A 226,987-nucleotide genomic window follows, 5' to 3' on the forward strand; every position below is an offset into this window, starting at 1 on the left:
GACGACGGTGGACGGGTTCACGGTCGGCTACCAGGGCACCCCGCAGGCCGGGACGACAGTGCCCCTGACCTTCCGGGTCGACGGCGCGGCCGGTGCCGCCCGGTTGGAGCGTTACCTCGGGGCGTACGGGCACCTGGTGGCACTGCGCGAGGGTGACCTCGGCTACCTGCACGTGCACCCGGAGCCGGAACTGGTGGACGGTCAGGTCAGGTTCTGGCTGACCACCCCGGGGCCCGGCCGCTATCGCCTCTACCTCGACTTCCAGGTAGGCCCGACGGTCCACACGGCAGAGTTCACCCTCACCGTCCCCTGAAGCCCGCCAGCCCCGCCCCGCCCTGCCCTTCGCCCCGGCTCCCGTTGATCATGACGTTATCGCCGTCCTCGGCTTTTCGTGGCGATAACGTCATGATCAAAGATGGGGGCCTGTCGTCTTTGGCGGTCCGGCCCGTCCCGGACGGAGGATCGGTCTCGGTCGCCTTGGACGTCCTGCTGTCGTGCGCGCGAGCCCTTCCTTGGGGGAGATCCGCGCAACATCGGGGATGTTGCTGTGTCCCGCGTGTCTGAGGCAGCACTATCCCCGATGTTGTGAGGATCTTGGGCGCGGGGCGCGGGGCGCGGGGCGCGGGGCGCGGGGCGCGGGGCGCGGGGCGCGGGGCGCGGGGGTCAGCCGGCGCGGCGGATGGGGCGGCGGGCGAGGTAGCGGAGCAGGTCGCGGATGTGGTGCTTCTCCTCGGCGGGGACCGTGGGGTCGGCCAGCCGGTCCAGGATGGCGCGGACGTCCGCCTCGACGGGGCCGTCGTCGTGGCGTCGGCGGGGCGTGGGGCCGGCGTCGGGCAACCCGAGCGCACGGAAGGCGGCCGCGACCGGCAGATCCAGTGCGGCGCAGAAGCCGCGTACCTTCGCCAGTTCGGGATAGTCCTGCCAGTCGCCCGCGAGCCAGCGGAACACGGTGGAGCGACCGACGCCCGTGTGTGAGGCAAGATCAGTCACGGTCCAGCCACGTTCGTCGCGAGCGTCATCGATGGCGCGCCGGACGAAGCGGGCGAAGGCCATCTGCGGTGATACGTCGGCTGATGCCATCCCTGTGTGTCTTTCCCTCCTGCCGGAGCACCGGGACGATGCGCCTTCCGAGGGTAGTACGCCGAAGGGTGGAAACAATTGACTGACCGCACAAACTGTCCCGTGGATGAGACTTTTTCTCCGGCAGCATGGTGCGGTCCGAAAATTGCACCGAGCGATCATCGTCGTTGTTCCACTAAGCTCGGTGCCCGTCCCGGCCTGGCGTCCTGCGCCTGCCGCGTCCTACCGCACCATCGCCGAGGAGCACCATGGCCGACCCGAGCCGCCCCCACCCGTACCAGCCCGGTGCGGTGAGCCTCTTCTTCGTCGCCAAGGCCGGCGTCTTCGCTGCCGGGTTCTGGATCTGGCTGCTGGTCCTGGTGCTGCGCACGAGTTCCGCGACCGGTCTGCACGTGTTGGCCGCCACCGGCGCGATCACCACGACGTTGGTCGGTGTCGTGCTGGGTGCCCGGATGGCGTTGCAGCACAGTGCGGCCGTCCGGCACGCCGAGGTCAAGAAGCTGCTGGTGGACATCTCCTGGAACGCCTTCGCCGCGGCCGGCAACGCCGAGAGCGCAGGCAAGGTCGTTCCCTTCCCGGCCGCTCCGGGAGACAACGATCGGGCTGGCCACCGGCCCGGCATCGACCGGGTGTCCGTCCTCGACGGCGGCGCCCGCGACCGTAGCGACCGCCGCCGTTAGTCGTCGCCGGAGAGCAGGGTCTCCAGGCGAGGGGTGACCTGCCACTGATCGACCAGCTCGCGGTACTCCGCGCGCTGCGGTTCGGTCGGCGCGCCGCCGGTGCGGCGTGCCCGGATCAGCAGGTTGCGCGGCGTGTGCTGGGAGTCCACGAACTCCACCACCTCGGCCCGGTACCCGTGCACCCGTAGCAACCCGGCGCGCAGCGCGTCGGTGAGCACGTCGGCGAAGCGCTCGCGCAGGATGCCCTGCCGGGTCAGCAGGTCGTACGGGGAGGGGGCCGGGTGGGCGCGGAGCTGCTTCGCCAGGTCGTGGTGGCAGCACGGGGCGGCCAGCACCCAACGGGCGTCCCAGCGCACCGCGCGGGCCAACGCCTCGTCCGTGGCGGTGTCACAGGCGTGCAACGCCAGCACCAGGTCGGGCGCGGGGTCGACGACGGCGTCGGCGATGGTGCCGGCCACGAAGCTGACCTGGTCGGCCCAGCCCAACCGGTGCGCCAGCTCGGTGTTGCGCTGCCGCTGGTCTTCGCGGACGTCCACACCGACCAGGTGGACGTCCAACCCCCGACCGGTCAGGTAGCGGTACGCGGCGAACGTCAGGTAGGCGTTGCCGCAGCCCAGGTCGACGACCCGGAGCGGGCCGGTCAGGTCGTCGGGGAGGGTCGCGGCGAGGGCCCGCAGGAACGCGTCCACCTGGCGGCGTTTGGCCGCCGAGCCGCCGATCTCGGTGAAGATCGGGTCACCGGGATCGAGGAGGTACTCCTTGGCCCGGTCGTTCCCGCCCGGCGTCGCCGCCGCGCGGGTGGCCGAGGCCCGGTGCACCTGAGCCTCGCCGGACTTGGTCACCCGCAGTTGGAGCGTCGCGTCGGCCGTCTCGACGTGCCAGTTGCCGAAGGGTTCGGCCAACAGTTCGTCGACCGCGACGGCGGCCTCCGCGCCGGGAGCGACATTGCGGGTGTACGGGCGAGCACCGTCCGACGTGGCGATCTGGATGCGGGGCCCGGCCTTGAGGGTCACCGGCCGCAGCTCGGCCCGAACCATCGAGGGGCGGTGCCCACGGCGTCGTCCGGCGGCGACCGCCCGGGTCAGCGCGGGGTCGAGTAGCAGCGCCCGGACCTCGGTCAGGGCGGCGTCCAGTGGTTCCGGCATCGTTCCATCTTCGGCAGGTGGGGTGGGAAGGGAACATCCCCCGTACCGCGCGGGCGGTGCGGGGGATGTCAGGTGTGGCTGCTGGTCAGTCGGCGGTCGCCTCGGCCGGCGTACCCGCAGAGGAGCCGCCACCACGGCGACGCCGGCGGCGACGCGGCTTGGACGGCTCGCCGTCGGGTGCGGCGGCCGGCTCGGTGGCACCGGTCTCGGCGGCGATCACCGCGGTCGCCTCGCCCGCGACCACCTCGCCGGCCCGACGACGACGCCGACGGCGGGGGGTGCGGGTGCCTTCCTCGGTGGCGTCGCCGGCGGGTGCCTCGACGACGTCCGCGGTGGCGGCGTCGGAGCGGCCACGGCGGCTGTCGCCCCGGCCCCGCCGCTCGCCACGGCCCTCACCGCGCCGGGAACCCCGACCGCCGCCGTCGCCCCGGCGGGAGCGCGTCGTGCCGCCCAGGTCCTCCTCGATCTCGGCGGCCAGCCCGGCCCGGGTGCGCTCGGCCGTGGGCAGCGTGCCGCTGACCTCGGTGGAGATGTGCAGGTCGGTGTAGAGGTGCGGCGACGTGTGGTACGTCTCCGGCGGCTCCGGCATCTCCAGACCGAGGGTCTTGTCGATGATCCGCCAGCGCGGCATGTCGTCCCAGTCGACGAAGGTCACCGCGACGCCCGTCGCGCCGGCCCGGCCGGTACGACCGATCCGGTGGGTGTAGGTGTCCTGGTCTTCGGGGCAGTCGTAGTTGATCACGTGGGTGACGCCGGTGACGTCCAGCCCTCGGGCCGCCACGTCGGTGGCGACCAGAATGTCGATCTTGCCGGCGCGGAAGGCGCGCAGTGCCCGCTCGCGAGCGCCCTGGCCGAGGTCACCGTGCACCGCGGCGACCGCGAACCCACGGAAGTCGAGGTCCTCGGCAACCCGGTCGGCGGCCCGCTTGGTGCGGGTGAAGATCATGGTCAGCCCACGCCCCTCCGCCTGGAGGATGCGTGCCACCACCTCGACCTTGTTCATCGAGTGGGTGCGGTAGACCAACTGCTGGGTCTGCGGCGACGGGCCGGTCTCGGCGGTGTGCCCGGCGTGGATCGTCATCGGCTGGCGCAGGAAGCGCCGGGACAGCGTGACGATCGGGTCCGGCATGGTGGCCGAGAAGAGCATCGTCTGCCGGTCTTCCGGAAGCATCGCGAGGATCTTCTCGACGTCGTCGAGGAAGCCCAGGTCGAGCATCCGGTCGGCCTCGTCCAGGACGAGGGCGTGCACCCGGTCCAGACGGAGGTGCTTCTGCTTCTGCAGATCCATCAACCGGCCGGGGGTGCCGACCAGGATCTCCACGCCCTTGCGCAGCGCGTCGATCTGCGGCTCGTACGCCACGCCGCCGTAGATCGGCAGCACCCGGACGCCGCGCGTGCGGCCGGCGGCGGCCAGGTCCTTGGCGACCTGGATGCCCAGCTCACGGGTGGGGACGACGACCAGCGCCTGCGGGACGCCGTCGCCTCCCTCGCCCGGCGCGAACACCCGGTCCAACAGGGGTACGCCGAAGCCGAGGGTCTTGCCGGTGCCCGTGGGCGCCTGGCCGATCAGGTCGACGCCGCGCAGCGCGATCGGGATCGCGTACTCCTGGATGGCGAAGGCGCGGGTGATGCCGGCCGCGGCCAGAGCCTCGACGGTCTCGGCACGGGCGCCGAGTGCGGCGAACGTGGGGGCCTCCGGTCGAACCGGGGCGGTGGGGGCCAGTTCCTGGCCGTCCATCAGATCTTGAGTCAACTCGCTCATCTGGATGTGGGGGTGCCCTCTCGTGGGTGCGCCCGTCATGTCCTCAGGGCGCGTTCGGTATGACGCGGGCCACACGGTCGGGGGCAGACTGCCGAGCCGGACCGGGCCGCACGCGCGCCGCGGGCTGAGCTTCGATCAGATCGGCGCCCACGGCAACTGCTCCATGCTACCTGAACAGGCATGCCCCCGTCCCGATTCCCATCCGGCCACTCGCCACGCGGGGCAAGCAAATGTGACCTACGTCACGTCATCCCACACGTTCGGATACGGGGTAGCCTGCGCTCGTGCCCACGCCGACCACCCCCGGTCCCGCCGTCGCCGATCTGCTGGGCCTGGTCGCCTTCGGCGAACTGCTCGCCTTCGAACGCATGGCCGGTGACGCCCGGCTCGCCCCCGACCTGCGGCGTCGGGCCGCGCTGAACGAGATGGCCGCCGCCGAGATCGTCAACTACCGGCGTCTCGCCGACCGACTCGCCGCGCTGGGTGTGCCGCCGGAGGCCGCGATGGCACCCTACGTCGAGCCGCTGCAGGCGTACCACGACTCGACCGAGCCTCGGGACTGGGCGGAGGTGGTCGCCAAGGCGTACGTCGGCGACGCCATCACCGACGACTTCATCCGGGAGATCGCCGACGTACTGGAGGAGCCGGACCGGTCGCTGGTGCTCGACGTCCTGCACGACTCCCGGTACGCCGAATTCGCCGCGGCCGAGATCCGGGCCGCGGTCGCCGACGACCCCCGGGTGGCCGCCCGGCTCTCCATGTGGGGGCGACGGCTGGTCGGCGAGGCGCTGTCGCAGGCGAGCCGTGTCGCCACCGAGCGAGCCGCGCTCACCACGCTCATCGCGCGGGACGACCGGGTCGACGTGCCCGGGCTGTTCGGCAGGCTCACCGCCGCGCACACCGCGCGGATGGCCGCCGCTGGGCTGAACAACTGACCGCCCAGCCGGTAGGGACCGGTCTGCGACGGTCGGGACCGGGGCCGGCCTGCGGCAGGTGGGCCGAACGCCGACCTGCCGCGATGGCCGGACCGGTCAGCGGACGGTGAAACCGACCGCCCGGGGCGACGCCTCGGCGATCTCGACGTAGGCGACCTTCTCGACCGGAACGATGACCCGCCGGCCCTTCTCGTCGGTCAGGGAGAGCGTGCCGCCGTTACCGGCGAAGGCGTCGGTCACGATCTGCTCGATCTCGGCCGGCGACTGCGCGCTGTCCAGTACCAGCTCGCGCGGCGCGTACTGCACGCCGATCTTGACCTCCACTGTGCCTCCTCAACTGGGGCGAAAGAACCGCCCTGCGAAGGCTATCCGATCACGGGGTCGGCGGTCAGGCTGACTCACCTTGCAGCGGGAAGCTCGCGATGCCCCGCCACGACAACGCCGCCACCAACGCCTCGGCCTCGGCCTTGGGCACCTGCCGGCCACCGGCCAGCCAGAACTGCGCGGCCGTCTCGGCGGCGCCGACCAGCCCGGAGGCGAGCAGCTCGGCGTGCGCCCGGCTCACCCCGGTGTCCGAGATGATGGTGTCGGTGATCGCCGCGATGCAGCCCTGCTCGACCCGCTCCACCCGCTGCCGCACCGCCGGGTCGTTGCGGAGATCCGACTCGAAGACGAGCCGGAACGCCTCACTCTCGTGGTCGACGAAGTCGAAGTACGCGCGCACCGACGCGCTGACCCGCTCCTTGTTGTCGCTGGTGCCGCGCATCGCGTCCTGCACCTGAGCGACGATGGCGTCACAGTGCGTGTCGAGCAGTGCCAGGTAGAGGTCCATCTTCCCGGGGAAGTGTTGGTAGAGCACCGGCTTCGACACCCCGGCCCGCTCGGCGATGTCGTCCATCGCGGCGGCGTGGTAGCCCTGCGCCACGAACACCTCCTGCGCCGCAGCGAGAAGCTGCTTACGACGCGCGGAGCGGGGCAGGCGGGTGGGCCGCCCAGCGGTCTGTGCACCATTCCCCGCAGCGGTCATGGGATCCTCCGAGTTCTCCGTACGAGCCGGCATTTTCCCCCCAGACCGGCGAGGTCACCGACCACCGTCGTGGAAATGGCCCGCCGCTGTAACTTATCGCCACTCTCGGCACACGGTAGCCTCAGCGGGGGCGACCAAGGAGCGCGCGGTGAGTGAAACAGGGCAACCCGGAGCCGCCACCCCGGGAGAACACGGTGACGGAGCGGGTCAGCACGACGACCCGAGTCGTCCCGTCAGTGGGTGGGCGCCTCAGTCGGGTGGGTGGCCCCGAGCCGCCGACCGCGATGACGCCCGGGAGCAGGCGCCGCGCTGGCAGCCCGACCCGGCTTCCGGCTGGCGTACCTCCTCCACCCGGCACGGCGACCTTCCGTCGCCCCTGGCCGGGTCGTCCGGCGACCCGGAGCCGCCGGCCCGGGTCAACGGCCACCACGCCAACGGTGTGCAGCCCCCGGACGACACCAACGGCGTCCGTCGCCCCGGTCCCGAACCGACCGGCGGACGTCCCACGCCGGTGAGCGCACCCCCCGGGCTGCCCGGCGAGGGGCGATCCGAGACGGCCGGCGACCGTCTGGTGGTTCCCGCGCAACGTCCCGTGCCGTCGGCGGAGCAGGGCGTCGGCGAGCCGGACCCGGGGGCCGGTCCACGTTCCACAGCCGATCCCGCCGCTGCGCATCGCGCTCGTTGGTCCGAGCCCGGGCTGCCCACCTCGGCACCGCCGGCCGTCCAGGTGCCGCCCGTCGGCACCGCCGCGTCGGGCTTCGAGGTGCCGCCCGGCTTCCACGCGCCGATCGGGGAACGACTCACGGCCGACGACCCGTCGGCTTCGTCACCCGACTGGCGGGACCCGCCGACCCCGGAGCATCCGGCAGCACCGGGGCGCACCCCCGGGCCGGAAGCGCACGCCGACGCGGCCGATCCGGGTCGGGGCGCCGAGTCGGGTCGCGGTGCCGAGTCGGGTCGCGGTGCCGAGTCGGGTCGCGGTGCCGAAGGCTCCCGTTCGGGCGAGACGCACCGCGCCGGGGAGACGCCGGCCGTCGAGCCGGACTGGTCGGGGCCGAGCTGGAACCGTCCGAGCTGGGACCGCGGATGGGCACCGCCCTGGTCCCGTCAGAACGACGAGCCGGACGGCCCGTCGACGCGGGACGAGTCCGCAACCGGTTGGGCCGCCGATCCGGTCCAGCCGTACGAGCCGGTACGGGCCGAGTCGCCCCGCCCGTACGAACCGGTGCGCGCCGATCCGTCGCGGGCGTACCAGCCCGTCCGAGGCGAGGCCGCGTCCGAATCCGTGCCGGAGGACCCGGTCGAGCCGGCTGGCGTGCCGCCGACCGCCCGCCCGTCCTGGGCCGGCGGCCCGTCCCCGACCAGTGGCCCGCCGGCCGAGCGCCCGTCCTGGGCCGGGTCCGGGACCAGCCGCGCCTCCCGGAGCGACCGTCCGTCCTGGGCTGGCGGGGGCGATCCCGAGCCGGCCGGCACCCCGCCGACCCGGCCGTCCTGGGCCGGGGGAGCCGACCCGGTGCCGACGAGCGCCCCGCCGTCCCGCCCGTCCTGGGCCGATGCCGAACCGACCAGCGCCCCGCCCGCCCGGCCGTCCTGGGCCACCAGCCCGGCGTCACCCACCACACCGCCTCCGGCGCCTGCGGGGGCACCTCCCACGCTGGCCGACCCGCCGCCCGCTCCGGCGGGCCCGCCGTTGGTGGCGGAACGCCCCTCCTGGGCCGGTGGTTCGCCGACCGGCGCGGCGAACCCGAGCGGGGAGGAGCGGCCGGACTGGTCCGAGGGGCGCATTCCCGCCGCCCCGGTCGAGCGTCCCTCCTGGGCGGCGATCCAGTCGGCCAAACGTCCCCGTGGGGGCGACGACGAGACCCCGGGCCCGACCCGGCCGACCGGGCCGTTCCGGCTCCGTCCGGCGACGCCCGAGCCGCCCGGCCCGGTCGAGTCACACCGCCCGGCCGCGCCGCCGAACGCCCCGTCGTCCACCGACGTCACGTCGTCCTCGACGCGGGCGCTGCCACCCCCCGCCCCGAACGGGCCCGAACCCCGCGACCGGCCCGCCTCCCCCTACGCGGCTCGCCGATCCGCACCCGACCCGGCGTCGTCGTCCACCGACGACAACGGACAGTCGGACCCGAGAGCGGTGGTGCTGCCGCAGCGCGTCCCCGCCGAGCCGGACGTGCCCGTCGTGCCGGAGCCGCCAGCCGTGGATCCACCCGCCGAAACCCCGGAACTCGCCCGCATCGCCACTCACCTGCGCCGCGACGACGAGCCGGCACCGTTGCGGGAGCGCCCCGAGGGGTTCGACGTCAACGCGATCCTGGACGCCGTCCGTGAGGTGGCAGGTGTCCGCGACGCTGCGCTGCGCCGTACCCCGGCCGGGGCGCACAGCCTGCGACTCGACCTGGCCGACGGCGCCGACCCGGCCGAGGTGAGCCGACAGGTGGCCCGCCTGCTCCAGGACCGGATGGGACTGGCCGCCGCGCCGCAGAACGTGCCCGGAGTGCCCAGCACGCCGCCCCCGCCGGTCCGCCGTCGCGTGGCCGAGCCACGGGGCGCCGAACGGCGTACCCCGGATTCCCCGACCGCGGCTGCGCGCGATGCCGGCGCCGAGCCGCGTGGCGGTGAGGCCCGGGCAACCGATGCGACAGCGGCCCTCCGACCGTCCGGCGGTCGGGTGGATGCCGTGCCGACGGGCCCGGAGCAGAGGCCGGCTACCGACGTTTCGCGCCGCCGTCGGTCGAACGCGCCACACCGGGGTCGCGCCACCGTCGAGGAGCCGGGGTCGGTTTCGGCCGCGCCGGCCGGTGCCGCCACCGGCAGCCCGGCAACGCTCGGCACGTCGTACTCCGGTGGTCAGGTGACCACCACGGAGTCGGCGCCGTCGCGGCCGTTGGAGACGGGCGGCGCGCCGGGGCCCCGGGTGGTGATCGACCACGTGCAGGTCAGCACCTTCGGCCTGGACGCGAACGTGGAGGTCCGGCTGCTGGCCGGGGGCGAGACCGCCTCCGGGTACGCCACCGGCCCGGCCGTGGACGGCTACGTGCTGCGGCTGTGCGCGGTGGCGGCGGCCGCAGCGGTCGACGAGTTGCTGCGCGGCGCCGACAACGCCGAACGGGGGCGCTGCTTCGTCGAGCACGCTGCTGTCGTGCCGTTCGGCAACTGTGAGGTGGCCACTGTGGTGGCACTGCTCGTCTGCGAGGGCTGGGTCGAGCAGCTCGCCGGCTCGGCTCTGGTCGCCGGTGACCCCCGGCAGGCGGTGGTCCGGGCGACGCTGGCAGCGGTGAACCGTCGGCTGGAGGCGCTGCTGTCCTGAGTGGTCCGGGGCAGACTGGACCGATGAGACGCGCCACCCTCTGGCCGGACCACCTGCTGCCCGACGACCGTGTTCCTCCGCCGTGGCCGGGCCGGGAGGTCCGCCTCGACGGCCTGGTCACGTACGTGCGGGACACTCCGGCCACCGCCGCCGGCGCGGAGCCGGCGCTGTACGTGCACGGGCTGGGCGGGTCGTCGCAGAACTGGACCGACCTGGCCGGGCTGCTCGCCGACCGGCTGGACGGTCAGGCTATCGACCTGCCCGGCTTCGGTCGTAGCGAGCCGGGGCCCCGCTACACGATTCCGGCGTTCGCGGACCTCGTCGTCCGTTGGATCGAGCACTCCGGTCGTGGTCCGGTGCACCTGTTCGGCAACTCGCTGGGCGGAGCGGTCGCGGTCCAGGTGGCCGGGCTCCGGCCCGACCTGGTCCGCACGCTCACCCTGATCTCCCCGGCTCTGCCGTTCCTGGACTTCCGTCGGTCGTTGCAGGGGCGGATGCTGCCGGTGCTCGCCATTCCGCGCGGCGAACGGCTGGTCGCCCGGCGGCTCACCCAGCTCGCGCCCGAGGTGATGGCCCAGCAGGTGCTGGAGGCCTGCGTCGCCGATCTCAGCCGGATCTGCGAGCAGCGCCGGGCCGAGGCGTTGGAGGAGATCCGGGTCCGCTACGAGGCGGAGCACTACGCGGCCGCGTACGTCCGGACGTTCCGTGGTCTGGTCTCCAGCTTCCTGCGGGCGTACCTGCCGGGGCCGGGTTCGTTGTGGCGGCTCGCCGAGGCGGTACGCGCACCGACGCTGGTGGTGGGTGGCCGGCAGGATCGTCTGGTCGATGTGCGGGTCGCGCCGCAGACCGCGCGGGTCATCCGCGACAGCCGGTTGATGATGCTCGACGGTGTCGGTCATGTGGCGCAGTTGGAGGTGCCCCGGCTGGTGGCCCGGGCGGTGGTGGGCCTGCTCGCCGAAACGGGGGACTCCGTCGGGCGGTCCGATCTGGCAGGCTGAGCCCGATGCCCAGCCCAGCCCGCCTCCCAGCCCGTCGTCAGCGACGCTTCGCTCTGTTCGCCCAACTGGTGGCGGTGGTGCTGGCGGTGGGCGCGGCGGTGACCGTGATCGCGGAGGGGCCGGGTGGGCGCCCCGGCGCCGAACGGTTGGCCGCCGACGAGATATCCACGGTGCCGCCACTGGTGGCCGCGCCACTGCCGCCGTCGGTCAGCCCGTCGCCCTCCGCGACGGTGCCGTCCAGCCCGCCTCCGGTGCTGCGGCTGCCCGGTGCGGTCCCGAGCGCCGGCACCGGCGCTTTCGGGTACGACGCCCGCTCCGGTCCGGTGCTGGGGCGAGCGGGTGAGCTGCGACGTTTCCGGGTCGCTGTGGAGTCGGGCAGCAACGAGGACGCGGAGGAGTTCGCGTCGGCGGTCCACACGGCGCTCGCCGGTCCGGGCAGTTGGGTGGACAGCGGCAGGCTGCGGTTGCAGCAGGTGCCGGGGGGCGCGCCTCGCGACTTCACCGTCTACCTGGCGACGGCCCGGACGGCGGGTCGTATGTGTGCCGACGGGGGAGTGGACATCCGGGTCGGGGGTCGGCCGTACACGTCCTGCCGCGCGCCCGGCAAGGTGATCATCAATTTGGATCGGTGGCGGCTGTCCGTGCCGCACTTCGTCGCGGCCAAGGTGCCGTTGTCGGTCTACCGGACGTACGTGGTCAACCACGAGGTGGGTCACCAGCTCGGGCACCGGCACGAGCGCTGCCCGGGCGCGGGCCGGCCGGCGCCGGTGATGATGCAGCAGACGCTCTTCTGGAACGGGTGCCGGGTCAACCCGTGGCCCTACCTCGAAGGGCGTCGCTACAGCGGTCCCGCCCTCTGAGTGACGGGCCGACACGCCGACCTCGTACCCCTCCATCAGGCGTCTTGCGGCAATAGCTCCGAAAACGGAGAAATGCCCGAATAATCTGGCAGGCTCGTCGTCATGACGCCGTCGTCCCGATACGGCCCGCCCGAGCTGCCCGACTCGTCGGGCGGGTCGGCGTACGTGCGTCCCACGCTGGCCCGGATGCACCGGCGGCGTCGCCGCACCCTGCTGTTCGGCCTGCTCATGCTGACCGCCGCCATCGGCGTGCCGCTGGCCAGGGGCGACGGTGAGCCGGCGACCGTCACTCCCGCCGTCACCACCCAGGGCGGCACCGGGCGCGGGGGCGGGGCCGCGCATCCGGTGCCCACCAGCTACCCGTCGGTCGGCTCCGGACGGTTCACCGCCGCCGACGGTGAGACACCGGTGCACGGCGCGGACGGTCCGCTGCGCCGGTACCGGGTCGTCGTGGAACGCGGCACCGGCCAGGACGCCGAAGCCTTCGCCACCCGGGTGGACGAGGTGCTGGCCGACCCACGGAGCTGGATCGCCTCCGGTGAGCTGCGGGTGCAGCGGGTGGCCGACGCCGGTGCCGCCGACTTCACCATCTACCTGGCCACCCCTGTCACGTCCGAGCGGATGTGCGCCGAGGGCGGGCTGACCACCGAGCGCTACACCTCCTGCCGCCTGCCCGGCCAGGTCATCATCAACCTGGCCCGCTGGATGGAGGCGGTCCCCGACTACGGCGCCCCGCTGGACACCTACCGCACCTACGTGATCAACCACGAGGTCGGCCACGAGTTCGGCGAACAGCACGAGGCCTGCCCCGCGCCGGGTGAACCCGCCCCGGTGATGCAGCAGCAGACGTACGGCCTGGACGGTTGCGTCGCCAACGCCTGGCCCTACCTCGACGGTCGTCGCTACGCCGGTGACATCGTCCCCTGATCGACGGCATCGTCGGTTATTCCCGCTCCCGCATCGCGGACCACGTGTCCTCCCTCATGGCCGAGCAGGGCCCCCGCGAGCAACAATGGCGCGGTTCACACCGCCGATCCCGGGGAGTCCACCGTGTCGTTGCCCCCGCTCGTCGAGCCCGCCGCCGAGCTGACAGTTGACGAGATTCGCCGCTACTCACGCCACCTGATCATCCCGGACGTCGGGGTGGCCGGGCAGAAGCGGCTCAAGAACGCCCGGGTGCTCTGTGTCGGCGCGGGTGGCCTCGGGTCGCCCGCCCTGCTCTACCTGGCCGCGGCCGGGGTCGGCACGCTCGGCATCATCGACTTCGACACCGTCGACGAGTCGAACCTCCAGCGCCAGGTCATCCACGGTGTGTCCGACGTCGGCCGGTCCAAGGCCGAGTCCGCCGCGGCGTCGATCCGCGAGATCAACCCGCTGGTCAACGTGGAGATCCACAACACCGCGCTGGACCGGGACAACGTCCGCGAGATCTTCGCCCAGTACGACCTGATCGTCGACGGCACCGACAACTTCGCCACCCGTTACATGGTCAACGACGCGGCGGTGCTGCTCGGCAAGCCGTACGTGTGGGGTTCGATCTACCGCTTCGACGGCCAGGCGTCGGTGTTCTGGGCCGAGCACGGCCCCTGCTACCGCTGCCTCTACCCGGAGCCGCCGCCGCCCGGCATGGTTCCCTCCTGCGCCGAGGGCGGCGTGCTGGGTGTGCTCTGCGCGTCGATCGGCTCGATCCAGGTGAACGAGGCGATCAAGCTGCTCACCGGCATCGGTGAGCCCTTGGTCGGCCGTCTGATGGTCTACGACGCCCTGGAGATGGAATACCGCAAGATCAAGGTCCGCAAGGACCCGAACTGCGCGCTCTGCGGCGAGAACCCGACCGTCACCGACCTGCTGGAAGACTACGAGGACTTCTGCGGCGCGGTCTCCGAGGAGGCCCAGGAGGCGACGCTCGACTCGACCATCACCGCCCTGGAACTCAAGGAGTGGCAGGACGCCGGCAAGGACATCTTCCTGATCGACGTGCGGGAGCCGGCCGAGTACGAGATCGTCCGGATCCCCGGTGCCACCCTGATCCCCAAGGGCGACATCATCTCCGGCGAGGCCCTCGCGAAGCTGCCGCAGGACCGGCAGATCGTGCTGCACTGCAAGTCCGGGGTCCGCTCGGCGGAGGCGCTCGCGGCGCTCAAGGCGGCCGGTTTCCGCGACGCCGTACACGTGCAGGGCGGCGTGCTCTCCTGGATCAAGCAGATCGATCCGTCGCTGCCGGCGTACTGATCGACCGGGCCGGGGCGGCCCACGCACGTCCGCCCCGGCCCGTCGCGGCGGTAAATCGACGCGCATGACAACGGGCGGCGCGCTGGTCGAAGCGACGCAGCCATTCCGGGCTGACCGATTCACCGAGGCGGCATCGCGTCTGCGCAGGTAGCGTCTCCGCCGTGGTCGACTTGGAAGCCGCGATCGGGTTCGTCGTGGCGCATGGGGACGCGGTGGAACGTGCCCGCCTCTCCTGGCTCCGCAACGGCACCCCCGTGCCCGTCGAGTTGCTGGAGACGGCCGAGGTCGGCCAGTCACCGGACGGCGGTTGGCCGGCCACCTGGGGCGGCCCGGTCGCCTCGATCGACGCCACCTGTTTCCGGCTCGCCGAACTCGACGACCTGGGTGCCCTCGGCCGCCCCGCGGCCCGGCGCGCACTGGACTGGCTGGCGTCCCGGCAGCAGGCCGACGGCGGTTGGGAAGAGGACGCGTCGTTGGCCGACTCGGCACCGGAGTGGGCCCGGCCCGGCGACCCGGAGGCCGGGTTCCTCGTGTCCGCCAACGCCGGTTTCTGGCTCACCGTCGCCGGCCTGGATGCCCGAGCCTCGGGTCCGCTCGACCACCGGGTCGGTGGGGCGTACGCCGGGGTGGTGCAGGCGGCGGCCCACTCGCTCGCCGCGCGGCTGCGCCCGGACGGCAGCTGGCCGTCGTTCCTCGCCGCCGGCTGGCTGAGCGCGGCCGTACTGCACCGGCAGCAGATGTTCCAGGAGTCGGCACGCATCCAGGTGGTGCTCGTCGAGCGGATGCCGAAGATGTCCCCCGGCGACGTGGCGTGGTTGGCGGCCACGCTGCGCCGGGCCGGCGTCGACCCACAAGACTGGATCATGGCGCGGGCGCTGCACCGGCTGACCGAGACCCAACGCACCGACGGCGGTTGGGAGAGCGACGACGGCCATCAGTTCGACGTGCACACCACGCTGGCCGCGATCCGCGCCGCCCGTCCCGCGCCGCCTGCCTGACGCCGCCCTCGGCCCGCGCTGCCTGCCTGACGCCGCCCGTCCCGCGCCGCCTGCCTGACGCCGCCCTCGGCCCGCGCTGCCTGCCTGACGCCGCCCGTCCCGCGCCGCCTGCCTGACGCCGCCCGTCCCGCGCCGCCTGCCTGACGCCGCCCGTCCCGCGCCGCCTGCCTGACGCCGCCCGTCCCGCGCCGCCTGCCTGACGCCGCCCGTCCCGCGCCGCCTCCCTGACGCCGCCCGTCCCGCGCCGCCTGCCTGACGCCGCCCGTCCCGCGCTGCCTGCCTGACGCCGCCCTCGGCCCGCGCTGAGACCGATGCCGCCCGCACTGGGCCTTCCCACCCGCGCTGAGACGCGGGTAGGGGAGCTGCCGGCGCAGATCTTGGACAGTTTCCGTCTTCCGCTAACGGAAACTGTCCAAGATTGCGAGTTGCACCGCCCAGGCGGCGGGGCCGCCTGCCTGGCTGTGCAACTGGCGCCGCTTTGCGGCCGAACGCCTAGCGCAGGTGCCCGTCGCCGGTGACCACGTACTTGGTGCTGGTCAGCTCGGGCAGACCCATCGGGCCACGGGCGTGCAGTTTCTGGGTGGAGATGCCGATCTCCGCGCCGAACCCGAACTCGCCGCCGTCGGTGAACCGGGTCGAGGCGTTGACCATCACCGCCGCCGCGTCCACCCGTGCGACGAACTCGCGGGCCGCGCTCGCCGAGTCGGTGAGGATCGCCTCGGTGTGTCCGGTGCCGAAGCGGCGGATGTGCGCGACCGCCGCGTCCAGTGAGTCGACCACCGCGACCGAGATGTCGGCGGACAGGTACTCGGTGGCGAAGTCCTCCTCGGTGGCCGGGACGACGGCCGCGGAGTACGCGGCCACCTCGGGGGAGCCGTGCACCGTCACCCCCGCCTGCGCGAGCGCGGTCAGCATCGGCGGCAGGAACGCGTCGGCGACGTCCGCGTGCACCAGCAGCGACTCGGCGGTGTTGCAGGTGGACAGGCGCTGCGTCTTGGCGTTCAGCGTCACCGCCACGGCCTTCGCCACGTCGGCGGCGGCGTCCACGTAGACGTGGCAGTTGCCCACCCCGGTCTCGATCACCGGCACCGTCGACTCCTCGACCACGGTGCGGATCAACGACGCGCCTCCCCGCGGAATGAGCACGTCGACGAGCCCTCGGGCGCGCATCAGCTCCTTGACCGAGTCGCGGGAGCTGGCGTCGAGCAACTGCACCGCGTCGGCCGGCAGCCCGGCTCCGGCCACCGCGTCGCGCAGCACCGCGACCAGCGCGGCGTTGGAGTGCGCGGCCGACGACGACCCGCGCAGCAGCGCCGCGTTGCCGGACTTGAGGCAGATCCCGGCGGCGTCCACCGTCACGTTCGGCCGCGCCTCGTAGATGATGCCGACCACCCCGAACGGCACCCGGATCTGGCGCAGCTCCAGCCCGTTGGGCAGGGTCGAACCTCGGACCACCTCGCCGACCGGGTCGGGCAGCGCGGCCATCTGCCGCAACGCGTCGGCGATGCCGGCCACCCGGCCCGCGTCGAGGGCGAGCCGGTCCAGCACGGCCGCGCTCAGCCCGGCCTCGCGCCCGGCCGCGAGGTCCGCCTCGTTCGCGGTCAGGATCTCCGGGGTACGCGCCACCAGCGCGTCGGCCATCGCCACCAGCGCGGCGTCCTTGACGGTACGGGTGGCAGTGGCCAGGTCAGCGGCGGCGTCCCGCGCCCGCTTCGCCTGCTCGACGACGGTCATGCCAGCACTCCTCACAGCAGCACGAGGTCGTCGCGGTGGACGACCTCTCGTTCGTACGCCGGGCCGAGCGCCGCGGCGAGTTCGGACGTGGAGCGGCCGAGCAGCCCGGGCAGCTCCACCGCGTCGTAGTTGACCAGACCCCGGGCGACCGACGCGCCGGCGGTGTCCACCAGGTCCACCGGGTCGCCCGCGGTGAACGTGCCGTCCACGGCGGTGATGCCGGCCGGTAGCAGCGACTTGCGTCGCCCGACGACGGCGGCCACCGCGCCCGGGTCGAGGTGCAGTCGCCCTCGGGGTGAGGTGGCGTGGGCCAGCCAGAACAGCCGGGCCGTCGGGCGTTGCCGCTGGGGGTGGAACAGCGTGCCGACGGGTTCGCCGGCCAGTGCCGGACCGGCCAGGTCGGCGGCGGTGAGCACCACCGGGATGCCGAAGCCGGTGGCGATCCGGGCGGCCTCGACCTTGGTCACCATGCCGCCGGTGCCGACGCCGGACCGGCCGGCCCCGCCGATGGTGATGCCGGCGAGATCCGCGTCGCCGTGAACCTCGGAGATCCGCGTCGACTGCGGCCTGGTGGGGTCGCCGGTCCAGAGTGCGTCCACGTCGGAGAGCAGGACCAGCAGGTCGGCGTGCACCAGCGCGGCCACCAGCGCGGCCAACCGGTCGTTGTCGCCGAACCGGATCTCCTGGGTGGCCACCGTGTCGTTCTCGTTGACGATCGGCACCGCCCGTAGGTCGAGCAGTTTGCGCAGCGTGCGGTACGCGTTGCGGTAGTGCGCCCGCCGGGTCACGTCGTCGACGGTGAGCAGCACCTGCCCGACCGTGCGGCCGTGCCGGGCGAAGCTGGCCGCGTACCGGCCGATCAGGAGGCCCTGCCCGACGCTGGCGGCGGCCTGCTGGGTGGCCAGGTCGCGCGGGCGCCGGGGGAGCCCGAGCGGGGCGAGGCCGGCGGCGATCGCGCCGGAGGACACCAGGACCACCTCGCGCCCCTCGGCGGCGAGCCGACCGAGGATGTCGACGAGCGCGTCGACGCGCTTCTCGGCCAGACCGCCGGTGGCGGTGGTCAGCGAGGAGGATCCGATCTTGACGACGACCCGCCGGGCCGCCGTGACTGCGTCGCGCACCCGCCCATTCTGCGTGGTCACGGCCGCACCGCCCGGCGGCGTTCCCATATGGTGGCGGATTGTGACACCTGACGAGTACGTCGAGGCGGTGCTCGACCTGGTCGAGCGGATCCCGGAGGGCCGGGTCATGTCGTACGGGGCGGTCGCCGATGCGCTCGCCGAGCGATCGGGTCGCACCTCGCCGCGACTGGTGGGCGCCATCATGGCCCGCCACGGCGGCTCGGTGCCCTGGCACCGGGTGGTGACGGCGGCTGGTCGGCTGCCACCGGGCCACGAGCGGGAGGCGCGGGCCCGCCTGCGCGCCGAGGGGGTGCCGCTGCGCGGCGAGCGGGCGGACATCGCGGCGGCCGGCTGGTCGCCGGACGAGGATCGGTGACCAGGCACGCGACGCGGTACCCCGTTCCGGGTGGTGAACGGGGCACCGCGACAGGCCTCAGAGTCGAATGGGGGACCGCACCCTGTTGTCGGCGGGCTTGAGGTCGGGCCAGGGGCGGTCCTGGGCGTCGTGGTGTTCGACTTCGAAGGTCCTGATGTGCGCGTCCGTCCCCGGGTTGCCCGGCACCAACTGGACGAACGTGTAGCGGCGCGACTCACCGCGGGGCACCCCGGGTAGCAGGCACGACGGCACGTACTGCTGCGGTGCGGGGTGCGGGTCGCACTTCGACCAGTCCCCGCCGGCCCGTTCGCCGACGTCGATGGACTGGAATGCGATCTGGGGCGCGTCGAGCGGTCCCGCGTTGGTGACGGTGAAGACGGTGGTGAGTGTGCGTCGGCTGTCGGCACCGGGGACGTCGACCAGTTCGTGGCTCATGCTCAGCCTCAGGTCGGTGAGTCGCGGGTCCTTGCCGAACGCGGTGGGGCCGTCGGTCTGACCGAACCGCTCCCCGTCCCACCGGTACGTCCGCACCTGTTCGCGCACGAGGTAGGTAGGTATGCCACAGCACGGCACGATGTCGGCCACGCGTACCCCGACCGACCCGTTCTGATCGATCTCCACCGCGAGGACGTCGTCGAATCCGTCGCCGGTCCGGACCACCCTGCCCAACGTCACGATGCGGCCGTTCCGCTCCCGGTCGAAGGCCACCACCTGCTTCGCCGACGCCTCGGCGAACCGACAGGAGACGACGGCGAGGGTCTCGACGGCACCGTCGCCGTCCACGTCGCCGTACCGGAACGCGTCGTTCGCCAACTCCGACACGAACAGGTCGGTCGCGTTGGTCCTGAGTCGAACCTTCGAGGTGGTGCAGCCCTGCTCCGCCAGGTTCGACGGCCAACTCGGCAGGTCGACCCGGGTGGCGAGCAGTTGGGCCCGGCTGATCCGCCCGTCCGGGGCGTCCGGGGTGCCGGTGGTCGCCGACGGGGACCCGGTCGGCGTGGGCGTCGGCGGGGCCGACGTCGGTGGGGGCGTCGGCTCGACGGACTCCGCCGGCACCGGCGGGTTCCGGTCGCCGTGCAGCGCGGCGTTGGTGGCGACGGGGGCGCCCACCAGGATGACCGCGACGGCGGCCACGGCCACCGCCGTCATCCGACGGCGTCGGCGGAGAAGATGCCGGGCGTGGTCCGGACCGGGGCCGGCGACCTGAGTGACCACGTCGTTGCGGTACGCGATGAGGCGCTCACGCAGTAGCGGGTCGAAGTCAGACATCGCACACCCCCTCGGTGTTCTCGTCGAGCAGGCCGGCCAGTGCCGTCCGACCGCGGTGCAGCCAGGACTTGACGGTGCCCTCGGCCACCCCTTCCTGAGCGGCGATCTCACTCACCGGCAGGTCGGCCAGGTAGTGGAGGATGACCGCTCGACGGTGGGTGGCGGGCAGTTGCGCCAGCGCCGCGTCGATCGCCACCCGGTCGGGGTTCGGCCCGGCCACCTCCGCCTCGGTGGGCCGCTGGCGCAACAGGTGGTTGCGGGCGGTACGCAGGCGTCGCCAGCGGCTGCGGGCCAGGTTCCAGGCGACCCGGCGGACCCAGGCCACCGGGTCGTCGTACCGGACCAGGCGGTCCCAGCGGGCCAACGCCCGGTAGAACGCCTCCTGGGCCAGGTCCTGTGCGTGTCCCAGATCCCCGGTGTACGCGCACAGTTGGGCGGTCACGCTGCCGAAGTGCGCGTGGTAGAAGTCGTCGAAAGTGATCGTCACCTCGACCGTCACGCCGGCCGTCCGTGCGGCCGGTGGCTCGTTGGCGCGGGCTCCCATCGTCGCTGTCACTGCCCCTCCCCCGTCACCGCCGGGCTGGTCTGCCGTCGGCGCTGGTAACACTCCGAGGCTGCGGAGGCGGTTGCGTGCCCGGCTGCCGGTTACCCGACTGTTCGGATGTCCGTATCGGGCGGGCGGATGAGGGGATGTGACCTCCGGCATAACGTGAGTAACATTCGGGCCCATGAAAACGCCGCTGGGCACCGGCTCGACAGCCGCCGGTTCGCTGCCCCGCCCGGTGCACGCCGGCTACGCGCTCGGCTCGCTGGCGACCGGCGCGTTCGGCACCGTGCCCGGTCTGCTGCTGCTGCCGTACCTGACCGACACACTGGGCGTGGCCGCCGGACTGGCAGCCCTGCTGGTGCTGCTGCCCAAGGCCTGGGACGTGCTGGTCAACCCGGTCGCCGGGCGGATCTCCGACCGCACCCGGTCACGCTGGGGTGCTCGCCGCCCGTACCTGCTCGTCGCCGGCCTCGCGCTCGCCGTCCTCTTCGCGTCGATCTTCGCCGCGCCGTTCGGCAACGGCCCGGCCGCCGCCGCGTACGTGGCGTTCGCCTTCCTCGCCACCGCCACCGCGTTCGCCTTCTTCCAGGTGCCGTACGTGGCGATGCCGGCGGAGCTGACCGACGACTACACCGAGCGCACCCGGCTGATGACCTGGCGGATCGCGGTGCTGGCACTGGCCATCCTGGTCTCCGGCGCGGTCGCCCCGCTGGTGGTCGGCGCCGGCGGCGACGGTGTTGCCGGGCACCGCTGGATGGGGTTGTTCGTGGCGGCGCTGATCGCCCTCGGCGCCGTCGGGGCGTTCATCGGCACCCGGTCCGCGCCGACCGGAACGGTGAGCGGGAGCGAGCCGACCCTGCGCGCCCAACTCGCCGTCGCCGCCGCCAACCGCCCGTTCCGGGCGCTGCTGATCTGTTTCGTCGTGCAGTCCGCCGGCGTGGCGACGATTCTGGCCGGGGTCAACTACTTCGCCGGGCAGATCCTGCGCGACGACGAGAGCGGGCCGACCCTGCTCTTCGTCTGCTTCGTCGGGCCGGCGCTGCTGGTGATGCCGATCTGGTCCCGGGTCGGTGCCCGGCTGGGCAAGCGGACCGCGCTGGTCGTCGCCTCGCTGATCCTCGCCGTCGGGGCGCTCACCCTGGTCGCCGCGTCGGTGCTGCCGACCGTCGCCGTCTACCTGGTGGTCGCGGTGATCGGCGTCGGGTACGCCGGGCAGCAGGTCTTCGCGCTGTCGATGCTGCCGGACTGCATCGCGTACGACACCAGGCGCACCGGTCGGCGACAGGCGGGTGTGTTCACGGGCCTGTGGACGGCCGGGGAGACCCTCGGGCTGGCGCTCGGTCCGGGCATCTACGGCCTGGTGCTCCAGGTCTCCGGTTACGTCTCCTCCGACACCGGCACCGCCGCCGCCCAGTCCGACGCTGCCCGCCTGGGCGTCCTGCTCGGCTTCACCGTCATCCCGGCCCTGCTGATCGCCCCACCGACCCTCCTGCTCCGCCACTACAGCCTCACCCAGGCCGCCCTAACTGACCCAACCCGTGCCGACCGCGTCGATCATGGAGTTGTGGTGGGGACGAAAGCCGTTGACCGTCACGAGAAGGGCACCACAACTCCATGATCGACGAGAGCACTGTCGAGGACCGGGCAGCGTTGCCTCTCGGGGTGCCGGCGGATGTCGCGTTGGCCGAGGTACGGCAGTTGCGCGCCGGGGACCGGCCCACCCACGGCGGGCAGCTGTTCGCGTACGTCTACGACCCTGCGGTGCCGGGCCTGGACGAGCTGACCGCCGCCGCGCACCGGGAGAGCGCACACGTCAACGGGCTGGACCCGACCGCGTTCCCGTCCCTGCTGACGATGGAGAACGCCCTGGTGGGCGATGCCGCCCGGGTGCTCGGGGCCGGCCCGGGCACCACCGCACCGGACGTCGTCGGCAGTGTCACCAGCGGCGGCACGGAGTCGCTGATCCTCGCGGTCAAGACGGCCCGGGACGCGCACCCGGAGATCGCCGAGCCCCGGATCGTCGTGCCGTCGAGCGCCCACGCCGCGTTCGCCAAGGCGGCGCACTACCTGCGGGTGGCGATGGACGTCGTGCCGGTCTCCCCGGACACCCTGCGTCCCGACCCGGCCGAGATGGCCGCCGCGATCCGTCCGGAGACGGTGCTGGTCGCCTGCTCCGCGCCGTCGTACGCGCACGGGGTGGTGGACCCGGTCGAGGAGATCGCCGCGGTGGCCGCCGCCGCCGGGGTGCGCTGCCACGTGGACGCCTGCTTCGGCGGCTGGACCCTGCCGTACCTGCGTCGCCTCGGTGAGCCGGTGCCGCCGTTCGACTTCGCGGTACCCGGGGTCACGTCCGTCTCGGTGGACCTGCACAAGTACGCGTACGCGCCGAAGGGGGTGTCGGTGCTGCTGCACCGGGACGCCTCGCTCCGCGCGCCGCAGTACTTCGCGTACGCCGACTGGCCCGGCTACACGATGATCAACCCGGTGATCGCGTCCACCCGCTCGGGCGGGCCGATCGCCGCCGCGTACGCCACGGTGCGGCACCTCGGCGACGACGGTTACCTGCGGCTGGCCACCGTCACCCGGGACGCGGTCGCCGGCCTGGCCGACGCGGTACGCGCCGTCGACGGGTTGCGGCTGATGGCCGAGCCGGAGTCGACGGTGGTGTGCTTCACCGCCACCGAGGGTGGCCCGGACCTGTTCGTCCTGGTCGACGAGCTGACCGCGCGGGGTTGGCACACCCAGCCCCAACTGTCGTACGCGGGGCTGCCGGCGAGTGTGCACCTCACCGTGACCGCCTCGGTCGCGCCCCGGGTCGCCGAGTTCGGGCCGGACCTGGTCGAGGCGGTGGCCGCCGCCCGGGCAGCCGGTCCGGTCGCCCTCCCACCCGAGCTGGTCGCGCTGGCGACGTCGCTGACCCCGGACGCCCTCACGCCCGAACTCGTCGCCGGGCTGGCCGCCGGGCTCGGGCTCGGTGGCGGGGGAGCGTCGACGCCGGATCGCCTGGCGGCGGTGAACACCCTGCTCGACGCCGCCCCGCCGGCGTTGCGCGAACGGTTGCTGGTCGAGTTCGTCGGCCTGCTGCAACGGCCCACCTGGTGACGGCGCACGGTCCGGTCCACCGTCGCCTGACGGCGGGCCGGACCGCACCGGTTCAGCGGTAGTTCATCTGCACCAGGTTGTCGGCGCGGTTGACGTCCGGCAGGACGTTGCGATTGCTGTCCATCGGCTGGACGTCCACGTCGGCCTTTCCGGTGCCCACGGTGATCCCCACGCCGGCCCGGAAGCTCAGGTCCAACCGCACTTCCGCCCCGGCCGCCAGTCGACCCAGGTCACAGGTCACCGGCTCGCTGGTGTTCTGGGGCTCGCCCCCGCACGGTGCCCACCCGTCGACGTCCGGGCGCACCGGCGCGGGCACACCCAGCTGTAGCGCCACGCGGGGGACCGGCCCCGTGCCCCGGTTGCGAATCCGCACCGTGGCGGTGCCTGTCCGGGAGCCGTCGTCCGCCGTCGTCAGTACGAGGTCGGTGGTGGTGACCGCGATGTCCGCCAGGTTCGGGTTCGGGCCGAAGCTCGTCGGCCCGGAGACCTGGGCGAAGGCGTCGTCCTTCCAGCGGTAGCCCCGCCATTGCCGCTGTGACCAGTCGGCGGACCAGCCGCCCCCGGGTGCGATGTCACCCACCTGCACGCGGACCGTGCCGTCGGCCACCACGTCGAGGGCGAACAGCCACTGCGGCTTGTCGATGGTGGTCGCCACCACGCGGCCGAGCGTGACCACCTTCCCCTGCTCGTCCCGGTCGAAGGCGACAACCTGCATCGGGCCGCCGGTGCCGAGCACGCACTGCACGAGCGCCACCGTCTCCACCGCACCGTCCCCGTCGACGTCGCCGTGGTCGAGCGCCAACAGCCAGTTGATCCCCTCGCGGTCTTCTCCGCTGATCCGTACGGCCGACGTCGGGCAGCCGCGCCCGGCCCGCCACGCGGGCAGGGTCACCGATGCGCCGAGCAACTGCGCCCGGCTGATCCGGCCGTCGGGAACGGCGGAGGTGGGGCCGCCAGTGGTCACGGAGGGGCCGGGGGTCGGGCTCGTCGAGCCCTGCGGGGTGGGCGACACCGAGATGCTCGGCGTCGGGTCGACCGGACCCGGTCGGTGGTCCGGGCCGCTCATCGCCGCGTACCCGATGGCGGATCCGCCGAACAGCGCGAGCGCCGTCGTGGCGGTGGCACCCCACCGGCGTCGGTTGCGACCTCGCACCGTCCGGCGGACGGCGGCGGGACCGGGCACCTCGACCTCGTCCAGCAGGGTACGGCGGTAATGGGCAAATTCCTCGGCGAGGCCGAGGGTCTCCTGCTCAGACATCCCGCACCTCCTCGTTGGTGTCCCGCAGATGGGCGGCGAGGGCCGTGCGGCCCCGGTGCAGCCACGATTTGACGGTGCCCTCGGCGACCCGCTCCTGCGCGGCGATCTCGGCGACCGACAGGTCGGCGAGGTAGTGCAGAACGACAGCCCGTCGCTGCTTCGGCGGCAACTTCGCCAGAGCGACGTCGAGGGCGACCCGGTCGGGGCTCGGCCCGGCGACGTGGGTCTCCCGTTGCCGCAGCAGCCACGACTGGGCGGTCCGCAGCCGCCGCCAGCGGTTGTGTCCGAGGTTCCAGGCGACCTTGCGTACCCAGGCCAACGGGTCCTCGTACCGGGCGAGCCGGTCCCAGCGGGCGTACGCCCGGCAGAACGCCTCCTGGACCAGGTCCTGCGCCTGCCCGCGGTCACCCGTGTACGCGGTGAGCTGCACGACCAGTGACCGGAAGTGGGCGTGGTAGAAGTCGTCGAAGACCAGTTCGTCGGCGACCGAGGTGGAGTTGCCCAGCGGGTCCGGCGGACGTCCGCCCACCCGTACTTCTCTCGTCACAAGCACTCGTCCTCCCCGTGGTGGCCGCGGGCGGCGTGTTCGCCAGCACCGGTCACACACTCAGGTCCGTCGGAGGGTTGCGCGCCGATCGGTGTCGATTCTGTGTCGGGTCCGGGACAACCGAAGGGCCTCCCGGCCACTCACCACCGGACCGGGTCGCCGTCGCCTGTGATTCACTGTCGATGACGAGAGGGGGCGGTCGTGCAGCTACCGGCAGTGCTCGGTGAGCCGATCCGGTTCGTGTTGAACTGGGGGCGTCGCTACTCGCTCTGGGTGTTCAACTTCGGCCTGGCCTGCTGCGCGATCGAGTTCATCGCCACCAGCATGGGTCGCCACGACTTCATCCGGCTCGGCGTGATCCCGTTCGCCCACGGCCCCCGGCAGGCAGACCTGATGGTGGTCTCCGGCACGGTGACCGACAAGATGGCTCCGGCCATCAAGCGGCTCTACGACCAGATGCCCGAGCCGAAGTACGTCATCTCGTTCGGCGCCTGCTCCAACTGCGGTGGCCCCTACTGGGATTCGTACTCGGTGACCAAGGGTGTGGACCAGCTCATCCCCGTCGACGTCTACGTGCCTGGCTGCCCGCCCCGGCCGGAGGCGCTGCTGCACGGCATCCTGCGCCTACAGGAGAAGATCGCCGCCGAGCAGTCCGGCATCGGTGGCGTGCCGCAGCGCGACGTGTTGGCCGCCCCGTTGGACGCGCCGCCCCGCGAGGCCGCTGCCCCGCGTTCCGTCGACTCCCTCACCGCGCCACCGGTACGCCCGCCCGCCACCACCTGACGGGCGGCCGAGCCGCAGCCACCTGACGGCGGCCGAGCCGCAGCCAACTGACGGCGGCCGAGCCGCAGCCACCTGACGGCGGCCGAGCCGCCGCCCGGACGGATCCGAGCGGCGGCCGGGTTCGACAGGTCAGCCGTTCGCGCCGACAGTCAGCGCGGTCCGCACGACGTTGTCGCTCGGGTCGACGTCGGGAGTCGTCGGGTACCAGTCGGTCGTCACCTGAATGTCGATCAGCTCGGTGGCGTCCGCCGGATCGGTCGGCGGGCTGATCACCAGGGCGAAGCTGTACTCCTCACCGGGCATCAACCGCATCCCCGGCACCGGCACCAGGGCGCCGCCGCTACCCACCGGGCTGCCCGGGTCGGTGTGCCGCAACACGGAGCCCGCCGGCAGGGAACTGGCCTGCACCTGGAAACTGTTGTGCGGCGCGTCGCCGTCGTAGCGGATCGTCACCGGCACCCGCAGGTTGCCCTCACCGTCCGGGAACTCCGTCACCGGGCCGTTCAGCCTGATCGAGGCGTCCGGCTGAGCGTCCTGGACGTAGGGCCGGGGACGGATCAGCGACCCGGTGGTGGACCGGAACAGGGCGTTGACCGACGTGCTCGCCACCAGACCGCCGTTGGTGGAGTAGGCCTCCACCCAGCCCCCGCTCATGATCATCGGGTACTGCCGGGGGTCGGTCAGCACGTGGAAGTCCAGCACGTTCTGGATGCTCTGGCCCGGGGCCAGGTCGACCCAGTTGTCGGTCAGGGCGCAGTTGAACACGCGGCGGTTCTGCTCCACCCTCATGTCGAACATGTCGCAGTTGAGGTCGTCGGACTGGAATGCGCCCGGCACCGGCTCGCGCAGCTTGTAGTGGAAGTAGTCGGTGGCGCTGCCGGTGTTGGTGATGGTCACCGAGACGCTGCCCTGGTACCCCCGGTCGGTCGGGGTCAGGATCAGCCGACCCACCGAGAGCGTGTGGTCACCGCCGTCGGCGGGCGCGGCGACCGCCGGGCCGGTCGTGGCCACCGTCGCGGTCAGGCCGAGCAGTACGGCGGTGAGTAGGGTCCCCGTTTTCTGGAACATGAAGATCTGGTCCTCCCGTGTCGGCCGACGCCGATCGCCTCGGCTGCCTGGATAGACGTCAGCGAACCCATGGTGTGGTTGCCGTTGCACAACCATGGATCTGAGCCGGTCCAGCATCGGTGACGAAGCCGCCCAGAGGTGCCCCGTGTTGACCTTCCGGTCGAATGGGACAAGTCGGTTGTCTGACGTCCGGGGTGGCCGGGCCCGACTAGCGTGCGGTTCATGAGCAGTCCAGGGGAGCAGCGGTCCGCCCACATCGTCGACGTGCTCACCGAGGAGTTCGGCGCGTCGATGGCGATCGACCCGTCCGCCTTCCGTCGCAAGTTCCGCAAGATGGCGGCGTCGCCGTTCGCCTTCTACCGGGGCAGCGCCGCGCTGTTCTACGCCGACCAGCGCGGCGACTTCGCCGACGACAGGTTCCTCGACGAGCGGACCGGCCGGGTGTGGATCCATGGTGACCTGCACGCGGAGAACTTCGGCACCTACCTGAACGCGTCCGGGCAACTGGTGTTCAACGTCAACGACTTCGACGAGGCGTACGTCGGACCGTTCACCTGGGACCTGCGGCGGCTCGCGGCCAGCGTGGCGCTGCTCGGCTACGGCAAGGCGCTCTCCGACACGGCGATCGGGGACCTGGTGGCCGGCTTCGCGCGGTCGTACCTGACCGAGCTGCGGGCGATCGCCGCCGGCGGTGACGACGCGATCGGCTCCATCACCCTGGACAACGCCGACGGCGTCCTGCGCCGGGTGCTCCAGCAGGCCCGGCTCAACACCCGCGTCGACCTGCTCGCCGCACAGACCACCATCGACAACTACGAGCGACGCTTCTCCCTCGGTGACGGCGTCTTCGAGATCGACGACGCCACCTGGGATCTGGTGAGCGCCGCCTTCGAGGACTATCTGGGCACCCTGCCGGCCGGCTCGACGCAGCTACGGCCGGTGGCGGCGCGGATCAAGGACGTCGTGCTGCGCAAGGGCGTCGGCATCGGCTCGGCCGGACTGCCGTCGTACAACCTGCTGTTGGAGGGGCACACCCAGGCGTTGGAGAACGACGTCGTCATCTACATGAAGCAGGCGCAGGTGCCGGCTGTGGCGCGGTACGTCACCGACGAGACGGTCCGGGGCTACTTCCAGCACCAGGGGCACCGGACCGCCGAGTCGCAGCGGGCGTTGCAGGCGCACGCCGACCCGTGGTTGGGCTTCACCGAGTTGCACGGCGCCGGTCAGCTCGTCGCCGAGGTGTCCCCGTACGCCGCCGACCTGAACTGGTCCGACGTGAACGAGCCGGAGGAGCTGACGGGCGTGCTCGTCGACCTCGGTCGGGCGGTGGCCCGGATGCACTCGGTCGCCGACGACGAGTCCAGTCACGACCTGGTGGACTACTCCACCGAGGAGGCGATCGTCGCTGCGGTGGACACCGACGAGCGGGGCTTCGTCGCTCACCTCGTGGACTTCGCGCACGCGTACGGGGTGCGCGCCCGACAGGACCACCAACTCTTCGTCGACCTGTTCCGCAACGGCCGGCTGCCGGGGATCTGAGCGGGTGGCTCGTCGCTCAGGACGCGAACTCCAGCACCACCTTGATGTCGTCCGGCCCGGCGGTGTACGCGTCGGCGTACCGGTTCACCGGCACCCGACGGGTGACGAGTGATTCGAGCCAGACCTGGTCGGCGCGGGCGAGCGCCTGCGCGGCCATGCTCCAGTGCCGCCGGTTGGCGTTCACCGAGCCGAACACCACGTTGTTCTCCAGCACCAGCGCCCGGTTCAGCGCCCCGGCGTCGAAGTCGATCGTCCGGCCCCCGCTGGACACCCCGGCGAGGCAGACGATCCCGTTCGGCGCCGCCTTGCACATGACGTCGAGGACGACGCTGGGCGCGCCGGTGCACTCGATCACCACGTCCGGTTCGAACGGCAGCTCGTTGACCGTCACCGTGTGGTAGGTGGCGCCGAGTCCGGCGACCAGCTCCGGCTTCGGCCCTTCGGTGTTGCGGTCCAGCACGTGCACGGTGAGCCCACGCTGGGTGCCGAGCAACGCGGCCAGCAACCCGATCGGACCGGCCCCGGTCACCAGGACGGTCTGTGGCTGCCACTCGGCCCGGTGCCCGATCCGCTCGATGTGGTCCCAGGCCTTCGCCACCACGCTGGTCGGCTCCAACAGCACGCCGACCTGGGCCAGGGCCGGATCGAGCTTGACCGCGTACTGGTGCTCGATCCGCCAACGGTCACGGGCGAACCCGGGCAGCGCCTTGATGCCGTGCTCGGTGTACTGACCGTTGCGGCACATGTCCCACTCGCCGACCGCGCAGTTCGGGCAGGGGACCGGGTCGGGGTGCCGGACGATCCCAGCCACCAGGTCGCCGGGTTGCAGGGTGCCGCTTGAGTCCTCGATCACCCGGCCCAGCGACTCGTGCCCGATGATCAGGCGGTCCGCTCCCGGCGGCGCCTCGCCGTAGTCCCCGGCGATGATCTCGTGGTCCGTGCCGCAGATGCCGACCGCCAGCGCCTCGACCAGGACCGAGCCCTCCTCGGCATCCGGTTCCGGATGGTCCTCGACGAGGCTCAGTGAGTTGGCCACCCCGGGTGTCACAGTCACAGCGCGCACCCCCTCATCCTTCCCCGCCGTGGGCTGCGTCGCGCCCAAAGCCGGCAGATCGCTGGGCATCGGCGCCGACCAGGTGCGGGTGCGGGCGGCACTAGGATCAGCGGCATGACTCCCGAAGAGGTCGGCGCTCGGCTGGTCGCGCTGCTCGCGCCCGTCGAGGTGACCCCGTCGGTCTCCGGCGGGCAACGGTTCGCCCGCGCCACGGTCGACGTGCCGCCGGCGAACTGGCTGGCCGCTGTCCGCGCGGCCCGCGACGACACCGAGCTGGCCTGCGACTTCTTCGACTGGCTCTCCGCCGTGGACGAGCTGGCGGAGGGCTTCGACGTGGTGGCGCACCTCTGGTCGACGCGGTTGCGCCACGGCGTGCTGCTGCGTACCCGGCTGCCGCGCGGCGCGGCCACTGTCGCCTCGGTCGTCGACGTCTACCCGGGTGCCGCCTGGCACGAGCGGGAGACCCACGAGATGTTCGGCATCGACTTCGCCGGCCACGGGGAGCTGCGGCCGCTGCTGCTGCCCCCGGAGTTCGAGGGGCACCCGCTGCGCAAGGAGTTCGTGCTCGCGTCCCGGGTGGCCAAACCCTGGCCGGGCGCGAAGGAACCGGGCGAGTCGGAGGCCGGCGGCGGGCGTCGGCCGATCCGCCCCCCGGGCGTTCCCGCACCGGGCGAGTGGGGCACCACGCCCACCCCGGCCGGCGCGGGTGGTGTGGGGGAGGGCCCGCGCGGCGGCACCCCGGCCAGGCCCGCCGGCGAACGTCCGGCGCGGCCCGCCCCGGGGGCCCGTCCGGCGCGTACTCCCCGGTCTGCCGCCGGTGACGACGGCCCGGCGCCGACCGACCGACCCGACCACGACGGGGGTACGACCTGATGCCGCTCTGGGTGGAGCTGGTGCTCCGGATCGGCGGGGTGGTGGTCGCGTTCCTCACCCTGCCGCTGCTGGTGGGCCAGGCCGAGCACAAGGTGATGGCGCACATGCAGGGGCGTCTCGGCCCGATGTACGCGGGCGGCTTCCACGGCTGGGCCCAGCTGGTCGCGGACGGGGTCAAGTTCGTGCAGAAGGAGGACGTGACCCCGCGGGAGGCGGACCGGGCGGTGTTCCGGCTGGCCCCGGCGGTGGCGCTGGTGCCCTATCTGCTGGTGCTGCTGGTCATCCCGCTCGGCCCGAACGACCTGGTCGGCCAACCGCTGGACATCGGCCTGTTCTTCGTGCTGGCCGTGGTCGGCGTCGGGGTCGTGGCGGTGCTGATGTCGGCGTGGGCGTCGGCCAACAAGTACAGCCTGCTCGGTGGGCTGCGCGGAGCCGCCCAGCTACTCGGCTACGAGCTGCCGCTGGTGCTGGCCGCCGCGTCGGTGGCGATGGCGGCGGGCACGCTCAGCCTCCCCGGCATCGTCGAGGCGTGGCAGCCGTGGTGGCTGCTCTGGCAGGCACCCGCGATGATCGTCTTCTTCGTCGCCGGGCTGGCCGAGATCCGGCGACCGCCGTTCGACATGCCGGTGGCCGACTCGGAGCTGGTCTTCGGCTACATGACCGAGTACACCGGGCTGCGCTTCGCGTTCTTCCTGCTCGCCGAGTACGTCGGCATCGTGGTGATTGCCGCGCTGACCACCGTGCTGTTCCTCGGCGGTTGGCAGGGCCCGTTCGCCGACGACCAGCTCGGCTGGCTCTGGACGCTAGTCAAGATCTTCGCTGTGTCATTCGTGATCATCTGGCTCCGGGTGTCCTACCCCCGGCTACGCGAGGACCAGCTGCAACGGCTCTGCTGGCTGGTGCTGGTCCCTGCGTCCCTCGGGCAACTGGTCCTCACCGCCGCCGTCCGCATCGCCCTCTGACCTCACGCTGGACGTGCCCGGACCTCGCGCCGGATGCTCGCGCTGGGTCCTGGTCGTAGTGGTGTCGGTGGACGCGGCAGCCACTACACCAGTGATCGAGCGCGGTCATCCCGGCGTGAGGTGGGTCGGATCGCTCAGCGCGGCGGGTCGAGGTGGGCCGGCTTGCTCGGCGTGGCGCTTCGAGGTGGTCCCTGGAGACGCTTTCGAGCTGATGTCGTAGACGAATCATTCGCTGCCGCTGCCGCTGCCGCTGCCGCTGCCGCTGCCGCTGCCGCTGCCGCTGCCGCTGCCGCGGCGGCCGACGTGCCGCCCGATGTCACAAACGATTCAGCTCGAAAGCGCCTCACGACCATCACCAACGCCAGGCCCGCGACCGGCGAGCGCGGCCGGCCGACGGGCGGGCGGCCCGACCCGGGGGGTACGCACCCGCCGCCCCACGCCCGCCGCCTGACGCCCGACCACTCAAGGTCCACGCAACGTGCCGGATGTTGCTGCCTCCGAGAGGCGGGAGGCACCAACATCTATGATGTTGCGCGGATCTTGGCGGCGAGGGGGCGTCAGGTGGGTCGGGTCGTTCAGCGCAGCGGGGTGTGGGCGGGGTCGACCGGCTCGACCGGCGGCGGGGGCGGGGTGCCGTCGCCGAAGGGGCGGCCACCCAGCGCGTCCCGGCCGTGCGGAGTGAGCCAGTTGGACAGGTCGGGCCCGAGCGGCACGATCCCGGTCGGGTTGATGTCGCGGTGCACCTCGTAGTAGTGCCGCTTGATGTGGTCGAAGTCGATGGTGTCGCCGAAACCGGGGGTCTGGAACAGGTCCCGGGCGTAGGCCCACAGCACCGGCATCTCACTCAACTTCTGCCGGTTGCACTTGAAGTGACCGTGGTAGACGGGGTCGAAGCGGACCAGCGTGGTGAACAGCCGCACGTCCGCCTCGGTGATGGTGTCGCCGACCAGGTAACGCTGGTCGGTCAACCGCTCGGTGAGCCAGTCCAACCGGTCGAAGAGCCGGTGGTACGCCTTGTCGTACGCCTCCTGGCTGCCCGCGAAACCACACCTGTAGACGCCGTTGTTGACGTCCCGGAACACCACGTCGTTGACCTCGTCGATCTGCGCGCGGAGGTGCTCGGGGTAGAGCTGGGGCGCGCCGTCGCGGTGGTACGCGACCCACTGCGTCGACAGGTCGAGGCTCATCTGCGCGTAGTCGTTGGTCACCACCTGCCCGGTCGGCACGTCCACGATCGCCGGCACGGTGATGCCGCGCTCGTAGCCGGGGAAGCGCTTGAAGTACGCCTCCTGGATGCGCTCGATGCCGAGCACCGGGTCCCGGCCGCCCGGGTCGAGGTCGAACGTCCAGCTCCGGGCGTCGTGGGTGGGGCCGGCCACCCCCATCGAGAGGGCGTCCTCCAGGCCGAGCAGCCGTCGCACGATGATCAGGCGGTTGGCCCACGGGCAGGCCCGACTGACCACCAGCCGGTACCGGCCCGGCTCCACCGGGTACCCGTCGCGTCCGTCCTTGGTGATCCGAGTGGCGATGTACCGCTGGTCGCGGGTGAACTCGCCACCCGGCTCGACGTACTTGCCGCCTGTCTGCTCGCCCACGTCAGCCTCCCGGTCGTGTTGCTGCCCTGCTCCCCATCCTTACCGATCTCCGGCCGGTCGACGCGGTGAGCCCGGATACCCTCGCCGGCATGACGGATGTGGAGGCGGCGGCCCGGCGGTTCATCGCCGACGTGTGGAACGCGCGTCGGGAGGAGTCGGCGTACGAGCTGGTGGCCGAGGAGTGCCCGGGGCTGGGCGGCACCGGCCCGGAGGCGACGTTGGCCTGGCATCGCGAGCGCCGGGCGGCCTTCCCCGACCTGCGCTACAAGATCGTGGACGTGGTGGCGGCCGGCGATCGGGTGGCGGTGCACTGGCGGGCGGCCGGCACCCACGTGGGGCAGTTCGGGCCGGTGCCGCCGACCGGTCAGGTGGTCAGTTACTCCGGTGCGACGTTCCTGCGCTTCGACGAGGCCGGCCGGATCGTCGAGGTGTGGAGCTGCACCGAGTTGTTCCAGTTGCTGCAACAACTCGGCGTCGAGATGCTCCCACCGGCCGTCAGCGGGCCCGGGGCGTGATCCGGCTGATCGGCAGGTTGATCGGGAACGGTTCACCGGTGTCCACGAACTTCGTCCACCGCCCGGTCTCGGTGTAGACCTCGTTCACCGCGTCGATCCGGTAGGTGACGACCTCCAGGTCGCCACCCTCGGTCTCGATCCGCCAGTAGTAGGGGATGCCGGCCTGGGCGTACAGCGCCGGCTTCAACACCCGGTCGATGGAGCGGGTGTTGGGCGAGACGATCTCGATGGCCACGACCACCTCGTGCGGCTCGTACTTCGACGGTTCGCGAGCCGCCGCGGCGGCCGTGGTGATCAGCACGTCGGGGATGAAGGAGCGCGTGCGGTTGATTCGTACCTCGACCGCCTGGGTCACGTCGTAGCCGTCGGGGCAGTCCTCGTCGAGCGCGGCCATGAGTCGGCCGGCGATGCTCTGGTGGGTACGGGTGGGGGAGGGGGACATCAGCAGCACTCCATCGAGCAGTTCCCGGCGGCGGCCATCCTCGGGCAGCGCATCCAGATCGTCAGTCGTCCACTCGCTCTCGGGCGGGTGGTCGCTCTGCAGCGCGGCGGTCATGGCAGGTCCTTCCAGGTGCGTCGTTCTCCCCACGACCACCGTACCGCCCTGGACCTGTGGGTGGTGGTCGCGCGCGCCGGGGCCACAGGGCAGGATGGTCGACATGAGCGACCCCAGCGAGCACGGTGGCGCCAGCGAACGCGGGGGCCTGCCCGGCGCGGGCCTGGTGAAGGGGTTGGCGGTCACCCTCAAGACGATGACCAGCCGGTCGACCACCCAGCAGTACCCGGACGTCGCCCCCGACCTGCCGCCCCGCTCGCGGGGCGTGATCGCGCTGTCGGAGGAGAACTGCACGGTCTGCATGCTCTGCGCGCGCGAATGCCCGGACTGGTGCATCTACATCGACTCCCACAAGGAGGAGGTGGCGGTGCCCGGCGCCGCCCGTCCCCGGCAGCGCAACGTACTGGACAAGTTCGACATCGACTTCTCGCTCTGCATGTACTGCGGGATCTGCATCGAGGTCTGCCCGTTCGACGCGCTCTACTGGTCGCCGGAGTTCGAGTACGCCGAGTACGACATCAAGGACCTGCTGCACGACAAGGACCACCTCGGTCAGTGGATGGCCACCGTGCCGCCGCCGCCCGCGCACGACCCCAACGGCGAGCCGGCCAAGGAGGAGACGGCCGCGGCGCGCAAGGCCGCCGCCGCCCGTCCGGCTTCTCCAGCGGTACGCCCCGAAGCCGACCAGGACCCCGCGTCGTGACCGCCGGAACCGGGGAGGTGCTCCGGTGACCGGGGCGGATGTGCTGCTGCTCGCCCTCGGCGCGGTGGCGGTCGGTGCCGGTGTGCTGGTGGTGACCACGAAACACCTGGTCCGTGCCGGCCTCTACCTGGTGGTGTGCCTGGGCGCGTTGGCCGGTGACTTCCTGGTGCTCAGCGCCGAGTTGGTGGCCTGGGTGCAGGTGCTGATCTACGTGGGCGCGGTGGTGGTCCTGCTGTTGTTCGCGGTGATGCTGACCCGGGCTCCGATCGGGGCCTCCGACGACCTGGACCGGCCGGGCTGGCCGGCTGCCCTGATCGGTGGCGGCGCGGGGCTGGGGTTGACCGCGCTGCTCGTCGACGCGTACCGCTGGAGCACCGTCGCGCTGCCCGACGCCGGCACCGCCGAGCGGCTGGGGGAGCAGATCTTCCAGTCCTGGGTGCTGCCGTTCGAGGTGCTCTCCGTGCTGCTGTTGTCCGCCCTGGTGGGCGCGATCGTGCTGTCCCGGCCGGACATCGGCCGTCCGCCCGGCCGCGCGACGGCGGCGCCCACCGAGCTGACCGACGCGGAGCCCGGGGGGCGCCGGTGAGGCCCGTCATCCCGTACGTCACCGCCGCGCTGCTGTTCGGGCTGGGCGTCTACGGCGTCCTGCGCCGACGCAACGCGGTGCTGGTGCTGATGTCGGTCGAGTTGATGCTCAACGCGGTCAACCTGATCCTGGTCACCGCGGACACCACCGCCCGTGCCGTGCTCCCGCACTCGGGGCAGGTCTTCGCGCTGTTCGTGATCGTCCTCGCCGCCGCCGAGATCGGGGTGGGGTTGGCCATCGTCCTGCAGCTCTACCGGTTGCGGGCCACGGTTGCTGTCGACGACGTGCCGCTGACCGAGCCGGCGCGGACCGCCGACGGGCGCGACACGGCCGTCCTGGACACGGAGGCGAGCCGGTGACCGGGCTGCTCGGGGCGCTGCTGCCCGCCGTCCCGATCACCGCCGGCCTGGTCGGTCTGCTGCTGCCGGCGGCCCCGCGTCGCGACGACACGACCGGCGGCGCCCGGGCCCGGCAGGTTGCCGTCGCGCTCGGCGTGACCGGTGCGGCCGGTGCGTTGGCGTTGGCCGTTGCGCTGCTGCTGACCGTCGACGGGCCGACGGAGACCTCGACGACCTGGGTCGACGTCGGCAGGCTGGCGGTGACCCTCGGCGTACGGCTGGACGGCGCCGCCGCGCTGGTCGCGGTGGCGGTCACGGCTGTCGCCCTGGCCGTGCAGGTCTACTCGATCGGGTATCTGCGGCGCGGCCCGCACGACGACATCGACGTCGACCACCGCTACCCCCCGTACGCTGCCCAGATCAGCCTCTTCACGGGCGCCATGCTGCTGGTGGTGGTCGCCGGGGACCTGATCATGCTGCTGGTCGGTTGGGAGGTGATGGGCCTCTGCTCGTACCTGCTGATCGCCCATGACCGCCGACTGCCTGGCGCGCCCGCCGCGGCGATGAAGGCGTTCCTGGTGACCCGGGTCGGTGACGTCGGGTTCCTGCTCGGCATCGCCTTGCTGGGTGTGTCGACGGGCAGCTTCCGGATCGCCGACGTGCTCGCCCACGACCACTCCGGCGCGACGTTGACAGCGGCCGGTCTGCTGCTGCTCGCCGGGGTCGCCGGTAAGAGCGCGCAGTTCCCCCTGCACACCTGGCTGCCGGACGCGATGGCCGGTCCGACGCCGATCTCCGCGCTGATCCACGCCGCGACGATGGTCGCCGCCGGGGTGTACGCGGTGGCCCGCCTCTACCCGCTGTTCACCGCCGCTCCGGTGACGCTGACGGTGCTCGGGGTGGTCGGCGCGATCACGGTGCTGCTCGGCGCGCTCGCCGCGACCGCGCAGGACGACATCAAGCGGGTGCTGGCCTGGTCGACGGTGTCCCAACTGGGTTACATGACGGGTGCGCTGGCCGTCGGCTCCCCGTCGGCGGCGCTGTTCCACCTGCTGACCCACGCCGCGTTCAAGGCGCTGTTGTTCCTCGCCGCGGGCGCGGTGATCCACGCGGTCGGCACCACTCTGATGTCGGAGATGGGCGGGCTGCGCCGGAGCATGCCGGTGACGTTCTGGTGCACTGTGGTGGGCCTGGGCGCGCTGGCCGGGGTGCCGCCGTTCGCCGGCTTCTGGAGCAAGGACGGCGTGTTGACGGTGGCCGAGTCGGCGGCCCTGGAGGGCACCGGGCCGGCGCCGTCCTGGGTGGGCTGGCTGGTGTGGCTGGCCGGGTTGCTCGGCGTGGCGATCACCGCCTGGTACGCCGGCCGGTTGCTGCTGCGCGTCTTCTTCGGCGCACCCCGCCTGCCGCTGGTCCGACCGCACGATCCGCCGGCCGCGCTGCGCTGGCCGGTGCTGCTGCTCGCCGTGCCCGCCGCTCTGCTCGGTCTGGCCGGCTTCGTCGGGGCGTTCGCCGACCGCCTGCGCTTCCCCACAGTGCCGGTGGCCGGCTCCGAGGACGGTCTGGTCCACGTCGGGCCGGGGCTGGTGCTGCCGCTCGTGTTGCTGCTGGTCGGCGCCGGGTTGGTGACGCTGCGCTGGCGGCGGGATCCGACCGCCGACCCGGCGACCACGCTGGGTCCGCTGCGGCCGGTCTTCGCCGGCGCGTTCCGGCTCGACGACGTCCAGCACACACTTGTCGTACGCCCCGTCCGGGCGCTGGCCCGCGCCACGCGTACGACCGACGAGGTGGTGGTGGACGGCGCTGTCGAGGGCAGCGGTCGGGCCGCGTCCGCGCTGGGCGCGGGGCTGGCCGCGCTGCACCGGGCGGCGCTGCCCCGGGCCGCCGCCGGCGTGCTGGCCGGCGCACTGCTGATCGGGTTGGCCGCCGCCGTGATCGGAGTGGTCCGGTGACGTTCGGGCAGGTGTTGCTGGTCGCTGTCCTGGCGGTGCCGGCGCTCGGCGCGGTCGCGGTTGCGGCGATCCCTCGGGATCGGGCGGCCCGGCTGGTCGGCACCGTCGCTGCGGCGCTGACCCTGCTGGCCGCGGTGCCGCTGGTGTTCGGCGGTCGAGGCTGGGCCGCCTGGTCGGCCGACGCCCCGGCGGTGCGTCCGTGGCACCAACTGGACCTGCAGTGGGTGCCCGGTCTGGAGTTGCGCTTCCACCTCGGCGTCGACGGCATCTCGTGGCCGCTGGTGGTGCTGACCGCGCTGCTCACGCTGCTGTGCTGCGCGTACACGATGTGGCGGGTGCCCGACGGCGGCAGCGGCCGGGCGCTGGTCGCGTTGCTGCTGGTGGTCGAGGTGGGCATCCTGGGCACGTTCCTCGCCCTGGACCTGGTGCTGTTCTTCCTCTTCTTCGAAGTCGTCCTCCTCCCGATGTACGCGATCATCGCCGGTTGGGGTGGCGCGGAGCGCCGCCGGGCGGCCCGGAAGTTCGCCCTCTACACGCTGTTCGGTTCGGTGCTGCTGCTGGTCGGCGTGTACGTCGTGGTCGCCGCCGCCGGCACCGCCGACCTGGTGGCGCTGACGGGTGGCGCGGGGATGTCCCGGGGCACCCAGTTGGCCGCGTTCACACTGCTCGCGGTGGCGTTCGCGGTGAAGAGCCCGCTGTGGCCGTTGCACTCCTGGCTGCCCGACGCGCACACCCAGGCACCCACCGTGGGCAGTGTCGTGCTGGCCGGTGTGCTGCTGAAGATGGGCACGTACGGCCTGATCCGGGTGGCGGTGGGGGTGGCGCCGGAGGGTGCCCGCTGGGCGGCGCCGGCGCTCGGCGTGCTGGCCGTCGCGGCGATCCTGGTCGGTTCGCTGGTGTGCCTGGCCCAGGTCGACGTGAAGCGGCTCATCGCGTACTCCAGCGTGGGGCACATGGGCTTCGTGCTGCTGGGAGTCGCCACGCTGACCACCACCGGCATCCAGGCGGCCCTGATCGGCAACGTCGCGCACGGTGTGATCACCGGTCTGCTGTTCTTCCTGGCCGGTGCGGTGAAGGACCGCACCGGCACCGGTGCTCTCGCCGAATTGTCCGGGCTGCGGGAGACCGCGCCCCGGTTGGCCGGTCTGCTCGCCTTCGCGGCTGTCGCCTCGCTCGGCCTGCCCGGGCTGGCGGGCTTCTGGGGTGAGGCGTTCGCGGTGATCGCTGCCGTGCAGGTGGGCGGCCCGCTGTGGACCACCCTCGGGGTGCTGGCGGCGGTCGGCGGTGCGCTCACCGCCGCGTACTTCCTGCGGTTGCTGCGCCAGGTCACCCACAACCGTCCGAGCCCCGCCGTCGGGCCGGTCGGTCCCGGCCTGGCCGGTGCGGAGTTGACCGCCTGGGTGCCGCTGGTGCTGCTCGCGTTGGCCATCGGGCTGGCCCCGGCGCTGGTCCTCGGCGTCGCCGAGGCCCCCGTCGACGCCCTGATCGGGGTGGTCCTCCCATGACTGGTGTGCAGAGCGTGGACAGCGTCGCGTTGCTCCCGGCCTACCTGGCCGCCGGCACCGCCGTACTCGTGCTCCTCACCGACCTGATCCTCGCCCGGCCACGGGCCACGATCGTGGCGGCCGCCCTGGGCGCGCTCGGCACCGCCGTCGGCTCGGCAGTGGTCGGCGCGGGCGGTGAGCGGCGTACCTTCTGTGTCGGCGCCGACTGCTCCTGGATCTTCGGCGGTCGGGCCGCCCTGATCGGCGTGGTGGTCGCGCTGCTCACCCTCGGGGTGCTCGGGCTGTCCGTGCCCGCGCTACGGGCCGGGCGCTCGCCGGTGGGGGAATACTGCTTCCTGCTGGCCTGCTCGATGACCGGCGGCGTGGTGCTCGGCGCGGCCGGTGACCTGATCACCCTGATCGTCGCCCTGGAGACGCTGACCCTGCCGCTGTACGTGCTGGTCGGCCTGCGTCGGGGCAGTCTCGCCAGCGCCGAGGCGGCGGTGACGTTCTTCGTGGTCAGCGTGGTCGCCACCACGCTGACCCTGCTCGGCGCTGCCCTGCTGTACGCGGTGACCGGTGGGCTGCACCTGGACCGGCTCGGCGCGTTGCTCGCCGACCGGCCGGAGCTGCGGGACCTGCCACTGACCACCGCGGCGGTGGCGCTCCTGCTGGTCGGGTTGGCCTTCAAGGTGGCGGCGGTGCCGTTCCACGCGTGGGCGCCGGCCACCTACGACGGCGCGCCGCTGCCGGTGGCCGCGTACCTGTCCACCGCGTCGAAGCTGGGTGGCCTGGTCGCCCTGCTCGCCGTGGTGCAGCGCGCCCTGCCGGCGGACCAGACCGGTCCGGTGCTCGCCGTCCTCGCGGTGCTCACGATGACCGTCGGCAACCTGGTCGCCCTGCGTCAGCGGCGTACCGTCCGGCTGCTCGCGTGGTCGTCCGTCGCGCAGGCCGGTTACATCCTCGCCCCGCTGGGGGCGTTGGCGCTGGCCGCCGGCCGCACCGACGACGCCCGGTCCGCCGCGTACGCCGCCGCTGTGGCGTACGCCGTCTTCTTCGTGGTGTTGGAACTGGCCGCGTTCGCCGGGGTGACCGCGCTGCGCCCGACCGGTGCCGACGGCGGCACGCTCGACGACCTGCGCGGGGCGGCCCGCCGACACCCGTGGCGGGCCGCGGCGCTCGGTCTCGCGCTGGTGGGCCTGGCCGGCCTGCCACCGGGGCTCGCCGGCCTGTTCGCGAAGGTGACGGTGGTCCGGGCGCTACTGGATGGCGGTGCGGCCTGGCTGGCGCTCGTGGTGGCACTGAACGCCGTGATCGGGCTCGCCTACTACCTGCGGGTGACCGCCGCCCTCTGGACGCCGTCGTCTCCGGCCACCGCGAGTGGCGGCGGCGCTGCCGCCGTACCCGTGGTGGGTGTGGTGGCCGTGGTGCTGGCGGTGGCGACGGTGGCCGCCGTGGTGCTCGGCGTCGCCCCGCAGTTGGTACTCGACGTCGCCGGCCGCTGATCCGACCCGACCTGACCTGCGGCGCAGTCTCAGTCAACTCTCAGCGTTGTAACGGATGGTTGGCGGGTACCGGGTTGTTACACCGGTCAGCGGATCCCGGCGATCCGTGCACCGAAGGAGAGATCGTGCACCACAACCGTCTGAAGACCGCAGCGCTGCTTGGCCTGCTCAGCGCCCTGATCCTCGCGGTGGGCTACTGGTTCGGCGGCAGTGGTGGTCTGGTCATCGCTGTCGTCGTGTCGCTGGTCATGAACGGCGTTTCCTACTTCTACTCCGACAAGATCGCACTGCGCTCGATGGGGGCGCAACCGGTCAGTGAGGCGCAGTTCCCCGAGCTGTACCGGATGGTGCGGGAGTTGGCGGCCGACGCCCGGCAGCCGATGCCCCGGCTCTACGTGAGCCCGACGGCACAGCCCAACGCGTTCGCCACGGGTCGTAACCCGCAGCACGCGGCGGTCTGCGTGACCCAGGGCATCACCGAGATCCTCGACTACCGCGAGCTGCGCGGTGTGATCGGGCACGAGCTGTCCCACGTCTACAACCGGGACATCCTGATCTCCAGCGTGGCGGCGGGCCTGGCCAGCATCATCACGCTGCTGGCGAACCTCGCCTTCTTCATCCCGATCGGCGGCGGGGACGACGAGGACCGGCCGAACCCGGCCGTCCTGCTGCTGACCCTGATCCTGGGCCCGATCGCGGCCACCGTGATCCAGTTGGCGATCAGCCGGAGCCGCGAGTTCCAGGCGGACGCCTCGGGCGCTGAGCTGAGCCGCGACCCGCTGGCCCTGGCCAGCGCACTGCGCAAGATCGACGCGGTGGCCCGGCGTCGGCCGCTGCCGGCCGAGGGGCAGCTCACGAGCACCGCGCACCTCATGATCGCCAACCCGTTCCGGGGTGGCGGCGTGGCGGCGCTGTTCGCCACGCACCCGAAGATGGAGGACCGGGTCGCCCGGCTGGAGCAGATGGCCCGCAACTCCGGGCCGGTGCAGTTCCAGCGCTGACCCACTGATCGACGCATCCGCCCGTATCCGGTCGCCCGGGTACGGGCGGAGTGCTGTGTCGGAGCCGATAACCGCTGTCAGCCGTCGCACCCGGGGCGTTAGGGTCGTAAACGGCCCACGCTCATTACATCCTCAGGAGGTCCACCGTGGTCGCGCTGCGTCAGTACCTGGGAGTCTGGCGAATCCCCGGTGCGCCGATGCTGCTGGTCACCGGCATCATCGGGCGGCTCGGGATCGGCATGACCCCGCTGGCGCTGCTCCTGGTGGTCGAGCAGGTGACCGGCCGATACTCGTTGGCCGCCGTGGCCGGCGGGATCTACGCCGTGGCCGGTGCCGCACTCAGCCCGGTGGCCGGACGGATCGCCGACCGGGTCGGCCCCAGCCCCGTCCTGCTGGTCACCGCCGTGGCCCACCCTCTGGCGCTGACCGGGCTGCTGCTGGCCAGCCGCTCGGGCGACGACGCCCTGGCCGTCATCTACCTCGCCAGCGGCGTCGCCGGTGCCACGTACCCGCCGCTCACCGCCGCCATCCGAGGCGCCTGGAACGACCTGACCGGCCCCCACTCCGGCCGGTACGCCCTCCGCAACACCGCACTGGCCGCAGAGACCACGCTCTTCGAGATCGTCTTCGTGCTCGGCCCGCTGCTGGTCGCCGGCTTCGTCCTCGTCGCCGACGCGGCAGCCGCCCTGATCGGCGCGGCAGTGGTCACCCTGGCCGGCACCACCGCGGTGGCCCTCGGCCAGGTCATGCGCGGCTGGCAGCCGCACCCCAAGGAGCACCACGCCCGGGGCCTCGGGCCGCTGCGGGTCGCCGGATTCCCGGCCCTGCTGGTCTGCGTGGCCGGGCTGGGCATCGCGTTCGGCGCCGCCGGCGTGATCGTCCCGGCCTACGCGAGCGGCCACACCACCGACGACCCGGAGAGCCTCGCCGGCCTCCTCCTCGCGGTCTGGGGGCTCGGCAGCGCCGCCGGCGGCGTCTGGTTCGGCGTCCGCAAGCCGGCACCGAACATGACCCGCCAGTTCGCCCTGCTCCTCGCCGCCCTCGCCGGCACCTTCGCGGTGTTCTCGGTGATGCCCACCCCACTGGCCCTGGGCGTCGCGCTGGTCGTCGGCGGAGCCACCATCGCGCCCGCGCTGACCCTGGAGAACACCCTCGTCGGCCGGATCGCCCCCGCCGGCATGCTGAACGAGGCGTACACCTGGGTCGTCACCGTGGCCGTCGCGGCGAGCGCGGCCGGTGGCTCGGTCGCCGGCCTGATCGTGGACCACGCCGGCGGCGTCCGCTGGGCGTTCCTGTTCGCCGGAGCGGCGGTGGCCGTCGCGGCCGGGGTCGCCGCGCTCCCCGCCGGGCCCATCGCCCGTGCGGAAACCACGGCGGTACGCGCCGAACAGCCCGTCCCCGCCTGACCCGCCCGGATTTCCGCCGCTTGATCCACTCGCGTTCCCGGTCGGCCTGATCCACTCGCCGTTTCCGGTCGGCCTGATCCACTCGGCTTCCTCGATGTCGGGCTGTCTCAGCGCGGAGTTAGCCCGACATCAACGAATCAGTGCGGTCCGCCGTACCCTGGGCTGATGGCCAAGGTTCTGTACTCGGCGACGGCGTCCCTCGACGGCTACATCGCCGGCCCCGGCGGCGACATGTCCTGGCTGACGGACCACCTCGGGGGTGAGAACCCGACGGCGGACCGCCTCCTGCACAGTGTCGGCGCGATCCTGGCCGGCAACGGCACCTTCGGCGGCGACGACCCGAACCGCGGCACCGACAGCGAAGGTGCCTTCGGCGGCCAGTACCACGGGCCGGTGTTCGTCCTCACCCACCGCCCACCGGCCGAGCCACCCGCGGACGTCACGTTCGTCGGTGACCTGCACACCGCCGTCGCCCAAGCCAAGGAGGCCGCCGGGGACAAGTACGTCAACGTCCTCGGCGCGAACGTTGCCAAGCAGTGCATCGAAGCCGGGCTGCTCGACGAGGTCCTCATGTTCTTCGCCCCGGTGCTGCTCGGCGACGGGGTGCGCATGTTCGACCACCCGGGCGGCGCCACGGTGCGGTTGGTGCCACTGCCCGGCGAAACCGAACACTGGTACCGCGTCGCCTACTGAGCCCGCTCTCCTTCGGCCTCTCACCCCACGTCCTGCGTCTCGTGCCCCGCGCCTCGCGCCCTGCGCCTTGCGCCTTGCGCGGAGCTTGGTGACGAGCGGCCGGCGCGGGCGGTCGCGTCGGCGTCCCGCGCACACTGCCGATGCAGTATTGAGCCGTGCGGCGGGATGTGGGTGATGGGTGGTCGATCGACCTCCACGGTGACTGGACGGCTGAGCGCGCCACAGACGGCGGGACAACCTGGTGTGCGCCCGGCCGCAGGATCCTGGTCGTGCCGGGTGCTTCATGGCGGTGTGCCGATGGGGTCGACATCATCGCCTCGCTCGACGCTGAACTACCGCCAGCCCTCACGGTCAAGCTGGGTGAGGGGGGCCGGGACGGGATCGGTCATCGTGCCGCCTGGGTCTACCACCACGACGGCGATGTCGAGTCGACCCTTCACGGCTACACCTTCACCGACGAGACGTACCTCAAGACGGTCTTCACAGACACGCACTCGGCGGACCTCGGTTGGGCCTTCGACGCTTGGCGGTCGGTGACTCGATCTGCCATGTAGTCGGTCGGCGGATCTCGGGGCAGCGACGTGCCGGCGTCAACGCAGGAACGTGAAGAGGGTTCCCGCAGGTTCCAGGGGCTGCGGAGCGCTGTCGAAACGGTGAACGCCGACAGAGAATCGGACGCCGTCCGGAGCGTGGAATGCCTGCTCCACGAAGCCGGCATCCCGAAACCACCCCCGTACCGCCGGGGTCAGGTCCGGCTCGCGCCGCGTCCTGGTCCAGATCACGGTGGCGCCCTCGGCGCAGACCTGGGGTAGGGCGGCAACGGTCCGCTCTACGTCGGCGTCCGAGATGTTGCCGAAGACCCCGACCATGAGCAGCAGGTCGGCCGGAACCACCCCCGCGTACGACGACAGCCGGCCCGCGTCTGCCTGCCTGATCGCGATGGTGGGGATTCCGGCCTGAGCGGCGGCGGCCTGAGCGGCCACCACATTGCCCGCGTCGTACTCAAGAAGGGTCGCGTGTACGCGTTGAGCATCAGACCTCGATGCGAGGACGCCAATGAGGTCATGGCCCTGCCCCGCGCACGCGCTCACCGCGGACAGCCGCTCGTCGGAACGCTGCTCAAGCCACGACGCGATGTGCTGCTGCACCAGGCGCAGTCGACGCGACAGCGGAGACGTTTCATCGGCATAGGGCTCATGCCACGCCTGCCAGTATGTCTGGGCGCTCATGTGGGCAACGTTGCCAGGCCGAAGCTCACACCGAGGCTGCGGCGGGCCGTCGGAGGCCGATCGGCCGACCAACGACGACCAGGAGTGGCGGTGTGCCTCGGCAGCGCCCTTACCGGGCCGGCGGTCCCCGCCCTACCTGTAGTTGTTGAACTGGAGGGCGACGCCGAAGTCCTCGCCCTTGAGCAGTGCGATGACCGCCTGGAGGTCGTCCCGCTTCTTGCCGGTGACCCGCAGCTGGTCGCCCTGGATCTGGGCCTGCACGCCCTTGGGGCCCTCGTCGCGGATCTTCTTGCTGATCGCCTTGGCCTTGTCCGTCTCGATGCCCTGGATGACCTTGCAGTCGATCTTGAAGATCTTGCCGGACGGGCGCGGCTCGCCGGCGTCCAGTGACTTCAGCGAAATGTTCCGCTTGACCAACTTCTCCTTGAACACGTCCAGCGCGGCACGGACACGCTCCTCGGTCTCCGCCTGAAGGCCGATCGCCTCCTCACCGGACCAGGAGATCTCGGCACCGGTGCCGCGGAAGTCGAACCGCGTCGCAAGTTCCTTCTCCGCCTGCCGAAGGGCGTTGTCGACCTCCTGGCGGTCAACCTTGCTCACGATGTCGAACGACGGGTTCGCTGCCATGTTTCTGCTCCTGCTGTCCGGCGGTCTGGGCCTGCCGTCGGCCGCCAACCAGCGGCACGACCCCCTGACCGTACCCGGTTGCGCGGGTGCCGGGTGGAGCCGCTATCCTTGCTTCCGCCGCCGCGTTACGACGCGGTGGGGTGCCCTGGCGGGTTGCCCGAGCGGCCAATGGGAGCGGACTGTAAATCCGTCGCGAAAGCTTCAGAGGTTCGAATCCTCTACCCGCCACCAGGTGCAGACACGGCCCCTGACCAGCAGAGATGCTGATCAGGGGCCGTTGTTGTTTGTCCGGTGGAGTCCGGCTGAGCCCAGCGGTTGACGACTGGTTGTGGGCAGGTCGATCTTGCCTCTCAGAGCTACTCCGGGGCTGAGAACGCTCAATTGCCCGCCTGGCGCGAACCGGCACCTGGAGCGACCGGTTGATGCTCTAACTCGGTCGACCGGTCGAATGGATCGCCCCAAGGTCGCGCAGTCCAGCAACCGGGGGGTGGCGGCTCGCCCTGCCCAGGTCGCCACTCTGATGGAGGCGGTGAAGTCTCTCGGCAAGCGCGCCGACAAGGACACCGCCTTCTTCGGCTGTCTCTACTACGCCGGGATGAGTCCCTCTGAAGCTGCGGACCTGCGGCGGGAGGACTGCGACCTTTCCGGACTGTGCGCCGACTGCGGCGCGGACTTCGACCACCGGTGGTGAAAGCTCGCTCGCGAGAAGTCGCTGACCGAATCGCAGGTCGCCTCGCCGCTCGTACGCCGGCCGTACGACCTGCGGCACGCGGCGGCCTCACCCTGGCTGAACGCCGGCGCCCCGCCGACCGAGGTGGCCCGGGCGCCTTGGCCACGGCGTCGCCGTCCTGCTCCGGGTCTACGCCAACTGGATCGACGGGGGAGACGACACCATGAACGACAAGATTGGCGACGCGCTCGGTCGAGCGTCTCTGGTTTAGCTGCTCTCGACCTTGGTGCGCCGATCAAGAATCGAGTCTTGGCGAGCGGCGCTCGCGCTGATCGGGGTTGACCATCGCCCGCCGATACGTAATGGCTTAGATCATTCCGCCGAGGATCTTGTTGGGTCCGGGCACTCTGCTGACGTCCAGATTCCGTCAACTAATTGAACAAATCGAGACCTTGCTCTTGTTTTGTCCTTCGCCCAGATGGTTCGGACTTCCTGCCAATATTCATAGCCGACTTGGCCGGTGAAGAGGCGTTCGAGGTTATGCTCTAAGTCGCTTTCGCTTAGTTCACCAATGATCCAAGTGCGATACCAGTAACCCATCACCATGTTTGCATAAAGCTGCTCCCGTGATGTCGGACCTCCGGAGTTTGCTGGTGCTACAACCCCCAGCAGTTCGGCATCGTCGAGGGCTACAGTTCGGCTACTTCCTGGAGGAGTCCACCCGGCCGCAGACGTACTGGGAACTCGGCCGGTTCCAGCCCGGTGCCACGGCATCAGGTCAGGTTCCTCCACCTGTCACCGTTCCGGTTGGCTTCACGACGTTCCCGGGGGAGATCTGGGCCGCCCACGCAGTTGGGTCGAGGCCTCTGCCCCGGCGTCGCGTACTTCAACGAGCGGCCGGCGGCGGTCACTTCGCCGCCGCCTGGGAGGAGTGGGAGCTCTCTCCGCGGAGGTCCGGGCGGAATTCCGGCTGGCGGTAACCCGGACTTCGCCTCTCTTGTCGAGGGACGTCGACGACGCGTATGAGAAGCGTCAGGCATTTCGATGAATTCGTTCGGCGAATCGCGGCGATTGGGCCGCTCATCGACCAGAATCGTAAGAAGGTTCCCTGAGTGGCGGCATTGTTGCGGAGCGTCGTACCCCCGATGACCAGACGGCGGCTTTCCGCCCGGATGCCGGCCGTTCGCCGCAACGGAAGCAACCCGGCCGGTGGCTGGGGCGGACTCTTCCCTGACCCGGCCGATGTCGCCAGCGGCGGCAGCGCGACGTCGGGACGCGACCGCGATCGGGTCGGCGTTGTCGACGATGGACTGGGCGCCGGAGAAGGCCGTCGGGTCGGAGGCGCGTGCCGGGTGCCCACCGGGCTCGGTCGTCCCCTCCCGGCCCGGTCCTCCCGGCGAGATCTCGCCTCAGTGGATCGAACAGATTCTCTGTGTCCCAGGCTCCTCCGGCGGGGAGATACCAGCTACTCTCACCCTCGGGGGTACGTAGGGGGTCAGGGGTTGCGAAGCTCGCGGCCCACGCACGTCGGTCCGCAGGCTTCACATCCGCAGGGCCCGGATGGGCTCTCCTTGGACCTAAGGAGCTAGGGGTCGAGCGATTTGTCGCCTCTGGGCCAGCAAGGGCAAACTTCCGATTCGCGGCCTTGGCTGGAAGCCGCACTATGTGCCGATGGGAAGTTGAAGATCGCGTTGCGTAGACGCTCTGTCTGCGCGTTATTACACGGCGGTCAACTGGCGTCGCCGCTCGCCCGGTCGGCCATGCCGATCGGCCGTACGTGGGCTTTGCGGGTGGTTTCGACTGTGGCACGATCAGGGGCACTGATTCTTGTTCTGACCCCCCGACAGGAGCACGCTGATGTATGGACGGACGCCTCGCCGCCTTCGCGCCGCCCTCGCGTTCGTGGCCGCGGTCGCGTTCGCGGGTTCCTTCCTCGGCGCAACGACGGACTTTCAACAGTTCGACTTCTCGTGGGGGGCTTCGGCCGTTGACGAGGGCGTCGCTGTCTCCCGATAGTCCCGCTCCGCACCACCCAGCGAGGGAGCGGAATGAAGCCTGGCTCACCCCCGACCCGTAGGTCCAACGAGCAGGCTTGGTTGATCACGGGTCCGCTGGCGGTGCTGGCCATCGTCTGCTCACTCGTCCTGGCGCTGGCAGGGCCCCCACCTCCGGGCAACATCCTCGCGGCGGTGGTCATCTTCGCTGTCATGGTGGCTGCCAGCACGCAGGTGCTACAGATCGTGGTGCGTCGCCAGGCGCTCGAGGTCATCGTCATCGAGATCCCGCTGCTCCTGGCCTTCTTCTACCTACCACCTCTGACGGTCGTACTCATCGCCGTCCTGGCCGCTCTGATCGGTCAGCTTCGTCGGCGCCTCAGCGCCCCCAAGGTCTGGTTCAATCTCGCCAGGGCAGCGGTCGCCGCCTCTCTGGCGGGAGTCGTCCTACTGGCGCTACCTCCGATCGGTGACGAGGTCGGCCCCAAGACGTGGGCTGTCCTCTTCGCGGTGGTGAGTGTCAACAGCCTGGTCTCGCTGGCAGCCATCAGTGCGGTAATCACTCTGCTGCACGGGTGGCAGGCGGGGTGGGAGCTGATACGCAACGGCACGGCTCCGCAGATGATCTGCGCGATCAACAGCGTCGTCGGGTTGGTGATCCTGATGGCGATCGAGTCCAACCTGTGGTCCGTGCTCCTGATTGCCGTGCTGGCGATCGCGGTCGTCCTGGTCTACCGGTCCTACGCTCAGTTCCTCCGCCAGCACCGGACGCTCGGGAACATGTACGAGCTGACCCGGGCCATCAGCGAGAGCGGCCAGGAGGGCGGCCTGGTCGACGCGCTGCTGGACCGGGTCCGCGCGCTGATGCAGGCCGAGTACGCCACGCTCTGGCTGCCGGCCCAGGGTCGCCACCCCGAGGTCCTGCTGAGCGCCCGGCTCGACGACCGTGGCCTACTCGATGTCGCGCTCACTCCCTCCATCGTTCGCGAACGTGCCCGGCAGTCCGGCCGGACACTGGCCGCCGGTCGGGCCTTCGAGGAGGACGAGGAGATCCGTAGGGCGCTCAGCAAGGACCGGGTGAAAGACGTCATCGTGGTCCCACTCCGGTCGGGTCAGGCGGTCATCGGCACCCTCGAAGTGGTCAACCGGCTCAGTGACGTCGGCCATTTCACGGCCGCCGACATCCCGGTCTTCGAGACCGTGGCCGCCCACGTCGCCGTCGCGTTGGAGAACTCGAGGCTGGTCGACCGGTTGCGGCACGACGCGTACCACGACACGTTGACCGGGTTACCCAACCGGCGGCGGATCATCGGCGCGCTCGAGGAAGCCTTCAAGATCGCTGCCCCGGGCGAGGTGGTGGCGCTGCTGCTCTTCGACGTCGACGGGTTGCGTCAGGTCAACGAGTCCCTCGGTCACGCGGCCGGAGACAAGGTCCTCGCCGAGGTGGCCAGCCGGTTGCGGGCCAGCGCGCCGTCGTCGGCTCTGGTCGGCCGGGCGGGTGGGGACGAGTTCCTGGTGACGCTACGCCTGGAGAGCGCCGAGGCCGCGCTGGAGTTGGCCGCCCACCTACGTGACCAGATCCGCGACGAGATGGTCTTCGACGCGCTCACTTTGGACGTGAACACCGCCGTCGGGGTGGCCGTACACCCTGATCATGGAAGCGACGCGGCGACCCTGCTCCTGCGGGTCGACCTGGCGGCCACGGCCGCCAAGTCGGTGCCGGGCAGCGTGCAGCTGTTCAACCCGGCGCTGGAGTCCCGGTCGCTGCGCCGGCTGGGCCTGGCCGGCGATCTGCGCCGGGCGCTGGACGACAACGAGTTGGAGGTCTACTTCCAGCCGAAGGTGACCCTTCGCGACCGGCGCCTCGTGGGTGTCGAGTGCCTGGCCCGTTGGGAGCACCCGACGCACGGCACTGTGGCTCCCGAGGACTTCGTGGCGGTGGCCGAGCACACCGGCCAGTTGAGCAGGCTCACGGAGGTGGTTCTCCGCGAGGGGCTGCGCCGCAGTCGGGACTGGGCGCTGGCCGACCAGCCGTTGCCGATCGCGGTCAACCTCGCGGCCCGGACGCTCACCGACCAGCACTTCCCGGACCGGGTGCAGGAGCTGCTGAGCGAATATCGGGTGCCGGCGCAGCGTCTGACCCTGGAGATCACCGAGTCGGGGGTCCTGGACGGCACTGACCGGCCCATCCCGACCCTGCAGCGGCTGCGCGACCTCGGCGTCCGGTTGTCGGTGGACGACTTCGGCACGGGCGACTCGTCCCTGGCGCACCTGCGCCGGCTGCCGGTGCACGAGGTGAAGGTGGACCGCTCCTTCGTGCAGGGCATGGCCACCGACCCGGGGGACCTGGCCATCGTCAACGCCGTGGTGACCCTCTCCCAGCAGTTCGGCCTGGCCGTGGTCGCCGAGGGCGTGGAGAGCGAGCTGACGCTGGAACTCCTCCAGGACATCGGCTGTGAGATCGGGCAGGGCTTCCTGTTCAGCAGGCCCCTGCCGTACGAGCGGTTGGCCGCCTGGTTCGGTGCCCAGGTCGAGCCGGAGGCGACCGCCGAGGGGGAGCTTCCGCGCCTGCGAGTGGTGCCCTGACCAGGGCGCGGACGATCACCGGGGATCCGATTTCACCTGTCGAGCCGGGCCGTGTACTCTTACTCCTGCGCGCCCCACGGGGAGATCGCGCAGGCCCCCTTAGCTCAGTCGGCAGAGCGTCTCCATGGTAAGGAGAAGGTCTACGGTTCGATTCCGTAAGGGGGCTCGAGGGTTCAGCTGGACCCATCGCAGCGGTGTAGCTCAGATGGTAGAGCAAGCGGCTCATAATCGCTGTGTCGCCGGTTCAAGTCCGGCCACCGCTACTCTCGTCTTCCGGGCTCGTTGCCGGTGGTCGTAAGAATGGGCGCTTCTGGCGCCCACTTTGCATGTCCGCGCTGTCAGCGTCTAGGCTGGCGCGTCGTAGTTGTTTCCGTTAGCGAGGAAGGCACTCCGCCGTGGCGAAGGCTACCGATGTCCGGCCGAAGATCACTTTGGCGTGTGTGGAGTGCAAGGAGCGCAACTACATCACGCGCAAGAACCGGCGCAACGACCCCGACCGCATCGAGCTGAAGAAGTTCTGCCCGCGTGACGGTCGGCACACGGTCCACCGCGAGACCCGCTGATCGCTGCCGGCTTCGCGCCGGCCGCTGTCGAACGTTCCCATCGCCGATCTGACCGGTATGGCGCGGCTCCGCTGCCGCCTGCCGATCAGATCGGCGATTGTGCTTTCCGTGTAGGTTCGCGGCATGCCTCTGGACCCTTCCTTCGTCGGCCGGACCTATCCGCCGACCGCCCCCTACCAGGTGGGCCGAGAAAAGATCCGTGAGTTCGCCGGTGCCATCGGTGCCACGGACCCGGCTCATCACGACCCGGACGCCGCGCGGGCGCTGGGGCACAGCGACGTGGTGGCCCCGCCGACCTTTCCGGTGATCGTCACGATGGCCGCGAGCCGTCAGATCATCGAGGACCCGGACCTGGGCGTGGACTACAGCCGCCTGGTGCACGGCGACCAGCGGTTCGCGTACACCCGGCCGGTGGTCGCGGGCGACGAGCTGGTCTGCACGAACACGATCGAGGACGTCAGCACCCGGGGTGGGCACGGTTTTCTGACCACGCGCACCGACGTGAGCACCGTCGGCGGGGAACCGGTGGTCGCCGTCTGGGCCAGGTACGTCATTCGCGGGGAGGCCTGAGATGGAATTTCCCGCCAAGACGTTCCGGGTGACCCGCGCCGACCTGGTGCGGTACGCCGGCGCCTCGGGTGACTTCAACCCGATCCACTGGAGTGACCGGGTCGCCACCAAGGTAGGTCTGCCCGGGGTGATCGCCCATGGCATGTTCACCATGGCGCTGGTCGGCCGGGCGGTCACCGAGTGGGCCGGCGCGCCGGACGCGGTGGTCGAGTACGGCGTTCGGTTCACCCGACCGGTGGTGGTGCCCGACGACGACCAGGGCACCGAGATCGAGGTGACCGCACGGGTCCGTGAGGTCACCGAGGACGGCTTGACCCGCCTCGACGTGACAGCGACCTGCCTGGGCGAGAAGGTGCTCTCGCAGGCCCGGGCGACGATCCGTACGGCAGGCTGAACCCTCCTCGCCACGCGTGGCGAGGAGACCGGTTGGGAAAGTCGGGGGGCTACCCGTACACTGGTCCGCCGTGGGGCAAGTGACCCCTGCTCGGTCGTCTGTGGCCGCGTGGGGCGAGTGTTGCCACATAGGGGTGTAGCTCAATTGGCAGAGCAGCGGTCTCCAAAACCGCAGGCTGCAGGTTCAAGTCCTGTCACCCCTGCGCCTCAGGCCTGACCGTTCCCGTGGGTCGCGCCGCCACCATGGCGGCGTCCGGCCCGTGGTGGTGGCATCGGCGGGGTGGTTCCGAGGCAATCGGGGCCCTCCGGATGATCCACCGGCCGCGGCCCGTCGCGGGACGGTTGGGCCCGGCCGGCGTGACCAGCGCCGCGTACGCCGCCCTGGCGTGCGACCCGAGATTCCGCGACGGAGGGCGAAGTGGCCGACAACAAGCGGCACGGCGAGGACGCCGGCGACGATCGTCTGGATGACGAGGTCGTCGACGACGTAGCCGACGACGACGCCACCGGCGCGGACGAGCCGGTTTCCCGGGGCGGCACCGCCACGCGGTCGCGCGCGCGGGCGGAATCGGCGGACAGCCGGCCGGCCACCCGGTCGGAAACGGGTCGGGTGGGCGTGTTCGGCCGCATCGCGCGGTTCTTCCGCGAGGTCGTAGCCGAACTGCGTAAGGTCATCTGGCCGACCCGCAAGGAGTTGCTGACCTACACCGCCGTGGTGGTGACGTTCGTCGCGGTGATGCTGACGATCGTCGGTGTGCTGGACTACGGCTTCGCCAAGGTCGTGCTGTTTGTCTTCGGCAACTCGGACTGACCGGCTGCCTCCAGCCGATAGTGACGGAAGTGAGCGAGCGTGCCTGAGTACGACGAGACCGCCGGACCGGTGGACGAGCAGTCCACGGTCGCGACGGCGGCTGGTGACGAGTCGGTTGAGGCCGCCAGCGAGCCGGAGTTCCCCACCACCGAGCCCGCACCGGACGAGGATTACGACGCGGTCGCCGAGCTGAGGCAGAAGCTGCGTTACGCGCCCGGTGACTGGTATGTGGTGCATTCGTACGCCGGCTACGAGAACAAGGTGAAGACCAACCTCGAGACCCGGATCACGAGCCTCGACATGGAGGACTTCATCTACCAGGTCGAGGTGCCGACCCGGGAAGAGGTCGAGGTCAAGAACGGTAAGCGTTCCCAGATCCAGGCCAAGGTCTTCCCGGGCTACATCCTGGTCCGGATGGAGCTGACCGCCGAGTCCTACTCGTGTGTCCGGAACACCCCGGGTGTGACCGGCTTCGTCGGCGCGACCGACCGGGCCGACCGGCCCGCCCCGCTCTCCCTCGACGAGGTGCTGAAGTGGCTGGCGCCGGCCGTCGAGACCGAGCAGAAGAAGGCGAAGCCGGAGATCAAGGTCCTCGACTTCGAGGTGGGCGACTCCGTCACCGTCACCGACGGCGCCTTCGCGTCGCTGCCGGCCACGATCAGCGAGATCAACGCCGACCAGCAGAAGCTCAAGGTGCTGGTTTCGATCTTCGGTCGCGAGACTCCGGTGGAGCTCAACTTCAACCAGGTCGCCAAGATCTGACTGGTCGTCGGCGGCGGGCCCGGCCCGCCGCCGACGTCGGCGTAGCCCTCCCGCTCGACCTCGGCGGACGAGTGGGCTGCGGCCTGCGCTACTCTTGAATGTCGCCGCTGTCGCACCGCGCTGACCGTGCGCGCTCCGAGGGCGGCGACAGCCGCATTTTCCCAGCTCCAAGCCCCAGGAAGTGACATGCCTCCGAAGAAGAAGCTCGTCAAGACGTTCACGCTTCAGCTGCCGGCGGGCCAGGCCACGCCGGCCCCGCCGGTCGGCCCCGCGCTCGGCCAGCACGGCGTGAACATCATGGAGTTCTGCAAGTCCTACAACTCGCAGACCGAGTCCCAGCGGGGCGACATCGTCCCCGCCGAGATCAGCGTCTACGAGGACCGGTCCTTCACCTTCGTGCTGAAGACCCCGCCCGCCGCCCGGCTGCTGCTCAAGGCCGCCGGTGTGCAGAAGGGCTCGGGTGTTCCGCAGTCCGACAAGGTCGGCGCGGTCAGCCGCGGCCAGCTCCGTGAGATCGCCGAGAAGAAGATGGCCGACCTCAACGCCAACACCATCGAGCAGGCCGAGAAGATCATCGCCGGCACCGCCCGGTCGATGGGCATCACCGTCAACGACTGACGTCGGCCCAGGCCGTCGACCCGACCGTGGGAGGGCCCGCGCCGAGCGGCCCGCCAGAGACCACAGGAGTAATCAGCAATGCAGCGCAGCAAGAGCTACCGCAAGGCCGCCGACGTCATCGACCGGTCGAAGCTCTACACCCCCGCCGAGGCCGTGAAGCTGGCCAAGGAGACCACCAACGTCAAGTTCGACGCCACGGTCGAGGTCGCCATGCGCCTCGGCGTCGACCCCCGCAAGGCGGACCAGATGGTCCGCGGCACGGTCAACCTGCCGCACGGCACCGGTAAGACCGCCCGCGTGATCGTGTTCGCCGGCGGCGCGAAGGCCGAAGAGGCCGCCGCGGCGGGTGCTGACGAGGTGGGCACCGACGAGCTGGTCGCCCGGATCCAGGGTGGTTGGCTCGACTTCGACGCGGCGATCGCCACGCCGGACCAGATGGCCAAGATCGGCCGGATCGCGCGGATCCTGGGCCCGCGCGGTCTCATGCCGAACCCGAAGACCGGCACGGTGACCATGGACGTCACCAAGGCGGTGCAGGACATCAAGGGCGGCAAGATCACCTTCCGGGTGGACAAGCACTCCAACCTGCACCTGATCATCGGCAAGGCCTCCTTCACGGAGAACCAGCTGGTGGACAACTACGCCGCGGTGCTCGACGAGGTCCTGCGTGCCAAGCCGTCCGCGGCCAAGGGCAAGTACCTCCGCAAGGTCATCCTCACCACCACGATGGGCCCGGGTGTCCCGGTCGACCCGAACCTGGTGAAGAACCTCCGTGAGGACTCGGCCGAGGCCTGAGCCGACAGTTCGCTCCGCCGGGGCGCCGCCACAGTCGTGGCGGCGCCCCGGCGCGTTCCAGGTGTGGCAGGCTCGACGCCATGCGACTGGAGAACGTCTGGTTGCGGTACCACCGGCGGGGGCCGTGGGTGCTGCGGGGCGTCGACGTGCGGATCGGTCCGGGCGAGGTGGCGGTCGTGCTGGGCCGCAACGGGGTGGGCAAGTCCACGCTGCTTCAGGTGGCGGCCGGGGTGCTCCGACCGGGCCGCGGCCGGGTCGCCGACCGGCCCGCGCGGGTGGGCTGGGTGCCGGAGCGTTTCCCGGCCGACCAGCCGTTCACAGTGGCCCGCTACCTGACCGGGATGGCCCGTGTGGCCGGGTTGGGCAGGGCGGCGGCCGACGAGGCGGTGGGTTCCTGGATCGACCGGCTCGGGTTGTCCGCCTTCCGCTCGGTCCGTCTGCCGGAGCTGTCGAAGGGCACCGCGCAGAAGGTGGGCCTGGCCCAGGCGATGCTGTGCCCTCCAGGGCTGCTGGTGCTCGACGAACCGTGGGAGGGGCTGGACGCCGCCACCCGCGAGCTGGTGCCCGAGCTGATCGACGAGGTGCTCGCCGCCGGGGGGTCAGTTCTGGTCAGTGACCACCGGGGCGAGACGGTCCGGTTGCCGGCCGCACGCCGCTGGCTGGTGGCCGACGGGGCGCTGACCGAGGAGACGTCCGTCGAGGACGGGACGCTCGCGGTGGTCGAGGTCGCGGTGCCGGCCGCGCGGGCCGCCGGCACCGTCGCCCGGTTGCGCGCCGAGGGGCACCACATTCTGCGGGTACGCGTCGACGCCCCCACCGCCGTGCCGCCGGCGCGACCCGCCGAGCCGCTTCCGGAGGCCGGTGCCGCCCGACCCGCCGACCCGTCGTCACAGGTGGTCGGGGAGTCGACAGCGGAGCAACCGGCGGCCACCGACGCGGCGGTCGGGCCGGCGGCGGGGGAGGCCCGGTGAACGCCCTGATCCGGATGCGGCTGGCGGGTTTCCTGCGGACCGGCCGCGCGATCGCGCCGCTGCTCGCCGGCCTCGTCACGCTCGGCCTCCTCTACGGCGGCGGTCGTGCCCAGCCGGCGGAGGCGTACGGCGTCTCGGCCGTGGTCCTCTTCCCCGTCATCGCCTGGCAGACCAAGATCCTCCTGGACGTGGAGCCGGACGTGCAGCGCCGGCTGGCACAGGTGGCGGTCGGGGTGGCCCGCGAGCGGCTGGCGGGCCTCCTCGCGGCCGGCGTGGCAGCGCTGGTGACGGTGGGCGTCGGGTTGCTGTTCCCGTGGTTGGTCGGCGGGGTCTCCGGCCCGGTCGAGCCGGGGGACCGGTCGATCCCGGTCGGGCTCGCGCTGGGGCTGTGGGCGCACCTGGTGGCCGTACCCGCTGCTGTCGCCCTCGGCGCTCTGGCCAGTCGGGCGTCCGTGGGTGGGGCCGGGTACGGCGTCGCGGTGCTGGCCCTCGGCGGCGTCGGCGCGGTGGTGCTCGGCCTGAGCGGTTCGGTGGTTCCCTGGCTGGCACCGCCGATCATGGCCGCCGCCCGGGCCACCGGAGGCGACGCCGCCGCGCTCAGCCTGCTGGGGCTGACCCTGTGGGCGGTGGCCTGGAGCGCCGCGGTCGTCGGCGGCTATCTGTGGCGACGGCGGGCCCAGGGCTGACCCTGCGTCGGTGCCGGTGACGTGGCTCACCCGGCGCGATTTGGTGCTGGTGACCTGGGCGCGTACTCTTCAACAGTCATCCGTGTTCTCATGGATGTCGAACCACCCAGAGACCGCTGGTCACCGTGCTTCGGCGCGGTCGAAGGTCCCGCGACAACGGGCGACCCGCGCAGGGCGGCAAGCGTAACTCGGCAGTGAGCATGGTCCGCCGACCGTGACGATCCGCCGGCCCTCGCCCCGTGCGCCCTGCGCCGGGGCTTTTTCGTTGTCGCGCTGCCTCCGCTCCCGTTCCGGCTTCGGCCGTGACGGGACCAGCCTCGAGTAACGAGAGAGGAGGGACATGGCGGACAAGCCGATTCGGGCCGACAAGGCCACGGCCGTCGCTGAGCTGACCGAGAGCTTCCGCAGCTCGGGTGCCACCGTGCTGACCGAGTACCGCGGTCTGACGGTTTCCCAGCTCACCCAGCTTCGGCGCTCGCTCGGCGCCGAGACCAGCTACATGGTCGCGAAGAACACGCTGGCGAAGCGTGCTGCGACGGACGCGGGCATCACCGGCCTCGACGAGCTGTTCACCGGTCCTACCGCGCTGACTTTCGTTTCGGGCGACGTCGTCGAGGCGGCGAAGGGTCTTCGCGACTTCGCGAAGGCCAACCCGAAGCTCGTCATCAAGGGCGGTGTCTTCGAGGGCAAGGCCATCACCGCGGCCGAGGTCACGAAGCTCGCCGACCTGGAGTCCCGCGAGGTGCTGCTGGCCAAGCTGGCCGGCGCGATGAAGGGCAACCTGAGCAAGGCCGCGGCCCTGTTCCAGGCCCCGCTGTCGAAGACCGCCCGTCTGGCGGCTGCCCTGCAGGACAAGCGCGAGAAGGAGGGCGCCGAGGCGGCCTGACGGCTCCCACGGCGCACCAGTTCTTACTTATCAGCATTAGGAAAGGACGCCAGACATGGCGAAGCTCAGCACCGACGAGCTGCTCGACGCGTTCAAGGAGATGACGCTGATCGAGCTCTCTGAGTTCGTGAAGCAGTTCGAGACCACCTTCGAGGTCACCGCTGCCGCTCCGGTCGCGGTCGCCGCGGCCGGCGGTGCCACCGGTGGCGCTGCTGCCCCGGCCGAGGAGGAGAAGGACGAGTTCGACGTCATCCTCGACGCCGACGGTGGCAAGAAGATCCAGGTCATCAAGGTCGTGCGTGAGCTGACCGGCCTGGGCCTCAAGGAGGCCAAGGACGCGGTCGAGTCCGCGCCGAAGGCCATCCTGGAGAAGGTCAACAAGGAGACCGCCGAGAAGGCGAAGGCCAAGCTCGAGGGTGAGGGCGCCAAGGTCACCCTCAAGTGACCTGAGCTCCACCTGCGCGTACCCGGCTCGTGAGCCGGGACACGAATCGCGTCACGGCGGGCGGTGATCCGACACGGATCGCCGCCCGCCGTGTTGGTGGATCCGGCGCGGACCGGCCCTGACCTGGGCTCCGACGACCGGCCTCCGGGAACCCGACGAGCGCGGCGGGTCGCCCTCCAGGAGGAAAGAAGTAGCGACCCGGATACCGGCCCTTGACGCGGCACCGGCCTGCCAGGCACGCTGACACCAGCAAGACACCGCGCTTGCGACGGCCACGATGTGGGTATGACAGCGACGGCACCATCGGTCGCGGTCACCCGTGCGGCCCAGTGGGGAGTTGCGTTCTGAGCGGCCCGGCAGACCCCGGTTGACGGGGGTCGAGGCGCGTTCCGCAAACGACCTGCGGGGTGGGCTGGACAGCGGTTAGCCTCTCGGCTACACTGCTAGTTTGCGCTGCCTTCCGACTTGACCCCTGCTCGGAAATGTCCGTTTACGGATAATTCTGGTGGGGTCATTGGAGTGCACGCGTACCAGCCGTTCTGCAGCACCGGTCCTCGGAAGGACGCATCTTGGCAGCTTCCCGCCCTGCGAAGACCAGTCGTACGTCGAGCGCATTCGCTCCCCGCCGAGTTTCATTCGGCAGGATCACCGAACACCTCGAGGTCCCCAACCTCCTTGCCATTCAGAACGAGTCCTTCGACTGGCTCGTCGGCAACGAGGCTTGGCAGGGCCGGTCGGCGGACGACCCGCACGCACGCTCGGGTCTCGCGGAGATCCTTGAAGAGATCAGTCCCATTGAGGACTTCTCCGGCACCATGTCACTCTCCTTCTCGGCACCGCGCTTCGACGAGGTCAAGGCCTCGATCGAGGAGTGCAAGGAGAAGGACCTGACCTACTGCGCTCCGCTCTTCGTGACCGCGGAGTTCACCAACAACACCACTGGCGAGATCAAGAGCCAGACGGTGTTCATGGGTGACTTCCCGATGATGACGCCCAAGGGCACCTTCGTCATCAACGGCACCGAGCGCGTCGTGGTCAGCCAGCTCGTCCGGTCTCCGGGCGTGTACTTCGACAAGCAGCCGGACAAGACCTCCGACCGCGACCTCTCCAGCGTCAAGGTCATCCCGAGTCGGGGTGCCTGGCTGGAGTTCGACATCGACAAGCGCGACACGGTCGGCGTACGCATCGACCGTAAGCGTCGGCAGGCCGTCACGGTCCTGCTCAAGGCCATCGGATGGTCGGCCGAGCGGATCCGTGAGCGGTTCGGCTGGTCCGAGCTGATGATGACCACGCTCGAGAAGGACCACATCGCCGGCGCCGACGAGGCGCTGCTCGACATCTACCGCAAGCTGCGCCCTGGCGAGCCGCCGACGCGCGAGAACGCCCAGACCCTGCTCGACAACCTCTTCTTCAACCCGAAGAGGTACGACGTCGCCAAGGTCGGGCGCTACAAGTTCAACAAGAAGCTCGAAGTCGACGTGCCGATCACCACGGGCACGCTGACCGAGGACGACATCGTCGCCACCGTGGAATACCTCTGCCGGCTGCACGCCGGTGAGGAGGGCTACGAGGCCGACGACATCGACCACTTCGGCAACCGTCGCCTGCGCACCGTGGGTGAGCTGATCCAGAACCAGGTTCGGGTCGGCCTGTCCCGCATGGAGCGGGTCGTCCGCGAGCGGATGACCACGCAGGACGTCGAGGCGATCACCCCGCAGACCCTGATCAACATCCGCCCGGTGGTGGCGGCGATCAAGGAGTTCTTCGGGACGTCGCAGCTGTCCCAGTTCATGGACCAGACCAACCCGCTGGCGGGCCTGACCCACCGGCGCCGGCTGAGCGCGCTCGGCCCGGGTGGTCTGTCCCGGGAGCGGGCCGGCTTCGAGGTCCGCGACGTGCACCCGTCCCACTACGGCCGGATGTGCCCGATCGAGACGCCGGAAGGCCCGAACATCGGCCTGATCGGCGCGCTGTCCACCTTCGCCCGGGTCAACCCGTTCGGCTTCATCGAGACGCCGTACCGGAAGGTCGTCGACGGTCGGGTCACCGACCAGATCGACTACCTGACCGCGGACGAGGAGGACCGGTTCGTCAAGGCCCAGGCCAACGCGCGCCTGAAGGCTGACGGCACGTTCGCCGAGGACCGGGTGCTCTGCCGTCGTAAGGGCGGCGAGACCGAGGACGTCGTCCCCGCCGCCGTCGACTACATGGACGTCTCGCCCCGGCAGATGACCTCGGTCGCGACCGCCATGATCCCGTTCCTCGAGCACGACGACGCCAACCGGGCACTGATGGGCGCGAACATGCAGCGCCAGGCGGTGCCGCTGGTCAAGGCCGAGGCGCCGCTCGTGGGCACGGGCATGGAATACCGCGCCGCGGTCGACGCCGGCGACGTGGTGGTCGCCGAGGTCGGCGGTGTGATCGAGGACCTCTGCGCCGACTACGTCACCATCCACCAGGACGACGGCCACCGCCGGACGTACCTGCTGCACAAGTTCCGCCGCTCCAACGCCGGCTCCTGCGTCAACCAGAAGCCGGTCGTCTTCGAGGGCGACCGCGTCGAGGCCGGTCAGGTCATCGCCGACGGTCCCTGCACCGACGAGGGCGAGATGGCGCTCGGACGCAACCTGCTGGTGGCGTTCATGTGCTGGGAGGGCCACAACTACGAGGACGCGATCATCCTGTCGCAGCGCCTCGTGCAGCAGGACGTGCTCACCTCGATCCACATCGAGGAGCACGAGGTCGACGCTCGGGACACCAAGCTCGGCCCGGAGGAGATCACCCGCGACATCCCGAACGTCAGCGAGGAAATGCTCGCCGACCTCGACGAGCGCGGCATCATCCGGATCGGCGCCGAGGTCGTCCCCGGCGACATCCTGGTCGGCAAGGTCACGCCCAAGGGTGAGACCGAGCTGACCCCGGAGGAGCGCCTGCTCCGCGCGATCTTCGGTGAGAAGGCGCGTGAGGTTCGGGACACCTCGCTGAAGGTGCCGCACGGCGAGACCGGCACGGTCATCGGTGTGCGCACGTTCTCCCGCGAGGACGGCGACGAGTTGCCGCCGGGTGTCAACGAGCTGGTCCGGGTCTACGTCGCCCAGAAGCGCAAGATCCAGGACGGCGACAAGCTCGCCGGCCGGCACGGCAACAAGGGCGTCATCTCGAAGATCCTGCCGGTCGAGGACATGCCGTTCCTGGAGGACGGCACCCCGGTCGACATCGTGCTCAACCCGCTCGGTGTGCCGAGCCGGATGAACATCGGCCAGGTGCTGGAGACCCACCTCGGTTGGGTCGCCAAGACCGGTTGGAAGGTCGAGGGCGACGACGCCGAGTGGAAGCGCCAGCTCCGCTCGATCGACGCGCACGAGTCCGAGGGCGACACGAACGTGGCGACCCCGGTCTTCGACGGTGCCCGCGAGGAGGAGATCTCCGGTCTGCTCGAGTCGACCCTGCCCAACCGGGACGGCAAGCAGCTGATCGGTCGTACCGGCAAGGCGCAGCTCTTCGACGGTCGTTCCGGTGAGCCTCTGCCGGACCCGATCGCCGTCGGCTACGTCTACATCCTGAAGCTCAACCACCTGGTCGACGACAAGATCCACGCTCGGTCGACCGGCCCGTACTCGATGATCACGCAGCAGCCGCTGGGTGGTAAGGCGCAGTTCGGTGGTCAGCGTTTCGGTGAGATGGAGTGCTGGGCGATGCAGGCGTACGGCGCTGCCTACGCCCTGCAGGAGCTGCTCACGATCAAGTCCGACGACGTGCTCGGCCGGGTGAAGGTCTACGAGGCCATCGTCAAGGGCGAGAACATCCCGGAGCCGGGCATCCCGGAGTCGTTCAAGGTGCTGCTCAAGGAGCTGCAGTCGCTGTGCCTCAACGTCGAGGTGCTGTCCAGCGACGGTGTGGCCCTGGAGATGCGCGAGACCGACGACGAGGTGTTCCGGGCCGCTGAGGAGCTGGGCATCGACCTGTCCCGGCGCGAGCCGAGCTCGGTCGAAGAGGTCTGAGGTGAGCGGTCGGGGGCCGGTTCGCCGGCCTCCGACCCCACCCGAGAATTAGCAGTACAGACGACGACATAGGGGACATAGTGCTCGACGTCAACTTCTTCGACGAGCTGCGCATTGGTCTCGCCACCGCCGACGACATCCGTCAGTGGTCGCACGGCGAGGTCAAGAAGCCTGAGACGATCAACTACCGCACCCTGAAGCCGGAAAAGGACGGGCTCTTCTGCGAGAAGATCTTCGGCCCTCAGCGGGACTGGGAGTGCTACTGCGGTAAGTACAAGCGGGTCCGGTTCAAGGGCATCATCTGTGAGCGCTGCGGCGTCGAGGTGACTCGCTCCAAGGTCCGCCGTGAGCGGATGGGGCACATCGAGCTCGCCGCTCCGGTGACCCACATCTGGTACTTCAAGGGCGTTCCGAGCCGGCTGGGCTACCTGCTGGACCTCGCCCCCAAGGACCTCGAGAAGATCATCTACTTCGCCTCGTACGTTGTGACCAGCGTGGACGCGGAGTCGCGTCACCGTGACCTCTCGACGATCGAGAACGAGATCCTGGCCGAGAAGCGGCAGTCCGAGAACAGCCGCGACTCGGAGATCGAGAAGCGGGCCGCCAAGCTCGAGGCCGACCTGGCCGAGCTGGAGGCCGAGGGTGCCAAGGCGGACGTCCGGCGCAAGGTCAAGGAGGGCGGAGAGCGCGAGATGCGCCAGATCCGCGACCGGGCCCAGCGCGAGATCGACCGCCTGGACGAGGTGCTGGACACCTTCCGCAAGCTGGAGCCGAAGCAGCTGGTCACCGACGAGCTGCTCTACCGCGAGCTGCGCGACCGGTTCGGTGAGTACTTCACCGGTTCCATGGGCGCCGAGGCGATCAAGGCGTTGGTCCAGAACATGGACCTCGACGCCGAGGCCGAGAGCCTGCGGGAGACCATCCGGTCCGGCAAGGGCCAGCGGAAGATTCGGGCGCTCAAGCGGCTCAAGGTCGTCGCGGCGTTCCTGAACACCCGCAACTCGCCGCTCGGCATGGTGCTGGACTGCGTCCCGGTCATCCCGCCGGACCTGCGCCCGATGGTGCAGCTCGACGGTGGCCGCTTCGCGACCTCGGACCTGAACGACCTGTACCGCCGCGTGATCAACCGGAACAACCGCCTCAAGCGGCTGATCGACCTCGGTGCTCCCGAGATCATCGTCAACAACGAGAAGCGGATGCTCCAGGAGGCCGTCGACGCGCTGTTCGACAACGGCCGTCGTGGTCGGCCGGTCACCGGCCCGGGTAACCGCCCGCTCAAGTCGCTGTCCGACATGCTCAAGGGCAAGCAGGGCCGGTTCCGCCAGAACCTGCTGGGTAAGCGCGTCGACTACTCGGGCCGTTCGGTCATCGTGGTCGGCCCGAAGCTCAAGCTGCACCAGTGCGGTCTGCCCAAGCAGATGGCGCTGGAGCTGTTCAAGCCGTTCGTGATGAAGCGGCTGGTCGACCTCAACCACGCCCAGAACATCAAGTCCGCCAAGCGGATGGTCGAGCGTCAGCGCCCGGTCGTGTGGGACGTGCTGGAAGAGGTCATCGGCGAGCACCCGGTGCTGCTCAACCGTGCACCGACCCTGCACCGCCTGGGCATCCAGGCCTTCGAGCCGCAGCTGGTCGAGGGCAAGGCGATCCAGATCCACCCGCTGGTCTGCACCGCGTTCAACGCCGACTTCGACGGTGACCAGATGGCGGTGCACGTGCCGCTGTCCGCCGAGGCTCAGGCCGAGGCGCGGATCCTGATGCTGTCGTCGAACAACATCCTCAAGCCGGCCGACGGCAAGCCGGTCACCATGCCCACCCAGGACATGGTCATCGGTCTGTACCACCTCACCCACCTCACCGCCGGTGAGAAGGGCGAGGGCCGGGCGTTCAGCTCGGACGCCGAGGCGCGGATGGCCTTCGACAACAGTGAGCTGCACCTGCAGGCGCCGGTGCGGATCCGCCTGCGCGGCGTGATCGGTGTCGACAACGGCGCCGGCGCCGAGGCGTGGACCGCCCCGGAGGGCTGGGTCGAGGGTGACCCGCTGACCATCGAGACGACCCTGGGTCGGGTGCTGTTCAACGAGACGCTGCCGCAGGGCTACCGCTTCGTGAACTACGAGATCCGCAAGGGTCAGCTCTCCGCGATCGTCAACGACCTCGCCGAGCGCTTCCCCAAGGTGGCCCTGGCCGCCACCCTGGACGGGCTCAAGGAGGCCGGTTTCCACTGGGCCACCTGGTCCGGCGTGACGATCGGCATGGAGGACGTCATCGCTCCGCCGCGCAAGGCGGAGATCCTGGCGCGGTACGAGAAGGAAGCCGACCGGATCGACAAGCAGTACCAGCGTGGTCTGATGACCGCCGAGGAGCGTCGCGGCGAACTCATCGAGATCTGGACCAAGGCGACCAACGAGGTCGCCAAGGAGATGGACACCGCGCTGCCGCAGGAGAACCCACTGTGGAAGATGATCAACTCGGGTGCTCGCGGTAACCTGCTTCAGCTCCGGCAGATCGCGGCGATCCGTGGTCTGGTGGCCAACCCGAAGGGCGAGATCATCCCGCGGCCGATCAAGGCCAGCTACCGGGAGGGTCTGTCCGTGCTGGAGTACTTCATCTCCACGCACGGTGCCCGTAAGGGTCTCGCCGACACCGCGCTGCGGACCGCCGACTCGGGTTACCTGACCCGTCGTCTGGTGGACGTCTCGCAGGACGTCATCATCCGCGAAGAGGACTGCGGCACCGACCGGGCGATCCCGATGCAGATCGGCGAGCGGCTGGACGGCAAGCTCGTCGTCCACACCCACGCCGAGACCAGCGTGCACGCCCGGACGCTGGCCGACGACATCAAGGGCCCGGACGGGACCGTGGTGGCCGAGCGCGGCCAGGACATCAACTCCATCGGGGTCGACAAGATCGTCGCCGCCGGCGTGGAGACGGTCCGGGTCCGCAGCGTGCTCACCTGCGAGTCGAAGCTGGGCGTCTGCGCGGCCTGCTACGGCCGGTCGCTGCCGACCGGTAAGTCGGTCGACATCGGCGAGGCGGTCGGCATCATCGCCGCCCAGTCCATCGGTGAGCCGGGTACGCAGCTGACGATGCGTACCTTCCACACCGGTGGTGTCGCGGGTGAGGACATCACCCAGGGTCTGCCGCGTGTGCAGGAAATCTTCGAGGCCCGGGTCCCGAAGGGTAAGGCGCCCATCGCCGACACCCCCGGCCGGATCCGGATCGAGGACGGCGAGCGCTCGCGCAAGATCATCGTGGTGCCGGACGACGGCAGCGACGAGATCGTCTACGACAAGATCTCGAAGCGGGTCAAGCTCCGGACCCACGACGGCGGTCACGTCGCGGTCGGCGAGAAGCTGACCGAGGGCACCATCGACCCGCACGAGCTTCTGCGGATCATGGGTCCGCGGGCGGTCCAGGTCCACCTGACCAGTGAGGTCCAGGAGGTCTACCGCTCGCAGGGTGTGCTCATCCACGACAAGCACATCGAGATCATCATCCGCCAGATGCTCAAGCGGGTGACGGTCATCGACTCCGGCTCGACCGAGTTCCTGCCGGGTGTGCTGGTCGACCGGGCGCTGTTCGAGTCGGAGAACCGCCGACTCGTCTCGGAGGGCGGCGAGCCCGCCGCCGGTCGTCCGGTGCTGATGGGTATCACCAAGGCCTCGCTGGCCACCGACTCCTGGCTCTCGGCGGCCTCCTTCCAGGAGACCACCCGGGTGCTGACCGACGCTGCGATCAACTCGCGCAGCGACTCGCTGGTCGGCCTCAAGGAGAACGTGATCATCGGAAAGCTCATCCCGGCCGGTACGGGCATCAGCAAGTACCGCAACGTGCGGGTCGAGCCGACCGAGGAGGCCAAGGCCAAGGTCTACTCGATGACCGGGTACCCGGAGACCGACTACGGGTTCGGGCCGGCCGGCGGGCAGGCTGTGCCGCTGGACGACTTCGACTTCGGGTCGTACCGCTAAGCACCAGTCACACGACGAGGCCCCCGGTGTCCGCCGGGGGCCTCGTCGCGTCCGGACCCACCCACCCCGGCGGCGAGTTGGGCATGATGGGGGGATGACGACCGCACCCGGGCAGGTGCCCGTCGCGCAGCAGGACCCGCGTCACCCGCTGGACCCGGATCCGGCCCGTGCCACGAAGGCGCGGGCGGTCTTCGCGCTGGGGCTGCTCGGCATGCTGACCGGGCTCTTCATCGGCGGGGTGGTGCCGGCGACGGTCGCACTGCAACTGGCGCGGCAGGCGCGCCGTGAGGCGTACACCTCGGGGGGTTTCCTGACCGGTGGCGCCTGGCTGCGACGGGGGGAGCGGATGGCCTGGACGGGCCTGGTGCTGGTCGCGGTCACCGTGGTGATCGCGGTCGTGATCGGTGTGGTCCGGTTGGCCGGCACGCCGTTCGGCCACGACTACCCGACGAACATGGACTGAGCTCGCCGGTGGCCGCGCCCCGGCGGCGGCGTCCTCGGCGGTAGCCTGGCCGGTGTCCACCGTGCGGCGGTGGTGCCCTTTCGACAGGAGGACCTCGTGACGGAACCGGCGCGGCCCCCTGCGGACGAACCGGCCGGCCCTCCGGACGCGCAGACCCCGCACGAGCCGACCCCTCCTGCGTCGACGCCGCCCGCGCCGGCTTCGCCCGCGCCGAATGGCTGGGAGCGACCGGGTCCGAGCGGCCCACCGCATCCCCCGGTCTCCACGCCGGGTTGGGGTGCGCCGCACCCTGGCTGGGGTCCGACCGGGCCGACGGGCTTCCACCAGCCGTACCCGGTCTCCGGCGCGCCGACCCACGCACCCCAGGGGTGGGGTCCGCCGCCGCCCGGGCCTGGTGTACCCCCAGGGTGGGGTCCGCCAGCGTCTGGGCCCGGTGTCCCGGCCGGATGGGGTCCGCCAGCGTCTGGGCCCGGTGTCCCGGCTGGGTGGGGTCCGCCGCCGTCCGGGCCCGGCGTGCCCCAGGGGTGGGGTCCGCCGTCGCCGGGTCACGCGCCCGGATGGGGCGGCGTGGCCGGGCCTCCGCCGCCTCCGACCGACGACCAGCGCCGACCGCCGAAGCGGGTCGAGACGGTTGCGGGTACGCCGTTCGGTGTCGTGCACCTGGACGTGGCGCCGGTCACATCCGGGCTGGCCACCGGGGCGCTGGTGGCCGGAATCGCGTCGGCGCTGGTCTCGCTGCTGGTCATCTGCTTCGGGGTGACGTTCGTGGACGAGGGTGGGGCCTGGGTCTCCGGGGCGTTCGCGGTGCTCGGGGTGCTCACGGGTGTGGCAGCCGTGGTCATCGGGCTGCTCGGTCAGCGGCAGATCCGCCGGCCGGTAGCGCCTCCGGCCGTCCGCTTCACCGGCCGTGGTCTGTCGGTGGCCGGGATCAGTTGCGGCGTGGCGGGAGTGGTGCTCAGCCTTCTGGGCCTGGGCCTGGCGTTGCTCCTCGCTCTGGCCTGAGCCCGATTCGCTGCCGTCGCCCCTTCCGTGTCCTTCCCGGTGCCGGCCCGGGGCCGACGGGTGGTCCTGCGGGGAAGCCGGTACACTTGTGCTCGTAGGTGCCCATCGCGGGCGACGGGGCAGGACGAGATCCGGCCGGCGGAGGTGAGACAGCCGCCGGGCCATTCCGTTTTGACCTGGGCGGTTGTGGTAGGTACTCTTTCCCCTTGTGCCCGGGCCTGCCCGGGCAACTCGTGCGTGCGCTGTTTCCGGAGTTCGGGCGGCGGCACGACAAGCCAAGGATCCGGGGCGCGGTAACCCACGTACCGGTGACAAACTCCGGTTCGCACGCGAAAGCGTCGCAACGGAGCCGTGACGAGGGCGACACGCCCGACCGCGGGTGCCGGGGTCTCCGCAAGGCGACCCTGGTCGGAATGTAGGAGAGCCGGTCATCAGACCGGCTAACGAGCAGACGGCGCGGCCGCGGATGCGGCCGAAGGGAGCGGAGAAACCCGGTGCCCACGATCCAGCAGCTGGTCCGAAAGGGCCGCCAGGCGAAGACGACCAAGACCAAGACCCCGGCGCTGAAGGGTTCCCCCCAGCGGCGCGGCGTGTGCACCCGCGTGTACACCACCACCCCGAAGAAGCCGAACTCGGCGCTGCGCAAGGTCGCTCGCGTGAAGCTCAGCAGCCAGATCGAGGTGACGGCCTACATCCCGGGCGTCGGTCACAACCTGCAGGAGCACTCGATCGTGCTCGTCCGCGGTGGCCGGGTGAAGGACCTCCCCGGTGTGCGTTACAAGATCGTTCGCGGTTCGCTGGACACCCAGGGTGTCCGCAACCGCAAGCAGGCGCGCAGCCGTTACGGCGCGAAGAAGGAGAAGAGCTGACATGCCGCGTAAGGGACCCGCTCCGCGGCGGCCACTGGTCGCTGACCCGGTGTACAACTCGCCGCTGGTCACCCAGCTGGTGAACAAGATCCTGCTCCGCGGCAAGCGTCAGCTCGCCGAGTCCATCGTGTACGCGGCCCTTGAGGGCTGCCGCGAGAAGTCCGGCACCGACCCGGTCGTCACCCTGAAGCGGGCGATGGACAACGTCAAGCCGACCCTCGAGGTGCGCAGCCGTCGTGTCGGTGGCGCCACCTACCAGGTTCCGGTCGAGGTCCGCCCGACCCGGGCGACCACCCTGGGCCTGCGCTGGCTGGTCACCTACTCCCGCGCCCGGCGCGAGAAGACCATGGTCGAGCGGCTGATGAACGAGCTGTTGGACGCGAGCAACGGCCTCGGTGCCGCCGTCAAGCGGCGCGAGGACACGCACAAGATGGCCGAGTCGAACAAGGCCTTCGCGCACTACCGCTGGTAACACCCTGGTTCCGGCGCCCCCACGGGCGCCGGAACCGCCACCAGTTGAGTCGAGACGACGATAAGTAGGGATTGAAGTGGCCGCCGCAGACGCGCTCGCCAACGTACGCAACATCGGCATCATGGCGCACATCGATGCCGGTAAGACCACGACCACCGAGCGAATCCTGTTCTACACCGGTATCACGTACAAGATCGGTGAGGTCCACGAGGGCGCTGCCGTCATGGACTGGATGGAGCAGGAGCAGGAGCGTGGTATCACCATCACCTCCGCTGCCACCAAGTGTGAGTGGAAGGGCCACACGATCCAGATCATCGACACGCCCGGCCACGTCGACTTCACGGTTGAGGTCGAGCGGTCGCTGCGGGTTCTGGATGGTGCGGTCGCGGTTTACGACGGCGTCGCCGGCGTGGAGCCGCAGACGGAGAACGTCTGGCGGCAGGCCGACAAGTACAACGTCCCGCGTATGTGCTTCGTCAACAAGCTCGACCGGACCGGTGCCGACTTCTTCCGCTGCGTGCAGATGATGATCGACCGGCTGAACGCCACCCCGCTGGTGCTCCAGATCCCGATCGGGCTCGAGGGCGACCACATCGGTGTCGTCGACCTGATCGGCATGCGCGCCCTCACCTGGCGCGGGGAGACCCAGAAGGGTGAGGACTACGCGATCGAGGAGATCCCGGCCGAGCTGGCCGACTCCGCGGCCGAGTGGCGCGAGAAGCTGATGGAGACCCTCGCCGACGTCGACGACTCGGTGATGGAGAAGTACCTGGAGGGCGAGGAGGTCTCCGTCGAGGAGATCAAGGCCGCCATCCGGCGTGCCACCATCGCCGGCAAGGCCAACCCGGTGCTGTGCGGCTCGGCGTTCAAGAACAAGGGTGTCCAGCCCATGCTCGACGCCGTCGTCGACTTCCTGCCGTCGCCGCTGGACGTCCCGGCGATCGAGGGCACGGCCCCCGACGGCGAGACCCCGCTGCTGCGCAAGCCGTCCAAGGCCGAGCCCTTCTCCGGTCTCGCGTTCAAGATCCAGACCGACAAGCACCTCGGCAAGCTCACCTACGTCCGGGTCTACTCCGGCGTGGTCGAGACCGGCACCCAGGTGGTCAACTCCACCAAGGACCGCAAGGAGCGCATCGGCAAGATCTACCAGATGCACGCCAACAAGCGGGAAGAGCGCAGCTCGGCCCAGGCTGGCGACATCATCGCGGTGCAGGGTCTCAAGCAGACCACCACCGGTGACACGCTGTGCGACCCGGCGAACCCGGTCATCCTGGAGTCGATGACCTTCCCGGAGCCGGTCATCGAGGTCGCCATCGAGCCGAAGACCAAGGCCGACCAGGAGAAGCTCAGCACCGCCATCCAGCGGCTGGCCGAGGAGGACCCGACCTTCCGCGTCAAGCTTGACGAGGAGACCGGTCAGACGGTCATCGCCGGCATGGGCGAGCTGCACCTGGACATCCTGGTCGACCGGATGCGCCGCGAGTTCAACGTCGAGGCGAACATCGGTAAGCCGCAGGTGGCGTACCGCGAGACGATCCGCCGCAAGGTGGAGAAGATCGAGTACACCCACAAGAAGCAGACCGGTGGTTCGGGTCAGTACGCCCGCGTCATCGTGAGCGTCGAGCCGCTGCCGCTGGACAACGACTCGCCGACCTACGAGTTCGCGAACGCCGTCACCGGTGGTCGCGTCCCGCGTGAGTTCATCCCGTCGGTGGACGCCGGCGCCCAGGACGCCATGCAGTACGGCATCCTGGCGGGCTTCCCGCTGGTCGGCGTGAAGCTGACGCTGCTGGACGGCCAGTACCACGAGGTCGACTCCTCGGAAATGGCATTCAAGATCGCCGGTTCGATGGTGATGAAGGAGGCGGCCCGCAAGGCCGACCCCGCACTGCTCGAGCCGATGATGGCTGTTGAGGTCACCACTCCTGAGGAGAACATGGGTGACGTCATCGGCGACCTCAACTCCCGCCGCGGCATCATCCAGGCGATGGAGGAGCGCAGCGGCGCCCGCATCGTCCGGGCTCTGGTGCCGTTGTCGGAGATGTTCGGCTACGTCGGCGACCTGCGGTCGAAGACCCAGGGCCGGGCTAGCTACAGCATGCAGTTCGACTCCTACGCCGAGGTTCCGCAGAGCGTCGCGAAGGAGATCATCGCCAAGGCAACGGGCGAGTAACGCTCTGAGCAGGTGATTCGTGGTTGGTCGCGGGAGGTTTCACCCGCCCGCGGCCACCACGATCGGATCGCGTGAGACCGGGCCTGTAGGCTTCATCGCCGCAGAACCCACAAAGGCTCTCCGGCCGTCTGGCCGGAAAGGCTGTCGACAGAGTCCTAAGCGCCGACCGGCGCGCCGGGCGTACGAACCAAGAAGTCCACAGGAGGACACCAGTGGCGAAGGCTAAGTTCGAGCGGACTAAGCCGCACGTCAACATCGGCACCATTGGTCACATCGACCACGGTAAGACGACGCTGACGGCGGCCATCACCAAGGTCCTGCACGACCAGTACCCGGACCTGAACCCCTACACGCCGTTCGACGAGATCGACAAGGCGCCGGAGGAGAAGGCCCGCGGCATCACGATCTCGATCGCGCACGTCGAGTACCAGACCGAGGCGCGGCACTACGCGCACGTTGACTGCCCCGGTCACGCGGACTACATCAAGAACATGATCACCGGTGCCGCGCAGATGGACGGCGCGATCCTGGTGGTCGCGGCGACCGACGGCCCGATGCCGCAGACCCGCGAGCACGTGCTGCTGGCCCGTCAGGTGGGTGTGCCGTACATCGTCGTGGCGCTCAACAAGAGCGACATGGTCGACGACGAGGAGCTCCTGGAGCTCGTCGAGCTCGAGGTCCGCGAGCTGCTCTCCTCGCAGGAGTACCCGGGTGACGACCTGCCGGTCGTCCAGGTCTCCGCGCTGAAGGCGCTCGAGGGTGACCCGGTCTGGACCGCGAAGCTCCTCGAGCTGATGAGCGCGGTCGACACCGCGATCCCGCAGCCGGAGCGCGAGACCGAGAAGCCGTTCCTCATGCCCGTCGAGGACGTGTTCACGATCACCGGTCGTGGCACCGTCGTCACCGGTCGTGTGGAGCGCGGCGTGCTGCTGCCGAACGAGGACGTCGAGGTCGTCGGCATCCGCGAGAAGGGCTTCAAGACCAAGGTCACCGCGATCGAGATGTTCCGGAAGACCCTGGACGACGCCCGCGCAGGTGAGAACGTCGGCCTGCTGCTGCGTGGTACCAAGCGCGAGGACGTCGAGCGCGGCATGGTCGTCGTGAAGCCGGGCACCACCACCCCGCACACGGAGTTCGAGGCGACGGTCTACATCCTCTCCAAGGAGGAGGGTGGCCGCCACACCCCGTTCTTCCAGAACTACCGTCCGCAGTTCTACTTCCGGACCACGGACGTCACCGGTGTCGTCACCCTCCCCGAGGGCACCGAGATGGTCATGCCTGGTGACAACACCACCATGGCGGTGAAGCTGATCCAGCCCATCGCCATGGAGGAGAACCTCAAGTTCGCGATCCGCGAGGGTGGCCGCACCGTCGGCGCCGGGTTCGTCACCAAGATCGTCAAGTGAACTAGGTAACCCCGATTAGACCCGCCGCCGGTCGTGCGGCATACTAGTCAGGTTGCGTAACGACAGTTCGTCGCCTGTGTTCGGCTTTCGCTGAACCTCCGGGTGGCGAGTCAGTCGAGCGTAGGGTGGTTGGCGGCCCAGTCGCCAACCACCCTCGCACGGCGTTCAGGTCGCGGTAATGCGATCGGCGCCTTGACCCACCGCGCGGTCAGCACCACTCCAGAACGATGGGGCGGAGCTCGGCCCGAGGGCGCGACACGCCCGACCGCGGGGGTCGGCGAAGTGGACCTGTACCAGCCGGTACAGGCGCCCGCAACACAGCGGCATCGAGAGAAGGAACAGAAGCCACCATGGCGGGACAGAAGATCCGCATCCGGCTCAAGGCCTATGACCACGAGGTCGTCGACTCCTCGGCTCGGAAGATCGTCGAGACGGTGACGCGCACCGGGGCGCAGGTCGCGGGCCCGGTGCCGCTGCCCACGGAGATCAACCGTTTCTGCGTTATCCGCTCGCCGCACAAGTACAAGGACTCGCGCGAGCACTTCGAGATGCGCACGCACAAGCGGCTGATCGACATCATCGACCCGACCCCGAAGACGGTCGACTCGCTCATGCGCCTCGACCTGCCGGCTGGCGTCGACATCGAGATCAAGCTGTAGGGACCGGACAAATGGACAGGCAAGTCAAGGGGATCCTGGGCGCCAAGCTCGGCATGACCCAGGTCTGGGACAACAACCGTGTTGTTCCCGTGACCGTGGTCGAGGCCGGCCCGTGCGTCATCAGCCAGGTTCGTAGCGCCGAGAAGGACGGTTACTCCGCGGTCCAGCTGGCCTACGGCACCATCGACCCGCGCAAGGTCAAGAAGCCGATCAGCGGGCACTACGCCAAGGCGGACGTGGCGCCGCGCCGGCACATCGTCGAGCTGCGCACCACGGATGCCGGGGAATACTCGCTCGGGCAGGAAGTCACTGTCGAGGAGTTCCCGGCCGGCGTCACCATCGACGTCACCGGCAAGACCAAGGGCAAGGGCTACGCCGGCCCGATGAAGCGGCACGGCTTCCACGGTCTGGGCGCCGGTCACGGTGTCGAGCGCAAGCACCGCTCGCCCGGCTCCATCGGCGCGTGCGCCACGCCGGGTCGTGTCTTCAAGGGCACCCGGATGGCCGGCCGGATGGGTGGCGTGCGGTACACCGTGCAGAACCTCACCGTCCAGGCGGTCGACACCGAGAACAACCTGCTGCTCGTCCGGGGTGCCATCCCCGGTCCGAAGGGCGCGCTCGTTCTGGTCCGTACCGCGGCGAAGAGCAAGGTGAAGAAGGGCGGTGCGGCCAAGTGACCACCGTTGACGTGCGCACCGTCGAAGGCACCACCAGCAGCTCGGTCGAGCTGCCGGCGGACATCTTCGACGTGCAGGCCAACGTCGCGCTGATGCACCAGGTCGTGGTGGCCCAGCTCGCGGCGGCCCGACAGGGCACGCACAAGGCCAAGACCCGCGGCGAGGTCGCCGGTGGCGGCAAGAAGCCGTACAAGCAGAAGGGCACCGGTCGCGCCCGCCAGGGCTCGATCCGCGCGCCGCAGTTCGCCGGCGGTGGCGTCGTGCACGGTCCCGTGCCGCGTGACTACAGCCAGCGGACCCCGAAGAAGATGAAGGCCGCCGCTCTGCGGGGCGCCCTCTCCGACCGGGCTCGCGCCGGGCAGGTGCACGTCGTCGAGGCGTTCGTCTCGGGCGAGAAGCCGTCGACCAAGGCGGCCCTGGCCACGCTGGCGAAGCTCACCGAGGCCCGTCGGGTCCTGGTCGTGCTGAGCAGCACCGACGAGCTGAACTGGGTGTCGCTGCGCAACGAGCCGCGCGTGCACCTGATCGAGTCCGGCCAACTGAACACGTACGACGTGCTCGTGGCCGACGACGTGGTCTTCACCAAGGACGCCCTGGACGAGTTCCTGGGCGTGCCCGCCGAGACCACCGAGGAGGGTGGCAAGTGAGCACGATCGCCGACCCGCGCGACATCATCGTGGCGCCGGTCGTCTCGGAGAAGAGCTACAGCGAGCTGAACCGGAACTGGTACACCTTCCTGGTGCACCCGGACGCGAACAAGACCGAGATCAAGATCGCTATCCAGCAGATCTTCAACGTCCGCGTCCTGACGGTCAACACGCTCAACCGCCAGGGTAAGCGCAAGCGCACCAAGACCGGCTTCGGTCAGCGCAAGGCGACCAAGCGGGCGATCGTGAAGCTGGCTGACGGTGACCGCATCGAGGCCTTCGGCGGCCCGGTCAGCTGAGGGGTGTAGACAATGGCTATCCGTAAGTACAAGCCGACGACGCCGGGCCGACGTGGCTCTAGCGTCGCTGACTTCGCCGAGATCACCCGGTCCACGCCGGAGAAGTCGCTGCTGGCTCCGCTGCCGAAGAAGGGCGGGCGTAACGCCCACGGCCGGATCACCACGCGGCACCACGGCGGCGGTCACAAGCGCCAGTACCGTCTGATCGACTTCAAGCGGGTCGACAAGGACGGCGTGCCGGCGAAGGTCGCTCACATCGAGTACGACCCGAACCGCACGGCACGCATCGCGCTGCTGCACTACGCCGACGGCGAGAAGCGGTACATCATCGCGCCGAAGGACCTGAAGCAGGGCGACCGCGTCGAGTCCGGTCCGGGCGCCGACATCAAGCCCGGCAACAACCTGCCGCTGCGCAACATCCCGGTCGGTACCACGATCCACAACGTGGAGCTGCGCCCGGGTGGCGGTGCCAAGCTGGCCCGTTCCGCCGGCGTCGGCATCCAGCTGCTCGGTCGTGAGGGCGCGTACGCGACCCTGCGTATGCCGTCCGGCGAGATCCGGCGTGTGGACGTGCGCTGCCGCGCCAGCGTCGGCGAGATCGGCAACGCCGATCAGTCGAACATCAACTGGGGCAAGGCCGGCCGGATGCGGTGGAAGGGCAAGCGCCCGACCGTCCGTGGTGTCGCCATGAACCCGGTCGACCACCCGCACGGTGGTGGTGAGGGTAAGACCTCCGGTGGTCGCCACCCGGTCAACCCGCAGGGTAAGCCCGAGGGCCGCACCCGCCGTAAGGGCCAGCCGAGTGACCGGCTGATCGTCCGCCGTCGCTACGCCACGCGTAAGCGCGGCTGAGGGAGATAAGACATGCCTCGCAGCCTGAAGAAGGGCCCGTTCGTCGACGACCACCTGCTCAAGAAGGTGGAAGTTCAGAACGACAAGGGCTCCAAGAACGTGATCAAGACCTGGTCGCGGCGCTCGACGATCATCCCCGAGATGCTGGGGCACACGATCGCCGTGCACGACGGACGCAAGCACGTCCCGGTGTTCGTGACCGAGGCGATGGTCGGGCACAAGCTCGGCGAGTTCGCGCTGACCCGCACGTTCAAGGGTCACGAGAAGGACGACCGGAAGAGCCGTCGGCGCTGACGCCGCCAGGCATACGGATAGAGGGAACAAGGGGTTACAGCGATGCCAGGAAAGGGCGACGCTCCGGTGCTTCCGGGCGCGCGGGCGGTTGCGCGGCACGTGCGCATCTCGCCGATGAAGGCGCGCCGGGTGGTCAACCTCGTCCGCGGCCTGCCCGCGAAGGAGGCGCTCACGGTGCTGCAGTTCGCGCCGCAGGCTGCGAGCGAGCAGGTTTACAAGGTGCTCGCTAGCGCGATCGCCAACGCGGAGAACAACGAGCGGCTGGACCCCGACGCGCTGCTCGTCAGCGAGGCCTTCGTGGACGAGGGTCCGACGATGAAGCGGTTCCAGCCGCGGGCCCAGGGTCGGGCCTACCGCATCCGCAAGCGCACGTGCCACATCACCGTGGCGGTCGAAGCGGTCGCGCCGGCAACGCCGAGGAAGGCCGCGGCCAAGAAGGCGGCCCCGGCCACGGAGGCCGCACCGGCCGAAGCGCAGAGCAAGACGGAGGACGCCGAGTAATGGGTCAGAAGGTTCACCCCACTGGGTTCCGGCTCGGCATCTCGACCGACTGGAAGTCCCGCTGGTTCGCGGACAAGCTCTACAAGGACTACATCGGCGAGGATGTCAAGATCCGCCGCATGATGTCCAAGGGCCTCGAGCGTGCCGGGATCTCCAAGGTCGACATCGAGCGCACCCGCGACCGGGTTCGGGTCGACATCTACACCGCCCGGCCGGGCATCGTCATCGGCCGTAAGGGTGCGGAGGCCGACCGGATCCGCGGCGAGCTGGAGAAGCTCACCGGCAAGCAGGTTCAGCTGAACATCATCGAGGTGAAGAACCCCGAGTCGGACGCTCAGCTGGTCGCGCAGGGCGTGGCCGAGCAGCTGTCCAGCCGGGTCAGCTTCCGTCGGGCGATGCGCAAGGCCATGCAGTCGGCGATGAAGAACCCGGTCTGCAAGGGCATCCGGGTTCAGGTCTCGGGTCGCCTCGGCGGCGCTGAGATGAGCCGGACCGAGTTCTACCGTGAGGGCCGGGTTCCGCTGCACACGCTGCGGGCCAACATCGAGTACGGCTTCTTCGAGGCTCGTACCACGTTCGGTCGGATCGGTGTGAAGGTCTGGATCTACAAGGGCGACGCCGTTCCGGGCCGGGAGGCTCCGGCCGAGGCCGGTCCGTCCCGCCCGCGTCGTGGTGAGCGCGGCGACCGTCCCGAGCGTCCGCGCCGTGGCCGGTCGGGTTCGTCCGGCACCACGGCTGGTGGCACCGAGGCCGGCCGGGCTGCTGCGACCACCGTCGCGCAGCAGGCCGAGACGCCGAGCGGCGAGCCGGTCGACAGCTCCGCTGTCGCCGCCGCGGCTGCTCCGGCAGAAACGCAGCAGGAGGGCTGACAGATGCTGATGCCGCGCAAGCCCCCGAAGGGCTTCCGCAAGCCGCACCACCCGGACCGCAGTGGCGCGTCCAAGGGTGGTAACCGGGTGGTGTTCGGCGAGTTCGGGATCCAGGCTCTTGAGCCGGCGTACGTGACGAACCGGCAGATCGAGTCGGCACGTATCGCGATGACTCGCCACATCAAGCGTGGTGGCAAGGTCTGGATCACGATCTTCCCGGACCAGGCCCTCACCAAGAAGCCGGCCGAGACCCGGATGGGTTCCGGTAAGGGTTCGCCCGAGTGGTGGGTCGCCAACGTCAAGCCGGGGCGGGTTCTCTTCGAGATGTCCTTCCCCAACGAGCAGACCGCGCGAGAGGCCATGCGTCGCGCGATCCACAAGCTCCCGATGAAGTGCCGCATTGTTACGCGCGAAGTGGGTGAATCCTGATGGCAGCGGGCGTTAAGGCGACCGAGCTGCGTGAGCTCTCCGAGGAGGAGCTGGTCACGAAGCTGCGGGAGGCCAAGGCGGAGCTGTTCAACCTCCGCGTGCAGGCCGCAACCGGGCAGCTCGACAACAACCGGCGGTTGCAGGTCATCCGTCGGGAGATCGCCCGGATCTACACGATCATGCGCGAGCGCGAGCTGGGGCTCTCGGCCGCGCCGACTGAGGTGACTGCATCATGACCGAAGAGACCACCACCACCGCGCGCTCGCGCCGCAAGGTCCGTGAGGGCCTGGTGGTCAGCGACAAGATGGACAAGACCGTCGTGGTCGAGGTCGAGGACCGGGTTCGGCACGCGCTGTACGGCAAGATCATGCGCCGTACGAGCAAGCTGAAGGTGCACGACGAGCAGAACGCCGCCGGCACCGGTGACCGGGTTCTCATCATGGAGACCCGGCCGCTGAGCGCCACCAAGCGTTGGCGGATCGTGGAGATCCTGGAAAAGGCCAAGTAGCGAAGGCTCGAGCTCGCCCGGCGTTGCGTCGGGCGTAGGTTCCGCCAGGCTCCGGCCGCCACGGCGGCCGGAGAACCGGCAGACATAGGAGATAGACGTGATTCAGCAGGAGTCGCGACTGCGCGTCGCCGACAACACGGGTGCTCGGGAGATCCTGTGCATCCGGGTTCTCGGTGGCTCGGGTCGGCGCTACGCGAGCATCGGCGACGTCATCGTGGCCACGGTCAAGGACGCCATCCCGGGTGCCGGTGTGAAGAAGGGCGACGTCGTCAAGGCTGTCGTCGTTCGCACGGCCAAGGAGAAGCGGCGGCCGGACGGCTCGTACATCCGCTTCGACGAGAACGCCGCCGTCATCATCAAGGACGGCGGGGACCCGCGTGGTACCCGCATCTTCGGCCCGGTGGGCCGGGAGCTGCGGGACAAGCGGTTCATGAAGATTATTTCCCTCGCGCCGGAGGTGTTGTGACCGTGAAGGTCAAGAAGGGCGACACGGTCGTCGTCATCGCCGGCAAGGACAAAGGTGCCAAGGGCAAGGTCATTCAGGCCTACCCGCGGCAGGACAAGGTCCTGGTCGAGGGCGTGAACCGGGTCAAGAAGCACACCCGCATCAGCACCACCCAGCGTGGCGCCAAGACCGGCGGCATCGTCACCCAGGAGGCCCCGATCCACGTCTCGAACGTGCAGGTCCTGGACTCCGACGGCAAGCCGACCCGCGTCGGTTACCGGATCGACGACAACGGCCAGAAGGTCCGCATCGCGCGCAGCACCGGTAAGGACCTGTGATGACCACGGCTACCGAAAAGACCATGCCGCGCCTCAAGGAGCGGTACCGCAACGAGATCGTGGCCCAGCTGCGCGAGCAGCACAGCTACGGCAACCCCATGCAGGTGCCGCGGCTGGTCAAGATCGTCGTCAACATGGGTGTCGGCGAGGCTGCTCGCGACGCCAAGCTGATCGACGGCGCGGTCCGTGACCTCGCCACGATCACCGGCCAGAAGCCGCAGGTGCGGCGGGCGACCAAGTCCATCGCGCAGTTCAAGCTGCGTGAGGGCATGCCGATCGGCGCGAAGGTCACCCTTCGCGGTGACCGGATGTGGGAGTTCCTGGACCGGCTGCTCTCCATCGCGCTGCCGCGTATCCGCGACTTCCGCGGTCTGGACGGGCGCAAGCTGGACGGGCACGGCAACTACACGTTCGGTCTGACCGAGCAGTCGGTGTTCCACGAGATCGATCAGGACAAGATCGATCGCCAGCGGGGCATGGACATCACGGTGGTCACGACCGCCACGACCGACGACGAGGGCCGGGCGCTGCTCAAGCTCCTGGGCTTCCCGTTCAAGGAGAACTGAGATGGCCAAGAAGGCGCTGATCATCAAGGCGGCTGCGAAGCCGAAGTTCTCGGTTCGCGCGTACACCCGCTGCCAGCGGTGCGGGCGTCCGAAGGCGGTCTACCGCAAGTTCGGGCTCTGCCGGGTCTGCATCCGGGAGATGGCTCACCGCGGTGAGCTGCCGGGCGTGTCCAAGGCTTCCTGGTAAGGGCGACCGCGTCCCGGCCGTCGGCTGGGAACTCCTGCACCGATTAGGTATTGCTCTTCGCCGTAGGCCCGGGGCTGATGCCCCGGGAACCCCGGCGAGAAAGGCTGACGAAATCCATGACGATGACCGACCCGATCGCAGACATGCTCACGCGTCTGCGTAACGCCAACCAGGCGTACCACGATCAGGTGAAGATGCCCTACTCCAAGATCAAGGCGAACATCGCCGAGGTCTTGAAGGCCGAGGGTTACATCGCCACCTGGTCGGTCGAGGAGCCCGAGGAGGGCGCCGTCGGCAAGCGACTGGTCGTCGAGCTGAAGTACGGCCAGAACCGCGAGCGGAGCCTGGCCGGCATCAAGCGCGTGTCCAAGCCCGGTCTCCGGGTGTACGCCAAGTCGGACGGGCTCCCGCGGGTGCTCGGTGGGCTGGGCGTGGCGATCATTTCGACGTCCCAGGGGCTGCTGACCGACCGGCAGGCCCGCAAGCGGAGTGTTGGCGGGGAAGTCCTCGCCTTCGTCTGGTAACGGGAGACAGGTAGAAATGTCGCGAATTGGACGTAAGTCGATCCCGGTACCAGCCGGCGTCGACATCACGATCGACGGGCAGACCGTCAAGGTCAAGGGCCCCAAGGGTCAGCTGGAGCACGTCCTCGCCGAGCCGATCACGATCGAGCGGGCCGAGGACGGGCAGCTGAGCGTCAACCGGCCCAACGACGAGCGCAAGGCCAAGGAACTCCACGGCCTGAGCCGTACGCTGGTTGCCAACATGATCGTCGGGGTCACCGAGGGCTACCGCAAGAGCCTGGAGATCGCCGGCACCGGTTACCGGGTCACCGCCAAGGGTTCGGACCTCGAGTTCGCGCTCGGGTTCTCGCACCCGGTGGTCGTCTCCGCCCCGGCGGGCATCACCTTCACGGTGGAGCGGCCGACCCTGTTCCACGTTGCTGGCATCGACAAGCAGCAGGTCGGTGAGGTCGCCGCCAACATCCGGAAGATCCGCCCGCCGGAGCCCTACAAGGGCAAGGGCGTGAAGTACCAGGGCGAGGTCATCCGCCGCAAGGCCGGAAAGGCAGGTAAGAAGTGAGCGCCACGCTGCTCAAGCGCCGCCGCGGTGTCGCCGCCAAGCGCGCCGTCGGGCGTGCGCGTCGACACTTCCGCGTCCGCAAGAACGTCACCGGTACGGCCGAGCGTCCGCGCCTGGTCGTCACCCGTTCGCTGCGGCACATGGTCGCCCAGGTCGTCGACGACTCCAAGGGTCACACCCTGGCGTCGGCGTCGACCCTGGACGCCTCGCTGCGCGGTGCGGAGGGCGACAAGAGCGCCCTCGCCAGCAAGGTGGGCACTCTGCTCGCCGAGCGGGCCAAGGCCGCTGGCGTCTCCAAGGTCGTCTTCGACCGCGGTGGCAACCGGTACGCGGGGCGTGTCGCCGCGCTTGCCGACGCCGCCCGCGAAGCCGGGCTCGAGTTCTAACAACCCCGTCACGAGAGATAAGGAAGGCTGCTGATGCCAGGTCAACAGCGCCGTGGCGGCGGGTCCGGTGGCAACGAGGGTGGTCGCCGCGACAACCGCCGTGAGGGCGGCCGCGGAAACGCGCCCGTCGAGAAGACCCCGCACCTTGAGCGGGTCGTCGCGATCAACCGCGTCGCCAAGGTCGTGAAGGGCGGTCGTCGCTTCAGCTTCACCGCCCTGGTGATCGTGGGCGACGGCGACGGCACGGTCGGCGTGGGCTACGGAAAGGCCAAGGAGGTGCCCGCGGCCATCGCCAAGGGTGTCGAGGAGGCCAAGAAGCACTTCTTCAAGGTTCCGCGTATCGGCGCCTCGATCCCGCACCCCGTGCAGGGCGAGGACGCGGCCGGTGTGGTGCTGCTCAAGCCGGCCTCGGCCGGTACGGGTGTCATCGCCGGTGGTCCGGTGCGTGCCGTGCTGGAGTGCGCCGGTATCCACGACGTGCTCTCCAAGAGCCTCGGCTCGTCGAACCCGATCAACATCGTGCACGCCACCGTGGCGGCCCTGAAGGGGCTCGAGTCCCCCGAGCAGGTCGCGGCGCGTCGTGGTCTGCCGGTGGAGGACGTCGCGCCGGCCGCCATGCTGGCGTCGCGGGCGGGGGTGGCGTCCTGATGGCACGCCTGAAGGTCACCCAGCTCCGGTCCGGTATCGGGACCAAGCAGAACCAGCGTGACTCGCTGCGTTCGCTCGGTCTCAAGCGGATCAACGACGTGGTGGTCAAGGAGGACCGGCCCGAGATCCGCGGCATGATCTTCACGGTCAACCACCTCGTGAAGGTCGAGGAGGTCGAGTAATGACGATCAAGGTGCATCACCTGCGCCCGGCGCCCGGTTCCAAGACCGCGAAGACCCGTGTGGGTCGCGGTGAGGGTTCCAAGGGCAAGACCGCCGGTCGCGGTACCAAGGGTTCCAAGGCCCGCAAGAACATCTCGGCGGCGTTCGAGGGTGGGCAGATGCCCATCCACATGCGCCTGCCGAAGATGAAGGGCTTCAAGAACAAGTTCAAGGTGGTCTTCCAGGTGGTCAACCTGGACCGACTCGCTGAGCTGTTCCCGAACGGTGGCCAGGTCGGCCCGCTGGAGCTGGTCGAGGCCGGCGCGGTCCGCAAGGGTCACCCGGTCAAGGTCCTCGGCACCGGGGACCTCGGCGGTGTGGCGCTCCAGGTGTCCGCGCACGCGTTCAGTGCGTCGGCCAAGGAGAAGATCGCTGCCGCCGGTGGCTCCGTCACCGAGCTGTAAGGCGTAAGACCATGGCGCCCGTCCAGTTGTGACCAACTGGCGGGCGCCATGGTCTACCCGGGGCCCTAGCGCCCTGTAACATCGGAAACGATTTATGTAGTCGGGCACATCTGCCCGGAGCGGGGTAGGGCTGTTAGAGTCCCATCCCAGTCATGGATTGCGGGCACTCGCCCGTGATGCACCCCGACCCGCCAGGGATCACCGGCGGCCCGCCTCGCGCAGGAGGAAGAAGTTGCTGTCCGCCTTTCTCAGTGCGTTCCGTACGCCTGACCTGCGCAAGAAGCTGCTGTTCACAGTAGGCATCATCGCGGTCTACCGGCTGGGCGCGACGCTCCCCAGCCCAGGCGTCTCGTACGGCAACGTGCAGAAGTGCCTCGACACTCTCCAGGGTGACACCACCGGGGTGGTGAACCTCCTCAACCTCTTCTCCGGCGGAGCGCTGCTGCAGCTCTCGGTCTTCGCGCTGGGCATCATGCCCTACATCACCGCGTCGATCATCCTGCAGCTGCTGACCGTCGTGATCCCCCGGCTGGAGCAGCTCCGCAAGGAGGGCCAGGCCGGCCAGGCGAAGATCACCCAGTACACCCGCTACCTGACCCTCGGTCTCGGTGTGCTGCAGGCCTCGGCGTTCGTGGCCCTGGCCCGCTCGGGCCAGCTGTTCCAGAACAAGTGCGACCAGTTCCCGATCATCCCCACCGGCACCGGCATCCCGGACTGGCTGACGCTGTCCATCCTGGTGATGACGATGACCGCCGGTACCGGCATGGTTATGTGGCTCGGTGAGCTGATCACCGACCGCGGCGTCGGCAACGGCATGTCCGTCCTGATCTTCACCTCGATCGCGGCCCGGCTGCCCAGCGAGGGTTGGAACATCAAGACCAGTCAGGGTTGGGGCAAGTTCGCCCTGGTCATCGTGCTGGTCCTGGTGGTCATCACCGCTGTCACCTTCATCGAGCAGGCGCAGCGCCGGATCCCGGTGCAGTACGCCAAGCGGATGATCGGCCGGCGAATGTACGGCGGCACCTCGACCTACATCCCGCTGAAGGTCAACCAGGCCGGTGTCATCCCGGTCATCTTCGGCTCGTCGCTGCTCTACCTGCCGCAGCTGGCCCTGCAGTTCTTCGACCAGAACGACCCGGGCAAGACCCAGGCGTGGGTCCAGAACAACCTGGTCAACCCGAGCAGCCCGATCTACATCGCGGTCTACTTCCTGCTGATCATCTTCTTCACGTACTTCTACGTCTCGATCACGTTCAACCCGACCGAGGTCGCGGACAACATGAAGAAGTACGGCGGTTTCGTGCCGGGTATTCGCCCGGGCAAGCCGACCGCCGACTACCTGGACTTCATCCTCAGCCGGATCACCCTGCCGGGCGCGCTCTACCTGGGTGTCATCTCGATCCTGCCGAACTTCTTCTTCATCTGGCTGGACAACCAGCAGTACCAGAACTTCCCGTTCGGCGGCACCGCTGTGCTCATCATGGTCGGCGTCGGTCTGGAGACCGTGAAGCAGATCGAGAGCCAACTCATGCAGCGGAACTACGAAGGGTTCCTGCGGTAGATGAGACTCGTTCTGGTTGGTCCGCCGGGGGCGGGCAAGGGCACTCAGGCCGAGTTCATCGCCGCACACCTCTCGGTGCCGAAGATCTCGACCGGGGACATCTTCCGGTCGAACGTCACCCAGGGCACCCCGCTCGGTGTCGAGGCGAAGCGGTACATGGACGCGGGCGAGCTGGTTCCGGACGAGGTCACCATCAACATGGTCCGGGACCGGCTGGCCGAGCCCGACGCCAGCGAGGGGTTCCTGCTCGACGGTTTCCCGCGGACCACTCCGCAGGCTGCCGCTCTGGACAAGCTCCTCGCCGACCTGGGGACGGCGCTCGATCTGGTCCTGGAGTTGGTGGTCGACGACGACGAGGTGATCCGGCGGCTGTCCGGCCGGCGTACCTGCCGGGGTTGCGGCAAGATCTGGCACGTCGAGTTCGACGCCACCACCCGGCCGGGCATCTGTGACCGGTGCGGCGCCGAGCTGTTCCAGCGCGACGACGACAAGCCGGAGACGATCGCCACCCGGCTCCGGGAATACAGCGAGAAGACCGCGCCCCTGGTCGACTACTACGGCGCCCAGGGCAAGCTGGTCGGGATCGACGCCACCGGGCCGGTGGAGGACGTCACCACCCGGGCCATCGACGCCCTGCGGTCCTACGGCGGCTGAGGTCCGGCCGGGCCGCGGCGGATAGAGTGCGAACAGCGGGGTACGCGAGACGTGCCCCGCTGTTCGGCAACGAAAGGTAATCGCTCCATGCGTCGTCCCCAGCTGGACATCCAGCTGAAGACCCCTGACCAGATCGAGAAGATGCGGGCCGCCGGGCTGGTGGTGGCCGAGGCGCTCCGCCGGATGCGGGAGGCTGTCGCCCCGGGTGTGAGCACCGCCGATCTGGACGCCATCGCCGAGTCGACCATCCGCGAGGCGGGTGGCGTTCCGTCGTTCAAGGGCTACCACGGCTTCCCGGCGTCGATCTGCTCCTCGGTCAACGAGCAGATCGTGCACGCCATCCCCTCGCCGAAGCAGGTGCTCTCCGAGGGCGACCTCATCTCCATCGACTGCGGCGCGGTGCTGGACGGGTGGCACGGCGACTCCGCGATCACCGTTGGGGTCGGCGACGTCGACCCGGCCCTGTTGAAGATGGCCGAGGTGGCCGAGGACGCCATGTGGGCCGGCATCGCCGCCGCTGCCCGTGGCGCGGCGAGCGGCAGGGGCCGGCTCACGGACATCTCGCACGCGGTGGAGACCGCCGTCCGCAAGGGCGGCCGGTACGGCATCGTCGACGGCTACGGCGGGCACGGCATCGGTACGGAGATGCACCAGGACCCGCATGTGCTCAACCACGGCCGCCCGGGCAAGGGCCCACGCCTGGTCGCCGGCATGGCGTTGGCGATCGAGCCGATGATCACGATGGCGTCCCCGCGTACCGTCGAGTTGTCCGACGGGTGGACGGTGGTCACCCGGGACGGCTCGGTGGCGGCGCACGTCGAGCACTCGATGGCTCTGCTGTCGGACGGGGTGTGGGTGCTGACCGCGTTCGACGGGGGCCGGGCCCGACTGGGCGACCTGGTCACCGCGCGCCAGCCCGCCGTCTCCACGACCTCCTGACCGGTCGACCCGGGGTCGGGCGCCCCTGACCGGCCAGCCCACCCCGACGCCGTTCCACCCTGATGATCGACTCCGTCTCGCCGAGGTGGCGGTATCAGGTCGCTCGGACAGCCCCAGGTCGGCGATCTGGAGTGGATCATGGGCGGGTCGGGCCGGGGTTCGGGCGGGTCGGGCCGGGGTTCGGGCGGGTCGGGCCGGGGTTCGGGCGGGTCGGGCCGGGGTTCGGGCGGGTCGGGCCGGGGTTCGGGCGGGTCGCGCCGGGGTCCGGGAGGGGGAAGGGTCGTGACGGGGGCAGGCAGGGACCCGCGCGGGTCGGGACGCGGGCGGGTCGGGACCCGGAAGGGCCGGAACGCGGGCGGGCCGGACTGGCGGGGCGGTGGCATGCTTGCCGGCATGGACGGGCGCGACGGGATGCGAGCGGCGGACGCGGACCGGGAAGCAGTGGCCGAACGGCTGCGGGTGGCCCTCAACGAGGGCCGGTTGGACCTGCACGAGTACGACGAGCGGTTGCAGCGGGCGTATGCGGCACGCACGTACGCCGATCTTGAGGTGCTGCTCACCGACCTGCCGCCGGTGGCGCCCACGCAGCGGTCGGGCCTGACGCCAGTCGCGGGCGCCGCTCCGGCGGTCGGCGTGCCGGATGGCCAGCCCGGCTCGGTCGCGACCCGCGGTGTGACCGCCCGCTGGCTGGCCGAGGTGTGGATGCCGTACCTGAACGTGATCGCCATCGTGGTGACGATCTGGGCGGTGACCTCGCTGCTCAGTCGGGACCTGCTCTACTTCTGGCCGGTGTGGGTGGCCGGGCCGTGGGGTGCGGTGCTGCTGGTGCGCACGATCACCGGGCTGACTGGGGGAGAGCCGCAGCGCCAGGCAATCGAGCGGGACCGCCGCCGGCAGCGTAAACGAGACAAGCGGGAGCGGCGGCGCGAACTGCGCGCCACCGAGTCGGATGAAACGGACGATCCCACCGCACCGGCCTGACCCGGCGCCACTTCACCGTCGACGGCCGGCGCGGATTCCTTGATCGACTCGGGTTTCAGGAAGTCGGGGTGTCGAAGGCGGTTTGTCACCGCAGGTTCCGTGAAGGCGAGTCGATCAACGTTTGCGACAACCGAGTGCCGGGCGCCGGGCTTCGCCGGCGGTGTCGATCAACGTCCGCCAACCGAGTGTCGGGTGTCGGCCCCGCTGGCGGGGCCGATCGACGTCCGCGGCCCTGAGTCCCGCAGGCCGTGCCGACCGACGTCCTCGGTCCGAGGCCCCCCAACGGCGTCGATCATGGCGTGCCGCTCGGTAACTTCATGATCGACGAGGGTCTGCGGGTCGGGGCGGGTGGCCGGTTTGGCGGGCGACTGCTGGCGGGCGTACACTTTCAGATCGGCGCACAGCGTCCACTCCGGCATGCCCACCCTGCGCTTCGGTGGGAGCTGGAGCCGCGGCTGGCGCGGTCTTCTGGTCAAGGTCAGATTTCCGTGTAAGGCGTTGTGGGCCGCCCGGAGCAATCGACGTCAGGACAGCGGAGGACATGCCGAAAAAAGACGGAGCCATTGAGATCGAGGGTCGGGTCATCGAGCCCCTGCCGAACGCCATGTTCCGGGTGGAGCTCGCGAACGGCCACAAGGTGTTGGCTCACATCAGCGGGAAGATGCGGCAGCACTACATCCGCATCCTTCCGGAAGACCGGGTCGTCGTCGAACTCTCGCCGTACGACCTGACCCGCGGGCGCATCGTCTACCGCTACAAGTAGTCCTGACGACGGCCGGGAAGTCCGTGTCCGTCTTCGACGTCCGGCGTCGTGCATCGCGCGTCCCCGGGCCAGATGGGAAGTAAGGCAACCGTGAAGGTCAAGCCGAGCGTCAAGAGGATCTGCAACAAGTGCCGGGTTATCCGCCGGCACGGCCGGGTCATGGTCATCTGCAGTGACCCGCGCCACAAGCAGCGCCAGGGCTGAGTCAGCCCCACACATCACACATGCTCGTCCCAGCCGCGAGCGGTACGCGAGACGTACTCCTTCGTGGCTGACCCCCGGTCGGAGGCCGGGGCCCGCTTGGGCAGCGACCGATCCCGGTCGCCGGCGCGTATCGCGTCGGAAAGACGGGACGGCCGGTAGCGGGGTGGGACGGGTCCACACCTCCGCCACACATTACGAGGAGTACGCCCGCACATGGCACGTCTAGTCGGCGTGGATCTCCCCCGCGAGAAGCGGTTGGAGATCGCGCTCACCTACATCTTCGGGGTCGGTCGCACCCGCGCCCTGGAGACGCTCGCCGCTACCGGCATCTCGCCGGACAAGCGCGCTCGGGACCTCACGGACGAGGAGCTCGTGCAGCTCCGCGACCACATCGAGGGCAACTACAAGGTTGAAGGCGACCTGCGCCGCGAGGTCGCTGCTGACATCCGCCGCAAGGTTGAGATCGGCTGCTACGCCGGCATCCGGCACCGCCGGGGCCTGCCCGTGCGTGGCCAGCGGACCAAGACCAACGCCCGGACCCGCAAGGGCCCGAAGCGGACCGTGGCCGGCAAGAAGAAGCCCGGCAAGAAGTAAGACGTAGACCGGAATACGGGTCTAGGTCCGCCGAGCACGGCCAGGCCGCAACCTGTATCGGAAGTCAACTAGGAGCGCAGAAGACTTATGCCACCGAAGGCTCGTGCCGGAGCCGCTGTCAAGAAGGTCCGGCGCAAGGAACGCAAGAACGTCGCCCACGGGCAGGCGCACATCAAGAGCACGTTCAACAACACCATCGTGTCCATCACGGACCCGACCGGTGCGGTCATCTCGTGGGCCTCCGCCGGCCAGGTCGGCTTCAAGGGCTCCCGCAAGTCGACTCCGTTCGCCGCGCAGCTCGCCGCCGAGGCTGCCGCGCGTCGCGCCATGGAGCACGGCATGCGCAAGGTCGACGTGTTCGTCAAGGGCCCCGGCTCCGGCCGGGAGACCGCCATCCGTTCGCTGCAGGCCGTGGGCCTCGAGGTCGGGCAGATCTCCGACGTCACCCCGCAGCCGCACAACGGATGCCGTCCGCCGAAGCGTCGCCGGGTCTGAGAGGTAGAGAGAGATGGCTCGTTACACCGGTGCTGACTGCCGCCGTTGCCGGCGGGAGAAGATGAAGCTGTTCCTCAAGGGCAGCAAGTGCGATGGCCCGAAGTGCCCGTTCGAGTCCCGGCCGTTCCCGCCCGGGCAGCACGGCCGCGGCCGCACCAAGGAGACGGAGTACCTGCTCCAGCTCCGCGAGAAGCAGAAGGCCCGCCGCGTCTACGGCGTGCTGGAGAAGCAGTTCCGCGGTTACTACGAGGAAGCCGTCGGCAAGCAGGCGAAGACCGGTGAGGTCCTCCTGCAGATCCTCGAGTCGCGGCTGGACAACGTCGTTTACCGGGCCGGCTTCGCCCACTCGCGGGACATGGCCCGCCAGCTGGTCAAGCACGGTCACTTCACGGTGAACGGCAAGAAGGTCGACATCCCGTCGTACCGCGTCAAGGAGCACGACATCATCGAGGTTCGGGGCAAGAGCAAGGAGCTCACCCCGTTCGTCGTCGCGCAGGCCCAGGCCGGCTCGAAGACGGTCCCGGCGTGGCTTGAGGCCATCCCGAGCCAGATGAAGGTGCTCGTGCACTCCCTCCCGGCCCGGCAGGTCATCGACACGCAGGTCCAGGAGCAGCTGATCGTCGAGCTCTACTCCAAGTAGTCGGGCTCGTTGCGGTGGCCCGTCCGGATGGGCGGGCCACCGGAACAGTTTGTGTCGTGGACGTCAAATAGCGGGCGTCCCGGAAGAGAAGAGAAAAGATGCTCATCAGCCAGCGACCCTCCCTGTCCGAGGAGTCGATCAACGAGACCCGGTCGCGGTTCGCCATCGAGCCGCTGGAGCCGGGCTTCGGCTACACCCTGGGTAACTCGCTGCGGCGTACGCTGCTGTCGTCGATCCCGGGCGCGGCCGTCACCTCGATCAAGATCGACGGCGTTCTGCACGAGTTCACCACGATCCCCGGTGTCAAGGAGGACGTGGTCGAGCTCGTCATGAACATCAAGGAGCTGTGCGTCAGCTCCGAGCACGACGAGCCGGTCAGCATGTACCTGCGCAAGCAGGGCCCGGGCGACGTGACCGCGGGCGACATCCAGCCCCCGGCCGGCGTCTCGGTGCACAACCCGGATCTCAAGCTCGCCACCCTCAACGGCAAGGGCCGGCTCGACATGGAGCTGACCGTCGAGCGGGGCCGGGGTTACGTGACGGCCGCGCAGAACAAGCAGTCCGGCGCGGAGATCGGCCGGATCCCGGTCGACTCGATCTACTCGCCGGTGCTGAAGGTGACCTACCGCGTCGAGGCGACCCGTGTGGAGCAGCGCACCGACTTCGACCGGCTGATCATCGACGTCGAGACCAAGCCGTCGATGGGCCCGCGTACCGCGCTGGCCTCCGCCGGTTCGACGCTGGTGGAGCTCTTCGGGCTGGCCCGGGAGCTGGACGAGACCGCCGAGGGCATCGACATCGGGCCGTCCCCGCAGGACGCCCAGCTGGCGGCGGACCTCGCTCTGCCGATCGAGGAGCTGGACCTCACCGTCCGCTCCTACAACTGCCTCAAGCGCGAGGGCATCAACTCCGTTGGTGAGCTCATCGGGCGTACCGAGGCCGACCTCCTCGACATTCGCAACTTCGGTCAGAAGTCGATCGACGAGGTCAAGATGAAGCTCGCCGGGATGGGTCTCGGGCTGAAGGACTCGGCTCCGAACTTCGACCCGGCGCACGTCGTGGACACCTTCGGCGAGGCCGACTACGACACCGACGACTACCGCGAGACCGAGCAGCTCTAGTCCGCGCTGCCGCCACAACTGAGGAGCACCAAAAATGCCCACGCCCACCAAGGGCCCCCGCCTCGGCGGCAGCCCCTCGCACGAGCGGCTGATGCTGGCCAACCTGGCCACTGCGCTGTTCCAGCACGGCAAGATCCAGACCACCGAGACGAAGGCTCGGCGGCTGCGTCCGCTGGCCGAGCAGCTCATCACCAAGGCCAAGCGCGGTGACCTCGCCTCGCGTCGGCGGGTGCTGGGTGTCGTCAAGGACAAGGACGTGGTCTACGCCCTGTTCGACCAGATCGCGCCCCGGTACGCCAACCGCCCCGGCGGTTACACCCGGATCGTGAAGACCGGCCCGCGCAAGGGTGACGCCGCTCCGATGGCGATCATCGAGCTGGTGGAGGAGCTTCAGGTCGCCGAGCCGAAGGCGAACAAGAAGACCGCCGCCCGCAAGGCCGCGCAGCAGGACAAGGTCGAGGCGCTCGCCCCGGCCGAGGAGGCCCCGAAGTCGGCCGAGACCGACCAGGACTCCGAGGCGCCGGTGTCGGCGTCCGGTGACACCGACGCCGCCCGCGAGGACAGCGACGAGGCCACCGAGAACAAGGCCTGATCAAGGGCATTGTCGGGCCCGGCACCCCATCGGGGTGTCGGGCCCGACCCGTTACAGGAGGTACGAGGTGGACGAGCTGATCCGGCTGCGGCTGGACGTCTCGTACGACGGCACTGACTTCTCCGGGTGGGCCCCACAGCCGACCCGCCGCACCGTCGCCGGGGTGCTGATCGAGACTCTGGCGCTGGTCCTCGGGGCCGGCACGGCCACCGGGCTGACAGTGGCCGGGCGGACCGACGCCGGGGTGCACGCCACCGGGCAGGTGTGCCACCTGGACCTACCCGCGGACGTGTGGCGGGAACACGAGGGGCGGTTGCTGCGCCGCCTGGCCCGGCTGCTCCCCACCGACGTGCGCGTACGCGCGATGACCGAGGTGCCGGCGGACTTCGACGCCCGGTTCTCGGCGACCTTCCGACGCTACGAGTACCGGGTCACCGACGCGCCCTTCGGCGCGGAGCCGCTGCGCCGGCACGAGGTGCTGGCCTGGCCGAAGCCGCTGGACCTGGCCGCACTGAACGCTGCTGCCGGGGGCCTGGTCGGGGAGCACGACTTCGCCGCGTACTGCCGGCGCAAGGAGAACGCGACCACCCTGCGCGAGGTGACCCGGCTGGACTGGCGGCGCGACCCGGACGGGATCCTGGTCGCCACCGTGCAGGCCGACGCGTTCTGCCAGGCGATGGTGCGCAGCCTGGTGGGGGCGATGCTGGTGGCGGGCGACGGCCGTCGCCCGGTCGAGTGGCCGGGCAGCCTGCTCACCCAGCAGGCCCGGTCCAGCGAGGTGACAGTGGCACCGGCGCGCGGGTTGACGCTGGTCGCGGTCGGCTACCCGGCCGATCCGGCGGACTACGCCCGCCGCGCCGACCTCACCCGGCGGCTGCGGGTCCCCATCAAGGGCTGACCCGCCCGGGTCAGTCGCCCGGCAGGTCGTCGTCGCCGGTGCTGCCGCCCTGGGTGCCGTCGTTCTCGGTCGGCGCTGCCGTCGGCTGTGCGGCGCTGCCACCGTCGGCGCGTTGCTGGAGGACGCCACGGCTGAGGTGCAGCTCGATCATGTCGAACAGGATCTCGCCGACCTTGGCGTCACCCGCCTTGATCGCCGTACCGTCCTCGCGGACCACCAGGGCGTACGCCAGGTAGTGCCCGCGTACCTGCCAGCCGACCCGGGCCGGGGCGCTGGTCAGTACGCCGGTGCCGTCGCTCTCGGTGCCGGTGAGGCCGCGGAAGCGTCCCTGCCGCTCGTCGAGCAGCTGTCGAATGCGGTCCCGGGCCCGTTCGGCACTGACCTTGTCGGTGAGGTTGAACAGGCCGGCGGTGACGAGGTGGTTGCCGTCGGGAGTGCGCAGGGTCGCCCGGACGACCTGGTTGCAGCCGAGTCGGACCAGCAGGTCGGCGACCTCGCCGGTGGCGGCGACGGCACAACTGCCGCTGGACTGGGTCTTGACGACCTGGTAGGTGGACGGGCCGTCGCCGAGCTTCAACTCCTTGCCGGGGAAGAGTTCCTTGGCGGTGAGCGGGGTCTGGTCGGTGTCCCGGGAGTCCAGGGTCAGCCGTTCCGCCGGAGCGGACGGCGGTGCGGCGTTCGGTTGGAGCGTCGGGGTCGACTGCGGTTGCGGTTCGCGTTCGCTGAGCAGCGCGGCGGCACCCAGGCCGCAGAGGGCGAGCAGGACGAGGACGGCCGCCCCGCCGATCAGTACCTGCCACAGTCGACCGCCGCCGCGGCGGGCTCGTGGTTCCATCGGTGTCGCCGACGTGTAGACCTGGCCCTGGGGCCCGGCGGGCGGGATCTCGGCACGGGCCGGCGGCGGTACCGAGGACGACGGCTGCGGGGACGACGGCAGTGCGGACGACCGCTGCGGGGACGACGGCAGTGAGAGCTGATTCGGCCGAGGCAGCGACGGCGTGGGGAAGCGGGACGGAGACGGCCCGGCCGGTGGGGGCGGACCGGCGCCGAGCACCGACAGGTCGGACCCGGGCTCCGGGTACTCCTCGAAAGCGTCCTCATCGGACTCGTACCGATACACCATGTGGCCCAGAGTAAGAGTGATTGTCCCTTTTGGGGATAATTTTGCAGAAATGCTCGTGCAGGCCGAGTCGTGGCCCGCCCGGGCCGGTGCGAGAATTGCCGACGTGACCGGCGACCACTACTTCACTGCTCAGCCCGCCAGCGACGCCCCGGCGCGCGAGGTCGAGTTCTCCGTCGCCGACCGCGACTACCGGCTCACCTCCGCCGGCGGGGTCTTCTCCGCCACCCGGCTCGACCCGGGCACCGCGGTGCTCCTGCGTAAGGCCGAGCTGCCCGCCGCCGACACCAGCGGTGACCTCCTCGACCTGGGCTGCGGATTCGGACCGATCAGCTGTGTGCTGGCCGACTTCGCGCCGAGCAGCACCGTCTGGGCGGTCGACGTCAACGCCCGCGCCCGCGAACTCACCGCCGTCAACGCCGTCCGCGTCGGTGCCGGTGACCGGGTCCGGGTCAGCGCCCCGGACGACGTGCCGGTGGACGTCCAGTTCGCCGAGATCTGGTCCAACCCTCCCATCCGCATCGGAAAGGACGGGCTGCACGAGCTGCTGCTGCGGTGGCTGCCGCGGCTCGCGCCGGACGGCGTCGGCTGGCTGGTCGTCGCCCGGCACCTCGGCGGTGACTCGTTGCAACGCTGGCTCACCGAGCAGAACTGGCAGGTGGAGCGGCACGCCAGCCAGAAAGGCTTCCGGGTGCTACGAGTCACCCGGTAATTGGATGTCCCCTCCGGCCCTCACTGGGGCAGGATCCCCGCGTGGGATACGTGGACGTGGCAGGAGTCGGGCACATCCTCCCCGACGGTCGGGAACTCTTCGCCGACGTGTCGTTCCGGGTCGGGGAGGGCACCAAGATCGCCCTTGTCGGGCCGAACGGTGCCGGGAAGACGACGCTGCTGAGGATGGTCGCCGGTGACCTGCCGGTGCGTACCGGCGTCGTCGCACGCGCCGGCGGGCTGGGCGTGATGCGTCAGTTCATCGGCATGATCGGCGACGAGTCGACGCTCGCCGACCTGGCGTTGTCACTGGCCCCGCCCGCACTGCGCGACGCCGGCCGCCGGTTGGGCGAGACCGAGACCGCCATGCGGGCGGCCGAGGCCCGCGGCAAGTTCAGCAACGCCGCGAGCAAGGCCCAGTTGGCGTACGCGGACGCGCTCGGCGCCTGGGGCGAGGCCGGCGGCTACGACGCCGAGGTGCTCTTCGACACCGTCGCGACGATCGTGCTGAATCAGCCGTGGGACCTGGTTCGGGACCGGCCGGTGCGCACCCTGTCCGGTGGTCAGCAGAAACGCTTCGCCCTGGAGTTGCTGTTGCGCGGCCCGGACGAGGTGCTGCTCCTCGACGAACCGGACAACTTCCTCGACGTGCCCGGCAAGCGGTGGCTGGAAGCGCGACTGCGCGAGTCGACCAAGTCGGTGCTCTACGTCTCGCACGACCGTGAGCTGCTGGCCCAGAGTGCCGATCGGGTGGTCGCCGTCGAGGGGGGCAGCGCCTGGGTGCACCCGGGCGGCTTCGCCAGCTGGCACGAGGCTCGGGTCGCCCGGCACGCCCGCCTCGACGAACTGCGGCGGCGCTGGGACGAGGAGCACCAGAAGCTGCGCGAGCTGATGTTGATGTACAAGCAGAAGGCCGCGTACAACGACGGGTTGGCCTCGCGCTACCAGGCCGCGCAGACCCGGTTGCGCAAGTTCGAGGAGGCCGGGCCGCCGCCCGTACCCCCGAAGGACCAGGACATCCGGATGCGCCTCAGCGGCGGACGGACCGGCAAGCGCGCGGTCGTCTGCGAGCAGCTGGAGCTGGACGGCCTGACATTCCCCTTCGACCTGGAGATCTGGTACGGCGACCGGGTGGCGGTGCTCGGTGCCAACGGCACCGGCAAGTCGCACTTCCTGCGGCTGCTGGCCCGGGGTGGCACCGACCCCGACCCGGCGAACGGGCCGGTCGACGGCGCGGGAGCGCTTGCCCCGGTGGCGCACGACGGTGTGGCCCGGCTCGGTGCCCGGGTCCGCCCCGGGCACTTCTCGCAGACCCACGACCGGCCGGAGCTGATGTCGAAGACCCTCGTGGAGATTCTCTGGCGGGGCGACGAGCACCGCACCGGCATGGACCGGCACGCGGCGATGGGGGTGCTGAGTCGGTACGAGTTGGCCGCGCAGGGCGACCAGCGCTTCGGCACGCTCTCCGGCGGGCAGCAGGCCCGTTTCCTGGTGCTGCTGCTGGAGCTGTCCGGGGCGACCCTGCTGCTGCTCGACGAACCCACCGACAACCTCGACCTGGCCAGCGCCGAGGCCCTGGAGGCGGGCCTGAACGCCTTCGAGGGGACGGTGATCGCGGTGACCCACGACCGATGGTTCACCCGTTCCTTCGACAGGTTCGTGCTGTTCCGCGGCGATAACGAGGTGGTGGAGACCCCGGAACCGGTCTGGGACGTGGGCTGATCGCCGCCGTCGGGCGACTCGGGCTCTGACACCGACTAGGACGGACGCAGGCGTTCGAGACGGCGGCGGGCCTCTGCGGCGGCGGGGTCACCCACGTCCTCGTAGATGCGCACGGCCTGGTGCCAGGCGAGGGAGGCAGCGGGCAGGTCGCCCATCCCTTCCCGGGTGTCCCCGAGTCGGATGAGGGTCTCCGCCTCGTGGTAGCGGTCGGCGGAGTCGCGAAAGAGGTGGATCGCCTGCTCGTAGCAGTCGGCCGCGCGGTCGCGATCACCAAGGCGGTCGTAGGCGAAGCCGAGGCTGTCGAGCGTCGCGGCCTGGCCGTTGCGATCGTCGCCTTGTCGTTGCTGGTCGAGCGCTTCGGTGCAGCTCTCGATGGCCTGGGCGTAGTCGCCGGTGCTGGCCAGCAGCCAACCGATCGCGTTGAGGGTCCGAGCTGCACACGAACGGTTGCCGGCCAGGCGGTAGAGCCGTAGCGCCTCCCGACCATGCGCGAGGGCCTCGTCGAACCGGCCGTCCAGATAGCAGAGCTCACAGTAGTTGTGCAGCGTCTGCGCCCGACCAGTCGGATCACCGAGGCGTTCGTGCAGCCCGAGCGCGCGTTTCAGCCGGTGCTCGGCGGCATCGCGGTCACCGAGTCGGGTCAGTGCACGGGAGAGCAGCCGGTTGGCGGCAGCCTGACCGGCGAGGTCGTCGATCTTCTCCGCGGCGGCCAGCGCGACCCGTTGGATGTCGAGCTGGTCCTGCCACAGGCCACGCGGCGCGACGAAGGTGTTCAACGCCCAGGCGACCTGCCAGGCGTACGCGTCGAACCCGGTCTCGGCGGCCTGCCGAACCACCCGAATCAGCACCCGGTGCTCCGCCGTGAACCAGGCAAGCGCGCCGCCGTGATCGGTCACCGGCCGCCTGGCGGGTACAGGCAGCGGCGGCACCGGCTCGATCGGAGGCCACTGCGGCTGGAGCAGTAGCGCGGCCGGATAGGCGGCGTGCAGGTAGTGGTCGTACAGGCGCTGTCGGGCGTCGGCGCGTTCGTCGGCGCGCTCCGACGACTCAGCGAGCTCGGCGGCGTAGGCGCGGAGAAGATCGTGGAAGGCGTAGCGGCCAGGCGCGTGCTCGGCCAGCAGATTGAGCCGGGTCAACTCCCGCAGTCGTGGCGTGACGGCTGCGGTGTCCATGCCCGCGAGTGCCGCGGCTGCGGCGGCGGTCAGATCCGGGCCCGGATGCAGCCCCAGCAGAGTGAACAATCGGGCCGCCTTTGGCCCCAGGGCCAGGTACGACCAGGAGAAGACGCGCCGCACGTCGCCGTCGGCCAACACGTCGAGCCGTGCCTCGGTGGAGTGCAACTCGGCGGCGATGGCGCCGAGCGGGAACGAGGGATGGGTGGCGACGCGTGCCGCCACTATCGCCAGCGCCAGCGGAAGCCGGCCGGCGGCCTCGACGATGTCGGCCACCGCGGCCGGCTCGGAGGAAAGGCGGCCGACCCCGAGCCGGCCGGCGAGCAGGCTCGTCGACTCCTCCGCTGTGAGCACGCCCAGTGTCAACGGCACCGCGCACTCGGCGGCGATCAGGCCGTCGAGCCGGTCACGGCTGGTGACCACGACCATGCAGCGGCCGGCACCGGGCAGCAGGGCGCGAACCTGAGCGGAGTCGCGGGCGTTGTCGAGCACCACGAGCATCCGGCGGGAGGCCAGCAGGCTGCGGTAGAGGCCGGTCCGGGCCTCCACGCCGGCGGGTATCCGGGCGTGGGGCACGCCGAGCGCTTCGAGGAATTCGGACAGGGCGTCGAGTGGGGACACCACCCCGGCCTCGTCGTAACCCCGGAGGTTGACGTAGAGCTGGCCGTCGGGGAAGCGGTCGGCGACCCGGTGCGCCCAGTGCAGGGCCAGGGCGGTCTTGCCGACTCCAGCCATGCCGGACACCGCCGAGATGACCCCTGTGCTCGACCCCTGTGCACCGCCGTCCAGTAGCGCGTCGAGGTTGGCCAGCTCGACGCTGCGGCCGACGAACTCCGGTACCGCGCGCGGCAACTGCTCGGGGCGGAGGACCTGCGGCCCCGGCACCGGCCCGTCCGACCCCGATGGCGGTTGCGCTGCCAACTCCGGTCGGTGATGCAGGATGTCGTCGTACACCTTGACGAGTTCCGGTGCGGGATCGAGGCCGGTCGCCTCCGCCAGCGCCTGCCGAGCCTGCCGGAAGGCGTCCACGGCGCCGGCCATGTCTCCGATGCGATACAGGCCCACCATCAGCTGGCCCCAGGCCCGCTGCCGCAGCGGGTGCCGGTCGAGCAGGGCCCGCAGCCGGCGTACCACGTCGGCCGGTGCGCCGAGTGCCAGCAACGCCTCGGCGTAGTCCTCCTCAACGAGCAGCCGGCGCTCCTCGAACTGCGCCACCCGCCGGGCGAACATCGAGCGCAGGGGCAGGTCCGACAGTGGCGCCCCGCGCCACAGGCCCAGCGCGGCGGAGAGTTCGGCCTCGGCGCGCTCCGCAGCGGAGGTGACGAGAGCATCGCGCCCCCGAGCGGCCGCGGCGTCGAAAAGGTCCAGGTCCCGCTCGTCGGGGCCCACCCGGAGCACGTATCCGCCCGCCACGGCGGTTATCCCGTCCCAGGAAGCCCCCTCGCCCAGCGACTGCCGCAGCCCGCGCACGTAGGTGCGCAGGTTCGAAGCGGCCGACGCCGGCTCGTCGTCGCCCCACAGCATCGAGGTCAACTCGTTGACGCCGACGACCTCGTTCGGGCGTAGCAACAGCGTGGCCAACAGGAGACGCTGTTTCACCGAGCCCAGCGGAACCGGCCGGCCCTCGCGGTACACCCGGAACGGACCGAGGATGTCGAAACGCAACCGGGCACCTCACAGGTGGGCGTTGCAATCCGTCACGACGCGCACCGGGATGACGGGGCGGGCGGGTGGCCTGTACGCCAGTTGTGCGGCGGATGTGCCGGGCCCACTTTACCTTTCAACCGTTCCATCGCTCATCCGAAGTAGACACTCGCTCAGGTAGGGAGATGTATGTCTTCGCTCCACTCCGTCCGCCGCGTACTCCGTAGGGCTGCCGTTCCCGCAGTCGGCGCGGCACTGGCCATCGGCATCAACGTCACGCTCGCCACGCCGGCTGCGGCCAGCGGCTCCTACACCGGCCTGGCGTACGTCCACGGCACCGGTGGGGTGTCCGACGACTTCGATGACGAGGGCGTCGTCAACGTCGGCACGCACCGCAGCTCGAACGTCACCTGCCTGTGGCAGACCGTCCTGTGGGCAAACGGCTACCTGCCCTCGTCCGGGATCGACGGCATCTTCGGCGACCAGACCGACGCCGCGACGAGGAACTTCCAGCGCGACAAGGGTCTGGGCGCGGACGGCTCGGCTGGCCGCAACAGCTGGACGAAGGCCGGCGACAAGCTCGCGCAGACCGACAACCAGAACGGATGGCGGTACGTGGTGTACCGCGGGGCAAAGGGTTCCCGCAGCTCGTATAGCGCGCACGAGTTCGTCCTGCAGCGGTCGCCCGACGGAAACTTCCGGTTCTACCTGCCGCAGGGCGGCGGCCCCTACTGGGCCACCTACAACAGCCGTTCCTGCTGATCTCCAACTCTGCGTCTCCGGGGGCCGCTGCGCGCTGATCGCTCGGCGGCCCCTGGCGGGCGAGACCGTCGGCCCTGGCCCCGCCGGCATCGGCGCTGCCCGTGAGCTGGTCTTTGCGGTGTGCTCGGTTGAGCCGCCGCCGCTGTGGGGCGCGTCCGGCCGGCATAGGGTGGATCTCGTGACTGAGATGACCTATCGCCGGCTGGGCGACTCCGGGCTCGTGGTGTCCGTGGTCGGCATCGGCTGCAACAACTTCGGCCGCAAGCTCGACCTCGACGGCACCCGGGCGGTGGTGGACGCGGCCCTGGACGCCGGGATCAACCTCTTCGACACCGCCGACATCTACGGCGAGCCGCAGGGTGGCTCGGAGGAGCTGCTCGGGCAGGCGCTCAAGGGCCGCCGGGACGACGTGGTGGTGGCCACCAAGTTCGGCATGGACATGTACGGCCTCAACGGGCCGGACTTCGGTGCTCGCGGCGCGCGCCGCTACATCGCGCGGGCGGTGGAGGCGTCGCTGCGTCGGCTCGGCACCGACCACATCGACCTGTACCAGATGCACGAGCCCGACCCGGGCACCCCGATCGACGAGACCCTCGCGGCCCTGGACGACCTGGTGCGCGACGGCAAGGTGCGCTACCTGGGCAACTCCAACTTCGCCGGGTGGCAGATCGCCGACGCGGACTGGGTCGCCTCGTCCAACGGTCGGGCCCGCTTCATCAGCGCGCAGAACCACTACAGCCTGGTGGAGCGGTCCGTGGAGGCCGAGGTGATCCCGGCGTGTGAGCGGTTCGGTCTCGGCATGCTGCCGTTCTTCCCGCTCGCCAACGGTCTGCTCACGGGCAAGTACAAGCGCAGTGAGCAGCCCCCGGCCGGGAGCCGGCTCTCCGGCGGTGGCCGGTACGCGGAGCGGCTCGCCGCCGCCGACTGGGACACCATCGAGGCGATTGAGGCGTACGCGGCCGAGCGGGGGCTGAGCATGCTCCAGGTGGCGATCGGTGGGTTGGCCGCCCATCCGGCGGTGACCTCGGTGATCGCCGGCGCCACCACGCCGGAGCAGGTCCTCGCCAACGCCGCCGCCGGCACGTGGGAGCCCAGCGACGAGGACCTGGCCGCGCTGCGCGCCATCCTCTGAGCGCGGTGTGGCGCCGCTTCCGTTGATCGAGGGCGCGCCCCGCTTGATCCACTCGCGTTCCTTGACGTCGGGGTATCCCGTTGCCGAGGACACCCCGACGTCAAGGAAGCCGAGTCGATCACGAGCCGGTCGGACGGTGGCGGGCCGGTCGGACGGTGGCGGGCCGGGCCGACGGAACAGGGCCGGGCCGACGGAACAGGGCCGGGCCGCTCGTCGCGGCCCGGCCCGGTTGGTGAAACGCCTGTCGGTCAGGTGGTGGTGCGGCGGCGGCCGAACAGCATGGCCACCACCATCGCCAGGGCGACGAGGACCAGGCCGGCCGCCGCGAACGGCCACCAGCCCGCACCGCCCGCGTCGTCCGCCGGCTTGTTCACCGCGACCGGCTCGGGCGCGGGCGGAGTCTGCGCGGCGCGCGCCTGCACCGTTGCGGTGGCCTTGCCGGACAGGGGAGCGGGGGAGTTGACGGTCACCTTCCACGTGCCGGCGGTCAGCACCTTGCCGCTGCTGTAGAAGCCCTGCCCCTCGGGCTGCGGCTCCAACTGCACCGGCCCGACCTTCTGCCCGTCCGGGCCGGTGGCCGTGAGGACCAGTCGCACCACCTGGTCCAGTCGACGCCCGTCGGGGTAGGTGGCCTGGATGGTGACACCCTCGGCGCCGTCGCCGGCCACGACGAGTTTGAGCTTGTCGGCCTGCGCCGCCCGGGCGGCCTGAGCGGCCTGAGCGCGCTGAGCGGCCTGAGCGGCCCCCGGGGCGGCGGCGAACACCGTCAGAGCCAGTCCGACGAACACGGCGGCCAACATCGTCCGAATACGCGTCACGGACATCTCCTCACTACGGATGAGGGAGGCCCCTCCCCGACGCCGTGGCGTCGGAGAGGGGCCTCGTCGGATCAGAGCTGGCGACCGGGTGCGAGCCGGGTGGCGTCGCCACCGAGCCGTCCGGTGCCCTTCACCGTTTCGCCGTCGTTCGCCTTGACCCCGGCCTTGCTGGCCGCGCCGCCGAGCCGAACGATCATGGCGTCGGCGTCCCGGATCAGGACGTCCCGGACCTCCGCCTCGCCCACCAGAGCGGTGTCGGAAGCGAGCGTCCGGAACGCGGTCAGCTGCCGCACCGCCGCCTTGTCGTCGCCGGCCGCCTCGGACTTGCGGACGGCGTCGAGCTTGTTGGTCAGCTGCTTGTGCGCCTTGGCCGAGAGGCGACCCGTCGCCTTGAACCGGTCCAGCAGACCCTGCATGTCCCGGAACGAGGTGGTGACGAAGAACCGGACCGTCGAGGTGGTCTCGTTGCCCGCCTTGTCGGTCGCGGTCACGGTCAGCTCGTGCAGGCCGAGCGACAGCTCGTACATGGCCTGCAGAGTGCCGCTGGCGTACGCCTCGCCGTCCAGCTTGCCGACCACGGTCGCGATGCCCGAGGTCGGGTCGACAGCCTGCCAGGACACCCGGACGTCCTGGCTGTCACCGTAGAGCTGGCCGTCGGCGATACCGGAGACCAGCAGCGTCGGCTTGGTGCCGTCGATCTTCAAGATCGCCGACTTGAGCGTCTCGACGTTGCCCGCCTTGTCGGTCGAGCGGTACAGCAGCTCGTGCTGCCCGTCACCGGTCACCTCGACCGGCGCCGTGTACGGCGTCCACGCGCCACCGTCCAGCGACCACTCCACCGTCTTGACACCGGAACCGGCGTCGGTGGAGGCCAGCACGACCGGGATCGTGCCGTTGTGCCAGCCGGCGTCGTTCGCCGGAGCGAACGTCGCGGTGGTCACCGGCGCAGTGGCGTCGATCTTGGCCGAGACGGTCTTGGTCGCCTCCACGTTGCCGGCCTTGTCGGTCGAGCGGAACCGCAGCTCGTGCTCGCCGTCACCGGTGACCTCCACCGGGGCGGTGTACGCCGTCCAGGTGGTGGCCCCGTCCAGCTGGTACTCCGTGCTGGCGAGCCCGCTACCGCCGGCCTCGTCGGCGGCGGTGAGGGTCACCGTCACCGGCCCGGTGTACCACCCCTCGGTCGGGGTGCCGGACACCGACGCCGTGGTCACCGGCGCGGTCTCGTCGGCCACCTTCGTGCTCAACCGGAAGTAGTCGAACGCGGCGGTCTTCGAGGCCGTCTGGTTGGCGCCGAGGGTGAACAACCCGACCTTCGGGGTGGCACCCACAGCGGTGTTGGTCAGCGCCTCCAACGCGGTCCAGGTCGTCCCGTCGGCCGAGTACGACGCGGTGAACGTGTCACCGGTGCGGGCCAACCGGAGGTGCCACACGGCACTGGTCAGGCTGGTCACCTCCGGCTGCGGGTTCTGGACCGCCCCGGCGATCTCGCTGCGGAACTCGATCCGCCGCGTCACCGCCGAGCCTGCCTGGTTGTCCGCGATGAAGTCGAACTTCAGGTAGTTGTCGTCGTCGGCCTGCACGAGCAGACCGGCCTGCTGGTACTGCTCGTTCAGCAGACTGCCGTCGACCTTCGTCTCCAGGGTCCAGTCGCCCGACGGCGCGGTCTGGAGGATGAAGTTCTTCGGCCCGGTGTTGTCGGTGCCGTAGATGTCACCGTTGGGCACGTCGATGCGCAGCGCGCCACCGGTGACCCGGTAACCGGTCGGGTCCTCCCGAAGGATCGCGTCCCACCGGCACTTGTCCAGCGCGTCACCGTTGAACTCGTCCGACGGGTCGACCGGGCCGGCCGGGGCGTCCGGCGTGACCTGGAACGAATCGAAGGCCGCGTTGACGACCGGTGCCTCGGTGCCGCCGTTGAGGGCGAAGACCCCGATGCGCGGGTTGGTGATGCCGGCGAGCGCGGCCGAACGGCCGACCGGGGTGAAGGTCTGCCCGTCGGCCGAGACGGCCGCGGTCAGGTTCGTCCCGTCGCTGGTGACCCGCAGGTACACGGTGTCACCCGCCGGAGCGGCGATCCTGTCGGCAGCCTCGTTGCGCGGCGTGGCGGCGGTCTCCCGAATGAACTCCACCGACCGGCTGCCGTTGTACAGCAGGTCCAGCTTGGCGTAGTTGTCGTCGTCGCCGTACACCAGCAGACCTGCCTGCTGGTAGTTGGCCGTCACCGGGAGGGTGACCTTGGTGGTCATCTCCCAGGCGCCGGTCGGCGCCGGCTGGAGCACCAGGTTGGTGGCGTCGTTGCGAGCGCCGTAGAGGTCACCAACGCCGGTGGGCAGCAGGAGCGCGCCGCCGCTGAGCGAGTAGAGCTGGTTCTCCCGGACGACGCTCCAGCGCTCCTTGTCGAGGCTGTTGCCGTTGAAGTCGTCCGAACGCGCCCCGAAGCAGGACGTGTCCGGAGCGTCCACCCGCACCGGCACCGTGGCGTACGCCTTGGCGCCCTTGCTGTCGGTCACCGTGAGGGTGGCCGTGAAGGTGCCCGCGGTGGTGTAGGTGTGGCTGGCGTCCACAGTGGTCGCCGTGCCTCCGTCACCGAAGTCCCAGGCGTACGTCAACGGGGTGTCGCCCTCGGCGTCGGTGGCCGTGCCGTCGAAGGCGACGGTGACCGGTGCGGTGCCGGTGGCCGGGGTGGCCGTGGCACTGACCACCGGCGGCGCGTTCTCGGTGACACCGCGGCCGACGAAGTCCATCCAGTTGACGTTGAACAGCGAACCGGAGCCGCCGTTCGGGTCACGGGCCAGGAAGTACAGCGAGCCGCTCGCGGCACCGGTGACCGGCGCGCTCACGTCCGTGTACGTCTGCCACCCGCCCGTCGCCGGCACGGTGGCCGTGGCGACCACCGGTCCGTCGACAGCACCCGCGCGGACCTCGATCCGACCACCCGCGGCGGCCGAGGCAGCCCGGAAGCGGATCTCGGTGATGTTGGTCAGGTCCGCCGGAGCGACCGACCACCAGTCGCCATCCTCGATGAATGCGATGCTCTGCCCGCCGCCGGCCGGGTCGGTGGCGGCCTCCCGCTGCACGCCGGCGTCGCCGCCGCCGGTGCTCACCGGAGCGCGCCCGGTGGCGGTGAAGTACTCGGCCTGTTTCTGCTTCGGCTGCAGGACCTCGATCTGCCGACCGGTCAGGGCACCGGAACCGCCGGCGCCGCCCTTGTCGGTGTAGGTGGCCTCGAAGACCGCGAAGACGTTCGCCTCGGCGCCGTGCCCGGAGGCGAGCGACGTCTGGACGGTGCCGGTGCAGCCGGTGTGCTGCTCCAACGGGTGGGCGTGCTCGTCGTGCCCGAGCAGCACCTGGAGCCCCACCTTGGCACAGTCGATCTGCCCGTCCTCGGGGTCGGTCACCTTGATCGAGTAACGGACCTGGTCACCCCAGTTGAAGAACCCGCCGTCCGGTGGGAACTCGATGGAGACCGTCGGAGCGGTGTTGCCCACGGTCACCGGCACGTTGGCCACCGCGGTCCGACCCTTGGGGTTGGTGACGGTGAGCTGGGCCGTGTAGTTGCCCGCCGTGGCGTACGTGTGCGTCGGGTTGGCCTCGGTCGAGGTCTGCCCGTCGCCGAACGTCCAGGCGTAGGTGAGCGCCCCACCGTCCGGGTCCCGGGAACCGGCGCTGGAGAACGTGACGGTCAACGGCGCCGGACCCGAGGTCGGGTTGGCGGACGCCGCCGCGATCGGGGCACGGTCACCGGCGGTGTAGTCGATCCGGTAGACGCCGGAGTTGTCGTTGTTGCCACCGAAGCCGCTGCCCCACTCGATCAGGTACAGCGCGCCGTCCGGACCGAACTCGAAGTCCATCGGCCGGATCATGCTCATGCCGGTGAGCAGCTGGTTGATGTCCACAAGCGACTTGCCGTCGGCGGTCACCTGCATGGTGTACATCTTGTTCTGGTTCCACTCGCCGAGCAGAGCCTTACCGTCGTAGTACGCCGGCCACTTCCGGTTGGAGTTGAGGTCGGCGTCGTAGCGGTAGACCGGGCCACCCATCGGGGCGCCACCGCCGCCGATCTCCGGGTAGCGCGCGTCACCGGCGTACCCGTAGTCGACGGTCGCGGGGACGACCGGCGGGAGGTTGGTCAGGCCGGTGTTGTTGGGCGAGTTGTTGACCGGTGCGGCGCAGTCGAACTTCGGGCCGCTCGGACCGGACGGGAACGTGTAGTCGTTGTAGGCCTCGTTCGTGCCCGTGCAGTACGGCCAGCCGTAGTTGCCCGGGGTGACGATGTTCCACTCGACCAGACCACGCGGGCCCCGGTTCGGGTTGTCCGAGTTGGCGTCCGGCCCGTAGTCGCCGACGTACAGCGTGTTGGTCTTCGGGTCGGTGCCGATCCGGAACGGGTTGCGGAAGCCCATCGCGTAGATCTCGGGACGGGTCTTCTCGGTGCCCGCAGCGAAGAGGTTGCCTGCCGGAACGGTGTACGTCCCGTCGTCCTCCGGGTGGATCCGGATCACCTTGCCGCGCAGGTCGTTGGTGTTGGCCGAGGTGCGCTGCGCGTCGTAGTCCTGGCGGCCCGCCCGCTCGTCGAGCGGCGAGTACGAGTTCGACTCGAACGGGTTGGTGTTGTCACCGGTGGCCAGGTACAGGTTGCCGTCGCTGTCGAAGGCCATGCTGCCGCCGGCGTGGCAGCAGGTGTTGCGCTGGGTGTCGACCCGCAGCACCTGCTTCTCGCTGGCCGGGTTGATGGTGTCGCCGGTGACGGTGAAGCGGGACAGCAGGTTGCGGCTGACCCCGTCGTTCGGGGCGTAGTACAGGTACACCCAGTTGTTGGTCGCGAAGTCCGGGTCGAGCCGGATGCCGATCAGGCCGTCCTCGTTGCCGGTGAAGACGTCCAGGTCGACGGCGGTGACGGTGTTGCCGGTGTCCGGCTTCACGATCTGCACGCGACCGTCGCGCTCGATGTAGAAGACCCGCCCGTCGGGGGCGATGTCCAGCTCCATCGGGTTGCTGGTGTTGCTGTCCAGCGTGACCTTCTCGAAGTTCGCGGTCTTCGAGGCGCCGCAGTCGGCGTTCTCGACGCCGGCCGCGGTGCGGATGCCGCCGAGCAGGTGGGAGAGGAACTGGGGCTCGGCGTACGACTCCCGGGTGTGCCCCAGGCCCGTGTACCAGGACCGGCCACCGTCGTAGTCCTGACACCAGGCGACCGGGTGGTCGGCGCCCATCGCGCCGGCGCCGGGGGTGTAGCTCTTCTCGTCCAGGCTGGCCAGCACGTGGACGTCCGGCCGGGGGTTGGACTGGTAGTTGTACCACTCGTCGAACCGGGACCAGCGCTCCGGCAGACCGGCCGTGGACGGGTGGGCGTGATCCTCCACCTTGACCGTGGCCGTCTGGTTCTGCGGGTGGTTGGCGAAGTACGCGCCGACCAGGTCGCCGTACCAGGCCCAGCTGTACTCGGTGTCCGACGCGGCGTGGATGCCGACGTAGCCGCCGCCGGCCTTCACGTAGCGCTCGAACGCCGCCTGCTGCTCGGCGTTGAGCACGTCACCGGTGGTGGAGAGCCAGATCACCGCCTTGTACTTCGCCAGGTTGGCGTCGTTGAATGCGGCGCCGTCCTCGGAGTTGTCCACGGTGAATCCGTTGGCGGCGCCGAGTTGCTGGATGGCGGCGATGCCGGTGGGGATGGAGTCGTGCCGGAAGCCGGCGGTCTTGGAGAAGATCAGGACGGAGAAGGGATCGGCTGCGGCCTTTGGCGCCTTCGGCACCACCTGGCTGACCGGGGCTGCGGCTTGCGCATCCCGTGGGGGGGTCTGGGCGGCTGCCTGGGCAGGCGTGCCGAACAGGGTGGTCGAGGCCATGGCCAGGGAGATCAGGGTTGCAGTGATGGGTACGCGGGCACGACGAGAACGGGACACGCCGCCTCCTGTGTCGTAGTGACAGAGCTCGCGGGAGTCGGCTCGCCGAACGCCCTCCCTCATGGAGCCGGTGGTGACGCCGTGCCAGGGTGCCCCCACCGACATTTTGTCGAATCGCTGAACAAATTAATTCGGCTGGCTCGATGTCGGGCAAGATGCAGACGGGTAACGGTTCTGCAACGGCGTGCGACATTCCGAACAGGACCGTATGAAGTGCCCCATCGATCTTGCTCGTCGCGGTCGGCCGTGACGCCGTCGAACCCGCCTTGGCAGACCGGCGGATCTGTCGTACGGTGACACGCAAGTAACCCACGGGAGCCCGGTGTACCGGGCTGAGAGGGGGGCTGACAGCCCCCGACCGTCGAACCTGATCCGGGTAATGCCGGCGCAGGGAGGAGTGTTGCCGTGCCGTCCCTGGGGCGACTGCATCTGATCACCGACACCCGACCCGGGCGTGACCCGCTCACCGTGGTCCGGGCCGCCCTCACGGCGGCCCGCACCGACCTGGTGGTGCAGGTCCGGGTCGAGGACTCCGCCACCGACCGCGAGGCGTACGACCTGGCCCGGCGGGTGCTGGCGCTCTGCGACCCGTACGGGGCGACCTGCCTGGTCAACGACCGGTTGCACGTCGCGCTCGCGGTCGGTGCCGCCGGGGGGCACGTCGGTGCCGACGACCTGCCGGTCGCCGCCGCCCGCCGGGTGCTCGGCCCCGCCGGAGTGCTCGGCGCCACCGCCCGTGCCCCGGGCGCGGCCACCGAGGCGGTCGCGGCCGGAGCCAGCTACCTGGGCGTCGGGCCGTGCCACACCACCAGCACCAAGTCCGGCCTACCCGATCCCATCGGGCCCACCGGGGTACGCGCCGTCGTCGACGCCGTGGACGTGCCGGTCATCGCGATCGGCGGAGTGACCGCCGAGCGGGTGCCGGCGCTGCGGGCAGCCGGCGCGTACGGGGTGGCGGTCGTCGGTGCCCTCTCCGCCGCCGCCGACCCGGCGCGGGCGACGGCCCAGCTGATCGAGGCGCTGACGTGCTGACCGGCCGGTTCCCGTCACCGCCGTCGCGCGACCGGGTCCGGCCGGATGTGGCGGTGGTGGGGGCGGGACCGATCGGGCTGTCCATCGCCTGGCGCTGCGCCGCCCGAGGGCTGCGGGTCGTCGTACACGATCCGGCACCCGGTTCGGGGGCCTCCGCGGTGGCCGCCGGCATGCTCTCCCCGGTCGCCGAGGCGTACTTCGGTGAGCGGCAGTTGACCGGACTGCTCCTGGCGTCCGCCGAGCGGTGGCCGGGGTTCGCCGCCGAGTTGACCGAGGTGACCGGCGTCGACATCGGCTACCGGACCGAGGGCACCCTGATGGTCGGCCTGACCGGCGACGACCTGGCCGAGGCACGCCGGCTGTGGGCGTACCAGCAGGGCTTGGGTCTGCCGGTGACCCCGCTGCGCCCCAGCGAGCTGCGCGACCGCGAGCCGGCGCTCGCCCCGAGGGTGCGCGGCGGCGCGCTCGCGCCCACCGACCACCAGGTGGACCCACGGCTGCTGGTGCCGGCGCTGCGCGCGGCGGCGCAGCGGGCCGGCGCGGCGCTGGTGCCGCAACCGGTTCGACGACTCTCCGATGTGGAGGCCCGGGTGACGGTGGTCGCCGCCGGGTGCGGGGCCGCGGCACTCACCGGTCTGCCGGTGCGGCCGGTCAAGGGCCAGATCCTCCGGCTCCGCGCGCCCGACGGCGTCGCGCCGGGCTTCCGGCACGTGATCCGGGGGTACGCCGACGGCGAACCCGTCTACCTGGTGCCCCGTGTCGACGGGGAGGTCGTGCTCGGCGCGACCGTCGAGGAACGGGCGGACACCACCGTCACCGCCGGAGCCGTGCAGCGGCTGCTCCGCGCCGGAGTCGACCTGCTGCCGGAACTGGCCGAGTACAACCTGGTCGAGGCGGTTGCCGGGCTGCGCCCGGGTACGCCGGACAACGCGCCGATCCTCGGGCCGCTGCCCGGCCGACCGGACGTCCTGGTCGCCACCGGGCATCACCGGCACGGCATCGTGCTCGCCCCGGTCACCGCCGACCTGATCGCGGGCCTGGTGCTCGACGGCATAAGCGACCCGCTGCTCGGGGCGTTCCCAGCCGACCGTTTTCTCGGCGGCCGGACGCCCGGTGGCAGCCCTGATCGCAGCACGGAGGGGGACCAATGGAGTTGACGGTGAACGGGGCCGGACGCGACGTGCCGGGCGGCACGTCGGTGGCCGACCTGGTGCGTGACATCGTGCCCGAGCAGCGTGGGGTGGCGGTCGCGGTCAACGGGGAGGTCGTACCCCGGGCGGGGTGGCCGGACACGGCGCTGCGCGACGGCGACCGGGTCGAGGTGCTCACCGCGGCGCAGGGCGGGTGAGCGGCATGTCGTTCGAGCTGGGCGGGGAGACGTTCACCTCGCGGCTGATCCTCGGCACCGGCGGCGCAGCGAACCTGCACGTCCTGGAGCAGGCGATCCGGGCGTCCGGCACCGGGCTGGTCACGCTGGCGTTGCGTCGGGTGGGCACCGCGCCCGGCTCCACCGGCGGGCTGTTGGACCTGCTGGACCGGTGCGGGGTACGACTGCTGCCGAACACCGCCGGCTGCCACACCGCGACCGAGGCGGTCAAGGTGGCCCGGCTGGCCCGGGACGCGTTCGACACCGACTGGGTCAAGCTGGAGGTGATCGGCGACGAGCGGACGCTGCTGCCCGACGGGGTGGAGCTGCTCCGCGCCGCCGAGGAGTTGGTCGCCGACGGCTTCACCGTGTTGCCGTACACCAGTGACGACCCGGTGCTGGCCCGCCGCCTCGCCGACGTGGGCTGTGCGGCGGTGATGCCGGCCGGCTCACCGATCGGGTCGGGGCTCGGCATCGGCAACCCGCACCACATCCGGCTCATCCGGCAGGGCGTGGACGTGCCGGTGATCCTCGACGCGGGCATCGGCACGGCCTCGGACGCCGCCTTGGCCATGGAGTTGGGCTGCGACGCGGTGCTGCTGGCCAGTGCTGTCACCCGAGCGGCCGACCCGGTGGCGATGGCGACCGCGATGCGGTACGCGGTCGAGGCGGGACACCTGGCCGCCGGGGCCGGCCGGATCGCCCGACGTTTCCACGCGCTCGCCTCCACACCCGACGAGGGAAGACCCGACCTGTGACCGGGCCCGACGGGCGCGCCCCCTCAGCTTCCCACCCGGCATCCCACCCGGCGGCAGATCTTGGAAGCAATCCGCCCCTGGAGGGGCCCGTTCCTTCCAAGATCCCGTTGGGGGTTGTTGTTCTCACCGACCGGCTCGTGGCGCAGGGCGGGCTCGACCGGGTCGTGGCGGGCGCCGTGGCCGGGGGAGTGCGCTGGGTGGTGCTGCGGGAGAAGGACCTGCCCCGCGCCGAACGGGCCGCCCTGGCCGCCGACCTGCGCGCGATCCTCGCCGGCGTCGGCGGGGCCCTCGTCGTGGCCGGCCCCGACCCGCTCGGAGGCGACGCGGTCCACCTGCCGGCCGCCGGCCCGTACCCACCACCGATCCACACGGTGGTCGGCCGCTCCTGCCACGACGAGAACGAGCTGACCCGCCTGACCACCGAGCACTACGCCACCATCTCCCCGATCTGGCAGACGAAGACCAAACCGGGCTACGGCCCACCCCTGGGTGTTGCAGGGCTGGGCAGCCTGGTCCGCGCCAGCCCGGTGCCCCTGCTCGCCCTCGGCGGAGTCGAGACACCAGAACAGGTAACCGCCTGCGTCAAGGCGGGAGCAGCAGGCGTAGCCGTCCTTGGCGCGATCATGCGAGCCCAAGACCCCGCCGAGGCGTCAGCGAGCCTGACCAGCGCCTATGTAGAGGCGGTCACCCCGGTGCTGACCCAAACCCGGCGCGGGGTCACCCAGGTCCCCACGTCAGGGCTGCGGCCGACCGTGCCCACGCAGGGATCAAGCCTGATCGCCCGGAGTGGGCGCGGTCGGCCGCAGCCCCCAACCGCAACCAGGGAAAGAAGATGACCCCGCAAACACTGCTGACCATCGCCGGCTCGGACTCCGGCGGCGGCGCGGGAATCCAGGCCGACCTCAAGGTCTTCGCGGCGCTGGGCACGTACGGCACCAGTGTCCTCACGGCGGTCACCGCGCAGAACACCCGGGGTGTCGACGCCGTTCTGCCGATGCCTCCGCGCACTGTCACCGAGCAGTTGGACAGCGTGCTCGCAGATTTCACCGTCGCCGCCGTGAAGACGGGCATGCTCGGCACTCCCGCGGTAGCCGACGCGGTGGCCGAGGCGGCACGGGCCGGCCGGCTGCCCCACCTCGTCGTCGACCCGGTGCTGGTCGCCACCAGTGGTCACCGGCTCGGCGTGGTGGGCGCGGTGGAGCGGCTGCTGCCGTACGCCACCGTCGCGACGCCGAACTGCGCGGAGGCCGCGGCTATCACCGGACGCCCGGTCGACGACGTGGCCGGGATGGTCGTCGCCGCCGAGGCGCTCGCGGCCGGCGGACCCGACTACGTGGTGGTCACCGGCGGCGACCTGGCTGGCGGCGAGGCGGTCGACGTGCTGCACGGCGACGGCGTCACGACTCTGCTGCGCGCCCCACGGGTGGACACGCGGCACACCCACGGCACCGGGTGTTCGTTCTCGGCGGCGATCGCGGTGCGGCTCGCGCTGGGCGATCCGGTGCCGGCGGCGGTGGGGGCCGCCAAGGAGTACGTGCTCCGCGCGCTGGACGGCGCGCGGGGTTGGGAGCTGGGCGCGGGGCGCGGACCGCTGAACCACTTCGGCTGGTCCGCTTGATCACCAGGGAGGCTGTCATGCAGGCACGAGGCAAGGTGTACGTCGAGGGTTCCCGACCGGACGTCCGGGTGCCGTTCGCGGAGGTGGAGCTGACCGGGGACCATCCGCCGGTGCGGCTCTACGACACGTCCGGCCCGGGGTCGGACCCGTCGGTGGGGTTGCCACCGTTGCGCGGCCCGTGGATCGCCGAGCGGGGCGACGTGGCACCGGCACGGGGTGCGGGCACGCCACTCGCCGGTGTGGACGGTCGCCGACCCACGCAGCTCGCGTACGCGCGGGCGGGTGTGGTGACGCCGGAGATGGAGTTCGTGGCGATCCGGGAGAACGTCGACCCGGAGCTGGTGCGTTCGGAGATCGCCGCCGGCCGGGCGGTGCTGCCGCTCAACGTCAACCACCCGGAGTGCGAGCCGGCCATCATCGGCAAGGCGTTCCTGGTCAAGGTGAACGCCAACATCGGCACCTCGGCAGTCAGCTCGTCGGTCGCCGAGGAGGTGGAGAAGCTCACCTGGGCGACCCGGTGGGGCGCCGACACGGTGATGGACCTGTCCACGGGTAAGCGGATCCACGAGACCCGGGAGGCGATCGTGCGGAACTCGCCGGTGCCGATCGGGACCGTGCCGATCTACCAGGCCCTGGAGAAGGTCGGCGGCGACCCGGTGAAGCTGAGCTGGGAGGTGTTCCGGGACACCGTCATCGAGCAGGCCGAGCAGGGCGTGGACTACATGACGGTGCACGCCGGGGTGCTGCTGCCGTACGTGCCGCTGGCCGTGGACCGGGTCACCGGGATCGTCTCGCGCGGCGGCTCGATCATGGCGGCCTGGTGCCTGGCGCACCACGAGGAGAACTTCCTCTACACCAACTTCGCCGAGCTGTGCGAGATCCTGGCCCGCTACGACGTGACGTTCTCCCTCGGCGACGGGCTACGGCCCGGTTCGATCGCGGACGCCAACGACGAGGCGCAGTTCGCCGAGCTGCGTACCCTCGGCGAGCTGACGAAGGTCGCCTGGGAGCACGACGTGCAGGTGATGATCGAGGGCCCGGGCCACGTGCCGATGCACAAGATCAAGGAGAACGTGGACCTCCAGCAGGAGTGGTGCCACGAGGCACCGTTCTACACACTCGGGCCGCTGACCACCGACATCGCGCCTGCGTACGACCACATCACCTCGGCGATCGGCGCCGCGATGATCGGCATGTTCGGCACCGCGATGCTCTGTTACGTCACCCCGAAGGAGCACCTCGGCCTGCCGGACCGGGACGACGTGAAGGCGGGCGTGATCGCGTACAAGATCGCTGCGCACGCCGCGGACCTGGCCAAGGGGCACCCGGGGGCGCAGGCCTGGGACGACGCGCTGTCCAAGGCGCGGTTCGAGTTCCGCTGGGAGGACCAGTTCAACCTCTCGCTGGACCCGGAGACCGCGCGGTCGTACCACGACGCGACGCTGCCCGCCGAGCCGGCGAAGACGGCGCACTTCTGCTCGATGTGCGGCCCGAAGTTCTGCTCCATGAAGATCACCCAGGAGCTCAAGGAGTACGCGGCACGCGGCATGAAGGACAAGTCGGAGGAGTTCGTCTCCGGCGGAGGCCGGGTCTACCTCCCGCTGGCCTGACTCCGGGCGAGCGCAGTCGGTCGGGCCCGGCGCTTCCGGTCGGGCCCGGTGCGGCCGGGCGGGGCGCGGGCTGGCCGGGTGTGGCGTGGCCTGGCCGGGCTTCCGGGCGTGGCCTGGCCCGGCGTGGCGTGGCGTGGCGTGGCCTGGCCCGGCGTGGCATGGCCCGGCGTGGCATGGCCCGGCGTGGCGTGGCATGGCCCGGCGTGGCATGGCGTGGCCTGGCCCGGCGTGGCCTGGCCTGGCGTGGCCTGGCGTGGCGTGGCCTGGCCTGGCCTGGCCTGGCCGGGCTTCCGGGCGCGGCGTGGCCCCGGCTCGGCCGGCCGGACGGGTGATCGACTCGGGTTCACTGGTGTCGTGGTGTCCAGGCGTGCGGGATGGCCCGACCTCAGCGAACCCGAGTGGATCACGCAGGTTCTACTCGCGGTGGTGCCGGCCGGTGGAGCGCAGCGAACGACGGGCGTTCCCCTGCTCCGGCTCGTTGTCCGAAACCGGCTTGCTCAGGCCCGCGACCCAGTCGACGAACTCCTCGTCCTGGGCCGGCAGCGGTTCCGTCGCGCCTTCCGGATCCTGGCGCTCCTCGCTCCGGGCCCGGTTGCGGCGGAAGAGGCCACCGAGCCGTCCGCGCCGGGAAGGCTGTTCCGCCACTGTGCCGGCCGTCGGCGTGGCGTCACCGCTGGCCGGGTCGTCGGTGTCGGCGGCCGAACCAGCCCTGGCCGGCACGACGGGGAACTCCACGGCACTCGGGCTCTCGGACGGGGAAGGCGTTCCGCTGTGGTCGGCCGGGCTCGGACGGTCCGGCGACTCTGTCGGTCGGGTACGTCGGGTCGTGTCGAAAGCGTTCCAGGTGCTGGCCCGGCTCAGGTCCGGCAGCGGCGCCCGGTGTCGAGGTCTCGGCATCTGGTCGGTCGACGCCTCCGGCCCGGTCGGCCCATCCGGAACCGTCGACTCCGGCCCAGCCGCCTGCGGCGGCACCGTCCAGGCCGACGTGACCGGCCAGGGCGATCGTGCCGGCGTCCACCGGTCGGCCTCCGGGTTACCGGTGGCCGGAATCCCGAACAGCCCAGCGGTGGAAGCGTCCTCGGCGACGTCGTCGGCCCGGGCGGCTGCGGACGCACTGGCCGGGTCCACCGGTGACGCGGAGTCACGGGCGGCTGCGGTGGTGGCGGACGGCGGCACGGTGGGGTCGGTGGTCGCGCCGACCGGGGTACGCGGCGAGCCCGCCTTCGGATCGGCCACCTTCGACGTCGGGCTGGCAGCGGGCTGGGGCTTCGCTGCCGTCCCGACGTTGCCCGCGTCCTTCTTGCCGGCGGCCGGGGTACGTGGCCGGTTGACCGCCTCGGCTTCCGGGCCAGGTGCGGACGGTGCGTCGGTGATGCCGGGTGCGACGGTCGGGGTCGCTGCCGTCGCGCGGGTCGGGGAGACCTTGGCCTCCGGGTCGGAAGCTGTGCCTGCGCTCGCGTCGCTGGGCACCGGAGTGTCGGCCGGGATGTCGGAACCGGTGCGGTCGGCGGACCTGCCGGACCGGGCGACCTTCCTGGTGCGCCCGGTGGTCGTCCCGTCGGTGTTCGTTGGCTCGGTCGACGACACGTCGCCAGGGGAGTCGGCTGTGGCATCCGAACCGACCTTCGGCTTGCGCGTGCGGCGCGGCTTGAGCGTTGCCGCCGCGTCACCGGCGCCCGTGCCGGCCGCGCCCGTGCTGGCCGCGCCCGTGCTGGCCGCGCCCGTGCTGGCCGCGCCCGTGCTGGCCGCGCCCGTGCTGGCCGCGCCCGTGCTGGCCGCGCCCGTGCTGGCCGCGCCCGTGCTGGCCGCGCCCGTGCTGGCCGCGCCCGTGCTGGCCGCGCCCGTGCTGGCCGCGCCCGTGCTGGCCGCGCCCGTGCCGGCCGCGCCCGTGCTGGCCGCGCCCGTGCTCAGCGCGCCGGTCGCACCCGCGCCGGTCGCACCCGTGCCGGTCGCACCCGTGCCGGTCGCGCCCGTGCTGGCCGTGCCGGTGCTCAGCGCGCCGGTTGTGTCCGTGTTGGCTGCGCTGGTCGCATCGGTCGTGCCCGAACTGGTCGTGACGACGCCGGTTGCGCCGGTGCCCCGGTCGTCGGTCGGTCGGCTTTTCGTGCGTGGTGTCGAGTTGCCGGTCGGCTCGCCGTCGGCCGGGCCGGCGGCACCCCCGCGCCGGCTCTCGGCGCCCGTCGCCGCTGTACCGGCCGCTGCTGCACCGGCCGCTGCTGGACCGGTCGCTGCGGTGCTGGTCGCTGCGGTGCTGGTCGCCGCCGCACCGGTTGCGGCGTCGGTCGGGCTGCTGACCTCGGTGGTGGCCGGGCGCTCGGTGTCGGTCGAGGAGACGCCGTCCTCCGGGATCAGCCTGTGGGTCCGCGTGTCGGCGGTGAACTCGCCGGTCGGATCGGTCAGCCAGGATGCGGGCCTGGCCAGCGCCCCAGGGGTTGCCGCAGTGGCGGGGGCCGGACCGTGTTGGCCGCTCGCTGTGGTCGTCGGCCAGTCCCAGTGGGCCGGGACGGTGCGTACACCGTCGGAGCCTTCGGCGGCCCACGGACCGGGAACGACGGCGGCCGGCTTCGCGTCGGTGGGTGGCTCCACGGCGGTGCGTTCGGCGGCGGCCGGCTCGTTCGGTGAATCCGTCGACGTCGCGCCCGGCAGTTCCGGGCCCGGGGGCAGCGGGCGCAGGATGTCGGAGGGCTCGATCGCCGCCGGGTCGGTGGTACCGGCGCGGGCCGGCCACCGCAGCAGCGCGGCGGCAGCCGCGCCGAGCGCGCCGGCGAGGATCGCGATCAACGAGGCGTAGTAGGGGGTGGCCTGGTAGCGGTCCACCGCGTCACCCGGGCCCGCGGTCAGGTACGCGAATGCCACCAGCACCGGCCCGGCCACCCCGGTGGCTCCGCTGACCAGTGGCGCCTGGCCCTGCCAGCGGGCCAGCCCGGCGGTCGCCCCGCCCGCCAGCAGCGCCACGATGGGCAGCAGGAGCAGCGCCAGCCGTTGCGCGGCGGCGTCGTCCAGCCAGCTCGGCTCGAGGACGCCGAGTCGGACCGTCGGCAGGGGGCCGGTCGTGCCGAGCGACGGCAGTACCGAGATCAGTGCGAGCAGCCAGACCGCGCCGGCGACAGCCGCCATGTTCCAGCCCAGCTCGGGTCGGAGCAGGACAACGATCGCCGCGCCCGCTCCGATCACCGCGCCGAGGACGGCGCAGATGCCCACCGCCCACACCGGGTCCACCGAGATCAGCTCGGCGGCGCGGGCGGGCTGCATGCAGAGCGGAGCGACGACCGTGGCGCCGAGCGCGGCCGCACCACCGATCGCCAACTGGCGGCTCGTGCCGGGCGGCGGCGCGTCGCGGTGAGCGAGGCGCCCGGTCAGGACGGCGCCGACGACGGCGGCGTTCGCGGCGAACCAGCCGACCCAGACGAGCTGGGTCGGCCACTGGTTGACGGTCGTACCGGTGAAGGCGCCGGTCAGCCGGACGATGCCGAAACCGTACGCGACGCCGAGCTGGCCGGCCCCGGCCAGCACACTCACGCCGAGCGCCGTGAGCAGCAGTCTGCCCCAGGTCCGAAAGGCCATGTCGGGCACGTTACGCACCTGGTACACCCGATCGCCACCGGCGCGCCGCGCGGCGCGCCGGCCCGCGCTCGGCGGGTCTACTTGAGTTCGACCAGCCGGGCCAGGTAAGTCGTGTCTCCGACATTGGTGAGCATATGCACTGCGCCCGGGTCGCGGTAGACCACGCCACCGGTGGGCTCGTCGGCGTCGATCCGGGTGCCGTCGATGGTCTGTACGACGTTCTTCGCGCCCTCGATCGCCACCACCAGGTAGGGGTGGTCATGCCGGTGCAGCGGCTGCCGCTCGCCGGGCTCGAGGCGGATGTGCCAGACCCGGACCCGGTCGTTCTCGAACACGATCTCCTGGCCGACCGGGCCGAGTTCGGTTCCGTCGATCACGTCGGTCATCGTTCTCCGTCCAGTTGGGGAAGCACCTCGGCGGCGATCAGTTCGAGGTGGTCGAGGTCGTCGAAGTCGATCAGGCGGAGGTGTACGCGGGTGGCGCCGATCGCGGCGAACTCGCCGATCCGCTGTACGAGCTGCGCGGGTGAGCCGACCACCGGGTCCTCCGGCGGCAGTGCGCTCTTCTCGTGCAGGGGAGCGGCCCGCCGTCGAGCCTCCTCGTCGGTACGGCCGACGGCCACGACGATCCCGGCGGAGAGCACCAGCGGTGCCCGCCCGGACTCCGTCCGACCGGTGCGCTCGCACGCCTCGCGTACCCGGTCGTAGGCCTCGGCGGTCTCCGCGACGGACTTGAACGGCATGTTGTACTCGTCGGCGTACCGGGCGGCCAGCTCCGGGGTGCGTTTGGGGCCGCGACCGCCGACGATGATCGGTGGACCGGGCACCTGCACCGTCTTGGGCAGGGCGGGCGCGTCCACCAACCGGTAGTGGTCGCCGGTGAAGCTGTAGGTCTCGCCGGACGGGGTTCCCCACAGCCCGGTGATCACCTCAAGCTGCTCGGCCAGTCGGTCGAAGCGTTCGCCGACCTTCGGGAACGGAATGCCGTACGACGTGTGTTCGCGCTCGTACCAGCCGGCGCCGATGCCCAGCTCGACGCGACCGCCGCTCATCTGGTCGACCTGCGCGACCATCACCGCGAGCGGGCCGGGCAGCCGGAAGGTGGCCGACGTCACCAGGGTGCCGAGCCGGATCCGTTCGGTCTCCCGGGCCAGCGCGGCGAGGGTCAGCCAGGCGTCCGTCGGGCCGGGCAGGCCCGGGTCGGTGCCCATTGCCTGGTAGTGGTCGGCGCGGAGGAAACCCTCGTAACCGCAGGCCTCGACCAGCCGGGCGAACCGGAGTTGGGTGTCGTAGGTGGCACCCCGGTGGGGTTCGGTGAAGACCGACACCCGCATGGTCATCGTCCTTCCGCGCCGGCGGCGGCCGGCTCGTCGCGTTCCATCAACAGCTCGTGGAGGTCGGCGCTGACGCGCGCGACGTCGGCCAGATGGGCGTTGCGGCCCAGGGTGCGGGGCCGGGGGATGTCGACGTCGAGCACCTTGCGGATCCGGCCGGGGCGGGGGCTCAGCACGACCACCCGGTCGGCGAGCAGCACCGCCTCGTCGATCGAGTGGGTGACGAAGACGATGGTCGGCCTGTTCTCCATGTGCACCCGCTGGAGTTCGCCGGACAGCTCCTCGCGGGTGAGGGCGTCGAGCGCGGAGAACGGCTCGTCCATCAACATCACCCGGGGTTCGCCGATCAACGACCGGCACAGCGACACCCGCTGCTGCATGCCGCCGGAGAGTTCGTGCGGCAGGCGCTTCTCGAAGCCGGCGAGACCGGCCACGTCGAGCAGTTGCCGGGCGCGCTCACGGTGCTTGGCGCGGCTCCAGCCGAAGATCTCCACCGGCAGCAGGACATTGTCCAGCACCGTGCGCCAGGGCAGCAGCGCGGGCTTCTGGAACAGCATGGCGATGTCCTGGCGCGGACGGGCGATCGGCGTGCCGGCCACGGTGATCTCGCCGGAGGTCAGCGGGAGCAGCCCGGCGATCAGTCGCAGCAGTGTGGACTTTCCGCAGCCGGAGCGGCCGAGCACCGCGACGAACTCACCCTCGGCGACGTCGAGGTCGATGCCGCGCAGCGCCTCCACCCGGCCGGACCGGCCTTCGAAGGTACGAGACACTCCGGATAGTCGGATCATCTCCGGCGGCCTCCGCTGAGTGGACGGTCAGGAATCCGACAAAGGCTAGCCCGCCGGTTGGTGTATCGCACCGCCCGGGGTGGTCGTCAGGTTGTTTCCGTTCCGCAACCCGATGCACCTGGCGTCGCAAGTGTGGGTTTCTCGTACGCTGTGCCCGCGAAGAGTCCCCCCACGACGGCGGCGCCGGCTTCCGCCCCTCACGCCGGCCCGTCATGACAACCCCTCCGGTGCCGGTCAGGCCCGGTCGGAAAGGACATGGTGCTTTGATGAGAAGGCTGACCCGTACGGTCGCTACGGCCGCGCTGGCCACCGCCCTCGCCTTTGTCTCCGCCTGCAGCAGCGGGTCGGACTCGGCCGACGACGCCAAGGGTGGCGACAGCAAGAGCCTGGAGAAGGTGACCTACCTCACCTCCTTCGGTAACTTCGGCCGTGACTCCTACGCCTGGGTGGCGAAGGAGAAGGGCTTCTTCAAGGAGGCCGGCTTCGACGTCGAGATCAAGCCCGGTCAGGGCACCGGCGGCGTGATCCAGACCATCGTGGGTGGCCAGGCCGACTTCGGCCCGGTCGACCTCACCGGCAGTCTGCTGCAGGTCGGCAACGGCCAGGCGAAGGACTTCACTGTGGTGGCCGCGATCCAGCAGCGCACCATGGCCGGCATCGCCTCGGTCGAGGGCAAGAACATCGCCTCCCCGAAGGACCTGGAGGGCAAGAAGCTCGCCGACACCCCCGGTTCCGTGGTCCGCAACCTGTTCCCGACGTACGCCCGGCTCGCCGGTGTGGACGTCAACAAGGTGACCTGGGTCAACGGTGAGGCGCAGGGCCTGATCGGCATGCTGGGCACCGGCTCGGTGGACGGCATCGGCCAGTTCGTCGTCGGTCAGCCGACCATCGAGGCGGTGGCCAAGAAGAAGGCCGTCATGCTGCCGTACAGCAACGTGATGCAGGACCTCTACGGCAACGTGCTGATCACCTCCTCGAAGATCGCCAAGGAGAAGCCCGAGATGGTGAAGCGGTTCACCGCGGCGCTGCTCAAGGGCCTGGAGTACAGCCTGGCGAACTCCAAGGAGGCCGGCGACATCCTGAAGAAGAACGTCGACGCCGCCAACCCGGTCGCCGCCGCCGCCGAGCTCGAGCTGATGGCCGCGTACGTCCGTTCCGGCAACACCGGCACCGCGATCGGCACCCTGGACAGCGGTCGGGTCGCCAAGAGCATCGCCATCCTGCAGGGCGCGGGCGCGCTGAAGCAGAACATCACCCCCGAGCAGATCATCGACTTCAGCCTCGCGCCGAAGGCCTGATCGTCCGGTCGTCACCTGGGGGTACGTTCCGCCGAACCCGGTGGGGCGTACCCCCGTCGCTCGTCGGCCCCCACCGGGGCCGTGAGATTTCGAGGAGGACAAGATGACCGACGTCCGGTCAGCGGACCCGGCGGTGGCGGCGACCCCGGCCCCGGGTGCCGGCCCCGAGTCGGGGCGTGCGGGTCGAGGTGCCGGTCTCCGGGCCGGAGCCGGGGCGGCGCTGCCCGCGGTCGGTCTCCTGATTGCTCTGGCGGTGTGGTGGTTGACCGCCCGGCTGGAGCTGATTCACCCCGCGGCGTTGCCGCCGCCCGGCGACGTGCTCACCGCGTTCGTCGAGAAGCCCGCGCAGATGCTGGGGCACACCTGGGACACGATGCTGGAGATCCTGTACGGCTTCGCCCTCTCGGTCGCCGCCGGTGTCCTGCTCGGACTCTCGCTGGCCAGCTCCCGCACGGTCGAGCGGATGTTCACCCCGCTCCTGGTCGCGGTGAACGCGGTGCCGAAGATCACGTTGGGCCCGCTGCTGGTGGTGGCGTTCGGCTGGGGTCAGACGCCGATCCTCACCATGGTGTTCCTGCTCTGCTTCTTCCCGATCGTGCTCTCGACCGCCACCGGTCTGACCACCACGCCGGCCGACCTGGCCGAACTGGTGCGGTCCTGGAACGCGTCCCGGTGGCAGGCGTTCCGCAAGGTGCGCTTCCCGGCCGCGCTGCCGCAGATCTTCGTCGGGCTCAAGGTGGCCATGCCGTTGGCCGCGATCGGCGCGGTGATCGGTGAGTTCCAGGCCGGGGAGAGTGGCCTCGGCTACGTCATCACGCAGTACGCCGGCGTCGGTGACACCGCCACCGCGTGGGCGGCGATCATGCTGGTGGCGCTGGTGAGCATCCTGCTCTACTCGGCGCTCCTGCTGACCGAGCGGATGGCCCTGCCCTGGGTCCGCGAAACCACCAGCAGCCGCTGACAACTGAGAACAGCAAGATCGAGCCAGCGCCTGGATACCGACTAGATTCATCCCAACGAAACGAAAGGGCCGGCCCCCCACTGGGAGGCCGGCCCTTTCCGTCGAAGCCGCAGGCGAGTCAGGTGTGGCCGACCGTGCCCGGCGGAGGGATCAAGCCTGACCGCCCGGAGCCGGGGACGGTCGGCCACACCCCCACCCGGCACACGACGAAGGACGAAGACAGCCGGGCGGAAGAAGCCACAAGGCCCGCCCGTTACCCCGCCAACCGCCAGCGGCCGTTTCGGGCGACCAGAGTGGTGAGTGCCTGCGGCATCAGGCCGCTGTGGTTGTCGGGCGTCATCCGGATCGGCCCGGACAGGCCGTCCATCTGCGACGTTTCGAGGACGTCGCGGAGGCCGTCGCGGTCGACCTTGCCGATCTCACCTCCGGCCCGCAGTTCCGCGTCGGCGATGAGCTGAACGGCGTCCGCGGCGAAGGACGACGCGCCGTTGTAGCCGCCGAAGCGTGCCGTGTAGTCCTGGAACCACTGCCGCCGCGCGGCCTTGGCCGGCGTGGTCGCGATCACGTCGTCGATCGCCATCGTCTGGGTGAAGATCAGCGTCGCACGCTCGGTGGCCTTTGCCGCGCCGCCGAGGAAGAGGTCACCGGCCGCCCCGGCGTCGAGGAAGAGCGACCCTCGGAAGGTGGTCTGCTGAGCGCTGGTCGCGGCCAGCATCGCCTGCTCCGGCGGGGTCCAGAGGACGAGCGCGTCCGGCTTGCCCGACGTGAGCAGTCGGACCTGCTGGTTCACGTCCGTGTCGGTGATCTTGGCCTTCTGCTCACGAAGCGTGATGTTGGCCTTCTGCAACTCGCTCTTGAGCGCGGCCATGCCCTCCCGGCCATAATCGTCGTCGCTGACGAGCGCCCCGACCTTGCGGACGTTGTTCCGTCGCAGTTCGGTGGTGAGTGCGGCGGCACTGTCGGCGGCGTTGGGGCCCAGCTTGAACACGTAGCGCCGCTCGGCCACCGGGTTGGTGACCGCGCCGGAAGCGGCGAGCGCAATGGTGGGAATCCGCTTCTCGTTGATGGTCCCCACGGCGCCGAGCGCGCATTCGTTGCAGCCGCCCATGATGATGGCGCTGACCTGAGAATCGCTGCTGAAGTCCGCGATGTTGCGAAGCGACTCGGCGGCGTCGGAACGGTTGTCCTTGAACTTGAGTTCAATCTTCCGGCCGTTCAGTGCTCCGGAGGAGTTCAACTGATCGCGCTTGAGTTCGAGGGCTCGCTGGTATGTCCGGCCCACGGGGGCCGCGGCGCCGGACAGTTCGAGGTCGACGGCGATCACGATCGGACTCGTGTCCGTGTCCGCTTCACCGATCTGGCAGCCGGTGAGCGTGGTGGCCACTACGGCCGATGCGAGCGCCGCGATGGTCGCGGAGCGGATGGGGCTCAACTCAGTCCTCCAGGTGCGGGCGCGGGCGCTGCCCGGTCACCGCCGCTAAACCGTCCTCAGTGGAGAACGGGATCTTCTCTGCCGTACGGTGTGCGCGAAGCCTGCAAAACCTTGCCAATGGCCGGCGCTGTGGTCAAGCGCGGACCCCGGCATCGCTTTCGGGACGGCCATCCCACATGCTGGGGTAACGCAATGTTTGCAAAACCTCACTTTGCATACACGCGTGACCACTCTGGAGTTACATGCCCTGTTCAGGGGCTTGCGGAAATGAAGGTATCAGTTGCCCGGAACACGGGATGCGCTCTGTCCGACCGTTTCCTACCTCACTGCGGCTTCCCAAATCCGATCTTCTCTGATGAAATCGCGGCCGTGCCGCGCGTGGTCCCCTCCGCTTACGGCATGGCTCGGCGGGTCAGGCGGGGAAGAAACGACGGAGGCGATGTCGTGAGCACCGGACCGACGGCCCTGCCCACACTCGGCGACACCACTCAGCGTCCGAGCCGACGGTTGCCCAGACTGCGGGACGCACGAATCCGGTCCAAACTGGCGCTGATCCTGGTCGTCCCGGTGGCGGCGGTGATCGCGCTGGCCACGGTCCGGTTGATCACCGTCGGCGAGGGTGCCCTCGACGCCACCCGGGCCCGATCGTTGACGGCGCTCGCCGTCGACGTCAGCGCCCTCACGCAGGATCTTCAGAGCGAGCGGATGGCCGCGGCGGCCTACCTGGCCACGCCGCAGCAGCCGGCGGACGCGTACAACCTGCGGGTTCGTCAGACGCAGCAGCAGGTGGACGAGTACCGCGCCGAGCGGAGCCGGGTCGGCGAGGTGCCGGCGGCCCTGCGCGAGCGACTCGCCGTCATCGACGAGCACCTGGCCACTCTGGACGGCACCCGCCAGGAGGTCCTGGACCGCCGGCAGATGGCGGTCGCCGAGGCGGTGCTCCGCTACGGCGTCATCCTCACCGACCTGGTCGCGTACGGCGACGGCCTGGCCCAGCTGCCCGGCTCCGAGAGCCTGGCGGACAGCCGCCGCGCGGTTGCCGCCTTCGCCCGCGCCAAGGCCTCCGTGGCCGAGGAGCAGGCGGTCGCCTTCACCGCGCTGACGGCGGGTCAGCTCGACTCGGAGCAGTTCTCCTCCTTCGTGGCGACGCTGACCAGTCAGCAGGAGTCCCTGGTCGCCTTCTCGCTGGCCGCCGACCCGGTGCAGCGCGCCCTCGTGGACAGCACCGTCGCGGGTGACGCGGTCGGCCTGGCCGACCGGGTGGCCACCGACATCACCCGCTCGGTCGGGCAGCGCCCGCTGGTGAGCGCGCAGGACGCCACCGCCGCCATCGGCGCGGTGAACGACCTGATGCGCTGGGCCGAGATCCAACTTCAGGACCGACTGCTCCAGCAGGCCGACGAGGCGCGCTCGGACGTCATCCGGCAGGCGGTCGTCGAGTCGGTGCTGGTGCTGCTGACGCTGATCATCGCCGTGACGCTCGCCGTGGTGCTGGCCCGTTCGCTCAACCACTCGCTGCGCCGGCTGCGTGAGGGCGCCCTCTCGGTGGCGAACCACGACCTGCCGGACGCCGTGCAGCGGCTGCAGACCATGGGCAGCGTGGGCGACGGCGGGGTGGACGAGATCGTCCGCCAGGTCCGGGACCCCATCCAGCTCAACAGCCGTGACGAGGTCGGTCAGGTGGCGGTGGCCTTCAACGTCGTCCACCGCGAGGCGGTACGGGTCGCGGCCGAGCAGGCGGCGCTGCGTACCAGCGTCTCGGCGATGTTCCTCAACCTCGCCCGCCGTAGTCAGACCCTGGTCGACCGGATGATCGGTGAACTCGACGCGATCGAGCGTGGCGAGGAGGACCCGAAGCGGCTCGCGCAGCTCTTCGAGCTGGACCACCTGGCCACTCGAATGCGCCGCAACGACGAGAACCTGCTGGTCCTGGCCGGTGCCGACTCCGCCGTACCGCGTCGCGACGACGCCCTGGTGGTCGACGTCCTGCGGGCCGCGCAGTCCGAGGTGGAGCTGTACAACCGCATCGAGTTCGGCACCGTGGACACCGACATCTCGGTGGCCGCGCACGCGGTCAACGACGTGGTACGCCTTGTCGCCGAGCTTCTCGACAACGCCACCCGGTTCTCGCCGCCGAACACCACGGTGGTCGCCGACGGTCGCCGGATCCGTGACTACGTCCTCATCCAGATCGAGGATCGCGGGCTCGGCCTCACCGACGAGCAACTCGACTCGCTCAACCGCCGGCTGGCCGCCCCGCCGAGCGTCGACGTCGCCGCGTTCCGGTTGATGGGTCTGGCCGTGGTCAGCAGGCTCGCCTCCCGCTACAACATCCGGGTGGAGCTGCGTCGCAACGTGGAGGGCGGCACCGTCGCCCAGGTGACGTTGCCCGCCGCCACTGTCGTGCTGCCCAACAGCCGTGGGCGCGACCAGGCGCTCACCCGCCCGCGTCAGCCGATGGCCGTCGAGCAGGCACCGCTCACGCCGGCCGGTCACGCCGAGCAGTTCGCCGGTGCCGCGACCTCGGCGGCGACGCTGCCGGACCAGTGGCGGACCACCGCGCCGGCAGCCCCGCAGTGGCAGTCCCCACTGGACTCGCGGGACACCAGCCCGGCGGTGCAGGCGGGCGGGTACGCCGGCACGCGCTCGACGATGCCGCCGGCACCCGGAGCCCCGGCGCCCGTGGCGCCTCTCCCGCCGGCGCGGCCCTCGTACGGCAACGGGCTGGGCGCGTCGACGGGCAGCCCCACGGTGGCCTACCCGACCATCGACCCGCTGCCCCGACGCGGCTCGACCTCGGACGCCGAGGACGGGCGCGCCGCCAACCCGGGCCTGCCGATCGGGCCGGTCGCCGGATCCGGCGCGGTGGCACCGCCCGCCGCCCCGTCGGTGCCGGCCGCGCCGGTCAGCACCCGCCCGGACTTCCCCGCCGAAGCGCCGATCTTCCGGGAGATGGAGGCGGTCTGGTTCCGGTCGCACGGCGACGACGCCACCGCGATCTTCACCCGGCCGAACTTCGACGAGCCGCCGCCGACCATGGCAGCGTCGACCGACGCCGGTCCGCGTACGCGCGGCGACGCCCGGCCGGCTGCCGCTCCCGTGCCGGCTGCCGCTCCCGTCCCGGCCGCCGCGCCGGCCCGGCCGAAACTACCGACCCGTACCCCGGGAACGGCCAACACCGATGGTGCTCCCGCTTCGGGCGGCGGCGGTCTCGGCGGCGCGACCACGGGCGGGCTCGGCACGCCCCCCTCGGCCCCCCCGTCGTACACGCCGCCTCCGGCTGCCCAGCCGGCCGCCGCGCCCAGCGCGCCGTCGGCGGACCCGGCGGCCTGGCGGACGGCGGCGGACGAGGGCTGGTCGCGGGCCAGTCGGGCCGCCGAGCCGGCCCCGGCCGGGACCACCCGGTCCGGGTTGCCCAAGCGGGTGCCACAGGCACAGCTCGTGCCGGGCGGCATCGAACCGAAGAGCGGCCGGGACCGCAGCCGACGGACCCCGGATGAAGTACGTGGTCTGCTGTCGGCCTACCACCGCGGCGTGCAGCGCGGCCGGTCGGCCGGAACGGACCTGAACAGCACCTCGACCAAGGAGAGCCGATGAACAGGCCAGCTGCCATGCAGGACATGGGTTGGCTGCTCACCAACTTCGCCGACAGCGTGGCGGGTATCGCCCACGTGGTGGCGGTGTCCGCCGACGGGCTGCTGCTCGCGTCCTCCCGGGATCTTCCAGCGGACCGGGCCGACCAGCTTGCCGCGATCACCTCCGGCGTGGTGAGCCTGACCGAGGGCGCGGCCCGGATGTTCAGCGCGGGCGGGGTGTTGCAGACAGTCATCGAGATGGACAGCGGGTACCTCTTCCTGATGTCGATCAGCGACGGTTCGTCGATGGCCGTGCTGGCCGCCCGGAGCTGTGACGTGGGCCAGGTGGGCTACGAGATGGCGCTGCTGGTCGAGCGGGTGGGTGCCGCACTGGTGCCGCTGCCGCGGGACGCGGTGCGTTCCTAGCAGCAGCAGTCGGCGCGCGATCGGCGCGCCGAGCCAGAGACCGGAGCCGGCGCCCGCCGACTCCACGGGGGACGAGGAGGTGATCGGGGATGGACCAACGGCGTGTTGATCCGCGTGGGGCGTTGGTGCGCCCGTACGCGGTCACCCGTGGTCGTACCGAGCCCCGGCAGGACATCGCCCTCGAGGCCGTCCTCACCGCCTCTCTCACCCAGGTCGCCGAGTCCCGCTTCGCCGGGCACGACAAGCACCGCATCGCCACGGTCTGTGAGGGCCGAGCACAGTCGCTGGCGGAGATCGCCGCGTACACCCGGATGCCGCTGGGCGTCGCCCGGGTGTTGGTCGCCGACATGGTGGCCGAGAGCCTGCTGACGTTACACACTGCTGCTCCCGCCGAGGGGTTCGAGGAGCGGATGGAACTGCTTGGAAGGGTGCTAAGTGGACTTCGCAGGCTATGACCCCGCTGGGGGGCGGCCGGGCCGGGGAATCGTCTCCGCGAAGATCGTCGTCGCGGGCGGCTTCGGCGTCGGTAAGACGACACTGGTCGGGGCGATCTCCGAGATCACACCGCTGACCACCGAGGCGTTGATGACCGCGGCGGGCGTCGGTATCGACGACCCGTCCAAGGTGCCGGGCAAGGAGACCACCACGGTCGCCATGGACTTCGGCCGTATCACCATGGCCCAGGACCTGATCCTGTACCTCTTCGGTACACCCGGTCAGACCCGGTTCTGGTTCATGTGGGACGAGATCATCCGAGGTGCGGTGGGTGCCGCCGTGCTGGTGGACACCCGCCGGATCACCGACGCGTTCGCCCCGCTGGACTACTTCGAGAACCGCAAACTGCCGTACGTGGTGGCTCTGAACCGGTTCGACGGCGCTCCCCAGTACGAGCTGGAGGAGGTCCGCGAGGCACTGGCCATCTCCCCGCAGGTGCCGCTGGTGATGACGGACGCCCGGCACCGGGAGTCGGTCAAGCAGGTGCTGGTGACGGTGGTCGAGCACGCCATGCTGCGCCTCGAGGCGGAGCACGGCCGGGGCTTCGCCGCGCCGGTCGGCTGACCTGTCGTGTCCCGGCCGGCCGGTGTGCACCGGCTGGCCGCGACGCGTCAGTCCACCCGGAGGCGGTAGCCGCGCTTCACGACGGTCTGCACCACCCGGGGCGCGTGCAGGCCGGCCCGCAGGCGGGCGACGGCCATCTCCACCGCGTGCTCGTCCGCCCCTCGGGGCAGCGTGCGCAGCAACGCCGTGCGGGACAGCACCCGACCGGGAGACTGGGCCAGGGCCCGTAGCACCGCCATCGGGGCGGGGGCGAGTGGCCGCAACTCGCCGTCGATCACGGCGGCGTGCCCGCGCAGCGTCAGCAGGTGCCCGCCGGCCTTGAACGTCACGGTCCGGCGGGGCAGCTCGTCGACGATGGTCCGCACCAGGGCCCCGAGCCGGGCCCGACCCGGCGCGCTCACCGGCACCCCGCGTCGGAGCAGCGGTTCGGCGGTCACCGCGCCGACACAGCTGGCGAGCACGTCGCTGCGGAACGCGGAGAGTAGCGCGTCGGTACGGTCCCCGGCTGCCCGCAGCAGCGCCTCGGCAGCCGGCGCCGAGGTGAAGGTGACAGCGTCCACCAGCCGGCCGGCGATCAGGTCGATCAACCGGTGCAGCGGTGCCGGATCGGTCGGCGGAGCCCAGCGGTAGACCGGCACCTCGATCACCGTCGCGCCGGCCGCCTCCAGTGCCATCGTGCAGTCGGGCTGCCGCTCACCGTGCAACTGCATGGCGATCACCTGCCCGGCCACGCCCCGGCGACGCAGGTGGTCCACCACCTCGTCGCAGCTCTCCGAGGCCGGCGACCACTGGTCGTGCAGTCCGGCCGCACGGATCGCGCCGCGCGCCTTCGGGCCGCGGGCCACCACGTACGAGCTGTTCAACACCGAACGCAGTGGCTCGCCCAGCCCCCAGCCCTCGGCCGCCTCCAGCCACCCCCGCATGCCGATGCCGGTGTTGGCCATCAGGATGTCCGGCGGTTGGTCGAGGCAGGCACGCGTCGCCTCGCGCAGCTCGGTGTCGTCGGAGAGCGGCACGATCCGCAGCGCCGGAGCGAGCACGACCCGCGCGCCCCGCCGTTCGAGCAACGCGGCCAACTCGTCGCGCCGCCGGTCGGCGGTCACCCCGATGGTGAAGCCCGCCAGTTCCTCCCGCATCAACCCTCCTGTCGCAGCCGCACCTCGACCAGACCGTCGCGGCACCGTGCGTCGTGCCGGGCCACGGCCACCCCGGGCAGGTCGAGGCAGTGCCCGCTGCGCAGGTCGTACACCTGCTTGTGCAGCGGCGAGGCGACCGTCGGCACTCCGCCGCGGCTGCCGACGATGCCCCGGGACAGCACGTACGCCCCGGAGACCGGATCGCGGTTGTCGATCGCGAACAGCCCGTCCGCCGTCCGGAACAGCGCGATCTGTGCGCCGTCGACCAGGGCGGCGACCCCCCGGTCCGGTTCCAACCGGTCGAGCCGGCAGACGGTGGTCCAGGTGCGCGTCAGGGTCTGGGTCATCGCCGTACCTCCGGTAGGCCGAGGGTGACCGGCTGCCGACGGCCTGTCGGCTCGGATCCGGTCGGGGGTTGGTCGCGTACGGGCACCGGCTGGCCGCGTTCCTGGGTGAAGGTGATCGACGGGTCCGGTACGTCAGGGGCGTTGACGAAGGAGGTGTAGCGGCGTAGCCGGTCCGGGTCGTCGAGCACGTCGCGCCACTCGTCGGAGTACGACGACACGTGCTGGGCCATCGCCGCGTCCAGTTCGGCGCAGAGCCCGAGCGAGTCGTCCACGATCACCGAGCGCAGGTGGTCCAGGCCGCCGTCCATCGCCTCGATCCAGCCGGCGGTGCGTTGCAGCCGGTCGGCCGTGCGGATGTAATAGATCAAGAATCTGTCGATCAGTCGGATCAGCGTTTCTGTCGACAGATCAGTGGCGAACAGGTCGGCGTGCCGGGGCCGGAAGCCCCCGTTGCCACCGACGTAGAGATTCCAGCCGGTCTCGGTGGCGATGATGCCGAAGTCCTTGCTCCGGGCCTCCGCGCACTCGCGGGCGCAGCCGGAGACCGCCGACTTGAGCTTGTGCGGGGCGCGTAGCCCCCGGTAGCGCAGCTCCAGGGCGACGGCCAACCCCACCGAGTCCTGTACGCCGTAGCGGCACCAGGTCTCGCCGACACAGGACTTCACCGTCCGCAGCGCCTTGCCGTACGCGTGACCGGACTCGAAACCGGCGTCCACCAGTCGTCGCCAGATCTGCGGCAACTGCTCGACCCGCGCCCCGAACAGGTCGATGCGCTGCCCGCCGGTGATCTTCGTGTAGAGCTGGAAGTCCCGGGCGACCTCACCGATCACGATGAGCTTCTCCGGGGTGATCTCGCCACCCGGGATGCGCGGCACCACCGAGTAGCTGCCGTCGCGTTGCAGGTTGGCGAGGAAGTGGTCGTTGGTGTCCTGCAACGACGCCTGCTCACCGTCGAGCACGTGCCCGCTGCCCAGCGACGCGAGGATCGACGCCACGACCGGCTTGCAGATGTCGCAGCCGCGCCCCCGACCGTGCTCGGCGACCAGCCGGGAGAAGGTGCGGATGCCGCGTACGCGGACGATCTCGAACAGCTCCCGGCGACTGACGTCGAAGTGCTCGCAGAGCGCGCTGGACTGCTCCACCCCGGCCGCGTCCAGGAGCTGCTTCAACATCGGCACGCAGGAACCGCAGCTCGTGCCGGCCCGGGTGCACGCCTTCAACGCCGGCACGTCCGCGCAGCCGCCGGCGATGGCGGCGTCCACGTCGCCCCGGGTCACCGCGTTGCAGGAGCAGACCTGCGCCTCTGCGGGCAGGGCCCCGGCGTCCGCCCCGCCGCCGTCCGGGGCGAGCAGCGCCAGCGGCGCCGCCGGTAACGGGCCGCCCACACTGGCCCGTAACGTCGGGTACGCGCTGGCATCACCGACCAGCACGCCGCCGAGCAGGGTGTGCGCGTCGTCGGAGAGGACCAGCTTCGCGTACACCCGGGTGGCCGGGTCGGTGAAGGTGACGTCCAGGCAACCGGGGGTCACCCCGTGGGCGTCGCCGAACGAGGCCACGTCCACCCCGAGCAGCTTGAGCTTGGTCGCGGTGTCCGCGCCCGGGAACGTCGCCGCGCCGCCGACCAGCCGGTCGGCGACCACCTCGGCCGTCGCGTACCCCGGCGCCACCAGGCCGTGACAGGTGCCGTCGACCGCCGCGCACTCACCGATCGCCCAGATCCGCTCGTCGGCGCTGCGGCAGGTCTCGTCGACGAGCACCCCGCCGCGCGGGCCCAGTGGCAGGTCGGCGTCCCGGGCGAGCTGGTCCCGGGGCCGGATGCCGGCGGCGACCACCACCAGCTCGGCGTCGATCGTGCCGCCGTCGGACAGCTCCAGCGCGGCCACCGCGCCGTCCGGGCCCGGTCGGATCGCGCTGGTCGCGACCCCGAGATGGGTCCGTACGCCCAACTCGTCGACGTAGCGCCGCAGCATCGCGCCGCCGGCCTGGTCCACCTGCACCGGCATCAGCCGGGGCGCGAACTCGACCACGTCGGTGCTCAGGCCGAGCAGCCGCAACGCGTTCGCCGCCTCCAACCCGAGCAGCCCGCCACCGATCACCGCGCCGACCCGCCGGCCCTGCGCGTACGACCGGATCGCCGCCAGATCGTCGAGCGTCCGGTAGACGAAGACCCCGGGCAGCTCCGCCCCGGGCACCGGCGGCACGAACGCGTACGACCCGGTGGCCAGCACCAACGCGTCGTACGGGTACTCGCCGACGTCGGTGGTCACCACCCGCCGCTCCCGGTCGATGGCGGTGGCCGGTTCGCCCAGCCGCAGCCGCAGCCCGTCGTGCGCCGTGTACAGGTTGAGTTCGCTCTCGCTCACCCCGTCGAAGTACGCCGAGAGCCGCACCCGGTCGTACGCCGGGCGTCGTTCCTCGGCCAGCACCGTCACCCGCCAGCGACCCTCCGGGTCGCGAGCGCGCAGCGCGTCGACGAAGCGCTGCCCGACCATGCCGTTGCCGATGACGACCAGATCGCCGCCGTTCATCGCGTCACCTCCACCGATTCCGCCTGGCTCAGCCAGTCGACGATGCCGCCCACCGCGTCCCGGCACCCGCCGCAGCCGGTGCCGGCCCGGGTCGCCGCCACGACCGCGTCGACGGTCCGGGCTCCGGAGCGCCAACTGCGTACGAGCGCGCCCTTACTCACCGTGTTGCACTGGCAGACAGTGGCCGCGTCCGGCATCAGCGCCGGTGAGGCGGCCGGGGTCGCGCCGGCCGTGCCCAGGGCCCGGCCCAACAGGAGTGCACGCCGGTCGGCCGGGACCGGGTGACCACGGTCGAAGAGCTGGATCACTGTCCCGACGGCCGGGTTGTCGCCGAGCAGGATCGCGCCGACCAGCCGCTCGTCGCGGATCCGCAACCGGGCGTACGTGCCCCGGGCCGGGTCGGTGAAGGTCAGCTCCTCGCCCGGCCCGCCGCTGACCGGGTCACCCATCGAGGCTAGGTCGATCCCGGCGGCCTTGAGCCGGGTCACCACCGGCTGGGGCCGGTACCGCGCCAACGGGTCCGTCCCGGTCAGCACGTCCGCGAGCACCCGCGCCTGGGCCCAGGCTGGCGCGACCAGCCCACTGAGCACACCGTCGTGCTCGGCGCAGTCGCCGATCGCCGAGATGGAGCGGTCGTCGGTGCGGAGCCGGTCGTCCACCACCACCCCGCGCCGGACCGTCAGCCCGGCGGCCCGCGCCAGGGCGGTGTCCGGGCGTACCCCGCAGGAGAGGACCAGCAGGTCGGCGCGCAACGTCCGGCCGTCGGCCAGGTCGAGGCGGACGCCGTCGGCGTCGGCGGCCACGCCGGTCGCCGGCACCGCGAGCTGCACGGTGACGCCGAATCCGGCGAGCGTGCCGGCGAGCACGGCACCGGCCGCCGGGTCGAGTTGCCGTTCCATCAGGTGCTCCCTCGGGTGCACCACAGTGGTGGTCAACCCCCGGCTGGCCAGGCCCCGGGCGGCCTCCAGACCGAGCAGACCGCCGCCCAGCACCAGGGCGCTGCGTGCGCCGTCCGCCGCGGCGAGGATCCGCCGGCAGTCGTCCAGGGTCCGGAAGGGGACCACCCGTTCCGGGAGGTCCGCCGGATCGAGGCCGGGCAGTGGCGGCACCACCGCCCGCGCGCCGGTGGCGAGCACCAGGTGGTCGTAGGAGATGCGGTCGCCGCCGTCGGTGTGGACCTCCCGCGCGGACCTGTCGATGGCGGTCACCGGTACGCCGGTGCGCAGGTCGATGCCGTGCCCGGCGGCCTCGGTCAGCTCCACGTCCGGCTCGCCGATGCGTCCGGCCAGCAGGGTGGAGAGCAGGATCCGGTTGTACGCGCGGTGCGGCTCCGCCCCGAGCACGGTGACCTTCCGGTCCCCCTCCCGGGCGTGCAGTTCGCCCGCGAGGCGGGCGCCCGCCATGCCGTTGCCCACGATCACCACCCGGCCGGTCATGCCTTCTCCACCCGTACCGCGCAGATCTTGAACTCGGGCATCCCGGAGATCGGGTCGACCGCGTCGTTGGTCACCGAGTTGGCCCGTCCCGCCCCGGCGTAGTGGAACGGGGCGAACACCGTGTCCGGTCGGATCCCGACGCTGAGCCGGGCCGGCGCGCACAACTCGCCCCGGCGCGAGGTGACCTTCACCGGGTCGCCGTCGTCGATGCCCAGTCGGGCGGCCAGATCGGGGTGCAACTCGACGAACGCCTCCGGGGCGGCCCGCCGCAGCGCCGGTACCCGGCGGGTCTGGGTGCCCGACTGGTACTGCGTCAGCACCCGGCCGGTGGTGAAGTGCAGCGGGTACGTCGCGCAGACCTCCTCGGCGGCGGGCCGATGGTCGACGCTGTGGAACCGGGCCCGTCCGTCCGGGGTCGCGAACTCCTCGGCGAAGAGCCGTGGCGTGTCCGGCCCGTCCTCGGTGCGGCAGGGCCAGTAGACGCCGTCCTGGTCGTCGATCCGCGCCCAACTGATTCCGGCGTAGTCGGCCGCCCCACCGGCGGAGGCACGACGCAGCTCGGCGAAGACGGCGGCCGGGTCGGCCGGGAACCGGGCAGCCGCAACGGCCTCCGGTCGCGCGCTTGCCGTTGCGGCGGATGTCGCCGTGGTGCTTGCCGCCGTGGTGCTTGCCGGTTCGGCGGCGGGCGCTTCGGTGGTCGGTGTTTCGGCGGCGGCGAGCCGCGTCGCCAGGTCGGAGATGATGGCCAGGTCGGTGCGCACGCCCGGTGGGGGGTTGCGCAGCGCGCGACGACGCAGCACCCGACCCTCCAGGTTGGTCATCGTGCCGTCCTCCTCGGCCCACTGCGCGGTGGGCAGCACCACGTCGGCCAGCGCTGCCGTCTCGGAGAGCAGCAGGTCGGCGACGACCAGCAGGTCGAGGTCGCGCAGCCGGCCCTCGATCCGGGCCGCCCGGGGTGCCGAGACCACCGGGTTGGAGCCGAAGACCAGCAACCCGCGGGGGCCGTCCGGAGTGCCCAGCGAGTCGAGCAGTTGGTAGGCCGGCACACCGGGGCCGGGCAGGTCGTCGGCCGGCACTCCCCAGACCCCTGCGACGTGCTCCCGGGCCGCCGGATCGTCGATCTTCCGGTAACCGGGGAGCTGGTCGGCCTTCTGCCCGTGCTCCCGCCCGCCCTGGCCGTTGCCCTGGCCGGTGAGGCAGCCGTACCCCGAACCGTCCCGGCCGGGCAGGCCGAGGGCAAGAGCCAGATTGACGTACGCGGTGACGGTGTCGACGCCCTTCGCGTGCTGCTCGGCGCCGCGCGCGGTCAGGATGATCACGCGTCCGCCGGTGCCCAACGCGCGGGCGGTGGCCTCCAGGTCGGCCACCGGCACCCCGGAGAGCTGTTCCGCGCGGGCGGGCCACCAGGCGGCGACGGTCCGGCGGACCGCCTCGAAACCACTGGTGCGCTCGGCCACGTAGGTGCGGTCGACCCACCCCTCGGTGAGCGCGATGTGCAGCAGCGCGTTGGCCACCGCGAGGTCGGTGCCGGGCAGCGGTTGCAGGTGCAGGTCGGCCTGCCGGGCGGTCGCGGTGACCCGGGGGTCAACGACGATCAACTGTCCGCCGTTGCGGCGCTGCTCGGTGAGCCAGCGCACCAGCGGTGGCATCGTCTCCGCCGGGTTGGCCCCGACCAGCAGCAGCGTGTCAGCCCGACCCAGGTCGGCGAGCGGGAACGGCAGCCCCCGGTCGATGCCGAAGGCGCGCATCCCGGCGGCCGCCGCCGAGGACATGCAGAACCGTCCGTTGTAGTCGATGTGCCGGGTGCGCAGCCCGATCCGGGCGAACTTGCCCAACGCGTACGCCTTCTCGTTGGTGAGGCCGCCGCCGCCGAAGACGGCGACCGCGTCCGGGCCGGCGTCGTCCTGGATCGCGCGGATGCCGGTGACGATCCGGTCGAGCGCGGCGTCCCAGCTCACCGGGCGCAGCTCGCCGCTGGCCGGGTCGCGCAGGAGCGGGGTGGTCAGCCGCTCCGGGTGGTCGAGCAGCTCGGCGGCGGTCCAACCCTTCTGGCAGAGCCCGCCCCGGTTGGTGGGAAACTGGCGGGGGTGGACCGTCACCCCGGTGTCGTCCTCGCGCAGCGTCATGCCGCACTGCAAGGCGCAGTACGGGCAGTGCGTCGCCACCTCCCGGGGCGTGGACCCCGGTCGAGTTGCCGACCGTGCACCGTCTGTCATGTCGGGAAAGCGTGCCGCTGAGCGGTTTCCGGTCCGGGTCCCTTCTGTTTCGGTCCTGTCAAGTGGGGCTCACACCGCACCGGGGCAGCGAACGCGTCGGAGGGTGCGAGCGCGTCGGTGGGTGCGAGCGCGTCGGTGGGTGCGAGCGCGTCGGAGGGTGCGAGCGCGTCGGAGGGTGCGAGTCGGAGCCTTTGGAGCTGAATCGTTTGCGACATCGGCGATTGACTCGTCTGCGACATCAGCTCCAAAGCGGCAGCGCACGTCACCCCGCAGGCGATCAGCGCCCGTCGTAGCGCTGCGGTCGGCGGGTCAGTGACAACCAGCCGAGGAATCGGGCGTGGAGTGCCCGCGGGTCAGGCTGAACGCCCAGGGAGTACAGGTCGTGAACCGCGTCCTGCATGTTCGCCGCCAGGTAGAACGCAAGAGCGATCGAATGGCCGTAGAACTCGGTCGCGAGGTGAAGCTGAGCCGGCGCACACGGCCAGGGCGCCGCGCAGTTACGGCAGAGCCACGCCGGGCGCATCGGCTGGTGCGGGCGAGGTCGGCGGCTCATCGAACACTCACCGGACCTCGCCTGGCGGGAGTGCGGATGGTTGACGGTAGGGCCGCCGGGGCGGGTGTGTCCGGCCAGATCAAGCCCGCCGACATCACGAACAGGGTCCGGCGCGCGACCGCAGCACCCTTGGCGGACAGCTCGTAACCGTCGAGCCACAGCCACCCGTCGTACGTCGGCCAGTCGAGAACGCGGATGACCCGAACGACGATCGGGCGCATGAACTGCACACTCGCCGTGCGGGTCAGGTACAGGACGTCGCCCGTGTGCGGCCTCCGTGGCGTGGGCTTCGGCTCGGGTCTCCGATGGTGCGGCTCATCCGGCACTGCGCTCTCTCCCCTTGTCGTCACTGTGGGAAGGGGCCGCCCCGTGTGCTCACCCACGGAGATCTTGGACAGTTTCCGTTACGCGAGAACGGAAACTGTCCAAGATCTGTGGCAGGCCAGGGGCGGCCCCGACACGAACGCGTCCGCCGGGTCTCGGGTCCCTACCGGCCGCGCCGCCTGCCAGCTACATTGCCGAGAGCGATGGGATCAGTACACGACGTAGCTCTATTCCCGGGGACGTTCGGGACGTTCATCGTGGAGGCAGGATGAATCATGCACTTCAAGTGGCCATGGCCGAAGCTGGTGAGACAGCCGAGAGTCTTGCAGCTCAGACGGGGGTGGATCCGAAGACGGCAGCGCGGTGGATAAGCCCGGGACGCGTGCCGCAGCCCCGTCGGCGGGCAAAGCTGGCTGCGCTCCTTGGGAGGGACGTTGGGGACCTCTGGCCGGATGTCCTCAAGCGGCGCGAGCCGCAATGGCTGCGCGAGTGGGTCGACTGGGAACGCGAAGCCGTTGCGATCCGGTGGTTCGAGCACACCTGGGTGCCCGGCCTTTTGCAGACCGATGCGTATGCGCGGGCGACGTTGACGGGCGAAGCGTTGACGCTTGACGAAGTTGACGATGTGGTCGCCTCCCGCATCGACCGACAGGCCATCCTTCGCCGCGAACGTCCACCCCTTCTGGTCGCAGTCGTTCACGAACTGGTCCTGTACCAATCGGCGTATGACGACAGGTCATTGATGCGTGAGCAGGTCGCCCACCTTGCGCAATGCGCGGCGCTGCCCGCTGTTCAGGTGCTCGTAGTGCCACAGGACGTCGGGATGTATCCGGGCCTTGGCGGGGGGTTCATCGTGGCCGAGCTACCTGACGGCGGGCAGGTCGCGCATATCGACAGCCAGGTGCGGGCGCAGATCCTTAATGGAGCTGCGGACGTTGCTACGCTCAATCACAGGTGGGAACGCATCAGAAGTGAAGCTCTTTCCCGCCAACAGTCCCTCGACCTGATCAGGAAAGCAGCGGGATCATGGACCTGACCGGCGCGCTGTGGCGTAAGAGCACAAAGAGCGGAAACAACGGAGGCTCGTGCGTCGAGGTCGCTGACAACCTCCCCGGCGTCGTCCTCGTCCGCGACACCAAAGACCGCGACGGGGGGACGCTGACCTTCGAACCGGCGGCATGGGCCGGCTTCGTCGACCTGGCGAAGGTGATCGGCCCCGTCGGCTGACAGCGCAGCACCAACCGCCCCCGGTGTCCTGGAGGTCCCACGGAACCGGGGGCTTTTCGTGTGTCGAGGATAAGGTCCGCCCACCGTGCGCCGCTTATAATGTGGGAAATCTGTCTCAAAATTTGGGAGAGCGCGATGAGCGTGACGGACGTCTTCGACGCGGTGGCCGGCACCTACGACGAGGCCCGCAGGCGGTTGGTGCCCTGCTTCGACAGCTTCTACGGCACCGCCGTCCGGGTGGCCGCGCCGCCGTTGCGGGCCGCGCTCGCCGCCGGGCGTACCCCGGAGGTGTTGGATCTGGGCGCGGGCACCGGCCTGCTCTCGTTGCTGCTCGCCACGGCGGTGCCCGGGGTCCGGCTGACCCTGGTGGACGGGGCGCCGGCGATGCTCGCCCGCGCCACCGACCAGTTGGACGCGCGGTCCGTGCCACACCTGACGGTCCACGCCGACCTGGCCGACGAGCTGCCGCCCGGGCGGTACGACGCGGTGGTCAGCGCGCTGGCGATCCACCACCTGGACGACGCCGGCAAGCGCGTGCTCTACCGGCGGGCCGCCGCGGCGCTGGCGCCGGGTGGGGTGTTCGTCAACGCCGAGCAGGTCGCCGGCCCGACCCCGGAGCTGGACCGGCGCTACGACGAGGTGTGGATGGAGCAGATCACCGAACTGGGCGCGTCCCCAGAGGAGATCGCCGCCTCCCGCGGCCGGATGCGCCACGATCGGCCGGCGACAGTGGCCGACCAGTGTCGGTGGCTCGCCGAGGCCGGCCTGGTCGACGTCGACTGCTACTTCAAGGAGTGGCGTTTCGCGGTGTTCGGCGGTCGCGCCGCGTGACGACAACCGGTATGGGTGTTTCGACGTCGGAGGGTGAGCCGGCGAACGCACGGATGACTGGCGGTCATACCTATGGGTAATCTGCTCGGCATGACTGCCAAGGTGACTCTGTCGTTCACCGACGAGACGATCGAGGAGGCCCGGCGGTTCGCGAAGCGCGAGGGCCTGTCGCTCTCCGCGTGGATGGACCAGGCCGCCCGGGAGAAGGCGCTGCGCGAGGTCTTCACCGCGCACGCCGCCGCCGTGGGCCGAGCCGGTCTGGACCTGGAGTCCGCCGCCCTCGCCGACGCCCGCGAGGCGGGCATGGTCAACGACCTGCTCTCCGGCGGCCGGCCGCGTGCTGCGTAGGGGAGAGGTCTGGCGCATCGAGGGCGCCCGGGAACGCCTCGGGCTCGTGGTCAGCTCGGACGTCTACAACTCCACCGACGTGCCCATCGTGATCGTGGTCGAGGTGGTCGAGGAGTCGCTGCTGCGCGACTCGCCGCTCGCCGTCTCGATGGGCCGGTACGTGGTGATGCCCGACCGCATCTCCTCGCCGATGAAGAAGTGGTTCACCGAATGCGTGGACGTCGCCGACACCGACACCATGCACCGGGTCGGCCGCGCGCTACGCATCCTCCAGCAACTCTGAGCGGCACCTCACCACCGCCGCCGACCCGTGGTGCGGTCCACGTTTCCGGGCCGACCCGCGACGGGCACTGCCAGGAAACCGGGCGTTCCTAGCGTTCCTCCTCGTCACACCGACGAGGAGGAGCCGCCGTGAGCACGCTCACCAGCACCGCAGTCACCGCCCGGCCAGCGGCCACCACCGGCCGTGCGCGCCGGCTCGACGACTGGCGCCCCGAGGACCCCGACTTCTGGCGGGTGACCGGCGCGCCGATCGCCCGGCGCAACCTCTGGGTATCGATCTTCGCCGAGCACGTCGGCTTCTCGGTGTGGAGCCTCTGGTCGGTCACCGTGCTCTTCCTCGGCCCGGCCTACGGCATCGACCCGGCCGGGAAGTTCCTGCTCACCGCCGTGCCCGCCGCGCTGGGAGCGGTGCTGCGGCTGCCGTACACGCTGGCGGTGGCCCGCTTCGGCGGGCGGCGTTGGACGATCATCAGCGCCCTCATGCTGCTGGTGCCCACGGTGCCGATGACGGTGCTGCTGGAACCCGGGGTGTCCTACTCCACCCTGATGGTGCTCGCCTGCCTGACCGGCGTGGGCGGGGGCAACTTCGCCTCCTCGATGGCGAACATCAACCTGTTCTACCCGGAGCGGCTCAAGGGTCGGGCCCTCGGGCTCAACGCGGGCGGCGGCAACCTGGGCGTACCCGCAGTGCAACTGGTCGGCCTGGCGGTCCTCGCCACCGCCGGTGCCGCGTACCCCCGGCTGGTCCCGGCGGTCTACCTGCCGCTGATCGTGCTGGCGGCGCTGGCGGCGGCCCGGTGGTTGGACACCGTGCCCGGTGCGCGCAACGAGCCCGGCGCGCTGCGCGAGGCGGCCCGCGATCCGCACACCTGGGTCATGTCAGTGCTCTACATCGGCACCTTCGGCTCGTTCATCGGCTTCGGCTTCGCCTTCGGGCAGGTGCTCCAACTCCAGTTCGCCGAGCGGTTCCCCACCCCGGTCGACGCCGCCTGGCTGACCTTCCTCGGGCCGCTGGTCGGCTCGCTGATCCGGCCGCTGGGCGGGCACCTGGCCGACCGGCTGGGCGGAGCCCGGGTGACCTTCTGGAACTTCGTCGCGATGGCGGCCGGCGCGGGCACCGTGCTGTACGCGGCCCGGGAACGCTCGTTCGGGCTCTACCTGGCCGGGTTCATCGCCCTCTTCGTCTTCTCCGGCATCGGCAACGGGTCCACCTACAAGATGATCCCGGCGATCTTCCGGGCCCGGGCGGCGGGCGCGGTGGCCACCGGTCGCCGCGACCCGGAGGCGGCCGCCCGGTGGGCGCGGCGGATGACCGGCTCGTTGATCGGCATCGCGGGTGCCGTCGGCGCGTCCGGTGGGGTGCTGGTCAACATCTCGTTCCGTCAGTCGTTCCTCGGCTCCGGCAACGCCGACGCCGCCTATCTGGCCTTCATCGGCTGGTACGCGTTGTGCTTCGCGATCACCTGGGTGGTCTACCTGCGGCCCCGCGCCAATCGGCTGGCCAACGTGTGAGCTGGGCCACGGACGGCGGGTCGGCGCGGGGGACCGTACCCCCGTTTTGACCTGCGTACCGGGCGCCGGGTATCGTTGCCTGCTGTTGTACGACATCCAGAGGCGTGCCCCATCAGGTACGCTTGGTCGTTCGTGCGCGCTGGTCCGGCCTGCAAGATCTGGTCACCTCGGCGCGCGACCCCAGACCGACGACGAGACAAGGTAGACCTGTGCGTACGTACAGCCCGAAGCCGGGTGAGATCGAGCGTCAGTGGCACGTCATCGACGCCTCTGATGTCGTGCTGGGCCGCCTGGCCACCCACGCCGCCACGTTGCTGCGTGGTAAGCACAAGCCGACTTTCGCGCCGCACGTCGACACGGGCGACTTCGTCGTCATCGTGAACGCGGGCAAGGTTGCGCTGACCGGCAACAAGCGCCACACCAAGGTTGCTTACCGCCACTCCGGTTACCCGGGTGGTCTGAAGCAGGTCGGCTACGACGAGCTGCTGACCAAGCGCCCCGAGCGGGCCATCGAGCTCGCGGTGAAGGGGATGCTCCCGCACAACAAGCTCGGCCGTCAGCTGATCAAGAAGCTGAAGGTCTACGCCGGTGCCGAGCACCCGCACCTCGCGCAGCAGCCGGTGCCGTTCGAGATCAAGCAGATCGCGCAGTGAGCGCGGGCGAAGGAATCAGCATGACCGACATCACCGAGACCGAGGTCGCCCCCGAGGTCACCGAGGCGCCGGCGCCCGTCGCCCGTGCGCCGCGTGGTGACCGCCCGATCCAGACCGTGGGTCGGCGCAAGGAGGCCATCGTCCGGGTCCGCATCGTCCCGGGCACCGGCAAGATCACCTGCAACGGCCGCGACCTCGAGGCCTACTTCCCGAGCAAGGTGCACCAGCAGCTCATCAAGGACCCGCTGGTCACCGCCGAGAAGCCCGAGGCGTTCGACGTCATCGCCAACCTGCGTGGCGGCGGCACCACCGGCCAGGCCGGTGCGCTGCGGCTGGCCATCGCGCGTGCGCTGATCGTCAGCGAGCCCGACGACCGCCCGGCCCTGAAGAAGGCCGGCTTCCTCACCCGGGACGCCCGGGTCAAGGAGAGCAAGAAGTACGGCCTCAAGAAGGCCCGTAAGGCTCCCCAGTACTCGAAGCGCTGATCTTTCCCAGCGCGTTGTACTTCTGACGGACGGCCGGTCCGCCTCCCCGATCGGGGAGGTGGGTCGGCCGTTCCGCTTTCTCCTCACTTGTTGTGCTCAATCGGAGGTTGGCGGGTATGGGTCGGTTGTTCGGCACGGACGGCGTACGCGGGCGGGCAAACGCGGATCTCACCCCCGAGTTGGCGATGGCGCTCGCCGTCGCCGCCGCGCACACACTCGCCGAGACGGACCGCAGCCACCCGCCACTCGCCGTCGTCGGTCGAGACACCCGGGCCAGCGGCGAGATGCTGGAGGCCGCCGTGGTGGCCGGCCTGACCAGCGCCGGCGCCAATGTGGTGCGGGTCGGCGTGCTGCCCACCCCGGCGGTGGCGTTCCTCACCGCCGAGGCCAAGGCCGACCTCGGCGTGGTGCTCTCCGCGTCGCACAACCCGATGCCGGACAACGGGATCAAGCTCTTCGCCGCCGGCGGGCACAAACTGCCCGACGAGATTGAGATGCAGATCGAGGCGGCCGTCGAGACGAACAGCACCACCGCCTGGGAGCGGCCGGTCGGTGCCGGCGTCGGGCGGGTGCACGACCTGCTCGACGGTGCGGACCACTACGTCCAGCACCTGGTCGGCGCCGTGCCACACCGGCTGGACGGAATCAAGGTCGTGGTCGACTGCGCCAACGGCGCGGCGAGCGAGGTCGCTCCCGTGGCCTACCGGGAGGCCGGCGCGGAGGTCGTCGCGATCAACGCCGAGCCCGACGGTCTGAACATCAACGACGACTGCGGCTCCAACCACATCGAGGCGCTGCGCGAGGCCGTCATCCAACACGGCGCCCACCTGGGCATCGCCCACGACGGCGACGCCGACCGGATCGTGGCGGTCAGCGCCGACGGCGACGAGGTCGACGGCGACCAGGTCATGGCGATCCTGGCGCTGGCCATGCGCGAGGCCGGCACGCTCACGCAGGACACTCTCGTCGCCACCGTGATGAGCAACCTCGGGCTACGGCTCGCGATGTCCGCGCAGGGCATCCGGCTGATCGAGACCAAGGTCGGCGACCGGTACGTGCTGGAGGAGCTGCGCGCCTCCGGCCTGGCCCTCGGCGGTGAGCAGAGCGGTCACATCGTGATGCCCGCGCACGCCACCACCGGCGACGGTGTGCTCACCGGCCTGCACCTGATGGCCCGGATGGCGGCCACCGGCCAGTCCCTCGCCGAGCTGGCCTCGGTGGTCACCAAGCTGCCGCAGGTGCTGATCAACGTGCCGGTCGGCGACCGGACCGTCGGCGCCAACGCGCCCGCCGTCCGCGCCGAGGTCGAGCGGGCCGAGGCGGAGCTGGGTGAGACCGGCCGCGTGCTGCTGCGCCCGTCGGGCACCGAACCGCTGGTACGCGTGATGGTCGAGGCCGCCACCGAGGCGACCGCCCGCGAGGTCGCCGAACGGATCGCCGAGCAGGTCCGCACCGCCAGCCCTGCCCGGTAGTACGTCGGTTGGACGCTGTGGAGCTGAATCGTCTACGACATCAGCTCCACAGCGTCCCGGCCGGGCAGTCTCCCCGGCCGGGCAGTCTCCCGGGCCGGGCAGTCTCCCGGGCCGCCGGATCACCGCCGCAGCGTGTGCAGTCGGGTCACCGCCGCAGCGCGTGCAGTCGGGTGACCGCCTCGGCCAGCACCTCGGGACGCTTGCAGAAGGCGAAGCGGACCAGCCGCCGGCCGGCCTCGACGTCGTCGTAGAAGACCTGCGTGGGCACCGCCACCACACCGCAACGCTCCGGCAGTGACCGGCAGAACTCCACCCCGTCCCGGCCGCCGAGGGCGGTGATGTCGGCGGTGACGAAGTACGTCCCCTCCGAGCTGAGCACGTCGAACCCGGCGTCGGTGAGACCGTCGACGAGTTGGTCACGCCGTTGCTGGAGCCCGTCCCGGAAACCGGTGTAGTAGTCGTCCGGCAGGGCCAGCGCCACGGCCACCGCCGGTTGCAGCGGCGCGGCGTTGACGTACGTGAGGAACTGCTTCACTCGCACCACCGCCGAGATCAGCGCCGCCGGACCGCTCGCCCAACCGACCTTCCAGCCCGTGCAGGAGAACGTCTTGCCGGCCGACGAGATGCGCAGCGTCCGCTCCCGCATCCCCGGCAGGGTCGCCAGCGACACGTGCGGGCTGGCCGCGTCGGTGAACACCAGGTGCTCGTACACCTCGTCGGTCACCGCGTACGCGTCGAACTCCTGGCACAGGTCGGCCACCATGGCCAACTCGGTCGGGCTGAAGACCTTGCCGGTCGGGTTGTGCGGTGAGTTGAGCAGCACCAACCGGGTGCGCGGGCCGAACGCCGCGCGAAGCGCCGCCGGGTCGAAAGCGTACCCGCCGTCGGTCGTCGGGCGCAGGGTCACCGGTCGCCGGACCGCCCCGGCCAGTGCGATCGAGGCAGCGTACGAGTCGTAGTACGGCTCGAAGCAGACCACCTCGTCGCCCGGTTCGCAGAGCGCGAGGATGCTCGCCGCGACAGCCTCGGTCGCGCCTGCAGTGATGACGATCTCGCCGTCCGGGTCGTACGTGAGGTTCTGGAATCGTCGCTGGTGGGCCGCGACCGCCGCGCGCAGGGCGGGGATACCGGGGCCGGGCGGGTACTGGTTGTGCCCGCCGCGCAACGCCTCGGCGGCGGCGGCCAACATCTCCGGTGGGCCGTCGGTGTCGGGAAACCCCTGGCCGAGGTTGACCGCCCCGGTGCGCACGGCGAGGGCGGACATCTCGGCGAAGATCGTCGTGCCGAACGGCCGCATCCGGGCCACCAGCGGGTCGACATCGGTGCTCGTCACCTGCGCCAGCCTAAGGCCACCTACGGGCCGAACCCCAGACCCGTCGGGCTCATTCACGTCCGCCCACGCCCACGTCCGCCCACGCCCACGTCCGCCCACGCCCACGCCCACGCCCACGTCCGCACGGCCGCTTGATCGACACGAGATCGCCGATGTCGGGGTGTCGACGGCATCCTGATACCGCTACATCGCTGATCTCGTGTCGATCAAGCGGGGTCGGCCACGCTCAGCCTCACGCGGGCGTGCAACTGGTCGCCCCGTACCCCTGAATCTTCTTGACGACTGGCTTGCCGGCGCCGGTGATCGTGACGGTGCACTCGAGCGGTCGCTCACGGTCGTCGTCGTCGGACCACGTCGCCTCCACCATGACCCGGCTCTGGCCGCTGGTCCGGATGGTGATCCGCCACGGCAACGTCGCTCCGTCGACGTGGATCAGGTCGCTCTCGGCGTCGTAGAACGCGATGTCGGCCTCGCCCGCTCCGGTGACCTCGTAGACCACTGTCACCGGGGCCGGCCCCGACGTCGGCCGGGTGATCGGCTGCTTGCTCGGGGTCGGGGCCGCGGGGCTGGATAGCTCCGGATCGGGCGCACGTGTGGTGGGCGCGGTCCAACCGTCGTCGGGAATGACCCACGGTTCCTCGGCGACCGGGTCCGAGCCGGGCTCGTCGAGCAGGAAACCACCCGCGCAGAAGCAGCCGCAGACGAGCACGACCAGCACCACGAAGGCCGCGACGACGATTCCGACGATCCGACCGGCGCTCGTGCTCCGGCTGCCGCTGAACTGCGGCTGGCCGGGGTAGGCGTACGGCGGTGGATAGCCGTGGGGTGGCCACGCGGCGTGCGGTGGCCATCCAGGCTGCGGCTCCCCCGGAGGCGGGGGCCAGCCGGCTGGGGGCGGCGAACCGGCGTGCGGTGGCCATCCAGGCTGCGGCTCCCCCGGAGGCGGGGGCCAGCCGGCGTGCGGGGGCGAACCGGCGTGCGTGGGGTCCGAGGTGTGGGCCGGGTCCGAGGCATCGGGCTGGGGCGGCGTCCACGGGGACGTTGGCGATCCGGGCGTCCACTGGGTGGTGGGCGGTTGTGGCGCCCACTCGGTCGTGGGCGGTTGCGGCGTCCACGGCGTGAGCGTCCAGGGGGCCGGTGGTGCCCACGGCTGGCCCGGGGCGAGCGGGTCGGGTGCCGGCGGCGCACCCGAGGACGGGGGCGCCGTCGGATCCGACGGTGGAGGGCTCGGAGCTGGATCCGACGGGGAGGAGGGGGACGGATCGGGCGGCGGCGCGTCGGACATGGCTGCTCCGGACAGGATCGGGTATGGGGCGAACGGGCCGAGGACAGGCGCGCGGAACCCGCCGAGAGACTTTCGTACCAGCAGGCGTGCCGCAACCCCGTCTGTCCCGGACCGTCCCCGTGCGGGCTGTGACGCTCGTCCCGTTGCGACCCGCCAACCACCTATCGCTCAAATTCAGTGCTTGATAACCCGACTTTCGAGCACCCAACGTGAGTGAAACTGGGTTAGGCTGCGGGCCATGTGTGGAATCGTGGGTTATGCGGGCGCGCGCCCCGCGCTGGGCATCGTGCTCGACGGACTGCGGCGGCTGGAATACCGCGGCTACGACTCGGCGGGTGTCGCGATCGTCTGCGACGACCAACTGCTGACCGAGAAGAAGGCCGGCAAGCTGGCCAACCTGGAGAAGGTGCTCTCCGAGCGGGCCGCCGACGACCCGACCTCCTGCGCGGCCAGTCCGATCGGCATCGGTGACGGCACCACCGGCATCGGCCACACCCGGTGGGCCACCCACGGCGGCCCGACCGACCGCAACGCCCACCCGCACGTCGCACCGGACGGCCGCGTCGCGGTCATCCACAACGGCATCATCGAGAACTTCGCCAAGCTCCGTGCCGAGCTGGAGGCCGACGGGGTCCAGTTCGCCAGCGACACCGACACCGAGTGCGCCGCCCACCTGCTCTCCGCCGCCCTGGCCGACCTGCGCGCCGCCGGTCAGCCGGACGGCCCGCAGCTGCTCGCCGCCGGCATGCGGGTGGTCTGCCAGCGACTGGAGGGCGCGTTCACCCTGCTCGCGGTGGATGCCGCCGTGCCCGGCGCGGTCGTCGGCGCCCGGCGCAACTCGCCACTCGTGGTGGGCCGGGGCGACGGGGAGAACTACCTGGCCAGTGACGTGGCCGCGTTCATCGAGCACACCCGGGAAGCGGTCGAGCTGGGTCAGGACCAGATCGTCCTGATCACCGGTGACAGCATCGAGATCACCGACTTCGAGGGCCAGCCCGCCGCCGGCAAGGACTTCCACATCGACTGGGACTCCTCGGCCGCGGAGAAGGGCGGCTACGACTGGTTCATGCTCAAGGAGATCGAGGAGCAGCCGCAGGCCATCGCCGACACGCTGCTCGGCCGGCTCACCGAGACCGGTGAGATCGCCCTCGACGAGGTCCGCCTCAGCGACCAGGACCTTCGCGACGTCGACAAGATCTTCATCGTGGCGTGCGGCACGGCGTACCACGCCGGGATGGTCGCCAAGTACGCCATCGAGCACTGGACCCGGATCCCGTGCGAGGTGGAGCTGGCCAGCGAGTTCCGCTACCGCGACCCGGTGCTCGACCGGTCCACGCTGATCGTGGTGATCTCGCAGTCCGGCGAGACGATGGACACCCTGATGGCGCTGCGCCACGCCAAGGACCAGAAGGCCCGGGTGCTGGCGATCTGCAACACCAACGGCTCGACCATCCCGCGCGAGTCCGACGCCGTGCTCTACACCCACGGCGGGCCGGAGATCGCCGTCGCCTCCACCAAGGCGTTCCTCACCCAGGTCGTCGCCTGCTACCTGATCGGCCTGCACCTGGCCCAGGTGCGCGGCATCAAGTTCGCCGACGAGGTGGGCGCGGTCGTCGCCCAGTTGCAGGAGATCCCCGGCAAGCTGCGTGAGCTGCTCGACCGGATCGAGCCGGTCCGTGAGCTGGCCCGGGACCTGAAGGACGAGCCGACGGTGCTGTTCATCGGCCGGCACGTCGGCTACCCGGTGGCGCTGGAGGGTGCCCTGAAGCTCAAGGAGCTGGCGTACATGCACGCCGAGGGCTTCGCGGCCGGCGAGCTGAAGCACGGCCCGATCGCCCTGATCGACAAGGGCACACCGGTGATCTGCGTGGTGCCGTCGCCGATCGGCCGGGGCATGCTGCACGACAAGGTCGTCTCCAACATCCAGGAGGTCCGGGCCCGTGGTGCGCGGACCATCGTGATCGCCGAGGAGGGCGACGAGGCCGTCGTCCGGTACGCCGACCACCTGATCTACGTGCCGCGTACGCCGACTCTCCTGGCCCCGCTCGTCACCACGGTGCCGTTGCAGGTGTTCGCCGCCGAGATCGCCGACGCCCGTGGACACGACGTGGACCAGCCCCGCAACCTGGCCAAGTCGGTCACCGTCGAGTAGTCGCTCAGCGGCCCAACACGACCCGGGCCATCCCGTCCAGCGCGGGATTGCCCGGGTCCCAGTAACCGGTGTGGCCGCCCCGACCACCGTCGAAGACCCGGCCACCGAAACCCGGGGCCGACGGGTCGTGACCGAACCACAGCTCATGCCCGGTCCGGTCGGGCCAACCGAGCACCGCGGCCAGCGGCGCCGCACCCAGCAGGGCGCGGCGCCCCAGCTCGTCCGCCGACCGGGCCGCGCGGATCACGTCGCCGGAAGCGCTGCTCGCCCAGACCTCCCCGGGCGGCACGCCCAACTCGCTGGCGTGCGCCGCGCCGACCCCGGGCGAGCCGACGAAGACCAGCGCGTCAGCATCCAGCCCGTGCTCCCGCGCGGCCACACCCACCACCAGCGACCCGTAACTGTGCCCGAGCACTGTCTGCCGGGCCGGTGGCCCCTCATGGGTGGCCCGCAGCCCCTCCTGGAAGCGGTGCAGCGCCGGACCGGCGTCGCGTGCCTGGCCCGCCGAGGCAGCCTCGGTCAGGGAGTCCGGAGCGTCGTAGTCCAACCAGAGCACCGCCGCGCTGCGGTCATCCGGGGCGAGCGCCGCGCACCGGTCCAACACCCGCGCCGCCCTGCCCAGCTCGCCGGGGGCGTCGTCCAGGCCGGCGGTCATCCCCGGCACGTACGTCAGCACCCGGTCGGCCCGGTCCGGGTCGCCGAGCGCCATCACCACCCGGCCCTCACCGGCCGGATCCAACCCGAGCAGGTAAGCCCGGGGCTCCCCGCCGGCAGCCAGCCGTGCGGCCAGCGCGTCCAGGCCGGCCAACCGGCCGACGACCCCACGCAGCCGAAGCGACGTGAGTGGCAGGGGCGGCACCCGGGACAGCAGGTCGCGCCGCTCGGCCAGCAGCTCCTCCCGCCACACTCCGAGGTGCAGCCGGTTGGCCTGGTCGCGGTCGGTCGCCGGCACGCCGTTCCACCGGCCGACCAGTGCCGGCTCGTGCCCGATCAGCCACCGTCGCTGCGCCGGTGTCAGGCCTGACCACCAGGCGTGGACCAGAGCCGGCGAGGCATCCAGGGCCGGTCGGCCCGGCGGTGGCGGGGACGCCCACCCGGTGCTGGCAGCCCGGGCCAGCTCGTCCAACCGGTCGGCGGCGAGCCGGTCGGCGACGCCCGCCTCGTCGAGCGCGTCCCGCAGGGCGGCCGTCACCCCGGCGACCGCCACGCCGTCCCGCTCGGTCGACCGTTGTCGAACGGGATCGACGTGCACCAGACCCGAACGGTCCACCACCAGGCCGGCCGCCTCTGCCTGGGCGACCGCGGCGGCGAGCCGCGCCTTCGCCACCGTCAGCCGTCCGGCCAGCTCGGCAAGCACCTGATCGGCCTCGATCAGTGCGGGCGCGACCGACGTCAGCTCGCCCTGCAGAGCCACGAGCCGGGAGCCCGCCGCGACGGCCGCCACGCCGGACCAGGCGTCGCGCAACCGGCCGCCCGCCGCCCGCAGCTCACCGGCGCGACGGTCGACCGGCCCGGTCAGCCCGGACCAGGCCACCCCGGCGGCCCGCCACCCGCTCGGGTCGGCTGCCCACAGTTGCCGGTAACCGACGCTGCTCACCGGGGCAGGGCGGCGAAGCGGTCGGCGGCTCGGTCGTCGACGGTCTCGTACGCCTCGGCTGCCACCCGCACCCCCTGCGAGGTCTCCTCGACCCGGGTGCCCAACCGGCAGAGCCAGGTGTGCGCGGCCGACTCCAGCCCGGCCAGGGCCGCGCCGGCTCGCCACTCGGGTGCCGCGACCAGCAACCCGGGCGTCCCGGCGAGGCCCAGCGCCAGCCGGTGCGCCTCGCCGTCGAGCGTGCCGGCGACCGCCCGCAACTCCTTCGGCCGGACGACGAACGACTCATCGGTCATGACTCCACCCCCGTGGACGATCGGCTTGGACGCGCTGACGCTAGGCGCGTACCGGTGGCCGTCTCGTGCCCTGTGGACAACCGGCGGTGAGCCGTACCCCGGCCTGTCCACAGGCGTTGCCCAGCGCGGACCCGACGGCTAATCTGCGGCCCCGAGCGCCGGTAGGGTGATGTGGTGATCGTCGCCGTCGGCATCGACGTGGTCCTGGTCGACCGGTTCGCCCGGGCGCTGGCCCGGACGCCGCCGCTCGCCGACCGGCTCTTCACCACGACCGAGCGGCACACCCGCGCCGGTGCACCACGCTCGTCGGAGTCGCTCGCCGCCCGCTTCGCCGCCAAGGAGGCGGTGGCCAAGGCACTCGGCGCTCCGGCCGGGTTGAGCTGGCACGACTGCGAGATCGTGTCCGACCCGGACGGCCGCCCCCGGCTCGCCGTCTCCGGCACCGTCGCCGCGGCGGCGCAGGCGCGTGGTGTCAACCACTGGCATCTGTCGTTGTCGCACGACGGTGGGATCGCGTCGGCGATGGTGGTAGCGGAGCGGTGACGTCGGCTGGGCGGGCCGATCCGGCCCACCCGCGAACGGGATGGGACGGGGTGGCATGAGATCGGTGTGGCGGGTGGCCGACGTGCGGGCGGCCGAGGCGGGGCTGATGGGCACACTGCCGGAGGGGACGCTGATGCAGCGTGCCGCCGCCGGGCTGGCCCGCCGGGTCGCACTCCTGCTCGACGAACGCGGCGGGGTCTACGGGGGCCGGGTGCTGCTGCTGGTCGGTTCCGGTGACAACGGCGGCGACGCCCTGTACGCGGGGGAGCGGTTGGCCCGCCGGGGTGTCCACGTGTCCGCCCTGCTGCTCACCCCCGGGCGCGCGCACGCCGCCGGGCTGGCCGCGCTGCGCGCGGCCGGCGGTCGGCTGGTGCCGCAGCCCACCGGCCCGGTCGACCTGGTCCTCGACGGGATCGTCGGCATCGGTGGCACCGGTGGGCTGCGGGCGAACGCGGACGAGGTGGTCCAACGCCTCGGTGAGCTGCGGGGGCGGGACGGTGCGCGGGCCACTGTCGTGGCGGTGGACGTGCCGAGCGGGGTCGCGGTGGACACCGGCCACGTTCCGCTGTCCGCGTCCGGCCGGCCGACCGCCGTGCGGGCCGACGTGACGGTGGCGTTCGGCGCGCTGAAGCCCGCACTCGTGGTCGGCCCGGCCGCCGCCCTGGCCGGGCAGGTGGAGTTGGTCGACATCGGGCTGCGGCCGTGGCTGCGAGGCACCCCGGCGCTACGGGTCACCGAGTGGTCCGACCTGGTCGAGTGGTGGCCGGAGCTGGGACCGGCGTCGGAGAAGTACACCCGGGGTGTGGTGGGGGTCGCCACCGGCTCGGAGACCTATCCGGGTGCCGCGGTGCTCTCCGTCGGCGGGGCTCTGGCCGGGCCGACCGGCCTGGTCCGCTACGCCGGCAGCGCCCGCGCAGAGGTGCTGCACCAGCACCCCTCGGTGATCGCCGGCGGACGGGTCGCCGACGCGGGCCGGGTGCAGGCCTGGGTGTGCGGCTCCGGGTTGGGCACCGGCGCGGACGCGGCGGCCGAGCTGCGTGCCGTCCTGGCCGCCCCGGTGCCGGTGGTGCTCGACGCCGACGCGTTGACCCTGCTGGTGGACGGCTCGCTCGCCGACCGGCTGCGGGGCCGGGACGCGCCGATCGTGGTCACCCCGCACGACCGTGAGTTCACCCGACTCTGCGGGGAGGAGCCCGGCGCCGACCGGGTCGGCTCCGCGCTGCGGCTGGCCGCCTGGATGAACGCCGTGGTGCTGCTCAAGGGGGACCGCACGGTGATCGGCACCCCGGACGGTCGGGCGTACGTCAACCCGACCGGCACCCCCGCGCTGGCCACCGGCGGCACCGGCGACGTGCTGGCCGGGCTGCTCGGCTCGCTGCTGGCCGCCGGAGTGCCCGCCGACCGGGCGGCGGCCTCGGCCGCGTACCTGCACGGGCTCGCCGGTCGGGAGGCGGCCCGGGGCGGGCCGGTGACCGCGCCCGACGTGGTCACCGCGCTTCGCCCGGTTGTCGCCCGGCTGGGCTGACCGTGCCGACCCCGCCGGATCGGCGCCCGGGGGCGTGCGTCGCCGCCCCCGGTGATCACGACGGAAAGTAGGCTGGGCGTATGTGGCAGGCCGAGGTACGCGTCGATCTTGACGCCATCCGCGAGAACGTGAGCCGACTCCGCTCCGGCACCACCGCCGAGCTGATGGCGGTGGTGAAGGCCGACGGGTACGGCCACGGCATGCTCCCGGCCGCCCGCGCGGCGCTCGACGCCGGCGCGGACTGGCTCGGTGTCTGCACCCTCGACGAAGCGCTCACGCTGCGCCGGGGCGGGGTGACAGCGCCCGTCCTGGCCTGGCTGCTCGCGCCGGGGCTGCCGCTGCACGAGGGGATCAGCGCCGGGGTGGACCTGGGCGCGGCCAGCCTGCCGCAACTGAACGAGATGATCGAGGCGAGCCGGCTCGCCGGGCGTCCCGCCCGCCTGCACCTGAAGATCGACACCGGGCTGTCCCGGGGCGGCGCGACCGTCGCCGACTGGCCGGGGCTGCTGGACGCCGCCGCTAAGGCGCAGGCCGACGGCCTGATCGAGGTGGTCGGTGTGTGGAGCCACTTCGTGTACGCGGACTCGCCCGGCCACCCCACCACCGACCGCCAGTTGGCCGTCTTCCACGAGGGGTTGGCCATGGTCGAGCGGGCCGGGCTGCGACCGCGCTGGCGGCACCTCGCCAACTCGGCGGCCACCCTGACCCGCCCGGACACCCACTTCGACCTGGTCCGCCCCGGCATCGCCATCTACGGCCTCTCCCCGGTCACCGGCGAGACGTACGGGCTGCGACCGGCGATGACCGCCCGGGCCCGGGTCATGCTCACCAAGCGGGTGCCCGCCGGCACCGGCGTCTCCTACGGGCACACCTACACCACCGAGGCCGACGCGAACCTGGCCGTCGTCCCGCTCGGGTACGCCGACGGAGTTCCCCGGCACGCGTCCAACACCGGGCCGGTGCAGCTCGCCGGGGCGCGAAGGACCATCTCGGGGCGGGTCTGCATGGACCAGTTCGTGATCGACTGCGGCGACGACCCGGTGGCCGACGGCGACGTGGCGACCCTGTTCGGCAGCGGCGTCGACGGCGAACCGACAGCCGACGACTGGGCCGAGGCGGTCGGCACGATCAACTACGAGATCGTCACCCGCTTCGGCGGTACCCGGGTGCCCCGGGTCTACGACGGCGAACGGCCATGAGCTACCGCATCCCGCGTCCGCGTACCGCTGCGGGTCGGGTCGCCGGCATCGTCGGCGCCGCGGTGGGGGTGGCCGCGGCGGGCCTGGCGGCCGGCGTCGCGACCGAACGCACACTGGTCCGCCGCTTCAAGGCCGACCCGACCGACCGCTACGCGCACGAGACGTTCGGTGAGCAGCGGTACGACGAGGCGTTCCGTCTGGAGCTGCCGGACGGCACGGACATCCACGTCGAGGTGGTCGAGCCGACCCGGCCGGTGTCGGGGCATCCGACAGTGGTGCTGGTGCACGGCTTCTGCCTGGACATGGGGACGTTCCACTTCCAACGCCAGATGCTCGCCGAGCGCGGTGACTACCGGATCGTGGCGTACGACCAGCCCGGTCACGGCCGCTCCGGCCGGTTGGAGACCGGGGAGTACGACCTCGCGGTGCTCGGCCGGACGCTGCGTCAGGTGATCGACCGGACTGCGCCGGACGGGCCGCTGATCCTGGTCGGGCACTCGATGGGCGGCATGACCATCATGGCGTTCGCCGAGTTGTTCCCGGAGCTGTTCGGTGACCGGGTGGTGGGCACCGTCCTGATGGCCACGTCGGGCGGGCTCGTCGCGGAGACCAAGCTGGTCGCACCCGCGCTGCTCGGCCGGGTCGGCGGCCCGGTGCTCTACATGGTCAGCAACGCCACCCGGTACGGCGGGCCGGTCATCGACAGGGCCCGCAAGTCGACGTCGAACGTGGCCTGGCTGCTGACCCGCAAGTACGGCTTCGGCACCCGCAAGCCCAGCCCGGCGCTGGTGTCCTACGTGGAGACGATGAACTCCCGGACGTCGGCTGACACTGTCACCCGCTATCTGCGTACGCTGGCCACCCACTCGCGCTTCCCGGCGCTGGCGGCGCTGGCGGCGACCCCGGTCCTGGTGGTGGTCGGCGACAAGGACATGATCACTCCGGTGACCCACTCCGAGGAGATCGTCCGGCGGCTGCCGCACGCCGAGTTCGTGAAGATCAAAGACAGTGGTCACGTGGTGATGCTGGAGCACGCCGACGAGGTCAACGCCGCGCTCGCGCGGTTCCTCGATTCGATCGCAGAGCCGGAGGAACGGTGAGTCACGTCGTCAAACTGCCGACCGTCGAGGACACCCGGGAGTTCGGCCGCCGCCTGGCCGGGCTGCTGCGCGCCGGCGACCTGGTGCTGTTGACCGGCCCGCTGGGCGCCGGCAAGACAGCCCTCACGCAGGGCATCGGCGCCGGGCTCGGTGTGCTCGGAGACGTCACCTCGCCGACGTTCGTGATCGCCCGGGTGCACCGGCCCGACCCGACCCTGGGCGGTCGGGTGGCGCTGGTGCACGCCGACGCGTACCGGTTGGGGGCTGCCACCGATCCGCGCGCCGAGATCGACGATCTGGACCTCGACGCTTCGGTGGACGACTCGGTGACGGTGGTGGAGTGGGGCGAGGGCCTGGTCGAGCAGCTGGTCGACGCGCACCTGCGGGTACGGATCGACCGCCGCGACGACGACACCCGCGTCGTCGAGCTGGATCCGGTCGGTGGTGACTGGGCTCGGCGGCTCGCCGACCTGGGTTAGTCTCCGACCGGGCTGGGCCGGCCGCTGTCGTACCCGATGCCTAGAGTGCGGGGGACCGACCCGCGCTGTGAGAGGTTCCTGATGCCCGACGACGCCCCCGCCCTGGACCTGCTGGCCCTGCTCCCGGAGCAGTGGCGTGCCATGCTCACCCCGCACCTGGACGCGGCGCGCACCGCCGCGCTGGGCGAGTTCGTCGCCCGCGAATACGCGACGCAGACCGTCTTCCCGCCGGTGGAGGACCTGTTCTCGGCCTACCGGCTGTGCCCGCCGCAGGCCACCCGGGTGCTGATCCTCGGTCAGGACCCCTACCACCGGGCCGGGCAGGCGCACGGGTTGAGCTTCAGTGTCCGCGAGGGTGTGACGGTGCCGCCGTCGTTGCGCAACGTCTTCAAGGAGTTGGGCGAGGACGTCGGGGTTCCCAAGCCGCGCAGCGGCAACCTCGACGGTTGGGCCGCCCAGGGTGTGCTGCTGCTCAACGCGGTGTTGACCGTCCGCCAGGCCACGCCGGGCTCGCACGCCAACGCCGGTTGGGAGGAGTTCACCGACGCCACCATCCGGGCGCTGGACGCGTCGCCGGACCGGGTGGTCTTCCTGCTCTGGGGTGGCTACGCCCGCAAGAAGGCCGCCCTGGTCACCAACCCGCAGCACGTGGTGCTGGAGGCCGGCCACCCCAGCCCGATGAACCCGCGCGGCTTCCTCGGCAGCCGACCGTTCAGCGCGGCCAACAAGGCTCTCGCCGATGCCGGCCTGCCCACCATCGACTGGGAGCGCACCGCCGGCTGAGCTCAGCCGCCGCTGGTCAGCTGGCGGTCCCGATAGCGGCGCAGCAACTCGGCTGCCCGGGCGTCGGTCAGCTCCAGCTCGACCAGCGGCACCACCTGGTAACTCCGCCGGCCGTGGCGCACCTCGATCGTCTCGGGCAGCTCGTCGCACATGGTGGCCCTGATCTCGCCGTACGTGGTCGACCACCGGTGCTCGCCGGGCTCCTCCGGCTCCAACCACAACCCGCCGAACTCACTCCAGCGGGCGTTCCACCGCTGGCCGTAGTTCGTCTCCAGCCAGCGGGTGAACAGCTTGGAGTCCTGCCAGCGCAGGGCGATCTCCGGCGCGTCGACCGGCACCGGCGCGCCCTGCAACAACGCGGCGGTGCCTCCGGTGAGCACCTGCGGGAAGTCGGGGAGCCGGTCCAGCAGCTCGTCCAGGCCGAGCTTCTCGATCCGCTCCGCGATGGGACGCAGCGCCAGGTCGTCGATGCGGGCGTCGAGGTGTGCGTCCAGCGGTTCGACCCCGACCACCAACTGCACGTCCATCGCGGCGAGCAGTCGTTCCAGCACCGGGATGTTGGGTGCACGGTCGCCGCGCTCGATCCGGGCGATCGCTGTTTGACTGACCTCAGCGAGTTCGGCGAGTTGACGTTGGGTCAGTTCGCGCAGCTGCCGCTCGCGGCGCACCGTGGCGCCGAGCAGGGTGACGAGGCGGGCGGAGGGCATCCTGGCATGGTGGACCAGCCGAACCGGCAGCGACACCGTCGAGCCGGATTGCTGACTGTGTCGGTGTCTCGGGAGGGAGTGCCGTGTTCTGTTGAGCGTGATTCCGCTGTGGCATCTAGATGCCACAGCGGAAGTCACGCTCAACAGTGAGCCCTGACCTCAAGGTGCGCCGTCCGCCCGCCTGCAACCCTCGGGCGGCGGGTGAGGGCGGGGCGTGACGGAGGGCTGCGGCGGGGGCGGCTAGGCTGGCTTACCGTGCTCGTACTCGTGGTGGACAGCTCGACCCCTGCGGTGACCGCCGCGCTGGTGGAGGTCTCGGCGGACGGCGTGACGCCCCGGGCGCACCGGTGCACGGTCGATGCCCGCGCGCACGGCGAACTGCTCGCCCCCCAGGTGGACGCGGTCCTCGCCGATGCCGACGCGCGCCCACGTGACCTGACTGCCATCGTCGCCGGGCTCGGCCCAGGACCGTTCACCGGACTGCGGGTCGGCCTGGTCACCGCCGCGACCATGGGGCAGGTGCTCGGCATCCCCACGTACGGTGTCTGCTCGCTGGACGCCATCGGCTACCCGGCGGCGTCCGGTGAGCCGGTGTTGGCCGCCAGCGACGCCCGGCGCAAGGAGCTCTACTGGGCCGTCTACGACGGCGCCGGCCAGCGGATGGTCGGGCCCGAGGTGTCGGCCCCGGCGGTGGCCGCGGTGCGCGCCCGGGAACTGGGTGCGACGATCGCGGTCGGCGACGGGGCGCACCGGTACGCCGAGACCCTGGACCTGCCCGTTCGGGTCGAGCCGCGGTACCCGGACGCCACAGTGTTGGCGCAGCTCGCCGCCGAGCGGATCCGCGCGGAGGCGCCCGGCGAGCGGCTCACCCCGCTCTACCTGCGCCGCCCCGACGCGGTGGCGGCGACCGGCCGCAAACCGGTCCTGCCATGACAGCGGTACGGCTCCTCCCGTTCCGCTGGTGGCACATCGACGACGTGCTGCCCATCGAGGCGGACCTCTTCGGGGCCGAGCAGTGGTCTCCCGGCATGTTCTGGAGCGAGTTGGCCAACGGGCACCACTACCGGGTCGCCGTCGACGAGGACGGTGCGGTGCTCGGCTACGCCGGGCTCGCCGGAGTTCCCCCGGACGAGGTGTGGGTGCAGAACATCGCCGTCCGCCGGGACGCCCAGCGGCGCGGCGTGGGCCGCGCCCTGCTGGAGGAGCTGCTCGCCGAGGCGGCCCGCCGCGAGACCCGCAGCACCCTGCTGGAGGTGGCCGTGGACAACGCCGCCGCCCAGCGGCTCTACGCGACGTACGGGTTCGAGCCGATCGGCGTACGGCGCGGCTACTACCAACCGAGCAACACCGACGCGCTGGTCATGCGGCGCGACGCCGAGCCGACCGGGGACGGACCACACGACCATGGCTGACGAACCGCTGATCCTGGGTATCGAGACCTCCTGCGACGAGACCGGCGTCGGCATCGTGCGGGGGCACACCCTGCTGGCCGACGCGCTCGCCTCCAGCGTCGAGGAACACGCCCGGTTCGGGGGTGTGGTCCCCGAGGTGGCCAGCCGGGCACACCTGGAGGCCATCGTGCCGACCATGGACCGCGCCCTGACCGAGGCCGGCGTCACCCTGGCCGACATCGACGCGATCGCGGTCACCTCCGGGCCCGGCCTGGCCGGCGCGCTGCTGGTGGGTGTCGCCGCCGCCAAGGGGTACGCGCTCGCCGCCGAGAAGCCCGTGTACGGCGTGAACCACCTCGCCGCCCACGTGGCGGTGGACACCCTCGAACACGGCCCCCTGGCCGAGCCCGCGATCGCGCTACTGGTGTCCGGTGGCCACTCGTCCCTGCTGCTCGTCGACGACCTGGCCCGGGGCGTCACTCCACTGGGCGCCACCATCGACGACGCGGCCGGCGAGGCGTTCGACAAGGTCGCCCGGCTGCTCGGGCTGCCGTTCCCGGGTGGCCCGCCCATCGACCGGGAGGCCCGCGCCGGTGACGCCGACTCGATCGCGTTCCCGCGTGGCCTGACCGCCGCGAAGGACCTCGCCGCCCACCGGTACGACTTCTCGTTCTCCGGGCTGAAGACGGCGGTGGCCCGGTGGGTCGAGGCCCGTCAGCGTGCCGGCGAGCCGGTGCCGGTGGCCGACGTTGCCGCGTCCTTCCAGGAGGCGGTCTGTGACGTCCTGACCAACAAGGCGCTCGCGGCCTGCCGTGCACAGGGCATCGAGACCCTGGTGATCGGCGGGGGAGTGGCGGCGAACTCGCGGCTGCGGGCGATGGCCGAGCAACGGGCCGAGAAGTACGGCATCCAGGTGCGGGTGCCCCGGCCCAAGCTCTGCACCGACAACGGCGCGATGGTGGCCGCACTCGGCTCGCACCTGGTCGCCGCGGGGGTCGCGCCGAGCCGACTCGACCTGCCGGCCGACTCGGCGCTGCCGTTGACCACGGTCAGTGTGTGACGGGGCGGCGAACATGATTGTGCGGATGTGGGAGGCGCGCGCCGAGGCGTACGGGGTCGCGGATCTGATCACCTGGGTGTGCGACACCGCCCTGCCCGAGTTGGAACACGACCCGCTGTACGTCTCCAGCGAGGTCTTCTCCTCCACCGACCATCGGGTGGTGGTCATCTCCAAGTGGCGCAGCAACCCACGCCCGTTGCCGGACCCGCCCGCCCTGCTGGTGGCCCGCGCCCCGCACTCCTGGGACTTCACCCAGGTCGACCGCTGACGCGAGCCACCACGCGGGCAACCCTCAGCTTCGGCGCATCATCCGGTAGGTGGCGATTCCGCCGGTGCCGAGCGCCGCGAGGAACACCAGCCAGACGATTGTGCTGCTGACACCGACCTGCGGACCGGAATTGGCGGAGGCGGCGGCCAGCAGACCGTCCTCACCGGGGGCGGGCAGCGCGGCCGGCGGCAGCTCCGGCCAGCGAACCAGGCCGGTGCTCTCCAACATCTGCATGTGGTGCTGGACGAAGCCGTTCGCGTCCTCGCAGAGCTTGCGGACGGTGGCGTCCCGGGTGCTGGCCCGCACCGCGCCGATCACCGGGAAGATCTTGCCGTGGGCGACCCGGAGCCGGGTGACGAAGATCTGGTCGAACCGGGCGCCGGAGGCCTTCTGCATCTCCGCCAGCCAGCCCTTCTGCTCGGCGGTCGGTTCACTGGGGATCGTCGCGCCCAACTTGTTGGCCGCCTCGACGACGAGTTCGTCGAGCCTCTGGTGCTCACTGGCGATGCCCGCGCCGATCTCCCGGACCTTGGCGGACTGCCCCTTCTCGGCGGCCATCTGACCGGCCGGCATCTCCCACAGCCCGGCCAGCCGTACCCCGTTGAGCAGTGTCATGTCGGCGGCGTTGAGCTGCTGGCCGCCGGCGGGTGCGGCGACTGCCACGCCGGGCAGGACACCGACCCCCGCGATGACCGCGATGAGCAGCATCGCCGCTCGGTGGGTCCGGTTGCCCAGTCGACGACGGGCGGATCTGAGCGGTGCCATGTCTGTGGTGCCTCCTCGGTCCGGACCGGATCGCGTCTGGACCGGCCCGCCGTACGCTCCGGCTGGCCGTCCGCCCACTGGTACGGACCGATCGCGTGATCAGTTCACCGGTTGGCGATGTGGATCAGCGCGTGACGGCGAGGAAGCCGCCGAGCAGCAGCAGCGTGACAGCGGCGGCGGCGAAGAGCAGCAGCAGCTCGCGACGCCCGTGCCCGACAGTGTCGCCACCGACGGCCGGGTCGGACAGGGCGGGAAGGTCGCGGGTCAGCGCGGCCAGGTCGCCGAGGGTGCGTGCCGTCCACACCGCACCGGCGCGGTCGGAGAACTCGTCGAGGGTCAGCCGCCCCGCCGCGGTGTGCCGGTGCAGCTCGGCGACCACCCGGTTACGGTCGTCGTCCGAGGCGCGCAACTCGACATCCACGCCGGACAGCGTACGCGGGTCAGCCCACGTCGAGGGGGTCGGCGAGGAGCCGTTCGAAGGCCAGTTCGGCGGCTCCGATCAGCGGGGCGTCCTCGCCCAGTTTGGGCGTACGCAGCCGGACGTGCTCCAGGCAGGCGCCGAGCGCGTTGGAGTTGAGCCGGCTACGGATCTGCGCGGCGGCGGCGAGGTAGAGGTCGCGCATGGTGCCGCCGAAGATGACCATTTCGGGGTTGAAGACGTTCACCAGGTTGGCGACGCCGAAGCCGAGCCAGTCGCCGGCCTGGCGGACCGCCGTCTGCGCCCGGGCGTCACCCCGGTCGGCGGCGTCGAAGACCTCCAGCAACGCGTCGCGGCCCCGGGCATCGGACCGTCCGGCGGCGCGGAGCAGACCGTGCTCGCCGATCTCGGTCTCCCAGCAGCCCCGGGCACCGCACTCGCAGGGCCTGCCGTCGCGGACCACCTTCATGTGGCCGACCTCGCCGCCGTACCCGCCGTGCCCGGTCAGCCGCCGTCCACCGGCGATGATGCCGGCACCCACGCCGACGTCCCCGTACAGGTAGAGGACGTTGTCGCAGCCGGCCGCCACACCCCGGGCGTGCTCGGCGAACGCGGCGACGTCGGCCACGTTGCCCACCGTCACCGGTACGTCGATGCCCAACTCGTCGGCGACCGCCGCGCCGATCGGCTCGTCCACCCAGCCGGTGGTCGGACCCAACCGGACCAGGCCGTCGTCCCGACGGACCATGCCGCAGACCGCGACACCGGCGCCGACGCAGATCGCGTCGGCCGGGACCAACTGCTGCATCTCCTTCACCGCGCCGGCCAACAGGGGCGCGGCCTCGGCGGCCAGCAACCCACGTGGTCGGTCCAGTTCACGACGGTCCAGGACCGCGCCGCCCAGACCGATCCGGGCGGCGCGTAACCGGTCCACCTCCACCGAGTACGCGTACGCGTACACCCGGGCCGACTCGGGCCGGACGACAAGTGACGGCCGTCCGGCCCGGCCGGTCTCCTTCGGCGCACCCTCACTGACCAGCCCCACCGCGGACAGGTCGGCGGTGAGCGCGCCGATGGTGCTGCGGTTGAGGCCCAGTGTGGTGGTCAGTTCGGCCCGCGTGGTCGCCCCGTGGACGTGCACGTGTCTCAGCAGGGCGCCGAGGTTCTGCCGTCTGACGTCCTCCTGGCTCGGTCCTGGGCGCATCGTGGTGCTACCTCCCGCGCGGGGTCAGCGGGTGCCGGTGGCTGCCGCGCGGCGGCGGGAGAGCGCATCGACGCTGGCGGCGAGCAGCAGGACGACGCCGGTGACCACGTACTTGACTCCCGCGCTGTACCCCATCAGGCCCATTCCGTTTTCGATGACCGCGACGACCGCGCCGCCGAGCACCGCGTCGAGGACCCGGCCCTTGCCGCCGAAGAGGCTGGTGCCGCCGATCACCGCCGCGCCGACCGCGTAGAGCAGTACGTTACTGCCCCCCGTGTTCGGGTCGACCGAGTTGGCCCGGCTGGCCGCCACGATGCCGCCGACGGCCGCCATGGACGAGCAGATCATGAAGACCGAGATCCGGATGCGGTCGACGTCGATGCCGGCCCGGCGGGCCGCTTCCCGGTTGCCGCCGACGGCGTAGATGTGCCGACCGTAGCTGGTGCGTTGGAGCACGAAGGTCCACACGATCAGCAGCACCGCGATGATCGGCACCACGATCGGCACGCCCTTGAGTGAGCTGATCAGGACGTTGCGGCTGCGTTCGAGGTTGAGCACGTACACGGCGGTGAAGAGGATGACGGCGAGCCCGCCGATCCGCGACGCCACCACCGCGATCGGGTCGCTGATCAGACCGCGAGCGACCCGGTTGCGGTGACGCAGCAGTTGCACCGCCGCGTAGCCGAGGACCGCGAGCACGGCCAGGGCCCAGCCCAGGGTGGGGGCGAGGTTGCGGTTGGCGATGGCGACCAGCACCTCGTCGCGGACGGAGATGTTGGTGCCCTCCTTCACCAGCAGCAGCACGATGCCCTGGAAGGCGAGGAAGCCGGCGAGGGTGACCACGAAGGACGGAATGCCGATCTTCGCGACGAGGATGCCGAGGCTGGTGCCGATGACCAGGCCGGTGGCGATCCCGGCGAGCACGGCGACCCACCAGGGGTAACCGAGGACGGTGACCACATTGGCCAGTACGGCCGCGCAGACGCCGCTGGCGAAGCCCGCGGAGAGGTCGATCTCGCCGAGCAGCAGCACGAAGACCAGGCCCATCGCGATCAGCGTGACCGCCGCGCCCTGGGTGAAGAGGTTGGCGAAGTTGCCGGCCGACAGGAACGACGACGGCCGCATGACCGCGAAGACGGTGCAGAGGACGATCAGGCCGAGCACGGCCGGTAGCGCGCCGACGTCGCCGCCGCGTACCCGACTCAGGTAGTTGCGGGCGTGGCTGCCGACGGTCGGCGGCGGTGTGACGGCCGCGGGGCCGTCCTTCCGCACGGCGGTGGTGGTCATCGGGCGCCTCCTGAGATCGAGTCGGCCGGCTGCGGGCCGTCGCCGTTGCTGCCCGGGTCGGCGGCGATGCCGAGCCCGCCCGAGCGACCGGCGGTGATCAGCTCGACCACCTGCGCGTGGGTGATGTCGGTGGTCTTCACCTGGGCGACCATCTGGCCGAGGTACAGCGCGGCGATCCGGTCGGAGACGGCGAAGACGTCGTTCATGTTGTGCGAGATGAGCACCACGGCCAGGCCGTTGTCGGCGAGGCGGCGGACCAGTTCGAGCACCTGGGCGGTCTGTGCCACGCCGAGCGCCGCGGTCGGCTCGTCCAGGATGACCAGCTTGCTGTTCCACAGCACGGCCTTGGCGATGGCCACTGTCTGACGCTGACCACCGGAGAGGCTGGACACGTGCTGGCGTAGCGAGGTGACGGTGCGGATGGAGAGCCCGGCCAGCGTCTCGGCGGCGAGCTGTTCCATGGTCGGCTCGTCGAGGACGATGCCGCTGCGCTTCTCCCGGCCGAGGAACATGTTCTGCACGATGTCCAGGTTGTCGCAGAGCGCGAGATCCTGGTAGACGACCTCGATGCCGAGCGCGGCGGCGTCGCGGGGGCTGCCGATGTGCACCGGCTCACCGTTGAACAGGAACTCACCGGCATCGGTGGGGTGGATGCCACTGATGCACTTCACCAGGGTCGACTTGCCGGCGCCGTTGTCGCCGACCAGTGCGGTGACTTCGCCCGGGTGGACGGTCAGGGCGACGTCGCGGAGCACCTGGACGGGACCGAAGCTCTTGTCGATCCCGCGGAGTTCCAGCAGGGGGGTCGCGGACACGGGGGTCTCCTTCTTAAGGGAGTGTCGGGGCCCGTCCGGCGGGCGCCGCCCGGCACGGGAGGGGTGCTCCCGTGCCGGGCGGCGGTGGTCGTCCCGGCGGGTACTGCGGCGTCGGTCAGCTGATGCCGGCGTCGGCGCAGGCCTTGGCGTACGCCGCGGTGCAGACCTCTTCCTTGGTCACGTAGCCGTCGGCGATGACGTCCTTGATGTTGTCCTTGTAGATGGCCTTGGGGGTGAGCAGCACCGACGGGACGTCGCGGTTGCCCTCGGGGTCCTTGACCGTCTGTCCGGTGTCCTTCCTCTCGCCCTTGGCGAGCGCGATGGCCAGGTCGGACGCGGCCTTCGCCTCTTCGCGGACGGCCTTGTAGACGGTCATGCACTGGTCACCGGCGAGGATGTTCTGCAGGCCCTCGGTGCTGGCGTCCTGACCGGTCACCGGCACCTTGCCGTTGAGCTTGTTCTTCTTGAGGATCGAGATGGCGGCGTTGCCGAGGCCGTCGTTGGCGGCCAGCACGCCGTCGATCTTGCCGTTGGCCTTGGTGAGCTGCTGCTCGAAGATCGTCGCGGCCTGCGCGTTGTCCCAGGCGGGCACGGCGTCCTCGGGGCCCTTGACGTATTCCTTCGAGTCGAACTTCGGCTTGAGCACCGAGTCGTACCCGTTCTTGAACAGGGTGGCGTTGTTGTCGGTGGGGGAGCCGTTCAGGTACGACACGACGGGGTTCTTGGCGCCCTTTTCGGTCAGGCACTTCGACAGGCCCTCGCCCTGGAGCTTGCCGACGACCTCGTTGTCGAAGCTGACGTAGTACTGGGCGGAGCCGCCCAGGGTGAGCCGGTCGTAGTCGATGGTGGCGACGCCCTGCGACTTGGCCTTGTCGAGCACGGCCTTGCCGGTGCCCGAGTCCAGGTTGACGATCATCAGGACGGTGACGCCGCTGGTGATCATCTGGTCGGCGATGGTCTGGAAGGCGGTCTTGTCGTTCTGGGCGTTCTGGATGTCGAACTGGACACCGGCGGCCTTGAACGCCTCCTCCAGGAAGCGGCGGTCCGCGGTCTCCCAGCGGACGGACGACTTGCTGTCCGGGAGGATCACGCCGATCTTGGGGGTCTTCTTGGAGTCGGTCGAACCAGAGCCGGCGTCGTCGCCGCCGCAGGCGGTCAGTCCACCGGTCGCGAGCAGGCCCACGGCGGCGATGGTGAGGATCCCCTTACGCATGTGCAGGGTCCTTTCGGTGGGGGAGGTGTCGTTTTTGTTGTGCCCGGCAACGTATTTCGCGTCACACCGGCTCCACAAGACCGCGCAGGTGCCTAGTTTGTTGGGAGCGATAACAATTCAGCAACGCAACTGTTACTCCCCGGCCGTCCGGGAACGGGTCGGCCGTCATGGATGTCGTCAGCGGGTCTGCAACGGCGCGGTGCGGGCGTCTGTCAGCGCCACCAGGTCGGCCGCGGCCAGTTCGAGTTGCAGGCCACGCCGACCAGCCGAGACGTAGATCGTCGGGAGATCCAGCGCGGAATCGTCCAGCACTGTCGGCAGCCGCCGACGTTGCCCGAGTGGGCTGATCCCCCCGCGTACGTAGCCGGTGGCCCGCTCGGCGACCGCCCGCTCGGCGAGCGTCGCCCGCTTGCCGCCGACCGCCGCCGCGAGCGCCTTGAGGTCCAACTCGCCCGTCACCGGGACGACCGCGACGGTGAGCCCACCGTCGACAGCGGTCACCAGCGACTTGAAAACGCGCTCCGGTGCCACGCCGAGCGCCACCGCCACCAACGCCCCGTAGTTCGGGGCGTCCGGCGACACCCGGTACGGATGGGTGCGGTGCGCGATCCCGCGCTTGACCAACAGTGCCGTTGCCGGAGTGCCCTGTCCCGCCACACCGACGACGCTAGACCACCGGCTGCCCGATCAGCACCGTCGGTGCGTTCGCGACCCGGGTGAGCACCAGGCTGGCCGAGGCGTCGCCGGTCAGCCGCAGGTCCCGCCGAAGCTGCTCCGGGGTGAGTGCGGAACCCCGCTTGAGGATCTCCACCCGACCCACCCCGCGCTCGCGCAGCAGCGCCCGCAGCCGCTTGAGCGAGAACGGCAGCACGTCGGTGATCTCCAGGCAGCGCGCGTACGGGGTGCGGGTGGGGCGGTCAGCGTAGAGGTAGGCGATGCTCGGGTCGCCGAGGGCGGCGTCCAGTTCGGCGGCGAGTTCGGCGACGAGGTGCGCCCGCACCACCGCCGGGTCCGGGTCGTACAGGTAACGCCGGGGCGGCCCGACCGGTGCCTCGTTGGTGCCCGAGCCGGTGAGCTGGTGGATCTCCTGCCGGTACACGCTGGCGCGGCGGGGCACCCCGGCCAGCTCGCCGCACCAGAGCGCGGCCTCGACCAGGTCGCCGTCCACGGCCACCCACTCCGCCTCCGCGCCCGCCGGAATGAGAGCGTGGTCCAGGCCCGGTGCCACCTTCACCACCGTGCGCGGCACCCGCTCGGCCAACCCCGTCACGAAGTCCCACGGCGGCGAGTAGGCACGCGGGTCGAAGATCCGCCGGCCGGTGCCGGTCGTGCGGCGGGCCGGGTCGCAGAAGACCCCGTCGACCCGGGAGACGTCGAACGCCGTGGCGTCCCCGCACTCGACGGTGAACAGCTCGGCCAGCCCCGCCGCCTCCGCGTTGGCGGCGGCCATCGCGGCGGTCACCGGGTCGGCCTCCACCCCGTACACCCGGATGCCGGCGCGGGCGGCGGCCAGCGCGTCGGCGCCGAGGCCGCACCCGAGGTCGGCCAGGGTGCGCACACCGGCCGCGTGCAGCCGGGCGGCCCGACGGTCGGCGACGACCCGGCGGGTGGCCTGTTCCAGGCCGGGGCGGGTGAGGAACATCGCCGCGGCGGCCGGGCCGAACTTGCCGACCGCCCGGTGGCGCAGCTCGGCCTGGGTGAGCGCCGCGGCGGCCAGCGTCGGCGGCACCCCGGCGGCGCGCAACGCCGAGGCCGCGGCCAGTGGATCACCGCCGGCGAGACCGGCCGCCGTCGCGAGCGCGGCCGACCCCTCGGGGGTACGCAGCGCCGCCAGTTGATCGAGATCCACCCGGTCATTCTCCCGGTCGAACCAGGAATCCTGGCTGGCGGGGCGCGACGCGCTGGCACTCTCCTTGACGGAGTGCTAGCCACGGAATAACCTGCGATTAGCACTCTCACCCTGAGGGTGCCAGCTTCCAGGTCTCACGACCTGGGTGCGCAACGCCAGGCGGACCGGCACCCGCGACGACGGCCCCGCCCGGTGGCATGAGGCAGATTGACGCTGGTCGGCCCCGCCGGCCAGCAACGAAACCAGTACCCCAGGAGGGTATGCCCGTGACTACCGCGACCAAGGTTGCGATCAAGCCGCTCGAGGACCGCATCGTGGTCCAGGCGAACGAGGCTGAGACCACCACGGCGTCGGGCATCGTGATCCCCGACACCGCCAAGGAGAAGCCGCAGGAGGGCACCGTCCTCGCTGTGGGCCCGGGGCGCGTCGACGACAACGGCAACCGGGTTCCGGTTGACGTGCAGGTCGGCGACACCGTCCTCTACTCGAAGTACGGCGGCACCGAGGTCAAGTACGCCGGCGAGGAGTACCTGGTGCTCTCCGCCCGCGACGTCCTCGCGGTCATCGAGAAGTAAGCAACCGATCAGTTCCGCTGCCCCGGTCCGGCTCGCCGGGCCGGGGCAGCGGCGCTTCGAAGGGACATTAATGGCGAAGATCCTGAGCTTCTCGGACGACGCCCGGCACCTGCTGGAGCACGGTGTCAACGCCCTCGCGGACGCGGTCAAGGTCACCCTCGGCCCGCGCGGGCGCAACGTCGTCCTGGACAAGAAATTCGGTGCGCCGACGATCACCAACGATGGTGTGACCATCGCCAAGGAGATCGAGCTCACCAACCCGTACGAGAACCTCGGCGCGCAGCTGGTCAAGGAGGTGGCGACCAAGACCAACGACGTCGCCGGCGACGGGACCACCACCGCGACCGTGCTGGCCCAGGCGATGGTTCGCGAGGGTCTGCGCAACGTGACCGCCGGGACCAACCCGGCCGGCCTCAAGCGGGGCATCGACGCGGCGGCCGTCAAGGTCTCCGAGGCGCTGCTCGGCCGTGCCGTCGAGGTCACCAGCAAGGAGTCGATCGCGAACGTGGCGACGATCTCCGCGCAGGACGCCACGATCGGCGACCTGATCGCCGAGGCGATGGAGCGGGTCGGCCGCGACGGTGTCATCACCGTCGAGGAAGGCTCCATGCTGACCACCGAGCTGGACGTGACCGAGGGTCTCCAGTTCGACAAGGGCTTCATCTCGCCGAACTTCGTCACCGACCTGGAGAGCCAGGAGTCCGTCCTCGAGGACGCGTACATCCTGGTCACCACCCAGAAGATCTCGGCGATCGAGGAGCTGCTGCCGCTGCTGGAGAAGGTCCTGCAGAACAGCAAGCCCCTGCTGATCATCGCCGAGGACGTGGACGGCCAGGCGCTCTCCACCCTGGTGGTCAACTCGCTGCGCAAGACCCTCAAGGTCTGCGCGGTCAAGGCCCCCGGCTTCGGTGACCGGCGCAAGGCGATGCTCCAGGACATCGCGATCTCCACGGGTGCCGAGCTGGTCGCCCCGGAGCTGGGCTACAAGCTCGACCAGGTCGGCCTGGAGGTGCTCGGCACCGCTCGGCGCGTCGTGGTCGACAAGGAGAACACCACGATCGTCGACGGCGGCGGCCAGAAGGCCGACGTCGCCGACCGGGTGGCCCAGATCCGCAAGGAGATCGAGGCCTCCGACTCCGACTGGGACCGGGAGAAGCTGGCCGAGCGGCTGGCGAAGCTCTCCGGTGGCATCGCCGTCATCAAGGCCGGCGCCGCCACCGAGGTCGAGATGAAGGAGCGCAAGCACCGCATCGAGGACGCCATCGCGGCGACCAAGGCAGCGGTCGAGGAGGGCACCGTCCCCGGCGGCGGCGCCGCCCTGGTGCAGATCCTCTCGGTGCTCGACGACGACCTGGGCTTCACCGGCGACGAGAAGGTCGGCGTCTCGGTCGTCCGTAAGGCGCTCGTCGAGCCGCTGCGCTGGATCGCCCAGAACGCCGGTCACGACGGTTACGTCGTGACGCAGAAGGTCGCCGACCTCGACTGGGGCAACGGCCTCGACGCCGCCCAGGGCGAGTACGTCGACCTGGTCAAGGCCGGCATCATCGACCCGGTGAAGGTGACCCGCAACGCCGTCACCAACGCCGCCTCGATCGCCGGTCTGCTGCTCACCACGGAGAGCCTCGTGGTGGACAAGCCGGAGCAGGCCGAGCCGGCCGCCGCCGGTGGGCACGGCCACGGCCACGGCCACCAGCACGGCCCGGGCTTCTGACCCGGTAGCGACATCCGTTCCGGGGCACACCGTCGTACGGCGGTGTGCCCCGGTCCGTTCTCGGCGCTTGTCAGGTCATTACCGAACGCTGACGTTGTTGGCGACCGGGCGAGATGATCGCGCACACTGGGCCGATGAGCACCACCTCGCGGCGCTACGCCGCGCTGGCCGGAGTGACCGCCGCCGCCGTCGCGATCGGGATCGCCGAACCGGTGGCGGTGCTGACCGGTCCCCGGTCGGCGCCCCTGGTAGCGGTCGGCGGCGTGGTCGTGGACGCCGTCCCCGAGTCGCTGAAGCAACTGGCCATCGACATCTTCGGCACCGCCGACAAGATCGCGCTGCTGGTCGGCACGGGTCTGCTGCTGGCCGGCTTCGCCGCGCTGTTCGGTGTGCTGGCGGTCCGTCGGTTGGCGTTCGGCCTGGCCGGCATCGCCGCGTTCGGTGTCATCGGCGTGGCCGCCGCGGTGACCCGCTCCGGCGCGGACGTCTTCGACGCGCTGCCGTCGCTGGTCGGCGCCGGCCTGGGTGCCCTGGTGCTCTGGCTGTTCATCGACGGGCCGTTCGAGCTGGACCCGTGGCCCTGGTCCCCACCCACCCCGACCGAGCCGTCCGCCCGTGCGGTGCCGCCCGGCGACTCGGTGCCTCCTTCGGGCGCGGTGCCCCCTGCGGGTTCGGTGCCGTCCGACGGGTTGGGGCGAGAGTCGCGGGACGAGCCGGCGTCGCCGGGTCCCGAGGGCCTGCCGGTGACGCCCGCCGCGCCCGCGCCGGTGGTCCCCGCCGGGCCGGACGCTCCCGCCGAGGTCGACCCCGAGTCCCGGCGGCGGTTCCTCACCGGCAGCGGGGTGCTGCTCGGCACCGCCGTGGTGGCCGGTCTCGGCGGGCGCTGGCTGGCCGGACGACGCGGCGTCTCCGCAGCCCGGGACGCGATCCGACTACCCGCACCGGTCGCCCCCGCACCGGCCGTGCCGGCCGGCGCGGACCTGTCGCTGGCGCAACTCGCGCCGTACGTCACCCCGAACATCGGCTTCTACCGGATCGACACCGCGCTGGTGGTGCCGCAGGTCGACCCGGACACCTGGCGGCTGCGGATCCACGGTCGGGTCGGCACCGAGCGCACCTACACGTACGCCGACCTGCTGGCCCGCCCGCTGGTGGAGCGGTACGTCACGCTGGCCTGCGTCTCCAACGAGGTGGGCGGGGACCTGATCGGCAACGCCCGCTGGCTCGGCGTACCCGTTCGGGAACTGCTGGACGAGGCCGACCCGGACGACGACGCCGACCAGGTCGTCGGCCGGTCGGTCGACGGCTGGACCTGCGGCACCCCCACCGCCGCGCTGCGCGACGGGCGGGACGCCCTCCTGGCGGTCGGCATGAACGGTGAGCCGCTGCCGGTCGAGCACGGCTTCCCGGTCCGGATGGTGGTGCCCGGCCTCTACGGCTACGTGTCGGCGTGCAAGTGGGTGACCGAGCTGGAGCTGACCCGGTTCGCCGACTTCGACGCGTACTGGGTGCCGCGCGGCTGGTCCGCCCAGGGCCCGATCAAGACCCAGTCCCGGATTGACGCGCCGCGCCGGCGCAACCGGTTGACCCCCGGACCGATCACGGTGGCGGGGGTGGCGTGGGCGCAGCACCGGGGCATCCGCCGCGTCGAGGTACGCGTCGACGGCGGGCCCTGGCAGGAGGCGACACTGGCTCCGACGGTGTCGGTGGACACCTGGGTGCAGTGGTCGTGGCGGTGGGACGCCACCCCGGGGGAGCATCGCCTCCAGGTCCGGGCGACGGACGCGACCGGCGAGACCCAGACCGAGCGTACGCAGGGCGTCGCCCCGGACGGCGCGACCGGCTGGCACACGGTCCCCGTCACCGTCCGCTGACCACCTCGGTTGGCCAGCGGACGGCGGTCCGCCGTCGTCCCTGGGGTCAGGTGGCCCGGCCGGGGTCGGCCAGCGCCAAGCCGTCCGCCGACCAACCCGCGACTGCCTGACCGCGGAGATCTTGGACAGTTTCCGTTAGGCGAGAACGGAAACTGTCCAAGATCTCGGTGTGGACATGCCGCTGGCCGGCACCCCCGGGTGGGGGTGCCGGCCAGCGGTCGGTGCTCTGCGGTGGGGGTCAGCTGTTCCAGTACTGGGCGACCAGGTCGGCAGCCTGCTGCTCCCACTGGGCGTACGCGTCCGGGTAAGCCGAGACCTGCACGGTCTGCGCGGCCTCGGTCAGCGGCATGTCCTGCCACCCGTCGACCTGCTTGAGGCCCTTGAGGAACGCGGTCGTGGAGTAGGCCGGGTCGGTGATCTGCTCCGGCGTGCCCCAACCCGAGCTCGGGCGCTGCTGGAACAGGCCCAGCGAGTCGTGGTCGTTCATATCGCCGAGGTGGCCGAGGTTCTCCAGCTTCGACTCCTGCAGGCTCGTCGCGATCGAGATCACCGCGGCGCGCTCGGGGAGACCGGCCTTCTTCGTGGCGGCGATGATCGCCTTGACGTTGGCGGTCTGCTCGTCGTTCAGGTCGATGTGCGACTGGGTGCCCTGGGTGCCATGCGGGATCAGCTTGGCGATGTCCGGCCTGTCGGCCTGCACCGTCACCGCGGCCGGCTTGGCGTCGACGACGTTGTGTGCGGCGATCGGGCCGGCGAACACACCACCGGCGAACGCGAGACCAGCAACGGACAGCATGCTCTTACGCATGATCGTGTTCATGGGGGTAGCTCCTTCGGGGGTAAGGACACCCGTACACGTGCCACGGGTGTGAGCACCTCGTCCGGCGCTGCAACAAAGGGGGAGTTCTCGGCGCCTGCGGCTCAGGGGTGGCTCGCGGCGCGGTGTCGGCGATCGACGGGCGGTAGCCCGTGACACCGGGAGCGGCAACCTGCCAGCCGATGACTCGCGGTGCCGGGTCACCGTGTAACGACCGGGGCCCGGGGTTGATTCCCGGGCCCGTCTCCCGGGCGCCGTCGGTGAGGCGGCGCCGGGGGTGTAACGAGGGACCGGTGGCCCGCATTCCGGCCCGGGGACTCGGCTGGCGGGCCCTGGTACTGCGATCGTCAGGGGATGTAACGGCTCCGGCCCGGCCAGGATTCCGGCCTGCGGGTGCGTCCGGTCACGGGACGAACCTCGCACCGGCCACCATCGGGGCAGGCCGGACCGGGCAAAACGGCCAATCGCCACACGTGTCAAGCCGTCGCGGCGAGCGCCTTTCAGGCGCCCCCGGTTCGGAGCCGCCGAGAACGCGCCCCGGAGTCCGGAGCCGCCGAGAACGCGCCCCGGAGTCCGGAGATGCCGGAAACGCGCCCGCGAGCCCGGAGACGCCGAAACGCGCCCCCGGACTGGGGGCGCGTTCTGTATGTCGGCTTTGTGTCGGGTCAGGCCACGTTGCGTTGGATCGGAATGGTCGACTTGTGCGGGTGACCCAGCCGGGCCTCCAGCCGCGCGACGTCGACCCGGGCGTGTCGGCGGTCTGCCAGGTCCTCCCAGCCGACGGCGAGCAGTCGCAGGCGCTCCGACTCGCTGAAGCCGCCCCACACGCCGTACGGTTCGCGAACCGACAGGGCGTGCGCGGCGCACTCGGCCCGGACCGGGCAGGCGCGACACACCGACTTGGCGGCGGACTCGCGACGCAGTCGGGAGGAGCCCCGCTCGCCGTCGGGGTGGAAGAACTGGGCGCTGTCCCGCCCTCGGCAGGCACCGAGCCGCTGCCAGTCCCAGAGATCGACGATGGGTCCGGGCAGTCTACGTACGTTCGACATCAGCACCCCTCCTCCCGCGCGGCTCCGCGAGAATCCTTGTGGCCGGTGTCCGGGCGGCGGGCCGCGCAGGCGCACCGTTCCCGGCCTGGACCCCCCGGTACCCGGGCTGTCGTCACCTCACACGTGTGTGATCGAAAACGTCCCGCAAATTGCGGCTTTTGCCCCATCTGTCGGAAAAGTTCGAAGGATTGCCGGGAACCCCCTCCCCAGCCGACCCCGTCATGGTCTGCTCGTTGGCGGAGAGGAGACCACAGTGCGTAGCGTCCTTGTGTGCGTTCGGACACCACTCGCGGCCCAGCACCTTACTTCTGCTGCCGCGCGGCTGGGGTTGTCAGCAATCGTCCGTACCGCCGTCTCCGATCCTGAGGTGATGCTGCGGTTGGCCGAGCGACCGGCCGACGTGGTGTTGGCCGACACGGCCCTCACCCGGCCGGACAGTGCCGGCTTCGTTCGTCGGGTCCTGGCCCGTGCGCCGCAGGCCGCGGTGCTGTTGCTCGGCACCGAGGAGCCCGAGGCGGCGGCCGCCACCATCAGCGCCGGCGCCCGGGGCCTCATCCAGAACGTCGACCACGACCTGACCAGCGCGGTGGCCAAGGCCCTGCTGCTGCTCGCCGCGCCCGGTCGGGCCTCCCGGCAGCGCATCACCGACCCGGCCCGCAACGCCGCCGCGGTGGGCGGTTCCGGTCGCTCCGGGCCGTCGCCGCGCGGGTCCGGCGAGCCCGGCTGGGCCGCCCCGCCCGGCGACGGGACGGCGGGAATGCCGTCGGTACCGGTGCAGCGGGGTGACGACGAGGCCGAGTCGGCCACCGGCGAGCCGTCGACGGACCAGACCGATCCGCCGCGCGCCGCACCGAGCGCCCGCCCGAGCCGTACGTCGATCGGTCTCACTGAGCGTGAGCTTCAGGTGCTGCTGGGCATGGCCGAGGGCAAGAGCAACGCGGAGATCGGCCGGGAGCTGTTCGTCTCGGAGGACACCGTCAAGACCCACGCCCGACGCTTGTTCCGCAAGCTCGGCGCGCGGGACCGGGCGCACGCGGTGGCGGCGGGCTTCCGCGCCGGCCTGGTCGCCTGACCCGACGGCGACCGCCGAAGGGCGACCGCCCCCGGGGTACGCGACGTGCGTCGGTGTTACTGGGTGGCGCTCGGGGTGCCCGGCTCGTCCTCGGTGCCCTCGGAGAGGGTGTCGTGCACGCCGTCTGCGTACCCCCGGGCGTAGTCCCACGTCACGTAGTGGTCCGGGTCGGGGTCGTAGGCGGGCTCGTGCACCCGGGGGCGACCCGAGTTGAGCAGGTGGCGCAGGTTGCCCCGGAGCAGGTCCCAGTCGAAGTAGTGCGGCTCCCGACAGTCCTCACATTCGATCACCAGCCCGCGGACCCCGATCGGGGCCAGCAGGGCCTGGTAGATCTCCAGGTCGGCGAGGTCTTCCAGCACGTCCTGCCGCTCGACGTCGGTCAGCGGATCAGGCGTCGCGTCATCGCCCGGGTCGTCCAGATCCGCGGTGGGATCGGCCGGGTCGCCGTTGAACGGGTCGATGGGCTCGTCGTGCACCCCTTCACCGTAGACCCAACGCGGCGTGGACGTCCGCCCCCCGCCCGCGCGCCGGGCCGGGCCGCCACGGACGGGTCGCCCAGCTCACTGGGTACGATGAGGCGACGTGCCGGCACCGTGGCGCGCTCCGGTGCCCGCCCGCGCCACCTCGCTGAAGCCCATCCGAGCAGCTCAGGGGAGCAATCGTGGAAAATTCGCCCAGCACCGATCTTCCGGCCGGCGTCGAGCACGCCGACCTGGGCGGCCACCTGCCCGAGCTGCCGGCCGGCTCCGCCCGGGTGGTTCCGCTCGGCCTCACCTTCGACGATGTGCTGTTGCAGCCGGGCGAGTCGGACGTGGTGCCCAGCCGGGTCAACACCCGGACGAAGCTCACCCGCAACGTCGAGTTGTCGATTCCGCTGCTGTCCAGCGCGATGGACACGGTGACCGAGGCCCGGATGGCGATCGCCATGGCCCGCCAGGGCGGCATCGGCGTGTTGCACCGCAACCTGTCGCTGGAGGACCAGGCGCTCCAGGTCGACCTGGTCAAGCGCTCCGAGTCCGGCATGATCACCAACCCGGTGACCGCCAGCCCGGACGACACGCTGCGCGAGGTCGACGAGTTGTGCGGGCGTTACCGCATCTCCGGCGTGCCGGTGGTGGACGGCGACGGCCAGCTCGTCGGCATCGTCACCAACCGGGACATGCGTTTCGTCTCCGAGCCGAACACCCCGGTCCGCGAGATCATGACCCGCACCCCGCTGATCACCGCCCGGGTGGGCGTCAGCAAGGACGACGCGCTGGCGCTGCTGCGTCAGCACAAGGTCGAGAAGCTGCCGATCGTCGACGACTCGGGTCGGCTGCGTGGCCTGATCACCGTCAAGGACTTCACCAAGAGCGAGCAATACCCGGACGCCAGCAAGGACGACGCCGGTCGTCTCCGGGTGGCCGCCGCCATCGGCGTCGGCGAGGACGCGTACAAGCGGGCCCGTGCCCTCGTCGACGCGGGCGTCGACGTGCTGATCGTGGACACCGCGCACGGCCACCAGCGGGCCGTGCTGGACATGGTCCGTCGGCTCAAGGCCGACGTCATCGTCGACATCATGGGCGGCAACGTGGCCACGTACGCCGGCGCGAAGGCGCTCGTCGACGCCGGCGCCGACGGCGTCAAGGTCGGCGTGGGTCCGGGCGCGATCTGCACCACCCGGATCGTCGCCGGGGTCGGCGTGCCGCAGGTCACCGCGATCATGGAGGCGGCCCGGGCCGCCCGTCCGGCCGGTGTGCCGGTGATCGGCGACGGCGGCATCCAATACTCCGGCGACATCGCCAAGGCCCTGGTGGCCGGCGCCGACACGGTGATGCTCGGCAGCCTGCTGGCCGGCTGCGAGGAGAGCCCCGGCGAGCTGATCTTCGTCAACGGCAAGCAGTACAAGACCTACCGCGGGATGGGGTCGCTCGGCGCGATGCAGTCCCGGGGCCAGGCCAAGTCGTACAGCAAGGACCGCTACTTCCAGCAGGACGTGCTCAGTGACGACAAGCTCGTCCCGGAGGGCGTCGAGGGTCAGGTTCCCTACCGGGGGCCGCTGTCCCGGGTGGCCCACCAGCTGGTCGGCGGGTTGCGACTGGCCATGGGGTACGCCGGTGCGGAGAACATCCCCGATCTGCACCGCCGCGGCCAGCTCATCCGGATCACCGCGGCCGGTCTGAAGGAGAGCCACCCGCACGACATCCAGATGACCGTCGAGGCGCCCAACTACCACACCCGCTGACCCACCACCCCCAACCACCTGGAGTCCCCCATGCGTGACGTGGTCGAGATCGGGCTGGGCAAGACCGCGCAGCGCGGTTACCACCTGGACGACATCGCCATCGTGCCGAGCCGCCGCACCCGGGACGTCGACGACGTCTCCACCTCCTGGCAGCTCGACGCGTACCCGTTCGGTATCCCGTGCGTCGGCCACCCCTCCGACGCCACCATGAGCCCGGCCTCGGCGGTGCGGCTCGGTCAGCTCGGCGGCCTCGGCGTGCTCAACGTCGAGGGGCTCTGGACCCGCTACGAGAACCCGACGAAGGTGCTGGAGGAGTTGGCCGGCCTCGACGAGGACGCCCGCGCCACCAAGCGGCTCCAGGAGGTGTACGCCGAGCCGATCCGTCCGGACCTGATCGCCGAGCGGGTGCGTGAGCTGCGCGCCGGTGGCGGCACGGTGGCGGTGCGGGTGTCCCCGCAGCACACCCTGGCGCTGGCGCCGGTGATCCTGGACGCCGGGGTGGACATCCTGGTCATCCAGGGCACCATCGTCTCGGCCGAGCACGTGTCGACCACCGACGAGCCGTTGAACCTCAAGGAGTTCATCGCCGACCTGGATCTGCCGGTGATCGTCGGCGGCTGCACCGACTACAAGACGGCGCTGCACCTGATGCGGACCGGCGCGGCCGGTGTGATCGTGGGCATCGGTGGCGACGAGTGGTCGACCACCGAGTCGGTGCTGGGCATCCGGGTGCCGATGGCCACCGCTATCGCCGACGCGGCAGCGGCCCGTCGCGACTACCTCGACGAGACCGGTGGCCGGTACGTGCACCTGATCGCCGACGGTGACATGCAGACCTCGGGCGACATCGCCAAGGCGCTCGGCTGCGGCGCGGACGCGGTGATGCTCGGAGAGCCGCTGTCGCTCTGCGAGGAGGCGCCCGCCGGTGGTGCCTGGTGGCACTCGGCCGCGAGCCACCCGTCGTTGCCGCGTGGCGCGTTCGAGGTGGCCGGTGAGCCGCTCGGGTCGATGGAGGAGCTGCTCTTCGGGCCGGCGGACGAGGCCGACGGTCAGCTCAACCTGTTCGGCGGCCTGCGTCGGGCGATGGCCAAGTGCGGGTACCGCGACCTGAAGGAGTTCCAGAAGGTCGGCCTGGTCCTCGACCGCTGACCCTCCCGATCGACGTGCGAAGGCCGGCCCGTACGGGCCGGCCTTCGTCGTGTTCAGCCTGGTGTCACTTCTCGACGTAGATGGTCAGGTCGGACATGTTGCGGTAGCTGCTCGCCGCGAAGTCGAGCGACTGGCCCCTGTTGTCGACGCCGCCGGGGGCGGTGTCCATCTCCCAGTTGGCGTGGTGGAAGTTGCGCTCGCCGATGGTCTGGAAGAACTGCTGGAAGTTGATGTCGCCCTCGCCCAGCGGGACCATCTGGTGACCGTTGGGGACGCTGGTGTCCCGGTCGCCGTCCTTGGCGTGGAAGAGCGGGAACCGGGTGGTCCGGTCGGCGACGGTGAGGATCGGGTCGAACAGGTCGGTGACCTCCTGGCCGGCCCCGTTGACGTACTTCTGGTGCTTGTAGCGGGCCACGTAGGCCCAGTAGATGTCGAGCTCGAAGAAGACGTACCGCGGGTCGGTGATCTCGAAGAAGTATTCGAGTCGGCGGATGCCGGACGACCGGGTCTGCCGGCCCTGCGCGTCGCGCGGGCCGCGGTCGATCAGGAAGCTGTACGCGGCGTCGTGGTTGTGCGTGTAGAGCCGCATGCCCCGGGCCCTGGCCTGCCGGCCCAGCTCGTTCCAGATGTCCGCGGCGGCGTCCCACTCGGCCTTGTACGCGCTGTTGGTCGGGTCGCTGCCGGTGCCGATGTTCTTCATGCCGAGTTCCTCGGCGATGTCCAGTTGCTGCTGGAAGGTGGACGGCTGGATCGTGGCGTGGGTGCCGTTGGCGACCAGACCGTTGTCGTCCAGGATCTTGCGGATCTCGGTGGGGGTGATCTGCCGGCCGAGGATCTCGGTGCTCTGCGTGTACCCGGCGAACTCGATCTCCTTGTAGCCGATCTCGGCGAGTCGGGCGAGGACGCGCTCGAAGCCGTAGGGCACCCCGCTGTCGTCCGGCGCGGCGGTGATCCGGTCGCGGACGCTGTAGAGGATGATGCCGCGGTTGCGGGCCGGGATCAGCGGTTCGACCCGCAGCCTGCTCGCGTTGGGGTTGGCGAGCGCGGGGGTGCCGGTGGCGAGGACCGGCAGGCCGGCCGCGCCGATCGCGGCGGCGGCTCCGGCGGAGGCGGCGAGCAGGGACCGGCGGCTCATCCGGGGGGTGGGGGTGGCGTCGGGTGCGGTGTGGTCGGGCATGGTTCCACCTTTCGCGACGGTGGTCGGGACCAGACACTAACGTCGGTCTAAGTCGAAAGAAAGTGAAGATCGATCGCTACTTTTGCTTGTTCCAACGAAAGTGACTGAAGATCGTCGATATCGGCCGCGTGACGGGTGGCGCTGACTACGCTCGTCCTGACCGCGACGCCGCAGGAGGAGTGTGCATGGCCCGGACCCGACGGACACCGGCCGCCGGTCGTCTGACCGCCACGACCACCGTCCTGACCTGCGTGGTCGCGCTGCTCACCGCCGGCTGTACGGGCGATGACAGCGACGGTTTCCGGCCCGGTGCCGCCGACGCCGGCGATCCCTACGTGCCGGGGCACGGCAACGGTGGCTACGACGTCACGCACTACGGCCTCGAGGTCCGCTACGACCCGCCGACCGACCGGCTGACCGGGCGGGCCGTCATCACCGCCACCGCCACCCAGGACCTGTCCCGCTTCAATCTGGACCTCGTCGGCCTGGACGTCGCCACGGTGCGGGTGGGCGACGCGACGGCCGACCACCGCCGCGGCGACGGTGAGCTCGTGGTGACCCCACGCGACGGGCTCCCACGTGGCCGGCAGTTCACAGTGACCGTCGACTACGCGGGCGTGCCCACCGCCGTCGAGGACGGGTCGTTGGGCAGCGGCGGTTTCCTGCACACCGCCGACGGGGCCGTCGCGCTCGGGCAACCCGACTCGGCGGCCACCTGGTTCCCGGTCAACGACCACCCGTCGGACAAGGCCACCTACGACCTCGCGGTGACCGTCCCGGACGGGGTGGCCGCACTGAGCAACGGGGTGCCCGGTCCGAAGAGCAGCGCCGAGGGCTGGACCACCTGGCGCTGGTCGGAGCGCACGCCGATGGCGAGCTACCTCAGCACCCTCGTGATCGGCGACTACCGGGTGGTGACCGGCACGCACGCCGGCCGGCCGATGGTCACGGCGGTGGCGGCGAGCCTGCCGGCGACCGGTGCCGCGGCCGGCTCGCTGGCCCGCACCGGGGAGATCGTCGACTTCCTGGCCAGCCGCTTCGGGCCGTACCCGTTCGACTCGTACGGCGGGATCGTGATCGCCGACGAACGCATCGGTTACGCGCTGGAGACCCAGTCGCGCCCGGTCTACGGACCCGCCTTCTTCGCCGACGACCGGCCCAACCCGGGCGTCGTCGCGCACGAGCTGGCCCACCAGTGGTTCGGCGACAGCGTGTCGCTGACCAGGTGGAGCGACATCTGGCTCAACGAGGGGTTCGCCAGCTACGCCGAGTGGCTGTGGGAGGAACACGACGGCGGCCGGACCGCCCAGCGCACCTTCGAACTCCAGTACGCGAAGACCGACTGGTCGCAGCCGTCGGTGGAGCCGGGCCGGGAGCTGATGTTCGGCACGGCCGTCTACAAACGCGGGGCGCTCGCCGTGCACGCGTTACGTCGCACCGTCGGTGACGACACGTTCTTCCGCATCCTGCGGACCTGGACCTCCGAGCGGGCGACGGGCAACGCGACCACAGCGGATCTCGTGGCGCTGGCCGAGCGGGTGGCGGGCCGGCAGCTGCGGCCGCTCTTCGACGCCTGGTTGGTGGGTGGGTCCGCCCCCACACTGCCGTGACGGAGCCGTGATCACCGGTCGATATGCTCGCCGCCGGCGAGCAGCGGAAAGCCGTCGTCTCGCGCGGAACGGCGTCGGCCGTCGCCGCTACACGGGGAGGGTGGGATGCGGGTGACGCGGCACAGACTGCGGATGAGCGTCGGTCTGCTGGTGACCGGGGCACTCGCACTGTCCGGATGCGACTCGTCGTCGCCGGAGGCGGCGTCGTCGCCGAGCGCGTCCCCCACCCCGTCGCGGACGTTCACCGCCGGCGCGGAGGGGGTCGGTGACGCCTACTTCCCGAGCTACGGCAACGGTGGGTACGACGTCGGGCGGTACACGGTCAAGGTGCGCTACGACCCGGCGAAGGACCGGCTGACCGGCACGACCACGGTGCAGGGCACCGCCACCGCCGACCTGTCCTCGTTCAACCTCGACCTGGCCGGCCTGACCGTCACCGCGGTCACCGTGGACGGCGCGGCGGCGACCCACACGCGCCAACGGAACGAGCTGGTGATCACTCCGGCCTCCGGTCTGATCAACGGCAACGGGTTCGTCGCCGAGGTCACCTACGAGGGTGTGCCGAAGCCGCTGAAGAACGAGATCCTCGGTGAGGGCGGTTTCCTGCACACCGCCGAGGGCGCCATCGCGCTGGGCCAGCCCGAGTCGGCCAGCACCTGGTTCCCGGTCAACGACCACCCCTCGGACAAGGCGGCGTACGACTTCGAGGTCACCGTCCCGGACGGCCTGACCGCCGTCAGCAACGGCGTTCCCGGTGGCAAGACCAGCGCGGACGGGTGGACCACCTGGAAGTGGTCGGAGAAGTCGCCGATGGCGAGTTACCTCAGCACGTTGGTGATCGGCAAGTTCCGGATCACCACCGGCGAGCACAAGGGCCGCCCGGTGTACAACGCGGTCGCCACCAACGTGGCGAAGGGCGCGGCGGACACGTCGATCGCGCAGACCGTCGCGGTGGCCGACTACCTGGAGAGCGTGTTCGGGCCGTACCCGTTCGACGCGTACGGCGGTGTGGTGGTCTCGGACAGCCGGATCTCGTACGCCCTGGAGACGCAGAGCCGGCCGGTCTACTCCGCGGGGTTCTTCCGCCAGGGCGAGAACACCGAGGTGGTCGCCCACGAGCTGGCGCACCAGTGGTTCGGTGACAGCGTCGCGATCGGCACCTGGGAGGACATCTGGCTCAACGAGGGCTTCGCGACGTACGCGGAGTGGCTCTGGGCCGAGCACACCAAGGAATACACAGCCAAGCAGGCGTTCGACATCCGGTACGTCCAGGTGCCCGCGCGGGTGTGGAAGACGCCGCCGGGCAAGCCGGGTGTGAAGCAGTTGTTCAGCGAGTCGGTGTACCAGCGTGGTGGCATGACCCTGCACGCCCTGCGGGTGGCGGTGGGCGACAAGGCGTTCTTCGAGATCGTCAAGACCTGGGCCGCGGAGAAGCGCGACGGCACCGCCACCACCGCCGAGTTCGTCGACCTCGCCGAACGCATCTCCGGCAAGGAGTTGGGCCCGCTCTTCGACGCCTGGCTCTACGGAACGAAGAAGCCGGCCCCGCCCAAGCGCCTCTAGAAACCTGTCAGTTCTTGACGACCAGGGTGGGGTGGGTCGCCAGGTAGGCGTCGGCGCGACCGGCGCGGAGTTCGGTGATGAAGTCACGGCCGACCTTGGTGAGCTGTTCGCCCCGGTAGGCGCTGCCCTTGCCGACACCGGCTCCGGGCAGGCCCACCAGCACGAACTTGTTCTCCGGCACCCCGCTGAGGGCGTACGCGATGTCGACGATCCGTCGCCCACCCACGTAGATCAGCGTGTCTCCCAGTGCGGCGACCACCTGGTCGACCCGCTCCGGTTGGCGGGCCAGGTTCTCGTCCAGGATCTTGCGAGTGAGCGCCTTGATCAGTTGCTGCTGGTGGCGCTGCCGGGCGTAGTCGCCGCCGGTGATGTAGCGCTGCCGCGCGTAGTCGAGCGCCTGCCAGCCGTTGAGGTGCTGCTCGCCCTTCTCGTAGACCTGCTGCGGCCCCGTGTAGCCGCCCGGCGCGCTCTCCCGGTACTTGCCGTCCGGTCGGCGGTGCAGCGACTCGACCCGCTGGTCGACGTAGATGTCGACTCCGCCGAGTGCGTTGACCAGCCGGTCGAACCCGTTGAAGGTGAGCACCGCGCCGGCGTCGATGCGCAGCCCCGTGTACCCGCTGACCGTGCTGCGCAGCAGCTCGTACCCCTGGGCGGTGTTCGGCTGCTTGGGTTTGCCCGGCACCCGGCTGCCGAAGCTCATCGCGTGGGTGAGCTTGGTCTTACCGCCCTTGTAGCCGGCCTTCGGGAACGCCGGGATGTCCACCAGCAGGTCGCGGGGGAGCGAGAAGAGGTACGCCTGACCCAACCCCTTGGGCACGTGCAGCACCAGTACGGCGTCCGAGTGCGGTTCCCATCCGGGCACGCTGACCCGGGTGTCCACACCGACCAGCAGCAGGTTGAGTGGGCCGGTGATGTCAGCGCCCGGCGGTGGGCCGCTGGGGCTCGGGGTGGGCGTGCCGATCGGCGACGGGGTCGGCGAGCCGGCGACCGGGCCGCCGCCCGGCTTGCTGTCACCGGTCAGCCGGGTGATCACCACCGCGCCGGCCGCGATCAGCGCGACAGCGGCGAGGGCCGTCAAGCCCAGCAGTAGCCACCGTCGGCGCGGCGCCATCGACCCGAGGATCATCTTGGATTCCTTCCACCCGTCTGGTGAACAACGTTCCGGCGGGTGCTCCGGGTTGCGGCCGGAAGGCGCCGGGTCGGTCGGCCGGAGCATGATCGCGCGAAAACTGCCGCTGGCGCGAGCGCTACTCGCGAGTAATGATGCGTCCATGCGGTACGACGTGCTCGTCATCGGCTCCGGCTTCGGCGGGGCCGTCACCGCGCTCCGGCTGGCCGAGAAGGGATACTCGGTCGCCGTCGTGGAAGCCGGCCGGCGCTTCACCGACGACGAGTTCCCGCGGACATCCTGGCGGGCCCGCCGGTTCCTCTGGGCGCCGAGACTGGGCTGCTACGGCCTCCAGCGGCTCACCCTGCTCCGTCCGGCCCGCCGAGGTGCCGGCACCGGGGTGCTGGTGCTCTCCGGCGCCGGGGTGGGCGGTGGTTCGCTGGTCTACGCGAACACCCTCTACGAACCGTTGCCCGCCTTCTACGTCGATCCGCAGTGGCGTGACATCACCGACTGGCGGGACGAGTTGACCCGCCACTACGACCAGGCCAAACGGATGCTCGGGGTCACCACGTACCCGCTGGACACCGGCGCGGACCGCGCCATCCGGGCGGTGGCCGAGCGGATGGGGGTGGGGCACACCTTCCACGCCACCCCGGTCGGCGTGCACATCGGCCGCCCCGGCCAGCGGGTCGCCGACCCGTACTTCGGGGGTGCCGGCCCGGAGCGCACCGGCTGCCTGCACTGCGGCTCGTGCATGACCGGGTGCCGGCACGGCGCGAAGAACACGCTGGTCAAGAACTACCTGTGGCTCGCCGAACGGCTCGGGGTCACGGTGCTGCCGCTGACCACGGTGACCGCCGTCCGCCCGGCCGCCGACGGCGGGTACGACGTGCACGCCGAACGCACCGGCGCGTGGCTGCGCAAGAGACGGCGGGTCATCCACGCCGACCAGGTGGTGTTCGCCGCCGGCGCGCTCGGCACCCAACGACTGCTGCACGCCATGCGGGCCGACGACGTGCTGCCTCGGCTCTCACCCCGCCTCGGCGAGCTGACCCGGACCAACTCGGAGGCGATCCTGGGTGCCTCGGTGCCCCGCCGACGGGCCCGGTCCGAGCGGCTGGACTACACCGAGGGGGTGGCCATCACCAGTTCGTTCCACCCCGACCCGCAGACCCACGTCGAGCCGGTCCGGTACGGGCGGGGCTCCAATGCGATGGGCCTGCTCCAGTCGCTGCTGGTCGACGGTGGCCCGCACCGGGTGCGGCGGTGGCTGGGCGGCATCGTGCGGCAACCCGGGCTGGCTGCCCGGATGCTGTCGGTCCGTGGGTGGTCGGAACGGACGGTGATCGCGCTGGTGATGCAGTCGGTGGACAACTCGCTGACCACCCGCTGGCGGCGCGGCGTGTTCGGCCCTCGACTGGTCACCGGCCCCGGCCACGGCACGCCCAGCCCCACCTGGATCCCGGCCGGCAACGCCGCCACCCGGCTGCTCGCCGAGGAGATCGGTGGCACACCGGGCGGCTCGCTCACCGAGCCGTTCGACATCCCGGTCACCGCGCACATCCTGGGCGGGGCGGTCATCGGGGCGACCCCGGCCGACGGGGTGATCGACCCCTGGCACCGGGTGTACGGGCACCCCGGGCTGCACGTCGTCGACGGCGCGGCGGTCTCCGCCAACCTCGGCGTGAACCCGTCCCTGACGATCACCGCCCAGGCGGAACGGGCGATGTCCTTCTGGCCCAACAAAGGCGACGAGGACCCTCGTCCGCCGCTCGGGTCCGCGTACCGCCGGCTGGCGCCCGTACCCCCCAACCAGCCGGCGGTGCCGGCGGACGCCCCGGGCGCGCTCCGTCAGTGAGCCCGGCCGACGCCGCAGGGCGAGCCGGTGCCGGGCGCGGCCGTGACTGTCGGTAGGCTTTGTGCACATGAGCCTGCCTCGCCCCGTCCTCGTGGTGGACTTCGGAGCCCAGTACGCCCAGCTCATCGCCCGCCGGGTCCGTGAGGCGAAGGTCTACTCCGAGATCGTGCCGCACTCGATGCCGATCGCCGAGATGCTGGCGAAGAACCCCGCCGCGATCATCCTGTCCGGTGGTCCGGCCAGCGTCTACGCGCCGGACGCGCCGCAGATCGACGCCGGCGTGTTCAGCGCCGACGTGCCGGTCTTCGGCATCTGCTACGGCTTCCAGGCGATGGCCCAGGCGCTCGGCGGCACCGTGGCGAAGACCGGTAACCGCGAGTACGGCGGCACGCCCTTGCGCCCCCGCCTCCTCGATCCCGGTGTGCTGCTGCGCGACCTGCCCGCCGACCTGCCGGTGTGGATGAGCCACGGCGACGCCGTCACCGAGGCCCCGGAGGGCTTCACCGTCACCGCCGAGTCGGCGGGCGCGCCGGTGGCCGCGTTCGAGGACCTGGCCGGACGGCGTGCCGGCGTGCAGTTCCACCCGGAGGTCGGGCACACCGCGCACGGCCAGGAGATGCTGACCCGTTTCCTCTACGACATCGCCGGCATCGAGCCGACCTGGACGCCCGAGAACATCATCGATGAGCAGGTGGCCCGGATCCGCGCCCAGGTCGGCGACAAGGAGGTCATCTGCGGTCTGTCCGGCGGGGTGGACTCGGCGGTCGCCGCGGCGCTCGTGCACAGGGCGGTCGGTGACCAGCTCACCTGCGTCTTCGTCGACCACGGTCTGCTGCGCGCCGGCGAGGCCGAGCAGGTCGAGAAGGACTACGTGGCCGCCACCGGCATCAAGCTGAAGGTGGTCGACGCCGCCGACCGGTTCCTCGGCGCGTTGGCCGGGGTGACCGACCCGGAGCAGAAGCGCAAGATCATCGGTCGGGAGTTCATCCGGGTCTTCGAGGCCGCCGCCCGCGAGATCGCCTCGCACGGCGACGTGGAGTTCCTCGTCCAGGGCACGCTCTACCCCGACGTCGTGGAGTCCGGCGGCGGCACCGGCACCGCCAACATCAAGAGCCACCACAACGTCGGCGGTCTGCCGGAGGACCTGAAGTTCGCCCTGGTCGAGCCGCTGCGCACGCTCTTCAAGGACGAGGTCCGGGCGCTCGGCCTGCAACTGGGTCTGCCCGAGGCGATGATCTGGCGGCACCCGTTCCCGGGCCCCGGCCTGGCCATCCGGATCATCGGCGCGGTCGACCAGCAGCGCCTCGACCTGCTCCGTGAGGCCGACCTGATCGCCCGCGAGGAGCTGACCGCCGCCGGCCTGGACCGGGGCGTGTGGCAGTTCCCGGTGGTGCTGCTCGCCGACGTCCGCAGCGTCGGTGTGCAGGGAGACGGGCGCAGCTACGGGCATCCCGTGGTGCTGCGCCCGGTCTCCAGCGAGGACGCGATGACCGCCGACTGGTCCCGACTGCCCTACGAGGTGGTCGCCCGGATCTCCACCCGGATCACCAACGAGGTCGCCGAGGTGAACCGGGTGGTCCTGGACGTCACCAGCAAGCCGCCGGGCACCATCGAGTGGGAGTGAGCGCCGCTCAGGCGGCCGGCGGCGGGTAGGGCGGTGTCGGGGCGTACCCCGGCTGTGGTCCGCCGGGCGCGGGCCCGGCGGTGGGCGGCGGACCGGCGTGCGGCGCGACGCCCGCCGGGTGCGGCCAGGCCGGCGCACCGCTGGGCTCCTCCGGCATCAGGAACCACATGATCGGGTACGCGAACAGCGCGAGCCCGCCGGTGAGCAGGCCGGTGACCGCGAAGGCCACCCGGACGAGGGTGGGGTCGACGGCGAAGTAGCGGCCGACGCCACTGGCGACCCCCGCGACCATGCGGTCGGTGGTGGGGCGTCGGAGCTGCTTGTACGGGGCGTGGGGAGCGGTGGTGGATGTCATACCACCACGGTCCGCCTTGCCGCTCGACCCGCCCTCGGTGACTGCCCGGATCCTTACCCTGACCGATCCCTGATCCGGGTCCGACAGTCAGGAATCTGACTCTTTTCCGTTCCGGTAACCCGGCCCGGGGAGAATTTGCTCCCGTGACCACCATGCTCGAGCCGCTCCGCAGGATCGCGGCATACGCAGTTTGTGCTGATTCAAGAGGCCGAGTTCTGCTGGTCCGCGCATCGGAGCGCTCCGGCACCCCCGGCACGTGGTCGCTGCCCGGCGGGGCGGTCGATCACGGCGAGGACCCGAACCACACCGTCGTCCGCGAGACCGCCGCCGAGACCGGCCTGTCGGTCGCCGTCTCGGGCCTGGCCGACGTGCTCGCCGACATGCGGGCGCTGCCCGATCGGGGCATCACGATCCACACCGACCGGTTGATCTACCGGGTGGCGGTCCGTGGCGGCACCCTCGCCGACCGGGTCGGCGAGCGCCCCACCGATCTGGCCCGCTGGTACACCCTCGACGAGGCGCGCAAGCTGCCGCTGCGCTCGTTCACCGCACGTGCCCTCGGGCTGCCCGCTTCCTCGGCCGACGTGGTGCCCGACGAGCCGCCGGAGTTCCCCTCGTTCTACGCGGTCCCCGGCCCGGACGGGCTGCACCGGGCGCAACGCTTCGCCGCGTACGCGGTCTGCACCGACCCGGCCGGGCGGGTGCTGCTCACTCGGGTCTCCGACGGTTACCCCGGCGCGGGCTGCTGGCATCTGCCCGGCGGCGGCACCGACTACGGCGAGCAGCCCGGCGCCGCCCTCATCCGGGAGTTGGTCGAGGAGACCGGGCAGACCGGCCGCCTGGTCGAGCTGCTCGGAGTGGCCAGCCACCGCGACGCCGCCTCGCTCGGCCCGGAGGGCTACCCGATCGACTGGCACGGCGTACGCGCCTTCTACCGCGTCGTCGTCGACAAGCCCAACCCGCTGACCGTCGCCGACGTCGGCGGTTCCACCTGCGAGGCCCGCTGGTTCGGCCGTGAGGAGCTGGGCGCCCTCCCCACCGACCGCCTCACCGAGGTGACCGCCGAAGCGGTCCAGGCAGCCCAACTGACCTGACCCTGCCCGGGTGGCGGCCAGCGCGACCCACCGACCTCACTCGGTTTTCCGGAAAGGCGCGGTATCCCGGTCGTCGGGATACCGCGCCTTCCGCGATTCTGAGTGGATCATGACGTGACCCGACTGCTTCGGCGCGGACGGGCTAACTTCATGATCGACGGGTCGGGTCGAAGCGGGGGAGTGGGCGAGGTGCGGTCTGCGCGGCGAGTGGGTGGTTACGGGCTTCTGCGGGACTCGGACCGGGTCCTGCTGGTTCGCGACGGTGCCGATGGCGAGTTTCCCGGGGTGTGGCGGCTGCCGGGTGGTGCTGTCGCGCACGCCGAGCACCCTGAGCGCGCTGTCGTCCGGACCGTCGGCGAGCAGACCGGGCTGACCGTCACCGTGGGTCAGCTACGTACGGTGACCTCCGACGTGACCGATCGTGTGGATGGTGTCGCAACGCACACCGACCGGTTGCTGTTCGACCTCACGGGACGCGACGGTGCGACACGCGACGGCGGGAGCGGCTCGGTCGACCAGGTTCGCTGGCTCACCCCGGGCGAGCTGACGCGGTTGACGCTGACGCCGTTCACCTCCGAGGTGCTCGGCCTGCCGGTCACGCCACTGCCGCCCGGGACGCACCGGCCGCAGGGTCACCTCTCCCCGCCGCACCCCGACCGTCGACTGCGCTTCGGGGCGTACGGGCTGGTCACCGACCCGGCCGGACGGATCCTGCTCACCCAGATCGCGGACGGCTATCCGGGTGCCGGCCTGTGGCACCTGCCCGGCGGGGGCACCGATCACGGTGAGCAGCCGACGACCGGCCTGCTCCGGGAGTTGGTCGAGGAGGGCGGTCAGGTCGGCCGGGTGGTGGAACTCCTCGGCGTGGACAACCTGCACAACCCGGCCGCGCTCGGCCCGGAAGGGCGTCCGTTGGACTGGCACGGCGTACGGGTGATCTATCGGGTGCTGGTGGACGTACCGACCGACGCGGTGGTCACCGAATCCGCCGGGGGTTCGACCGCGAGGGCTGGCTGGTTCACCCCCGCCCAAGCCGCTGACCTGCCGTTGAGCGACATCGCTGCCGTGGCAGTCGGACAGGGTGGCCGATAGCACGCCGCTCACTGAGCCGAGAAGGTGACCCTCCGGTACAGTCAAAGGCGGGAATGGTGGAGGAAACGGGCGATGAGGCCCGGGATGGGAACAAGCGAGCGGTTCGAGCGGTTTGTGCCAGATATAAGTACCGCCGGCAGCTATCGCCAAGCCATGTTCCCCTATGCGATGGTGTACTCCGCAAAACGGCTGCCGGGCCACGCAAGGTCCGGCACGAGACAGCCGGACACCCGCCACACGGCGGCCAGCCGATCCGGTGATGGAGGAAACGTGCCGAGAGCCCCATGGCGCCGGCGTCGTACTACTGACAGTCCGCGCCCCGCTGGGCGTCGCTGGGCGGGCCCGTTGCGCCGCAGCAGCACGTTCGCCCGCCAGGTGCTGTTGGTCCGGGTCGGTCGCCGGGACAGCGACCTGCTCCCGACCGACGTGACGTTGCCCGAGCACCGGTACGCCGACCGGCAACGCCGCCGCTACGGCCTGGACCGGCTCAGCCGGCCCGCCGGAAGCATCGGTCGGGCGGAGATCGAAGCGGTCATGCCGGTCAGCCCGGCGATGCCGCCGATGGCACACGCCGACGAGGCCTCGGCCGGCTCGATCCCGCTGCTGCCGGGCGAGCGCACCATGGCCCGGCGGATGAAGTTCGGCCTGGTCAACGCCTGCACCCTGGCCAGCCTGATGCTCGGCATGCTGGCCATCTTCCTGGCGATGCAGGGCGAGGTCCGCGTCGCCGCGCTCTGCCTGATCGCCTGCGTCGCCTTCGATGGTCTGGACGGCGCACTGGCCCGCCGACTCGGTGTGGCCAGCCCGTTCGGCGCGCAGATGGACTCCCTGGCCGACATGTGTTCGTTCGGTCTCGCCGCGCCGGTCGTGGTCTACGCCTCGCTCGCCGGCTCCGTCTCCACCGCGGCGGCGGCGGTGGCGTGCGCCCTGGTCGCGGCGTGCGCCGCGATCCGACTGGCCCGCTTCAACGTGTCGCCGAAGGACGGCCGGTTCTTCTGCGGCGTGCCCACCACCATGGCGGCGGCGGTTCTCGCCGTGACCGTGGCGATCGGCCTGCCGGTGCCCGGCGCCGTGCTGGTCGCCGGCGTGGCGCTGCTGGCCTTCGCGATGGTGTCGAGCTTCCCGTACGCGAAGCTCGCCCGCCTGGTGAAGCTGCCCCCGTGGCTCTGGCTGGCCCCGGTGATCGGCGCGCTGATCGACATTCGGCTCACGTTCGCCCTGATCGTGGTGGGTTACCTGGTCAGTGGGCCGGTGCTCTGGCTGCGGCAGCGCCGCACCGCCTGACACAAGCAGACGAAACGGGGCGCCGCTGGCCAGCGGCGCCCCGTTTCGCGTTCGTCGGTCAGCGCCAGCGGGCGATGACGGTTTCGTCGGGTCAGCGCCAGCGGGCGATGACGGTGGACCCGCCGACGACCTTGTCGCCCGGACCGACCAGTGGATCCGCAGCCTCGGCCGGGAGGTAGACGTCGGTCCGTGAGCCGAACCGGATCAGACCGAAGCGCTCGCCCCTGGCCAGCAGCGCGCCGATCGGCGCGCGCTGCACGATCCGACGGGCGATCAGCCCGGTCCGCTGCGCGACGACCACGGTGCCGCGAGCGGTGTCCAGCACGGTGTACGCCGCCACGTTGTGTTCGGCGTCGGGCTTCATCGCGTTGACGAACCCGCCGTCGGCGACGAAGTAGTCCACCACCTTGCCGGCGACCGGGGAACGGTTGACGTGCACGTCGAGCACCGACAGGAAGACCGCGACCCGAAGCCACTCGCCGTCGCCGAACCGCTCGTCGTGCAGTCGCTGCACCGAGAGGACCTTGCCGTCCGCGCTGGCTACCACCGCGGACGGGTCCTCCGGCACGTCCCGTTCGGGGTCGCGGAAGAACGCCGCGACCGGCCCGGCGGCCAGCGCCGGCAGCAGCCACAGCTTGGACGACGGACGCGCCACCCGGGCCAGCGCCGCGAGGCCCAGGGCGATGCCCGCCGCGGCCACACCGTTGGAGTCGATGTGCATGCCGCGGGTCAGCGGCACACTCGACGGGCGGTGCGCGGGGGCCAGCCGGTCGGCCGAGGCCGGGCTGGCCGGGGTGAACCGCAGTCGGTAGACCCGCACCGGCGGCGAGTTGCGCAACACCAGGTCGGCGCCGACACCGTAGAGCGCGTCCTGTCGCGCCAACTCGGCTGCCGCCCCGGTGGTCCGGCCCGGCGTGGCGGCCGTCGCCACGCTGAGCACCGCACCGTCGGAGAGGTACTTGGCCAACCCTTCGATGCCGCCGCGGGTCTCCTCGGCGGAGCCGGCGAACACCTCGCCGGCGATGACGACCCCGGCGGGCTCGGCCTCGGCCAGCGAGTCGACGACACTCACCCGGTCGGCGACCCAGCGGCCCTGGGCGGTGACGTGCGCGCGGAGCGCGGCAGCGCCGAGCGGTTCGACGGGCACCACGGTGAGCCGGTCACCGGGGAGCAGCGCCTCGATCGCCGCGGCCAGCACCGCGGACTCCGGGCCCGCCCCGACCAGCAGGGCGGTCTTGGGGTCGTTGATCCGGGCCAGCTCGGTGACGAGCGTACGAGCGGCTCGCTCGCCGATGCGGATCGGACCGGACCGGCCGGTGATACGCACGGCGGGGGACTGGGTCATGTCGGGCGGGCTCCTGACGGGGGTAGAGACGGGAATCGCGGCGGGGCCGCCATGGCGGGACGGGCCGGCCGGCGGAGGGCGAGATCTCCACCGGCCAGCATATGCGCCCGTTCGCGCCAACCGCACCGCCGTAGCGGTGGAGTGGGCCTCCGCCAGCCGACGCCCGGGGTCAGGCCTTCCCGCGCCGGCCCTCCCGTTCGTCGTCCGCCTGGTCGCCGACGGTCTCGATCGGGTGGTCCGACCGGGTCGGCTCGTCACCCTCGGCGGGGGCCGGTCCGGTGCCGAGGCCGACGGTCGGCTCCTCGTGTCGGTCGTGGGGCCGGCCGGGAATCGCAGACGTCTGCGGCTCCGACGGCGGATGAGCCAGCCAGGCCGGGTGGATCACCTCGGTGGTCGGCGCCTCCGGTGTCGTCGCCGAAGAGGGAGCGTCCCAGGTGGACTTCTCGGCTTCCCAGACCGGCAGGGGCGCACCGGAGGTCGGCACCGCGGCTCCGGAGACGGGTGCGGTGGCACCGGAGACCGGCGCGGTGGCCCCGGTGGCCCCGGTGGCCTCGGTGGTCGCCTCCGGCGGCTGCGACCGACCCGAGCGCAGCGCGCCGACCAGCCCGAAGACGCCGATCAGGATGAGCGCGCTGGCCAGGAACCAGCCCACCGCCGGCAGGGCGAGCCCGAGCAGTTGGGCGAGCAGCCACCAGCCGGACAACGCCAGGAACACGAGCCCGAAGGCGAACGACACCAGATCCGTACGGTGAGCCTTCACCGGGTCACCTCCAGGTTGCCGGCATTGACGTGGACGTAGAGGCGCAGGGTCCCGCCGCCGGGCCCGTCGGCGCCGACATCGGTGAGCTCCCGCAGGCGACCGTCCAACCCACCGGACCGGTTGCCGAAGATGTCGGCGTCGCCCGCGTTGACGTCGGCCACCGTGGTGACGTCGACGTTCGGCGGTACGACGACTGTGGCCTTTCCGAAGTTGATGGCGACGGTGACCTGCGTGTCCCGCTTCGCGAAGTCGATACCGCGCAGGTCGAGCACCGCGTCACCGAAGCTGTTCTCGTACCGGTCGGCGAGGTCGCGGTAGTCGGTGGGCGCCCAGGTCACCGCGCCGTCGACCCCGCGGATCCGGTCGTAGGACTCGGCGACCGTCGCCGTGCCCAGCGCCGCGGCGGTCACCAGGCCGAGCGCGATGAGCCAGCGGGCCCGCCCGAACCAGGTGCCGACGAGCAGGCCCAGCGCGATGGTGGCCAACGCCGCCGCGAAGTACGCCGAGGCGCTGATGGAGAACACGTCCAGCAGGTCGAGCAGGGCGACCATGCCGAGGACCAGGAAGATCAGGGAGAAGGTCACCGCGCCCAGTGGCGACCGCTCCTTGGGGCGCTTCGGTGGCTTCGGCGGCTTGGGCGGGGGCGGCGCCGCGGTCGGCGAGGCGTACGGGCCGTGCGGCGCGAACGGCTGGCGGTAGGCCGACGGTGGCGTGGCGGTCGGGTAGCCGGAGGCGGCAGTGGGTGCACCGGTCACCGGTGCCGACGGCCAGCCGACGCCGGGTGCGGCGGTGCTCGGCCACGCGGTTGTCGGTGCCGGCCAGCCGGGCTGGATGGCCGTCGTGCCGCCCGGCTGCCCGGACACCGGGCCCACGCCGGACACCGGCTGCCCGGTGACGGGCGGCTGCGGACCACCGGTCGGCGGTACGTCGTACGCCACGGTGGGTGTCCCTCCGGTCGTCGCGGTGGCGTGGGCGGCCTCGCCGCTCGCCATCGGCGCTGCTGTCATGGTGGTCGGGACGGCACCGGTCGACGGGGCCGGCCAGGTCACCGGTGGGACCGGACCCGGTGGGGTGCCGGTCGGTGCGCCCGACATCGGCCCGCCGGGCGAGCCGGCCGGCTGGTTGCGGCTGTCCCGGTTGAGCAGCAGCGCACCGGCGACCAGGATGGCCGCGCCGAGCAGCACGGCCCGGAAGGCGTCGGTGACGATGTAGCCGAAGCTGGCCGCGACGAGGATGCCCAGGATGATCACGGTCACCGGCGACATGCTGGAACGGCCGCGCCCGAGCATCGACTCGATCGGGGACGCGGTGTCGCCCTCGTTCGGGATGATCAGCCAGGCAGCGACGTACACCAGGATGCCGATGCCCCCGAAGAACCCGAGCACCGCGAGCAACACCCGCCACAGCACCGGGTCGGTGTTGGTGGCCCGTCCGATAGCGGCGCAGACACCGGCGAGATACCGTCCCTCGCGCGGCCGGACCAACCCGTACCGGGAGGTGAAGCCGGTGCCGCCCAGCGGCGGTGGCGGCGCGGACGGGCCGTGGCCGCCGCCCGGTCCGGGCGGTGCGCCGGGAGGCCCGTAACCGGCACCGTCCGCGAACTGTGGGCCGTGGCTCGCGCCGGTGGGCGGCTGGTAGCCGTACGGATCGGTAGGCGCGGCGCCCGGGTGCGGGCCGGGCGTGCTGGGGTCGGTCCAGGCGCCGGGCGTCGCGGCCGGTGCGGGCGGTGACGAGCCCTCCGGCGGTGCCGACCCCGGGCGGGGCGGCGGGGCAGCTTCCTCGGTCATGCTTCGATCCTGCTGCCCGGTGCACCCGAACGGCCTCAGGACCCGACCCTGACCCCACCCTGAGATCCGGCGGCCGGAATGTCGGGGGCGTCCCCGTGGTCGTGGAGGCCGCAGCGTGTGACGATCGAGTCACCGACCACGACCAGCCTGCCACCGCCACCAGGGAGCCTCCGATCAGCACCGTCACCACGCCCCCGCGCCTGTACCGCGCCCCGGAGCACCGGATGGCCGCCGGTGTCGCCGCCGGTATCGCCGACCATCTCGGCATCTCGGTGCTGCGGGTGCGCGTCGCGTTCATGGTGCTGCTCGGGCTGAGCGGGCTCGGCCTGCTGCTCTACGCGGCCTTCTGGGCGGTGGTCCCGCTGCGGCCCGGTGACACGGCGGTGCCGCCCCGGCGCGACGTGGCGCAACTCCTGCCGTTCGTGGGGATCGGGCTCGGTGTCCTGTTGATCCAGGTGATGGTCTTCGACTCGGTCGGCGCGGCGGGCACCGCCGGCTGGCTGGTGGCGATCATCGCGGTCGGCGCCGGGGTCATCTGGCACCAGTCCGCGCCGGAGCGGCGGCGGCAGTGGGGCGAGACGATGCCGGTGCCGTGGCTCGGCGCGGTCGTCGAGGAGAGTGACCGGAGGGCCTTCGTGCTCCGGTTCATCGGCGGCGGGGTGCTGGTCGCGGTCGGCATCATCGGCGTCGCGGCGGTCTACTCGCCGGCGCAGAACTTCGACGCCGTGATCAATGGCGTGATCTTCGCGCTGGTCGGGCTGGCCGGGGTCGGCGTGGTCGCCGCGCCGGTGCTCTGGCGGACGTACAGTCAGCTCCGCTCGGAGCGCGAGGGCCGCATCCGTGAGCAGGAGCGAGCCGAGCTGGCCGCCATGGTGCACGACCAGGTGCTGCACACGTTGGCCCTGATCCAGCGCAACGCCGGCGACGTCAAGATGGTGCAGCGGCTGGCCCGGGGCCAGGAGCGTTCGCTGCGTAACTGGCTGTACAAACCCACCGCCTCGCCGAGCGAGCGCTTCGCCGCCGCGCTGGAGCAGGCCGCCGCAGAGGTCGAGGACACCTTCGCGATCACCGTGGAGGCGGTGGTGGTCGGTGACCGGGAGACCGACGAGAAGGTCGGCGCGCTGGTCGCGGCCGCCCGGGAGGCGTTGGTGAACGCGGCGCGCCACGCCGGCGTGCAGACGGTCTCCCTCTATGCGGAGGTGGAGCCCGATCAGGTCAGCGTCTTCGTCCGGGACCGGGGCAAGGGCTTCGATCCGGATACCGTGGAGGACCACCGGCACGGCGTGAGCGGCTCGATCATCGGGCGGATGAAGCGGCACGGCGGACGGGCCGAGATCCGGTCCGGCCCGGGGGAGGGGACCGAGGTTCGGTTGATCCTGCCGATCTCCCGGGACTCGTCCGCAGCGGAGAGGAACAGATGACCATGGCCGAGCAGTCGACCGAGCACCTCGACCCGGCGGATGCGCGCCCCGAGCGGCTGCGGGTGTTCCTGGTGGACGATCACGCCATGTTCCGGGCGGGGGTGCGCGCGGAGTTGGGCGCCCACGTCGAGGTGGTGGGCGAGGCGAGCACGGTGGCCGAGGCGGTCACCCGGATCGCCGCCGTCGGGCCGGACGTGGTGCTGCTCGACGTGCACATGCCTGACGGTGGCGGCCGGGCGGTGCTGGAGGCGATGCGGCGTACCCACCCGCAGGTCAAGTTCCTCGCGTTGAGCGTCTCCGACGCGGCGGAGGACGTGATCGGGCTGATCCGGGCCGGTGCTCGGGGGTACGTCACCAAGACCATCTCTCCGGACGAGCTGGCCGCGGCGATCCGCCGGGTGGCCGACGGGGACGCGGTGTTCAGTCCCCGGTTGGCCGGCTTCGTGCTGGACGCCTTCGCGGCCCGACCGGACGCCCCGGTGGCCGACCCCGAGCTGGACCAGCTGACCAACCGGGAGCGCGAGGTGCTGCGGCTTTTGGCCCGGGGGTACGCGTACAAGGAGATTGCCAAGGAGCTGTTCATCTCCATCAAGACGGTGGAGACGCACGTGTCGAACGTGCTCCGTAAGTTGCAGATGTCCAACCGTTACGAGCTGTCCCGCTGGGCGGCGGACCGCCGCCTCGTCTGACCGGCCCTCGCCCGGCGCCGACGATCAGAGAAACGATCTCGGCGCACTCATCCACCCAGTCGCTGATCGTGTCCGTGCAGCCGAAGTCGACCTAGTCCAGACGGGTCGAAATGTCAGTGGTGACCGACGTCCGATCGGACACCGGTGGCCCGAGGCTTGCGCGCGCGCCGAGAGCCGCTTCGCGGGTGGCGCAACGTATTTCCTGCTCAGTGCCGCCCGAGCCGACCGTTTTATGATCATTTTTCAAGTATCGGCAACGTGGCGGGCAACTAACGGCTTGATAACGGCACCTTCACGGAAGCGGCCAGTGGGTGTCACAGTGGCAGCACCTCACCATCGGTGTGTGGCACTCCGTACGGCCCACGACCACGTCATCGCCGCTCGCGGCGGCTCGTGGCTGTGTCTCCTGCGTCGTGTCGCGCCTCGTTGGCGGGGGAGCCCGGCGGATCGGTACATCAGGGGTGTCTCCAACTTCCCTGTGGTCCCGGCGACCCGCGCCCCGGGGTGGTCGGGCGGTGTCACCCCCAAACGTGCGTGAAACCCACGACGGAACCTGGTTAGAAAGAGGAGGCCCCTCGGAATGAGAGTCTCGAAGCGGGCGACGAGCGCGATCGCGCTCAGCGCGGCTGCCGCGCTTGTCGCGAGCGGTTGCTCGAGCAGCGACGGCGATGGCGACGCCGCCGCCAGCAAGGACGGCTCGATCGTTGTCCACGGTGTCCAGCCGGAGAACCCGCTGGTCCCGTCGAACACCACGGAGACCGGCGGCGGCAAGGTCATCGACTGGCTGTGGACCGGCCTGGTCGAGTACCCGAACGACGGTGGGGCCCCGCGTAACGCCCTGGCGGAGTCCATCAACACCACGGACTCCAAGGTCTTCACGATCAAGATCAAGGCCGGCACCAAGTTCCACGACGGCACCGAGGTCAAGGCGAAGAACTTCGTCGACGCCTGGAACTGGGCCGCCTACTCGCCGAACGGTGCGCAGAACGGCACCTTCTTCGCGGACATCGCGGGCTTCGACCAGACCTACACCTCGGACCCGGACGGCCCGGACGGCCCGAAGAAGGCCCCGACGCCGACCGCTGACAAGCTGTCCGGCCTGAAGGTCATCGACGAGCAGACCTTCGAGGTCACCCTGGGAGCGCCGACCGCGGTCTTCCCGACCAAGCTCGGCTACAGCGCCTTCATGCCGCTGCCGGACGTGTTCTTTACCCAGAAGCCCGAGGAGTTCGGCCGCAAGCCGATCGGCAACGGCCCGGTGAAGTTCGTGTCGTGGGAGGACAACTCCCTCATCAAGCTGACGCGCTTCGACGACTACAATCTTCGCGACAAGATGAAGATCAAGGACGTCGACGTCAAGCTGTACCAGGACGACAACGCCGCCTACGCCGACCTGCTGGCGAACAACCTCGACTTCATGGAGGTCGTTCCCACCTCGGCGCTCGCCGGTGACAAGTGGAAGACCGACCTCGGTGACCGGGGCCGCAACACCGTCACCCCGTCGACCGCGTTCATCGCGTTCCCGATCTACGACAAGCGCTTCCAGAACCCGAAGCTGCGTCGTGCCGTGTCCCTCGCCGTCAACCGGCAGGAGATCTCGGACAAGATCTTCTTCGGCACCCGCAAGCCGGCCGACAGCTGGGCGAACCCGCTGACCCCGGGCGCCAAGCCGGGCAACTGCACCGCCTGCAAGTTCGACCCGGAGACGGCCAAGACGCTGCTCGCCGAGGCCGGTGGCTTCAGTGGTGAGATGGTCTTCTACTACAACGCGGACTCCGCCCACAAGGACTGGATGGACGCCGTCGCGCAGCAGATCAAGACCAACCTGGGCATCAACGCTCGGGCCGAGGGCGTGCCGACCTTCGCGGTCTTCCGCCAGAACATCAACGCCCACAAGATGACCGGCCCGTACCGTGCTGCCTGGCAGCAGGACTACCCGGACGTGGAGAACTGGGTCAACCCGCTCTTCATCACCGGCGGTTCCTCCAACGACGGTCTGTACAGCAACCCCGAGGTCGACGCGCTGGCCAAGCAGGCCAGCGCCGCGCCGAGCCTGGAGGCCTCGCACGAGGCGTTCGCCAAGGCCGTCGAGAAGGTCGACCAGGACGTCCCGAGCATCCCGGTCTACTTCTACGGCCAGCAGTCCGGCCACTCGGAGAAGATCAAGAAGCTCGAGCTGAACAACGTCGGCGAGATCGACATCACCTCGGTCGAGCTCTGATCCGAACGGTCTGACCCCGGGTCGGGCTCGCCACATCCGGTGAGCCCGACCCGGGGCCGTTCCGCGAGTGGGTGTTACAACACTCCACTCGCACGTTGTCACCACCGTGTCGGCCGTCCGACGCGCCCCCTGTCTGGAGGACCACCCCATGGGCCGTTATCTGTTGAGACGGCTGCTCCAACTCGTGCCGGTCTTCATCGGTACGACGTTCCTGATCTACTGGCTCGTCTGGGCCGTTCCGGGCGATCCGTTCGCCGGCAAGTGCGGTGAGCGCCGCTGCCCGGACCAGTACGTCGCCTTCATGACCGAGAAGTACCACCTCGACCAGAACGTCTTCGTGCAGTACGGCAACTACATGAAGAACCTGCTCCAGGGCGACTTCGGTCAGACGTTCTCGCAGCGCGAGATCGGCGACATCATCGCCACGGCGTACCCGAACACGCTGAAGCTGGCCCTGGTGGCACTCGCCATCGAGGCCGTCATCGGCCTCGGCGCCGGCGTGCTGACCGGTCTGCGCCGCAACGGCTTCCTGGACAACCTGGTCCTGGTCTCCACGCTCTTCCTGATCGCGCTGCCGGTGTTCGTTGTCGGCTTCGTGCTGCAGTGGCTGCTGGGCGTGCAGTGGCAGATCGTCAAGCCGACCGTCTCCTCCGAGATGCGGTGGTCCGAGCTGATCGTGCCGGGCTTCGTGCTGGGCAGCGCGTCAGTGGCCTACATCGCCCGGGTGGCGCGCACGAGCATCGCGGAGAACCGCCGCGCCGACTACGTGCGCACGGCCATCGCCAAGGGCCTGCCGATGCGACGGGTGGTGGGTGTGCACCTGCTGCGCAACTCGCTCATCCCGGTGGTCACCCTGCTCGGCACCGACCTCGGTGCCCTGATGGGCGGCGCGATCGTCACCGAGGGCATTTTCCAGATCAACGGAATCGGCCGCGAGGTCTACCGCGCGATCATCACCAAGGAGAGCGCCACGGTGGTAGGGATCGTGGTCGTCCTGGTGCTGGTTTATCTCGTGATGAACCTGCTGGTTGACCTGCTCTACGCCGCCCTGGACCCGAGGATCCGTTATGAGTGACCCCAGTACCGCATCGATCGTCAGCACCCCTGGCGCACACCCGACCGACTCCGCCGCCCCCGCCACCGCGGGCCAGCCGCAGAGCAACGAAAAGCCGCGCGGTCTGCTCGCTGACGCGTGGCGGGACCTGCGGCGCAAGCCGCTGTTCTGGATCTCGGCCACGCTGATCGTCATCTTCCTGCTGATGGCGGCCTTCCCGCAGCTGTTCGCTCCGGGCGACGCTGTCAACGGCTCGCTGTCCCGCAGCCTCAACAAGCCGGGCGCCGACGGCTGGTTCGGCTACGACGTGCAGGGCCGCGACGTCTACGCCCGGGTGATCTACGGTGCCCGCGCCTCCGTCGTGGTCGCCGTGCTGTCCGTGATGGGCACCCTGCTCATCGGCGGGACGATGGGCATCATCTCCGGCTACCGCGGTGGCTGGGTGGACGCGCTGCTCAGCCGGATCGCCGACGTCTTCTTCGGCCTGCCCTTCGTGCTCGGCGCGATCGTCATCCTGACCACCTTCAACGGCTCGGGCTCCGGCAACAGCAAGGCCCAGATCATGGGTCTGGTGATCGCGTCGCTGATCGTGCTGAGCTGGCCGGTCGTGATGCGGCTGATGCGCTCCTCGGTGCTCGCCACCAAGGAGGCCGACTACATCGTGGCGGCCCGCGCGCTGGGCGCCGGCACCGGCCGGATCATCCTCAAGCACCTGCTGCCGAACTGCCTGGCCCCACTGCTGGTCTACGGCACGATCATGGTCGGCTCGTTCATCGGCGCCGAGGCCACCCTGTCGTTCCTGGGCGTCGGTCTGAAGTCGCCGGTGGTGTCCTGGGGCATCATGATCAGCGATGGGCAGCAGTTCGTCCGGGTCGCGCCGGGACTGGTCTTCTTCCCCGCCGCGTTCCTCGTCACCGCAGTGCTGAGCTTCGTGATGCTCGGTGAGTCGGTCCGCGAGGCCCTCGATCCGAAACTCCGCTAGGGGATATCCAGTGTCCGACATTCTCGTGTCCGAGCAGTCAGCGTCGGGCCCCGGCCGGTCCGGGCGTCCCTCCGGCCGGCTGCTCGAGGTCGACGACCTGCGGGTGGAGTTCCGCACCCGGGACGGCGTCGCAAAGGTCATCAACGGGGTCACGTACCACGTCGACGCGGGGGAGACCCTCGCCGTGCTCGGCGAGTCCGGCTCCGGTAAGAGCGTCACCGCGCAGACCATCATGGGCATCCTCGACACGCCGCCCGGCTTCGTGACCGGTGGGCAGGTCCGCTTCCACGGCAAGGACATGCTCCGCATGTCCGCCGAGGAGCGCCGCCGCATCCGCGGCGAGGGCATCGCGATGATCTTCCAGGACGCGCTCTCCGCGCTGAACCCCGTCTTCACCGTCGGGTTCCAGATCGCCGAGCAGTTCCGGGTCCGGCGGGGCATGGGTCGCGCGGAGGCCAAGAAGCGCGCGATCGACATGCTCGACCAGGTCAAGATCCCGAACGCCAAGGGTCGGTTCAACAACTACCCGCACCAGTTCTCCGGTGGTATGCGGCAGCGCGCGATGATCGCGATGTCGCTGGCGCTCGACCCGGAGGTGCTGATCGCGGACGAGCCCACCACGGCGCTCGACGTGACCGTGCAGGCCCAGATCATGGACCTGCTCGCGGAGCTTCAGCGTGAGCGGCAGATGGGCATGATCCTGATCACCCACGACCTCGGTGTGGTCGCCGACGTCGCGGACCGGATCGCGGTCATGTACGCGGGCCGGATCGTCGAGGAAGCGGACGTGTACGACCTGTACGCCAAGCCGGCGCACCCGTACACGATGGGTCTGATCGACTCGATCCCGCGCCTCGACGAGAAGGGGCAGCAGCTCCGGACGATCAAGGGCCTCCCGCCGAACCTGATGAACATTCCGCCGGGCTGCCCCTTCAACCCGCGCTGCCCGATGGCGCAGCCGGTGTGCCGGGAGAAGATCCCGCCGCTGCTGCAGGTGGGCACCGGCCGGGCCAGCGCCTGCCACTTCGCCGAGGAGCTGGTGAACCGTGTCTGAGAACATCCTCGAGGTCAACGACCTGGTCAAGCACTACCCCGTCACCCAGGGCGTGGTGTTCAAGAAGACCGTCGGTCAGGTCAAGGCGGTCGACGGGGTCTCGTTCGGTCTGCGTGCCGGTGAGACGCTCGGCGTCGTCGGCGAGTCCGGCTGCGGCAAGTCGACCCTCGCCCGGGTGCTGATGAACCTGGAGAAGCCGACCGCCGGCAGCGTGGTCTACAAGGGCCAGGACATCTCCAAGCTGTCCGGTGGTGCGCTGCGGCGTCTGCGCCGGCAGATCCAGCTGGTCATGCAGGACCCGTACACCTCGCTGAACCCGCGGATGACCGTCGGTGACCTGCTCGGTGAGCCGTTCGAGATCCACCCGGAGGTCGCGCCGAAGGGCAGCCGCCGGGCCAAGGTCCGCGAGCTGCTCGACCTGGTCGGGCTCAACCCGGAGCACATCAACCGGTACCCGCACCAGTTCTCCGGCGGTCAGCGTCAGCGCATCGGCATTGCCCGGGCGCTCGCGCTGCGGCCCGAGATCATCGTCTGCGACGAGCCGGTGTCGGCGCTGGACGTCTCCATCCAGGCTCAGGTGATGAACCTGCTGGAGCAGCTCCAGGGCGAGTTCGGGCTGTCGTACGTCTTCATCGCGCACGACCTGTCGGTGGTCCGCCACCTCTCGGACCGGGTCGCGGTGATGTACCTCGGCAAGATCGTGGAGATCGGCACCGAGGACGAGATCTACGAGCGGCCGACCCACCCGTACACCCAGGCTCTGCTCTCCGCGGTGCCGGTGCCGGACCCGACCCAGCGGAACAACAAGACGATCATCCGTTTGACGGGTGACGTGCCGTCGCCGGTCAGCCCGCCCTCGGGCTGCCGGTTCCGGACCCGCTGCTGGAAGGCGCAGGACGTCTGCGCCGAGCAGGTCCCGCTGCTGGAGATCCGACGGGGCTCGGACCACCCGAGCGCCTGCCACTTCGCGGAGCGACGCGAGATCGTCGCCAGCCACGAGGCGTGAGTCACCGAGACCGCCTGCCGACGTCCTCACGACGACGGCAGGCGGTTTCGTCTGTCCGGTGAAGGGCGGCCCGGCCCTCCGCCGGGTAGCGCCGCCCGCGGAGGGCTGCCGCGTCCCGCAGCGGGTTACCGCGGGCTGCGGCCCGCGCGGAGGGTTACCGCGGGCTGCGGCCCGCGCGGAGGGTCAGAGCGGGCCGCGGCCCGCGCGGAGCAGCAGCAGGGCCAACTGGGTGCCGTCCGCACCGAGTGCGACCCGGAACCGCTCCAGGATCGCCCGTTCCCGGGAGAGCACCAGGCGGGTTCCGCCGGAGGCCATCCGGGTGGCCCCGACCTCCTGGGACAACGCGGCCCGCTCCTGCCAGAGTGCGATCAGCGCGTTGTCGATCTCGTCGATCCGTTCCCTGATCTCCACGATCCGGGCGGCGGCGGACGGCTCCTCGGTGCCGGTCTGCGCCTCGGACCGCTCGGTGTTCTCCGCCGCCAGCGACACGGGTGCCGCCGTCTCGTGTCCGTTGACCGCAGGCTGCCCAGCCTCGGGCCGGGTCGCGCCGCCGCTCTGCTCCATCACGTCTGTCATCATCGGGTACCTCTCGCACTGTGGTGCCCGGTGCCCGGAACCCGGGACGGAAAAAGCCCCGGACTCCAGGAGCCCGGGGCTTTCGTAGGTCTGAATCGATCAGGCGCGACCCACGGCAGCCGGACTCCCGGTGCCGTAGTAAAAGTAGTAGCGCGCAGCGATCACGCCGTCGAGTATGCCCACGTCGGAGGCGGGCGCGCAAGCATTCGACGGCGCATCGGGGATCTTTCTTCCACCTGGTCGCGCCGCGGTGGCCGCACGCGGTCGGGCACGAGCTGCTGAGCGTCGGAGACGACGTGTCCGACCGGCGGCATAGACTTGTCGGGCGATGCATCCTCTCTTCGACATCCCCGCGTCCCCGCCTGCGCCGGAGTCCGCGCAGGCCCGCCCGGACCGGCCCCGGCCTGCCGCCGTCCGCCTCGATCCGCAGCAGCTGCTCGACGGGCTGAACGGGCCACAGCGCGACGCGGTCAGCCACGCCGGCTCACCACTGTTGATCGTGGCCGGCGCCGGGTCCGGCAAGACCCGGGTGCTCACGCACCGGATCGCGTACCTGCTCGCCGCACGGGACGTGCACCCCGGCGAGATCATCGCGATCACCTTCACCAACAAGGCCGCCGGCGAGATGAAGGAGCGCGTCGCCGCGTTGGTGGGCCCCCGGGCCCGCCTGATGTGGGTGTCGACGTTCCACTCCGCGTGTGTCCGGATCCTGCGCGCCGAGCACGAGCACGCCGGTCTCAAGTCGACGTTCTCGATCTACGACGCGGACGACTCCCGCCGTCTGATGCAGTTGGTCGCCCGCGAGCTCGATCTGGACCCGAAGCGCTACCCGGCGCGCGGGTTGGCCGCCCAGGTCTCCAACCTCAAGAACGAGCTGGTCGACCCGGAGCAGTTCGCCGCACGGGCCACCGGGCCCAACGAGCGGGCCCTCGCCGAGGCGTACACGCTCTACCAGCGGCGGCTGCGCGAGGCGCACGCGCTGGACTTCGACGATTTGATCATGACCACGGTGCACCTGCTCCAGTCCCACCCGCACGTCGCGGAGAGCTACCGCCGGCGGTTCCGTCACGTGCTGGTGGACGAATACCAGGACACCAACCACGCCCAGTACGTCCTGATCAAGGAGCTGGTCTCCGGCACCGACGGGCTGGCGCCGGCCGAGCTGTGCGTGGTCGGCGACGCCGACCAGTCGATCTACGCGTTCCGGGGCGCGACGATCCGCAACATCCTGGAGTTCGAACGGGACTTCACCGACGCGCGCACGATCCTGCTGGAGCAGAACTACCGCTCCACCCAGACCATCCTCAACGCGGCCAACGCGGTGATCGACCGCAACACCTCCCGCAAACCCAAGCGGCTGTGGAGCGAGTCCGGCGCCGGCGAGCAGATCGTCGGCTACGTTGCCGACACCGAGCACGCCGAGGCCGACTGGGTGGCCCGGGAGATCGACCGGCTGGTCGACGCCGACGAGACCCGCCCCGGTGACGTCGCGGTCTTCTACCGCACCAACGCCCAGTCCCGCGTCTTCGAAGAGGTGTTCATCCGCGTCGGCCTGCCCTACAAGGTCGTCGGCGGGGTGCGTTTCTACGAGCGCAAGGAGGTCCGCGACGCGCTCGCGTACCTGCGTTCGGTGGTCAACGACGACGACACGGTGAGCCTGCGGCGGGTGCTCAACACCCCCCGCCGGGGGATCGGCGACCGCGCCGAGGCGTGCGTCGAGGCGCTCTCCAGCCGCGACCGGATCTCGTTCGGCGCGGCGCTGCGGCGGGCCCGGGAGGCGCCGGGCATCTCCAGCCGGGCGGCGAACGGCATCGCCGACTTCGTCGCGCTGCTCGACGGCGCCCGTGAGCTGGCCGAGACCGGCACCCCGGAGGAGGTGCTGGAGGCCCTGCTGACCCGCTCGGGCTACCTCACCGAGCTGGAGGAGAGCCTGGACCCGCAGGACGCCGGTCGGGTGGACAACCTCCAGGAGCTGGTCAGCGTCGCCCGGGAGTACACCGAGCGGATCGAGGCGCTGGGCGAGGAGGGGGAACGCGCCACCCTCGCCGGGTTCCTGGAGCAGGTGGCGCTGGTCGCCGACGCCGACCAGATCCCCTCCGACGACCCCGACCACCAGGGCGTGGTCACCCTGATGACCCTGCACACCGCCAAGGGCCTGGAATTCCCGGTGGTCTTCCTGACCGGCCTGGAGGACGGCGTCTTCCCGCACCTGCGCTCGCTGGGCGACACCCGCGAGCTGGAGGAGGAGCGCCGGCTGGCGTACGTCGGCATCACCCGTGCCCGACAGCGGCTCTACCTCTCCCGGGCGGTGACCCGCTCGGCCTGGGGGCAGCCGTCCTACAACCCGCCGTCGCGGTTCCTGGAGGAGTTGCCGACGGAGTTGGTCCACTGGGAGCGCACCGAGGGGTCGTACACCTCCTGGGCCGGCGGTGGCGGCGGCGTCGGTGGCCGCGCGGACCGCGCGCCCGGCGCGCGTGGCACCTTCACCGGGGGTACGCCGAAGGCGGCGCAGCTGGCCCAGCGGCTCGGCGTGGACGCCAGTCGGCTGACCACGGCCAGCGAGTTGCCGCAGGGGCCGAAGGTGGCCGCCGGGGACCGGGTCAACCACCAGCGGTACGGGTTGGGGCGGGTGCTCGCCGTCGAGGGGCATGGCCCGGGCGCCCGCGCACAGATCGACTTCGGTGACCAGACCATGTGGCTGGTGCTCCGGCACGCTCCGGTCGACAAGCTCTGACCCAGGCGCAGGTGACGGAAGGAGTGACCTTCGCTTAGGCGGAGGTCACTCCTTCCGGCTGCGGCGGTCGTTCAGCAGCCCAGGTCGACGCCACGGGCCCGCATGAACGGGGCCGGGTCGATCTGGTTCCACATGCCCTGGTGCACCTCGAAGTGCAGGTGCGGGCCGGTGGCGTCGCCGGTGGCGCCCTCGTAGCCGATGACCTGGCCGGCCTTGACCTTCTGCCCGACGGTGACCGCGATGCGGCTCTGGTGGGCGTAGTGGGTCAGGTAGCCGTTGCCGTGGTCGATGAAGACGGAGTTGCCGTACCCGTCGGAGGCGTCGCCGGCCTGGGTCACGGTCCCGGCGGCTGCGGCGTGGATCGGCGTGCCGGAGGGCAGCGCCAGATCGATACCGGCGTGCAGGGTGCCCCAACGCTGCCCGTAGCAGGACGTGACCGCTGCGCCCGGCATCGGGTCGACCCAGGCGGGCGTGGGCTTGGTGGTCTTCTTCGGCTTCGGCTTGGCCTTGGCGGTGGCCGTCTTGGCGGGTGTCGGGCTGGCGCTGACCGCCGACGGGCTCGCCGTGGGGCTGACCGAGGGGGCGACCGGCGTGCTCGACTCGCGGGCGGACCGGTCCGCCCGGCTGCCGGCCTCGGCCCGGGACTGCGCGTCGAGGGAGACGGCGGTCGGTGCCGGACGGTCGTTGCCGGTGGTGGCGACGGCGATGCCACCGAGGCCGAGGGCCACCAGGGCGGCGGCGCTGAGCACGATGAGGCGGTTCCGCCGGCCGGCGCGCTGCGGCTGCTCGTTCCCGGCGGCGTCGGGGGTGGTCTCGTTCTGGACGGGGCTGTCTTCCTGCACGGCGGACCTTCACAGTCGAGGGGGCACTTGACCTCGAAATACTGGTGTCGGGCCGAGGCGGGGCAGGCGCGGGGACCGGATCACCGGCAATGGGCGAGGTGGTGAGCGTCCATGTTTGGGCCGTTCTCGGGTGCTGTATCCGGATAAGTGATCATGCGTGGACGTGTCACCGGTCACAGTCGTGACGGTGACCCGGCACACATCCGCGCGACGGGCGCAACGAAAAACCGCCCAGATCAATCGATCCGGGCGGCCATCGGTCGGTACGTAGCGTCAGGACGCGGCTACCTCGCTGTAAATTGCCTCGACTTGCAGCTTGATGTCCACTCCGCGCTCCTGGAGGTAGGGCACCGGGTCGATCGGCTGGCCCTTGACATGGATCTCCAGGTGCAGGTGGGTGCCGTACGCGTGGCCGGTCTGGCCCACCAGACCGAGTTGGTCGCCGGCCTTGACCTGCTGGCCTTCCTTCACGCTCACCGCGGAGGAGTGACCGTAGATGGCCTCACTGCCGTCGGCGTGCTGCACGATCACCACGTTGCCGTACCCGCCGAACCAGCCGGCCTTGGTGACCAGCCCGTCGTGGATCGCGACGTAGGGAGTCCCCTCGCTCGCGACCAGGTCGACGCCGGTGTGCATCTTGCCCCAGCGCACCCCGTAGGGCGAGTTGAAGTCGTAGCCCTGCAGCGGCAGCAGCCACACCTCGGGCTCGGCGCTGTCCTTGCTGCGGCTGTCCCGGGAGGCGCGGTCGGCGTTGTCCGCCCGGGCCGCGGCGTCCTGGCTGGTGACCGACGCCTGCTTGAGCTCGTCGAGGACCGTGGGGCTGACGTCCTTGGCGTCCGGAAGGGCGCTCGCGCCGAGGGCGACGATGCCGGCCCCGACAAAGGCCGTGGTGACGACCGCGGCGTAACGGCTGCGCGGTGGGGTGGGCACACGGCGACGACCGCGATATCGATCGGGCTCAGACGACAGGCGCTGGCGCACGCACACCCTCCGTTGTCGGGGTTCCGAGGCGGCCGGTGGGCGTTCGTGAAGCTCACCTGAACGTCCGCTGACCGCGTCGTCACCCGTCCATGGACCTGATGACAACCGTGGACACGTTAGCCAACCACCAGACGAGTCACAAGCTAGAGCGCGAAATTGGCGTGTCGTTCTGTCCGTTTGCGTCCATTATTGTCACGCATCGCGACGCCGAACGGTGCCCTCGATGCTGCCCGTTCGTCGCCGAGCGTGACCGATCCGGCGGACTCGTCCGACTTGACTACGGGCCGTGTCGGATCGCCACTGCGGGTAGTGCCGGGTCGCCGCCCTCGCCGGTCGGCGCTCCTTCCCGGATCGTGGACCTTCACGGCGGGTCGCCGCGCAGGCGGCGGCCGGTGACCGAGGCGGCTTTCCGGCCCGGATTTCCCGGGCCGGGTCCGCCGGGTTACCGTTCGTTCAGGTGAAGGCCCGTGAAGCCGGTGAAAGGTGTGCGCTGATGAGCTCTCGTATTCGGGTCGTCGTCGCCAAGCCCGGCCTGGACGGCCACGACCGGGGCGCCAAGGTCGTCGCGCGTGCCCTGCGGGACGCCGGCATGGAGGTCGTCTACACCGGCCTGCACCAGACCCCCGAGCAGATCGTGGAGACCGCCATCCAGGAGGACGCCGACGCGGTCGGGCTGTCCGTGCTCTCCGGCGCGCACATGACCCTCTTCCGCCGGGTGCTGGAACTGCTGGGTGAGCGGGACGCCCGCGACATCGTCGTGTTCGGCGGCGGCATCATTCCGAACGGCGACATTCCCGAGTTGGAGAAGCTGGGCGTCGCGAAGATCTTCACGCCGGGCGCCACCACTCAGGCGATTGTCGAGTGGGTCCGAGAGAACGTCGCGCAGCCGGTTTCCTGAGGCACGCCGTTTCCGGAGGCGCGCCCCTTCCCGGAGGCGCGCCCCTTCCCGGAGGCGCGCCCTTTCCCTGAGGCGCGCCGCGGCGCCCACTCACGAGCCGGCGACCGAATCCGGGCACGGGGGAGGGGCCGGACGCACCCCTCACACGTCCGGCCCCTCTATGCACGATGCCCCGCCGCCACCCCTCGACCGACAGGGCATCGGCCGTCTCCCGTCATCGCGCTGTTCAGCGCTCCGACACCTGACTCAACGACGCCCCCACGGCCGGGTTACGCAAGCCGGGCAACATCGCCCGGACGGTGGATGGTGTCCGCGTGGTGAGCCGAAACCGGCCCCGCCGGATGTCCGGTTGTGCATTACCGCACACCGCGCACCCGCTCGGTTGCCGGTGGTGCCGACCTCGCTAGGCTGCGGCCAATGGCCTGTTTCAACTGATGACAGGCGTCAAACTGTTTTCTGAACGCTGGTGGCGGCGCGACGGCGCGCCGCGGAGACGGGACGGGACGCGCAATCGTGGACCTGTACGAGTACCAGGGGCGGGACCTGTTCGAGCGGCACGGCTTGCCCGTGCTGGCCGGCGGCGTCGCCACTACCCCGGAAGAGGCCCGTGCGATCGCCGAACGCCTCGGCGGTCGCGTGGTCGTCAAGGCGCAGGTGAAGGTCGGCGGCCGAGGTAAGGCCGGCGGCGTGAAGCTGGCCGAGGGCGCCGAGGAGACGGTGGCCCGCGCCACCGACATCCTCGGCATGGACATCAAGGGTCACACCGTCCACAAGGTCATGATCACGGTGACCGCGGACGTGGCCGAGGAGTACTACTTCTCGTACCTGCTCGACCGGGCGAACCGCACCTTCCTCTGCATCGCCAGCGTCGCCGGCGGCATGGACATCGAGCAGGTCGCCGCCGAGACCCCCGACAAGGTCGTGAAGGCCCCGATCGACGCCGTGAAGGGCGTGGACGAGGCCAAGGCCCGGGAGATCGTGTCCGCCGCCGGCTTCCCGGCCGAGGTCGCCGACCAGGTGGTCGAGATCGCCGTCGGCCTGTGGCAGGCGTTCGTCGCCGAGGACGCCACCCTCGTCGAGGTCAACCCGCTCGCCAAGAACGGCGACGGCCGGATGCTGCTGCTCGACGCCAAGGTGAGCCTGGACGAGAACGCCGCGTTCCGGCACCCGGACCACGAGGCGCTCGTCGACCAGGCCGCGGTGGACCCGCTGGAGCAGGCCGCCAAGGCCAAGGACCTCAACTACGTCAAGCTCGACGGCGAGGTCGGCATCATCGGCAACGGTGCGGGTCTGGTCATGTCGACCCTCGACGTGGTCGCGTACGCCGGTGAGCGGCACGGCAACGTCAAGCCGGCCAACTTCCTCGACATCGGCGGTGGCGCGAGCGCCGCCGTCATGGCGAACGGGCTGGAGATCGTGCTCTCCGACCCGGCCGTGAAGAGCGTCTTCGTCAACGTCTTCGGTGGCATCACCGCCTGCGACGAGGTCGCCAACGGCATCATCCAGGCGCTGGCCCTGCTGGAGCAGCGCGGCGAGCAGGTCAGCAAGCCGCTCGTCGTTCGCCTGGACGGCAACAACGCGGAGGCTGGCCGGGCGATCCTGGACAGCGCGAACAACCCGCTCGTGCAGCGGGTGGACACCATGGACGGTGCGGCCGAGCGGGCCGCCGAGCTGGCAGCTGCGGGGGTCTGATCATGGCTATCTGGCTGACCAAGGACTCGAAGGTCATCGTCCAGGGGATGACCGGCTCCGAGGGTTCCAAGCACACCCGACGGATGCTGGCCGCCGGCACCAACGTGGTGGGCGGCGTCAACCCGCGCAAGGCGGGTCAGACCGTCGACTTCGACGGCAGCGAGCTGCCTGTCTTCGCGTCCGTCGCGGACGCGATGGCCGAGACCGGGGCCGACGTCACTGTCATCTTCGTACCGCCGCAGTTCACCAAGGCCGCCGTGGTCGAGGCGATCGACGCCGCGATTCCGCTGGCTGTGGTGATCACCGAGGGCGTGCCGGTGCACGACACCGCCGCGTTCTGGGCGTACAACGTGGCGCAGGGCGAGCGGACCCGGATCATCGGGCCGAATTGCCCGGGCATCGCCTCGCCCGGCGCGTCCAACGCCGGCATCATCCCGGCCGACATCACCGGCTCCGGCCGGATCGGCCTGGTCAGCAAGAGCGGCACGCTGACCTACCAGATGATGTACGAGCTGCGCGACATCGGCTTCTCCACCTGCGTCGGCATCGGCGGTGACCCGATCATCGGGACCACCCACATCGACGCCCTGGCGGCGTTCGAGGCCGACCCGGAGACCGACGCCATCGTGATGATCGGTGAGATCGGTGGCGACGCCGAGGAGCGGGCCGCCGAGTTCATCAAGACCAACGTCACCAAGCCGGTGGTCGGCTACATCGCCGGCTTCACCGCTCCGCCCGGCAAGACCATGGGCCACGCCGGGGCGATCATCTCCGGTTCGGCCGGCACCGCCGAGGCGAAGCAGGCGGCGCTGGAGGCTGTCGGCGTCAAGGTCGGCAAGACGCCGACCGAGACCGCGAAGCTGATGCGGGAGATCATGTCCGGCAACTGAGCCGGAAGGGCAACACGGAAGGGGGTCGACCGGAAACGGTCGGCCCCCTTCGTCGTACGGATCGACCGGAACCGGTCGGCTCCCTCGTCGTGCGGAGAGTCAGTCGTTGTTCCAGAACGGGTAGTTGCCGGTGAGCCGCAGGATCGAGCCACCGATGATGTTGATCACCCCGAACACGATGGCGAGGTAGCCGAGCACCGGCGACTGCCTGTTGCGCCGCGCGTCGCGGATGGACAGGTAGCCGAAGATGATGCCGAGGATGCCGCAGCAGATCAGACCAAGCACGATGCCGAGTACGCCCCACAGGGTCGTCCGGTCCCGTCCCCGGGCCGGTGGGGGCGGGGGCGGCGGGTATGCGGTCGTCACAGCTACCTCCGGCGGTCGTGGGCGGCGTACCGACCCGGGCCGCGACCGGCGGGCCCGACCCGGGTGGCGGCGACTTGCGCCCCCCTCAGGGCCGAGGCTAGACCCGGCCGGCTGACCGGGACGCCGGTTCGGTGAACTCGCCACCTCGGTATCGCTCGTCCGTCCCGCCCGCGCCGAACGCTCGTCGCCAAGATCCGCGCAATATCGGGGATGTTGGTGTTTCCCGCGCGTTTGATGCAGCACTATCCCCGATGTTGTGAGGATCTTGGCGCGGGGCGCGGGGCGCGGGGCGCGGGGCGCGGGGCGCGGGGCGCGGGGCGCGGGGCGCGGGGCGCGGGGCGCGGGGCGCGGGGCGCGGGGCGCGGGGCGCGGGGCGCGGGGCGCGGGGCGCGGGGCGCGGGGCGCGGGGCGCGGGGCGCGGGGCGTGAGGCGTGAGGCGTGAGGGCCTTGCCGGATGGCGGCCGGGACGCCGCCTCGACCCGATCCCCTTATGAAACGCGCCCTAGGAGGCGTTAACGGACTGCCACCGCCCGCGCGACGTGCCAGAGTAGAGCGGATGTCCCCCGTCACCCCTGACCGTCCCAGCCGTCCCGGCGGTGTGAGCGCCGACGACCGGCCGGTCAACCGTGCCGCGCCGTCCCGGCGGGTGCCCGCGCCGCGAGCGGGCGGGTCTCCGCGTGGACGTGCGCCGTTGCCGGTCGCCGCCGGGGTGGCGGCCGGCTGGGCCGCCCTCACCTCCTACCTGCCGGTCGCCGTCGTGCTCGGTCTGGTCCAGCTCGGCACCGACTCGACCACCCTGGCCGGCACGCTGCGTGCGGCGCTGGCCGGTTGGCTGCTCGGCCACGGGGTGCCGCTGCACACCGACTCCGGTCCGCTCGGGCTCGCCCCGCTGGCGCTGACCGTGCTCGCGCTCTGGCGGCTCAGCCGGGCCGGGGTGCACGTCAGTCGCGCGATCGGCGCCCGGGACACCCGTTCACCGCGGCGCGCGTTGCTCGCCGCGGGTGCGGTCGGCATCGCGTACGCGCTGCTCGGCGTGCTCGCCGCGGTGCTGGTCGGCGCCGGTGGGCCGGACGTGTCAGTGATCCGGGCGGGTGCCACGTTCGCGGTGGTCGGCACGCTCGCCGCCCTGGTCGGCGCCACCCGGATCACCGCTGTGACCCGGGTGCTCATCGCCCGGATGCCGGGCCCGATCCGGGACGGCGTGCGCACCGGCCTGGTGGCAGGGCTGCTGCTGCTCGGCGCGGGCGCCGGTGCGGCCGGCCTGGCGGTGGCCACCGGCGGTGGCGACGCGGCGGACATGATCGGGGCGTACCGGACGGGGGTCGCCGGTCAGGCGGGGATCACCCTGGTCAGCGTCGCGTACGCGCCGAACGCGGCGATCTGGTCGACGAGTTATCTCCTCGGGCCGGGCTTCGCGGTCGGCACCGACACCGCGGTTCGTACCAGTGAGGTGTCGGTCGGCGCGTTGCCGGCAGTGCCTCTGCTCGCCGGCCTGCCGCGCGGCCCGGTGGACGGCTTCGGGGCGCTCCTGCTCGCGGTGCCGGTGCTGGTCGGGATGGTCGGCGGCTGTCTGCTCGCGCGCCGGGTGGCCCGACTCGCCGGGCCGGAGCGGGCCCCGCAGCGCTGGGTTGAGGTGCTGGCGCCGGCGGCGTTGGCCGGGCCGGTGGCCGGCGTGCTGCTCGGGCTGGCCGCCGTGGTTTCCGGTGGGCCCCTGGGTGCCGGGCGGCTGGCGGAGGTCGGGCCGGTGGGCTGGCAGGTAGGTGCGGTGGCGACCGCCGTCGTCGCGGTCGGCGCGCTGCTCGGCGCTGCCGCCACCCGAGCGCTCACCCGCTCACCCGCCCAGTAGACGAGCTCGGGGCGCCCCGGACGGAATCCGGAACGCCCCGTAGCTGCGGGATTCGTCAGGGGTTGGTCGGCAGGCCGACGTTCAGCGCGACGCTCAGGATGATCGAGATGATGCCGAGCGCGACACCGACGGCACCGCAGATCAGGCCGGCCTTGGCCTGCCCGGCGTTGCTTGCCTGCCCCTGCGCGGCCTTCTGCCGGCCCAGGTAGCCGGTCACCGCACCACCGATGCCCACCGGGATGCCCAGCAGCGGGCAGCAGGCCAGCGGGATCGACGCGATGCCGAGGATCAGCGCCACCAGGCCGAGGGTGTTGTTCTGTCCCTGGCCCTGCGGGTAGCCGGCGTTCGGGTACGTCGGAGCGCCCCCGTACTGCGGCTGCTGCTGACCGTACGGGTCCTGGTACGGCTGCTGCTGACCGTAGGGCTGACCGGACGTCGGCTGCTGACCGTACGGGGCGGCCGGCGGCTGGCCGTACGGGTTCTGCGGCGGCTGGGGCGCGGTGGGGTCGTTGGGCTGCTGGCCGTACGGGTCCTGGCCGGGGTTACCGGGTTGCATTCACAAGCTCCTTGAACTGGTTCCGTCAGTTACTGCTGTTGTTTCCACCCATGATCGCTGTCACTCCTCGGAATGCACAGCGCAGGATCACGACGAGATTGCCGCTGTGCTGTCGATCGACGACTGCCGTCGACCGATCAGTGCTGTAGTGGACCGGCGCGGCTTTCGGCCGAGCGAGCGGCAGCGTACCGGGTCGGTGCACGCCGACGCTGTCAAAGATCGGCGCGCCGCCCAGCCGAAGGGCGTCCTGACCTGCCCGATAGGGTGGCCCGGTGACCGAGCCCGCGCCTGTCGCCCGCATCGTCGTCCTCGTTTCCGGCTCCGGGAGCAACCTCCAGTCGCTGCTGGATGCCGCCGCCGACCCCGCGTACGGCGCACAGGTCGTCGCGGTCGGCGCGGACCGCGACGGCATCGCGGGCCTGGACCGGGCCGAGGCCGCCGGGGTGCCGACCTTCGTGGAGCGGGTCCGCGACCACGACACGCGGGAGGACTGGGACCGGGCGCTCACCGCGCACGTCGCGAAGCACCAACCCGACCTGGTCATCTCCGCCGGTTTCCTCAAGCTGGTCGGGCCGCACTTCCTGGCGGCCTTCGGCGACCGCTACCTGAACACCCACAACACTCTGCTGCCGGCGTTTCCCGGCATCCACGGCCCGCGTGACGCGCTCACCTACGGCGTGAAGCTCACCGGTGCCACCCTCTTCTTCGTCGATGCCGGTATGGACACCGGGCCGATCGTCGCGCAGGTGGCGGTGCCGGTGCTCGACGACGACGACGTGGACACGCTCACCGAGCGCATCAAGGAAGCCGAGCGGCGCCAGCTCGTCGAGCAGGTCGGCCGTCTGGTCCGCGAAGGTTGGACCATCACCGGAAGGAAGGTCACGGTTCCGTGAGTCCCACTCAGGACGGGCGCCGCCCGATCAGGCGGGCGCTGGTCAGCGTCTACGACAAGACCGGTCTGGTCGAGTTGGCCCAGGCCCTGCACGCTGCCGGTGTGGAGATCGTGTCCACGGGCAGCACGGCGGGCACCATCGCCGCCGCCGGCGTGCCGGTGACGCCGGTGGAGACGGTGACCGGGTTCCCCGAGGTGCTCGACGGCCGGGTGAAGACCCTGCACCCGAAGGTGCACGCGGGCCTCCTGGCCGACCTGCGCAAGGACACGCACGTCACGCAGCTCGACGAGCTGGGGGTGGCGGCGTTCGACCTGCTGGTCTCCAACCTCTACCCGTTCCAGGCGACAGTCGCCTCCGGCGCCGGGGTCGAGGAGTGCGTGGAGCAGATCGACATCGGTGGCCCGGCCATGGTGCGGGCCGCCGCCAAGAACCACGCCTCGGTCGCGGTGCTCACCGACCCGGCCGGTTACCCGGCGCTGCTCGGCGCGCTCGACGAGGGCGGTTTCACGCTGGCCCAGCGCCGCGCGCTGGCTGCCCGGGCGTTCGCCGACATCGCCGAGTACGACGTGGCCGTCGCGCAGTGGTGCGCCCGGGAGTTGGCCCCGGCCGACGACACCTGGCCGGTGTTCGCCGGGTCGGCGCTGCGCAAGTCGACGGTGCTGCGCTACGGGGAGAACCCGCACCAGCCGGCCGCGCTCTACACCGACCCGGACGCCCCGGCGGGGTTGGCCCAGGCCGAGCAGCTGCACGGCAAGGAGATGTCGTACAACAACTACGTCGACGCGGACGCCGCCTGGCGTGCCGCGAACGACTTCGCCGACCAGCCGGCGGTGGCGATCATCAAGCACGCGAACCCGTGCGGCATCGCGGTGGGCGTGGACGTCGCCGAGGCGCACCGCCGGGCGCACGCCTGCGATCCGGTGTCGGCGTTCGGCGGTGTCATCGCTGTCAACCGCCCGGTCTCGGTCGACATGGCCCGGCAGGTCGCGGACATCTTCACCGAGGTGGTCGTGGCCCCGGGCTTCGACGAGGGCGCGGTCGAGGTGTTGCAGGGCAAGAAGAACATCCGGCTGCTGCGCGCGCCGGCCTGGACCCCGGCGACTGTCGAGTGGCGGCCGGTGACCGGTGGCGTGCTGACCCAGGTCGCGGACCGGGTGGATGCCCCCGGTGACGACCCGTCCAACTGGCAGTTGGCGACCGGGGAGGCCGCCGACGAGGAGCTGCTGCGTGATCTGGCGTTCGCCTGGCGGGCGGTGCGCGCGGTGAAGAGCAACGCGATCCTGCTCGCCAAGGACGGTGCCACCGTCGGCGTGGGCATGGGTCAGGTCAACCGGGTCGACTCGGCGCAGCTCGCGGTGAGCCGTGCCGGTGCCGACCGGGCCCGGGGTTCGGTGGCCGCGTCGGACGCGTTCTTCCCGTTCGCCGACGGTCCGCAGATCCTCATCGACGCCGGCGTGCGCGCCATCGTCCAGCCCGGTGGCTCGATCCGCGACGACGAGGTCATCGAGGCCGCCCGCAAGGCCAACGTGACGATGTACCTGACGAAAACCCGCCACTTCTTCCACTGACCCGCCCCAACCCGCGACCCCTGTCGCGGCCCTCTGTCGCGGTCGATCATGGAGTTGTGGTGCCCCACAAAAGGGGCGCAGGCCGGCAAACCAGCCACCACAACTCCATGATCGACCCCAGCGGGCGGGGTGCGGGTCAGGCGGTGGGGAGGGTGGGGCGGAGTTCGGCGAAGTGGCAGGCGGACGGGTGCGGGTCCGCCGCCCTCGGGACCGTTGCGGGATCCTCCACGGCGCAGATGTCCTGGGCCTTCCAGCAGCGGGTGCGGAAGTGGCAGCCGCTCGGCGGGTCGGCCGGGCTGGGCACGTCCCCGACCAGCCGGATCATGGTGCGCTGCTCGCGGGCCTCCGGGTCGGGCACCGGCACGGCGGAGAGCAGAGCCTGGGTGTACGGGTGGGTGGCCCGCTCGTAGATCTCGTCCTCGGTGCCGATCTCCACGATCCGACCGAGGTACATCACCGCTACCCGGTCGGCGATGTGGCGCACCACGGACAGGTCGTGGGCGATGAAGATGTACGACAGCCCCAGCTCGTCCTGCAACTGCTTGAGCAGGTTGATCACCTGGGCCTGGATGGAGACGTCCAGCGCGGACACCGGCTCGTCGCAGACGATCACGTCGGGCCGCAGCGCGAGCGCCCGGGCGATGCCGATGCGCTGACGTTGGCCGCCGGAGAACTGGTGCGGGTACCGGTTGATGTGCTCCGGGTTGAGCCCGACCAGGTCCAGCAGCTCCTGGACACGCCGCTGCTTGCTGCCCTTGGGGGCGGCGTCGGGGTGGATCTCGAACGGCTCGCCGATGATGTCGCCGACGGTCATCCGCGGGTTCAGCGAGGTGTACGGGTCCTGCATCACCATCTGCATGTTGCGGCGCACCCGGCGCAGCTCGCCACCGGAGGCCTTGAACAGGTCCCTGCCCTCCAGCGTGGCACTTCCCGAGGTGGGCGTCTCCAGCCGCATCAGCAGCCGCGCGAGGGTGGACTTGCCGCAGCCGGACTCGCCGACGACACCCAGTGTCTCGCCGCGACGCAGCTCGAAGCTCACCCCGTCGACGGCCTTGACCGCTCCGACCTGCCGCTGGAACAGGACGCCCTGGGTGATCGGGAAGTGCTTGACCAGGTTGTCGACGGAGAGGATGGCCTCGCCGCGGACCTTGCCGGGGTTAGCGGGCGACGCTGTCATCACGGACCTCCTGCGCGAAGTGGCAAGCGCTGGTCCGGCCGTCGCCGAGGACCAGGTCGTGCGGTACGACGTCCACGCAGACCTGCTGGACGTACGGGCACCGGGGGTGGAACGGGCAGCCGGACGGGATGCGCATCAGGTTCGGCGGCAACCCCTTGATCGTCGACAGCTCCTCGCCGCGGACGTCCAGGCGCGGGATCGACTCCAACAACCCCTTGGTGTACGGGTGGGCGGGCGCCTTGTAGAGCGAGTGGACGTCGGCGTGTTCGACGATCCGACCGGCGTACATGACGGCGATCCGGTCCGCGACACCGGCGACCACACCGAGGTCATGGGTGATCAGGATCATCGCCATGTTGAGTTCGCGGCGCAGGTCGGCCAGCAGGTCCATGATCTGGGCCTGGACGGTCACGTCGAGCGCCGTGGTGGGCTCGTCGGCGATCAACACCTTCGGGTCCAGCGCCAGCGCCATGGCGATCATGACGCGCTGCCGCATGCCCCCGGAGAACTGGTGCGGGTAGTCGCCGATGCGCTTGGCGGCACCCGGGATCTTGACCAGGTCCATCAGCTCGATGGCGCGCCGCCGGGCGTCGGCCCGGGACATGCCGGCCCGCTGGCGCAGCGTCTCGCCGATCTGCCAGCCGACCGGGAACACCGGGTTCAGGGCGGAGAGCGCATCCTGGAAGATCATCGCGATCTCCTTGCCGCGTACCTGCCGACGCTGCTCCTCGGACTGGGTGAGCAGGTCCTGACCCTGGTAGAGGATCTGGCCGGAGCGGACGAACGCGGGCGGGGTGTCCAGGATGCCCATGATCGCCTGGGCGGTGACCGACTTGCCCGAGCCGGACTCGCCGAGCACGGCAAGTGTCTCGCCGGCGTCCAGGTGGTACGACACGCCGTTGATCACCCGGGCCACACCCTCGTTGGTGCGGAACTCGACGTGCAGGTCCCGCAACTCCAACAGGTGGCCGCCCTCGGGAGTGGCGGAGGCCGGCGTGGGTTGGACGGTCATGACAGTGCCTGCCTTTCGCTCGCGACTGCGGGGCTCGCTTCGCTCACTCCTCGCGCTCGCATGAGAATCACCGCAGCTTCGGGTCGAAGGCGTCACGGATGGCGTCGCCGAGCATGATGAACGCCAGCACGGTCAGCGCGAGGAACGCCGACGGGACGATCAACGGGGTGGCCGCCTCCCGCATGTGGATCCGGCCGGTGTCGATGTCCTGACCCCAGGAGATGGTCGGTGCCTTCAGGCCGATGCCGAGGAAGGAGAGCGTCGCCTCGGCCGCGATGAACGAGCCGAGCGCGATGGTCAACACGACGATGACCGGTGCCAGCGAGTTCGGCAGGATGTGTCGCCACATGATCCGGCTGTTGCCGGCGCCCAGCATCCGGGCCGCCGCGACGTAGTCCTGCTCCTTGGCGGTGATCACCGAGGAGCGGACCACGCGGGCGGCCGTGGTCCAGCCGAGGAGGGCCAGCACGAAGACGACAGCGCCGATCCGAGCCCACTGGCTGTCGCTGGACACCCGCTTGAGCAGCACGATCGCGGCCAGCAGCAGCGGAATGCCGAGCACCACGTCGATCACCCGGGAGAGCACGGCGTCGACCCACTTGCCGAAGTAACCGGCCAGCATGCCGATCACCAGGGCGATGATCCCGGTGCCGAGCGCGGCGAGCGCGCCGACCAGCAGGGAGGCTCGCGTGCCGTAGACGGCCCGGGAGTACGTGTCGCACCCCTGGAAGTCGTACCCGAAGATTGCCCCGCCGGACGGCCCGGCGTGCTGCCGGGACAGCAGGCAGTCGTTCGGGTTGTTGGCGGTGAACACGCCGGGGAGCAGCGCCATCAGCGTGAAGATGACGACCAACGCCAGCGAGATCCAGAAGATCGGGTTGCGGCGCAGGTCGCGCCAGGCGTCTCCGGCCAGGCTGCGCGGCTTGTTCGGAGCGCCGACCTGGTTGGGTGTGCCCGGCTCGCCGGAGGGGCCACGTCGTGCAGCCTGGTTCTCGCTGGCCGCCACCGTCTCAAAGTCACTCATGCCCGCACCTCGCTGCGCTCGGCGCCGGCATGAGCCCGGAACACTGCGCTGATGATTCGTTCGCTGCGCTCACTCATGCCCGCACCTCGCTGCGCTCGGCGCCGGCATGAGGGCCAGGCGCTGCGCTGATGATTCGTTCGCTGCGCTCACTCATAGCGGATCCTCGGGTCGAGTACGGCGTACAGGACGTCAACCACCAGGTTCGAGATCAGGTAGACCACGACGAGCACGCTGACGATGCCCACCACCAGCGGGCCGTCCTCGGTGCGGATGCCGCGGAAGAGGTTGAAGCCCACGCCGGGGATGTTGAAGACGCCCTCGGTGATGATCGCGCCGCTCATCAGGTTGCCCAGTTCCACACCGAGGAAGGTGATCACCGGGATGAGCGAGTTACGCAGCACGTGGACGATGACGATGCGGCGCTTGACCAGGCCCTTCGACCGGGCGGTCCGGACGTAGTCCGCGCGCAGGTTCTCCGCCACCGAGGCGCGGGTGAGGCGCAACGCGGTGGCCAGCGACAGCGAGCCGAGCACGATGCCCGGCAGCAGGAGCGCGTAGAAGGAGGGGTCGGATCCGGCGGTGGGAGGGAAGAGCTGCCACTTGACGCCCAGGAAGAACTGCGCCAGCGGCGCCAGCACGATGGTCGGGATACCCAGCACCAGCAGGGTCAGCACCAGCGTCGAGTTGTCGAAGATGCTGGCCCGGCGGATGCCGGCGACCACCCCGGCGCTGACCCCGAAGATGATCGCCACGGCGAGCGCGATGAGCGCGAGCCGTACGGTGACCGGCCAGGCCTGTTCGAGGATGTCGCCGATGTTCCGACCGGTGAGCGATTCGCCCAGGTTGCCCTGGAGCAGGTTCTTCACGTAGTCGAAGTAGCGGTAGAAGAAGCCGCCGACGCCGGTGGCGTCCAGGTGGTACTTCTCGGTCAGGTAGGCCCGTTGGGCTGGCGTCACCGGCCGTTCACCGGCGAGCGCCTGGATCGGGTCGCCCTGCCCGGCGAATGTCAGCGCGTAGACGATCAGGGTGGTCCCGAAGAACGCCAGGACCATCTGCAGTAGGCGCCGCAAGATGTAGCGGAACATGCTTAGCAGTCTCTCCGGAAATGTGCGAAAGGGTCGCAGGACGGCATCTCTGGTCGTACCCGAAATATCGGAGGCGTGCCGTCCGGCCCGGGGGAGCCGGCGCCACCGGGGCCGGAACCGCTGCTGCGGCCCGGCCCCCGGTGGTGCGGTCCGGGCCACCCGGGCATCGTCGCCCGGGTGGCCCGCACCATGGTCAGCTCAGCTGGCCGCTTCGATCTTGACGAGGTTGACCCGCTGGAACAGGTCCATCTCCACGTTCTTGACCTTGGACGAGTGGCCGAACACGTTCTCGCCGAAGCGGAGCGGGATCACCGGCATGTCCTTGGCCAGGATGTCCTCCGCCTGCTGGTACTTGGCGATCGCCTCGTCCTGCGTCTTGGCGGCGGAACCCTCCTTGACCAGCTTGTCGAACTCCGGGTTGCTGTAGCCGTAGTAGTTCGACGAGCCGTTCGTGCTGTACAGCGGGCCGAGGTAGTCCTCCATGGTCGGGTAGTCCATGACCCAACCCATCCGGAACGCACCCACCGGCGTCTTCTTCTCGACCTTGGTCAGCAGGTCGGCGAACTTCGGCTCGGCCGAACCCACCGCGTCCACGCCCAGGTTGGCCTTGAGCTGGTTGACCGTGGCGTCGACCCAGTCCTTGTGACCGCCGTCGCCGTTGTACGAGATGACGATCTTCGCGGGACCACCGGCGGCCTGGTAGAGCTTCTTGGCCTCGGTCGGGTTGAACTCGCCCGACTTGCCGGTGGTGTCGTCCCGGTAACCCGGCAGGACCGGCGAGACGAAGGAGCGCGCCGGCGTCTGCGAGCCCTTGAAGACCGACTTGGTGATCTCGTCACGGTCGATCGCCATCGAGATGGCCTTGCGGACGTCCGGGTTGCTGTAGTCCTTGTCGAACGTCGGGAACGCCAGGAACTGGAACGACGACATCGGGCTGGTCTTGTAGCGGTCGCCCAGGTCGCTCGGCGCGGTGCTCAGGCTCTCGGTCGGGATCGTCGGCAGCACGTCCAGGTTGTCCGCCAGGACGTCCGCGTAGGCCGCGGTGAGCTGCTGGTAGATCCGGAACTCGACGTCCTTCACCTTGGGCTTCTCGCCCGGGAAGGCGTCGTAACGCTCGACCTCGATCTTGCTGTCGTGCTGCCAGGTGCCCTTCATCTTGAAGGGGCCCTGCCCGATCGGAGCCTGCTCGTAGGAGTCCTTGAGCACGCCCGGAGCCGAGAACGCGGCGTCCGGCATCGGGAAGAACGCGTTGTAGCCCAACGTGGTCTTGAAGTCGATGTACGGCTCGTTGAGCGTCACGGTGAAGGTGAGGTCGTCGACCTTCTTCAGCCCGGACATCTCCTTGGCCTTCGGCTCCTTGCCCTGCAGGTCCGCGTAACCAGCGATCTTCTCGAAGAACGGGTTGGTGTCCTGGCCGTTGGGGGCGTACGCGCCGTAGTTCCACGCGTTGATGTAGTCCTCGGCCGTGACCTTCTCGCCGTTGTGGAAGGTGTAGCCGTCCTTGAGCTTGATCGTCCAGACCTTGTTGTCGGTCGAGGTGACCGACTGGGCGGCGACCTCGTACGGCTTGTTCTGGGCGTCGTAGTCGACGAGCGGGCTGAACAGGCCGGCGATGACCTGAGAGCCGGACGTCTCGGTGGTGTTGGTCGGGACCAGGTGCTTCGGCTCGGCGATCTGGATGCTGACCACCGAACTGTCGCTGCCACCGGAACCACCGTCGCCGCCGCTGCCGCAGGCCGCGAGGCCCAGCGTCACCGCGAGCGGGAGGGCGGTCCAGGCGGCGAGTCTACGAACTCGCATTGAGCCTCCTCATCTCCTCACGCTGCGCAGTCAGGCCCGACGCTGGGTTTACGCTGCGCAACAAGCGGTAACGGTAGGTCGGCGGCGAGGCTTCGACAACGCCGCGGTTGCGGGTGGGTAACGGTCTGAGGTCGAACCCCTTGCCGAACGGCTGTCGCACTGCTACGTCAAACCGTGCCAAACGTCATCTGGCTGCGACGACGTGGATACCTCCGGGCCCTGTCGTGGCGCTCTGGAGCGAGTTGTCTCCTACTGTAGTGTCTGACCGCTGTCGGTCCACCACGGTCGGCCTGTCTGGTTCGACAGTGACCGAATCAACAAATGTTCACTGAGAGTGACTAGGGACACGTCACGGATCGTCACCTTTGCTGATGGTGATCAAGGATCCGACGGGTCGGTCGATCGAGGTCGTCGGAACCCCGGGCGGGAGGTCGTGAGACGATCTGGTCGTGACGGCGACGCTTCTGGACGGCAAGGCAACCGCGGCGGAGATCAAGGACGAGCTGCGAATTCGGGTGAAGGCCCTCGCGGAACGCGGCATCACCCCGGGGCTGGGCACGGTCCTGGTCGGGTCGGACCCGGGCAGTCAGGCCTACGTCAACGGCAAACACCGTGACTGCGCCGAGGTGGGCATCGCCTCGATCCGCCGGGAGCTGCCGGCCGACGCCACCCAGCAGCAGGTCGACGACGTGATCGCCGAGCTGAACGCGGACCCGGCGTGCCACGGCTACATCGTCCAGTTGCCGCTGCCCGCCCACCTCGACACCCAGCGCGTGCTGGAGCTGATCGACCCGGACAAGGACGCCGACGGCCTGCACCCGGTCAACCTGGGTCGGCTCGTCCTCGGCTACGACGGCCCGCTGCCCTGCACCCCGCGCGGCATCGTCGAACTGCTCCGCCGCCACGACGTGGCCCTGCGTGGCGCCACCGTCGCCGTCGTCGGCCGGGGCAACACCGTGGGCCGCCCGCTCGGCCTGCTGCTCACCAGGCGCTCCGAGAACGCCACAGTCACCCTGTGCCACACCGGCACCCTCGACCTCGCCTCGCACACCCGGGCCGCCGACATCGTCATCGTCGCGGCCGGCGTACCGGGGCTGCTCACCGCCGACATGATCAACCCGGGCGCGGTCGTCGTGGACGTCGGCATCACGCGGGTGATCGGCGCGGACGGCAAGGGCCGCTACACCGGCGACGTGGACCCGGAGGTGGCCGAGACGGCCGGCGCGCTGGTCCCGATGCCCGGCGGTGTCGGGCCGATGACCCGGGCCATGCTGCTCAGCAACGTGGTGGAGCGCGCGGAGCGCGGCTGAACCGTGCGCCGGCGACACCGGTGACGTTCGCCCCATCCCGGCGATGCCCGCCGCCCCTGGCCTGATCGGTGCCAGGATGACTGATACGGTCCGGAAAACCGACTGGTATCAGGGAGTGGGACGACCATGGGTAAGAAGGTCACTGTCGTCGGGGCTGGCTTCTACGGCTCTACCACCGCACAGCGCCTGGCCGAGTACGACGTCTTCGACACCGTAGTGATCACCGACATCGTGGAGGGCAAGCCCGCGGGTCTCGCGCTCGACCTCAACCAGTCGCGGGCCATCGAGGGCTTCGAGACCAAGGTCGTCGGTGTGACCACCGGCCCCAACGGTGAGGGCTACGAGAGCATCGAGGGCTCCGACGTCGTCGTGATCACCGCTGGTCTGCCGCGCAAGCCCGGCATGAGCCGCATGGACCTGCTGGAGACCAACGCCAAGATCGTTCGTCAGGTCGCCGAGAACGTCGCGAAGTACGCCCCGAACGCCGTCGTCATCGTCGTCTCCAACCCGCTCGACGAGATGACCGCGCTGGCGCAGCTCGCCACCCAGTTCCCGAAGAACCGGGTGCTCGGGCAGGCCGGCATGCTCGACACCGCCCGGTTCAGCAACTTCGTCGCCGAGGCGCTGAACGTGCCGGTGGCGTCGGTACGCACGCTGACCCTGGGCTCGCACGGCGACACCATGGTCCCGGTGCCGTCGCGGAGCACCGTCAACGGCAAGCCGCTGCGCGACGCGATGCCGGCCGAGCAGATCGAGGAGCTGGTCGTCAAGACCCGCAACGGTGGCGCCGAGGTGGTCGCGCTGCTCAAGACCGGCTCGGCGTACTACGCCCCGTCGGCCGCCGCGGCCCGGATGGCGAAGGCTGTCGCCGAGGACTCCGGCGAGGTCATGCCGGTCTGCGCCTGGGTCGACGGCGAGTACGGCATCTCCGGTGTCTACCTCGGCGTCGAGGCCGAGATCGGTGCGGAGGGTGTCAAGCGGGTCGTCGAGACCGACCTGGACGCCGACGAGCGCGCCAGCCTCCTGGAGGCCGCCGAGGCCGTCCGCGCGAAGCAGAGCGACATCTCCAGCATGTAAGGCCCAAACCCAGGAAGGGGCGCCCCGGCGAAGCCGGGGCGCCCCTTCCCACATCCCCCGCCCCCGCCCTTTCCCCTCCCTCCCGACTCCCCCTGCCCCTCCCCGGTGATCAAGAGGTTCGCGTCACCGAGACCGCGATTCTTGACGCAAAGCTCTTGATCACCGGGGGCGGCGGGGAGGGAACGGGAAGAGGGGGTCAGGGGTGGGGGTGGGGGGCAGGGGTGGGGGTGGGGGTGAAGGGGGTGCCCAGGTGGGGGGTGGCCAGCACCGTGGGGGAGTGGGTGTGGAGGGTGGTCAGCCGGGAGCGGCGGGCTTCCTCCGGGTCTTCCTCGTGGGCGTACGCCAGGTCGGGGTCGACGAGCTGCACCATGTGCACCAGCAGGTCGCCGGTGAGCAGCATCCGTTCGTCGGCCGAGGTCAGGAGCACCGACTGGTGGCCCGGGGTGTGGCCGGGAGTGGGCAGCAGACGTACCGCCGGGGTGAGACTCGTCTCGCCGTCGACCACCCGGAGCCGGCCGGCGGCGCGCAACGGCGCGATCAGGCCGGCCGGCAGCCCTGGGTTGAGCGTCTGCGCCGCGTCCACCTCGGCGCGTTGCAGCAGGTAGCTCGCGTTCGGGAAGTACGGCTGGCCGGGCGTGCCGGTGACCGCCCAGCCGATGTGGTCGCTGTGCAGGTGGGTCAGCACCACCGTCTCGACGTCGGCCGGGTCGATGCCGGCGGCGGCCAGCTCGGCAGGCATCCGGCCGGGCACCGGAGCCCAGCTCGCGGCCGGCGCGTCTTCCGGGCCGATGCCCGCGTCGACCAGTGTGACCGGCCCGTCGCCGGAGCGGATCGCGAAGCTGCGGAACGGTAGCCACCACTGCCCGTCGGCGGTGACCGAGGTGGGGTCGCGCCGGTCGGCCTCCGCCCAGTGGGCCGCCGTGGCGTGCGGAAACGCCTCCGCGCGGGGCTGGAAGAAGGCACCCTCACCGTCGGTGAGGGCGGTGACCGTGATAGACCCGAGGGTGCGGCTCAGTGGCATCGCGTCATGATCCAGGCAGTTCCTGCGCCGCGCAGCCCGGTTTCCACCGGTCGGTCGAGGCCGGCTGGGGGCCGCCGGCCCAATTGCAGTACGCTCGTACTGCTTGAGCACGTGTCCCCCGAGAGGAGCGCCGGCCGATGGCGAAGATCAAGGTAAACAACCCGGTCGTGGAGCTCGACGGCGACGAGATGACCCGGATCATCTGGAAGCAGATCCGGGAGCAGCTGATCCTGCCCTACCTCGACGTCGACCTGCACTACTACGACCTGTCGATCCAGTACCGCGACGAGACCGACGACCAGGTCACCATCGACGCCGCGAACGCCATCAAGGAGCACGGCGTCGGCGTCAAGTGCGCGACCATCACCCCGGACGAGGCCCGGGTCGAGGAGTTCGGCCTGAAGAAGATGTGGCGGTCGCCCAACGGCACCATCCGCAACATCCTCGGCGGCGTCGTCTTCCGCGAGCCGATCATCATGTCCAACGTGCCGCGCCTGGTGCCCGGCTGGACCAAGCCGATCATCATCGGCCGGCACGCCCACGGTGACCAGTACAAGGCCACCGACTTCGTCGTCCCCGGTCCGGGCACGGTGACCATCACCTACACGCCGGCCGACGGCGGCACGCCGATGGAGATGGAGGTCGCCAACTTCCCCGGCGGCGGCATCGCCATGGGCATGTACAACTACGACGAGTCGATCCGGGACTTCGCCCGCGCCTCGTTCCGGTACGGCCTGGACCGTAACTACCCGGTCTACATGTCGACCAAGAACACCATCCTCAAGGCGTACGACGGCCGGTTCAAGGACATCTTCGCCGAGGTGTTCGAGGCCGAGTTCAAGGCCGAGTTCGACGCCGCCGGCCTCACCTACGAGCACCGGCTCATCGACGACATGGTCGCCGCCGCGCTCAAGTGGGAGGGCGGGTACGTCTGGGCCTGCAAGAACTACGACGGTGACGTGCAGTCCGACACCGTCGCGCAGGGCTTCGGCTCGCTGGGTCTGATGACCTCGGTGCTGCTCTCCCCGGACGGCCGGACCGTCGAGGCCGAGGCCGCGCACGGCACTGTCACCCGGCACTACCGGCAGTACCAGAAGGGCGAGAAGACCTCGACCAACCCGATCGCGTCGATCTACGCCTGGACCCGTGGCCTGGCCCACCGGGGCAAGCTGGACGGTACCCCGGCGGTCACCGAGTTCGCCAACACCCTGGAGCAGGTCATCGTCGACACCGTCGAGGGCGGCCAGATGACCAAGGACCTGGCGCTGCTCATCTCGCGCGACGCCCCGTGGCTGACCACCGACGAGTTCATGAACGCGCTCGACGAGAACCTGGCCCGTAAGCTCGCCGCCTGATCCAGGCGTACCGCGTCATCGGAGCCCGCCGGCCACCCGCCGGCGGGCTTCGGCGTGTCCGGCGGTGCCGCGCCGATCGGCGTCACCGCCGTCGGCGCGCCTCGTTGACCAGGATGGACGAGATGCCAGTCGCGTCCAGGAAGGTTGACCTCGGTCGACCCGCGGCACCAGTGCGCCGATCAGCCAGCCTTCCCGGCTGTGCGGTGCACAGCCAGCCGTCCCTTCCCTGCGGGGGGCCCTGTCCCGGGCCCCCCGCGCCCTGTTTTCCGGAGGGTGCCGGGCGGCTCAGGCGGCGCGGAGCAACTC

General features: G+C 71.0%; 216 protein-coding genes, 4 tRNA genes, 1 pseudogene and 1 riboswitch (2 of these 222 cut by a window edge). Of the genes and pseudogenes, 153 read left to right on the top strand and 68 right to left on the bottom strand.

Going from position 1 to position 226,987, the window contains the following annotated elements; translation table 11 throughout:
- Positions 1-313, top strand: the 3' portion of a protein-coding gene (locus GA0070612_RS09105; RefSeq protein ID WP_231924514.1) for a hypothetical protein. Its footprint begins 641 nt before the window's first position; 313 of the gene's 954 nt are visible here — the last part of the coding sequence; its start codon lies beyond the left edge, outside the window; it ends in the stop codon at positions 311-313.
- Between the two features lie 350 nt (positions 314-663).
- Here GA0070612_RS09105 and GA0070612_RS09110 read toward each other — a convergent pair whose 3' ends face one another.
- Positions 664-1,080 (bottom strand): helix-turn-helix domain-containing protein, encoded by a 417-nt coding sequence (locus GA0070612_RS09110; RefSeq protein WP_088987517.1) that lies wholly within the window; start codon positions 1,078-1,080, stop codon positions 664-666.
- 248 nt (positions 1,081-1,328) lie between these two features.
- On the opposite strand from GA0070612_RS09110, the gene GA0070612_RS09115 reads away from it, so the two are divergent.
- Positions 1,329-1,760: a hypothetical protein gene (locus tag GA0070612_RS09115; protein ID WP_088987518.1), complete on the top strand. Its 432-nt coding sequence runs from the start codon at positions 1,329-1,331 to the stop codon at positions 1,758-1,760.
- On the opposite strand, the gene GA0070612_RS09120 is transcribed toward GA0070612_RS09115, so the two are convergent.
- Together GA0070612_RS09120 and GA0070612_RS09125 are read right to left on the bottom strand one after the other, a co-directional pair.
- On the bottom strand, positions 1,757-2,905 hold the full coding sequence (locus tag GA0070612_RS09120) for a class I SAM-dependent methyltransferase (protein WP_088987519.1): 1,149 nt from the start codon (positions 2,903-2,905) through the stop codon (positions 1,757-1,759). The two genes, GA0070612_RS09115 and GA0070612_RS09120, sit on opposite strands and share 4 nt — an antisense overlap.
- An 85-nt stretch (positions 2,906-2,990) precedes the next feature.
- Positions 2,991-4,667 carry a DEAD/DEAH box helicase gene (locus GA0070612_RS09125; RefSeq protein WP_088987520.1) on the bottom strand — a complete coding sequence of 559 codons (1,677 nt, stop codon included), beginning with the start codon at positions 4,665-4,667 and terminating at the stop codon, positions 2,991-2,993.
- Positions 4,668-4,951: 284 nt separating this feature from the next.
- On the opposite strand from GA0070612_RS09125, the gene GA0070612_RS09130 reads away from it, so the two are divergent.
- Positions 4,952-5,602, top strand: a complete 651-nt coding sequence (locus GA0070612_RS09130) for a ferritin-like fold-containing protein (protein WP_088987521.1) — start codon at positions 4,952-4,954, stop codon at positions 5,600-5,602.
- 96 nt (positions 5,603-5,698) lie between these two features.
- Here the strand turns inward: GA0070612_RS09130 and GA0070612_RS09135 are convergent, their stop codons facing one another.
- Both GA0070612_RS09135 and GA0070612_RS09140 read right to left on the bottom strand, forming a co-directional pair.
- Complete coding sequence (locus GA0070612_RS09135) at positions 5,699-5,926, bottom strand: DUF3107 domain-containing protein (protein WP_030329796.1); 228 nt, start codon at positions 5,924-5,926, stop codon at positions 5,699-5,701.
- A gap of 64 nt (positions 5,927-5,990) precedes the next feature.
- On the bottom strand, positions 5,991-6,629 hold the full coding sequence (locus GA0070612_RS09140; protein ID WP_030489514.1) for a TetR/AcrR family transcriptional regulator: 639 nt from the start codon (positions 6,627-6,629) through the stop codon (positions 5,991-5,993).
- 148 nt (positions 6,630-6,777) lie between these two features.
- Here GA0070612_RS09140 and GA0070612_RS32455 point away from each other — a divergent pair, with 148 nt between their 5' ends.
- The 6 genes from GA0070612_RS32455 (at position 6,778) to GA0070612_RS09170 (ending at position 15,024) form a co-directional block, all read left to right on the top strand.
- On the top strand, positions 6,778-9,936 hold the full coding sequence (locus tag GA0070612_RS32455) for a hypothetical protein (RefSeq protein ID WP_231924515.1): 3,159 nt from the start codon (positions 6,778-6,780) through the stop codon (positions 9,934-9,936).
- Positions 9,937-9,959: 23 nt separating this feature from the next.
- Positions 9,960-10,934 (top strand): alpha/beta fold hydrolase, encoded by a 975-nt coding sequence (locus tag GA0070612_RS09150; protein WP_088987522.1) that lies wholly within the window; start codon positions 9,960-9,962, stop codon positions 10,932-10,934.
- A 5-nt stretch (positions 10,935-10,939) separates the two neighbouring features.
- Complete coding sequence (locus GA0070612_RS09155; protein WP_088987523.1) at positions 10,940-11,794, top strand: DUF3152 domain-containing protein; 855 nt, start codon at positions 10,940-10,942, stop codon at positions 11,792-11,794.
- A gap of 102 nt (positions 11,795-11,896) precedes the next feature.
- The gene (locus GA0070612_RS09160) at positions 11,897-12,721 is read left to right on the top strand and encodes a DUF3152 domain-containing protein (RefSeq protein WP_088987524.1); all 825 of its coding nucleotides are present in this window, start codon (positions 11,897-11,899) and stop codon (positions 12,719-12,721) included.
- A 123-nt stretch (positions 12,722-12,844) separates the two neighbouring features.
- Positions 12,845-14,026 carry an adenylyltransferase/sulfurtransferase MoeZ gene (gene moeZ / locus GA0070612_RS09165; RefSeq protein ID WP_088987525.1) on the top strand — a complete coding sequence of 394 codons (1,182 nt, stop codon included), beginning with the start codon at positions 12,845-12,847 and terminating at the stop codon, positions 14,024-14,026.
- Between the two features lie 110 nt (positions 14,027-14,136).
- The gene (locus GA0070612_RS09170) at positions 14,137-15,024 is read left to right on the top strand and encodes a prenyltransferase/squalene oxidase repeat-containing protein (protein WP_088987526.1); all 888 of its coding nucleotides are present in this window, start codon (positions 14,137-14,139) and stop codon (positions 15,022-15,024) included.
- Positions 15,025-15,516: 492 nt separating this feature from the next.
- Here the strand turns inward: GA0070612_RS09170 and GA0070612_RS09175 are convergent, their stop codons facing one another.
- Together GA0070612_RS09175 and proB are read right to left on the bottom strand one after the other, a co-directional pair.
- On the bottom strand, positions 15,517-16,758 hold the full coding sequence (locus GA0070612_RS09175) for a glutamate-5-semialdehyde dehydrogenase (RefSeq protein WP_088987527.1): 1,242 nt from the start codon (positions 16,756-16,758) through the stop codon (positions 15,517-15,519).
- Positions 16,759-16,769: 11 nt separating this feature from the next.
- Positions 16,770-17,927, bottom strand: coding sequence for a glutamate 5-kinase (gene proB, locus GA0070612_RS09180; RefSeq protein WP_088987528.1), 1,158 nt, complete (start codon positions 17,925-17,927; stop codon positions 16,770-16,772).
- A 13-nt stretch (positions 17,928-17,940) separates the two neighbouring features.
- Here proB and GA0070612_RS09185 point away from each other — a divergent pair, with 13 nt between their 5' ends.
- Positions 17,941-18,255, top strand: a complete 315-nt coding sequence (locus tag GA0070612_RS09185) for an MGMT family protein (RefSeq protein WP_088987529.1) — start codon at positions 17,941-17,943, stop codon at positions 18,253-18,255.
- Between the two features lie 57 nt (positions 18,256-18,312).
- On the opposite strand, the gene GA0070612_RS09190 is transcribed toward GA0070612_RS09185, so the two are convergent.
- Both GA0070612_RS09190 and GA0070612_RS09195 read right to left on the bottom strand, forming a co-directional pair.
- The gene (locus GA0070612_RS09190; RefSeq protein ID WP_088987530.1) at positions 18,313-19,524 is read right to left on the bottom strand and encodes a hypothetical protein; all 1,212 of its coding nucleotides are present in this window, start codon (positions 19,522-19,524) and stop codon (positions 18,313-18,315) included.
- On the bottom strand, positions 19,517-20,080 hold the full coding sequence (locus GA0070612_RS09195; RefSeq protein WP_231924517.1) for a SigE family RNA polymerase sigma factor: 564 nt from the start codon (positions 20,078-20,080) through the stop codon (positions 19,517-19,519). The genes GA0070612_RS09190 and GA0070612_RS09195 overlap by 8 nt, the downstream gene beginning before the upstream one ends.
- 172 nt (positions 20,081-20,252) lie before the next feature.
- Here GA0070612_RS09195 and GA0070612_RS09200 point away from each other — a divergent pair, with 172 nt between their 5' ends.
- Together GA0070612_RS09200 and GA0070612_RS09205 are read left to right on the top strand one after the other, a co-directional pair.
- A complete protein-coding gene (locus GA0070612_RS09200; RefSeq protein ID WP_088987532.1) occupies positions 20,253-21,689 on the top strand; it encodes an MFS transporter in 1,437 nt (478 codons plus the stop codon).
- Entirely contained in the window at positions 21,686-23,173 is a 1,488-nt protein-coding gene (locus GA0070612_RS09205; RefSeq protein ID WP_088987533.1) for a pyridoxal phosphate-dependent decarboxylase family protein, read from the top strand. The genes GA0070612_RS09200 and GA0070612_RS09205 overlap by 4 nt, the downstream gene beginning before the upstream one ends.
- A 52-nt stretch (positions 23,174-23,225) precedes the next feature.
- Here the strand turns inward: GA0070612_RS09205 and GA0070612_RS09210 are convergent, their stop codons facing one another.
- Both GA0070612_RS09210 and GA0070612_RS09215 read right to left on the bottom strand, forming a co-directional pair.
- A complete protein-coding gene (locus GA0070612_RS09210; RefSeq protein WP_088987534.1) occupies positions 23,226-24,431 on the bottom strand; it encodes a hypothetical protein in 1,206 nt (401 codons plus the stop codon).
- Complete coding sequence (locus tag GA0070612_RS09215) at positions 24,424-24,960, bottom strand: RNA polymerase sigma factor (RefSeq protein ID WP_231924518.1); 537 nt, start codon at positions 24,958-24,960, stop codon at positions 24,424-24,426. The genes GA0070612_RS09210 and GA0070612_RS09215 overlap by 8 nt, the downstream gene beginning before the upstream one ends.
- A gap of 219 nt (positions 24,961-25,179) precedes the next feature.
- On the opposite strand from GA0070612_RS09215, the gene GA0070612_RS09220 reads away from it, so the two are divergent.
- Positions 25,180-25,761, top strand: coding sequence for an NADH-quinone oxidoreductase subunit B (locus tag GA0070612_RS09220; protein WP_088987536.1), 582 nt, complete (start codon positions 25,180-25,182; stop codon positions 25,759-25,761).
- A 129-nt stretch (positions 25,762-25,890) separates the two neighbouring features.
- Here the strand turns inward: GA0070612_RS09220 and GA0070612_RS09225 are convergent, their stop codons facing one another.
- A complete protein-coding gene (locus GA0070612_RS09225) occupies positions 25,891-26,829 on the bottom strand; it encodes a hypothetical protein (RefSeq protein WP_088987537.1) in 939 nt (312 codons plus the stop codon).
- A 222-nt stretch (positions 26,830-27,051) separates the two neighbouring features.
- Here GA0070612_RS09225 and GA0070612_RS09230 point away from each other — a divergent pair, with 222 nt between their 5' ends.
- Positions 27,052-28,368 (top strand): DUF2252 domain-containing protein, encoded by a 1,317-nt coding sequence (locus GA0070612_RS09230; protein WP_088991375.1) that lies wholly within the window; start codon positions 27,052-27,054, stop codon positions 28,366-28,368.
- Between the two features lie 16 nt (positions 28,369-28,384).
- On the opposite strand, the gene GA0070612_RS09235 is transcribed toward GA0070612_RS09230, so the two are convergent.
- Complete coding sequence (locus tag GA0070612_RS09235; protein ID WP_167393611.1) at positions 28,385-29,431, bottom strand: glucose 1-dehydrogenase; 1,047 nt, start codon at positions 29,429-29,431, stop codon at positions 28,385-28,387.
- A gap of 105 nt (positions 29,432-29,536) precedes the next feature.
- Here GA0070612_RS09235 and GA0070612_RS09240 point away from each other — a divergent pair, with 105 nt between their 5' ends.
- Positions 29,537-30,295, top strand: coding sequence for an NADH-quinone oxidoreductase subunit C (locus GA0070612_RS09240; protein WP_088987539.1), 759 nt, complete (start codon positions 29,537-29,539; stop codon positions 30,293-30,295).
- A complete protein-coding gene (locus GA0070612_RS09245) occupies positions 30,295-31,257 on the top strand; it encodes a complex I subunit 1/NuoH family protein (RefSeq protein ID WP_088987540.1) in 963 nt (320 codons plus the stop codon). Before GA0070612_RS09240 ends, GA0070612_RS09245 begins: the two co-directional genes overlap by 1 nt.
- Positions 31,258-31,832: 575 nt before the next feature.
- On the opposite strand, the gene GA0070612_RS09250 is transcribed toward GA0070612_RS09245, so the two are convergent.
- Entirely contained in the window at positions 31,833-32,852 is a 1,020-nt protein-coding gene (locus GA0070612_RS09250) for a glutathione S-transferase family protein (protein ID WP_088987541.1), read from the bottom strand.
- Positions 32,853-32,941: 89 nt separating this feature from the next.
- Between GA0070612_RS09250 and GA0070612_RS09255 the strand changes: the two genes are divergently transcribed.
- Entirely contained in the window at positions 32,942-33,367 is a 426-nt protein-coding gene (locus GA0070612_RS09255) for an ester cyclase (RefSeq protein WP_088987542.1), read from the top strand.
- Here GA0070612_RS09255 and GA0070612_RS09260 read toward each other — a convergent pair.
- Positions 33,348-33,923, bottom strand: coding sequence for a Uma2 family endonuclease (locus GA0070612_RS09260; protein WP_088987543.1), 576 nt, complete (start codon positions 33,921-33,923; stop codon positions 33,348-33,350). The two genes, GA0070612_RS09255 and GA0070612_RS09260, sit on opposite strands and share 20 nt — an antisense overlap.
- A gap of 94 nt (positions 33,924-34,017) precedes the next feature.
- Here GA0070612_RS09260 and GA0070612_RS09265 point away from each other — a divergent pair, with 94 nt between their 5' ends.
- The 10 genes from GA0070612_RS09265 (at position 34,018) to GA0070612_RS09310 (ending at position 44,142) form a co-directional block, all read left to right on the top strand.
- On the top strand, positions 34,018-34,626 hold the full coding sequence (locus tag GA0070612_RS09265) for a NuoI/complex I 23 kDa subunit family protein (protein WP_088987544.1): 609 nt from the start codon (positions 34,018-34,020) through the stop codon (positions 34,624-34,626).
- A 25-nt stretch (positions 34,627-34,651) separates the two neighbouring features.
- A complete protein-coding gene (locus GA0070612_RS09270) occupies positions 34,652-35,212 on the top strand; it encodes an NADH-quinone oxidoreductase subunit J family protein (protein WP_088987545.1) in 561 nt (186 codons plus the stop codon).
- Positions 35,209-35,571 carry an NADH-quinone oxidoreductase subunit NuoK gene (gene nuoK, locus GA0070612_RS09275; RefSeq protein ID WP_088987546.1) on the top strand — a complete coding sequence of 121 codons (363 nt, stop codon included), beginning with the start codon at positions 35,209-35,211 and terminating at the stop codon, positions 35,569-35,571. Before GA0070612_RS09270 ends, nuoK begins: the two co-directional genes overlap by 4 nt.
- Positions 35,568-37,499: an NADH-quinone oxidoreductase subunit 5 family protein gene (locus tag GA0070612_RS09280; protein ID WP_088987547.1), complete on the top strand. Its 1,932-nt coding sequence runs from the start codon at positions 35,568-35,570 to the stop codon at positions 37,497-37,499. Before nuoK ends, GA0070612_RS09280 begins: the two co-directional genes overlap by 4 nt.
- Positions 37,496-39,004 (top strand): complex I subunit 4 family protein, encoded by a 1,509-nt coding sequence (locus GA0070612_RS09285; RefSeq protein ID WP_088987548.1) that lies wholly within the window; start codon positions 37,496-37,498, stop codon positions 39,002-39,004. Before GA0070612_RS09280 ends, GA0070612_RS09285 begins: the two co-directional genes overlap by 4 nt.
- Entirely contained in the window at positions 39,001-40,488 is a 1,488-nt protein-coding gene (locus GA0070612_RS09290; protein ID WP_088987549.1) for an NADH-quinone oxidoreductase subunit N, read from the top strand. Before GA0070612_RS09285 ends, GA0070612_RS09290 begins: the two co-directional genes overlap by 4 nt.
- Before the next feature lie 125 nt (positions 40,489-40,613).
- Positions 40,614-41,489, top strand: coding sequence for a zinc metalloprotease HtpX (gene htpX / locus GA0070612_RS09295; RefSeq protein WP_088987550.1), 876 nt, complete (start codon positions 40,614-40,616; stop codon positions 41,487-41,489).
- Between the two features lie 146 nt (positions 41,490-41,635).
- Positions 41,636-42,895, top strand: a complete 1,260-nt coding sequence (locus tag GA0070612_RS09300; RefSeq protein ID WP_088987551.1) for an MFS transporter — start codon at positions 41,636-41,638, stop codon at positions 42,893-42,895.
- Between the two features lie 165 nt (positions 42,896-43,060).
- Positions 43,061-43,588: a dihydrofolate reductase family protein gene (locus GA0070612_RS09305; RefSeq protein WP_088987552.1), complete on the top strand. Its 528-nt coding sequence runs from the start codon at positions 43,061-43,063 to the stop codon at positions 43,586-43,588.
- A gap of 155 nt (positions 43,589-43,743) precedes the next feature.
- Complete coding sequence (locus tag GA0070612_RS09310) at positions 43,744-44,142, top strand: hypothetical protein (protein WP_157742446.1); 399 nt, start codon at positions 43,744-43,746, stop codon at positions 44,140-44,142.
- A 36-nt stretch (positions 44,143-44,178) separates the two neighbouring features.
- Here GA0070612_RS09310 and GA0070612_RS09315 read toward each other — a convergent pair whose 3' ends face one another.
- Positions 44,179-44,817, bottom strand: a complete 639-nt coding sequence (locus tag GA0070612_RS09315) for a class I SAM-dependent methyltransferase family protein (RefSeq protein WP_088987554.1) — start codon at positions 44,815-44,817, stop codon at positions 44,179-44,181.
- A gap of 132 nt (positions 44,818-44,949) precedes the next feature.
- The gene (locus GA0070612_RS09320; RefSeq protein ID WP_088987555.1) at positions 44,950-45,444 is read right to left on the bottom strand and encodes a YajQ family cyclic di-GMP-binding protein; all 495 of its coding nucleotides are present in this window, start codon (positions 45,442-45,444) and stop codon (positions 44,950-44,952) included.
- Positions 45,445-45,591: 147 nt separating this feature from the next.
- Between GA0070612_RS09320 and GA0070612_RS09325 the strand changes: the two genes are divergently transcribed.
- Positions 45,592-45,675: transfer RNA gene (locus GA0070612_RS09325), tRNA-Tyr, on the top strand.
- A gap of 217 nt (positions 45,676-45,892) precedes the next feature.
- Positions 45,893-46,135: a site-specific integrase gene (locus GA0070612_RS32080; RefSeq protein ID WP_088987556.1), complete on the top strand. Its 243-nt coding sequence runs from the start codon at positions 45,893-45,895 to the stop codon at positions 46,133-46,135.
- A 351-nt stretch (positions 46,136-46,486) separates the two neighbouring features.
- Here GA0070612_RS32080 and GA0070612_RS33005 read toward each other — a convergent pair whose 3' ends face one another.
- On the bottom strand, positions 46,487-46,888 hold the full coding sequence (locus GA0070612_RS33005) for a DUF6082 family protein (RefSeq protein WP_408630561.1): 402 nt from the start codon (positions 46,886-46,888) through the stop codon (positions 46,487-46,489).
- Between the two features lie 1,274 nt (positions 46,889-48,162).
- Here GA0070612_RS33005 and GA0070612_RS09340 point away from each other — a divergent pair.
- From GA0070612_RS09340 to truA, 56 genes are all read left to right on the top strand, one after another.
- On the top strand, positions 48,163-50,694 hold the full coding sequence (locus GA0070612_RS09340; RefSeq protein ID WP_088987557.1) for a putative bifunctional diguanylate cyclase/phosphodiesterase: 2,532 nt from the start codon (positions 48,163-48,165) through the stop codon (positions 50,692-50,694).
- A 93-nt stretch (positions 50,695-50,787) separates the two neighbouring features.
- Positions 50,788-50,860 (top strand) — tRNA-Thr (locus tag GA0070612_RS09345).
- Positions 50,861-50,884: 24 nt separating this feature from the next.
- Positions 50,885-50,957 (top strand) — tRNA-Met (locus GA0070612_RS09350).
- Positions 50,958-51,089: 132 nt separating this feature from the next.
- Positions 51,090-51,257, top strand: coding sequence for a 50S ribosomal protein L33 (gene rpmG / locus GA0070612_RS09355; protein ID WP_007073056.1), 168 nt, complete (start codon positions 51,090-51,092; stop codon positions 51,255-51,257).
- Between the two features lie 123 nt (positions 51,258-51,380).
- Positions 51,381-51,827: a MaoC family dehydratase N-terminal domain-containing protein gene (locus tag GA0070612_RS09360; RefSeq protein WP_088987558.1), complete on the top strand. Its 447-nt coding sequence runs from the start codon at positions 51,381-51,383 to the stop codon at positions 51,825-51,827.
- A 1-nt stretch (position 51,828) separates the two neighbouring features.
- Positions 51,829-52,221: a MaoC family dehydratase gene (locus GA0070612_RS09365; RefSeq protein WP_088987559.1), complete on the top strand. Its 393-nt coding sequence runs from the start codon at positions 51,829-51,831 to the stop codon at positions 52,219-52,221.
- A gap of 129 nt (positions 52,222-52,350) precedes the next feature.
- Positions 52,351-52,423, top strand: a tRNA-Trp gene (locus tag GA0070612_RS09370).
- Between the two features lie 215 nt (positions 52,424-52,638).
- Positions 52,639-53,031: a preprotein translocase subunit SecE gene (gene secE, locus GA0070612_RS09375; RefSeq protein WP_088987560.1), complete on the top strand. Its 393-nt coding sequence runs from the start codon at positions 52,639-52,641 to the stop codon at positions 53,029-53,031.
- A 39-nt stretch (positions 53,032-53,070) separates the two neighbouring features.
- Complete coding sequence (nusG, locus tag GA0070612_RS09380) at positions 53,071-53,793, top strand: transcription termination/antitermination protein NusG (RefSeq protein ID WP_088987561.1); 723 nt, start codon at positions 53,071-53,073, stop codon at positions 53,791-53,793.
- Between the two features lie 186 nt (positions 53,794-53,979).
- Entirely contained in the window at positions 53,980-54,411 is a 432-nt protein-coding gene (gene rplK / locus GA0070612_RS09385; protein WP_088987562.1) for a 50S ribosomal protein L11, read from the top strand.
- A gap of 78 nt (positions 54,412-54,489) precedes the next feature.
- A complete protein-coding gene (rplA, locus tag GA0070612_RS09390) occupies positions 54,490-55,206 on the top strand; it encodes a 50S ribosomal protein L1 (RefSeq protein WP_088987563.1) in 717 nt (238 codons plus the stop codon).
- An 80-nt stretch (positions 55,207-55,286) separates the two neighbouring features.
- Positions 55,287-56,177: an ABC transporter ATP-binding protein gene (locus GA0070612_RS09395; protein ID WP_088987564.1), complete on the top strand. Its 891-nt coding sequence runs from the start codon at positions 55,287-55,289 to the stop codon at positions 56,175-56,177.
- On the top strand, positions 56,174-56,863 hold the full coding sequence (locus tag GA0070612_RS09400; protein ID WP_088987565.1) for a hypothetical protein: 690 nt from the start codon (positions 56,174-56,176) through the stop codon (positions 56,861-56,863). Before GA0070612_RS09395 ends, GA0070612_RS09400 begins: the two co-directional genes overlap by 4 nt.
- A 340-nt stretch (positions 56,864-57,203) precedes the next feature.
- Complete coding sequence (gene rplJ, locus GA0070612_RS09405; RefSeq protein ID WP_088987566.1) at positions 57,204-57,749, top strand: 50S ribosomal protein L10; 546 nt, start codon at positions 57,204-57,206, stop codon at positions 57,747-57,749.
- 55 nt (positions 57,750-57,804) lie between these two features.
- On the top strand, positions 57,805-58,194 hold the full coding sequence (gene rplL, locus GA0070612_RS09410) for a 50S ribosomal protein L7/L12 (protein WP_088987567.1): 390 nt from the start codon (positions 57,805-57,807) through the stop codon (positions 58,192-58,194).
- Between the two features lie 569 nt (positions 58,195-58,763).
- Positions 58,764-62,195: a DNA-directed RNA polymerase subunit beta gene (rpoB, locus tag GA0070612_RS09415; RefSeq protein WP_088987568.1), complete on the top strand. Its 3,432-nt coding sequence runs from the start codon at positions 58,764-58,766 to the stop codon at positions 62,193-62,195.
- An 80-nt stretch (positions 62,196-62,275) separates the two neighbouring features.
- On the top strand, positions 62,276-66,163 hold the full coding sequence (locus GA0070612_RS09420; protein WP_088987569.1) for a DNA-directed RNA polymerase subunit beta': 3,888 nt from the start codon (positions 62,276-62,278) through the stop codon (positions 66,161-66,163).
- A 94-nt stretch (positions 66,164-66,257) separates the two neighbouring features.
- Positions 66,258-66,626: a hypothetical protein gene (locus GA0070612_RS09425; RefSeq protein ID WP_088987570.1), complete on the top strand. Its 369-nt coding sequence runs from the start codon at positions 66,258-66,260 to the stop codon at positions 66,624-66,626.
- A gap of 567 nt (positions 66,627-67,193) precedes the next feature.
- Positions 67,194-67,628 carry a phage holin family protein gene (locus GA0070612_RS09430; RefSeq protein ID WP_088987571.1) on the top strand — a complete coding sequence of 145 codons (435 nt, stop codon included), beginning with the start codon at positions 67,194-67,196 and terminating at the stop codon, positions 67,626-67,628.
- A gap of 494 nt (positions 67,629-68,122) precedes the next feature.
- Positions 68,123-68,497 carry a 30S ribosomal protein S12 gene (rpsL, locus tag GA0070612_RS09435; RefSeq protein ID WP_007465318.1) on the top strand — a complete coding sequence of 125 codons (375 nt, stop codon included), beginning with the start codon at positions 68,123-68,125 and terminating at the stop codon, positions 68,495-68,497.
- A gap of 1 nt (position 68,498) precedes the next feature.
- The gene (gene rpsG, locus GA0070612_RS09440) at positions 68,499-68,969 is read left to right on the top strand and encodes a 30S ribosomal protein S7 (protein WP_007465317.1); all 471 of its coding nucleotides are present in this window, start codon (positions 68,499-68,501) and stop codon (positions 68,967-68,969) included.
- A 76-nt stretch (positions 68,970-69,045) separates the two neighbouring features.
- Entirely contained in the window at positions 69,046-71,142 is a 2,097-nt protein-coding gene (fusA, locus tag GA0070612_RS09445) for an elongation factor G (protein ID WP_088987572.1), read from the top strand.
- Positions 71,143-71,354: 212 nt separating this feature from the next.
- Positions 71,355-72,548 (top strand): elongation factor Tu, encoded by a 1,194-nt coding sequence (gene tuf, locus GA0070612_RS09450; RefSeq protein WP_088987573.1) that lies wholly within the window; start codon positions 71,355-71,357, stop codon positions 72,546-72,548.
- Positions 72,549-72,898: 350 nt separating this feature from the next.
- Positions 72,899-73,207: a 30S ribosomal protein S10 gene (gene rpsJ / locus GA0070612_RS09455; protein ID WP_007073037.1), complete on the top strand. Its 309-nt coding sequence runs from the start codon at positions 72,899-72,901 to the stop codon at positions 73,205-73,207.
- 11 nt (positions 73,208-73,218) lie between these two features.
- Positions 73,219-73,884 carry a 50S ribosomal protein L3 gene (gene rplC, locus GA0070612_RS09460; protein WP_088987574.1) on the top strand — a complete coding sequence of 222 codons (666 nt, stop codon included), beginning with the start codon at positions 73,219-73,221 and terminating at the stop codon, positions 73,882-73,884.
- On the top strand, positions 73,881-74,531 hold the full coding sequence (gene rplD / locus GA0070612_RS09465) for a 50S ribosomal protein L4 (protein ID WP_088987575.1): 651 nt from the start codon (positions 73,881-73,883) through the stop codon (positions 74,529-74,531). Before rplC ends, rplD begins: the two co-directional genes overlap by 4 nt.
- A complete protein-coding gene (gene rplW / locus GA0070612_RS09470) occupies positions 74,528-74,830 on the top strand; it encodes a 50S ribosomal protein L23 (RefSeq protein WP_007465304.1) in 303 nt (100 codons plus the stop codon). The genes rplD and rplW overlap by 4 nt, the downstream gene beginning before the upstream one ends.
- A 12-nt stretch (positions 74,831-74,842) precedes the next feature.
- On the top strand, positions 74,843-75,682 hold the full coding sequence (rplB, locus tag GA0070612_RS09475) for a 50S ribosomal protein L2 (protein ID WP_088987576.1): 840 nt from the start codon (positions 74,843-74,845) through the stop codon (positions 75,680-75,682).
- A 12-nt stretch (positions 75,683-75,694) separates the two neighbouring features.
- Positions 75,695-75,976, top strand: coding sequence for a 30S ribosomal protein S19 (gene rpsS / locus GA0070612_RS09480; RefSeq protein WP_007465299.1), 282 nt, complete (start codon positions 75,695-75,697; stop codon positions 75,974-75,976).
- A 42-nt stretch (positions 75,977-76,018) separates the two neighbouring features.
- The gene (gene rplV, locus GA0070612_RS09485; protein ID WP_088987577.1) at positions 76,019-76,477 is read left to right on the top strand and encodes a 50S ribosomal protein L22; all 459 of its coding nucleotides are present in this window, start codon (positions 76,019-76,021) and stop codon (positions 76,475-76,477) included.
- The gene (rpsC, locus tag GA0070612_RS09490; protein ID WP_088987578.1) at positions 76,477-77,346 is read left to right on the top strand and encodes a 30S ribosomal protein S3; all 870 of its coding nucleotides are present in this window, start codon (positions 76,477-76,479) and stop codon (positions 77,344-77,346) included. Before rplV ends, rpsC begins: the two co-directional genes overlap by 1 nt.
- A gap of 3 nt (positions 77,347-77,349) precedes the next feature.
- Positions 77,350-77,775, top strand: coding sequence for a 50S ribosomal protein L16 (rplP, locus tag GA0070612_RS09495; protein WP_053653940.1), 426 nt, complete (start codon positions 77,350-77,352; stop codon positions 77,773-77,775).
- Positions 77,775-78,011, top strand: coding sequence for a 50S ribosomal protein L29 (rpmC, locus tag GA0070612_RS09500; protein ID WP_007465283.1), 237 nt, complete (start codon positions 77,775-77,777; stop codon positions 78,009-78,011). The genes rplP and rpmC overlap by 1 nt, the downstream gene beginning before the upstream one ends.
- Positions 78,008-78,283, top strand: a complete 276-nt coding sequence (gene rpsQ / locus GA0070612_RS09505; RefSeq protein WP_088987579.1) for a 30S ribosomal protein S17 — start codon at positions 78,008-78,010, stop codon at positions 78,281-78,283. The genes rpmC and rpsQ overlap by 4 nt, the downstream gene beginning before the upstream one ends.
- A 97-nt stretch (positions 78,284-78,380) precedes the next feature.
- Positions 78,381-78,749 carry a 50S ribosomal protein L14 gene (rplN, locus tag GA0070612_RS09510; protein WP_007073026.1) on the top strand — a complete coding sequence of 123 codons (369 nt, stop codon included), beginning with the start codon at positions 78,381-78,383 and terminating at the stop codon, positions 78,747-78,749.
- A complete protein-coding gene (gene rplX / locus GA0070612_RS09515) occupies positions 78,746-79,066 on the top strand; it encodes a 50S ribosomal protein L24 (RefSeq protein ID WP_172899047.1) in 321 nt (106 codons plus the stop codon). The genes rplN and rplX overlap by 4 nt, the downstream gene beginning before the upstream one ends.
- Complete coding sequence (gene rplE, locus GA0070612_RS09520) at positions 79,066-79,632, top strand: 50S ribosomal protein L5 (RefSeq protein ID WP_088987580.1); 567 nt, start codon at positions 79,066-79,068, stop codon at positions 79,630-79,632. Before rplX ends, rplE begins: the two co-directional genes overlap by 1 nt.
- A gap of 1 nt (position 79,633) precedes the next feature.
- Positions 79,634-79,819 carry a type Z 30S ribosomal protein S14 gene (locus GA0070612_RS09525; protein WP_007465272.1) on the top strand — a complete coding sequence of 62 codons (186 nt, stop codon included), beginning with the start codon at positions 79,634-79,636 and terminating at the stop codon, positions 79,817-79,819.
- 116 nt (positions 79,820-79,935) lie between these two features.
- Positions 79,936-80,343: a 30S ribosomal protein S8 gene (gene rpsH / locus GA0070612_RS09530; protein ID WP_007465270.1), complete on the top strand. Its 408-nt coding sequence runs from the start codon at positions 79,936-79,938 to the stop codon at positions 80,341-80,343.
- A 16-nt stretch (positions 80,344-80,359) separates the two neighbouring features.
- A complete protein-coding gene (gene rplF / locus GA0070612_RS09535) occupies positions 80,360-80,902 on the top strand; it encodes a 50S ribosomal protein L6 (RefSeq protein WP_088987581.1) in 543 nt (180 codons plus the stop codon).
- A complete protein-coding gene (gene rplR, locus GA0070612_RS09540; protein WP_088987582.1) occupies positions 80,899-81,288 on the top strand; it encodes a 50S ribosomal protein L18 in 390 nt (129 codons plus the stop codon). The genes rplF and rplR overlap by 4 nt, the downstream gene beginning before the upstream one ends.
- Before the next feature lie 33 nt (positions 81,289-81,321).
- Positions 81,322-81,936, top strand: a complete 615-nt coding sequence (rpsE, locus tag GA0070612_RS09545) for a 30S ribosomal protein S5 (RefSeq protein WP_088987583.1) — start codon at positions 81,322-81,324, stop codon at positions 81,934-81,936.
- Complete coding sequence (gene rpmD, locus GA0070612_RS09550; protein WP_030329904.1) at positions 81,936-82,118, top strand: 50S ribosomal protein L30; 183 nt, start codon at positions 81,936-81,938, stop codon at positions 82,116-82,118. Before rpsE ends, rpmD begins: the two co-directional genes overlap by 1 nt.
- Positions 82,118-82,561 (top strand): 50S ribosomal protein L15, encoded by a 444-nt coding sequence (rplO, locus tag GA0070612_RS09555; protein WP_088987584.1) that lies wholly within the window; start codon positions 82,118-82,120, stop codon positions 82,559-82,561. The genes rpmD and rplO overlap by 1 nt, the downstream gene beginning before the upstream one ends.
- 232 nt (positions 82,562-82,793) lie before the next feature.
- On the top strand, positions 82,794-84,122 hold the full coding sequence (gene secY, locus GA0070612_RS09560; protein ID WP_088987585.1) for a preprotein translocase subunit SecY: 1,329 nt from the start codon (positions 82,794-82,796) through the stop codon (positions 84,120-84,122).
- Positions 84,123-84,776 carry an adenylate kinase gene (locus tag GA0070612_RS09565; protein ID WP_088950228.1) on the top strand — a complete coding sequence of 218 codons (654 nt, stop codon included), beginning with the start codon at positions 84,123-84,125 and terminating at the stop codon, positions 84,774-84,776. It abuts the gene before it with no gap.
- Positions 84,777-84,863: 87 nt separating this feature from the next.
- Entirely contained in the window at positions 84,864-85,715 is an 852-nt protein-coding gene (map, locus tag GA0070612_RS09570) for a type I methionyl aminopeptidase (protein ID WP_088987586.1), read from the top strand.
- Positions 85,716-86,108: 393 nt separating this feature from the next.
- Positions 86,109-86,696 (top strand): DUF1707 SHOCT-like domain-containing protein, encoded by a 588-nt coding sequence (locus tag GA0070612_RS09575; RefSeq protein WP_088987587.1) that lies wholly within the window; start codon positions 86,109-86,111, stop codon positions 86,694-86,696.
- Between the two features lie 541 nt (positions 86,697-87,237).
- Positions 87,238-87,459 (top strand): translation initiation factor IF-1, encoded by a 222-nt coding sequence (gene infA, locus GA0070612_RS09585; protein ID WP_007073013.1) that lies wholly within the window; start codon positions 87,238-87,240, stop codon positions 87,457-87,459.
- A gap of 90 nt (positions 87,460-87,549) precedes the next feature.
- Complete coding sequence (gene rpmJ, locus GA0070612_RS09590) at positions 87,550-87,663, top strand: 50S ribosomal protein L36 (protein WP_043965539.1); 114 nt, start codon at positions 87,550-87,552, stop codon at positions 87,661-87,663.
- A gap of 213 nt (positions 87,664-87,876) precedes the next feature.
- Entirely contained in the window at positions 87,877-88,257 is a 381-nt protein-coding gene (gene rpsM / locus GA0070612_RS09595; protein WP_030329917.1) for a 30S ribosomal protein S13, read from the top strand.
- A gap of 87 nt (positions 88,258-88,344) precedes the next feature.
- On the top strand, positions 88,345-88,752 hold the full coding sequence (gene rpsK / locus GA0070612_RS09600; RefSeq protein WP_007073011.1) for a 30S ribosomal protein S11: 408 nt from the start codon (positions 88,345-88,347) through the stop codon (positions 88,750-88,752).
- Between the two features lie 13 nt (positions 88,753-88,765).
- Positions 88,766-89,392 (top strand): 30S ribosomal protein S4, encoded by a 627-nt coding sequence (gene rpsD, locus GA0070612_RS09605; RefSeq protein ID WP_088987589.1) that lies wholly within the window; start codon positions 88,766-88,768, stop codon positions 89,390-89,392.
- A 98-nt stretch (positions 89,393-89,490) separates the two neighbouring features.
- The gene (locus tag GA0070612_RS09610; RefSeq protein ID WP_007465227.1) at positions 89,491-90,513 is read left to right on the top strand and encodes a DNA-directed RNA polymerase subunit alpha; all 1,023 of its coding nucleotides are present in this window, start codon (positions 89,491-89,493) and stop codon (positions 90,511-90,513) included.
- A 34-nt stretch (positions 90,514-90,547) separates the two neighbouring features.
- Positions 90,548-91,105 carry a 50S ribosomal protein L17 gene (rplQ, locus tag GA0070612_RS09615; protein WP_088987590.1) on the top strand — a complete coding sequence of 186 codons (558 nt, stop codon included), beginning with the start codon at positions 90,548-90,550 and terminating at the stop codon, positions 91,103-91,105.
- A gap of 67 nt (positions 91,106-91,172) precedes the next feature.
- Positions 91,173-92,003, top strand: coding sequence for a tRNA pseudouridine(38-40) synthase TruA (truA, locus tag GA0070612_RS09620; RefSeq protein WP_088987591.1), 831 nt, complete (start codon positions 91,173-91,175; stop codon positions 92,001-92,003).
- Between the two features lie 10 nt (positions 92,004-92,013).
- Here truA and GA0070612_RS09625 read toward each other — a convergent pair whose 3' ends face one another.
- Positions 92,014-93,126 carry a hypothetical protein gene (locus GA0070612_RS09625; protein WP_167393612.1) on the bottom strand — a complete coding sequence of 371 codons (1,113 nt, stop codon included), beginning with the start codon at positions 93,124-93,126 and terminating at the stop codon, positions 92,014-92,016.
- 103 nt (positions 93,127-93,229) lie between these two features.
- On the opposite strand from GA0070612_RS09625, the gene GA0070612_RS09630 reads away from it, so the two are divergent.
- Both GA0070612_RS09630 and GA0070612_RS09635 read left to right on the top strand, forming a co-directional pair.
- Positions 93,230-93,835, top strand: coding sequence for a class I SAM-dependent methyltransferase (locus GA0070612_RS09630; protein WP_088991377.1), 606 nt, complete (start codon positions 93,230-93,232; stop codon positions 93,833-93,835).
- 41 nt (positions 93,836-93,876) lie between these two features.
- The gene (locus GA0070612_RS09635; RefSeq protein WP_088987593.1) at positions 93,877-95,556 is read left to right on the top strand and encodes an ABC-F family ATP-binding cassette domain-containing protein; all 1,680 of its coding nucleotides are present in this window, start codon (positions 93,877-93,879) and stop codon (positions 95,554-95,556) included.
- Between the two features lie 35 nt (positions 95,557-95,591).
- Here the strand turns inward: GA0070612_RS09635 and GA0070612_RS09640 are convergent, their stop codons facing one another.
- Positions 95,592-98,393, bottom strand: coding sequence for an AfsR/SARP family transcriptional regulator (locus GA0070612_RS09640; protein ID WP_088987594.1), 2,802 nt, complete (start codon positions 98,391-98,393; stop codon positions 95,592-95,594).
- A 168-nt stretch (positions 98,394-98,561) separates the two neighbouring features.
- On the opposite strand from GA0070612_RS09640, the gene GA0070612_RS09645 reads away from it, so the two are divergent.
- Entirely contained in the window at positions 98,562-99,134 is a 573-nt protein-coding gene (locus GA0070612_RS09645; protein WP_088987595.1) for a peptidoglycan-binding domain-containing protein, read from the top strand.
- 169 nt (positions 99,135-99,303) lie between these two features.
- The gene (locus GA0070612_RS09650; RefSeq protein ID WP_197699341.1) at positions 99,304-100,266 is read left to right on the top strand and encodes an aldo/keto reductase; all 963 of its coding nucleotides are present in this window, start codon (positions 99,304-99,306) and stop codon (positions 100,264-100,266) included.
- Positions 100,267-100,514: 248 nt separating this feature from the next.
- Here the strand turns inward: GA0070612_RS09650 and GA0070612_RS09655 are convergent, their stop codons facing one another.
- Both GA0070612_RS09655 and GA0070612_RS09660 read right to left on the bottom strand, forming a co-directional pair.
- Entirely contained in the window at positions 100,515-101,090 is a 576-nt protein-coding gene (locus GA0070612_RS09655; RefSeq protein ID WP_231924519.1) for a hypothetical protein, read from the bottom strand.
- A gap of 65 nt (positions 101,091-101,155) precedes the next feature.
- Positions 101,156-106,984 (bottom strand): ThuA domain-containing protein, encoded by a 5,829-nt coding sequence (locus GA0070612_RS09660; RefSeq protein WP_088987597.1) that lies wholly within the window; start codon positions 106,982-106,984, stop codon positions 101,156-101,158.
- A gap of 301 nt (positions 106,985-107,285) precedes the next feature.
- Positions 107,286-107,395: riboswitch (TPP riboswitch) on the top strand.
- On the opposite strand from GA0070612_RS09660, the gene thiE reads away from it, so the two are divergent.
- The 8 genes from thiE to GA0070612_RS31365 all read left to right on the top strand — a co-directional run bounded on the left by thiE (position 107,390) and on the right by GA0070612_RS31365 (position 113,700).
- Positions 107,390-108,016, top strand: a complete 627-nt coding sequence (thiE, locus tag GA0070612_RS09665; RefSeq protein ID WP_088987598.1) for a thiamine phosphate synthase — start codon at positions 107,390-107,392, stop codon at positions 108,014-108,016. It overlaps the preceding riboswitch by 6 nt.
- The gene (thiO, locus tag GA0070612_RS09670) at positions 108,013-109,173 is read left to right on the top strand and encodes a glycine oxidase ThiO (RefSeq protein ID WP_231924612.1); all 1,161 of its coding nucleotides are present in this window, start codon (positions 108,013-108,015) and stop codon (positions 109,171-109,173) included. Before thiE ends, thiO begins: the two co-directional genes overlap by 4 nt.
- Complete coding sequence (thiS, locus tag GA0070612_RS09675) at positions 109,164-109,364, top strand: sulfur carrier protein ThiS (protein WP_088987599.1); 201 nt, start codon at positions 109,164-109,166, stop codon at positions 109,362-109,364. Before thiO ends, thiS begins: the two co-directional genes overlap by 10 nt.
- Entirely contained in the window at positions 109,361-110,140 is a 780-nt protein-coding gene (locus GA0070612_RS09680) for a thiazole synthase (RefSeq protein WP_269458283.1), read from the top strand. Before thiS ends, GA0070612_RS09680 begins: the two co-directional genes overlap by 4 nt.
- A gap of 101 nt (positions 110,141-110,241) precedes the next feature.
- Positions 110,242-110,976, top strand: a complete 735-nt coding sequence (locus tag GA0070612_RS09685; RefSeq protein ID WP_231924613.1) for a thiamine phosphate synthase — start codon at positions 110,242-110,244, stop codon at positions 110,974-110,976.
- On the top strand, positions 110,973-111,758 hold the full coding sequence (gene thiD, locus GA0070612_RS09690) for a bifunctional hydroxymethylpyrimidine kinase/phosphomethylpyrimidine kinase (protein ID WP_088987601.1): 786 nt from the start codon (positions 110,973-110,975) through the stop codon (positions 111,756-111,758). Before GA0070612_RS09685 ends, thiD begins: the two co-directional genes overlap by 4 nt.
- A gap of 17 nt (positions 111,759-111,775) precedes the next feature.
- Entirely contained in the window at positions 111,776-113,368 is a 1,593-nt protein-coding gene (gene thiC, locus GA0070612_RS09695) for a phosphomethylpyrimidine synthase ThiC (RefSeq protein ID WP_088987602.1), read from the top strand.
- Positions 113,369-113,448: 80 nt separating this feature from the next.
- Positions 113,449-113,700, top strand: a complete 252-nt coding sequence (locus tag GA0070612_RS31365) for a hypothetical protein (RefSeq protein ID WP_157742447.1) — start codon at positions 113,449-113,451, stop codon at positions 113,698-113,700.
- 82 nt (positions 113,701-113,782) lie between these two features.
- On the opposite strand, the gene GA0070612_RS31370 is transcribed toward GA0070612_RS31365, so the two are convergent.
- The 4 genes from GA0070612_RS31370 to GA0070612_RS09725 all read right to left on the bottom strand — a co-directional run bounded on the left by GA0070612_RS31370 (position 113,783) and on the right by GA0070612_RS09725 (position 119,053).
- The gene (locus GA0070612_RS31370; protein WP_157742448.1) at positions 113,783-116,932 is read right to left on the bottom strand and encodes a hypothetical protein; all 3,150 of its coding nucleotides are present in this window, start codon (positions 116,930-116,932) and stop codon (positions 113,783-113,785) included.
- Positions 116,933-117,009: 77 nt separating this feature from the next.
- Positions 117,010-117,318 carry a cupin domain-containing protein gene (locus GA0070612_RS09715; protein ID WP_088987605.1) on the bottom strand — a complete coding sequence of 103 codons (309 nt, stop codon included), beginning with the start codon at positions 117,316-117,318 and terminating at the stop codon, positions 117,010-117,012.
- Positions 117,315-118,265 (bottom strand): LLM class F420-dependent oxidoreductase, encoded by a 951-nt coding sequence (locus GA0070612_RS09720; protein ID WP_088987606.1) that lies wholly within the window; start codon positions 118,263-118,265, stop codon positions 117,315-117,317. Before GA0070612_RS09720 ends, GA0070612_RS09715 begins: the two co-directional genes overlap by 4 nt.
- A 2-nt stretch (positions 118,266-118,267) precedes the next feature.
- Positions 118,268-119,053 carry an ABC transporter ATP-binding protein gene (locus GA0070612_RS09725; RefSeq protein ID WP_088987607.1) on the bottom strand — a complete coding sequence of 262 codons (786 nt, stop codon included), beginning with the start codon at positions 119,051-119,053 and terminating at the stop codon, positions 118,268-118,270.
- 266 nt (positions 119,054-119,319) lie between these two features.
- Here GA0070612_RS09725 and GA0070612_RS09730 point away from each other — a divergent pair, with 266 nt between their 5' ends.
- Complete coding sequence (locus GA0070612_RS09730; RefSeq protein WP_088987608.1) at positions 119,320-120,351, top strand: ABC transporter substrate-binding protein; 1,032 nt, start codon at positions 119,320-119,322, stop codon at positions 120,349-120,351.
- Between the two features lie 133 nt (positions 120,352-120,484).
- Entirely contained in the window at positions 120,485-121,312 is an 828-nt protein-coding gene (locus GA0070612_RS09735) for an ABC transporter permease (protein WP_408630562.1), read from the top strand.
- 253 nt (positions 121,313-121,565) lie between these two features.
- Here GA0070612_RS09735 and GA0070612_RS09740 read toward each other — a convergent pair whose 3' ends face one another.
- Positions 121,566-122,720: an ABC transporter substrate-binding protein gene (locus GA0070612_RS09740; RefSeq protein ID WP_231924614.1), complete on the bottom strand. Its 1,155-nt coding sequence runs from the start codon at positions 122,718-122,720 to the stop codon at positions 121,566-121,568.
- Between the two features lie 468 nt (positions 122,721-123,188).
- Between GA0070612_RS09740 and GA0070612_RS09745 the strand changes: the two genes are divergently transcribed.
- The 4 genes from GA0070612_RS09745 (at position 123,189) to GA0070612_RS09760 (ending at position 127,804) form a co-directional block, all read left to right on the top strand.
- Positions 123,189-126,341, top strand: coding sequence for a sensor histidine kinase (locus GA0070612_RS09745; protein WP_088987611.1), 3,153 nt, complete (start codon positions 123,189-123,191; stop codon positions 126,339-126,341).
- Positions 126,338-126,745, top strand: a complete 408-nt coding sequence (locus GA0070612_RS09750) for a roadblock/LC7 domain-containing protein (protein WP_030329975.1) — start codon at positions 126,338-126,340, stop codon at positions 126,743-126,745. Before GA0070612_RS09745 ends, GA0070612_RS09750 begins: the two co-directional genes overlap by 4 nt.
- Before the next feature lie 89 nt (positions 126,746-126,834).
- The gene (locus GA0070612_RS09755) at positions 126,835-127,200 is read left to right on the top strand and encodes a DUF742 domain-containing protein (protein ID WP_088950207.1); all 366 of its coding nucleotides are present in this window, start codon (positions 126,835-126,837) and stop codon (positions 127,198-127,200) included.
- Complete coding sequence (locus GA0070612_RS09760) at positions 127,181-127,804, top strand: GTP-binding protein (protein ID WP_088987612.1); 624 nt, start codon at positions 127,181-127,183, stop codon at positions 127,802-127,804. The genes GA0070612_RS09755 and GA0070612_RS09760 overlap by 20 nt, the downstream gene beginning before the upstream one ends.
- A gap of 47 nt (positions 127,805-127,851) precedes the next feature.
- On the opposite strand, the gene GA0070612_RS09765 is transcribed toward GA0070612_RS09760, so the two are convergent.
- The 7 genes from GA0070612_RS09765 to GA0070612_RS32460 form a co-directional block, all read right to left on the bottom strand.
- A complete protein-coding gene (locus tag GA0070612_RS09765) occupies positions 127,852-128,940 on the bottom strand; it encodes a uroporphyrinogen-III synthase (RefSeq protein ID WP_088987613.1) in 1,089 nt (362 codons plus the stop codon).
- A complete protein-coding gene (gene nirD, locus GA0070612_RS09770; protein ID WP_088987614.1) occupies positions 128,940-129,287 on the bottom strand; it encodes a nitrite reductase small subunit NirD in 348 nt (115 codons plus the stop codon). The genes GA0070612_RS09765 and nirD overlap by 1 nt, the downstream gene beginning before the upstream one ends.
- A complete protein-coding gene (nirB, locus tag GA0070612_RS09775; RefSeq protein ID WP_088987615.1) occupies positions 129,284-131,815 on the bottom strand; it encodes a nitrite reductase large subunit NirB in 2,532 nt (843 codons plus the stop codon). Before nirB ends, nirD begins: the two co-directional genes overlap by 4 nt.
- Positions 131,812-133,251: an FAD-dependent oxidoreductase gene (locus tag GA0070612_RS09780; protein ID WP_088987616.1), complete on the bottom strand. Its 1,440-nt coding sequence runs from the start codon at positions 133,249-133,251 to the stop codon at positions 131,812-131,814. The genes nirB and GA0070612_RS09780 overlap by 4 nt, the downstream gene beginning before the upstream one ends.
- Positions 133,248-135,467, bottom strand: a complete 2,220-nt coding sequence (locus GA0070612_RS09785; RefSeq protein ID WP_088987617.1) for a molybdopterin oxidoreductase family protein — start codon at positions 135,465-135,467, stop codon at positions 133,248-133,250. Before GA0070612_RS09785 ends, GA0070612_RS09780 begins: the two co-directional genes overlap by 4 nt.
- Positions 135,468-135,744: 277 nt before the next feature.
- Positions 135,745-136,020 (bottom strand): hypothetical protein, encoded by a 276-nt coding sequence (locus GA0070612_RS09790; RefSeq protein WP_088987618.1) that lies wholly within the window; start codon positions 136,018-136,020, stop codon positions 135,745-135,747.
- A complete protein-coding gene (locus GA0070612_RS32460; protein WP_088991380.1) occupies positions 136,017-136,241 on the bottom strand; it encodes a hypothetical protein in 225 nt (74 codons plus the stop codon). Before GA0070612_RS32460 ends, GA0070612_RS09790 begins: the two co-directional genes overlap by 4 nt.
- A 371-nt stretch (positions 136,242-136,612) precedes the next feature.
- On the opposite strand from GA0070612_RS32460, the gene GA0070612_RS09800 reads away from it, so the two are divergent.
- The 9 genes from GA0070612_RS09800 (at position 136,613) to glmM (ending at position 143,154) form a co-directional block, all read left to right on the top strand.
- Positions 136,613-137,380: a DUF5753 domain-containing protein gene (locus GA0070612_RS09800; protein ID WP_088987619.1), complete on the top strand. Its 768-nt coding sequence runs from the start codon at positions 136,613-136,615 to the stop codon at positions 137,378-137,380.
- Entirely contained in the window at positions 137,371-137,571 is a 201-nt protein-coding gene (locus tag GA0070612_RS09805) for a DUF397 domain-containing protein (protein ID WP_088987620.1), read from the top strand. Before GA0070612_RS09800 ends, GA0070612_RS09805 begins: the two co-directional genes overlap by 10 nt.
- 135 nt (positions 137,572-137,706) lie before the next feature.
- On the top strand, positions 137,707-138,402 hold the full coding sequence (locus GA0070612_RS09810) for a class I SAM-dependent methyltransferase (RefSeq protein ID WP_088987621.1): 696 nt from the start codon (positions 137,707-137,709) through the stop codon (positions 138,400-138,402).
- A 90-nt stretch (positions 138,403-138,492) separates the two neighbouring features.
- Entirely contained in the window at positions 138,493-138,750 is a 258-nt protein-coding gene (locus tag GA0070612_RS09815; protein ID WP_141911149.1) for a DUF6364 family protein, read from the top strand.
- Positions 138,740-139,033, top strand: a complete 294-nt coding sequence (locus tag GA0070612_RS09820) for a type II toxin-antitoxin system PemK/MazF family toxin (protein WP_088987623.1) — start codon at positions 138,740-138,742, stop codon at positions 139,031-139,033. Before GA0070612_RS09815 ends, GA0070612_RS09820 begins: the two co-directional genes overlap by 11 nt.
- 128 nt (positions 139,034-139,161) lie before the next feature.
- A complete protein-coding gene (locus GA0070612_RS09825; protein ID WP_088987624.1) occupies positions 139,162-140,544 on the top strand; it encodes an MFS transporter in 1,383 nt (460 codons plus the stop codon).
- Between the two features lie 209 nt (positions 140,545-140,753).
- Entirely contained in the window at positions 140,754-141,197 is a 444-nt protein-coding gene (gene rplM / locus GA0070612_RS09830) for a 50S ribosomal protein L13 (protein ID WP_088987625.1), read from the top strand.
- Positions 141,198-141,217: 20 nt separating this feature from the next.
- The gene (gene rpsI / locus GA0070612_RS09835; RefSeq protein WP_088987626.1) at positions 141,218-141,682 is read left to right on the top strand and encodes a 30S ribosomal protein S9; all 465 of its coding nucleotides are present in this window, start codon (positions 141,218-141,220) and stop codon (positions 141,680-141,682) included.
- Positions 141,683-141,798: 116 nt separating this feature from the next.
- Positions 141,799-143,154, top strand: coding sequence for a phosphoglucosamine mutase (gene glmM, locus GA0070612_RS09840; RefSeq protein WP_088987627.1), 1,356 nt, complete (start codon positions 141,799-141,801; stop codon positions 143,152-143,154).
- A 145-nt stretch (positions 143,155-143,299) separates the two neighbouring features.
- On the opposite strand, the gene GA0070612_RS09845 is transcribed toward glmM, so the two are convergent.
- Both GA0070612_RS09845 and GA0070612_RS31375 read right to left on the bottom strand, forming a co-directional pair.
- Positions 143,300-144,487: a pyridoxal phosphate-dependent aminotransferase gene (locus tag GA0070612_RS09845; RefSeq protein ID WP_088987628.1), complete on the bottom strand. Its 1,188-nt coding sequence runs from the start codon at positions 144,485-144,487 to the stop codon at positions 143,300-143,302.
- A 232-nt stretch (positions 144,488-144,719) separates the two neighbouring features.
- Positions 144,720-145,208: an MmpS family transport accessory protein gene (locus GA0070612_RS31375; RefSeq protein ID WP_157742449.1), complete on the bottom strand. Its 489-nt coding sequence runs from the start codon at positions 145,206-145,208 to the stop codon at positions 144,720-144,722.
- 802 nt (positions 145,209-146,010) lie between these two features.
- Between GA0070612_RS31375 and glmS the strand changes: the two genes are divergently transcribed.
- Complete coding sequence (gene glmS, locus GA0070612_RS09855) at positions 146,011-147,924, top strand: glutamine--fructose-6-phosphate transaminase (isomerizing) (RefSeq protein ID WP_088987630.1); 1,914 nt, start codon at positions 146,011-146,013, stop codon at positions 147,922-147,924.
- A gap of 4 nt (positions 147,925-147,928) precedes the next feature.
- Here the strand turns inward: glmS and GA0070612_RS09860 are convergent, their stop codons facing one another.
- The gene (locus GA0070612_RS09860) at positions 147,929-149,521 is read right to left on the bottom strand and encodes an alpha/beta hydrolase (protein WP_088987631.1); all 1,593 of its coding nucleotides are present in this window, start codon (positions 149,519-149,521) and stop codon (positions 147,929-147,931) included.
- Positions 149,518-149,814 (bottom strand): type VII secretion target, encoded by a 297-nt coding sequence (locus GA0070612_RS09865; RefSeq protein WP_088987632.1) that lies wholly within the window; start codon positions 149,812-149,814, stop codon positions 149,518-149,520. The genes GA0070612_RS09860 and GA0070612_RS09865 overlap by 4 nt, the downstream gene beginning before the upstream one ends.
- A gap of 174 nt (positions 149,815-149,988) precedes the next feature.
- On the opposite strand from GA0070612_RS09865, the gene GA0070612_RS09870 reads away from it, so the two are divergent.
- From GA0070612_RS09870 to ung, 6 genes are all read left to right on the top strand, one after another.
- Positions 149,989-150,357, top strand: a complete 369-nt coding sequence (locus tag GA0070612_RS09870) for a holo-ACP synthase (protein WP_088991381.1) — start codon at positions 149,989-149,991, stop codon at positions 150,355-150,357.
- A gap of 55 nt (positions 150,358-150,412) precedes the next feature.
- Entirely contained in the window at positions 150,413-151,882 is a 1,470-nt protein-coding gene (locus GA0070612_RS09875) for an NAD(P)H-hydrate dehydratase (RefSeq protein WP_088991382.1), read from the top strand.
- Positions 151,883-151,962: 80 nt separating this feature from the next.
- Positions 151,963-153,081, top strand: a complete 1,119-nt coding sequence (gene alr, locus GA0070612_RS09880) for an alanine racemase (RefSeq protein WP_088987633.1) — start codon at positions 151,963-151,965, stop codon at positions 153,079-153,081.
- Positions 153,078-154,181: an alpha/beta fold hydrolase gene (locus GA0070612_RS09885; RefSeq protein WP_088987634.1), complete on the top strand. Its 1,104-nt coding sequence runs from the start codon at positions 153,078-153,080 to the stop codon at positions 154,179-154,181. The genes alr and GA0070612_RS09885 overlap by 4 nt, the downstream gene beginning before the upstream one ends.
- Positions 154,178-154,660, top strand: coding sequence for a tRNA (adenosine(37)-N6)-threonylcarbamoyltransferase complex ATPase subunit type 1 TsaE (gene tsaE, locus GA0070612_RS09890; protein WP_088987635.1), 483 nt, complete (start codon positions 154,178-154,180; stop codon positions 154,658-154,660). The genes GA0070612_RS09885 and tsaE overlap by 4 nt, the downstream gene beginning before the upstream one ends.
- An 81-nt stretch (positions 154,661-154,741) precedes the next feature.
- A complete protein-coding gene (gene ung / locus GA0070612_RS09895; RefSeq protein WP_088987636.1) occupies positions 154,742-155,443 on the top strand; it encodes a uracil-DNA glycosylase in 702 nt (233 codons plus the stop codon).
- A 2-nt stretch (positions 155,444-155,445) separates the two neighbouring features.
- Here ung and GA0070612_RS09900 read toward each other — a convergent pair whose 3' ends face one another.
- Complete coding sequence (locus GA0070612_RS09900) at positions 155,446-156,150, bottom strand: helix-turn-helix domain-containing protein (protein WP_157742451.1); 705 nt, start codon at positions 156,148-156,150, stop codon at positions 155,446-155,448.
- Between the two features lie 255 nt (positions 156,151-156,405).
- Here GA0070612_RS09900 and tsaB point away from each other — a divergent pair, with 255 nt between their 5' ends.
- Genes tsaB through GA0070612_RS09920 form a run of 4 tightly spaced genes read left to right on the top strand, consistent with a single transcriptional unit; the run spans position 156,406 to position 158,869 of the window.
- Positions 156,406-157,083, top strand: coding sequence for a tRNA (adenosine(37)-N6)-threonylcarbamoyltransferase complex dimerization subunit type 1 TsaB (gene tsaB / locus GA0070612_RS09905; protein ID WP_088987637.1), 678 nt, complete (start codon positions 156,406-156,408; stop codon positions 157,081-157,083).
- Positions 157,080-157,562 (top strand): ribosomal protein S18-alanine N-acetyltransferase, encoded by a 483-nt coding sequence (gene rimI / locus GA0070612_RS09910; protein ID WP_088987638.1) that lies wholly within the window; start codon positions 157,080-157,082, stop codon positions 157,560-157,562. The genes tsaB and rimI overlap by 4 nt, the downstream gene beginning before the upstream one ends.
- Complete coding sequence (tsaD, locus tag GA0070612_RS09915) at positions 157,555-158,601, top strand: tRNA (adenosine(37)-N6)-threonylcarbamoyltransferase complex transferase subunit TsaD (protein WP_088987639.1); 1,047 nt, start codon at positions 157,555-157,557, stop codon at positions 158,599-158,601. Before rimI ends, tsaD begins: the two co-directional genes overlap by 8 nt.
- A 13-nt stretch (positions 158,602-158,614) precedes the next feature.
- A complete protein-coding gene (locus tag GA0070612_RS09920) occupies positions 158,615-158,869 on the top strand; it encodes a hypothetical protein (RefSeq protein WP_088987640.1) in 255 nt (84 codons plus the stop codon).
- Positions 158,870-158,893: 24 nt separating this feature from the next.
- Here the strand turns inward: GA0070612_RS09920 and GA0070612_RS09925 are convergent, their stop codons facing one another.
- The 8 genes from GA0070612_RS09925 to GA0070612_RS09960 form a co-directional block, all read right to left on the bottom strand.
- A complete protein-coding gene (locus GA0070612_RS09925; RefSeq protein ID WP_088987641.1) occupies positions 158,894-159,634 on the bottom strand; it encodes a DUF4142 domain-containing protein in 741 nt (246 codons plus the stop codon).
- A gap of 124 nt (positions 159,635-159,758) precedes the next feature.
- Entirely contained in the window at positions 159,759-160,055 is a 297-nt protein-coding gene (locus GA0070612_RS09930) for a DUF1707 SHOCT-like domain-containing protein (RefSeq protein WP_088987642.1), read from the bottom strand.
- Between the two features lie 19 nt (positions 160,056-160,074).
- Positions 160,075-161,256 (bottom strand): ROK family protein, encoded by a 1,182-nt coding sequence (locus GA0070612_RS09935; protein ID WP_088987643.1) that lies wholly within the window; start codon positions 161,254-161,256, stop codon positions 160,075-160,077.
- A 24-nt stretch (positions 161,257-161,280) separates the two neighbouring features.
- Positions 161,281-162,543, bottom strand: a complete 1,263-nt coding sequence (locus GA0070612_RS09940) for a sugar ABC transporter permease (RefSeq protein WP_088987644.1) — start codon at positions 162,541-162,543, stop codon at positions 161,281-161,283.
- Entirely contained in the window at positions 162,540-163,358 is an 819-nt protein-coding gene (locus GA0070612_RS09945) for an ATP-binding cassette domain-containing protein (protein WP_088987645.1), read from the bottom strand. Before GA0070612_RS09945 ends, GA0070612_RS09940 begins: the two co-directional genes overlap by 4 nt.
- Positions 163,359-163,473: 115 nt before the next feature.
- Positions 163,474-164,571, bottom strand: coding sequence for a sugar ABC transporter substrate-binding protein (locus GA0070612_RS09950; protein ID WP_088987646.1), 1,098 nt, complete (start codon positions 164,569-164,571; stop codon positions 163,474-163,476).
- A gap of 177 nt (positions 164,572-164,748) precedes the next feature.
- Positions 164,749-165,228 carry a Cys-tRNA(Pro) deacylase gene (ybaK, locus tag GA0070612_RS09955; protein ID WP_088987647.1) on the bottom strand — a complete coding sequence of 160 codons (480 nt, stop codon included), beginning with the start codon at positions 165,226-165,228 and terminating at the stop codon, positions 164,749-164,751.
- Positions 165,229-165,238: 10 nt separating this feature from the next.
- Positions 165,239-166,420 carry a THUMP-like domain-containing protein gene (locus tag GA0070612_RS09960; protein ID WP_088987648.1) on the bottom strand — a complete coding sequence of 394 codons (1,182 nt, stop codon included), beginning with the start codon at positions 166,418-166,420 and terminating at the stop codon, positions 165,239-165,241.
- A gap of 260 nt (positions 166,421-166,680) precedes the next feature.
- Between GA0070612_RS09960 and groES the strand changes: the two genes are divergently transcribed.
- The 3 genes from groES (at position 166,681) to GA0070612_RS09975 (ending at position 170,580) form a co-directional block, all read left to right on the top strand.
- On the top strand, positions 166,681-166,995 hold the full coding sequence (groES, locus tag GA0070612_RS09965; RefSeq protein WP_030330046.1) for a co-chaperone GroES: 315 nt from the start codon (positions 166,681-166,683) through the stop codon (positions 166,993-166,995).
- A 70-nt stretch (positions 166,996-167,065) separates the two neighbouring features.
- A complete protein-coding gene (gene groL / locus GA0070612_RS09970; RefSeq protein WP_088987649.1) occupies positions 167,066-168,706 on the top strand; it encodes a chaperonin GroEL in 1,641 nt (546 codons plus the stop codon).
- Positions 168,707-168,840: 134 nt separating this feature from the next.
- Positions 168,841-170,580 (top strand): molybdopterin-dependent oxidoreductase, encoded by a 1,740-nt coding sequence (locus tag GA0070612_RS09975; RefSeq protein ID WP_088987650.1) that lies wholly within the window; start codon positions 168,841-168,843, stop codon positions 170,578-170,580.
- 238 nt (positions 170,581-170,818) lie between these two features.
- Here GA0070612_RS09975 and GA0070612_RS09980 read toward each other — a convergent pair whose 3' ends face one another.
- Both GA0070612_RS09980 and GA0070612_RS09985 read right to left on the bottom strand, forming a co-directional pair.
- Positions 170,819-171,400 carry a hypothetical protein gene (locus tag GA0070612_RS09980; RefSeq protein WP_088987651.1) on the bottom strand — a complete coding sequence of 194 codons (582 nt, stop codon included), beginning with the start codon at positions 171,398-171,400 and terminating at the stop codon, positions 170,819-170,821.
- Between the two features lie 662 nt (positions 171,401-172,062).
- Positions 172,063-172,446, bottom strand: coding sequence for a WhiB family transcriptional regulator (locus GA0070612_RS09985; protein ID WP_088991383.1), 384 nt, complete (start codon positions 172,444-172,446; stop codon positions 172,063-172,065).
- Positions 172,447-172,699: 253 nt separating this feature from the next.
- Between GA0070612_RS09985 and GA0070612_RS09990 the strand changes: the two genes are divergently transcribed.
- Entirely contained in the window at positions 172,700-173,518 is an 819-nt protein-coding gene (locus tag GA0070612_RS09990) for a helix-turn-helix transcriptional regulator (protein WP_088987652.1), read from the top strand.
- 56 nt (positions 173,519-173,574) lie between these two features.
- On the opposite strand, the gene GA0070612_RS09995 is transcribed toward GA0070612_RS09990, so the two are convergent.
- The gene (locus GA0070612_RS09995) at positions 173,575-173,994 is read right to left on the bottom strand and encodes a DUF5319 domain-containing protein (protein WP_088987653.1); all 420 of its coding nucleotides are present in this window, start codon (positions 173,992-173,994) and stop codon (positions 173,575-173,577) included.
- Between the two features lie 185 nt (positions 173,995-174,179).
- On the opposite strand from GA0070612_RS09995, the gene guaB reads away from it, so the two are divergent.
- Positions 174,180-175,742, top strand: coding sequence for an IMP dehydrogenase (guaB, locus tag GA0070612_RS10000; protein ID WP_088987654.1), 1,563 nt, complete (start codon positions 174,180-174,182; stop codon positions 175,740-175,742).
- 30 nt (positions 175,743-175,772) lie between these two features.
- Entirely contained in the window at positions 175,773-176,891 is a 1,119-nt protein-coding gene (locus tag GA0070612_RS10005) for a GuaB3 family IMP dehydrogenase-related protein (protein ID WP_088987655.1), read from the top strand.
- 64 nt (positions 176,892-176,955) lie between these two features.
- On the opposite strand, the gene GA0070612_RS10010 is transcribed toward GA0070612_RS10005, so the two are convergent.
- The gene (locus GA0070612_RS10010; RefSeq protein ID WP_231924520.1) at positions 176,956-178,068 is read right to left on the bottom strand and encodes a sugar phosphate isomerase/epimerase family protein; all 1,113 of its coding nucleotides are present in this window, start codon (positions 178,066-178,068) and stop codon (positions 176,956-176,958) included.
- Positions 178,069-178,253: 185 nt separating this feature from the next.
- Here GA0070612_RS10010 and GA0070612_RS10015 point away from each other — a divergent pair, with 185 nt between their 5' ends.
- Both GA0070612_RS10015 and GA0070612_RS10020 read left to right on the top strand, forming a co-directional pair.
- Entirely contained in the window at positions 178,254-179,678 is a 1,425-nt protein-coding gene (locus GA0070612_RS10015) for a M1 family metallopeptidase (RefSeq protein ID WP_088987656.1), read from the top strand.
- A 105-nt stretch (positions 179,679-179,783) separates the two neighbouring features.
- On the top strand, positions 179,784-181,241 hold the full coding sequence (locus GA0070612_RS10020) for a M1 family metallopeptidase (protein ID WP_088987657.1): 1,458 nt from the start codon (positions 179,784-179,786) through the stop codon (positions 181,239-181,241).
- 7 nt (positions 181,242-181,248) lie between these two features.
- On the opposite strand, the gene GA0070612_RS10025 is transcribed toward GA0070612_RS10020, so the two are convergent.
- Complete coding sequence (locus tag GA0070612_RS10025; RefSeq protein ID WP_088987658.1) at positions 181,249-182,367, bottom strand: LCP family protein; 1,119 nt, start codon at positions 182,365-182,367, stop codon at positions 181,249-181,251.
- A 145-nt stretch (positions 182,368-182,512) separates the two neighbouring features.
- Between GA0070612_RS10025 and GA0070612_RS10030 the strand changes: the two genes are divergently transcribed.
- Together GA0070612_RS10030 and guaA are read left to right on the top strand one after the other, a co-directional pair.
- Positions 182,513-184,210, top strand: coding sequence for an FAD-dependent oxidoreductase (locus GA0070612_RS10030; protein ID WP_088987659.1), 1,698 nt, complete (start codon positions 182,513-182,515; stop codon positions 184,208-184,210).
- 67 nt (positions 184,211-184,277) lie between these two features.
- Positions 184,278-185,834: a glutamine-hydrolyzing GMP synthase gene (guaA, locus tag GA0070612_RS10035; RefSeq protein ID WP_088987660.1), complete on the top strand. Its 1,557-nt coding sequence runs from the start codon at positions 184,278-184,280 to the stop codon at positions 185,832-185,834.
- 7 nt (positions 185,835-185,841) lie between these two features.
- Here the strand turns inward: guaA and GA0070612_RS10040 are convergent, their stop codons facing one another.
- A complete protein-coding gene (locus GA0070612_RS10040; protein WP_088987661.1) occupies positions 185,842-186,189 on the bottom strand; it encodes a PspC domain-containing protein in 348 nt (115 codons plus the stop codon).
- A gap of 143 nt (positions 186,190-186,332) precedes the next feature.
- Here GA0070612_RS10040 and GA0070612_RS10045 point away from each other — a divergent pair, with 143 nt between their 5' ends.
- The 3 genes from GA0070612_RS10045 to GA0070612_RS10055 all read left to right on the top strand — a co-directional run bounded on the left by GA0070612_RS10045 (position 186,333) and on the right by GA0070612_RS10055 (position 189,659).
- Entirely contained in the window at positions 186,333-187,283 is a 951-nt protein-coding gene (locus GA0070612_RS10045; protein WP_088987662.1) for an NUDIX hydrolase, read from the top strand.
- 189 nt (positions 187,284-187,472) lie between these two features.
- Positions 187,473-188,375 (top strand): NUDIX hydrolase, encoded by a 903-nt coding sequence (locus GA0070612_RS10050; protein WP_088991385.1) that lies wholly within the window; start codon positions 187,473-187,475, stop codon positions 188,373-188,375.
- Positions 188,376-188,720: 345 nt separating this feature from the next.
- Positions 188,721-189,659 carry a CDP-alcohol phosphatidyltransferase family protein gene (locus tag GA0070612_RS10055; protein ID WP_088987663.1) on the top strand — a complete coding sequence of 313 codons (939 nt, stop codon included), beginning with the start codon at positions 188,721-188,723 and terminating at the stop codon, positions 189,657-189,659.
- A 91-nt stretch (positions 189,660-189,750) separates the two neighbouring features.
- Here GA0070612_RS10055 and GA0070612_RS10060 read toward each other — a convergent pair whose 3' ends face one another.
- The 3 genes and pseudogenes from GA0070612_RS10060 to GA0070612_RS10070 all read right to left on the bottom strand — a co-directional run bounded on the left by GA0070612_RS10060 (position 189,751) and on the right by GA0070612_RS10070 (position 193,551).
- Positions 189,751-191,004 carry a phosphatidylserine decarboxylase gene (locus GA0070612_RS10060; RefSeq protein WP_088987664.1) on the bottom strand — a complete coding sequence of 418 codons (1,254 nt, stop codon included), beginning with the start codon at positions 191,002-191,004 and terminating at the stop codon, positions 189,751-189,753.
- A gap of 529 nt (positions 191,005-191,533) precedes the next feature.
- A pseudogene (locus GA0070612_RS10065) lies at positions 191,534-191,764 on the bottom strand (hypothetical protein); the annotation flags it as partial.
- The gene (locus GA0070612_RS10070; RefSeq protein ID WP_088987665.1) at positions 191,761-193,551 is read right to left on the bottom strand and encodes a PspC domain-containing protein; all 1,791 of its coding nucleotides are present in this window, start codon (positions 193,549-193,551) and stop codon (positions 191,761-191,763) included. The gene GA0070612_RS10070 and the pseudogene GA0070612_RS10065, both read right to left, overlap by 4 nt.
- Positions 193,552-193,775: 224 nt before the next feature.
- Here GA0070612_RS10070 and GA0070612_RS10075 point away from each other — a divergent pair, with 224 nt between their 5' ends.
- The 7 genes from GA0070612_RS10075 to GA0070612_RS10105 all read left to right on the top strand — a co-directional run bounded on the left by GA0070612_RS10075 (position 193,776) and on the right by GA0070612_RS10105 (position 201,978).
- Positions 193,776-194,972: an ATP-binding protein gene (locus GA0070612_RS10075; RefSeq protein ID WP_231924615.1), complete on the top strand. Its 1,197-nt coding sequence runs from the start codon at positions 193,776-193,778 to the stop codon at positions 194,970-194,972.
- A 2-nt stretch (positions 194,973-194,974) separates the two neighbouring features.
- A complete protein-coding gene (locus GA0070612_RS10080) occupies positions 194,975-195,661 on the top strand; it encodes a response regulator (RefSeq protein ID WP_030337843.1) in 687 nt (228 codons plus the stop codon).
- 580 nt (positions 195,662-196,241) lie between these two features.
- On the top strand, positions 196,242-197,882 hold the full coding sequence (locus GA0070612_RS10085) for a peptide ABC transporter substrate-binding protein (protein ID WP_088987666.1): 1,641 nt from the start codon (positions 196,242-196,244) through the stop codon (positions 197,880-197,882).
- Positions 197,883-198,030: 148 nt separating this feature from the next.
- On the top strand, positions 198,031-198,957 hold the full coding sequence (locus GA0070612_RS10090) for an ABC transporter permease (RefSeq protein WP_088987667.1): 927 nt from the start codon (positions 198,031-198,033) through the stop codon (positions 198,955-198,957).
- Entirely contained in the window at positions 198,950-199,918 is a 969-nt protein-coding gene (locus tag GA0070612_RS10095; RefSeq protein ID WP_088987668.1) for an ABC transporter permease, read from the top strand. The genes GA0070612_RS10090 and GA0070612_RS10095 overlap by 8 nt, the downstream gene beginning before the upstream one ends.
- Positions 199,919-199,943: 25 nt before the next feature.
- Positions 199,944-200,972, top strand: coding sequence for an ABC transporter ATP-binding protein (locus GA0070612_RS10100; protein ID WP_088991387.1), 1,029 nt, complete (start codon positions 199,944-199,946; stop codon positions 200,970-200,972).
- Positions 200,965-201,978, top strand: a complete 1,014-nt coding sequence (locus GA0070612_RS10105) for an ABC transporter ATP-binding protein (protein ID WP_088987669.1) — start codon at positions 200,965-200,967, stop codon at positions 201,976-201,978. Before GA0070612_RS10100 ends, GA0070612_RS10105 begins: the two co-directional genes overlap by 8 nt.
- Before the next feature lie 183 nt (positions 201,979-202,161).
- Here GA0070612_RS10105 and GA0070612_RS10110 read toward each other — a convergent pair whose 3' ends face one another.
- On the bottom strand, positions 202,162-202,557 hold the full coding sequence (locus GA0070612_RS10110; RefSeq protein WP_197699342.1) for a chorismate mutase: 396 nt from the start codon (positions 202,555-202,557) through the stop codon (positions 202,162-202,164).
- 325 nt (positions 202,558-202,882) lie between these two features.
- Here GA0070612_RS10110 and pcrA point away from each other — a divergent pair, with 325 nt between their 5' ends.
- Complete coding sequence (gene pcrA / locus GA0070612_RS10115) at positions 202,883-205,288, top strand: DNA helicase PcrA (RefSeq protein ID WP_088987671.1); 2,406 nt, start codon at positions 202,883-202,885, stop codon at positions 205,286-205,288.
- Between the two features lie 71 nt (positions 205,289-205,359).
- On the opposite strand, the gene GA0070612_RS10120 is transcribed toward pcrA, so the two are convergent.
- Together GA0070612_RS10120 and GA0070612_RS10125 are read right to left on the bottom strand one after the other, a co-directional pair.
- A complete protein-coding gene (locus tag GA0070612_RS10120) occupies positions 205,360-206,130 on the bottom strand; it encodes a M23 family metallopeptidase (protein ID WP_088987672.1) in 771 nt (256 codons plus the stop codon).
- 273 nt (positions 206,131-206,403) lie between these two features.
- Entirely contained in the window at positions 206,404-207,111 is a 708-nt protein-coding gene (locus GA0070612_RS10125) for a M23 family metallopeptidase (RefSeq protein ID WP_088987673.1), read from the bottom strand.
- 493 nt (positions 207,112-207,604) lie between these two features.
- On the opposite strand from GA0070612_RS10125, the gene GA0070612_RS10130 reads away from it, so the two are divergent.
- From GA0070612_RS10130 to sucD, 3 genes are all read left to right on the top strand, one after another.
- Entirely contained in the window at positions 207,605-208,009 is a 405-nt protein-coding gene (locus GA0070612_RS10130; RefSeq protein WP_088987674.1) for a cobalamin B12-binding domain-containing protein, read from the top strand.
- Between the two features lie 513 nt (positions 208,010-208,522).
- Complete coding sequence (gene sucC / locus GA0070612_RS10135) at positions 208,523-209,701, top strand: ADP-forming succinate--CoA ligase subunit beta (protein ID WP_088987675.1); 1,179 nt, start codon at positions 208,523-208,525, stop codon at positions 209,699-209,701.
- 2 nt (positions 209,702-209,703) lie between these two features.
- Complete coding sequence (sucD, locus tag GA0070612_RS10140; RefSeq protein WP_088987676.1) at positions 209,704-210,591, top strand: succinate--CoA ligase subunit alpha; 888 nt, start codon at positions 209,704-209,706, stop codon at positions 210,589-210,591.
- Between the two features lie 99 nt (positions 210,592-210,690).
- Here the strand turns inward: sucD and GA0070612_RS10145 are convergent, their stop codons facing one another.
- Entirely contained in the window at positions 210,691-210,957 is a 267-nt protein-coding gene (locus tag GA0070612_RS10145; protein ID WP_088987677.1) for a hypothetical protein, read from the bottom strand.
- Between the two features lie 556 nt (positions 210,958-211,513).
- Here GA0070612_RS10145 and GA0070612_RS10150 point away from each other — a divergent pair.
- Positions 211,514-212,803, top strand: coding sequence for a cell division protein PerM (locus tag GA0070612_RS10150; RefSeq protein WP_088987678.1), 1,290 nt, complete (start codon positions 211,514-211,516; stop codon positions 212,801-212,803).
- Between the two features lie 55 nt (positions 212,804-212,858).
- Here the strand turns inward: GA0070612_RS10150 and GA0070612_RS10155 are convergent, their stop codons facing one another.
- Positions 212,859-213,359 (bottom strand): DUF4190 domain-containing protein, encoded by a 501-nt coding sequence (locus tag GA0070612_RS10155; RefSeq protein ID WP_088987679.1) that lies wholly within the window; start codon positions 213,357-213,359, stop codon positions 212,859-212,861.
- A gap of 272 nt (positions 213,360-213,631) precedes the next feature.
- On the opposite strand from GA0070612_RS10155, the gene purN reads away from it, so the two are divergent.
- Positions 213,632-214,252, top strand: a complete 621-nt coding sequence (gene purN / locus GA0070612_RS10160) for a phosphoribosylglycinamide formyltransferase (RefSeq protein WP_088987680.1) — start codon at positions 213,632-213,634, stop codon at positions 214,250-214,252.
- Positions 214,249-215,820 (top strand): bifunctional phosphoribosylaminoimidazolecarboxamide formyltransferase/IMP cyclohydrolase, encoded by a 1,572-nt coding sequence (gene purH / locus GA0070612_RS10165; protein ID WP_088987681.1) that lies wholly within the window; start codon positions 214,249-214,251, stop codon positions 215,818-215,820. The genes purN and purH overlap by 4 nt, the downstream gene beginning before the upstream one ends.
- Positions 215,821-215,956: 136 nt before the next feature.
- Here purH and GA0070612_RS10170 read toward each other — a convergent pair whose 3' ends face one another.
- The 5 genes from GA0070612_RS10170 to GA0070612_RS10190 form a co-directional block, all read right to left on the bottom strand.
- Entirely contained in the window at positions 215,957-216,997 is a 1,041-nt protein-coding gene (locus GA0070612_RS10170) for an ABC transporter ATP-binding protein (protein WP_088987682.1), read from the bottom strand.
- Complete coding sequence (locus GA0070612_RS10175; protein WP_088987683.1) at positions 216,978-218,009, bottom strand: ABC transporter ATP-binding protein; 1,032 nt, start codon at positions 218,007-218,009, stop codon at positions 216,978-216,980. Before GA0070612_RS10175 ends, GA0070612_RS10170 begins: the two co-directional genes overlap by 20 nt.
- A 67-nt stretch (positions 218,010-218,076) precedes the next feature.
- Positions 218,077-219,033, bottom strand: coding sequence for an ABC transporter permease (locus tag GA0070612_RS10180; RefSeq protein WP_088987684.1), 957 nt, complete (start codon positions 219,031-219,033; stop codon positions 218,077-218,079).
- Between the two features lie 146 nt (positions 219,034-219,179).
- Positions 219,180-220,118, bottom strand: a complete 939-nt coding sequence (locus tag GA0070612_RS10185) for an ABC transporter permease (RefSeq protein ID WP_088987685.1) — start codon at positions 220,116-220,118, stop codon at positions 219,180-219,182.
- Positions 220,119-220,316: 198 nt separating this feature from the next.
- The gene (locus tag GA0070612_RS10190; protein WP_088987686.1) at positions 220,317-221,918 is read right to left on the bottom strand and encodes a peptide ABC transporter substrate-binding protein; all 1,602 of its coding nucleotides are present in this window, start codon (positions 221,916-221,918) and stop codon (positions 220,317-220,319) included.
- 449 nt (positions 221,919-222,367) lie between these two features.
- On the opposite strand from GA0070612_RS10190, the gene GA0070612_RS10195 reads away from it, so the two are divergent.
- Together GA0070612_RS10195 and GA0070612_RS10200 are read left to right on the top strand one after the other, a co-directional pair.
- Entirely contained in the window at positions 222,368-223,228 is an 861-nt protein-coding gene (locus GA0070612_RS10195; protein WP_088987687.1) for a bifunctional methylenetetrahydrofolate dehydrogenase/methenyltetrahydrofolate cyclohydrolase, read from the top strand.
- A gap of 126 nt (positions 223,229-223,354) precedes the next feature.
- Positions 223,355-224,305 (top strand): malate dehydrogenase, encoded by a 951-nt coding sequence (locus tag GA0070612_RS10200; protein WP_088987688.1) that lies wholly within the window; start codon positions 223,355-223,357, stop codon positions 224,303-224,305.
- A 196-nt stretch (positions 224,306-224,501) separates the two neighbouring features.
- On the opposite strand, the gene GA0070612_RS10205 is transcribed toward GA0070612_RS10200, so the two are convergent.
- The gene (locus GA0070612_RS10205) at positions 224,502-225,326 is read right to left on the bottom strand and encodes an MBL fold metallo-hydrolase (RefSeq protein WP_088987689.1); all 825 of its coding nucleotides are present in this window, start codon (positions 225,324-225,326) and stop codon (positions 224,502-224,504) included.
- Between the two features lie 137 nt (positions 225,327-225,463).
- Between GA0070612_RS10205 and GA0070612_RS10210 the strand changes: the two genes are divergently transcribed.
- Positions 225,464-226,681, top strand: a complete 1,218-nt coding sequence (locus GA0070612_RS10210) for an NADP-dependent isocitrate dehydrogenase (protein WP_088987690.1) — start codon at positions 225,464-225,466, stop codon at positions 226,679-226,681.
- Between the two features lie 285 nt (positions 226,682-226,966).
- On the opposite strand, the gene galT is transcribed toward GA0070612_RS10210, so the two are convergent.
- Positions 226,967-226,987, bottom strand: partial view of a galactose-1-phosphate uridylyltransferase gene (galT, locus tag GA0070612_RS10215; protein ID WP_088987691.1) — the 3' portion only. Its footprint extends 1,056 nt past the window's final position; the window shows 21 of its 1,077 coding nt (coding positions 1,057-1,077); the start codon falls outside the window, past its right edge; the stop codon is at positions 226,967-226,969.

Origin of the sequence: Micromonospora chokoriensis (genome assembly GCF_900091505.1) — a bacterium.
Lineage (GTDB): Bacteria > Actinomycetota > Actinomycetes > Mycobacteriales > Micromonosporaceae > Micromonospora > Micromonospora chokoriensis.

Coding starts and splice junctions, on each gene's coding strand:
- GA0070612_RS09110 (WP_088987517.1), bottom strand. CDS start 1,080: ATGGCATCAGCCGACGTATCACCGCAGATGGCCTTCGCCCGCTTCGTC.
- GA0070612_RS09115 (WP_088987518.1), top strand. CDS start 1,329: ATGGCCGACCCGAGCCGCCCCCACCCGTACCAGCCCGGTGCGGTGAGC.
- GA0070612_RS09120 (WP_088987519.1), bottom strand. CDS start 2,905: ATGCCGGAACCACTGGACGCCGCCCTGACCGAGGTCCGGGCGCTGCTA.
- GA0070612_RS09125 (WP_088987520.1), bottom strand. CDS start 4,667: ATGAGCGAGTTGACTCAAGATCTGATGGACGGCCAGGAACTGGCCCCC.
- GA0070612_RS09140 (WP_030489514.1), bottom strand. CDS start 6,629: ATGACCGCTGCGGGGAATGGTGCACAGACCGCTGGGCGGCCCACCCGC.
- GA0070612_RS09150 (WP_088987522.1), top strand. CDS start 9,960: ATGAGACGCGCCACCCTCTGGCCGGACCACCTGCTGCCCGACGACCGT.
- GA0070612_RS09155 (WP_088987523.1), top strand. CDS start 10,940: ATGCCCAGCCCAGCCCGCCTCCCAGCCCGTCGTCAGCGACGCTTCGCT.
- GA0070612_RS09160 (WP_088987524.1), top strand. CDS start 11,897: ATGACGCCGTCGTCCCGATACGGCCCGCCCGAGCTGCCCGACTCGTCG.
- GA0070612_RS09175 (WP_088987527.1), bottom strand. CDS start 16,758: ATGACCGTCGTCGAGCAGGCGAAGCGGGCGCGGGACGCCGCCGCTGAC.
- proB (WP_088987528.1), bottom strand. CDS start 17,927: ATGGGAACGCCGCCGGGCGGTGCGGCCGTGACCACGCAGAATGGGCGG.
- GA0070612_RS09190 (WP_088987530.1), bottom strand. CDS start 19,524: ATGTCTGACTTCGACCCGCTACTGCGTGAGCGCCTCATCGCGTACCGC.
- GA0070612_RS09200 (WP_088987532.1), top strand. CDS start 20,253: ATGAAAACGCCGCTGGGCACCGGCTCGACAGCCGCCGGTTCGCTGCCC.
- GA0070612_RS09205 (WP_088987533.1), top strand. CDS start 21,686: ATGATCGACGAGAGCACTGTCGAGGACCGGGCAGCGTTGCCTCTCGGG.
- GA0070612_RS09210 (WP_088987534.1), bottom strand. CDS start 24,431: ATGTCTGAGCAGGAGACCCTCGGCCTCGCCGAGGAATTTGCCCATTAC.
- GA0070612_RS09225 (WP_088987537.1), bottom strand. CDS start 26,829: ATGTTCCAGAAAACGGGGACCCTACTCACCGCCGTACTGCTCGGCCTG.
- GA0070612_RS09230 (WP_088991375.1), top strand. CDS start 27,052: ATGAGCAGTCCAGGGGAGCAGCGGTCCGCCCACATCGTCGACGTGCTC.
- GA0070612_RS09240 (WP_088987539.1), top strand. CDS start 29,537: ATGACTCCCGAAGAGGTCGGCGCTCGGCTGGTCGCGCTGCTCGCGCCC.
- GA0070612_RS09245 (WP_088987540.1), top strand. CDS start 30,295: ATGCCGCTCTGGGTGGAGCTGGTGCTCCGGATCGGCGGGGTGGTGGTC.
- GA0070612_RS09255 (WP_088987542.1), top strand. CDS start 32,942: ATGACGGATGTGGAGGCGGCGGCCCGGCGGTTCATCGCCGACGTGTGG.
- GA0070612_RS09260 (WP_088987543.1), bottom strand. CDS start 33,923: ATGACCGCCGCGCTGCAGAGCGACCACCCGCCCGAGAGCGAGTGGACG.
- GA0070612_RS09265 (WP_088987544.1), top strand. CDS start 34,018: ATGGTCGACATGAGCGACCCCAGCGAGCACGGTGGCGCCAGCGAACGC.
- GA0070612_RS09290 (WP_088987549.1), top strand. CDS start 39,001: ATGACTGGTGTGCAGAGCGTGGACAGCGTCGCGTTGCTCCCGGCCTAC.
- GA0070612_RS09305 (WP_088987552.1), top strand. CDS start 43,061: ATGGCCAAGGTTCTGTACTCGGCGACGGCGTCCCTCGACGGCTACATC.
- GA0070612_RS09315 (WP_088987554.1), bottom strand. CDS start 44,817: ATGAGCGCCCAGACATACTGGCAGGCGTGGCATGAGCCCTATGCCGAT.
- GA0070612_RS09320 (WP_088987555.1), bottom strand. CDS start 45,444: ATGGCAGCGAACCCGTCGTTCGACATCGTGAGCAAGGTTGACCGCCAG.
- GA0070612_RS32080 (WP_088987556.1), top strand. CDS start 45,893: ATGGATCGCCCCAAGGTCGCGCAGTCCAGCAACCGGGGGGTGGCGGCT.
- GA0070612_RS33005 (WP_408630561.1), bottom strand. CDS start 46,888: ATGCCGTGGCACCGGGCTGGAACCGGCCGAGTTCCCAGTACGTCTGCG.
- GA0070612_RS09340 (WP_088987557.1), top strand. CDS start 48,163: ATGAAGCCTGGCTCACCCCCGACCCGTAGGTCCAACGAGCAGGCTTGG.
- GA0070612_RS09360 (WP_088987558.1), top strand. CDS start 51,381: ATGCCTCTGGACCCTTCCTTCGTCGGCCGGACCTATCCGCCGACCGCC.
- GA0070612_RS09365 (WP_088987559.1), top strand. CDS start 51,829: ATGGAATTTCCCGCCAAGACGTTCCGGGTGACCCGCGCCGACCTGGTG.
- rplK (WP_088987562.1), top strand. CDS start 53,980: ATGCCTCCGAAGAAGAAGCTCGTCAAGACGTTCACGCTTCAGCTGCCG.
- rplA (WP_088987563.1), top strand. CDS start 54,490: ATGCAGCGCAGCAAGAGCTACCGCAAGGCCGCCGACGTCATCGACCGG.
- GA0070612_RS09395 (WP_088987564.1), top strand. CDS start 55,287: ATGCGACTGGAGAACGTCTGGTTGCGGTACCACCGGCGGGGGCCGTGG.
- rplJ (WP_088987566.1), top strand. CDS start 57,204: ATGGCGGACAAGCCGATTCGGGCCGACAAGGCCACGGCCGTCGCTGAG.
- rplL (WP_088987567.1), top strand. CDS start 57,805: ATGGCGAAGCTCAGCACCGACGAGCTGCTCGACGCGTTCAAGGAGATG.
- GA0070612_RS09425 (WP_088987570.1), top strand. CDS start 66,258: ATGACGACCGCACCCGGGCAGGTGCCCGTCGCGCAGCAGGACCCGCGT.
- rpsG (WP_007465317.1), top strand. CDS start 68,499: ATGCCGCGTAAGGGACCCGCTCCGCGGCGGCCACTGGTCGCTGACCCG.
- rpsJ (WP_007073037.1), top strand. CDS start 72,899: ATGGCGGGACAGAAGATCCGCATCCGGCTCAAGGCCTATGACCACGAG.
- rplC (WP_088987574.1), top strand. CDS start 73,219: ATGGACAGGCAAGTCAAGGGGATCCTGGGCGCCAAGCTCGGCATGACC.
- rplB (WP_088987576.1), top strand. CDS start 74,843: ATGGCTATCCGTAAGTACAAGCCGACGACGCCGGGCCGACGTGGCTCT.
- rpsS (WP_007465299.1), top strand. CDS start 75,695: ATGCCTCGCAGCCTGAAGAAGGGCCCGTTCGTCGACGACCACCTGCTC.
- rplV (WP_088987577.1), top strand. CDS start 76,019: ATGCCAGGAAAGGGCGACGCTCCGGTGCTTCCGGGCGCGCGGGCGGTT.
- rpsC (WP_088987578.1), top strand. CDS start 76,477: ATGGGTCAGAAGGTTCACCCCACTGGGTTCCGGCTCGGCATCTCGACC.
- rplP (WP_053653940.1), top strand. CDS start 77,350: ATGCTGATGCCGCGCAAGCCCCCGAAGGGCTTCCGCAAGCCGCACCAC.
- rpmC (WP_007465283.1), top strand. CDS start 77,775: ATGGCAGCGGGCGTTAAGGCGACCGAGCTGCGTGAGCTCTCCGAGGAG.
- rpsQ (WP_088987579.1), top strand. CDS start 78,008: ATGACCGAAGAGACCACCACCACCGCGCGCTCGCGCCGCAAGGTCCGT.
- rplE (WP_088987580.1), top strand. CDS start 79,066: ATGACCACGGCTACCGAAAAGACCATGCCGCGCCTCAAGGAGCGGTAC.
- GA0070612_RS09525 (WP_007465272.1), top strand. CDS start 79,634: ATGGCCAAGAAGGCGCTGATCATCAAGGCGGCTGCGAAGCCGAAGTTC.
- rpsH (WP_007465270.1), top strand. CDS start 79,936: ATGACGATGACCGACCCGATCGCAGACATGCTCACGCGTCTGCGTAAC.
- rplF (WP_088987581.1), top strand. CDS start 80,360: ATGTCGCGAATTGGACGTAAGTCGATCCCGGTACCAGCCGGCGTCGAC.
- rpsE (WP_088987583.1), top strand. CDS start 81,322: ATGCCAGGTCAACAGCGCCGTGGCGGCGGGTCCGGTGGCAACGAGGGT.
- rpmD (WP_030329904.1), top strand. CDS start 81,936: ATGGCACGCCTGAAGGTCACCCAGCTCCGGTCCGGTATCGGGACCAAG.
- rplO (WP_088987584.1), top strand. CDS start 82,118: ATGACGATCAAGGTGCATCACCTGCGCCCGGCGCCCGGTTCCAAGACC.
- GA0070612_RS09565 (WP_088950228.1), top strand. CDS start 84,123: ATGAGACTCGTTCTGGTTGGTCCGCCGGGGGCGGGCAAGGGCACTCAG.
- map (WP_088987586.1), top strand. CDS start 84,864: ATGCGTCGTCCCCAGCTGGACATCCAGCTGAAGACCCCTGACCAGATC.
- GA0070612_RS09575 (WP_088987587.1), top strand. CDS start 86,109: ATGGACGGGCGCGACGGGATGCGAGCGGCGGACGCGGACCGGGAAGCA.
- infA (WP_007073013.1), top strand. CDS start 87,238: ATGCCGAAAAAAGACGGAGCCATTGAGATCGAGGGTCGGGTCATCGAG.
- rpsM (WP_030329917.1), top strand. CDS start 87,877: ATGGCACGTCTAGTCGGCGTGGATCTCCCCCGCGAGAAGCGGTTGGAG.
- rpsK (WP_007073011.1), top strand. CDS start 88,345: ATGCCACCGAAGGCTCGTGCCGGAGCCGCTGTCAAGAAGGTCCGGCGC.
- rpsD (WP_088987589.1), top strand. CDS start 88,766: ATGGCTCGTTACACCGGTGCTGACTGCCGCCGTTGCCGGCGGGAGAAG.
- GA0070612_RS09610 (WP_007465227.1), top strand. CDS start 89,491: ATGCTCATCAGCCAGCGACCCTCCCTGTCCGAGGAGTCGATCAACGAG.
- rplQ (WP_088987590.1), top strand. CDS start 90,548: ATGCCCACGCCCACCAAGGGCCCCCGCCTCGGCGGCAGCCCCTCGCAC.
- GA0070612_RS09625 (WP_167393612.1), bottom strand. CDS start 93,126: ATGGTGTATCGGTACGAGTCCGATGAGGACGCTTTCGAGGAGTACCCG.
- GA0070612_RS09645 (WP_088987595.1), top strand. CDS start 98,562: ATGTCTTCGCTCCACTCCGTCCGCCGCGTACTCCGTAGGGCTGCCGTT.
- GA0070612_RS09655 (WP_231924519.1), bottom strand. CDS start 101,090: ATGTCCGTGACGCGTATTCGGACGATGTTGGCCGCCGTGTTCGTCGGA.
- thiS (WP_088987599.1), top strand. CDS start 109,164: ATGGAGTTGACGGTGAACGGGGCCGGACGCGACGTGCCGGGCGGCACG.
- thiD (WP_088987601.1), top strand. CDS start 110,973: ATGACCCCGCAAACACTGCTGACCATCGCCGGCTCGGACTCCGGCGGC.
- thiC (WP_088987602.1), top strand. CDS start 111,776: ATGCAGGCACGAGGCAAGGTGTACGTCGAGGGTTCCCGACCGGACGTC.
- GA0070612_RS31370 (WP_157742448.1), bottom strand. CDS start 116,932: ATGGCCTTTCGGACCTGGGGCAGACTGCTGCTCACGGCGCTCGGCGTG.
- GA0070612_RS09715 (WP_088987605.1), bottom strand. CDS start 117,318: ATGACCGACGTGATCGACGGAACCGAACTCGGCCCGGTCGGCCAGGAG.
- GA0070612_RS09720 (WP_088987606.1), bottom strand. CDS start 118,265: ATGCGGGTGTCGGTCTTCACCGAACCCCACCGGGGTGCCACCTACGAC.
- GA0070612_RS09725 (WP_088987607.1), bottom strand. CDS start 119,053: ATGATCCGACTATCCGGAGTGTCTCGTACCTTCGAAGGCCGGTCCGGC.
- GA0070612_RS09730 (WP_088987608.1), top strand. CDS start 119,320: ATGAGAAGGCTGACCCGTACGGTCGCTACGGCCGCGCTGGCCACCGCC.
- GA0070612_RS09750 (WP_030329975.1), top strand. CDS start 126,338: ATGAACAGGCCAGCTGCCATGCAGGACATGGGTTGGCTGCTCACCAAC.
- GA0070612_RS09755 (WP_088950207.1), top strand. CDS start 126,835: ATGGACCAACGGCGTGTTGATCCGCGTGGGGCGTTGGTGCGCCCGTAC.
- GA0070612_RS09765 (WP_088987613.1), bottom strand. CDS start 128,940: ATGCGGGAGGAACTGGCGGGCTTCACCATCGGGGTGACCGCCGACCGG.
- nirD (WP_088987614.1), bottom strand. CDS start 129,287: ATGACCCAGACCCTGACGCGCACCTGGACCACCGTCTGCCGGCTCGAC.
- nirB (WP_088987615.1), bottom strand. CDS start 131,815: ATGAACGGCGGCGATCTGGTCGTCATCGGCAACGGCATGGTCGGGCAG.
- GA0070612_RS09780 (WP_088987616.1), bottom strand. CDS start 133,251: ATGACCGGCCGGGTGGTGATCGTGGGCAACGGCATGGCGGGCGCCCGC.
- GA0070612_RS09785 (WP_088987617.1), bottom strand. CDS start 135,467: ATGACAGACGGTGCACGGTCGGCAACTCGACCGGGGTCCACGCCCCGG.
- GA0070612_RS09790 (WP_088987618.1), bottom strand. CDS start 136,020: ATGAGCCGCCGACCTCGCCCGCACCAGCCGATGCGCCCGGCGTGGCTC.
- GA0070612_RS32460 (WP_088991380.1), bottom strand. CDS start 136,241: ATGCGCCCGATCGTCGTTCGGGTCATCCGCGTTCTCGACTGGCCGACG.
- GA0070612_RS09800 (WP_088987619.1), top strand. CDS start 136,613: ATGAATCATGCACTTCAAGTGGCCATGGCCGAAGCTGGTGAGACAGCC.
- GA0070612_RS09805 (WP_088987620.1), top strand. CDS start 137,371: ATGGACCTGACCGGCGCGCTGTGGCGTAAGAGCACAAAGAGCGGAAAC.
- GA0070612_RS09810 (WP_088987621.1), top strand. CDS start 137,707: ATGAGCGTGACGGACGTCTTCGACGCGGTGGCCGGCACCTACGACGAG.
- GA0070612_RS09815 (WP_141911149.1), top strand. CDS start 138,493: ATGACTGCCAAGGTGACTCTGTCGTTCACCGACGAGACGATCGAGGAG.
- rpsI (WP_088987626.1), top strand. CDS start 141,218: ATGACCGACATCACCGAGACCGAGGTCGCCCCCGAGGTCACCGAGGCG.
- glmM (WP_088987627.1), top strand. CDS start 141,799: ATGGGTCGGTTGTTCGGCACGGACGGCGTACGCGGGCGGGCAAACGCG.
- glmS (WP_088987630.1), top strand. CDS start 146,011: ATGTGTGGAATCGTGGGTTATGCGGGCGCGCGCCCCGCGCTGGGCATC.
- GA0070612_RS09865 (WP_088987632.1), bottom strand. CDS start 149,814: ATGACCGATGAGTCGTTCGTCGTCCGGCCGAAGGAGTTGCGGGCGGTC.
- GA0070612_RS09875 (WP_088991382.1), top strand. CDS start 150,413: ATGAGATCGGTGTGGCGGGTGGCCGACGTGCGGGCGGCCGAGGCGGGG.
- alr (WP_088987633.1), top strand. CDS start 151,963: ATGTGGCAGGCCGAGGTACGCGTCGATCTTGACGCCATCCGCGAGAAC.
- GA0070612_RS09885 (WP_088987634.1), top strand. CDS start 153,078: ATGAGCTACCGCATCCCGCGTCCGCGTACCGCTGCGGGTCGGGTCGCC.
- ung (WP_088987636.1), top strand. CDS start 154,742: ATGCCCGACGACGCCCCCGCCCTGGACCTGCTGGCCCTGCTCCCGGAG.
- GA0070612_RS09900 (WP_157742451.1), bottom strand. CDS start 156,150: ATGCCCTCCGCCCGCCTCGTCACCCTGCTCGGCGCCACGGTGCGCCGC.
- rimI (WP_088987638.1), top strand. CDS start 157,080: ATGACAGCGGTACGGCTCCTCCCGTTCCGCTGGTGGCACATCGACGAC.
- tsaD (WP_088987639.1), top strand. CDS start 157,555: ATGGCTGACGAACCGCTGATCCTGGGTATCGAGACCTCCTGCGACGAG.
- GA0070612_RS09920 (WP_088987640.1), top strand. CDS start 158,615: ATGATTGTGCGGATGTGGGAGGCGCGCGCCGAGGCGTACGGGGTCGCG.
- GA0070612_RS09925 (WP_088987641.1), bottom strand. CDS start 159,634: ATGGCACCGCTCAGATCCGCCCGTCGTCGACTGGGCAACCGGACCCAC.
- GA0070612_RS09935 (WP_088987643.1), bottom strand. CDS start 161,256: ATGCGCCCAGGACCGAGCCAGGAGGACGTCAGACGGCAGAACCTCGGC.
- GA0070612_RS09940 (WP_088987644.1), bottom strand. CDS start 162,543: ATGACCACCACCGCCGTGCGGAAGGACGGCCCCGCGGCCGTCACACCG.
- GA0070612_RS09950 (WP_088987646.1), bottom strand. CDS start 164,571: ATGCGTAAGGGGATCCTCACCATCGCCGCCGTGGGCCTGCTCGCGACC.
- groES (WP_030330046.1), top strand. CDS start 166,681: ATGCCCGTGACTACCGCGACCAAGGTTGCGATCAAGCCGCTCGAGGAC.
- groL (WP_088987649.1), top strand. CDS start 167,066: ATGGCGAAGATCCTGAGCTTCTCGGACGACGCCCGGCACCTGCTGGAG.
- GA0070612_RS09975 (WP_088987650.1), top strand. CDS start 168,841: ATGAGCACCACCTCGCGGCGCTACGCCGCGCTGGCCGGAGTGACCGCC.
- GA0070612_RS09980 (WP_088987651.1), bottom strand. CDS start 171,400: ATGAACACGATCATGCGTAAGAGCATGCTGTCCGTTGCTGGTCTCGCG.
- GA0070612_RS09985 (WP_088991383.1), bottom strand. CDS start 172,446: ATGTCGAACGTACGTAGACTGCCCGGACCCATCGTCGATCTCTGGGAC.
- GA0070612_RS10005 (WP_088987655.1), top strand. CDS start 175,773: ATGCGTGACGTGGTCGAGATCGGGCTGGGCAAGACCGCGCAGCGCGGT.
- GA0070612_RS10010 (WP_231924520.1), bottom strand. CDS start 178,068: ATGCCCGACCACACCGCACCCGACGCCACCCCCACCCCCCGGATGAGC.
- GA0070612_RS10015 (WP_088987656.1), top strand. CDS start 178,254: ATGGCCCGGACCCGACGGACACCGGCCGCCGGTCGTCTGACCGCCACG.
- GA0070612_RS10020 (WP_088987657.1), top strand. CDS start 179,784: ATGCGGGTGACGCGGCACAGACTGCGGATGAGCGTCGGTCTGCTGGTG.
- GA0070612_RS10025 (WP_088987658.1), bottom strand. CDS start 182,367: ATGATCCTCGGGTCGATGGCGCCGCGCCGACGGTGGCTACTGCTGGGC.
- GA0070612_RS10030 (WP_088987659.1), top strand. CDS start 182,513: ATGCGGTACGACGTGCTCGTCATCGGCTCCGGCTTCGGCGGGGCCGTC.
- guaA (WP_088987660.1), top strand. CDS start 184,278: ATGAGCCTGCCTCGCCCCGTCCTCGTGGTGGACTTCGGAGCCCAGTAC.
- GA0070612_RS10040 (WP_088987661.1), bottom strand. CDS start 186,189: ATGACATCCACCACCGCTCCCCACGCCCCGTACAAGCAGCTCCGACGC.
- GA0070612_RS10060 (WP_088987664.1), bottom strand. CDS start 191,004: ATGACCCAGTCCCCCGCCGTGCGTATCACCGGCCGGTCCGGTCCGATC.
- GA0070612_RS10070 (WP_088987665.1), bottom strand. CDS start 193,551: ATGACCGAGGAAGCTGCCCCGCCGCCCCGCCCGGGGTCGGCACCGCCG.
- GA0070612_RS10075 (WP_231924615.1), top strand. CDS start 193,776: ATGGCCGCCGGTGTCGCCGCCGGTATCGCCGACCATCTCGGCATCTCG.
- GA0070612_RS10080 (WP_030337843.1), top strand. CDS start 194,975: ATGGCCGAGCAGTCGACCGAGCACCTCGACCCGGCGGATGCGCGCCCC.
- GA0070612_RS10085 (WP_088987666.1), top strand. CDS start 196,242: ATGAGAGTCTCGAAGCGGGCGACGAGCGCGATCGCGCTCAGCGCGGCT.
- GA0070612_RS10090 (WP_088987667.1), top strand. CDS start 198,031: ATGGGCCGTTATCTGTTGAGACGGCTGCTCCAACTCGTGCCGGTCTTC.
- GA0070612_RS10095 (WP_088987668.1), top strand. CDS start 198,950: ATGAGTGACCCCAGTACCGCATCGATCGTCAGCACCCCTGGCGCACAC.
- GA0070612_RS10110 (WP_197699342.1), bottom strand. CDS start 202,557: ATGATGACAGACGTGATGGAGCAGAGCGGCGGCGCGACCCGGCCCGAG.
- pcrA (WP_088987671.1), top strand. CDS start 202,883: ATGCATCCTCTCTTCGACATCCCCGCGTCCCCGCCTGCGCCGGAGTCC.
- GA0070612_RS10130 (WP_088987674.1), top strand. CDS start 207,605: ATGAGCTCTCGTATTCGGGTCGTCGTCGCCAAGCCCGGCCTGGACGGC.
- sucD (WP_088987676.1), top strand. CDS start 209,704: ATGGCTATCTGGCTGACCAAGGACTCGAAGGTCATCGTCCAGGGGATG.
- GA0070612_RS10150 (WP_088987678.1), top strand. CDS start 211,514: ATGTCCCCCGTCACCCCTGACCGTCCCAGCCGTCCCGGCGGTGTGAGC.
- GA0070612_RS10155 (WP_088987679.1), bottom strand. CDS start 213,359: ATGCAACCCGGTAACCCCGGCCAGGACCCGTACGGCCAGCAGCCCAAC.
- GA0070612_RS10170 (WP_088987682.1), bottom strand. CDS start 216,997: ATGACAGCGTCGCCCGCTAACCCCGGCAAGGTCCGCGGCGAGGCCATC.
- GA0070612_RS10175 (WP_088987683.1), bottom strand. CDS start 218,009: ATGACCGTCCAACCCACGCCGGCCTCCGCCACTCCCGAGGGCGGCCAC.
- GA0070612_RS10180 (WP_088987684.1), bottom strand. CDS start 219,033: ATGAGTGACTTTGAGACGGTGGCGGCCAGCGAGAACCAGGCTGCACGA.
- GA0070612_RS10185 (WP_088987685.1), bottom strand. CDS start 220,118: ATGTTCCGCTACATCTTGCGGCGCCTACTGCAGATGGTCCTGGCGTTC.
- GA0070612_RS10190 (WP_088987686.1), bottom strand. CDS start 221,918: ATGCGAGTTCGTAGACTCGCCGCCTGGACCGCCCTCCCGCTCGCGGTG.
- GA0070612_RS10200 (WP_088987688.1), top strand. CDS start 223,355: ATGGGTAAGAAGGTCACTGTCGTCGGGGCTGGCTTCTACGGCTCTACC.
- GA0070612_RS10205 (WP_088987689.1), bottom strand. CDS start 225,326: ATGCCACTGAGCCGCACCCTCGGGTCTATCACGGTCACCGCCCTCACC.
- GA0070612_RS10210 (WP_088987690.1), top strand. CDS start 225,464: ATGGCGAAGATCAAGGTAAACAACCCGGTCGTGGAGCTCGACGGCGAC.